A 230686-nucleotide genomic window follows, 5' to 3' on the forward strand; every position below is an offset into this window, starting at 1 on the left:
TTGCATGACGCATCCCTGACTCGAACTGCATCGGACACCGCAGCCAGTAATAACAAACAACGCGCGCCGGTTGAGCCGCCGCTAGAAAGCCAATCAAGTGGCTTTGGCCGTGTACTGACGGTTTATCCGCCGTGCTACGCGCTGTTGGAGTACCATAAGGGGCTGGCAATGCTGTCGCTTCCGGTTGCTGAACGCTATCTGAAAGTCGTGCAGTTGACGCCATCCGAAGAGGGGCTGCGGGCACAGCCGTTACTGATTCCACAGCGCCTGACGCTGAGTAAATCCGAACTGAACGTCTTGTCTGCCCATCATGCGTTGCTGATGCGTTTTGGTATTGATGTATTGGTTGAGTCACAACGCGCCACATTGCGTGCCGTACCTTTACCATTGCGCCAACAAAATTTACAAAACTTGATCTCTGAACTGATAGGCTATCTGGCCGACTATCAGACGGTTGAGACTCAACTGGTGGAGCCTGATGCGTTGGCGTCATGGATGGCAACGCGATTGCAGAGCGAACAGGAAAACTGGAGCCATTCTCAGGCCATACAATTACTGGCGGATGTCGAGCGACTTTGTCCGCAACTGGCGAAAACGCCGCCGTCTGAACTTTTATATATGATGGACATCCATGATGCCATCCAGGCTTTAAAGCATGAGTAATGTAGAAAACGCGTCGTTGCCGCCCGCTATTTTTATCATGGGGCCGACGGCTTCAGGAAAAACGGCATTGGCGATGGCGCTACGAGAATATTTGCCGGTAGAGTTGATTAGCGTAGATTCCGCCCTCATCTACAAAGATATGGATATTGGGACGGCGAAACCGAGTGCGGAAGAGCTGGCACTGGCACCGCATCGATTAATCGACATTCTCGATCCAACTGAGTCTTATTCTGCGGCCGATTTTCGCCGCGATGCACTGAGCGAGATGGCAGAGATTACCGCTGCCGGATGTATTCCTCTGCTAGTGGGGGGGACGATGCTGTATTTCAAGGCATTACTGGAGGGGCTTTCTCCTTTGCCGTCAGCCGATGCCGCAGTGCGTCAACGCATTGAAGATCAGGCAAAAGAAATCGGCTGGGAAGCGATGCATCGGCAGCTAAGTGAGATCGATCCGGTAGCGGCAATTCGGATTCATCCAAATGATCCGCAGAGACTCTCTCGAGCACTGGAAGTTTTTTTCGTTTCAGGTAACACTTTAACTGAACTGACAAAAACATCTGGCGATGCGCTGCCCTACCAGGTTCATCAGTTTGCTATCGCCCCGGCGACCCGTGAATTGTTGCATCAGCGGATTGAACAGCGTTTTCATCAGATGTTGGCGGCGGGTTTTGAGACAGAAGCCCGGACATTATTTGCCCGGCACGACCTTCATACGGATATGCCCTCTATTCGTTGCGTGGGTTATCGCCAGATGTGGTCATATTTATCCGGTGAAATTGATTATGATGAGATGGTTTATCGGGGAATTTGTGCGACGCGCCAGTTAGCGAAGCGGCAAATGACCTGGCTGCGCGGTTGGGATGATGTGTACTGGCTGGATAGCGAAAAACCAACTGAAGCACTGGACAAGGTAATACAGGTCGTTAGTGCATAGGTTTGTTAGTGCATAGGTTGGGTGATTGTGTACAATCGGTGAGTCTCAGCGTGCAAGTTTTTACACCGTTATTTTAGAGCCTCAGGGTTCTTTGTTACAAACAACATACAAATAAGGAAAATATAGAATGGCTAAGGGGCAATCTTTGCAAGATCCGTTCTTGAACGCTTTGCGTCGTGAACGTGTTCCGGTTTCGATTTATTTGGTGAACGGTATTAAGTTGCAGGGTCAGATCGAATCTTTCGATCAGTTCGTGATTTTGTTGAAAAACACGGTAAGCCAGATGGTTTATAAGCACGCCATCTCTACAGTTGTTCCTTCTCGCCCAGTCTCTCACCATAGCAACAATCCAGGCGGCAGCAACAATTATCACGGTAGTAACACGACTGCTCAGCAGCAGTCGCAGGATGCTGATGACGCCGAATAAGGCGTATTGTCAATTCACCACGGCGTGGGAGAGCTGGACGCATCGCTCGGCTCCTTCGCTGTGGTGTTTTTTGCTCGTTTAAGAGGTTACTCGCTTGTTTGACCGTTATGAATCAGGTGAACGGGCCATATTAGTTCATATTTTTTTCTCGCAAGATAAAGATACTGACGATCTGCTGGAGTTTGAATCTCTGGTTTCTTCTGCCGGTATTGAATCTTTGCAGGTTGTTACTGGTAGCCGTAAGGCCCCACACCCCAAGTATTTTGTCGGGGAAGGTAAAGCCGAAGAAATTGCTCAGGTAGTCAAAGAAACCGGCGCGTTTGTCGTGCTGTTTGATCATGCGCTGACGCCAGCTCAAGAACGTAATCTAGAGCGTTTGTGCGAGTGCCGGGTGATCGATCGTACCGGATTGATTTTAGATATTTTTGCCCAGCGTGCACGTACTCACGAGGGGAAATTACAGGTAGAACTGGCACAGCTGCGTCACCTTGCGACCCGACTGGTTCGTGGTTGGACGCACCTTGAGCGCCAGAAAGGCGGTATCGGTTTGCGTGGCCCGGGTGAAACCCAGCTTGAAACCGACCGTCGTTTATTGCGTAACCGTATCAGTCAGATACTGTCGCGTCTCGAACGAGTAGAAAAACAGCGTGAGCAGGGGCGTCGGTCACGGGTTCGCGCCGACGTTCCCACGGTTTCGCTGGTGGGCTATACCAACGCGGGTAAATCCACGCTGTTTAACAAGATTACATCGGCGGGCGTTTATGCCGCCGATCAGTTATTTGCCACACTGGATCCAACATTGCGCCGCATTGAAGTGGATGATGTCGGTGATACAGTGCTGGCGGATACCGTAGGTTTTATCCGGCAGTTACCCCATGATTTGGTGGCTGCGTTTAAGGCTACATTACAGGAAACACGTCAGGCCTCACTGCTGTTGCACGTTGTTGATGCCGCCGATCCTCGTCTTGACGAGAATATCGACGCGGTTAATGACGTACTGGCGGAAATTGAGGCCGATGAAATACCTGCGCTGTTGGTAATGAACAAGATTGATATGCTGGATGATTTCGTTCCGCGTATCGATCGCAACGAAGAGAATCTACCGGTACGGGTCTGGCTTTCAGCACAGACCGGCGACGGTATTCCGTTGCTATTTCAGGCATTGACTGAGCGGCTTTCCGGGGAAATTGCACAACATACCTTGCATCTTCCCCCGCAGGCAGGACGCTTGCGTAGTCGTTTTTACCAGCTTCAGGCAATAGAAAAAGAATGGATTGAAGAGGATGGGCAAATTGGTCTGGTTATTCGTATGCCGATTGCTGACTGGCGCCGCCTCTGCAAAAAAGAGCAGGAACTGATGGACTATATTGCCTGACTGGCAAAAACAGTCTGAACGGTGAAATAGTCTGACGGACTCTGGGATATTGAACCTGAAGAACACCTATCATAAAGAATGGAGCTAAAACATGGCGTGGAATCAGCCCGGTAATAACGGACAAGACCGCGACCCGTGGGGGAGCAGCAGCAATAATGGCGGCAACTCTGGCGGAAATAACAATAAAGGTGGCCGAGATCAGGGGCCGCCGGATCTGGACGACATCTTCCGTAAACTGAGCAAAAAACTCAGCGATCTGGGGGGCGGAAAAGGTTCTGGCTCAAGCAACAGCGGAAATTCTGGCGGCCCAGCACTGGGTGGCCGGATCGTCGGTATCGCTGCCGTCGCTGCGGTTGTCATCTGGGCTGCTACTGGTTTCTATACCATTAAAGAAGCGGAACGCGGTGTCGTCACGCGCTTTGGTAAGTTCAGCCATTTGGTTGGTCCAGGTCTTAACTGGAAACCGACCTTCATCGATTCAGTTCGTGCGGTGAACGTTGAATCGGTGCGTGAATTGGCGACGTCGGGTGTGATGTTGACGTCAGATGAAAACGTCGTGCGCGTTGAAATGAACGTACAGTATCGTGTCACACAGCCTGAGCAATATCTGTTCAGCGTAACCAATGCGGATGACAGCCTGCGTCAGGCAACTGACAGTGCGCTGCGTGGCGTTATTGGTAAGTACACGATGGACAAAATTTTGACGGAAGGCCGTACCATTGTGCGTACGGATACCCAGCGTGTACTGGAAGAGACTGTTCGTCCGTACAACATGGGTATCACGCTGCTTGACGTCAACTTCCAGACAGCGCGTCCGCCGGAAGAAGTTAAGGCCGCGTTTGATGATGCGATTGCTGCACGTGAAAACGAACAGCAATATATTCGTGAAGCAGAGGCGTACGCGAACGAAGTACAGCCGCGTGCCAACGGTCAGGCGCAACGTATTCTGGAAGAATCTCGCGCTTATAAAACCCGTACTGTTCTGGAAGCTCAGGGTGAAGTTGCCCGTTTTGCCAGAGTCTTACCGGAATATAAAGCTGCGCCGGAAATCACCCGTGAGCGTTTGTATATCGAAACGATGGAACGCGTGCTGAGCCACACCCGTAAAGTACTGGTCAATGACAAGGGGAGTAACCTGATGGTGCTGCCGTTGGATCAGATGCTGCGCGGACAAGGCGGTGAAAATACGCAAAGTAATAATAACGGCAGCAGCGCTAACCCACTGCGTTTGCCTGGCAACAGCAGCGGTGCGACGAATAGCAATCAAACACGCAGCAGTAACAATGGAAATATCATGGATCAGCGCAGAGCAAATGCGCAGCGTGATGACTTCACTCGAGTAGGGAGAGAATAATCGATGCGTAAGCCCTTACTATTTATCCTGATCCTGGTACTGATGGTGGTCTATGCGTCACTGTTTGTGGTGCAGGAAGGCCAGCGCGGCATTGTGATGCGTTTTGGCAAAGTATTGCGTGATGACGACAATAAGCCGCTGATCTATGCGCCGGGATTGCAGTTCAAGATTCCGTTTATCGATTCAGTGAAAATGCTGGATGCACGTATCCAGACCATGGAAAACCAGGCTGACCGCTTTATCACTAAAGAGCAGAAAGACCTGATTGTCGATTCTTACCTTAAGTGGCGTATCAGCGATTTCAGCCGTTACTATCTGGCTACGGGCGGTGGTGACATCTCTCAGGCTGAAGTGCTGCTGAAACGTAAGTTCAGTGACCGTCTGCGTTCCGAGATTGGTCGTCTGGATGTGAAAGGCATTGTTACCGACTCACGTGGTCAACTGATGTCTGACGTACGTGAAGCGCTGAATACCGGTACCGGTGAAACGACCGAAGCCGATAATGCGATTGCTTCTGCTGCTGCACGTGTTGAGAAAGAGACAACGAGCAACGAACCTCATATCAACCCTAACAGCATGGCTGCGCTGGGTATTGAGGTTATCGATGTGCGGATTAAGCAGATCAACCTGCCAACTGAAGTGTCTGACGCAATTTATCAACGTATGCGTGCAGAGCGTGAAGCGGTAGCGCGTCGCCACCGTTCACAAGGTCAGGAAGAGGCTGAAAAGCTGAAAGCAACGGCAGATTATGAAGTGACCCGTACGCTGGCTGAAGCCGAACGTCAAGGCCGTATCACCCGTGGTGAAGGGGATGCCGAAGCCGCGAAACTGTTTGCGAATGCATTCAGTGAAGATCCTGATTTCTACTCTTTCGTTCGTAGCCTGCGCGCGTATGAAAGTAGCTTCAGTAATAACCAGGATGTGATGGTTCTCAGCCCGGATAGCGACTTCTTCCGCTACATGAAGTCACCGGATAGCAGCATGGCACCACGCCGCTGATAGTCATTAACTGACGTTTTTCATCAAGCCCGGGTTATTGCACCGGGCTTTTTTTTGCTGTTTTCTGGCAAAGATACATCAAAGAGGTTGATCCTGTTCGTTCTTGGAGCGGGAAAAGAGGCTGTTATGAATTCAACGATTTGGTTGGCGCTCGGGCTGGTTTTGGTACTTGAAGGGCTGGGACCGTTACTGTTCCCTCGTCTCTGGCGGCGTATGATTTTGGGAATGGCACAGTTACCGGATACTATTTTGCGTCGTTTTGGCGGTGGAATAGTCGTTGCAGGGTGCGTGATCTACTACATGTTGCGTAGCCGCATGGGTGGCTAAAATTTAGCGCAAAAATGTGCGCAATCGTGTGCTAAAAGTACTGAAAGCATCCAAATGAGATGGTAGAATCCTTTTTTAAGCAACCTGGTGATTCTTGAAATGGGTAAGAACGTCGTCGTACTGGGCACCCAATGGGGTGACGAAGGTAAAGGCAAGGTCGTTGACCTGCTGACTGAACGGGCTAAATATGTTGTGCGCTATCAGGGTGGTCACAACGCTGGTCATACGCTGGTTATCAACGGTGAAAAAACCGTCCTTCATTTAATTCCTTCTGGCATTCTGCGTGAAAATGTTGTCAGCATCATCGGTAACGGTGTTGTGCTGGCGCCTGACGCGTTGATGAAAGAAATGACGGAGCTTGAAGCGCGCGGCGTCCCAGTACGCGAACGCCTGCTGCTTTCTGAAGCCTGTCCGTTAATCCTGCCTTATCACGTCGCATTGGATAACGCGCGTGAAAAAGCGCGTGGCGCGAAAGCAATTGGTACGACGGGTCGTGGTATCGGTCCTGCGTATGAAGATAAAGTTGCTCGCCGTGGTCTGCGGGTTGGCGATCTGTTTGATAAAGAAACCTTTGCTGTCAAACTGAAAGAAATCGTCGAATACCATAACTTCCAACTGGTTAACTACTACAAAGTTGATGCTGTCGACTACCAGAAAGTACTGGAAGATGTGCTGGCGATTGCCGACATTCTGACGGCTATGGTCGTTGATGTTTCCGATTTGCTGTACAAAGCGCACCTGCGTGGCGATTTCGTCATGTTTGAAGGCGCACAGGGTACGCTGCTGGATATCGACCACGGTACCTATCCGTACGTGACCTCCTCAAATACCACTGCTGGCGGTGTTGCCACTGGCTCTGGTCTCGGTCCACGCTATGTAGACTATGTGCTGGGTATCGTTAAAGCCTACTCTACCCGTGTGGGTGCAGGTCCGTTCCCTACTGAGCTGTTTGAAGACGTAGGTGAGTATCTGTCTCAGAAAGGTAACGAGTTTGGCGCGACCACGGGTCGCCGCCGCCGTACCGGCTGGCTGGATGCGGTCGCTGTGCGTCGCGCGGTACAGATCAACTCGCTGTCAGGTTTCTGCCTGACTAAGCTGGATGTTCTGGATGGTCTGAAAGAAATTAAGATCTGCGTAGGCTACCGTTTGCCGAATGGCACCGAAGTGGATACCACCCCGCTGGCTGCCGAGGGCTGGGAAGGTCTTGAGCCGATTTACGAAACGATGCCTGGCTGGTCTGAAAGCACGTTTGGCGTGAAAGAACACAGCAAGCTGCCTCAGGCTGCGCTGAATTACATCAAACGTATCGAAGAAGTCACTGGTGTGCCGATTGACATTATTTCCACCGGCCCAGATCGCAGCGAAACAATGGTATTACGCGATCCGTTTGACGCTTGATGACGCCACTTTTAACGGGTGATGCGAATATGAAAAAGGACGGGATTCCCGTCCTTTTTGCTATCTAACGTTTAGCCGTCGCAGTTCCCTACACGTTATTCTCTTGAGCGTCTTTCGCCTTCTGCGCTTTTTTCTTCAGACCATCCAACAGTTTATTGTGGATGTTACTGAACCCGCCATTGCTCATAACCAGAATATGGTCACCTGGCTGTGCGGTCTTGACGATGTTTTCTACCAGCGTGTCGATATCCGCGCTCCAGTGCGCGGGCTGTACACAGGCTTCCGCAACTTCTACGACCTGCCACGGAATATGGGCTGGCTGGAAGAGGAAAACTTCATCGGCACGGCCTAATGACGGTGCTAACTCGTTTTTGCACATACCCAATTTCATGGTGTTTGAACGGGGTTCCAGTACGGCCAAAATACGGGCTGTACCACCAACTTTGCTGCGCAGTGCCGACAGCGTCGCCAGAATGGCAGTAGGGTGATGCGCAAAATCATCATAAACCGTGACGCTATGCTCCGTACCGCGTAACTCAAGGCGACGACGTGCGTTGATAAATCCGCCCAGTGCGCGGCAGGCATCCGCAGGCAACACGCCGACGTGGTGAGCGGCAGCGATGGCCATCAGTCCGTTGTGCATGTTGTGTTCACCCACCAGCTTCCAGTGGACTTCACCGACGAGTTCATTATTCAGGTAAACCTGATATTGGCTGGCATCGATCGCCACTTTTTGTGCACGCCATGTGCCTTCTTCGCCGACCAGTTCCTGTTCGCTCCAGCACCCCATTCCCATTACCTGCTTGATATTAAAGTCGCTGGTGGGCAGGATGATCTTCCCGCTGCCGGGCACCAGTCGAACAAGATGGTGGAACTGTTTCTGAATAGCTTTCAGATCGTCAAAGATGTCGGCGTGATCGAACTCAAGGTTGTTGAGTACCAGTGTTCTTGGGCAGTAATGCACAAATTTGGAGCGTTTATCGAAGAACGCGCAATCGTATTCATCGGCTTCAAGCACCATGAATGGGCTGCCACCTAACCGTGCTGAAACGGTAAAGTTGCCGGGAACGCCACCGATCACAAAGCCAGGCTGGTAGCCACAATCTTCCAGAATCCAGGTGACCATCCCTGCGGTGGTGGTTTTGCCATGCGTTCCCGCAACGGCAATCACCCAGCGATCGCGTAGCACATAGTCATGCAGCCACTGTGGGCCGGAAACATAGGGCAGTCCCTGTTCCAATACGGCCTCGACGCACGGGTTTCCGCGCGTCATCGCATTACCGATGATGACCAAATCCGGTGCGGGGCTAAGCTGTGCCGGATCGTATCCCTGAATCAGCGTGATTCCCTGCTCTTCAAGTAAGGTACTCATGGGGGGATAAACATTCGCATCTGAGCCTGTGACGTCATGCCCGAGTGAACGGGCAAGCAGGGCAAGGCCACCCATAAAGGTGCCACAGATACCTAAAATATGAATACGCATACATTTTCCATCTTCACAGTGAGTCTGCGTCACATTCTAACGCTATGAATCCGCCATAAGAAATGGATTTGACTAGGTACTCACTTTCTCTTTGGGCTACACTGCATGCGCAAACGTTGGCGGTGCAGAAGTGAAACCGCTTTTCATCCGTAGATTCTGGAATAGTGTTATGAAAACGTTAGGCGAATTTATCGTCGAAAAACAGCACGATTTCTCTCACGCCACAGGTGAGCTTACCGCGCTGCTGTCTGCTATTAAACTGGGTGCCAAGATTATTCACCGTGATATCAATAAAGCGGGTCTGGTTGATATCTTGGGAACCAGCGGTATTTCTAATGTTCAGGGCGAAGTGCAGATGAAGCTCGATCTGTATGCCAATGAGAAACTGAAAGCTGCATTGAAAGCGCGTGGTGAAGTGGCAGGTATCGCCTCAGAAGAAGAAGACGAAATTGTTATCTTTGACGGTGATAAGGCGGAAAACGCTAAATATGTGGTTCTGATGGACCCGCTAGACGGTTCATCGAATATCGATGTGAACGTCTCTGTCGGTACGATTTTCTCCATTTATCGCCGTATTACGCCGCTGGGAACCTCCGTCACGGAAGCAGACTTCTTACAGCCGGGTAGCCAGCAGGTTGCTGCGGGTTACATCGTTTACGGCTCTTCAACCATGCTGGTGTACACCACGGGTCACGGTGTTCACGCCTTTACCTACGATCCGTCGCTTGGCGTATTCTGCCTCTCGCATGAAAAAGTTTGCTTCCCGGAAAAAGGGAATATGTATTCCATCAACGAAGGGAACTACATCAAGTTTCCTACCGGCGTGAAGAAATACATAAAATACTGTCAGGAGCAGGATGAAGAGACGCTGCGTCCTTATACGTCGCGTTACATCGGCTCACTGGTCGCAGATTTCCATCGTAACCTGCTGAAAGGCGGTATCTACCTGTATCCAAGCACGGCGAGCTATCCGAAAGGCAAACTGCGTTTGCTGTACGAATGCAACCCGATGGCGTTTCTGGCAGAGCAGGCGGGCGGTAAGGCTAGCGACGGCAAAAACCGTATTCTGGATATTACGCCAGAGAAACTGCACCAGCGCTCACCGTTCTTTGTGGGAACAGAATCCATGGTTGATGACGTCGAACGTTTCATCCGTGAATTTCCCGATGCCTAATTAACGCTGTCCCGTGTTGGTGGGGTATCTGCCAATGCGGGATGACGTCTTATGGCGTGCGACCCAGCACGCCATTTTTGCAGACCATCGCAAACCGCTTTTTTTAGCGTTGTGCCTCGAACCAGCTTTCCAGAATAATCACCGCAGAAGCCGCGTCTACGCTCCCTTTATCCAGCGCTTTAAAACCACCGCGTTCGAAGAGATCGGCACGCGCTTCCACTGTACTTAACCGTTCATCGTGAAGCTCAATAGCGACACCGAAGCGGCCATGCAGTCGGTTAGCAAACTTCCGCGCCCGTGCCGTCAATGGTTGCTCGGTGCCATCCATGTTAAGCGGTAGACCGACGACGACCAGATCTGGCTGCCATTCTGACAACAGCTTCTCCACTTTTTGCCAGTCGGGTATCCCTTCTTGCGCCTTGAACGATGTCAGAGCGCGTGCGGTACCGGTAATTTCCTGACCAATGGCAACGCCGATACTTTTTGTCCCAAAATCAAAGGCAAGAAGGGTTCTGTTACTCATCAGGCATGTCCTGCTTCGGTGGAGATATTATGAATATCGATGCCCAACTTTCTGGCAGCCGCTCGCCAGCGCTCGGCAATGGGCGTGTGGAACAGAATGTCTTTGTCGGCTGGCGTGGTCAGCCAGGCATTCTCTAACAGCTCCTCTTCCAGTTGGCCGTTTTCCCAGGCGGAATAACCTAAGGCGACCAGTGTATCTTTCGGCTGTTTGGGGGTGCCTAACGTTTCCAGAACATCTTTTGAGGTGGTGATCATGGTGTCCTCAGAAATACTGATGCTGGAACCAAACCCAGGACAGGGTGTATGCAGGATGAAGCCACGGTCGTCTGCCAATGGACCACCGATAAAAACGGGTTTATCTAATCGGATGGTTGGATCGCGCGGCGTTGGATCTATTTTTAGCTTTTCCAGCACATTTTCCACAGAAAACTGATCCATCGGTTTGTTGATGATCAGCCCCATGGCTCCGTCTTCATTATGTTCGCAGATATAGACCACCGAACGTTTAAATACAGAGTCCTGTAGTGCTGGCATAGCAATGAGGAAGTGATGCTGTAAATTCATTGTGTATTTTTATCGATATCCGTCAGCGTTGGAGAAACAGCCCGTGTTGCACGGGCCGGATGGCGTGTCAGGTTTTTTTGGGTATTAGCGAGTACGTGCAGCCAGACGTTTTTCAATGGCGTCCATTAGCATGCCAGTAATGGAAACATCCGGATAGGCCGCTTCGATTTCACGCGCGCAGGTCGGGCTGGTGACGTTAATTTCTGTCAGACGGTCACCGATGATGTCCAGACCGACGAAAATCAGCCCTTTGGCCTTTAACGTTGGGGCGACGTCGCGGGCAATTTTCCAGTCGCTTTCAGTCAGCGGACGCGCTTCACCGCGACCACCAGCGGCCAGATTACCGCGTGTTTCACCGCTTTTCGGGATACGAGCCAGGCAATAGGGTACGGGTTCTCCATCGACTACCAGCACGCGCTTGTCGCCATCTTTAATCGCAGGCAGGTAGTTTTGCGCCATGCAGTAGCGGCTAGCGTGTTCAGTCAGCGTTTCGATGATAACCGAGACGTTGGCGTCATCCTGCTTCAAGCGGAAAATAGATGCGCCGCCCATGCCGTCCAGCGGTTTGAGAATAACGTCGCCGTGTTTTTCATGGAACTGACGCAGTTTGTCCGCACGACGAGTAACAAGCGTATCGGGTGTCAGATGTGGGAACCAGGCAGTGAAGAGCTTCTCATTACAATCGCGCAGGCTTTGCGGTTTATTGACGATCAGCGTGCCTTTCTCTTCTGCGCGTTCCAGAATATAGGTGGCGTAGATGAACTCCGTATCGAACGGCGGATCTTTACGCATCAACACCACATCCAACTCTTCCAGCGCAATATCCTGCTCGCCGGAGAAATCGTACCAGCCGTCGTAATCGTATTGGACGCTCAGGCGGCGAGTAGTTGCACGCGCGACGCCAGCATGCATATAGAGATCGTTCATCTCCATATAGTGCAGTTCCCAACCACGGCGCTGTGCTTCCAGCAGCATGGCAAAGCTGGTGTCTTTCTTGATATTGATGGTGTCAATCGGGTCCATCACGATACCGAGTTTGATCATTCTTTTCTCCTTTACCCCAAATCGCCGAAACGTACCTGTAAGGCGGTCATGGCGGTGAGTGCAGTGGTTTCTGTGCGCAAGACGCGTGGCCCCAACAGGATATCAGTGAATCCGTGTTCTGAGGTCATGGTAATTTCACTGGCGGTAAGTCCGCCTTCCGGGCCGATTAGCAGCCTGACCCGATCTACCGGCAGCGGCAGCGTATTAATGCTTTGTGTGGCGCGTGGGTGCAGATTTAATTTCAGCGCGTTGTCTTGCTCCGCGCACCAGGCTTCCAACGTCATCGCTGGCCGAACCAGCGGCACACAGTTGCGGCCAGACTGTTCACAGGCGGCAACCGCGATTTTTTGCCACTGGCTAATTTTCTTCTCCATACGCTCTGCATCCAGTTTTACGCCACAGCGTTCAGACAGCAGCGGCGTAATAACATTGACGCCCAGCTCGATGGATTTCTGAATGGTAAACTCCATCTTTTCGCCGCGCGACATCACCTGTCCCAGATGCAAATGTAGGGGCGATTCTTTATCTTCCAACTTACCTGCTGTGAAACTAACGCGCACACTCTTTTTTCCCGCCGCGATGATTTCTGCATCAAAGACATGATTACTGCCATCAAATAGCTGTAATGACTGGCCCGTATTCATGCGTAATACACGACCAACATGGTTGGCGGCGTCGTCGCTTAGTTCGGCTTCCCCACCGTCAAGGGGGAGCGTCTCGGGATGAAAAATGCGTGGTACTCGCATACTGAATTAAGACCTTTGAATGAAATTAATCGGCACAGGAACGCCAGAAATAGGTAAAACCACCGTCATCTGACGGTGGTTACGCTGGAAACTGATTCGCTATAGTAGGTAGACGAACTAGCGCTGGCAAGCCTGTTGAACGTAGGGATTCGGGTTTCCCTGCTTTGCGGCGATGCGTTGATTGCGGGTACATTCCCACTGCGTGACGGGATACTGCTTATCCCAGGCTTCGAATAGCTGAGTCTGCTGGTTTGAAAGGCGTAACTGATAGCGATCGCGCATGTAGAAATAGGTACGGGCGATCTGGCCGCGGGCGCGCGCAGGTGGTTCTGCCAGATTATTTTTGAAATCAACCTTCATCTTGCATTGACCATACTGGGATGCACCACCGTTCCACTGGCCATACATAGCATTGCCGCGATCGCCGTTGACCTCACCGATAGCGGGTTGCAGGTTATGCAGGTCGGTTTCCATCTCACGGTAGACGGGGTCGCTGCTACAGTTCTTTCTGCCGCCATCCTGCCAGCACTGGCGTTGGTGGCCGAACTGCCAGGCGGGTACAACGTGTTCCCACTCGATACGGCTGGCACGCTGTTCATTTTTTCTGACCTGATAGCCGCAAGATTCAAGATCGGGCGTACCTTTCTTGCCCTGCCACGTAATCTTGCAGCCGCAGTAGAATGAACCCGGCGCATCGCGGTTAATTTCGACAGCGGCGGCTTTTGCCTGCGAAAAATTATTGATGTTTTGCCCCAGCGCGGCAGCCGAAAACAGACCCGCGCTAACGGCGGAGATAGCGAGAATTTTGCGTAGCATATTCCAAATAATCCACAGGCGATAAAGTTGGCAGACTACCGGATGTCTCATCGGCAGGCAAATGCAAAAATAGTTTTTAAAACTGGAAATTCCCTTTTAAATAGAACTTTTTACATCATGACGTAAGGTTTTTCCGCAACGACGGCAGCGATATTCTGTTTCACCGCGCAGTACCCGATTGTGCCGGCGGATCGTAAGCTCATGCCGTTGGCAATCGCACAGGTAGGTGAAGGTCTCTCCCTGTACGGATTGCACGGCAAACCGATGCGTTCGCTTCGCAGGGACGTGTAGGACGCTTTCCATCATCCAGCGCCACTCTTTACCATGAGGGGCGACACGGCCAAAACGCGCGTAGACCAGCAGATGGGCCAGTTCATGAGGAACGACTTCATCGATAAAGGTTTGCTGGTTTTCCTGCAACAAGACGGGATTCAGCCGAATTTCCCAGTGTTGTAGCCAGGCCGTGCCTGCCGTAGCGCCGCGCTGTTGGTAGCTTACCGTAGGTTCGGTGTAGTCCGTCTGTAAGGTGAGGTTGGCCTGCCGCAATTTATCACGCAGGCAACGCATTACAGCCTGATGGCTGGCAATGGGAATTCGGGGAGTGTTCATTTCTGTGAGCATAAATTGAGTGGCAGGGCGACGCAATAGGCGGAACGGAAGGAAATGTGGGAAGCCCAGAATGAAAAACGGCGAATTTTCATTCGCCGTTTTATACCCGTCATATTTCAAGCTGCATGTGTGTTGCCTTTTCTCGCTCACCCCAGTCACTTACTGGTGTAAGCTCCTGGGGATTCGCTGTGTCGCCGCCTTCATGCAACTCGAATTATTTAGGGTATAGTCTTTGTTGCATCGCCAGATTATAGGCCCGCAGCTTCGCGCAACCGCGCGGCTTTGTCCGTTTTTTCCCACGGGAAATGCTCGCGACCAAAGTGGCCATAGGCTGCCGTTTCCTGATAAATCGGATGCAGCAGATCCAGCATCTGGATTAAACCGTAAGGGCGCAGATCGAAGAATTCGCGTACCAGCAGTGTCAGTTGCTCGGTAGGCACTTTCTCTGTGCCAAAGGTTTCGATCATGATGGACGTTGGCTCTGCCACGCCGATAGCGTAAGACACCTGAATCTCGCAGCGATCGGCCAGACCAGCAGCAACGATATTCTTGGCAACATAGCGAGCGGCATAGGCAGCAGAACGGTCTACTTTAGACGGATCCTTACCGGAGAATGCACCGCCACCGTGGCGCGCCGCGCCGCCGTAGGTATCAACGATGATTTTACGACCGGTCAGACCGCAATCGCCCATGGGGCCGCCGATAACAAAGCGTCCGGTCGGGTTAATGAAGAATTTGGTGCTGGCAGACAGCCACTCCGCAGGCAGAACCGGTTTGATGATTTCTTCCATTACTGCTTCGTGCAGGTCTTTCTGGCTGATGTCTTCTGAATGCTGGGTAGACAGCACTACGGCATCAATACCGGCAATCTTGCCATCGTCGTACAGGAACGTAACCTGACTTTTTGCATCGGGACGCAGCCACGGTAGAGAACCGCTCTTGCGGACTTCTGATTGGCGTTGAACCAGACGGTGTGCATATGTTACAGGCGCTGGCATCAATACGTCGGTTTCGTTGGTCGCGTAGCCGAACATCAAACCCTGGTCGCCTGCGCCTTGTTCCAATGGATCGCGGCGGTCAACGCCCTGGTTGATGTCAGGAGATTGTTTACCAATTGCGCTCAGTACGGCGCAAGAGTTGGCATCAAAGCCCATTTCAGAATTGACATAACCGATATCACGCACGGTACGACGCGTAATTTCTTCAATATCGACCCAGGCGCTGGTAGTAATTTCACCACCGACTAACACCATTCCGGTCTTTACATAAGTCTCACAAGCGACACGCGCTTTTGGGTCTTGCTCCAGAATAGCGTCGAGAACCGCATCAGAAATCTGGTCAGCAATTTTATCAGGATGTCCTTCAGAGACTGACTCGGACGTAAAAAGGTGTTTAGCCATGAGTTTCTTTACCTTCAAATCAAAGCCGTTAAGCAGTGTATCAGTTAATCGATATAGACGGATTAACATCTGGATGGCTATTCTAGGTCACCTTTTGGTCTCAGTACCAGTAGTTTTTCGCATTAGCTCGCCATCGTCCTTTTATCATCGGCTGTTTTTTCTTTTACAAGAGATGACTAGCGATAATTTTCATTTTGCTTTTCCAGCAGCATGTCGGTATAAACGGCGATCTGTAGCGGTATGGTGTACGCCGCGATAGGGTGAATTTCTTATTGATAGCTGACCGCATAGCCTGCGGCGCACGTGGAGGTGGTAGGATTAATGATCCGTTGTTTACTGAGTATATTGCATTCGCAATATGTCCCTTTTGACGCTATCGCGTCAGCGACTCAACCCTTCTTTTCCGTTTCTCGACGTTGCCTGTCTTTAAATTCGACACAGGACTCCAGGGCTGGTTAACCTGCCTGTTATTCTTTCTGCCAGAAGCATTTAACGCCTTTCTGGTCACGTTCGCCCGGTGATTTTCACAACGAGTTTTATCGACCCGTAACACGGAGCCTGACAACGTGTTTTACACTAATAAGAGTAATAAAGTGACGGCATACTTCACTACGCCGATTTTTTCACTGTCGATGCCGCATGTTGCAGGTATGCTCATGTGGGCTGTTTATTCAGGTACTGATGTGATCAGCAGTCTAGAAAAAGAAGAGGTTCGTTATGTCTGACGACATGATTCATCACGGCTCGTCAGCGACGGGTAAACATGAAAATTTGCGCTCTATGCAGGAGGTTGCCATGAATGACCGTAATGCCAGCGAAATGCTTCGTACCTACAATATTGCCTGGTGGGGCAATAATTACTATGACGTCAATGAACTGGGTCACATCAGCGTGTGCCCGGACCCAGACGTCCCAGAAGCGCGCGTCGATCTGGCCAGACTGGTCAAAGATATGCAGAAAGATAACCATCAGCGCCTGCCTGCGCTGTTCTGCTTTCCGCAAATTCTTCAGCATCGCCTGCGTTCTATCAACGCTGCGTTCAAACAGGCTCGCGAATCGTTTGGCTATGAGGGCGACTACTTTCTGGTGTATCCGATCAAGGTTAACCAGCATCGTCGCGTCATTGAATCACTGGCGAATTCCGGTGAGCCATTAGGCCTGGAAGCCGGTTCAAAGGCTGAACTGATGGCAGTATTGGGTCACGCTGGCATGACCCGCACCGTGATTGTGTGTAACGGCTATAAAGATCGTGAATATATTCGTCTGGCACTTATCGGCGAAAAACTGGGCCACAAGGTTTATCTGGTCATCGAGAAGATGTCCGAAATTCGACTGGTGCTGGAAGAAGCCGAGCGTCTGAATGTGATACCGCGCCTTGGCGTCCGCGCGCGTCTGGCTTCTCAGGGATCAGGCAAGTGGCAATCCAGCGGCGGCGAAAAATCCAAGTTTGGTTTGGCGGCGATTCAGGTGCTGCAACTGGTTGAGATGCTGCGTGAAGCTGGGAGGCTGGATAGCTTACAACTGCTGCATTTCCATTTGGGCTCCCAACTGGCGAATATCCGTGATATCGCGACGGGCGTGCGTGAATCTGCGCGCTTTTATGTCGAGTTGCATAAACTGGGTGTGAATATCCAATGCTTTGACGTCGGTGGCGGTTTGGGTGTGGATTATGAAGGAACCCGTTCCCAGTCTGATTGTTCAGTGAACTATGGCCTGAACGAATACGCCAACAACGTGATTTGGGGCATCGGCGATGCCTGTAACGAGCACGGGTTACCACATCCGACGGTAATCACCGAATCCGGGCGTGCGGTAACTGCGCACCATACCGTGTTGGTTTCCAATATCATTGGGGTTGAACGTAACGAGTTCAGCGAACCTACCGAGCCGGAAGACGGCGCTCCGCGTGCGTTGGAAAGCCTGTGGTCAACCTGGAAGGAAATCAAGCAGCCAGGGAAACGCCGTTCACTGCGTGAGTGGTTGCATGACAGCCAAATGGACTTGCACGATGTGCATACCCAGTACACGCATGGAATGTTAGATCTGACCCAGCGTGCGAAAGCAGAGCAGCTGTATCTGAGCATCTGCCAGATGATTCAGGAACAGCTGGATCCGAGCAATCGCGCACATCGGCCGATTATTGATGAATTACAGGAGCGGATGGCTGACAAGCTGTATGTCAACTTCTCGCTGTTCCAATCCATGCCGGATGCATGGGGGATCGATCAGTTGTTCCCGGTAATGCCGTTGGAAGGGCTAAACAAGCCTCCTGAGCGCCGTGCTGTCGTGCTCGACATAACCTGTGATTCCGATGGTACGATCGATCACTATGTCGATGGTGACGGGATCGCGACGACGATGCCAATGCCGCCTTACGATCCAGAAAACCCGCCGCTGCTGGGCTTCTTTATGGTTGGTGCCTATCAGGAAATCCTGGGGAACATGCATAACCTGTTCGGCGATACGTCGACGGTTGACGTATTTGTCTTCCAGGATGGCACCGTTGAGATTGAAGAGTCTGACGAAGGCAATACGGTTGCCGACATGCTGGAATATGTACAGCTTGACCCTAAAGTGCTGATGACGCGCTTCCGAGATCAGGTTAAAGAAACCGATCTGGATGCTGAACTTCAAGCACAGTTTATGGAAGAGTTTGAAAGCGGGCTGTACGGCTACACTTATTTGGAAGATGAAGAATGAGTGTGACGGGGTGAGTGGAAAGGGATGCAAGTTAGCATCCCTTTTTTTCGTCTATCGATTAGATAAGCGAATTACTCACATTGATATCGGTTGCTGGTTTTGGAAGGGAATCAAATTCTTCAATGGCACTGTCTTTGAAGATAATTTTGGCAATAAGCAGTAAAGAGTTTTTATCCTGAACGCCATATTTATTCAGTAATCTTGATTTACTGTTCAATACTGATTTCTTATTTAACCCGATGAGATCGGCAATCACTTCCGCTGTATAGCCCGCGCACCAATACTGGAATACGGCATATTCAGATTTTGACAGCCTGACGGGACTGAATAAACGGCGATCGTGAAGATGGACGAAATCGAGTAATTTATAAAAAGAATCGATGGCTGCTGATTTTGAAATAAGAATCGTTTTTTCATCAATGCACACGGGAGGGTGATTGGGGGAATTATTGATGATAACGAACGACGACGCCATATTATAAAAGTGAGTTCTTATTGACTCATAGTATTCCTCAAAGCCTTCGCTGCTACCGTCAACGATGAAAATACATTTCTTCTTTCCTTGCTGTAACGTAAACCTGTTGACGGGCTTTATCGAGAGCATAGGAATACTGGATAGGATTTCCCGTAATCCTATCGTGGTAAAATTGCATTTACTGAAAATTCTCACATCCATGATTTTTAACACATATGAGTTTATTGTTTGAAAGTGGCCACAAACCAATAATCGCTACTGATGTTATCCAGTTATTAAGAAAGTGCGATCCTGAAATGCTTTTAGATCGCTAAAAGGTGGAGCCTCTAAAGAAACCTGCGGGAGCGACAACAGATTTTATCATGTATCTATATGATCAAACTGGAAAAAGTTTTATTGGTTTAACATAGTATGCTTTATTTACTGGTTTATTTCTATCTTTAAATACATGGGGTTATCTCATCCTTCCTGTTATTACGGTGGTTAATCGTTGTTGCCTGTTTTTCTGTATGGCACCGTATTCATTCTCTCTGCTGCTTTCCTGCATCTGGAAATCTGCTGAGTATCGTTTCTTAAAAGAGAACAGAAGGTCGTTGTGATTGAAAATAGCTATCTATTTATTATCTATTAATTCTTAAATCCTATCATAGTGACGATAGGATTGATTGAAGATCGCTGTTATGCAACAGCTTACAGCGAATAGGGTGGGGATGATAGTGGTCGGATGACTAGCGGGCAATTGAGATTTTTTCAATTGCCCTGCTATGTATGCTTTGTGGGTTAATCAGAGTATGGGATTACTTCTCGGCAGCGATACGATCACGAATGTGTTTGGCGCGTCCTTCAGAGGAAGGATGGGAATCAAACATGCTGCTGTCATGACCAGCATCCAGTTTGGCAAGTTTCTCAAAGCTGCTTGCCAGACCTTCCCGGTTGATACCGCGTTTCTTCAGCAAATCAAAGGAATAGTCATCAGCCTGACTTTCCTGGGATTGGGAGAATTGAGAATTAACCAGCTTTTCCCCGAGATCGGCTAACTGAGATTGTGACAAAGAGGCTGCCATGCCGCCAGCAGAACCGATTGCGGTACGTGCTGCCGTCGCAGCGTAAGCGACCTGCATCGCTTTTCGCGTATGTCCCAGCGCAACGTGCCCCATTTCGTGGCCGAGAACGCCTTCTACTTCATTGTCATTCATCATGTCCATCAGGCCGCTATATACCCGAATACAGCCATTCGCCATTGCCCAGGCGTTAACGTCCTTCTCCAGATAGACTTTGTAGTTTGCTGGCGTGCCATTGATATCGTGACCCAGCGCATCCGCAATTTTATTCAGGCGCTTCGTGTATTTGCTGTCGGCTGGGGCAATTTTTGCTTCTTTATCCATTTGCTCACAGGATTGGTCGCTGAGCGCTTTAACCTGAGCATCGCTGAGCGTTGCCGCCTGGAAAGCCTGTGCGCCGGATTGCATTAAGGTACTGGTGTTTAAGTTCTGGCAGCCAGTCAGCACGGTTGCTACGCACAGCGCCAGTACAGAAGAACGAATTGCCATAAAAATCATCTCCCTACGATTGTGTTTGTTTTTAATATGAAAGAAAGCGGCTATAAGCTACCCGAAAACTGCAGTGAGAAATAGATCGGAAAATCTGATTTTTATTCTTTTCGATAGGCAGCTGGCAGCGAATTTTGTTTGCACCGCCTTTCAAAAAGGCACGGTAAAGAAAGGCGAACCCACTAGGAAACATGGTGTTTGGCACTGCAATCAACTGCACAATTGGCAAAAGAACCGTCATTGATTCGTTAGCCGATAAATCCCTGTTTTTTGCTCACGGTTCCATGTGCATTCGCTACGTTTTTCATGTACATTTGTGATCATATTTATTTCGTCATTTCTGTTTAACTTGTTGATTTTATTGGTTATACAGGAAGGCGTTCGTTCAATCCGATCTGGAGTCAAGCATGTCCTCTCGTAAAGAACTTGCCAATGCTATCCGTGCGCTGAGCATGGATGGGGTGCAGAAAGCCAAATCCGGTCACCCAGGCGCACCGATGGGCATGGCCGATATCGCCGAAGTGCTGTGGCGCGATTACCTCAACCATAATCCGGCCAACCCCAACTGGGCCAACCGCGACCGCTTCGTGCTGTCCAACGGCCATGCCTCCATGCTGATTTACAGCCTGCTGCACCTCTCCGGCTACGACCTGCCGATTGAAGAACTGAAAAACTTCCGTCAGTTGCATTCAAAAACTCCGGGCCACCCTGAATACGGCTACACCGCTGGTGTCGAAACCACCACCGGCCCACTGGGGCAGGGGATTGCCAACGCGGTCGGGATGGCGATTGCCGAGCGTACGCTGGCGGCGCAGTTCAATCGCTCGGGCCACGAAATTGTTAACCATCACACCTACGCCTTCCTCGGTGACGGCTGCATGATGGAAGGGATTTCCCACGAAGTCTGTTCGCTGGCGGGCACCATGAAGCTCGGCAAACTGACCGCGTTTTATGATGACAATGGCATTTCCATCGACGGCCACGTTGAAGGCTGGTTTACCGACGATACCGCCGCCCGCTTTGAAGCCTACGGCTGGCACGTGGTGCGCGGCGTGGACGGTCACGATGCGGACGCCATCAAGCGCGCCATTGGCGAAGCTCAACTGGTGACTGACAAGCCGTCGCTGCTGATGTGCAAAACCGTGATTGGGTTTGGTTCACCGAACAAGGCCGGTACGCACGACTCGCACGGTGCGCCGCTGGGCGAGGCAGAAGTCGCGGCTTCCCGCCAGCAGTTGGGCTGGACGCACGCGCCGTTTGATATCCCGGCAGAGATTTATGCCGCCTGGGATGCGAAACCGGCCGGTCAGCGTAAGGAAGCGGCCTGGGACGAGGCGTTTGCCGCCTACGCCAGCGCGTACCCTGAACTGGCTGCCGAGTTCAAACGCCGCACCGGCGGCGAATTGCCGGCCAACTGGCAGGCGGACGCACAGAAATTTATCGACGATTTGCAGGCGAATCCGGCGAAAATCGCCAGCCGCAAAGCGTCACAGAACGCGCTGGAAGCCTACGGAAAACTGTTGCCGGAATTCCTGGGCGGCTCTGCCGACCTGGCACCGAGCAACCTGACTATCTGGTCGGGTTCTGTTTCACTGGATAAAGACCACGCGGGCAACTACCTCCACTACGGCGTACGCGAGTTCGGCATGACGGCGATTGCCAACGGGATAGCGCTGCACGGCGGCTTTGTGCCATACACTGCGACCTTCCTGATGTTTGTGGAATACGCGCGTAACGCCGTGCGTATGGCCGCGCTGATGAAAATCCGCAGCATCTACGTTTACACCCACGACTCCATCGGTCTGGGGGAAGACGGCCCGACGCACCAGCCGGTTGAACAACTGGCCAGCCTGCGCGTCACGCCGAACATGAGCAACTGGCGTCCGGCAGACCAGGTGGAAACGGCGGTGGCGTGGAAATACGCCATTGAGCGTCAAGATGGCCCAACGTCGCTGATCCTGTCTCGTCAGAATCTGGCACAGCAGCCACGTACTGCTGAGCAACTGGCGAACGTGGCGAAAGGTGGCTATGTGCTGAAAGACAGCGACGGTCAGCCGGAACTCATCCTGATTGCCACCGGCTCTGAAGTCGAACTGGCTGTCGGTGCGTATGACAAACTGACGGCCGCCGGCCGCAAGGTGCGCGTGGTGTCGATGCCCTCTACGGATGCGTTCGACAAGCAGGATGCGGCTTACCGTGAAGCGGTGCTGCCGAAAGCCGTATCGGCACGCGTAGCGATTGAAGCGGGTATCGCGGATTACTGGTTCAAGTACGTCGGCCTGAACGGCGCGATTGTCGGTATGACGAGCTTCGGTGAATCGGCTCCGGCTGAGCTGCTGTTCGAAGAGTTCGGCTTCACCGTCGATAACGTGGTGGAAAAAGCGCAGGCGCTGCTGAAGTAATCACGCCGCGTTAATCTCGATATGAGAAGTCGTCAGCTAGCGCTGGCGGCTTTTTTTTCATCTTTAGTTTCACCGACCTCTCAATGTGCTTTGTCTGCCCCTCGATCGCGGTTTTTTTATTTTTATGACGCAGGTCACTCTTCTGGCGTGTGCCAGACGAGAATATTTCTTTTATGCGTTAATTCGTTTATTCTAGCTGAAGCGTTTCAGTTGTTGTGTTTGCGGCGTTTCGCTAGGGGTTCTCTGGTGTCTAAGAAGGGTATATTCTATGCGTTGGGTAACCCAGCCATGACATAAGGAACCACAAGGAACGCCATGACGATCCGTATTGCGATAAACGGTTTTGGCCGCATAGGCCGCAGTGTTTTACGTGCGTTGTATGAATCGGGCCGCCGAGCCGAGATTACCGTGGTAGCTATTAACGAGCTGGCGAGCGCGGAAGGTATGGCGCATTTGCTCAAGTACGACTCCAGTCACGGCCGTTTTTCGTGGGATGTTCGTCAAGAGTGCGATCAACTTTATGTCGGTGATGATTGTATTCGTCTGTTACATCAGGCAGAGATTCAGCCATTGCCCTGGCGAGAACTCGGTGTAGATATTGTGCTGGATTGCAGCGGTGTCTACGGCAGCCGGGAAGATGGGGAAGCCCATCTGGCGGCAGGTGCGAAGAAAGTGCTATTTTCTCATCCGGGAACGACGGATTTAGATACCACGGTGGTGTTTGGCGTCAATCACGATCGGTTGGAAAGCGGGCATCGTATTGTTTCCAACGCGTCCTGCACAACCAACTGCATTATCCCAGTGATCAAACTGCTGGATGATGCCTTCGGTATCGAGAATGGTACGGTGACGACGATCCACTCATCGATGAACGATCAACCGGTGATCGATGCTTATCATCACGATCTGCGGCGTACACGCGCCGCCAGTCAGTCGATCATTCCGGTTGATACTAAACTGTCTGCGGGGATCACCCGTATTTTTCCGCAGTTTGTCGATCGTTTTGAGGCGATATCGGTGCGGGTGCCGACGATTAACGTTACGGCAATTGACCTGAGCGTCAGCGTCAGGAAAGCCGTAAATGTGAATGAAATTAACGCACTATTGCAAAAATCAGCGCATGAGTCGTTTCGTGGTATAGTGGATTATACTGAATTACCATTGGTGTCAGCTGATTTTAACCACGATCCGCACAGTGCCATTGTTGACGGCACGCAGACACGGGTCAGTGGTCAGCATCTGATTAAAACATTGGTCTGGTGCGATAACGAATGGGGTTTTGCCAACCGGATGTTGGATACAACACGGGCGATGGCAGCCTGCGGTTTCTAGTACGACGGTGGCGATCAGGCGTCGCTATCTCGCTCAAGCAACTTTAAAAGAGAATCAACAAGAGGATTCACCATGTCTGTAATTAAGATGACCGATCTGGATCTGGCTGGTAAACGTGTTCTTATTCGTGCGGATCTGAACGTACCAGTAAAAGAAGGGAAAGTGACGTCTGATGCGCGCATCCGTGCCTCTCTGCCGACCATCGAAATCGCTCTGAAACAAGGCGCTCGCGTTATGGTCACTTCCCACCTGGGACGCCCGACCGAAGGCGAGTACAACGAAGAGTTTTCTCTGCTGCCTGTTGTTGACTACCTGAAAGAGAAACTTTCTTCTCCTGTACGTCTGGCGAAAGACTATCTTGACGGTGTTGATGTCGCCGAAGGCGAGCTGGTTGTACTGGAAAACGTCCGCTTTAATAAAGGTGAGAAGAAAGACGACGAAGTTCTGTCCAAGAAATACGCGGCGCTGTGTGATGTATTCGTGATGGACGCCTTCGGTACGGCGCACCGTGCGCAGGCTTCCACTCACGGCGTAGGGAAATTTGCCACGATCGCCTGTGCGGGCCCGCTGCTGTCTGGTGAGTTGGAAGCACTGGGTAAAGCATTGAGCAAACCGGCACGTCCGATGGTTGCTATTGTTGGTGGTTCTAAAGTCTCCACTAAACTGACCGTACTGGATTCACTGTCTAAAATCGCCGATCAGCTGATCGTCGGTGGTGGTATTGCTAACACCTTCGTTGCTGCACAAGGCCACAACGTGGGTAAATCCCTGTACGAAGCTGACCTGATTCCTGAAGCGAAAAAGCTGCTGGAAACCTGTGATATTCCTGTACCGAGCGATGTGCGTGTGGCGTCAGAATTTTCTGAAACTGCGGCAGCAACGCTGAAGTCTGTTACCGCGATTAAAGATGAAGAGCAGATTCTGGATCTGGGCGATGTTTCTGCTGAGCGTCTGGCAGAAATTCTGAAGAATGCTAAAACCATCCTGTGGAATGGTCCGGTTGGCGTCTTCGAATTCCCGAATTTCCGTAAAGGTACGGAGACTATCGCTCGCGCTATCGCGGATAGCGACGCATTCTCTATCGCAGGTGGCGGCGATACGCTGGCTGCGATCGATCTGTTTGGCATTGCAGACAAGATCTCTTACATTTCTACCGGTGGTGGTGCATTCCTGGAGTTTGTTGAAGGGAAAAAACTGCCAGCAGTAGTTATGCTGGAAGAACGCGCCAAGCAGTAATTTAAGGTAAGGGCTGCTTTTCCCCTTTCCTGTGGTTGTCTCGACAGGTAGTTATCACAATATCGCGTCGAGACAACCTGTCGATTCATATCGATTTCTCTAACCCCTCCACGGCCAACGAAACGGGACACGTAACATGTCTAAAATTTTTGATTTCGTAAAACCCGGTGTCATCACTGGTGATGACGTTCAGAAAGTTTTCGCAGTAGCAAAAGAAAACAAATTCGCTTTGCCAGCAGTGAACTGTGTCGGTACCGACTCAATCAATGCTGTGCTGGAAGCCGCAGCCAAAGTTCGCGCGCCGGTAATTGTTCAGTTCTCTAACGGCGGCGCAGCATTCACCGCGGGTAAAGGTCTGAAAGCAGAAGGTCAGCAGGCGGCAATTTTGGGTGCGATTTCTGGCGCTCATCATGTTCACCAAATGGCTGAGCACTACGGTATTCCGGTAATTTTGCACACTGACCACTGTGCGAAAAAACTGCTGCCGTGGATAGATGGTTTGCTAGACGCGGGTGAAAAACACTTTGCCGCTACCGGTAAACCGCTGTTCTCTTCTCACATGATTGACCTGTCTGAAGAATCTCTGGAAGAGAACATCGAAATCTGTTCTAAATATTTGGCGCGCATGGCCAAAATCGACATGACCCTGGAAATCGAACTGGGTTGCACTGGTGGTGAAGAAGATGGTGTGGATAACAGCCACATGGATGCTTCTGCTCTGTACACCCAGCCAGAAGACGTTGACTACGCGTACACCAAACTGAACGCGATCAGCCCACGTTTCACCATCGCTGCCTCTTTCGGTAACGTGCATGGCGTATACAAGCCAGGTAACGTCAAGCTGACCCCGACTATCCTGCGCGACTCTCAGGAATATGTTTCCAAGAAACATAACCTGCCACACAACAGCCTGGACTTCGTGTTCCACGGCGGTTCTGGTTCCAGCGCTCAGGAAATCGAAGATTCCGTCAGCTACGGCGTAGTGAAAATGAACATCGATACCGACACCCAGTGGGCAACGTGGGAAGGTATCCTGAAATACTACAAAGAAAACGAAGCCTATCTGCAAGCTCAATTGGGCAACCCGAAAGGCGCAGATCAGCCGAACAAGAAATACTATGACCCGCGTGTATGGCTGCGCTCCGCTCAGACAAGCATGGTTGCTCGTTTAGAACAAGCCTTCAAAGAGCTTAATGCGGTTGATGTGCTCTAAGTAAGACGGGCAGATATAGCTTGATGCTAAGGCTCCTACGGGAGCCTTAATTTTTGGGGCCGATGTTGCGGTTTTAGATGCGGACGTTATGCTTTCCCAGTGATTGAGAAAACAGGAGCTTTTAAATGGAAGAACTTAATACGGGTTTGGATCAGGCAGGGAACTGGTTGGTGACACATCAGAACTTGTTTTTGCAGTATGCCGTGAATATTGTTGCAGCATTAGTGATCCTCATCGTTGGTCTGGTGATCGCGCGGGTTGTCTCCGGCACCATCAATAAACTGATGATTAAGCGTTCTATCGATTCAACCGTGGCAGATTTCCTGTCTGCGCTGGTTCGCTATGGCATTATCGCGTTCACGTTGATTGCGGTATTGAGTCGGGTTGGTGTACAGACGGCGTCGGTGATTGCCGTGCTGGGTGCGGCTGGTTTGGCTGTTGGTCTGGCATTGCAGGGGTCGTTAGCCAACTTTGCTGCGGGTGTTTTGCTGGTAATTTTCCGGCCTTTCCGTACCGGCGAATGGGTGGATTTGGGCGGCGTGTCCGGTTCGGTCACACAGGTACAGATCTTCTCAACGACGCTACGCACGTCTGATGGCAAAATTATCGTGGTTCCGAATGGTAAAATCATAGCTGGCAACATCATCAACAGCTCGCGTGAGCCGGATCGCCGTACAGAAATTATTGTCGGTGTGTCCTATGATGCTGATATTGACGTAGTGAAAAAGCTGCTTGGCGATATTGTCGCCGCTGACGATCGTATTCAGCATGATAAAGGCGTCACGATCCGCCTGAATGAAATGGCGGCGTCATCACTGAATTTTGTGGTATGGGTATGGACGACCAACGGCAATGCACAGGCGGTGTACTGGGATCTACTGGAAAGCTTTAAGCGCGTGCTGGATGAGCACCGTATCGGTATCCCTTATCCGCAGATGGATGTGCACCTACACAAGATTCAGGAACGCGCTGAATAATATGCTGTACCACAGGGGCCGGGCGGCCCCTGATTGATTCCTGCTTCTATTGTCCGTAATAGGCATCTTCCCCATGCTTACGCAGGTAGTGCTTATCCAGCAGAACTTGCTGCATAGCGGTAATACCTGGCGTCAACTGGCGTGAAAAAATGCCCATATAAGCTATCTCTTCTAGCACCACCGCATTATGTACCGCATTCTGTGCGTCTTTGCCCCAGGCGAATGGACCGTGTGCATTGACCAACACGGCAGGGATGTCTGTCGGGCTGATACTGCGCTGGCGGAAAGTTTCTATAATCACGTTGCCTGTTTCCTGCTCATAGTGCTGCGCAATTTCGTCCTGTGTCATCAATCGCGTACAGGGGATGGCTCCGTAGAAATAGTCAGCATGCGTGGTACCCCAGGCCGGGAGATCCAGACCCGCCTGTGCCCAGATGGTTGCGTGGCGCGAGTGCGTATGGACAATACCGCCTATTTCGGCAAAAGCACGGTATAACGCCAGATGTGTCGCCGTATCTGAGGAGGGTTTTTTGTTACCTTCGATAGTCTGTCCAGAGGCGAGGTCGACCACAACCATGTCATCTACGACCATATGTTCGTACTCCACGCCCGATGGTTTTATGACCACCAGACCGCGGTCGCGATCTACGACACTGACGTTACCCCAGGTAAAAGTCACCAGATTGTGACGCGGTAAATCCAGATTCGCTTCCAGAACCTGTTGCTTAAGTTGTTGTAACGTTAGCATGACATTCCCCCTTGTTGCATTTTCTGCTCGATCCAGCGGCGCGCCTGAACGATTTCAGCGACCGGTTCATCAGCCTTCTCCGTCCACATTTCAATCAGGAAAGCGCCACGATAGTTGAGTGCTTTCAACGTGCGAAAAACGGAAATAAAATCCACACAGCCCTCGCCGAATGGAACGTCGCGGAACTGTCCGGGCGAGGTTGCAGTAACAGCGAAGGTGTCTTTCAGATGGATAGCGGCAATGCGATCGATACCCAGCTGTAATTCTTGCGTGACATTGTTGCCCCAGGCGCTGAGGTTGCCGATGTCTGGGTAGACGGTAAACCACGGTGAAGCCAGGCAGGTATCCCAGGCTTTCCACTTACTGATAGAGTTCATAAAGGCGGTGTCCATGATCTCCACAGATAGCATCACCTGTGCGGCGGCGGCACGCTCAACCGCCCATTGCATCCCTTCGGTAAAACGCGCGAGCGTGCCTTCATCCTGCGGCTCGTAATAGACGTCATAACCAGCTAACTGAATGGTGCGAATGCCCACGTCGTTGGCCAGTTGAATGGCCTGATCCATGATCGTAAAGGCTCGTTGGCGCAGTGCTTCATCATGACTGCCGAACGGAAAACGCCGATGCCCGGATAAGCACATCGAAGGGATACGAATGCCGGTTTCCAGCATTGCATTGACCAGAGAAAGCCGCTGTTCCTTACTCCATAGCAGGCGGGCCAGACGTTCATCGCTTTCGTCTACCGACATTTCAACAAAGTCAAAACCACAGGCTTTTGCTAGCGCTAAGCGCTCTGGCCAGGTCAGGTGTTTCGGCAGGGCTTTTTCATAAATACCTAATGGGTGTTGACGCATATTAAGGCCTCCAGATGGCATCAATGGCGGCGCGAAATTGGCGAGCCGAGTTTACTGGGTCAGGTGCATCAGCCAGCGCCCGTCCGGCAATGAATGCCGTGACGGCGATATCGCTGAAAAGCGGCAGATCCGAAGGGGTAATCCCTCCGGTAATGGAGAGTTCGATGCCGAGGTCAGAAAGCGCTTTCATCGTGTCCAGATCCTGCTGGCCCCAGGTTTGACCGCTGGCTTGCGCATCTCGACCACGGTGGTAAATCGCTTGTTTGACACCCAGTGCGCGCCACGCTTTGGCATCTTCCAGTGTCCAGCGACCGAATAGCTCAATTTGGATCTCTCCCCGATGACGCTCTGCCACTTCCAGTGCGCTGGCCATGGTAGGCAAGGGTGCGGCGCAGATCACGGTCATCCAGTTTGCGCCGTGGGAAAAGGCTTGCTGCGCCAGCGTTGCGCCAGCGTCAGCGACTTTCAGATCGGCTACCAGCAGATGGTGAGGGCAGCACTCATGCAATTGGCTGACGGCCTGAATACCTGCGCTGATACACAAAATGGTGCCCGCCTCGATGATGTCAACATAGGGGTGGAGTAGTTCCACGGTGGTGAGTGCGGCATCCAGTCGGGTGTGGTCGAGCGCCAGTTGCAGGCGGGGTTGCATTGTCATGGTTTCTCCTTACCGGCGGGTTGCAGCGCTTTTAGCGCGTCGACGAGCGCCTGATAGTGTTGGTATTTTTTGTCGTAGGCCGTGCGAGCGCGTTCATCTGGGATAAGGCGCGTAATCTGTGGTGAGAGCGCCCGCTGAGCGGTGGTGACATCGCTAAAAGCACTACTGCCTACCATCGCTGCCATTGCTGCACCCAGACAGCCGGTTTCTTCTATCTGTGGGAGTTCGACAGGCAGGCCGCTGACGTCCGCAAACATCTGCATCCAGGGTACAGACTTGGCAGGGCCGCCAGTTATGCGCAACGCATCCACTTGAGGGAAACGCTGACGCATACAATTCAGGTGAGTCATGTGGCAAAACACCACGCCTTCGTAAATGGCCTGAACGAGATGTTCGCGTTGGTGGAACGCTTGCAGGCCGTAGAAGCTGGCACTCAGCCCTAACCCGGCGTTGGAACCATATAAAAAGGGAGCAAACAGCAGGTTACTGCCTGCTTTAGGAAGATGAGAAACCCAGTGATTGAGCTGAGCATAATCGACCCCTGAACCGTCACTCAGCCCCCATTGTTGGCAGAACCATTCCAGATTGGCAGCAGACGTAGGGCTGGCTTCGTGCACGATGTAGCGTCCTGCTTCCGCATGGCGGCCATAAACGAAGGGATGGTCGTAGCAATCAGCGAGAGTGTCGGTGATGCCGCTGGTGACCGACCATGTTCCCAGTACGGCATTGAGTCGAGTCTCGTCTTGAAGGCCTGCGCACAGGGCGGTGGAAACCACGTCGAATAGCCCACCGACGACGGGGGTTCCCGCCTGTAGCCCGGTTGCCCGTGCCGCTTCTGGAGTAATACGGCCTGCGATATCCGTAGAGCCGATGATTGGCGGTAATGCGCTGACGATTTCCGCAATCCCTAGCTGTTCTGCCAGTGCCGGATCGTAGAGACCTGTGCCCATGTTGTAGAGGTTGGATTCGGAGATATTAGTTTCTTCACAAGCCCGTTCTCCGGTCAGGCAGAAACGCAGGTAGTCGTGCGCCATGAACAGCGTGCCGATTTGCGCATAGCGTGTCGGCTGGTGGTCTTTAAGCCACCGCAGTAGCGAAACCGGATGGCCTGTCCACAGGGTCTGGCGGGTCTGAGGATAAAGCGCTTGCGGTATCCCCGCCTGCTGCCATGCCAGAACCTGTTCACGTGCGCGCTGATCGGATGACAGCATCGCATGACCTAGTGGTTTGTCATGCTTATCCAGCAAGAATAACCCTTTGCCTTGGGCAGAGATCCCCACGCCGGAAATAGCGCTGGCGGAGATCGCTGTTCTGTCCAGCAGTTCACGAATAACCTTGGCAGCGGTCTGCCACAGAGTGTGCATATCGCGCTCTGCCCAACCGGGTTGCGGTGTGGTAATCGGCAGATTGTGGCGTACGATGCCGTACTCTGTTCCGGTGACGTCATAGATCCCGGCTTTGATAAAGGTGCCGCCGCAATCGAGCCCCAGAAAATAATCCGTCATGCTGCCTCCGTGGACTCATCGCAGCGCGGTGGGAGCATCATGGCCAGTACGGCGGCAATCGCCAGTGAGATAGCCAGACTGTAGACGCCAACGTCCTTGTTAAAGGCTGAAATCAGGACACCGACCATATAAGGGCCGCAGAAGCCACCGAGGTTGCCGAGCGCATTAATAACACCGCGAGCGCCACCCGCGACTTCGGCATCAAACAACTTGGGAGGAATAGTCCAGAACACACCCGCGGCAGCCTGAATGAAGACGCCGCAGCCGACTAGCGCGGCATAGGACCACCAGATATGGCTTTTGAGCAAAACGGACAGTGCCATGCAAATGGCAAAACAGGCGAGTGGTAACGCGACGAAGACCTTACGTTTTCCTGAGTTATCGGACAGATAGGAGATGGTGAACATACCGACGATCGCCCCAATATAAGGCAAAATAGCCAACATGCCGACCTGTTCCATATTGCCATTGGTCAGCCCTTTCAGGATGGTGGGTAACCACAGTGTGTAGCCGTAAATGCCTGTCTGGTAAAAGAAATTCACCAAAATTAACTGCCACATCAACTTTTCGCGTAATACCCGATTTAGGGAAGCATTGCGGACAGTTTTGCCTTGCAGGGCCGCCTGTTCTTCCTGCAATGTATTGATCAGATACTCTTTTTCTGCCTGTGAAATCCATTTTGCTTCTTGCGGGCGGTTGCTGATGGTAAACCACCACAGCAGCATAACTACCAGTGAGACCCCTCCCTCAACCAGAAATAGCATGCGCCAATCCCAGGTTGTGATGACCCAGCCAGAAAGCGGGGCGGTCAAAATTCCGGCGATGGGCACAAACATGATGACAATCGCGTTGGCGCGGCCACGTTCCTTATCGGGGAACCAGTTGCTGATCATCGTTAGTACCACCGGGAGCATACCGCCTTCGGATACCCCCAGCGCAAAGCGCAAAAATAACAGCTGATACTGATTGGTCACCAGACCGGTCAATACCGAAATGACAGCCCAGGCCAGCAGTGACCAGCCGATAAACTTTTTACCGTTGCCGTGTACGGCGAGTTTGCCGCCTGGTACTTGTAAAAACAGATAGCCGATGAAGAAGATTCCGCCTGCGAGTCCGGCCATCGATGCCGTAATACCCAGTTCGTCATCCATGCCGCCTGGCATCGCGAAGGCAATATTGACGCGATCCATATAGGAAATAATGCAGGTAATCAAAATGGGCGGTACGATCCGCAACCAGCGTAATCGAGGAATGTTTGCCGTGGTGCGCAGGCTAGAAGAAACCGTGGCTGTATTCATATCTTTACCCTTCAACATGTTGCGTGCATGACGTGCTTCATTTGGGGCTTTTTCGCGCGTAGCGATCCCCGCACATGCCCGCAGGCATGTGTCGCGTTACACGGAAAAATCAGAAACGATTAGGGAACGTGAAAGTGTGCCATCGGTATCTTCACCACCACTTTGCGGATTGCGCAGGGCTGCTCGTGAATGCAGGCTGGACGATGCACATCCTGAGGAAAGAACACGGCAAAGTTGCCGGAATGCATGGTCAGCCATGACTCGTCATCAACATCCTGATAGAACAAGATATCGCGTTCTTCGTTCCATTCCTGATATACCGGATTACGGCCGTTATCGGTTACCACACCGATCAGTTCGGTTCCACTGACTAAAAATTGCACATCAATATTGTGGCGATGGACTTCGGGACGTAAGTCACTTTTAGTCTGCGTGTGCAGATCCAGTACCTGAACGGTATAACCTGTCTCTTCATCGAGGTAGCGGCCAGCCGGCAAGGCGTTGAAGTCGGTTTTTTGCAGGTAGGCCAGCGCACGGGCGACAGGCGCAGGATGCTGGCCAAAAAATGTATTGTCGATATGACCGAAGATCATGGGACGTCTCCTTGTTAAAGCGCCTGAATACGTGCCCATACCCGTTCATCAACCGGGATGCCGTCGCGCAAGTTTTCTTCACGAATTCGCGGAAACTTATGACCCGGCAAGCGGATAGCGACATCAGGTTGGGTGCGCTCGGCGCTGGTGATGTAATCCATTATGCGTTTCAGTTTTTCATCGCGGGTTTTACCGTCGATCAGCCTATCGATCTCAATGGCGATGAAGACCTGCGATACGCCATATTCGTCGCGATGATCCTCTGTGACTTCTGCGACAGATGCACCGCCTGACAGTAGGGTGGCGATCATGTCCAGCACAATAGACAGTGCCGAGCCTTTCCAGTAGCCCGCTGGGAGGATGCGCCTATTTTCCTCGATAATGACCGGATCGCGGGTCAAATTACCGTCGTTGTCGAACCCGCCATCAACGGGTAAGGTTTTGCCTGCCAGTCGGTTTATCTCCAGCGCGCCATAGGAAAACATCGACATCGACATATCCACCATGGTGATCGGCTTACTGGGAACGGCGACGATCAGTGGATTAGTACCGATGCGGCACGTTTTTGCTCCCCATGGCGGCATAACGGCGATGGAGTTAGTCCAGCAAATACCGATATAGCCTTTCTCGGCAGCTTGCCAGCCATAGCCGCCGCCACGCATCCAGTGGTTTGCATTGCGTAGCGCGACCATACCGATACCGTGTGTATCGGCCAACTGCATGGCGCGATCCATCATGCGGCGAGCCGTCAGATTACCAATACTCTGATGGGCATCCCACTGTTCGATAGCACCGAGTGAGAGCAGCTTGCTGGGTTCGGCACCGGCTACGATGTCACCAGCATCCAACTGCTGAATAAAGCGTGGGAAACGGTTTACACCGTGAGAATAAACACCGTCGGCGGAAGTATCGGCGAACAGCGTCGCGCAGGCATCGGCGGTCTCTTCCGCTACATTGCGCGCCAGTAAAACACGTTTGAACTGTTGCTTAAGGTCGTTGTAGCTCACTCTCATAACGCGTCTCCATGACGAAGATTGGGTTTCTTTTTGTTCGTCATATTTCACTATGCGAAATTGCATTTCAAATAAATGCTATACCTGTGCTTGCATGAAGTCAAAACGAGAGGTGATTAAATTTTCTTTTAAAAACATGTTGTTATTTTAATTTGGCGACTTTGTGATCGGTGACGCATTTTGGGCGGTGCTCGGAATACAGATGTGAGAAAGCAGGGTGAGAGACTCACCCTGTTAGTTACCCCACACGCGCAGTTTTACCAGTACGACTCTATCCCAATACGGTAAAGCGACGTCGTTGCCGTGATGTACAGCTCACTCCCTTCTGGCCCGCCGATAGTGCAGTTGGAAGCGCATTCCGGTACGTCTATTTTGCCGAGCTCATGGCCATCGGGGCTAAAAATCAGTACGCCGTCAGCGCAACTGCAAAACAGGTTGCCACTGCGATCAACACAGAAGCCGTCGGGAATACCCGGCTCTACACGGGCAAAAAACTGCCCCGCGCCCAGATGCTTTCCCTCAACTGGATAAATTCGCAGATCGCGCCGACCCAGCGTTGGGAAATCAATAATCGACATGTCTGCAATATATAAATGTGTTTCATCTGGCGAAAAGGCCAATCCGTTTGGGCGCTGGAGATCGCTGGCCGCGATGCTGAGTGAGCCATCGCGCGGATCGAAGCAGTAGACGTAGCAGCCAATGATCTGGCTTTCTGATTTGTAGCCTTCGTCATCGCTGGTAATGCCGTAGGGCGGATCGGTAAACCAGATCGTGCCATCGCTACGGATCGCCACATCGTTTGGCGAGTTGAAGCGTTTCCCATCAAAGCGGTCGACCAGGACATGAATATCGCCATTATTCTCACGACGGCTGATAGCTCGCCGGCCATGTTCGCAGCTCACGACGCGTCCTTGCGCATCAAGTGCATTGCCGTTTGCGTAGTGGGATGGAGATCGCCAGAGAGTGACGTCGCCATTACGCGACCAGATAAACATCCGGTTTCCTTTTACATCACTAAAGACCACGGCATCCTGCTGTGGCAACCATACTGGGCCTTCGGCCCAGATGGCGGGAGAACACAGACGCTCAAGTTGTTGTGTCATGCTGGGTTCTCCACTTATTTCACACCCCAGATTGCCCGATAATGGCCTTGATAATCATTTTGCGGGTCATACAAGTTGTTATTACCACCGTCGTTCGCGACGTTTTCGGCGGTTACCAAATGTGCCGGGGTGACATAGCCAGAAGGCGGCTGTTTGGCAAAAGCGCGGTTAAACTCATCTAGCAACTGCCAGCCGTGCAGCTTCAGAGGCTCTGGCACGGTGGCTGACTGGCTATCGCCGGAGCGAATACGTTGATAGGCAGAGATGGAACCATCGCCAGCCGAAATGTTGTACGGTGCATTTTTACCGCCTTTACCCGCCGTTTTTAACGACGGTGCCATGAAATCAAAATACAGGTCGTTAATTGCCAGCGAATACTGGAAGCTGTCGCCATATTTCTGTAACAGACTAAACGTCATGGCAGGCATGCGGTTTGCGGTATCAGCGAGCGGTGTGTCGATGAATTCCACTACCTTGCAACCGCTGCATTTACCTATTTCGTCTTTCATGACGTTGGCTTTATCAAGAGCGATTTGGTAAAGAGAATCGGTAAAGATTAAGACATTGGCTTTTCCACCAGATTTAACGATGGCGTATTGCGCGGCGATGCGGGCGACGTCATTCGAATCGGATGTCACGTTGTAGAAAATATCGTATTTTGGCAAGGGGCCCGGCTCGGGTACGGCATGCCATGCAGTCAGAATAATGCCTTGTTGAATGGCTTTCTTCAGCGGGATTTTGGCGACATTCGGGTTCCAGCCACCAATAACAATGCCATCTGGCTTCTGAGCGATCGCCTGATTGAGCGAGGCCAATTGATCTTTGACGGAACCGCCACCGTCCAACGTTTCCAGCTTCCAGCCTGCGGCTTTGGCTGCTTCGCTCAGCCCTTGCTGCACGCCTTGAACACCGCCATTTTTCATATCGGAAGCAATAAAAATAATCTTCTTATTCGGCTGTAACTGTGGCCCCTGAGTCGGGCCATCCCACTGTGTGCTGCTGGTGGTCGCTTTTGCAACGGCTGCCGTTGCCCGATCGAGATAGCTATCAGCCCACGTTGACTGGCTGCTTAATAACACGGTGGTCAGTCCTGATAACAGCAAAAAACGTTTCATAGGGTGTGCTCCTGTTAGGGATGTGTCACGTTATGGTTATTGTTTTCTGGAGGCGTGCTTTTCTGATGAGAAGGCTCCTGGTGATGGCGCTGTGGTGAGCCAGCCTGACGACGTTGTACGGCTTTTTGATTCAATAAGCGGCGGCGCTGGGCATAGCCTGCCAGCGTGATCGAGAGCAGCAGAGTGGCTCCGTTAAATAACGGCTCAACCCAGAATTCACCGCCAAACTGCTGGATACCGGCGATACCAATCGCAAGAATGGCGATGCCGATAACCGTTCCCCAGACGTTCACTCGACCGGGGCGAAGCGTGGTACTGCCAAGGAACGCACCAACCAGCGCAGGCAAGAGATAATCCATACCCACACTAGCCTGTCCGACCCCTTGTTCTGCGGCGATTAACACGCCGCTAAAGCCAGTCAATACGCTGGAAGTGATGAAGGCACCGATAGTAAAACGGTTAACGGAAATCCCATTGAGCCGTGCTGCGGCAGGATTGCCCCCTACGGCATACATGCAGCGGCCAAGAGGCGTATGTTCAGTGACGAGCCATAAGACAATGGCGACAAGCAGGACATAGAAGGCAACGATAGGGATTCCGCCGATCTCGGTATGGTGCAGAGCAATAAAAGCATCGGGTAGATCGCCAACAATCTGGCGGCCGCCCGAATGCCACAGTGCTACGGCGTACAGTACGGTGCCAGACCCCAGCGTGGCGACGAAGCTATCGATATCGGCTAATGCCACCAGAATGCCGTTGAGCAAACCGTATAGCGCTGAAATGACCAGTACCGTCAGCACGGCCATCTGCCATGAGAAGCCGTATTCCACCTGAAGCGTAATCGCCAGAATGTGCCAGAGCACGATGCCAAAACCGACGTTGAGATCGATCTTTCCGACGATCATTGGAATCGTCGCGGCCAGTGCCAGCAGGGCGATTTTGGCTTTGCTGGAGAGGATTGCCTGTAGCGTCAACATGGAAGCGAATGACGGCGTTGCGAGTGAAAATAGAATAACCAGCGCGATGCACAGTAACAGCAAGCCATAGCGGGTCAGAATTTGCATCAGCCAAGGGCCAGCACCATCCTGTGCCAGACTCACTCGCTGCTCTAGCGCCGTTGATTTTACCGATGTTTTATTAGACATTATTTTCTTCCTTCGAACAGGTGAGGCTGTGTGAGCGTCTAGAATTTTTTACTGTCGATTCAGTTCGCCTGTGCAATAACGTGCCATTCAGGCCGAAGCCGTGGTTTCTGCCATACTGGCAGATGCCAATTCCAATAAGTTGGCGAAAGAAACCTGTTGATTTTTGAGTTCGCCGACGACATTGCCCCGATTGAAAACCAGTGCACGATTGCAAATGTGGGCGATCTCCTCGAAATCATTGGAGATCACCAGCACCGCAATGCCCTCCGCCAGTGACTTATTCAATAGATGGTAAATTTCGGCGCGGGCACCGACATCAACGCCCGCAGTGGGATCTTCCAGGATCAGCAGCGGTGCTCCGAGGTGCATCCAGCGTGCCATCACCACTTTCTGTTGGTTGCCGCCGGACAGTGCACTGATGTCGATATTGACGTTTTTGGGGCGAACATCGAACAGTTGTACTTTCCACCAGCTTGCCCCTATCTCTTCGCGGCGGCTGTAGCGTGAAAAGAGCTTATGTCCACTGGCGCAGGGGTTGATAAACAGGTTCTCGCGTACGCTCATCGACATCACCAGGCTTTCATTGGTGCGATCGCCTGCGACCAGCGATACGCCGTGAGCCATCGCCTGTTGCGGTGAGCTAGCGTGGTAAGGTGTATCACGAAACTGAATTTCTCCGCTGTCGCATTGGCGTAGCCCGAACAGCAAACGGCCTATCTCTTCCTGGCCTGCGCCGCGCAGACCAGCCAGTGCGAGCATTTCCCCCGGTTGCAGGCTAAAGCTGACCGGGCCGATATCGCCTACAGTCACATTTTTTACTTGTAGAACAGGAGAGGAAGGAGCAGGTAAGGGTTCGCGCTGATCGCCGGGCATGGCTTCACCCACAATCAATTGCACCAGATCGCGCAGCGAATAATCCGCCGTTCTACCGCCTGCGACATAGCGGCCATCACGCATGACGCAGACACGATCGGCGATGTCGATCACTTCATCCAGTCGATGAGTGACGTAAATCATGCCCACTTTTTTCGCACGCAATCGGTTAATAACGGAAAAAAGATGGCGGACATCATTTGCCGGAAGCGAGGCGGTGGGTTCATCCAGCACCAGCAGTTCGGCATTCACGGCGACGGCTCGCGCGATGGCGAGTAGTGATTTTTCCGTACGCGAGAGTTCGAACACACGAGCATCGGGATCGAGTGCGATCCCGACATCTTGTAGCGCCTGGCTGGCACGCAGACGGATCGCACGCCAGTCAATTAATCCAAAACGGCGTGGAAACCCCATGACCAGTGCCATGTTTTCCGCCACCGTCATCCACTCGATCAGCCCCAGATCCTGATGAATAAACGCAATAGGCTGGAGGCCATCACTTTTTATCGCTGCGGCTGACGTTATGCTGGTTCCACGGAATTGAATATCACCGCCATCGCAGGGGTAGACGCCTGCGAGGACTTTAATGAGTGTCGATTTCCCCGCGCCATTTTCGCCCAGTAGCGCGAGCACCTCGCCCGGCATGACCTGAAGACTGACATCATTAACGGCAATATTGCCGCCAAAGCGTTTAGTGATATGGCTAAGCGCAAGTATGGGTTGATCCGCATTGGTTTGATTCATGTGATTCGCCCTTGTGTTCAGCACACGCTGCGATGCGGTGCAAAATCGTTAAGCAACCTGTTCCCGCTGATTCTGGGCGGTAAACACCCTGAAGATGGTGTGGCAGGAATGAAATCAGCAATGATTTGTCGTTTTAATGAACTTTATATTTCAATATGCGAAATTCAATTTCAAAAACAATATACCGAAGATTGCGCTAAAGCAAAGGCAAAGGGGTTTTAAATCTTATTTAAAAACAATGGCTTATTTTTGTTGTTTCGTATTTGTGATGTACTGCTCACTTCATGGGCAGGGGAGGGTTGCGTATTCAGGGAGCCATTCCGACAATGAAACGGCGTTCCACTTCAACTCATGCAGGCCTTGCGGTAACATTGCTATTCTTAAGCGAAATGGATGGCGGCGACACACTGCGTTGCAGCAGCTTCTGTGCAAGCACAGCCTAGCCCCTTGTTCTGGAGATCAGTTATGAGCCCGAAAGCTGTTAATGAGAAAGACGATCAAAAAGAAAAACCGCTGGGGAGTCAGAGTCTATTTCGTGGTTTACAATTGATTGAAATTCTGAGTAATTTTCCTAACGGTTGTCCACTCGCCCATTTGTCTGAACTAGCGGGTATGAACAAAAGTACCGTACACCGATTGCTACAGGGGCTGCACACCAGCGGCTATGTCACGCAGGCACCTTCACCGGGCAGCTATCGTCTGACGACCAAATTTATCTCCATTGGGCAGAAAGCATTATCTTCTCTGAATATTATTCACGTTGCTTCGCCTCATCTGGTGCAACTGAATCTGGAAGTGGGGGAAACGGTAAACTTTTCCAGCCGTGAAGACGATCATGTCATCCTGATCTACAAGTTGGAGCCGACGACGGGCATGATGCGCACCCGCGCTTACATCGGTCAGCACATGCCGCTTTACTGTTCCGCCATGGGAAAAATTTTTATGGCGTATGGTAAAAGCGACTACCCTGCGTACTATTGGCAAACTCACCAGAGTGATATTCAGCCCCTCACGCGGAATACCATCACAGAGCTGCCGAAGATGTATGAAGAGCTGGAAGATATTCGTCAGAAAGGATTGGCGATGGATCGTGAGGAAAATGAGCTTGGCGTATCCTGCATTGCCGCACCGGTATTTGATATTCAGCAGCGGGTTCCTTATGCGGTATCAGTATCGTTGCCTACCGCCAAGCTACAGCAAATCGGTATGAAATCGCTGGTTAAGCCAGTTATCGCTACCGCCCAGCGTATTTCTCTGGAACTGGGTTTTGTCACCCCCGATTAAGCATTAGGCTGACTAATGCCTGATTAGAAATATCCATTTCATCTAATGATTTTCCCTTCGTATGATGTGCGTGTGAAATCGGCATGCGCCGCTACTGGCGCTTTATTTACGAGGAAAATCATGTTTGCTGTTTTTCTGCAAGGCGTTCTGTTAGGCGCAGCGATGATTCTGCCATTGGGTCCACAGAATGCATTCGTCATGAATCAGGGAATTCGCCGACAGTATCACTTGATGGTGGCGCTGCTATGTGCTGTGAGTGACATGGTGTTGATTAGCGCGGGTATTTTTGGGGGTAGCGCGCTGCTCAGCCAGTCTTCGTTATTGTTAGGAGCGGTGACCTGGGGCGGCGTTGCGTTTTTGCTCTGGTTCGGCTGGGGAGCAATGAGAACGGCCTTCAGCAAGAATATTACGCTAGCCAGTGCTGACGTTATGAAGCAGAGCCGCTGGCGTATTATTGCCACTATGTTGGCAGTGACCTGGCTTAATCCGCACGTCTATCTGGATACCTTTGTGGTGTTGGGGAGCTTGGGGAGTCAGTTTACGGATAATGATCGAAGCTGGTTTGCGCTGGGGACGATAACGGCTTCCTTTACCTGGTTCTTTGCGTTGGCATTATTGGCAGCCTGGCTGGCACCGTGGCTGAATACGCCTCGGGTACAGCGAGCTATCAACTTTTTTGTCGGTGTAGTGATGTGGGGAATCGCTTTACAGTTGGCGCGTCATGGCTGGCAATAATGATTCCGATTTACGCTATGTTTCAGAAATTCACCTATATTGTGTGGAGTCGGTAATACGTTATGTTGTCTGGTAAAGATACCCTTCTTGTATCTTTCATTCTGGAACGTGCTGTGTCGAGGCAGGAAGAACCTGCCGGGCCACATGCGTGACGAAACATAAGTAAGGAGAGAGCGTGAAGCGAGGTATGATGAAGCTCAATGCACTGGCGCTGGCCACCGCACTAGGATTTGGCGGCGCATCGATGGCCGTACAGGCTGCGGAACTGCCGGATGGTCCGCATATCGTGACGTCGGGGACATCCAGCGTAGACGCGACACCCGATATTGCGCGTCTGGCAATTGAAGTGAGTGTGTCATCAAAGGATGCAGCGGACGCGAAAAAGCAGGTTGATGCTCGCGTTGCACAATATTTTGATTTTCTGAGTAAAAACGGCATTGAGAAAAAAGACATTAATGCAGCAAATTTACGCACGCAGCCAGAATATGACTATCTGAAAACCGGCGGTTCGGTGCTGAAAGGCTATCGTGCGGTGCGTCAGGTGGAAGTGACGCTGCGTCAATTAGATAAACTGAACGAACTGCTAGATGGTGCGTTGAAATCGGGGCTGAATGAAATTCGCACGGTGGAACTGGGCGTTGCTAACCCGGAAACGTATCGCGATGAAGCGCGTAAGCAAGCCATCGAGCAGGCGACGAATCAGGCTGCGTCGTTGGCACAGGGCTTCAACGCCAAGCTGGGGCCGATCTACAGCGTTCGCTACCATGTTGCCAACTATCAGCCGATGCCAATGGCACGGATGTTTAAAACGGCAGATGCGGCAGCACAAAGCGAAGCGGCGCAAACGTATGAACAACAAACCATTCACTTTGACGATCAGGTGGATGTTGTATTTGAGTTGCAGCGCACGCAATAAGTGATGTGCTAGCGAATTGATCGTACTAACAGGCCTGTTCAGACAGGCCTGTTGGATTTTATCACGACTCAGGAGCGCGACTTCAGTACGTTATGACTGTCTCAGAACCTGATGGCCGTGTGAGAGCAGGGCATCCGTTACTTTCCTCATCATCCGACTTTCCGGCGCGAAGCGATGCCAGTAGAGCATCCGGCGCTGAAATAGCCCCGGCGTCAGGTCGACTAATTCGTTGTTGGCAAGTTCTCTCTCGATTTGCAGATGGGGGATCATGCAGCAGGTTGTGCCCTGTCTTGCCAGTTGTACGAAGGCTTCCGATGAATTCACGATATGGCAGGGAACGCTGCCCGGCGACAAATCAAAGTTCTGTTGTAAAAAAGCCTGATGCATGTCATCCAGATGATCGAAGGCGACGGCGGGCGCGCGCAGCAGCGCCGAGCGAGTCACACCATTTGGGAAATAGCGAGCAGCAAAGGCTGGCGACGCGACAAACAGATAATCCAGTGCGCCCAGCTTATCCACCAGACAGCTCGGTAACGGCTGAGACTGAATACTCACTGCACCGACCACTTCACCCCGACGCAATCTTTCCTGGGTGCGCGTTTCATCCTCGACTTGCAAATTAAGGCGAATCGGTGAATCCACCAGCACTGGCTGTAACGCGGGCAGCAACCAGGTCGCCAGGCTGTCGGCGTTTACCGCCAGCGATAGTAGCAGTGGAATATCGCTGCTGGTTTCATTTCCCAGCCACTCTTCTTCCAGTAACTCTACCTGATGAAGCAGAGCCAGGAGCTTTTGCCCTTGTTCCGTTGGACGAGGTGGGATAGTTCTGACCAGCAGCGGCTGGCCGAACAGATTTTCCAACTGCTTAATACGCTGTGAAACGGCAGATTGGGTAATACACAATTTTTGGGCAGCGCGTTCAAAACCACGTTCGCGGATGACAGCATCCAGAGCCTGAAGCGTTCGATAGTCCGGGCGTTTCATGAAAGTCAAAATCCCCTGAATGAGTCTATTTTTTTTCACTATGCCACATTTTGCTGATTTGCCATGCAGAAATCTTATTTTTGGCTGTTGTGCGCAATCACGATTCAGCACGATATGAGGGAAATTGATGTGCATGAAATAATGCAGCGGCGGTGAAGTGAATTTGCACGCTTTCCCCAACGCGCATGTTCTATAATACGCACACGTTTTCGTATATCGATTCTACAGGCCAAAAGCAGATTATGACGCAAGATGAACTGAAAAAAGCAGTGGGATGGGCAGCGCTTGACTATGTTCGCCCTGACACCATTGTGGGAGTAGGAACCGGATCGACGGCAGCTCACTTTATTGATGCGCTGGGTTCGATAAAGCATCAGATCAAAGGCGCGGTTTCCAGCTCGGATGCCTCAACGGAAAAGTTGAAAAGTCTGGGTATTCCCGTTTTTGATGCCAATGATGTGGATTCGCTGGATGTTTATGTGGACGGCGCGGATGAGATCAACGGGCACATGCAGATGATTAAAGGCGGTGGAGCGGCGTTGACCCGTGAGAAAATCATTTCGGCACTGTCGCGTCAGTTCATCTGCATTGTTGATGCATCAAAACAGGTTGATGTACTGGGTAAATTCCCGTTGCCGGTTGAAGTCATTCCGATGGCGCGTTCTTACGTTGCCCGTGAACTCGTGAAACTGGGTGGGCAGCCGGAATATCGCCAGGGTGTGGTGACGGATAACGGCAACGTCATTTTGGACGTACACAACCTGAATATCATGGATGCTGTCGCGGTAGAAAACCACATTAATGGTATCCCTGGTGTGGTGACCGTTGGGTTGTTTGCCAACCGCGGTGCGGATGTGGCGTTAGTCGGCACGCCTGATGGTGTAAAAACCGTCGTTAAATGAGTGAGTGATTGTTCTGACGTGGTGGACGTCCACGTCAGATATTTTTTAGCTAAAAATATCTATTTAGTTAACAGCTCATTTTTGGTACTTAATATCACATTTTCTTATTTTGTTTATCGCCGATATGGCGATGCACATCTTTGGCAATATTTTTTGCCATAAATCAGGTGCGCTTCTCTATGGTGCGCTTCAGGCGAAGCAATCGTTTGTATTGCTGACGGCGTAATTTTTGTTATGTTGGCAGAGGCTATTTAGCACTCTGTCACATTTGAAGTCTGAAAATAAGGTCGGGAAATGGCAAAGGTATCACTGGAAAAAGACAAGATTAAGTTTCTGTTAGTGGAAGGCGTGCACCAGAGCGCGCTGGATAACCTGCGTGCAGCGGGTTACACCAATATCGAGTTCCACAAAGGGGCGTTGGATCCTGAAGCATTAAAAGCTTCTATCCGCGATGCGCATTTTGTGGGTATCCGCTCGCGTACCCATCTGACAGAAGAGATTTTTGCTGCTGCGGAAAAATTGATCGCAGTAGGGTGTTTCTGTATCGGGACTAACCAGGTTGAACTGTCGGCCGCGACCAAACGCGGTATCCCAGTGTTTAATGCGCCTTTTTCCAATACCCGATCCGTGGCGGAAATGGTGATCGGCGAAATGTTGCTGATGCTGCGTGGTATCCCCGCGGCAAACGCGAAAGCGCATCGTGGTATTTGGCACAAACTGGCTGTGGGATCGTTTGAAGCTCGCGGCAAAAAGCTCGGCATCATCGGCTACGGTCATATCGGTATGCAGTTGGGGATTCTGGCTGAAGGCCTCGGTATGCACGTTTACTTCTATGATATTGAAAGTAAATTGCCGCTGGGTAATGCTCAGCAGGTACGCCATCTGTCCGACCTGTTGAATATGAGCGACGTGGTGAGTCTGCACGTGCCGGAAAATGAAAGCACGCAGGATATGATGGGCCCGGAAGAGCTGGCGCTGATGAAGCCGGGTGCAATCCTGATTAATGCTGCCCGCGGTACGGTGGTTGATATTCCAGCACTGTGCGAAGTATTGAGAAGTAAACATCTATCCGGTGCGGCGATAGACGTATTCCCACAGGAACCGGCAACCAACAGCGATCCATTCTTGTCACCGCTGTGCGAGTTTGACAACGTGCTGCTGACGCCGCATATCGGTGGTTCCACGCAGGAAGCGCAAGAGAATATCGGTGATGAAGTGGCCGGCAAACTGGTGAAATACTCAGATAACGGCTCTACGCTGTCTGCGGTGAATTTCCCGGAAGTGTCGTTGCCTGTCCATGGCGCACGTGCGAGCCGCCTGCTGCACATCCATGAAAACCGTCCTGGTATTATTACCAAAATTAACCAGATCTTTGCTGAACAGGGAATTAACATTGCCGCGCAGTATCTGCAAACGACACCTGAAATTGGTTATGTGGTAATTGATGTCGAAACTGACGGTGCACAAACGGCACTGCAACTGATGAAGGCGATTCCCGGCACGATTCGTGCCCGTCTGCTGTTCTGATGTCTGATTGATCAGTGAATGCACTATCAGCCCATTGACAAGTCTATTTACTGAATGAAAACGGGAGTAACGGAATAGAAGAGTAAAGCGTTTGCGCCAGGGACAAAAACGTCAGGAGCGTTTTTGAACGTCGCCTGCGACGGCCCTGAAAGGCTGAATCTCAGGGATGAGATTCATATCCGCGCAAGCCGAGCTTACATGGACGTACTTGCAGCGTCTTTACGATCTATCCGTTACTCCGCTCTACGGGCTTTGTCAGCAACCTCATTTATTACAGCGCGATGACGATCTTACCGCGCATATGCCCTTCCAGCACTTTATCGTGAGCCTGCTTCAGCGTGTCTACCGTTAACCCTTGCAGCGCTTCGCTGGCGGTTCCCTGAAGTTTTCCTGCATCAACCAGCTGTGCGACTTCGTGCAAAATATTCCCCTGTTCCGCGATATCCGGCGTGGTGAACATGCTGCGGGTAAACATTAATTCCCAGTGCAGCGCCGCGCTTTTGAGTTTCAGCGCCGTTTGGTCGAGCGGATTTTTGTTTTCCACGATGGTGCAGATGTGTCCCATCGGTGCGATCAGTTTGCTGATGGCATCCCAGTGGCCGTCGGTGTCGTTCAGGCAGAAAATATAATCGATCTGTTTGATTCCTTCCTTTGCCAGTTCCTCGATCAGATTCCGGTAATCCACGACCTTATGGGCACCGCGCTGGCGGCACCACTCTGCCGAGTCAGGCTGTGACGCAGTGGCGATGATATTTACCGAACTGCGCAGCGCGGCCAGAGAAATCGCAAGGGAGCCTACGCCGCCTGCACCACCGATAATCAGCAGAGTTTTGTCGCTGTCGGCCTGCTGTATTTTCAAATGCTCGAATAAGCCTTCCCAGGCGGTCAGTGCCGTGAGCGGCAGTGCGGCCGCCGCTGCCCAGTCCAGAGACACCGGCTTGCGCGCTACGATACGTGAATCAATTAACTGATGGGTGGTGTTGCTGCCGGGGCGGGTGATATCGCCGGCGTACCAGACTTCATCGCCTACTTGAATGTTGTTAACCGCGCTGCCGATTTTCAGCACGACGCCGCTGGCATCCCAACCGAGAATTCGGGGCTGCTGTAATCCATTCTGACGTAACCCAGCATGAACTTTGGTATCCACGGGATTGACGGAAATGGCTTTTACGCCGACCAACAGATCGTATTCACCAGGCTCGGGAATATCCTGCGTGATGGCAATGAAATTTTCTGGCTGTTGTGGATCAACGGCTATCGCATGAGCGGTCATGGTCTGTTCCTCATTATTTTCAGAATGCGGTCTTGTGAATAAAACCTATTTTTGCATAAGCCAAAGTGTAGAGCACAGAGATAGGACTGATAAGATGGACAATAAATAATGCAGTGTTCGTCTGAGGTGAACAATCATGTTTAAGCAATTGCAGGATATGGCGCTGTTTGCGCTGGTGGCCGAGTGTGGCAGTTTTACACAGGCGGCGCGAAAAGCGGGGCTGGCAAAATCTAGCCTGAGTTTGCGCATCAGCCAGCTCGAACAACAGATCGGCCTGCGATTGCTTAACCGAACGACGCGCCAGCTAAATCTGACGTTTGCAGGCGAACGTTACCTGATTCACTGTCAGGAGATGCTGCAAGCCAGTGAACGCGCCGATCTTGCTATACAGCGCTTGCGTGATAACCCCAGCGGGCGACTACGTATTACCAGCCCTGCGGGGCTAGGTTCCACACTGCTGGCGCGACTCACTGCCGAATTTCAGCAGCGCTTTCCGGCGGTATCGCTGGATGTTCTGATTTCAGATGCGGTGATCGATCTCGTGCAGGAGGGCTTTGATGTCGCTTTTCGCACCGGTAAACCTCACGATTCGTCACTCATTGGGCGTTCACTCGGGCAGACTCCGCGCTATTTGCTGGCATCGCCTGACTATCTTGCGCGGCATCCCGCATTGCTTCATCCGCAGCAGCTCCAGCAACACCACTGCATTGCGCATCATGCCTGGACAGAGTGGCTCCTTCACCGTGGTTCAGAGCTCTATCGTTGGCTATTACCTGACGCACACATTACAGACAATCTGCTTTACGCCCGCGAGTGCGCTATTGCGGGGGCAGGGATTACGCTATTACCGGATTTTCTCTGCCGCGATGAGGCTGTTGCTGGCAAGTTGGTCAGGGTTCTGCCGGATTGGCAGGTGGAAGCCAATGAGCTTTATCTGGTGTACCCCAGCCGCAAGCTAAATTCGCCCGCGTTAGCGTGTTTCATCGACTTCGTTTTACAGCATCGCACGTTAGATGATTACTCAATACTTTTGAAAAAGTAACAGTGATATATTGCGCAGAGATTTTTTGTTTCATTTTTTATTTAAACGGTAAAATTTTTATTGAAACGTGATTTCTGTCAGCTTGTTTTAGGTACGTTTTAGATTGGGAATGCCGATAACAATATTGGTTCCTTTTGACTTTTTTATGAAAGGCATGCCCTGCGTGGCGTTTTGTCACGGTGATATTCGGGCTCTGTCACATTGATTAGTGATAGAGATAATGTATACCAGTGATGGTGAAAATGAGAATGCAATCGATGTCTGTTAAGAAAGATAAGTTGAGTTACATTAACAATATACGTCTCGTATCGTTATTTATTACTCTTTTTTCAATTATCCTGATTCTCTTTGCGCTTTCTATTGGCACAGCGAGCTATTTCTTAAAGCAGAGTAATGATTCACTGGATAAGGCAAATGAGCTGTCTGATATTCGCGCGGGTATCAGCAGTAGTCTCGATCAGTTGCGTGTTGCCAGGCTGCTGCTCATTCAGGCTGGTGCGGCAAACCGTATTAGCGATCACGAAGTATTTAAAGCTGCTTCAGACCAGGCTGCTGGCCGGATCAGAGCCTCACAGAAACGCCTTGATGAATATCTCGCGCGTCCCGACAGACTGGAGAATGAAAATGCCTTGGACGAGGATATCCTCAAGGCTTATACCAACTATCGCGATAGTGCGATTGTTTTGATGCAGAAAGCCACAAGTGATGGTGAATTTGAAGATCTGGTGTCGTTGGAAAGTACGCTGGCGCGCACGTTAGATGAAGAGTTTAGCGTTCCTGTACGTAAAAAAGTGACTGAACTGACAAAAGCCGCGCAGGATATCAATCAGCGGGCGGAACAGAACGCCCAACTGGGATACTGGATGATGTCGGGCTCGTTTGCGTTGTCCATCATTATGGCAATCATGGCGTATATCATGGTGCGCAATGTGATCCTTGCGCCAATCAATAGACTGGTTGAACGTATTCAGAAAATTGCAGCGGGTGACCTGACGCTACCACCCATGGCGATGGGGCGTAATGAGATTGGTATTTTGGGTTTGAATATTCAGAATATGCAGGCGGAGTTGACAGATACGGTGACGATCGTGCGCGAAGGCGCGGATTCGATCTATCAAGGATCGTCAGAAATTACGGCAGGCAACGTCGATCTCTCTTCACGTACCGAGCAACAGGCTGCTGCTCTGGAAGAAACCGCAGCGAGCATGGAACAACTGACCGCAACGGTGAAACAGAACTCTGATAATGCTCACCACGCCAGCCAACTGGCAAAAAATGCCTCTGAAAAAGCGGAGAAGGGCGGACAAATTGTGCAAGGCGTGGTGGACACGATGCAGGATATTTCCACTAGCTCAAAACGCATTTCTGAGATCACTTCCGTTATTAACAGCATCGCTTTCCAGACCAATATTCTGGCGCTGAACGCCGCAGTAGAAGCGGCACGAGCAGGCGAACAAGGGCGTGGTTTTGCCGTCGTTGCGGGTGAAGTTCGCAATCTGGCGCAGCGTAGTGCGCAGGCGGCGAAGGAAATCGAAACGCTGATTGGCGAATCTGGCAGGCTGGTGGATATCGGCTCAGGGCTGGTGGCGCAGGCAGGGACAACCATGGGCGAAATTGTCCGTGCGGTTGTCAGCGTGACGGACATCATGGGGGAAATAGCTTCCGCTTCTGATGAACAGAGTCGCGGTATTGGGCAGGTCAGTCAGGCCGTGTCTGAAATGGATAGCGCAACGCAGCAGAATGCGGCATTAGTACAGGAAGCGTCGGCAGCCGCCGTTTCACTTGAAGAGCAGGCCGCGCGTTTGACGCAGGCTGTCGCGGTATTCAAGCTGTCCGGTATCGTCCAGCAAGTGAGGTCATCATTGCCGAAATCTGCGCCGCAACCGCGTTTAGCGCCCGCAATAGCTATCGCCGGATCCAGCAACAAAGGCAACAATAATCAAAACTGGGAAACGTTCTGATCGCTTCCAGTCAATGACACACCATCAGAAAGAAAAATGGCCCGCAATGTATTGCGGGCCATGTGTTTACCACGTTCGATGACGGCTTATTTAGTAATCTTTTTGTATTTGATGCGGTGAGGCTCCAGCGCCTCTGCGCCCAACGTACGCTTCTTGTACTCTTCGTATTCAGTAAAGTTACCTTCGAAGAATTCCACTTTACCTTCATCCTGATAATCCAGAATGTGCGTGGCGATACGGTCGAGGAACCAACGGTCATGCGAGATCACCATGGCGCAGCCTGGGAATTCCAGCAGGGCGTTTTCCAGCGCACGCAGGGTTTCGATATCCAGGTCGTTGGTTGGTTCATCGAGCAGCAGCACGTTGCCGCCTACCTGCAATAGCTTAGCCAGATGCAGACGACCGCGCTCACCACCAGATAATTCACCAACACGTTTGCCCTGATCAACCCCTTTGAAGTTGAAACGGCCAACGTAGGCACGGCTAGGCATTTCGGTGTTGCCGACACGCATGATGTCTTGCCCGCCGGAGACTTCTTCCCAGACGGTTTTGCTGTTATCCATCGCGTCGCGGAACTGGTCGACTGATGCCAGTTTTACGGTCTCACCCAGCTCAATCGTGCCGCTATCTGGCTGTTCCTGACCAGACATCATGCGGAACAGCGTCGATTTACCGGCACCGTTCGGGCCGATAATCCCGACAATCGCGCCTTTTGGTACGGAGAAAGAAAGCCCGTCGATGAGCTGGCGTTCGCCGTAAGACTTGCTGAGGTTGGTGACTTCCACCACTTTATCGCCGAGTCGCGCACCCGGTGGAATAAACAGTTCGTTGGTTTCGTTACGTTTCTGATATTCCGTGTTGTTCAACTCTTCAAAGCGTGCCAGACGCGCCTTACCTTTGGACTGACGGCCTTTAGCGCCTTGACGCACCCACTCCAGCTCTTTCTCAATGGATTTACGTCGTGCCGCTTCCTGAGAGGCTTCCTGTGCCAGACGCTGATCTTTCTGCTCCAGCCAAGACGAGTAGTTGCCTTCCCACGGAATGCCTTCGCCACGGTCCAGTTCCAGAATCCAGCCCGCTACGTTATCGAGGAAGTAACGGTCGTGGGTAATCGCCACCACGGTGCCTTCGAAGTCGTGCAGGAAGCGTTCCAGCCAGGCTACTGACTCGGCATCCAAGTGGTTGGTTGGTTCGTCGAGCAGCAGCATGTCTGGTTTTTCCAGCAGCAGGCGGCACAGCGCAACGCGGCGACGTTCCCCCCCAGACAAGGTCGCGATTTTCGCATCCCACTCAGGTAGACGCAGCGCATCTGCGGCGCGCTCCAACTGGTTATTCAAGTTATGACCGTCGTGCGCCTGAATGACTTCTTCCAGTCGACCTTGCTCGGCGGCCAGTTTATCGAAATCTGCATCCGGGTCGGCATACAGCGCATAAACTTCATCAAGACGCTTCAGCGCGGTCACGACTTCAGATACCGCTTCTTCCACGGATTCACGCACGGTGTGCTCCGTGTTTAACTGCGGTTCCTGCGGCAAATAGCCGATTTTGATTCCAGGTTGTGGGCGAGCTTCACCCTCGATGTCCGTATCAATGCCAGCCATAATACGTAGCAGCGTTGATTTACCGGACCCGTTCAGACCCAGTACGCCGATCTTGGCTCCGGGGAAAAAACTGAGGGAGATGTTTTTCAGAATGTGACGCTTCGGCGGAACGACCTTACCGACGCGATGCATGGTATAAACATATTGAGCCACGTTGCGACTTCGCCTCTCTCTTATCTCTATGATTTGTCACCACAAGCGGGTGACCATGGGTAATTAATAGCGCTGCTGAAGCATATGCCTTTAGCAGCGGCTCGATTATTCTAAGCACATTATTCTAAGTATGAAGTGTAGCGGTTTTCAGCCCGCGATCCCAGCTATCCGGCGATTTGCTATGGCCGATCTGAGACGTATGCCCGCCTGATGAATTTCAGAATCGGTTTGCGGATCGGCATACCGTTGTCTGGCATGATGTGCCACACTAGATCTGCCCGATATATCCGTCATACTTCAAGCTGCTTGTGCGTTGGCAATACTCGGCTCATCTCTGAGCCTCGCCCTGAAGGGCCGCCGCAAGCGGCGTTCAAATTGGCTAAGCCAATTTGTCCTTACTCACCCCAGTCACTTACCTGAGTAAGCTCCTGGGGATTCATGCGGTTGCCGCCTTCATGCAACTCGAATTATTTTGGGTATAGGATAGGGGGATCGATACGATGAAGGATGCCGATAGCAAGTTCGATAACGGATGAGGTTAATGCAGGTGATGAAAGCAGGTCATTGGTGGTACGCCGTTGCGGCGGTTTGTCTGGCTGGGGCTTCCGGTCATGTGCTGGCGGACTCTTTAGACGAGCAGCGTCAGCGCTATCAGCAGGTTAAGCAAGCATGGGACAGCAACCAAATGGACACGGTAGCGCAGCTGATGCCGACGCTGCGCAATTATCCGCTTTATCCTTATCTTGAATACCGCTCGCTCACGCAGGATCTAAGTCAGGTCAGCGCGACGCAGGTGAAGCAATTTATGGCAACGCACCCGACGTTGCCGCCCGCCCGTAATCTCACTACCAGCTTTGTGAATGAACTGGCGCGCCGTCAGGACTGGATCGGGCTGCTGGCATTTAGCCCACAGCCGCCGAAGCCAGTGAGTGCTCGCTGTAACTTCTATTATGCCCAATGGGCAACTGGCCAGCGTCAGGGCGTGTGGGAAGCTACGCGTGATATCTGGCTGACCGGGCGTTCGCTTCCTACCGTGTGCGATAAACTTTTCTCCGTCTGGCAGCAGGCAGGTGAGCAGACGCCGCTGACAACGCTGGAGCGCGCGCGTCTGGCGATGGATGAAGGCAGCGGCAGTCTGGTGAGTTATCTCATCAAGCAGTTACCCGACGATTATAAAACGATGGGCGATGCGCTGCTGAAACTTCAGAACGATCCGAGTTCGCTGGAGAGCTTCGCCCGTACCGTCGGGCCAACGGATTTCACCCGTAAAGTCACGCTGTCGGCCTTTACGCGCACGGCGCGTCAGGATACGGATAACGCCCGTTCGATGCTGCCGGTCATTGCCCGTTTGCAGAAGATGAGCGCCGCAGAACGTCAGGATATGGAAGAAACCATCGCCTGGCGTTTGATGGGCAACGACGCTACGCCAGAGCAGGCACAGTGGCGGGATGATGTGGTGCGAAGGAGTACGTCGACTACGTTGCTGGAGCGTCGGGTGCGGATGGCGTTGGGTACAGGCGATCGGCAGGGGCTGACGAGTTGGATGGCGCGCTTGCCAACGGGTGCATTACAAAAAGATGAATGGCGCTACTGGCGTGCGGCGGCGCTGTTGGATCAGGGCAAACGTCAGGAAGGTGAGACGATATTACGTGGCCTGATGCAGGAGCGCGGGTTCTATCCTATGGCGGCGGCGCAGAAACTAAACGAGCGCTATCCCATTACTATCATGACGGCGGTGAAGCCAGATCCTTCTTTATCTCAGCAACCGGAAATCACCCGCGTGCGGGAATTGATGTTCTGGCAGATGGATAATTTGGCACGTAGCGAGTGGGTCGGGCTGGTGGCGAATCGTAGCAAACCGCAGCAGGAAGCGCTGGCTCGCTATGCGTTTGAACAGCGCTGGGCGGATTTGAGCGTGCAGGCGACGATTGTCGCGAAGCTGTGGGATCATTTGGAAGAACGTTTCCCGCTGGCCTGGAATGACGAATTCCGCCGTGAAACGCTGGGGAAAGGGATTAACCAGAGCTATGCGATGGCGATTGCCCGGCAGGAGAGCGCGTGGAACCCGAAAGCGCGCTCGCCCGTTGGTGCATCGGGCCTGATGCAACTGATGCCTGCGACAGCGCAGCATACCGCTAAAATGAGCAATATCACGTTCTACACCAACAGCAGCCAGTTGTTTGATCCTGAGACCAATATCCTGTTGGGAACCAGCTATTTGGAATACGTGTATCAGACATTTGGCCGTAACCGCATTCTGTCTTCCGCGGCTTACAACGCCGGGCCATCGCGCGTAAATACCTGGTTGAGGAACAGCGCGGGACGTATCGATCCCGTCGCGTTTATCGAAAGTATTCCGTTTTCGGAAACGCGGGGTTATGTGAAAAATGTGCTGGCCTATGACGTCTTCTACCGCTACTTCCTGCATCAGCCAGCTAATGTACTGACGGATGCAGAATGGCAGCGGCGTTATTGAGACGGGGCGTTGCGATCGCTCCCTGAAATTGTGTTATGCTGCCGTACTAGTTAAATAGTATGGCAGCCTGATATGACTCCGTTATCGCTTATCGACCCCGCACTTTCTGAACAAGACAATGAGCACTGGTTACGCTTCGTCGCGCTATTGCAGCAGTCTATTACGGAGGATCTTCAATTGCCGCTGCTTCAACTCTTGCTCACGCCGGATGAGCGTACAGCGTTGGGAACGCGGGTGCGAATTGTACAGGAGCTCATGCGGGGTGAAATGAGCCAGCGTGAGCTGAAAGGCGAGCTAGGTGCGGGAATTGCCACGATCACGCGTGGTTCAAATAGCCTGAAAGCCGCGCCCCCTGCGTTAAAAAGCTGGTTGGAAGCGCAGTTGCTGTCGGCAGATAAACCGTTAGGTAATGACGCGTAACGGCTACTGTTTTGCGGTCTGAACGGGAATCTGATAGATCGGGTTATGGAACGGTACCAGTGCCAGCAGCAGTGCCTGATGATATACGCTGGTACGTGACAGCTTGCCGTCGGTGAAGACGCCGATGGCACCGCCTTTATGTTTGATATTCTGAACGCCCGTCAAGCGCTCCATTTCATCACCTAATTCCCGCCCTTCACGAATACCATGTAATATACTTTCTGGAAGAACCAGGCTTGCTGAACGTGATTCGCCACGCAGATGAGTATTTTCGATCACCATCCAGGCGAACGTCATACTTTCTTCAATGCCAGCTTCTATACCGACCCAAAAATCGGCTTCCGGACGTACCTGACGTGCCATCATGACGCGATTTCTGGCGCCTGTACGGGTTTCGAGCGAGCCGAGAGGCTGACGCGGGACGCCGCTATCGACGTCAACGCCTTCGATGCGGCAATTTTCTTCACCAAAGACATCGGTGAATGCCAGGCTAATAGCCTTAATTTTTGCCGGGTTGGTAGTTGCAGCGACAACGTGATACATAACAGTTTCGTACCTTTAGTTAATTTGACGCAGTATAACGGAAAACAACCATGTTACAGGTATATCTTGTTCGCCACGGCGAAACAGAATGGAATGTGGCTCGACGTATTCAGGGTCAATCGGACAGTGCTCTGACGCCAAGAGGTGAGCAACAGGCACAACAGGTTGCTGAACGAATCGGGACGTTAGGGATTACGCATATTTTTACTAGCGATCTCGGAAGAACGCGCCAGACGACAGAAATCATCGCTAAATATTGTGGTAATTGCCAGATAATCCTGGAGCCCGGTTTACGCGAATTGAACATGGGCGTATTGGAATCGCGCGATCTGGATTCGCTGACCGCCGAGGAGGAAGGGTGGCGTAAACGGCTGGTGGATGGCACACCTAATGGCCGAATCCCGGAAGGTGAATCGATGGTGGATGTCGCATCACGTATGCACGGTGTCTTAGAACGTTGTCTGGCATTGCCTGCTGGGAGCCGCCCGTTGCTGGTTAGTCACGGCATGGCGCTGGGGTGTTTACTCAGTACGGTTCTGGGGCTACCTGCATCAGCTGAGCGACGTCTACGACTACGCAACTGCTCCTTGTCACGCATCGATTATCAGCAAAGTCCGTGGCTGGCATCTGGTTGGGTGGTGGAAACGGCCGGGGATATTTCTCATTTAGATATCCCGGCACTGGATGAGTTACAGCGCTGAGATCGGCTCTGCATGCTGGATGGGAATGAGGTACTCGCAGCGGATGATGTCGGGAATATCATCGCGCGATGTGCCGTCTGGGTGGAAGCGTTCGGCATCGAACCCTTTGCGGCGCGTGAGTTGGAAGGTCGGCAGACAGGTGTCATACAGCGTGATAATAAAATCCTGTAGCTCGTCTTTCGGCCCTTCAAATACGAACATCGCGTAGTCGCCGCCCGGTAGCGTAATGGGTTCGCCAGTGTGGACGTCATCGGGCAGATACTGCGGCTCCAGCGCGGTGGTGTAGAGCACCTCGTGTTCATCGTCTTTCTCTTTACTTGGGCGCGAATGATGCAACCCGTAAAGTACTGGCGGAACGGAGCAGGTCTCACCCAAAAATTGGCGCCAGTAGTGGACGCGAATTTCTGTACGGAAGTTACAGATCTGTTCAAGTCGACAGTTATAGGTTTGTGTCAGCCCAAGTAATTGCGTTTCTGGGAGTTCCACAAACTGCGGCTGGGGTAGGGTAAATTCACCGAGCCGAATTGGCGGACGAATGCCGAAAGTATTCCAATTATCGGAACGACGATAAGACGCTGGCGTTTGGGCAAACTGCTTTTTAAACGCACGGGTAAACGTTTGTTGTGAGTCAAAACGGTATTGCAGAGCAATATCAAGGATGGGGCGGCTGGTCAGACAAAGTGCAACCGCCGCTTTGGTCAATCTCCGCGCTCGGATATATGAACCAATAGCATTGCCCGTTACGTCTTTGAACATTCTTTGCAGATGCCACTTGGAATAACCTGCTTTCGCTGCCACATTATCGAGTGATAGCGGTTGGTCGAGATGGCTTTCCAGCCAGTTAAGCAAGTCACGTATGATACCGGCTTGATCCATAATCTTCCTCATCAAACACATTGAGCGCGAGCGTATTGAGATCCCGCATCATAGCAATATTTTCGCTTTGGTACTGCCGAAGATTTTTGAAAATATTCCGCAGGTAATTTGGATAAGATGGATTATCAACGTTGTTTATTTCGTACATCCTCTTTTTGGTTGTGGTTATTAACTGTTTGTCATGAGTCATCACAGAGCCTGAAATATGAATATAAAGCGAATCATGAGTGTGGGTCTGCTAGTGCTGTCCGCCGTTGGCACCGCCAGTGCGGAAGAGGTTGGATCTGTTGATACGGTCTTTAAACTGCTGGGGCCGGACCATAAGATCGTGGTGGAGGCGTTTGACGATCCCGATGTATCAAACGTGACCTGTTACATTAGCCGAGCCAAAACCGGTGGAATCAAAGGGGGATTAGGGTTGGCGGAAGACACATCGGATGCGGCAATCTCCTGCCAGCAGGTTGGGCCGATTACGCTGTCCGATAAGATAAAAAGCGTCGGTAATCGCGGGTCCGTGGTATTCCAGAAAAGAACGTCGCTAGTGTTCAAGAAATTGCAGGTTGTTCGGTTTTACGATCAAAAACGTAATTCTCTGATCTACCTTGCTTATTCCGATCGACTGGTCGATGGTTCGCCGAAGAACGCGTTGAGCGCGGTACCGGTTATGCCGTGGGGAAAGAGTGAATAACGAGCGGTAAGAAGGGAAAACAGCCGGAACAGTAGCCTGCTCCGGCTGAGTAGGATTAATTTTCCAGATCGCCACAGAAGCGGTAACCTTCGCCGTGGATCGTCGCGATGATTTCCGGTGTATCCGCTGTCGATTCAAAATGCTTGCGGATACGGCGGATGGTGACGTCAACGGTGCGGTCGTGCGGCTTAAGCTCACGACCGGTCATTTTCTTCAGCAGTTCTGCGCGAGACTGAATCTTGCCGGGGTTTTCGCAGAAGTGCAGCATCGCGCGGAATTCACTGCGCGGCAGCTTGTATTGCTCACCAGCCGGGCTGATCAGAGAACGGCTATTGATGTCAAGTTCCCAACCGTTAAAACGATAGCTTTCCACCAGACGACGCTCTTCCGTGCCACTGCCCAGATTCATGGTACGTGACAGCAGGTTACGTGCGCGGATTGTCAATTCACGTGGGTTGAACGGCTTGGTGATGTAGTCATCCGCACCGATTTCCAGACCGAGAATCTTATCGACTTCATTGTCGCGACCGGTGAGGAACATCAAGGCAACGGTGGCTTGCTCACGCAGTTCACGTGCCAGCAAGAGGCCATTTTTCCCTGGCAGATTGATGTCCATGATCACCAGATTAATGTCATTTTCGGACAAAATATGGTGCATTTCTGCGCCATCGGTGGCTTCGTGAACAACGTACCCTTCTGCCTCAAAAATGCTCTTGAGGGTGTTACGGGTTACCAACTCGTCTTCAACAATAAGAATGTGCGGCGTCTGCATGTTTGCTACCTAAAATTGCCAACTTAAATTATAGAAATCGGAAGTACAGAAGTCGCTGTCATACCCTGCTGGCCCTCTGGCTACAACGCCAGTTATTCCGGGTATTTCCCTGGAGCTTATCGAGGTAAATATACGCTCTCGCTCAACATCAGACTCAAGTACGTAAATGCGTTACTGGTGTTCATTCTCTACCCGCTTAGAGGTACTGCTAGTGGGTGAGCGTGGCGCTAATTTAACTGCGCTCAAAGTGGCGCACAGTTTAACCTTATTAACAGCAACATAACAGTAAGCACTGATTTTGGCTGCTGATAAATCTACGGTTCTGTTGACATATATCAAATTTCATTTTAGCACGTTAACTATTTTGTGATAAACACTTATAGGATTGCTAGTTTACGTCACAATTTAGCACTTTTTATGAACGATTTAGCATAGTAAATGCCAATGATCATAATTGATGCTACACAGTCGTTGATATTTTTTTAACTTATTGAAATAAAATAATTTACCTTTTTTGTTAGGGTTTCTTCCCCCTGCTTATTTTTTTGGACTCATCGATGTTCCTTACCGACGGCGGCGCAGATGACATAAATTCTGTTGGGTTATTGTTAATTTCCCGCTGTTGTTATCAATAAATTGTCGTTATCAATAAATCGTTATCGATTACAGGGCTGTGTTGTTTGGCTCTCAGATAATATTTTGCCAAGACACATGTAACCCATACTGGGGAGTCTATGCAGTTTCATATTATTTTGGTTGAGCCCGCTCGGGCAGAGAACGTAGGTGCGGCGGCTCGTGCGATGAAAACGATGGGGTTCAGTAGCTTACGTATTGTCGGTAGTTCGGTATACCAAGAGCCTGCTGCCCGTTGGGTGGCGCATGGTTCAGGGGATATTCTGGATAATGTGCAGGTATTTCCCACGCTGGCTGACGCACTGGTAGATGTTGATTTTACGGTGGCGACCACCGCGCGTAGTCGGGCTAAATATCGTTATTACTGCACGCCAGCGGAACTGACAGGGGTATTGCAGGAGAAGGTTCAATGGATGGCGTCTGCGGCGCTGGTGTTTGGTCGGGAAGATGTTGGCTTGACGAATGAGGAACTTGAACTGGCAGATGTGCTGACTGGTGTGCCGATGAAAGCGGATTATCCCTCGCTGAATCTTGGTCAGGCAGTGATGGTGTACTGTTACCAGTTGGCTGAACTCATGCAGGTCAAACCGGAAGCGGCTCAGCCCGCTGTGCTGGGGCAATTGTCGGCTTTGCACGATCGTCTGAATCGGCTGCTGGTCAATTTGGCGGTTGAGGATGATGAAAAACTGCGGGACTGGCTGCATCAGCGACTGGGGCGTTTAGAGCAGCGTGATACGGCGATGCTTCATCGCTTGCTACACGACATTGAAAAAAGATTGCCGAAATAAGATAGCAGAGATGGCTTTTTTGGCAGTCGAACATTTTGAAGCGTGTATTTTGACAATGGTTTGTCCGGCTTATTCCTGTTTAGGCAGTGAGTTTAGCGGCAGAGGTTTTCCGTTCGGCGAGAAGAAAAAAAAGAAATCCGTTGACTTCAAAGGGCGATTGCCTAACTAATAGGGCAGATAACTCTACTTCTAATGAGATTCGATTTTAGCATGCGCACTATCAGCCTAATCACCACGATTATTACCATCACCGATACAACCAGTAACGGTGCGGGCTGACGCATATAAAGATTCCAGAAAAAGCCCGCACCGAACAGTGCGGGCTTTTTTTTTATGGCAGGTTATCCCTCAACGTCGTCTGCGGGCGGCATACAAAAAACGCTTTTAGTGTTTTGGTTGGCAGAAATTCAGGAGAAAAGATAAAAATGCGAGTGTTGAAATTTGGCGGAACTTCAGTAGCGAATGCGGAGCGTTTTGCACGCGTTGCCGACATTATCGAAAATAACGCGCGCCAGGGACAGGTGGCCACCGTATTGTCCGCGCCGGCGAAAATTACCAACCATCTGGTTGCCATGATTGAGAAAACCGTTGCTGGACAAGATATTCTGCCTCATTTAAACGACGCCGAAACTATCTTCTCTTCGCTGCTGCAAGGTCTTGCCGCATCCCAGCCGGGCTTTGAACATGCCCGCCTGAAGGCATGCGTGGAACAGGAATTCGCACAGCTGAAACACGTTCTGCACGGCATCGCGCTGCTGGGTCAGTGTCCTGACAGCGTGAATGCCGCGATCATCTGTCGGGGGGAAAAACTGTCTATCGCCATCATGGAGGGGGTCTTTCAGGCACGTGGTTATGGCGTCTCCGTCATCAACCCGGTTGAGAAACTGCTGGCGCAGGGACACTATCTCGAATCTACTGTCGATATCACTGAGTCGACTCGCCGTATCGCTGAAAGCGCGATCCCGAAAGATCATGTGATCCTGATGGCGGGCTTTACTGCCGGTAACGACAAAGGCGAGCTGGTAGTGCTGGGCCGCAACGGTTCAGACTATTCCGCTGCTGTGCTGGCTGCGTGTTTGCGTGCCGATTGTTGTGAGATCTGGACCGATGTTGATGGCGTGTATACCTGCGATCCGCGTCAGGTGCCGGATGCCCGATTATTGAAGTCGATGTCCTATCAGGAGGCGATGGAGTTGTCCTATTTCGGCGCCAAAGTCCTCCACCCTCGCACCATTGCTCCTATCGCCCAGTTCCAGATTCCCTGCCTCATCAAAAACACCGAAAATCCTCAGGCTCCCGGTACGCTCATCGGCATGGACAGCACCGATACTCAGTATCCGGTAAAGGGCATTACTAACCTTAACAACATGGCGATGATCAACGTATCCGGCCCCGGCATGAAAGGCATGATCGGCATGGCGGCGCGCGTATTTGCTGCGATGTCGCGTGCGGGTATCTCTGTCGTGCTGATCACCCAGTCATCTTCTGAATACAGCATCAGCTTCTGCGTATCGCAAAACGAGCTGGCGCGCGCCAGAAAAACGCTGGAAGACGAATTCTATCTGGAACTGAAAGAAGGCGTCCTGGAGCCGCTGGATGTGATGGAACGTCTGGCGATCCTCTCTGTGGTGGGCGATGGTATGCGCACGCTGCGCGGTCTGTCTGCTCGCCTATTCTCTGCGCTGGCGACGGCAAACATTAATATCGTCGCTATCGCACAGGGATCGTCCGAGCGCTCTATCTCTGTCGTAGTCAACAATGATGTCGCCACGACTGGCGTGCGCGTTGCACACCAGATGTTGTTTAACACCGATCAGGTGATCGACGTATTTGTTATCGGCGTGGGTGGCGTAGGTGGTGCACTGCTGGAGCAGATTCATCGTCAGCAACCGTGGCTGAAAGACAAGCATATCGACCTGCGTGTGTGTGGGATAGCCAATTCTAAAGCCATGCTGACCAACATTAACGGCGTTTCGATGGACAACTGGCGTGAGGAGCTGGCAAAAGCTCGCGAGCCGTTCAATCTGGGGCGTCTGATTCGTCTGGTTAAAGAGTATCACCTGCTGAACCCGGTGATTGTCGACTGTACGTCGAACCAGTCTGTGGCCGATCAGTACGTAGATTTTCTGGCCGATGGTTTCCACGTGGTGACGCCAAACAAGAAAGCCAACACCGGGTCGATGAACTATTATCACCAACTGCGCAGCGCTGCGGCGAAATCCCGCCGCCGTTTCCTGTATGACACTAACGTCGGCGCAGGCCTGCCAGTTATTGAGAATCTGCAAAATCTGTTGAATGCAGGTGATGAACTGATTCGCTTTACCGGTATTCTCTCTGGCTCGCTGTCCTTTATTTTCGGTAAACTCGATGAAGGCATGTCGCTGTCGGAAGCGACGGCGCAGGCGAAAGAAAAAGGCTATACCGAACCCGATCCGCGTGACGATCTGTCCGGTATGGACGTGGCGCGTAAGCTGCTGATTCTGGCGCGTGAGGCGGGGTATCAACTGGAGCTGGGCGATATTGAGGTGGAGTCCGTTCTGCCTGCCAGCTTCGATGCGTCCGGCGATGTCGTCAGCTTTATGCAACGCTTGCCTGCGGCAGACGATGAGTTTGCCAGCCGTGTTGCACAAGCGCGTGATGAAGGTAAAGTACTGCGCTATGTCGGCGTCATTGAAGAAGGTCGCTGTAAGGTCAAGATCGGTGCTGTTGGCGGCAACGATCCACTGTTTAAAGTCAAAGATGGCGAGAATGCGCTGGCGTTCTACAGCCGTTATTATCAGCCACTGCCGCTTGTATTGCGCGGTTATGGCGCGGGTAACGATGTTACCGCTGCTGGTGTGTTCGCAGATCTGCTGCGCACCTTGTCATGGAAGTTGGGAGCATAATTATGATTAAGGTGTATGCACCTGCATCAATCGGTAACGTCAGCGTCGGGTTTGATGTGCTGGGTGCTGCCGTTTCGCCTGTAGACGGTTCACTGCTGGGAGATTGCGTCTCTGTTGAGGCCGCCGATCTGTTCAGTTTGCGTAATGAAGGGCGTTTTGTTAGCAAACTGCCGGACAACCCGAAAGAAAACATTGTGTATCAGTGTTGGGAACTGTTCTGTCAGGAAATTGGCAAAACTGTGCCTGTAGCGATGACGCTTGAAAAGAACATGCCAATCGGTTCTGGGTTAGGCTCCAGCGCCTGTTCTGTCGTTGCCGGTCTGATGGCGATGAACGAATTTTGTGGCAAACCGCTCGATGATTCTCGTCTGCTAACGCTGATGGGCGAGCTGGAAGGGCGCATTTCTGGTAGCGTTCACTACGATAACGTCGCCCCGTGTTTCCTCGGCGGTGTCCAACTGATGCTGGAAGAAAATGGCATTATCAGCCAGCCGGTGCCGTCGTTCGATGATTGGCTGTGGGTCATGGCGTATCCGGGAATTAAAGTCTCAACCGCAGAAGCGCGCGCGATTCTGCCTGCGCAATATCGTCGTCAGGATTGTATTAGCCACGGTCGCTATCTGGCTGGCTTCATTCACGCTTGCCATACCGGGCAGGCTGGGCTGGCGGCGAAACTGATGAAGGATGTTATCGCAGAACCTTATCGTACTAAGCTGCTGCCCGGCTTTGCTGCCGCTCGTCAGGTTGCTGAAGATATCGGAGCGCTGGCCTGCGGTATTTCTGGTTCTGGCCCAACGTTATTCTCCGTTTGCAACAACATGGCGAGCGCACAGCGTCTGGCCGACTGGCTACGGGATAACTATTTGCAGAATGATGAAGGTTTTGTTCATATTTGCCGTCTTGATACGACTGGCGCACGACAACTGGGATAACGCATGAAACTGTACAACCTTAAAGATCATAACGAGCAGGTTAATTTTGCTCAGGCTATCAAGCAAGGACTGGGGAGCCAGCAGGGGCTATTCTTCCCGTTGGAGCTGCCAGAATTTGAGCGCACCGAAATTGATGCGTTGCTGGAACTGGATTTCGTCACCCGCAGCAGCCGTATTCTGTCTGCCTATATCGGCGACGAGATTGCGGCTGAAACCGTGTTCGAGCGCGTAAAAGCGGCGTTTGCGTTCCCAGCTCCTATCGCGCCAGTTGAGGAAGATGTCGCTGCGCTGGAGCTGTTCCACGGCCCGACGCTGGCTTTTAAAGACTTCGGTGGCCGCTTTATGGCGCAAATGCTGACGGAAGTGTCTGGCGACGAGAAAATCACTATTCTGACTGCGACCTCTGGCGACACCGGGGCTGCCGTGGCACACGCTTTTTACGGTCTGAAAAACGTCCGCGTCGTGATCCTGTATCCGCAGGGGAAAATCAGCCCATTGCAGGAAAAACTGTTCTGTACGCTGGGTGGTAACATTCACACCATCGCTATCGACAGCGATTTCGATGCCTGTCAGGCATTGGTGAAAAAGGCATTTGATGATGAGGAACTGAAAAAGGCAATTGGCCTGAATTCAGCGAACTCTATCAATATCAGCCGCCTGTTGGCGCAAATTTGCTATTACTTTGAAGCTGTTGCACAACTGCCTCAGGAAGCCCGTAACCAACTGGTGGTTTCTGTACCAAGCGGTAACTTCGGCGATCTGACCGCAGGTCTGCTGGCGAAATCGTTGGGTCTGCCGATTAAGCGTTTCATTGCGGCGACTAACGCCAATGACACCGTACCGCGCTTCCTGAGCAATGGTAACTGGGAACCGCATAAGACAGTGGCAACGTTATCCAACGCGATGGATGTGAGCCAGCCAAATAACTGGCCGCGCGTGGAAGAGCTGTTCCGTCGTAAGAACTGGCAGTTGAAGACGCTGGGCTTTGGTGCGGTGAGTGATGACACCACGAAAGAAACCATGCATCAACTTGATGCGTTAGGCTATCTCTCCGAGCCGCACGCGGCGATTGCTTACCGTCTGCTGCGCGATCAACTGCAAGCTGGCGAGTTTGGCTTGTTCCTGGGGACGGCGCACCCGGCGAAATTCAAGGAAAGCGTAGAAGAAATTCTGGGCAAAGAACTGGATCTGCCTGAAGCGCTGGCTGAACGTGCCGATCTGGATTTGCTGTCGCACAACTTCCCGGATGATTTTGCGAAGCTGCGTGAATTCCTGATGGCTTTACCGAAGTAAGGTTACTGCAAGGACTGCCTCTTAGTGACATGCTTTATGCGGACCAAGAGGTGGTTTCGTGCGCGATCGTGCTGTTATTTTCATGCTACCTCGTAGCACGCGCCCGACACAGGGCGGCTCAAACGCCGCTCGCCCCGTGACCCCTGGCTTTTCGGCGCTAATTATGCCGCTAACGCGGTGCCTTCGTCGGTATCGTGCTTTACGGACCGCTTGCGACACGTTTACTCGCCCCATAAATGGGGCTCGCCCTTCGGGCCAGCACAAGTGCTGTTCAAAAACGTCTCTGACGTTTTTGTCCGACGTGGCGCAAGCTTTCGCCGCGTCCTGCGGCTCATCCTAAGCCCGCTATCTCCTCAGCATAATTTTTTACGCCGGATAACGGCAAAATCGCGATACTTTCCTGTACTTGTGTATAAAGGCTACCCTGATAGGGAAGCTGGGGGGCGGTTGTTATTCGTCAAAGTAAATTACTGTTCGTGGCGCTTGAATACCAGTTCATCATTTGAAGAGTCCGACGCCTCGAAAAAGTAACCTTCCAGATTAAACGCTTTCAACTGTTCCGGTTGAGTCAGGCGATTTTGAATAATGAAACGACTCATCAGGCCGCGTGCTTTCTTGGCGTAGAAACTGATCACCTTAAATTTACCGTTTTTCTCATCCAAAAAGACAGGCTTGATCAAACGGGCATTAAGCTTTTTCGGTTTGACGGCTTTGAAATATTCATCCGATGCCAGATTAATCAGTACGTCGTCACCTTGATCGCGCAATGCTTGATTCAGTTTTTCGGTGATGGTGTCGCCCCAGAAACTGTAGAGGTCTTTACCTGCTTTATTTTCCAGTTTGGTGCCCATTTCCAGCCGATACGGTTGCATCAAATCCAGCGGACGCAATACGCCGTACAGACCCGACAACATACGCAGATGCTGCTGGGCGAAATCGAAGTCATCCTCGCTGAAATCTTCTGCGGCTAATCCAGTATAAACATCACCCTTAAACGCCAGCAGCGCCTGACGCGCGTTCTCCGGTGTGAAATCGGGGTGCCAATCGCTAAAACGGCCTGCGTTCAGGTCAGCCAGTTTATCGCTGATGCTCATCAGTGAGGCGATTTGTGCTGGCGTCAGTTTTTTACATACGCCAATCAGCTTGCTTGAATAGTCCAGAAGCTCTGGCTGGGTATAGCGCGTTGTTGCCAAAGGACTGGTGTAGTCGAGCGTTTTTGCGGGTGAAATAGTAATAAGCATGCGCCATGTCCTGTCGGTCTGATTTTTGATGCGTCTACTATAGCAAGAACCCGATAAGAAAACGGCGATATACCCGTAATACTTCAAGCTGCATGTGCGTTGGCTGCGTTCACTCACCCGAATCACTTACTTGTGTAAGCTCATCGGGATGAAATGAGAGACATCCCGTCTCTCACCGAAGGCCAGCCGTTGGCTGGTCAAATTCGTTCCCGACGAATTTGTCGCTCTCTTACCGCGTTATTCGGCCTTATGGCCTCAGCCCTTCGGGGTCAGCGCAAGCGCTGTTCAAAAACGCCTTGCCGTTTTTGTCCTGCAACTCGAATTATTTGGGGTATAGCTATAACACGCCTCGTCTTATCTGCAACTAATCGCCGTTGCAGGGAAGAGGGGAAAAAGGCTGGCTTGCACGGGAAAGTGCGCGTGTTATTATCAGATTTCGGCGCAAAACAGACGGCCACCAGATTAGATAACAAGTCGATTCATATACGAGCTATTTTCATTCACGAGCACCACGTATAAACAACGAGACATGCCAACATGACGGATAAACTGACTTCCCTACGCCAACTGACCACGGTTGTAGCTGATACCGGCGATATTGCGGCAATGAAACTGTACCAACCGCAAGATGCGACCACCAACCCTTCACTGATTCTGAATGCGGCGCAAATTCCTGAATACCGCAAGCTGATCGACGAGGCAATTGCCTGGGCGCGTGAGCAGAGCAACGATCGCAAACAGCAGGTCGTGGATGCCACGGATAAACTGGCGGTCAATATCGGTCTCGAAATTTTAAAATTGATCCCTGGCCGTATCTCCACAGAAGTGGATGCGCGTTTGTCTTATGACACCGAAGCCAGCGTGGCGAAGGCAAAACACCTGATCAAGCTGTACAACGACGCGGGCATCAGCAACGAGCGTATCCTGATTAAACTGGCTTCCACCTGGCAGGGCATCCGCGCGGCAGAGCAGTTGGAAAAAGAAGGCATCAACTGTAACCTGACGCTGCTGTTCTCCTTTGCACAGGCGCGCGCTTGTGCTGAAGCGGGCGTGTTCCTGATTTCACCGTTCGTTGGCCGTATCCTTGACTGGTACAAAGCCAATGGCGATAAGAAAGAATTCGCACCGCATGAAGATCCAGGCGTGGTTTCCGTTAGCGAAATCTACGACTACTACAAAGAGCACGGCTATGAAACCGTCGTGATGGGCGCAAGCTTCCGTAACGTCGGTGAGATTCTGGAACTGGCCGGTTGCGATCGCCTGACGATTGCACCAGCCCTGCTGAAAGAACTGTCAGAAAGCGAAGGTGACGTGGTTCGTAAGCTGTCTTACGCTGGTGAGGTGAAAGTTCGTCCGGCGAAAATGACGGAAGCGGAGTTCTACTGGCAGCATAACCAGGATCCAATGGCGATTGATAAACTGGCGGACGGGATCCGTAAATTTGCTATCGACCAGGAAAAACTGGAAAAGATGATTGCCGATTTACTGTAAGCATTTTGCTGATGAAAATAGCCGGGATTCCCGGCTTTTTTTTTGTCTGTCTGTAAGTTGGTATCGCAGAGGAAAGGTCTATTTGGCCGTCGCGTTACGGGTTTTCTTCGCGATATAAAGATTATCATCGGCACGTTTCATCACTTCGATTAAATCTTCTCCAGCGGCATGGTATTCAACCAGCCCAATACTGACCGTTAGCCTAATTTTCCCCGCAGTGGTTTCACACGGTGTATTGCTAACGCGTTCTCTTGCTTTATCCACGATGATATACGCATCATCTACTCCGGTATTCGGTAACACGATCGCGAACTCATCGCCACCAATACGACCAAAAATATCTTCTCGGCGAAAGGATTTTTTGAAGGTGTCGGCAACAAACTTCAAAGCATCATCACCGACGCTATGACCAAAGCTATCATTCACCTGCTTAAAGTAGTCGATGTCGATCAGAATGACGCTAACGGGCCGCTTATTCAGATTCGCGATACTAAACGCTTTATTGGCTGCCAGAAAGAACGCATCTCGCCGTAAATAGCCAGTAAGATCGTCATATCTGGCAATGATAGGTAATTCTATTAGGTATTTTTTCGCCAGAAGCGACAGTAAGCTGCCTAAAATGGCAGAAAGCAGCACCACGCTCAGAATAATTGTCGCCGAGCCAGGAGATATCAGTGTATAAAAAAATGAAGGTGGTGGTGCTTCTGACGTGGTTCTAATCCGAATACCCAATAATTCGTCTGTGGGCGATAGCACCGGGAATATGATGGTAAGTGTGCCTTTACCTGCATATTCACCAATTGATGGCAGTCTATTCTGGCAGATACGGATAATCGCCATATCCTTAAATGTCAGGTCGGATGACGATAATCGATTAATACATTCGCTGCGAACGTCGCGCGTATTAAACACCCATGTTCTCATTCGTGCAGAGACATAGGAGCCAGTTTTTCGGATGCTATCACTCTCCGTCACCTCTCCACCCGCGTTATAGGATTCATAGGTCTTGATGGTGATGTCCAGATTCTGCCGTTCTACTTTCCATACGTTTTTGCTTGCTTCATGAGTAAGAAAGATAGTGATAAAAAAGGAAATAAATCCAAAGAGGAAGAAGGCCGAGGTAGGATGTGAAAAGAGCTTTAATATCTTATATTTAAAATCGTTCATGGCGACTTCCTTGATAGAGCTTTTTTTACTTATTGTGATACTAAAAGAAGTGCTTTAATTTTATCATATTATTCGGTTTTACGTGATGTTCTGTCGTGGCGGCTCTCACCCTTTTTCTCTTTAATATATATCTCAGATAATTCGAATTGCAGGAAGGCGGCTTGAAAGGGACAAATTTGTCGAGGACAGATTTGAAGGCTGACCGTAGCGGCCCTTTAGAACGAGGCCCATGACGGGCGCATATTTGAACACAGCTAACGTACATACAGATTGAAGTATTACGGGGATATCTACTTATTTCGTTCATTCTTAATGAGTAAGCGATTTTTTATCCGTCTACTATTTCTAAATTTTAATTTCGCAGCGGTATTACCCATTCAAGTGATTTTTTGAGACGCTATTTAATAATTATTATCAGATTTCGTATTGTACTCGGTGTGAAATAACGGATGTTGTGTGAATTGCCTCATGAGAGCTAATTGTTTGTTAAAAGTCTTCAATATCCTGATAAAATTGGTGTTTTGTTTAAGCTGAGGTGCTTATGAACGTATTGCGTATTGGTTTGGTGTCCGTATCCGATCGCGCTTCCGGTGGGGTTTATCAGGACAAAGGCATCCCAGAACTGGAATCCTGGCTCAGCAGCGCCCTGACCACGCCTTTTGAGGTGGAAACTCGACTGGTGCCGGATGAACAGCCGATGATTGAACAAACGCTGTGTGAGTTGGTGGATGAACGCGGCTGTCATTTGGTGTTGACGACGGGAGGCACGGGGCCTGCGCGTCGTGATGTGACGCCTGATGCTACGCTGGCCGTGGCCGATCGAGAAATGCCGGGCTTTGGTGAGCAAATGCGGCAAATTAGTCTGCGTTTCGTTCCTACCGCAATCCTCTCCCGTCAAGTTGGTGTACTGCGCAAGCAGGCGCTGATTCTCAATTTGCCGGGGCAGCCCAAGTCGATTAAGGAAACGCTGGAAGGTTTAAAAGATGTTGATGGCAAGGTGATAGTGGCCGGTATTTTTGCCAGCGTACCGTATTGTATCCAACTGCTGGAAGGCCCTTACGTTGAAACTAATGCGGACGTTGTAGCAGCTTTTCGCCCTAAAAATGCCGTGCGCGAAATAAAAAACTGAAGTTAGGCGATTTGAAACATAAGATTCAGCTTTGCTGGTGTATAAGAATTTTGCCGCTATAGTAATTTCTACTTTACACACTGCGGTGGCGTTCTTCTTTTCGCACTCTGGCAATGCACGGTAACTTATGACTCAGGATCAACACGCCCATCCTCGCCGATTGAATCGGCAGGACTATAAAACGCTGTCTCTGGCTGCGCTGGGTGGCGCGTTAGAGTTTTACGATTTTATTATTTTCGTCTTCTTTGCTGCCGTGATTGGCGATCTCTTCTTCCCGCCGGATATTCCTGAATGGCTGCGGCAGGTACAGACGTTCGGTATTTTTGCCGCAGGCTATCTGGCTCGCCCGCTTGGGGGCATCATCATGGCCCACTTTGGCGACAAGAGCGGACGTAAGAAAATGTTCAGCCTGAGCATATTGCTGATGGCGTTACCGACGCTGGCAATGGGCCTGTTGCCGACCTATGAAGCTATTGGTATTGCGGCTCCGCTTTTACTGCTGTTAATGCGCGTGCTGCAAGGTGCGGCAATCGGCGGGGAAGTCCCCGGAGCGTGGGTCTTTGTTGCCGAGCATGTGCCTCGCGCCCGTATTGGGTTTGCCTGCGGTACGCTGACTGCCGGCTTGACCATGGGGATTCTGCTGGGTTCGCTGATCGCGACGCTGCTGAATACGGTGCTCACGCCAGAGCAGATGTCGGGCGGCGGTTGGCGTCTGCCGTTCTTCATCGGCGGGGTATTTGGGCTTGTGGCGATGTATCTGCGCCGCTGGTTACAGGAAACGCCCATTTTTATGGAAATGCAGACGCAGAAAAAGCTGGCAGAAGAGTTGCCGCTGAAATCGGTCATCTTCAATCATAAACGTGCAGTTGTGGTTTCAATGCTGCTGACCTGGCTGCTATCTGCATGTATCGTCGTCGTTATTCTGATGGCCCCGACTTACCTGCAAAAAGTCCATAGTATCCCTGCTGCGCTGGCATTGCAGGCTAACTGTCTGGCAACGATTGCGCTGATGGCGGGCTGCGTCGGCTCAGGGCTGCTGGTTGATCGCTTTGGTGCCAGCAAATTGTTTATTGTGGGAAGTCTGTTGCTGGCTGCCTGTAGCTGGTTCTTTTACAGCTCGGCGGCAAGCAGTACGGCGTTGCTCTTTGTCAGCTATGCGATCGTCGGGCTCAGCGTTGGCGTGGTTGGCGGTGTGCCATATGTCATGGTGCGGGCATTTCCCGCAGCCGTGCGGTTCTCGGGAATTTCTTTTTCCTACAACGTTTCCTATGCCATTTTCGGTGGCCTGACGCCCGTTTTTGTCACGCTGATCATGAAGGTGACGCCGATGGCACCCGCATTCTATGTTCTGACGCTGGCCGCGGTAGGATTGTTGTTGGGCGTTTATTTACAACACGATCTGGATGCTGACTCGCGTGCTTCTATTGATAACAACACGCGCGATCGTTCACCCGTCGAAGTTTAAGTACGCTTTATCTTTATCAAAAAACGCGTCATCAAAAACAAACGAGCCCTGTCAGGTTGACAGGGCTCGTTAACATTTAACGCGGCGAGTGCTTACAGGTAGCGCTTATCGCATCAGAACTTATCTGTGTCAGAATTTAGTGGGACGCACCACGTGTACCAATTGGCAGTACGGTACGACCAAACTTCTCGTTCAGTACTTCAGCCATCGCCAGATAAATGGCGCTAGCGCCACAGATAATGCCTTCGTAACCTGCGAAGGTCAGCAGGGCGTGGTTGCCGGTAAAGTTACCTACGGCTAACAGAGCAAACAGCACGGTCAGGCTACCAAAGACAAATTGCAGCGCGCGGTTGGTACCGAATGTGCCAAAGAACATAAACAGCGTGAAGACGCCCCACAGGCCAAGGAATACGCCAAGGAACTGAGCGTCGCTGGCTTCCGCCAGACCCATTTTGGGCAGTACGAGAATGGCAACCAGCGTCAGCCAGAACGCGCCATAAGACGTAAACGCGGTCACGCCAAACGTATTCCCTTTTTTATACTCCAGCAGGCCAGCCAGGATCTGGGCAATACCGCCGTAGAAGATACCCATGCTGAGAATGATGGAAGAAAGTGGGAAAAAGCCTGCGTTGTGCAGGTTCAACAGAATTGTGGTCATCCCGAAGCCCATCAGTCCTAATGGACCAGGATTTGCCAACGTGTTCGTGCTCATAAATCCTCTGCAATAACAGATTATTAATAATCCCTTCGCGTCGGGCGCAGCATTAAGGTTAGCGAATGCGCCAATCACGTTGGGATAGGAGTCGTTTAGGGGTTATTACCCGCCATTGTGTAGGGAAATGTTCCCATTTCTGTGGTGGGCGCGGCATCATATCGGGCGTTTGGAATGGACACAACACGGAGAAGGCAGAATAGTTTGATCGTAAGAGGGGTAAAGGTCATTTTTTTTCATCTTCCCCCTTGATGATAGAAATGTTGGCCCCATCTTATTTTCAACCGAAACAGTTTGACCTGCCGCAAAGGCGTGTGTCGGGCCGTTACATCGGTGGTTAGCATGAAAATGAAACGTGTGCTGCTGATGAAAACGAGGGTGTGTCGTTGGAAAACGAGAAATATTGTTGAAAAACGACATTTCGCCCGCACAGTAGGTTTAACCACCATACCGAATATGACTTTTTAGTGGAGATGTTTAGATGGGTAAGATTATTGGTATCGACCTGGGTACAACCAACTCTTGTGTCGCGATTATGGACGGTACGCAGGTAAAAGTACTGGAAAATAGCGAAGGCGATCGCACCACGCCTTCAATTATTGCTTATACGCAAGATGGTGAGACTCTGGTTGGCCAACCGGCTAAACGTCAGGCAGTAACCAACCCGAAAAATACCCTGTTTGCGATCAAGCGTCTGATTGGCCGTCGTTTCAAAGACGAAGAAGTGCAGCGTGATGCCAACATCATGCCGTACAAAATCATCGCGGCAGATAATGGCGATGCATGGCTGGAAGTGAAAGATCAGAAAATGGCTCCGCCGCAGATTTCAGCTGAAGTGCTGAAAAAAATGAAGAAAACGGCGGAAGACTATCTGGGTGAAACCATCACTGAAGCGGTTATCACCGTACCGGCTTACTTCAACGATGCGCAGCGTCAGGCAACTAAAGATGCTGGCCGTATTGCGGGTCTGGAAGTCAAACGTATCATTAACGAACCAACAGCGGCAGCGCTGGCGTACGGTCTGGATAAAGAAGTCGGCAACCGCACTATCGCGGTTTACGACCTGGGCGGCGGTACGTTCGATATTTCCATTATCGAAATCGACGAAGTTGATGGCGAAAAAACCTTCGAAGTTCTGGCAACCAACGGTGATACTCACCTGGGTGGTGAAGACTTCGATAGCCGCATGATCAACTATCTGGTTGATGAATTTAAGAAAGAGCAAGGTTTCGACCTGCGCAACGATCCGCTGGCCATGCAGCGTCTGAAAGAAGCGGCAGAAAAAGCCAAGATCGAGCTGTCTTCTGCGCAGCAGACCGACGTTAACCTGCCATACATAACGGCGGACGCTACTGGTCCTAAGCACCTGAATATCAAAGTGACCCGTGCGAAACTGGAGTCATTGGTAGAAGAACTGGTGAACCGTTCTCTGGAGCCGTTAAAAGTGGCGTTGCAGGATGCTGGCCTGTCCGTTTCTGAAATTCAGGATGTGATTCTGGTTGGTGGTCAGACGCGTATGCCTCTGGTACAGAAGAAAGTTGCTGACTTCTTCGGTAAAGAGCCACGTAAAGACGTGAACCCAGACGAAGCCGTTGCCATTGGTGCTGCGGTTCAGGGTGGTGTTCTGTCTGGTGACGTGAAAGACGTTCTGCTGCTGGACGTAAGCCCGCTGTCTCTGGGAATCGAAACCATGGGGGGCGTGATGACGGCGCTGATCGCCAAGAACACCACGATCCCGACGAAACACAGTCAGGTGTTCTCAACGGCGGAAGACAACCAGTCTGCGGTAACGATTCATGTTCTACAGGGTGAGCGTAAGCGCGCGCATGACAACAAATCTTTGGGTCAGTTTAATCTGGATGGTATTCAGCCTGCGCCGCGCGGTATGCCGCAAATCGAAGTGACTTTTGACATCGACGCCGACGGTATTCTGCACGTTTCCGCGAAAGACAAGAACAGCGGCCGCGAGCAGAAAATCACCATCAAGGCGTCTTCTGGTCTGAACGAAGAAGAAATCCAGAAAATGGTACGCGATGCAGAAGCGAATGCTGAATCTGACCGTAAGTTTGAAGAGCTGGTTCAGGCACGTAACCAGGGCGATCACCTGCTGCACAGCACGCGTAAGCAGTTGGAAGAAGTGGGCGATAAACTGGCCGCTGATGACAAAACTGCCATTGAAGACGCACTGAAAGCGCTGGAAAGCGCGCTGAAAGGCGAAGACAAAGCAGACATCGAAGCGAAAATTCAGGCGCTGGTTCAGGTTTCTGGCAAGCTGCTGGAAGCCTCTCAGCCACAGACTGGCGCTGAAGGTACCGCTGATGATGCCTCTGCTCGTCGCGACGATGATGTCGTTGATGCTGAGTTTGAAGAAGTAAAAGATAAAAAGTAATCGCCCTTGAGCGGGCGCAGTAGCAGCCACAAGGCTATTGCTGGCAATCAGCACGGGCGTCGAGGAAACTCTGCGCCCGTGCACGCATGTTGAGGGGCAGGAAAAGAAATGGCGAAGCAAGATTATTACGAAAGCCTGGGCGTTGCTAAAAGCGCGGATGAGCGTGAAATAAAGAAAGCATACAAACGTCTGGCAATGAAGTATCACCCGGATCGCAATCAGGGTGATAGCGAGGCAGAAGCCAAGTTCAAAGAGATCAAAGAAGCCTACGAGATCCTTACTGACGCGCAAAAACGCGCAGCCTACGATCAGTACGGTCATGCGGCGTTTGAGCAAGGTGGTATGGGCGGAGGCGGTGGTGGTTTTGGCGGCGGCGGTGCCGATTTCGGTGATATTTTTGGCGACGTGTTCGGGGACATTTTTGGCGGTGGTCGCCGTCAGCGCGCAAGCCGTGGATCCGATTTACGCTACAACATGGAGTTGACGCTGGAAGAAGCGGTACGTGGCGTCACCAAAGAGATCCGTATTCCCGCTCTGGAAGAGTGTGATGTGTGCCACGGCAACGGCGCGAAGCCGGGCAGCTCGCCGATCACCTGTCCAACCTGTCATGGTAACGGCCAGGTGCAGATGCGTCAGGGCTTCTTTACCGTACAGCAGGCGTGTCCGCACTGTCATGGTCGCGGCAAGATCATTAAAGATCCGTGCGTCAAATGTCACGGTCACGGTCGTGTAGAGAAGAGCAAAACGCTGTCGGTGAAAATTCCGGCGGGTGTGGACACGGGTGACCGTATTCGCTTGTCCGGCGAAGGTGAAGCGGGCGAACATGGCGCACCATCAGGCGATTTGTACGTTCAGGTGCAGGTTAAGGCGCATCCGATCTTCCAGCGTGAAGAAAACAATCTGTACTGCGAAGTACCGATCAATTTTGCGATGGCAGCATTAGGCGGCGAGATTGAAGTTCCGACGCTGGATGGCCGCGTGAAGCTGAAAGTGCCTGCGGAAACGCAAACCGGGAAATTGTTCCGTATGCGTGGAAAAGGTGTGAAATCGGTTCGCGGCGGTGCGCAGGGCGATCTGCTGTGCCGTGTGGTTGTGGAAACGCCGGTTAATCTGAACGAGCGCCAGAGACAACTACTGCAAGAACTTGACGAGAGCTTCGGTGGTCCGTCTGGCGAAAGAAACAGCCCGCGCTCGAAAAACTTTTTCGATGGCGTGAAGAAGTTTTTCGACGACCTGACCCGTTAATCGCTTATCGTTAACGCGTGATAGAAAGACCGGTGGGATAAACCTGCCGGTTTTTTTTATGACGGACATCCCTGTCCGTTATCCTGGGGCCGTTGCTACGCAACGTTGAAAGACGCTTCTGAAGTTTTTTATGTTTTTTCCTCTAAACCGCGTCAATTCAATAAGTCGGTTTTCTCGACTATTTAGCCAGTTTTAATCTGCTTTTAACGAGCAATTGGATTGCGTAATCTTACCAGTAAGAAAGCGAACGTTTGGTATTGACGTTCGTACCTGATGGGAGATTAAGTCAATGATAACAATGATTCGGCGCTTCATTCAATTAGATGCGGCAACTGGCGTAATGCTAATGATGGCAACAGTTTTGGCGATCGCACTTGCTAATTGGTCTGCTACTGCTGTGGGCTATCAACAATTTCTGATGATGCCAGTGGAAATGCGGTTTGGCGCACTGGAAATCAACAAGAACCTGCTGCTGTGGATTAATGATGGCCTGATGGCGATTTTCTTCCTGCTAATTGGTCTGGAAGTGAAACGTGAGTTAGTCGAAGGCTCGTTAGCCAGCCGCCAGCAGGCGATGTTGCCACTGGCGGCTGCCGTGGGTGGAATGTTTTTTCCCGCTTTGCTATTTCTGCTTTTTAACGCAAATGATGAGGTGACGCGCGCTGGCTGGGCTATTCCCGCCGCGACCGATATTGCATTCGCCGTTGGTGTGTTGACGTTATTGGGCAAGCGTGTTCCCGCAGGATTAAAGGTTTTCCTACTCGCGTTGGCGATCATTGACGATCTGGGCGCGATCCTGATTATCGCCCTGTTTTATACGCAGCAGATCTTCTGGCCTGCATTGGGTGGCGCGGTGCTGGCGATTGCTGTGCTGGCCTATATGAACAGGCAGCGGGTTGTCAAAACGTCCGCCTATTTGCTGGTAGGGATCGTCTTGTGGGTCTGCATCCTGAAATGTGGCGTTCATGCGACGCTGGCCGGGGTGATTGTCGGATTTTTTATTCCTCTGCGCACGTCCGAGGGGCGAATTTCTCCGGCAACCACGTTGGAACATGGCTTACAAACGTGGGTCGCGTTTCTGATTGTTCCGCTGTTTGCCTTCGCCAACGCAGGCATTGTATTGCAGGGAATTATGCTGGAAAAACTGTTTTCCCCTTTGAGCCTTGGCATCGCTGCTGGGCTATTGATCGGTAAACCATTGGGAATTACTTTGTTCAGTTGGCTAACAATACGATTGGGCTATGCGCGCCTGCCTGTTGGTGTGCACTTTAACCAGATCGTAGCAGTCTCAGTGCTGTGTGGTATCGGTTTTACCATGTCGATATTCATTACGCTGCTGGCCTTCTCCGGCGGCGATGCGGAATTGATTACCTATGCCAAGCTGGGAATCTTGCTGGCATCAGGGCTGGCTGCGCTGCTTGGCTATCTGGCATTACGCGCGGTGTTGCCAACGCTGGACAAGGCAGTTCAGCCGTGTGAGGGTTGATACTGTGCCGGAGGCGCTAAGAGGGGGCGGGTGTGTCTCATTTAAATTTTAATCATCTCTATTATTTCTGGCAGGTTTATAAGTCGGGTTCCGTCGCGGGTGCGGCAGAAATGTTGTTTTTAACGCCGCAGACCATTACCGGGCAAATCAAATGTCTGGAAGAGCGTTTGCAGGGCAAACTTTTCAAGCGCAAAGGGCGAGGGTTGGAACCGACGGAGCTGGGGCAGCTCGTTTTTCGCTATGCGGATAGCATGTTCCAGCTCAGCCAGGAAATGTTGGATATTGTGAATTACCGCAAAGAATCGAATCTGCTATTCGATGTTGGCGTGGCTGATGCGTTGTCCAAACGGCTGGTGAGTCGAGTACTGGAAACGGTCGTGACGGAACAGGAACATATCCATTTGCGCTGTTTTGAGTCGACGCACGAAATGCTGCTGGAGCAGTTGAGCCAGCATAAGCTCGATATGATTCTGTCTGATTGCCCGGTTGATTCAACGCAGCAGGAAGGGCTGTTTTCACTCAAGCTGGGCGAGTGTGGTGTGAGTTTTTACTGTAAGCGTCCGCAGCCTGATCGGCCTTTTCCGGCCTGTCTTGAACAACGTAAGCTACTGATTCCTGGGCGGCGAACCATGCTGGGACGAAAGCTGTTGAATTGGTTTACTGCGCAGAATATTCAGACGAACATTTTGGGTGAGTTTGATGATGCGGCACTGATGACGGCGTTCGGTATTAATAACGATGCGATTTTCGTTGCGCCATCGCTGTATGCCAATGAAATCTATCAGCAGGGCGATATCGTTGAGATCGGTAGGATCGAGAACATTCAGGATGAGTATTATGCGATTTTTGCGGCCAGAATGATCCAACATCCGGCGGTGCAGCGCGTCTGTAACGCGGATTTTTCAGCGCTCTTCTGTGATAGTGCAGCAGGCCTGTCGCGGGATGGTAGCTAAGTAATTGCCGTGACATCACAGATGCAAAAAAACCGGCCTAGGCCGGTTTTTTTAGCAACTACACGCAGATGCGTGATTATTGCATGGCGTTGATGCGCGCAACCAGATTGGATTTATGACGTGCAGCTTTGTTCTTGTGAATCAGGCCTTTACCAGCCTGACGATCCACGATCGGTTGCATGTCATTAAACGCTTTCTGTGCCACTTCTTTATCGCCAGTAGCGATCGCCGCGTATACTTTCTTGATAAAAGTACGCATCATTGAGCGACGGCTTGCATTATGCTTACGGCGCTTCTCAGATTGTACGGCGCGTTTCTTAGCTGATTTGATATTAGCCAAGGTCCAACTCCCAAATATATTCAATCGAGGACAATTCAAAGGCCGTGGAATATGCTCGTTTAGCCTTCGTTTGTCAATGGATTTGTGCAAATAAGCGTCGTTTGTACGTCGACACTTGTTACGTTGTGATGGCGCAGGATTTTAGCAGCTTCACGCGGTGGAATACAGCTTTTCGCATCATAAATTCATCCTGAATTTGATAAAGCCCTGTCTGTCATCGGTAAAGTCGGATTGCATGTGCTGTCCGCCGTCTGGATATTCTGCGTATAGGCGTCATCCATCGATGATTCAGCTAAAAAACGTGCAAATTCTGGCACGATTTACAAGGTGGCTGCAAAAGGCGCGAATCGCGGGTTAACCTTACTCGCTGTACAAGGTATAATCCGCCGATTTCCATAATATTAACCCTTTGTTCTGGGCCAGCCATGCAGCTAATTCGCGGTATACACAATCTTCGGGCACACCATTACGGCTGTGTGCTCACTATTGGTAATTTTGACGGCGTGCACCTCGGACACCAAATGCTGCTTGAACGACTGAAGCAGGAAGGTCGCGCTCGTGGACTGCCGGTGATGGTCATGATTTTTGAACCACAGCCGCTGGAACTCTTCGCTGCGGAAAAAGCGCCCGCCCGTCTGACGCGTCTGCGTGACAAGGTGAAATATCTGGCGCAGGCCGGCGTGGACTATCTGCTGTGCGTCAGATTCGACGCACGTTTTGCCGCCAACGATGCTGAGACGTTCGTTTCTTCCCTGCTGGTGAAGAAATTGGGCGTGAAGTTTCTGGTTGTCGGGGATGACTTCCGCTTCGGGGCTGGTCGTCAGGGAGATTTCCTGTTATTACAGAAGGCTGGATGTGAGTCGGGATTTGATGTCATCAGCACCGATTCGTTCTGTAATGGCGGCAAACGGGTTAGCAGCACTGCCGTACGTGAAGCGCTCAGTCGTGATGAACTTGAGCTGGCAGAAAGTCTGTTGGGCCATCCTTACAGCATTTCCGGACGTGTGGAACATGGCAAAGAATTGGGGCGAACCATTGGGTTCCCTACCGCCAACCTGCCGTTGAAACGTCAGGTTTCCCCTGTCAGCGGCGTCTATGCTGTTAGTGTTTATGGACTGGGGCAAGAGCCACTGCCGGGCGTCGCCAATATTGGTACGCGTCCAACCGTAAACGGTGACAAACGCCAGCAGCTTGAAGTGCATTTGCTGGACGTGACGATAGATCTCTATGGTCGTCATATTGAAGTCGTACTGCGTAAAAAAATCCGTAATGAACAGCGTTTTGCTTCGCTCGATGCGTTAAAACAGCAAATCGCCGATGATGTGGTGACAGCCCGGACGTTCTTCGGGTTAAAGACACCGGTTTAATTTTTCTAGCCGAAACGAAATCGAGAATCTAATGAGTGACTATAAGACTACCCTGAACTTGCCGGAAACAGGGTTCCCGATGCGTGGCGATCTGGCCAAGCGCGAACCTGACATGCTGAAACGTTGGTATGAGCAGGATCTGTACGGGATTATTCGCAATGCGAAGAAGGGAAAGAAGACCTTCATTCTGCACGATGGCCCTCCATACGCGAACGGCAGTATTCACATTGGTCACTCAGTTAACAAGATTCTGAAAGATATTATCGTTAAATCAAAAGGCCTGTCTGGCTACGATTCCCCTTACGTGCCGGGCTGGGACTGCCATGGTTTGCCGATTGAGCTGAAAGTAGAACAGTTGATTGGTAAACCGGGCGAGAAAGTCAGTGCGGCAGAATTCCGCGCTGAGTGCCGTAAATATGCGGCAGAGCAGGTTGCTGGTCAGAAAGCCGACTTTATTCGTCTGGGCGTATTGGGCGATTGGGATCGTCCTTATCTGACAATGGATTTCAAAACTGAAGCGAACATTATTCGCGCGCTGGGACGCATCATTGAAAACGGCCACCTGCACAAAGGTGCTAAGCCGGTTCACTGGTGCGCCGACTGTGGTTCCGCACTGGCGGAAGCAGAAGTTGAGTATTACGACAAAACGTCCCCATCCATTGATGTGACGTTTAACGCCAGCGATGTAGGGGCAGTATTAGCCAAGTTTGGCGTGAGTAGCGTAGACGGCCCCGTTTCGCTGGTGATCTGGACAACGACGCCGTGGACGCTGCCAGCAAACCGTGCGATCTCGTTGAACGCAGAGTTCGATTACCAACTGGTGCAAATTGACGGCCAGGCGCTGATTCTGGCGGCCGATCTGGTTGAAAGCGTCATGAAACGTGTGGGTGTGACTCAGTGGATAGTTCTGGGCGACTGCAAAGGCGCCGATCTTGAACTGCTGCGTTTCAAACATCCGTTCCTGAGCTTTGATGTACCGGCAATTCTGGGCGATCACGTAACGCTGGATGCGGGTACTGGTGCGGTACATACCGCCGGTGGGCACGGTCCTGACGACTATGTGATCAGCCAAAAATACAATTTGGAAATTGCCAACCCGGTTGGGCCGAACGGCTGCTATCTGAGCGGTACTTATCCTGAGTTGGATGGTAAGTTCGTTTTCAAAGCCAACGATCTGATCGTTGAAATCCTGCGTGAAAAAAGCATGTTGCTGCACGTAGAGAAATTACAGCACAGCTACCCGTGCTGCTGGCGTCATAAATCGCCGATCATTTTCCGTGCGACGCCACAGTGGTTTGTCAGCATGGATCAGAAAGGCCTGCGTAAGCAGTCGCTGTCTGAAATCAAAGGCGTGCAGTGGATCCCGGATTGGGGTCAGGCGCGTATCGAAGCGATGGTCGCCAACCGTCCTGACTGGTGTATCTCCCGTCAGCGTACCTGGGGCGTGCCGATGTCGCTGTTCGTTCACAAAGAGACGGAAGAGTTGCACCCGCGTACTGCTGAGCTGATTGAAGCGGTAGCGGAACGTGTTGAAGCCGACGGCATTCAGGCATGGTGGGATCTCGATCCGGCCGATGTACTGGGCGCCGACGCTGAGAATTACGTCAAAGTGCCAGACACGCTGGATGTGTGGTTTGATTCAGGATCGACGCACGCGTCCGTGGTAGATGTCCGTCCTGAGTTTGGTGGCCACGCGGCAGATATGTATTTGGAAGGTTCTGACCAGCATCGTGGCTGGTTCATGTCTTCTCTGATGATCTCTACAGCGATCAAAGGCAAAGCGCCTTACCGTCAGGTACTGACCCACGGTTTCACCGTTGATGGTCAGGGACGTAAGATGTCCAAATCGATCGGTAATACCGTTAGCCCGCAGGACGTGATGAACAAGCTGGGCGCTGACATTCTGCGCTTGTGGATCGGTTCAACGGATTACTCCGGTGAAATCGCGGTATCCGATGAAATCCTGAAGCGCTCCGCCGATGCCTATCGTCGTATTCGTAACACCGCGCGTTTCCTGCTGGCGAACCTGAATGGGTTCGATCCACAGAAAGATAGCGTGAAGCCAGAAGACATGGTGGTGCTGGATCGCTGGGCGGTTGGCTGTGCGAAAGCCGCGCAGGACGAGATTCTCGAAGCGTATGAAAGCTACGATTTCCACCGTGTCGTACAGCGTCTGATGCAGTTCTGCTCGATCGAGATGGGATCTTTCTATCTGGATATCATCAAAGATCGTCAGTACACGGCAAAAAGCGACAGCGTCGCACGCCGTAGCTGCCAGACCGCGCTATACCATATCTCAGAAGCGCTGGTGCGCTGGATGGCACCGATTATGTCCTTCACGGCAGATGAACTCTGGAATTTCCTGCCGGGCGAGCGTGCGCAGTATGTGTTTACCGAAGAGTGGTATGACGGCCTGTTTGCACTGGATGCCTCTGAAACGATGAACGATGCGTTCTGGGCGGATGTCCTGAAAGTACGTAGCGAAGTGAACAAAGTGATCGAACAGGCGCGTAATGACAAGCGCATTGGTGGATCGCTCGAAGCTTCCGTCACGCTATACGCCGATGACAATCTGGCGGACAAGTTGAACCAGCTACGTCAGGAACTGCACTTTGCGCTGTTGACGTCAAAAGCGCGGGTGGAACGTTATGAAAATGCGCCGGATAGCGCGCAGGCAACGGAACTCATCGGACTGAAAATTGCCTTAAGTGAGGCAGAAGGGCACAAGTGTCCACGCTGCTGGCATTACGAGATGGATATCGGTAGCAATGTCGATCATCCTGAAGTGTGTGGTCGCTGTGCGACTAACGTGGGCGGCAACGGCGAAGAGCGTAAATTTGTCTGATGAATAAGATCTGTTCGAGTGGACTGCGCTGGCTATGGCTGGCGATACTGGTTTTAGTTGTCGATCTTGGCAGCAAACAGTGGATTCTTGCCCACTTTGCGCTGGGGGATACGGTACCAGTGATGCCTTCTCTGAATCTGCATTATGCCCGTAACTATGGCGCAGCATTCAGCTTCCTGGCGGATAAAGGCGGCTGGCAACGCTGGTTCTTTGCTGGCATCGCGATTGCTATTGTGGTTGCTCTGCTGGTGATGATGTACCGCGGCAGCGTCAAACAGAGGCTAAATAACATTGCGTATTCGCTGATTATCGGCGGCGCATTGGGCAATCTGTTTGACCGCACATGGCACGGATTTGTCGTCGACTTCATCGACTTCTATGTCGGTAACTGGCATTTCGCTACGTTTAACCTTGCCGATACCGCTATCTGTATTGGTGCGGCGCTCATCGTACTGGAAGGGTTTTTCAGTACGCATGAGGATACTGATACCGTTAAGCAAAAGGGTCACTGATGTCCGAGACTGTGCAGCACAACAGCGCGCTGCTGGTGCATTTTATTCTGACGCTGGAGGATGGCTCTGCGGCCGAATCCACGCGTGAGCGCGGCAAACCAGCTCTGTTTCGTCTTGGTGACGGCAGCCTGTCTGACGCGCTGGAACAAAACCTGTTGGGATTGAAGCGTGGAGATAAACGCAAGTTTACGCTGCCGCCGGAGTCGGCCTTTGGGCCGACCAATCCGAACCTGATCCAGTTCTTCTTGCGACGTGATTTTGCCCAGACAGGCGTGCCGGATGTGGGCACCATCATGTTGTTCAGCGGCGTTGCCGGAAATGATATGCCGGGGATTATCCGTGATGTGACTGAAGAGTCAGTTACGGTGGATTTCAATCATCCTTTATCCGGTCAGGCGATTACCTTCGATCTTGAAGTACTAGACATCGATCCCGTACCACAGGAGGTGACACATGCAGATCCTGCTGGCTAATCCACGCGGCTTCTGTGCCGGTGTCGATCGGGCTATCAGCATTGTGGAACGTGCGCTGGAGCTTTTTGGTACGCCGATCTACGTCCGTCATGAAGTGGTACATAATCGCTATGTAGTTAACGGATTACGTGAACGCGGTGCGATTTTTATTGAGCAGATTGAAGACGTGCCGGATGGTGCGATTCTGATTTTCTCTGCACATGGCGTTTCGCAAGCGGTACGTAATGAAGCAAAAAATCGTGACTTGACAGTATTCGATGCGACCTGTCCGCTGGTAACCAAAGTGCATATGGAAGTGGCCAGAGCCAGTAAGAAAGGCGTAGAAGCGATTCTGATTGGGCATGCTGGACACCCTGAAGTTGAAGGAACGATGGGGCAGTACAGCAATGCGGATGGCGGCATGTATCTGGTCGAGTCCCCCGATGACGTCTGGCAGTTGCAGGTAAAAGATGAAAACAACCTGTGCTTTATGACGCAAACCACGCTTTCTGTTGATGATACCTATGCGGTGATTGATGCGTTGCGCGAGCGTTTCCCGCAGATTGTCGGCCCGCGTAAAGATGATATCTGCTATGCAACGACCAACCGTCAGGAGGCTGTGCGCCATTTGTCGGATAAAGCGGATGTCGTTTTTGTCGTGGGTTCTAAAAACTCTTCAAACTCCAACCGTCTTGCCGAATTGGCACAGAGAGCGGGGAAGGCTGCTTATCTTATTGATTCCGCTGACGATATTCAGGAGCCATGGTTAACGGGTGCTTCGCATGTTGGCGTTACCGCAGGCGCATCGGCACCGGATATTTTGGTACAACAGGTGATTCAACGGCTGAAAGAATTAGGCGGTAAGGTTGCGGTTGAAATGCAAGGACGTGAAGAAAACATCGTCTTTGAAGTGCCGAAAGAGCTGCGTGTTGAAGTCAAACAGATCGATTAGCCTGTTTCTGCGATAGAGCTTAGGCTCTATCGCTTTTGCTCCTTTCCTTTTTCTCTTCGCTGTTATTCACTCATAAAAATCTTAATGCATAAAAATGAATTTTTATGCATTATACCATGAGGTTTGTTTTTGACATTTTCTGCTTGTTTTCAAACGCCTCACGTTTTTTTCATCGCTTTCAGACGCGCTTCTGCTGCCTGTGGCGAGACAGTTTTGCTGATTTTCTGCGGCTTCAAACAGTATTTTCTAATCTGGTGGTAAATCCGCTGGCGATAGTGCGCGGTGCCCGTTAACCTGATGTTATTTTTATGTCGTCAGGATTAAAAAGAGAGAGACCTTATGAAGGATTCATCCATCCGTATTGCGGTTGTAGGTGCGGGCGGCCGTATGGGACGCCAGCTGATTCAGGCTATTGATCAAATGGACGGCGTGGTATTGGGCGCAGCGCTGGAGCGTTCTGGTTCGTCCCTGCTAGGAAGTGATGCCGGTGAACTCGCCGGACTGGGTAAAAATGGTATTACCGTGAATGAAAGCCTGGATGCGGTACAGAATGATTTCGATATTTTGATCGACTTCACCCGCCCGGAGGGCACATTAGCGCATTTGGCATTTTGTCGTCAGCATCGTAAAGGCATGATTATTGGGACTACCGGCTTTGATGACGCAGGGAAAGCGGCGATTAAGCAGGCTGCACAAGATATCGGAATTGTGTTTGCGGCGAACTTCAGCGTTGGCGTCAATGTCATGCTGAAGCTGCTGGAAAAAGCGGCCAAGGTCATGGGCGACTATACTGATATCGAAATTATTGAAGCACACCACCGCCACAAAGTGGATGCGCCATCGGGTACCGCGTTGGCGATGGGTGAAGCGATCGCCGATGCATTGGGACGCGATCTGAAGTCCTGTGCCGTGTACGCGCGTGAAGGCTATACGGGCGAACGCGATCCGAAAAGCATTGGTTTTGCTACCGTGCGTGCGGGCGATATTGTCGGTGAACATACAGCGATGTTTGCTGATGTTGGCGAGCGCGTTGAGATTACCCACAAGGCATCCAGCCGCATGACATTTGCCAATGGTGCAGTAAGAGCCGCTATCTGGATTAGTAAGAAGGAAAATGGTCTTTTTGATATGAGAGACGTGCTTTCTTTGGATGATTTATAGTATTTTATTTTTTAATAAAAATCATATCTGGATGAAAAAGGTGGATATTTTACTATTCACCTTTGTTTTTATCTATTTGGTTTCTTTTTTTTATCATCATCTTCTTTTGTTTGTGTTTTATGTCATTTTTTAGTGATGCTTGACCTTCTTCACTCCCTAAATACCCTTTGCTGGTGATTCTTTACCCTTTTTTTAACAACATTGCCTCGCAACCGTTTACTTATTTGAGTTGATAGCGGTTTTTACGTCAGTGGGCGATTATTTATTTCGGAAAGCATAAAAATAAGAGAAAAAAAGCGGTTTGGGTAGACAATCGAGAAGACCATCATTAAAATGCGCCCAATTTGCCAAAAATTGGCCTTACAGGTAGTTTTTGCATTGATTTAGTGGCTCGAATCTGAATTAATATGCAAATAACGTGATTGTTTATTCCTTGGAGGGTGTTTTGATTAAGTCAGCGCTATTGGTTCTGGAAGACGGAACCCAATTCCACGGTCGGGCCATTGGGGCAGAAGGATCGGCAGTGGGGGAAGTGGTCTTCAATACGTCGATGACCGGTTATCAAGAAATCCTTACTGATCCTTCCTATTCCCGCCAGATTGTCACTCTCACTTATCCCCATATCGGTAATGTCGGCGCTAATGCCAACGATGAAGAATCCCCCTCTGTACAGGCTCAAGGTCTGGTTATTCGCGATTTACCTCTGATTGCCAGCAACTACCGTAGTGAAGAAAGCCTGTCTGAATACCTCAAACGCAACAACATCGTCGCCATTGCTGATATCGATACCCGTAAACTGACCCGTCTGCTGCGTGAGAAAGGCGCACAGAATGGCTGCATCATCGCGGGCGATGCGCCGGATGCTGCCGTCGCGCTGGAGAAAGCGAAAGCCTTCCCAGGGCTGAAGGGCATGGATCTGGCAAAAGAAGTGACGACGGCAGAAAGCTACAGCTGGTTACAGGGAAGCTGGACGCTGGAAGGCGAATTGCCTGCGGCGAAAAACGAAAGCGAACTGCCTTACCACGTTGTGGCTTATGACTACGGTGTAAAGCGCAACATTCTGCGTATGCTGGTGGATCGCGGCTGCCGCCTGACGGTGGTTCCGGCACAGACACCTGCTGAGGACGTACTGAAGCTTAATCCAGACGGTATTTTCCTCTCTAATGGCCCGGGCGATCCAGAGCCATGTGACTACGCGATTCGCGCGATCAAAACCTTCCTGGAAACGGATATTCCGGTATTCGGCATCTGTCTGGGTCACCAACTGCTGGCACTGGCGAGCGGTGCGAAGACCATCAAAATGAAGCTGGGTCACCACGGCGGTAACCATCCGGTCAAAGATCTGGATAACAACTGTGTGATGATTACCGCGCAGAACCACGGCTTTGCGGTTGATGAAGATAACCTGCCTGACACGCTGCGCGTCACGCATAAATCCCTGTTTGACCACACGGTTCAGGGGATTCACCGCACGGATAAGCCCGCGTTCAGCTTCCAGGGTCACCCAGAAGCCAGCCCAGGCCCACACGATGCCGCACCGCTGTTCGACCACTTTATTGACTTGATTCAGACTTACCGTTCTTCAGCTAAATAATCAGGAGCGAGAAAATGCCAAAACGTACAGATATTAAAAGCATCCTGATTCTGGGCGCAGGCCCGATTGTTATCGGCCAGGCGTGTGAGTTTGACTACTCTGGTGCACAGGCGTGTAAAGCGCTGCGTGAAGAGGGTTACCGCGTTATTCTGGTCAACTCCAACCCGGCAACCATCATGACCGACCCGGAAATGGCCGATGCGACCTACATCGAGCCGATTCACTGGGAAGTGGTGCGCAAAATCATTGAAAAAGAGCGTCCAGATGCGGTGCTGCCAACGATGGGCGGCCAGACTGCGCTGAACTGTGCGCTGGAGCTGGAACGTCAGGGCGTGCTGGCCGAATTCGGCGTCACCATGATTGGTGCAACGGCGGATGCGATTGATAAAGCAGAAGATCGCCGCCGCTTCGACGTGGCAATGAAGAAGATCGGTCTGGATACTGCGCGTTCCGGTATTGCACATAATATGGAAGAAGCGCTGGCGGTTGCGGCTGACGTCGGCTTCCCGTGCATTATCCGTCCTTCCTTTACGATGGGCGGCACTGGTGGCGGTATCGCTTATAACCGTGAAGAGTTCGAAGAGATCTGTGAACGCGGACTGGATCTTTCTCCAACCAAAGAGCTGTTGATCGATGAATCGCTGATCGGTTGGAAAGAGTATGAGATGGAAGTGGTGCGTGATAAGAACGACAACTGCATCATCGTCTGCTCAATCGAAAACTTCGACGCGATGGGCATCCACACCGGTGACTCCATCACCGTTGCCCCTGCACAAACGCTGACCGATAAAGAATATCAAATCATGCGTAACGCCTCGATGGCGGTACTGCGTGAAATCGGCGTAGAAACGGGCGGCTCTAACGTTCAGTTCTCGGTAAACCCGAAAACCGGCCGTCTGATTGTTATCGAAATGAACCCGCGTGTATCACGTTCTTCCGCGCTGGCGTCTAAAGCGACGGGCTTCCCGATTGCGAAAATCGCAGCCAAGTTGGCCGTCGGTTATACACTTGATGAACTGATGAATGACATCACTGGCGGTCGTACGCCTGCGTCCTTCGAACCCGCTATCGACTACGTTGTCACTAAGATTCCACGTTTCAACTTCGAAAAATTCGCCGGTGCCAATGACCGTCTGACCACGCAGATGAAATCTGTGGGGGAAGTGATGGCGATTGGTCGCACGCAGCAAGAATCTTTGCAAAAAGCACTGCGCGGTCTGGAAGTGGGCGCAACGGGCTTCGATCCGAAAGTTGATTTGGACGACCCTGAAGCGCTGACCAAAATTCGCCGTGAGCTGAAAGATGCCGGTGCCGAGCGTATCTGGTATATCGCGGATGCTTTCCGTGCGGGTATGTCTGTCGATGGCGTGTTTAACCTGACTAACGTTGACCGCTGGTTCCTGGTACAGATTGAAGAGCTAGTGCGTCTGGAAGAGCAGGTCGCAGAGAAAGGTGCAACCGCACTGGATGCCGAATTCCTACGTACGCTGAAGCGTAAAGGCTTTGCCGATGCGCGTCTGGCGAAACTGGCTGGCGTGGCTGAAAGTGAAATTCGCAAGCTGCGCGATAAATTCGATCTGCACCCGGTCTATAAGCGTGTCGATACCTGTGCGGCAGAATTCTCGACCGATACGGCGTATATGTACTCCACGTATGAAGAAGAGTGTGAAGCCAACCCGACTCAGGATCGTGACAAAATCATGGTACTGGGTGGCGGACCGAACCGTATTGGTCAGGGGATTGAATTTGACTACTGCTGCGTCCACGCTTCTCTGGCGCTGCGCGAAGATGGTTATGAAACCATCATGGTCAACTGTAACCCAGAAACCGTTTCAACAGATTACGATACGTCCGACCGTCTGTATTTCGAGCCGGTAACCTTTGAAGACGTGCTGGAAATTGTCCGTATCGAGAAGCCAAAAGGCGTTATCGTGCAGTACGGTGGCCAGACGCCGCTGAAACTGGCACGTGCGCTGGAAGCAGCAGGTGTGCCCGTTATCGGCACCAGCCCGGATGCGATTGACCGTGCAGAAGACCGCGAGCGTTTCCAACAGGCCGTTAATCGTCTGGGGCTGAAGCAACCGGCTAACGCCACGGTCGCGACCATTGAGCAGGCGGTAGAAAAAGCGCGTGGCATCGGCTATCCGCTGGTTGTCCGTCCTTCATATGTTCTGGGCGGTCGTGCGATGGAAATCGTGTATGACGAAATCGACCTTAAGCGTTATTTCCAAAACGCGGTTAGCGTGTCCAACGATGCGCCAGTTCTGCTGGACCGCTTCCTTGATGATGCTATCGAAGTTGACGTCGATGCAATTTGCGACGGTGAACGTGTACTGATTGGCGGCATTATGGAACACATCGAGCAGGCAGGGGTTCACTCCGGTGACTCGGCTTGTTCACTGCCCGCTTACACGCTGAGCAAAGAAATTCAGGACGTGATGCGTCAGCAGGTTGAGAAACTGGCGTTTGAACTGTGTGTTCGCGGTCTGATGAATGTGCAGTTCGCGGTGAAGGATAACGACGTTTATCTGATTGAAGTGAACCCGCGTGCCGCGCGAACTGTACCGTTTGTCTCGAAAGCGACCGGCGTCCCGTTGGCGAAAGTGGCTGCGCGAGTGATGGCAGGCAAAACGCTGGCTGAGCAGGGCATCACCAAAGAAGTCATCCCGCCATACTACTCGGTGAAAGAAGTGGTGCTGCCGTTCAATAAATTCCCAGGCGTTGACCCGATTCTGGGGCCAGAAATGCGTTCAACTGGTGAAGTGATGGGCGTTGGCCGCACGTTTGCTGAAGCGTTTGCCAAGGCGATGCTGGGCAGCAATTCGCACATGAAGAAAACCGGACGTGCACTGCTGTCGGTACGCGAAGGTGATAAGGCTCGCGTGGTGGATCTGGCGGCCAAGCTGCTGAAGCACGGTTTTGAGCTGGATGCGACACACGGTACGGCGATTGAACTGGGTGAGGCTGGCATCAATCCGCGTCTGGTGAATAAGGTGCATGAAGGTCGTCCACACATTCAGGACCGCATCAAGAACGGCGAGTACACCTACATCGTCAACACCACCGCAGGGCGTCAGGCGATTGAAGACTCCAAGCTGATTCGCCGTAGTGCGCTGCAATACAAGGTGCATTACGACACGACGCTGAACGGCGGTTTCGCCACGGCAATGTCGTTAACGGCCGATCCGACGGAGAAGGTCACCTCCGTGCAGGAAATGCATGCGATGATTAAAGGCTGATAGACCGACTTCGGTAGGCAATAAGCTGATGATGAAAGCCAGCGTTGGTAACAGCGCTGGCTTTTTTCATGGGGCGTGTTTTGAGTGTTAGCCCAACGCGACTTTGATACCTAACGCGATCAACACCGTTCCCAGCAGCTTATCGACCAATTTTTGCACCTTAGCCAATCCTCGGCGTACCGGTTCGCTTTGGAAAAGCACGACCAACAGCGGCCACCAGACGAGAGAGAGCAGCCAGATAATCATGGCGTACCACAGTTTTTCACCGATGCCTGAGTGAATATTCAGGACCTGTGTGAACATCGCCAGAAAGAAGAGTGTGGCTTTCGGGTTAAGCAGGTTGCAGAGATAGCCTTGCAGGAACGCTTTTTTCAGGCTGACGCTTTGCTGTGTCAGGTTCGATACGTCCATTTTGCTTCCGCCGCGCGCGAATAGCGCCTGAATACCGATCCAGATCAGGTAGGCGGCGCCCGCATATTTCAGTACATTAAACAGCCACGGCGTGGTGGTGATGACGACGGCTAGCCCGGCGACGCAGTACGCCATGTGGGTTGCTACACCGCAGATTACGCCAAAGGCTGTCATCATTGCAGCAGCACGTGGGTAACGTGCTGCATTCCTGATGACGAGGAAAAAGTCGGGGCCGGGAGAGAGCATCCCCAGCGTGGCGATGGTCGCGACAAACAGTGATGTTTCTAACATGGTCATTCCAGGCAGTGAAAAAAGAGAAGGGGCGAGGGAAATCATAGCGCCAGAATAATTAATTCGCATCACACTTATTGGTTATTCGGCGGTGATATGTTAACAATTGCCCTTTAATTTTTGTGGTTAATTTCCGGGGCGGGTTGAGATAACAACATGGTCAGTGAACGTGAGAACCGTGAACCATTAAGTGGCGAAAAACGGATGGCTGAAGCGCCACAGCAGCGGGAAATAACCCGATTGTGCATCCAGTGCGCGCTGTTGCTGTTACAGCATGGCGCAGAAAGTATGGTCGTAGAGCAGTTGTCTTCAAGGCTGGGCGTGGCATTGGGTGCCGATAGCGTTGAGAGTTCGATTTCGGCCAATTCGATTGTTCTGACCACCATCATGCAAGGGCATTGTCTGACGTCAACGCGGAAGAATGTGGATCGCGGCATTAATATGCACGTCGTCATTGAGGTTCAGCATGCGGTCATCATGGCCGAGCATAAACTGCTGGATGTGGCGGGGGTGGAGAAGCGTCTGGGAAATATTAAGCCACTGCGCTACCCGCGTTGGCTGATGGTTTCTGTTGTGGCGCTTTCCTGCGGCTGCTTTAGCCGTTTGAACGGCGGCGGGTGGGATGCCTTTATTGTCACCCTGATTGCCAGTGGTCTGGCGATGTATGTCCGTCAGGTCTTTACCGGACGACATCTGAATCCGTTGATCAATTTCTGTATTACAGCGTTTGTCGCCACGTCGGTGTCGGGTCTGTTGATGCGTTTACCTGCTTTTTCTCAGACGTCGACGGTGGCGATGGCGGCAAGTGTGCTGCTGCTGGTCCCTGGTTTTCCGCTGATTAACGCCGTAGCGGATATGTTTAAAGGGCACGTGAATACGGGTCTGGCACGCTGGACGGTAGCGAGTTTGCTGACGCTAGCAACCTGTATTGGTGTCGTGATGGCGATGTCGCTGTGGGGGTTACGCGGATGGGCTTAAGTTTACTGTGGGCACTTTTGCAAGATATGGTGCTGGCTGCGGTCCCCGCGTTGGGGTTTGCGATGGTTTTCAACGTGCCGCTGAAAGTGCTGCCTTACTGTGCGCTGTTGGGCGGCGTCGGGCACGGCGTTCGATTTCTGGCGATACATTTCGGTATGAATATCGAATGGGCATCGTTTCTGGCGGCGATTTTGATTGGGGTCATTGGCATTCGTTGGTCACGCTGGCTGCTGGCGCATCCGAAAGTCTTTACCGTGGCTGCCGTGATCCCTATGTTCCCCGGTATTTCTGCCTATACGGCGATGATTTCGGTGGTGGAAATTTCGCATCTTGGCTACAGCGAGGCGCTGATGAACATCATGATGACCAATTTTCTTAAGGCCAGCTTTATCGTCGGCGCGCTCTCTATCGGTTTGTCTCTACCGGGAATCTGGCTCTACCGTAAACGGCCCGGTGTGTAAAACTCTTATATTACATTTCCGCGGAGTCTGGATATCGACGAGCGAAGGGGCTTTCCGTATAGTGTCAGCAATTTTCTGGCCTACAGGGTTTTTTCACCATGGTTATTAGTTTGATTGCTGCACTGGCAGTGGATCGCGTGATTGGCATGGAAAACGCGATGCCGTGGCATTTGCCCGCCGATCTGGCATGGTTTAAGCGTAACACGCTTAATAAGCCGATTATTATGGGGCGTAATACCTTCCGTTCTATCGGTCAGCCGCTGCCCGGCAGACTGAACATTGTCGTCAGTAATCATCCGGGTGATGACGAGCGTGTGACCTGGGTCTCTTCGCTGGACGCTGCGCTGGCAGCGGCAGGTGAGGTTGAGGAAGTGATGGTGATTGGTGGTGGTAGCATTTATCAACAGATGCTGTCGCAGGCAAATCGCCTCTATCTGACGCACATTGATGCCGAAGTGGAAGGCGACACGCATTTCCCTGACTATGAGCCGGATGAATGGCAGTCTGTTTTCAGTGAATTCCATGATGCTGACGAGCGCAACTCACACAGTTACTGCTTTGAAATTCTGGAACGCCGCTAGGCGCTCTTTACTGCGATAACGTTCCGTCGATGACTAGCTAAACCCGCCTTGTTGCGGGTTTTTTAGTTTTCTTACTCGATGTTTTATTTCCCCGCCTGACAGCTTTCCCAAATGGCGTGTCGCAGCCAGCGATGCGCAGGATCGCTCTCGCGTCGCGTATGCCACACCTGCTGGAAGGCAAAATTGGGTATCGCGAACGGAGGCGGAAAAATGTGTAAATCTGGCGTAGTGATGTGGGCCATGCTGCGCCGCGCCGCGGTCAAAACCAGATCGGTACCGGCAATGAGATTGATGGCGGCATGCCAGTGGGGCAATGTGAGCACAACGTTACGCGATTGGCCGCTTGCTGCCAGCGTGCTGTCAATTTCATTAGCCGAATCAGGATGCATGGTGACCAGAACATGTGGGCGTTCCAGCCATGTCTCAAACGATAGCATACCGTTTTCCGGCAGCGTGGCGCGGTCGGCCAGACAGGAAAAATGCTCTTCGAAAAGAAGCTCGGCGTGCACCTCGTGTGGGCGAGCGGGGAAAACACCGAGGCCTAAGTCGATTTCTCCATCAATCAACTGTGCCAGCATCATTTCACGGCCTGCATGGCTGACGGCCAGAGAAATGCCGGGAGCTTGTACGCGTAGATGTCGCATGAGCGTTGGCAAAACGGCATTTGTGCCGTAATCAGAGAGCGCCAAACGGAAATGTCGCGTGCTATGGCACGGATCGAACTGCGGGGCTTGTATCAGGCCATTTAGTTGATCAAGCGCGAGTTCCAACGGGCCGAGTAGCGCCTGAGCTCGGGTCGTTAGCGTAAGACCGACTTCACGCCGGACTAACAGCGGATCGTTAAAAATCTGGCGAAGCTGTGATAGTGAATGGCTGACGGCAGGCTGACTGCGGTGCAGGCGCAGCGCTGCTCGCGTGACGTGTTTTTCCGTCAGCAAAGCATGAAGCGTTAGCAGCAGATTCATATCGATACGACGTAAATCATCCATTCTGCGAATACCTTCCGTATTAATTACGAATTTCCATCAGTTTAATGGATGTTCGAGTATTGGAACATCCTAATTACGTTGTGAACTTATATTGTGAATCAGGAGGTTCGATGTCGTTATTCTCTTCTTTTTCTCTCTCATTATTGCTGCCGCTGGGTATTGCGGTATTCGCTGGGAGCATTGTGCCTTTTCAGGCCGCCAGTAATGCGATGCTGGGGCGCTCGTTAGGCCACCCACTTTGGGCAACGCTGGTGTCCCTGCTGGTCAGCATCTGCGTGCTGTTGCCGATTCTATTTGCTGCTCGGGTGCCCATGCCAACACTGGGCAATGCCTTGCAGGGGCCGTGGTGGATCTGGCTGGGTGGCTTGGCAGGCGTGGCTTATATCACCGCCGCCTTATTGCTGACACCAAAGCTTGGAGCCTCAGGTTTTATTGTCTGCGTGATTGTTGGGCAGGTTGTGGCATCACTGATTATCGATCATTTTGGTTTGATGGGGTTGGCGGTGAAGCCTGCGACGCTGGGACGAATCGTGGGTGTGGCGTTAATTGTCATGGGTATGCTGGTGGTGCAATTCTCTGTGGTTTCTCCGCCGCTGACAAAACCCGCCGTTGAAACCCATAAGCAACCACAATGAACGGCGATCTCTCTATTTTTAGCAGGAATAGGTCACATTTCCGTCATCTATCATCGCTAGTATGAAAACGAGTAGCGGCTTGCGTCGTTCAATTGAGATGTCGTTAAGCCGCTGTGTTTGATAGATAGGAGACAGTAAGCATGACGAATAGAAATAGTAATCTGAATACTGACCGACTGAGCGATCCACGTCGCCGTGAATTGCCATTGAACGATGTAGAAGCCGTTGGTCTGGCTGGGTTTCTTGGTGGTGGCATCTGGTCGATTCCCACCGAGGCGTTAGCCGCTCCGTCACCCAAAAAAATTCAGTCTGGGACGACCTTTCCCTTTCTGTGAAACGTTCCTATTTCCAGGATAATCGTGCGACTGACGATAGGGTGAATGCATCCCTGCATCTACTCACTGGGTCAGAGCGTGATATCACCTGAGAGTTTGCTATTTGATGAGAGCGACGGTTGCGTGAAATAGCGCTTATCGTCCCAACGCAGCATAGTCAGTTCTCCTCCCCAACAGCACCCGGTATCCAGCGCGTAAATGTTTTCCGGTGTGCCTTTCCCTTCCAATGATGCCCAGTGGCCGAACACAATAGCGTATTCCCCAGCGATCTGGCTTGGTAAATCAAACCACGGTTTTAGCAGAGAAGGAGCTTGATTAGGCGGCTCTTTACACAGCATATCCAACTGTCCGCCGTAGAAACAGTAGCGCATACGGGTAAAGACATTGGTACTAAAACGCAGACGTGCCAGACCGCTGAGCTCTGGGCTCCAGTGGTTCGGCATATCGCCATACATGGCATCGAGGAAAAGTGGATAGCTGTCGCTGCTCAGGATCGATTCAACTTCGCGCGCACACATGAGTGCTGTCGGCAGATCCCACTGCGGTGTGATGCCTGCGTGCGCCATAACCAGCTTCTGATCGTCATCAACCTGCAAAATCGGCTGACGACGTAGCCAGTTGATTAGCTCGTCTGCGTCCGGTGCGGTAAGGAGGTCGTTGAGACGATCTTTCGGCTTATTGCGGCTGATACCCGCATAAACGGCCAGCAGGTGCAGATCGTGATTGCCAAGCACCATACGGACAGATGAACCAAGAGAACGAACGAAGCGCAGAACCTGAAGTGAATCCGGCCCGCGTGCGACTAAATCGCCAGTTAACCAGAGCGTATCTTGCTCAGGATTAAAGGAAACTTGTGCCAATAGCGCTTTGAGTTCAACTAAACAGCCGTGAACATCGCCAACTAAATAGGTAGACATAATTAATGTATCAGTGAGGGGATTGCCAGTCGGAAGACGGGGATTGGAACCTGAAACGCTTTACCCTGATGGTCAACCATATGGTAGTGGCCCTCCATCGTGCCGAGTGGCGTTTCTATGACTGCACCGCTGGTATATTGGAACTCGCCGCCAGGTTGGATAATCGGCTGTTCACCGACTACGCCTTCACCTTGCACTTCGGTCTGGCGGCCGTTACCGTTGGTGATCAGCCAATAACGCCCCAAAAGCTGGACTTCATGGCGCCCCAGATTGCGAACTGTAATCGTGTAAGCAAACACGAAACGCTCTTCATCAGGCTCCGATTGTGATTCCACATAGAAGCTCTGAACCTGTAAACAAACACGGGGCGCATTAATCATGATGAACTCCAGTTATTCCTGTTTTGCCGGATGCTCGCTTAACCAGTTCGCCAATCGGCAATATTGCTCAACGGTCACATTCTCTGCGCGGCTGGTGATATTGATACCCAACTCGGTGAGCGTTTCTGGTGTGAACAGGTTGCCGAGACTGTTACGCAATGTTTTACGGCGCTGGTTAAACGCTTCCGTAGTGATGCGGCTCAGCACGCGAATATCACTGACCGGGTGGGGAATTACGGCATGGGGCACAAGTCGCACTACGGCTGAATCGACTTTAGGCGCAGGCTTAAATGCTTCCGGTGGCACTTCAAGCACCGGAATTACCTGACAATAATACTGTGCCATAACGCTCAGGCGTCCGAAGGCTTTGCTGTTCGGCCCTGCCACCAAACGGTTAACCACTTCTTTCTGCAACATAAAGTGCATGTCGCGGATAGATTGAGTATAGGTGAACAGATGGAACATCAGCGGTGTGGAAATATTATACGGCAGGTTGCCAAAAACACGCAGTGGCTGCCCGGCTTGTTCAGCGAGCGCGGCGAAATCGATCGTCATGGCGTCTTGCTGAATAATCGTCAGCTTATCTTTTAGCGTCGGATGCTTTTCCAACCGTGCTGCCAGATCCCTGTCCAGCTCGATAACGGTAAAACGATCCATCCGTTCGCCAACGGGCGCGGTCAACGCGCCGAGGCCGGGACCGATCTCGACGATCGCTTGACCCGGCTGAGGATGGATGGCCGAAACGATGCTATCGATCACGAAATGATCGTTTAAAAAGTTTTGCCCAAAACGTTTACGGGCGAAGTGACCTTGGTGTACGCGATTATTCATTACTATTCTTTATCATTTTAATGGCAAGATTTAATGCCGTGATGAAGCTACCAAGCTCTGCGCTACCGGTTGCGGCCAGCTCTAGCGCTGTACCGTGATCGACCGACGTGCGGATAAACGGTAGCCCCAGTGTGATATTAACAGCGCGCCCGAAGCCCTGATATTTCAGAACCGGGAGCCCTTGATCGTGGTACATCGCCAAAACGGCATCAGCGTGTTGCAGATACTTTGGCTGGAAAAGCGTGTCGGCAGGCAACGGCCCAATCAGCGTGATGCCTTGTTGCCGCAGCTCGTCCAGTGCCGGATTAATCACATCCAGCTCTTCACGGCCCATATGGCCGCCTTCACCGGCATGAGGATTCAGTCCACAGACATAGATCTGTGGTTGAACGATGCCGAATTTTGTCTGCAAATCATGATGCAAGATCGTGATGACTTCATGCAGGCTCTGGCGGGTAATTGCCGCAGAAACGGCAGCAAGCGGTAAATGCGTGGTCGCTAAAGCGACGCGCAACTCTTCCGTCGCCAGCATCATGACGACACGGTCACAGCGGCTGCGATCGGCGAAAAATTCAGTGTGCCCGCTGAAGGAGACACCTGCATCATTGATAATGCCTTTATGTACCGGGCCGGTAACCAGCGCGGCGAATTCGCCGTTCAGGCAACCATCACAAGCACGGGCTAATGTTTCAACGACATAAGCGCTGTTAGCCACATTTAATTGGCCCGCAATAACGGTTGCCGGTGCGGCGATTGGCAGAATGGTGAGGCTACCTGCCTGTTGTGGCTGTGCGGGCTGGCCGGATTGATAGTCACGCAGCGTCAGCGGCATAGACAGCTGCAATGCGCGAGTTAATAACAGATCAGGATCCGCACAGATCACGAGTTCTACAGGCCAGGCCTGCTGCGCCAGAGCAACCACCAGATCGGGGCCAATCCCGGCGGGTTCACCGGGTGTGATCACAACGCGTAGCGTATTGCTCTCAGTCTGCATTAGTTAGTGGCACCATTAATCACTTTGACATAAGCCGCTGCACGCTGTTCCTGCATCCAGGTTTGCGCTTCTTCAGCGAATTTACGATTAAAGATCATACGGTACGCTTGCTCTTTTTGCGCCGCGTCGGTTTTATCAACCTGACGGGTGTCAAGCAACTGAATCAGGTGCCAGCCAAAAGAGGAGTGAATCGGCTGACTGATTTCACCTTTCTTCAGTTTCAGCAACGCATCGCGGAAAGCTGGATCGTACATGTCTGGGGAAGCCCAGCCAAGGTCGCCGCCCTGATTCGCAGAACCGGGATCCTGAGAAAGTAGTTTGGCTTGTGCAGCGAAATCGGTGCTGCCGTTTTTGATCTGCTGTGCAACGTCAGCCAGCTTGGCTTGCGCCTGGCTGTCCGTCATGACGACAGACGGTTTAATCAAAATATGGCGAGCATGCGTTTCAGTTACCGATACGCTTTTGTTACCACCGCGAATATCGTTCACTTTCAGAATGTGGAAGCCGACACCAGAGCGGATCGGGCCAACGACTTGGCCTTTCTGCGCTTGTGTTAAGCGTTCAGCAAACAGCGTTGGAATCTCCTGCAATTTGCCCCAGCCCATTTGGCCGCCTTTCAGCGCCTGAGAATCAGATGAATAGGTGATAGCCAGCTTACCGAAATCCGCTCCGTCACTGATTTGCTTCACCAGTGACGTTGCCAGATTTTCCGCCTCATCAACCTGCTGTTGAGTCGGGTTTTCCGGTAATGGGATCAGAATGTGGCTCAGATTCAGCTCATCATTCTCGCCGGTCTGGTTGGCAATCTGCTTAGCCAGCGTATCGACTTCCTGTGGCAGGACGGTAACTCGGCGGCGGACTTCGTTGTTACGCACTTCCGAAATCAGCATCTCTTTGCGAATCTGGCTGCGGTAAGAGTTGTAGTTCAGCCCTTCATAAGCCAGTTGGCTTTTTAGCTGATCAAGAGACATCCGGTTCTGAGCGGCAATATTAGTGATTGCCTGATCCAATTGCTCATCCGTCACCTGGATACCCATCTTCTGCGCCATTTGCAGGATGATGTTATCCATGATCAGGCGATCGGTAATCTGATGACGCAGCGTGGCATCATCCGGCAACTGCTGCCCAGCCTGCTGGGCATTCAATTTTACCGACTGCAAAAGACTGTTTACATCACTTTCTAACACGACGCTGTTGTCGACCACTGCTGCGACTTTATCAACCACCTGTGGTGCTGCGAACGCGGTAGAGGCACTCAGTGCCAATCCGAGAATAAGCGTTCTCCAGTTCTTCATACCTTTCCCATTATTTCATCCGCAAGGCGGGTTAAAGTTCCAACGTTTCAGTGAGACAGCCTGTTTGCTACATCTATACACGCCATACTTCAAGTTGCATGTACGTTGTTCAAAACGCTAACGTTTTGTCCTGAAACTCGAATTATTTAGTGTATAAGCACTCTGGATGACATCAGAATGCGCGCTGGTAAGGCAAAATACCCGAACGCAGCATTTTTTCGGAACCCAGACTGTAATTACTGCTTAAACCACGTAATTCGATATTAAATGACACTTTGTTGTCGTATTCACTGCTGCGGCTGGCGCTGTTCCAGTCGGTAATCTTACGCTCATAACCGACGCTCACGGCCCAGCAGCAGGTGTTGTACTGTAAGCCAATCAGCTGGTTTGCTGGCTGATTGGCCTTGGTGTCGTAATAATAAGCACCTACAACAGCCCAACGTTCGACGATCGGCCAGCTAGCGGTAACACCGACCTGCGATATACCTTGCTGAGAACCCTGATTGGTCACGTTCGGCAGCATGTCGCGAATATATTCAGGGCTGGCATAACGGTAGTTTAACTGCACCAAACGTTCCGCATCGCGACGATATTCTAACACGGCGTCACCCAGTGCGACTTCGTTCAGGCGATTGTCATATTGCAGACCACCGCGGACGCCCCAACTGTCGTCGATTTTCAGGAAGGAATCACCAGCCCACACCTGGCTGCCATTGTTATCACTTTTATCGAGCGACGTGTTGCGGTCACCGGTGCGTGGGCGATCGAAGTAATAGATTTGACCAATAGAAGCGTTAAAACGTTCAACCAGTGCATCATCATAAATACGCGTCGTAATACCAGTCGCAATCTGATTTGCTGACGCGATACGGTCCAGCCCGCTGTAGCTGCGATCGCGGAACAGGCCGGAATAGTCGGTCTGCATCAACGTCGAGTCATAGGTATGGATGCTGCTCTGATCGCGATAAGGCACGTACAGGTACTGTGCGCGAGGTTCCAGCGTCTGGGTATAGGCCTGCGACCAGTTCATTTCGCGTTCAAAGACCATTTTGCCATCGACTTTATATTGCGGCATGACGCGGTTAACTGAACTCTGGAGCGCATTTTTATTGACGTCGTTGACAGTAGGATCGGCACGGTAACGATCCAGATTATCTTGTTGGTAGTGTGTTGCTAATAGCCTGGCTTCGGTATTCAGGCTGGCCCAGCGGTTTGCCAGCGGGAGATTGAGCGTTGGTTCAACGTGCAGACGCGTCGCTTCCGGCCGATTGTCGTTGATGTTGGTAAATTTTACCGCCTGACCATAAAGGTGCATATCAACCGGGCCGATATCATTCTGGTAATAATTGATATCAAGCTGTGGCTCAGCGCGGTAGACATCACGGCTGGTCGCATTGGAAAAGACCTGGAACTGTCTGGTGGACAGCGTGGTGTTCCAGTTTTGGTTCGCATAGCCTGCACTGAGTTTTTGGGTGACGTAGCCGTCAGTGGTTGAACCGTAATACGAATCCAAATCGGTGAAGTAGCGGTCGTCGCTGACTTTTGTATAGTCTGCTTCAAAACGCCACACCTGATCCATCACGCCGCTGTGGCCCCAGTGGAATAACCAGCGGGTATCGTTATCGTCTTGTGGTGAAGTTTTGGCGTATTCACGGTCGTTAGGTAGCCAGTCGAACTGAATAACGCCGAGGCCTGGAGCGGTCAGGTAGCGGAACTCGTTCTGCCACTGCATGCCGCGTTTGGTTTGCAGATGCGGCGTGATGGTGGCATCAAAGTTAGGGGCGATATTCCAGTAATACGGCGTGAGCAGTTCAAAGCCATTGCTGCTACCATATTTCGCATTGGGAATCAGGAAGCCAGAGCGTCGTTTATCGCCGATAGGAAGCTGCAAATACGGGCTGTAGAACACAGGCACGCCACCAATCTTGAAGCGCGCGTTCCAGATTTCAGCAACCTGTTCTTCTCTATCTTGAATCACTTCCGAACCGACGACACTCCAGCTATTATCTCCCGGCAGACAGGAAGTAAAAGAACCGTTTTCCAGAATGGTGTAGCGATTACTGTCACGCATTTTCATTTTGTCGGCGGAACCACGCCCTTGACGGCCCACCATCTGATAGTCGCCTTCATAGACGTCGGTATCTTTGGTGTTCAGGTTGGCCCAGGCTTTAGGGCCTTTCAGGATCACCTGATTGTCGTCGTAGTGGACTTTTCCCGTTGCAGTAATAGTACGCGTCGGCGTGCTACCCTGCGTTACCGGATCCAACTGGTTCAGTTCCACCTGTTCGGCGGTCATGACGCTGTTACCCTGCTGGATGTTAACATTGCCAATGAATCTGGCGTTGTCGGGATAATTGGCTTCTGTTTTGTCGGCCTGGATATTGATCGGCAGCTGATTAGGATCGCCTGTTACCAGTGGTCTGTTGTACGTTGGTACACCCAGCATGCACTGTTCAGCGAGATCGGCCAGCGCGTGCTGGCTGTAAAGTGCCGACCAAACCAGAGTGGCCAGCAGAGTTGGGAAACTTTTTTTCATACGTGGTATCAGGTGTTCCGTCATCAGGGGCATCATGCCGGCAAACGGTCAGAGACTATATCACTCGTTAGCGTTGCGCCAGTGTTAAATCCCCACCGCCTATACGCACCGCCGTTAGGTGCAAAGATAAATGACAGGTATGATAAAGCAATTTTTGGCTGACGGCATGAGGATTTGAGGAGTATATGCGGTATTGGGGAAAGTTGCTGGGGTTGGCGCTGGGAATTGTCTCAAGCGCTGGCATCTGGGGAATGGTCATGGGTTTACTGATGGGGCATTGGATTGACAGAGCCCGGGCATCGCGTCGCCGTGATTATTTTTCTGCTCAGTCTACCCGTCAGTCATTGTTCTTTCTCACGACCTTTCAGGCTATGGGGCACCTGACCAAATCCAAAGGGCGGGTGACGGAAGCCGATATCAATATTGCGACTAAAATGATGGATCGCCTTGAGCTGTTTGGTGAGGCCAGAGCCGCTGCTCAACGGGCTTTTCGTGAAGGAAAGACCAGCCATTTCCCTCTGCGAATAAAATTACGCAAGCTGCGCGATGCCTGTCTGGGACGTTTTGATTTAATTAAGATGTTTCTGGAAATTCAGCTTCAGGTCGCGTTTGTCGATGGTGTTCTACATCCGAATGAACGACGCGTGTTGTACGTGATTGCCGATGAGTTGGGTGTGACGCGTGAGCAGTTTGAGTTCTTCCTGCGGAATATGGAAGGCACCACGGGGCAGCAATCTCGGCAGAGTCAGTCACGACAAAACGGTAAATCGCATCAGCGCCGTAATAACGGCCACTCCGGTGGTGGCTACTCCAATGGGCATTCTTATGGTGGCCAACGCCCACCCTCACCGCCGCGTGGACCAACGGTTGAAAGTGCCTGTCGTACGCTAGGTGTACGCAGCAGTGATGATGCCGTGACGATTAAGCGTGCCTACCGCAAACTTATGAGTGAACACCATCCCGACAAGCTGGTCGCCAAAAAGCTTTCGCCGAGAATGATGGAAATGGCCAAGCGCAAAGCGCAGGATATCCAGGCTGCCTATGAACTGTTGAAAAGCGCGAATCAGACAAAATAACCCACATCTTTCCTCTTCTTTATTGTTCCCTTATTTTACTGCCCCGCATTTATCGCATTACCAAGCCAGATTTGAAAATACCAACAGCGAGTTGGTCTCAGAAATCCGCTTCGCAACGAAAATGCATCGGGGTATTGAAAGCCGGGTGCGTGATAGCCAGTTCTTGTGCGTGAAGTAAAAGGCGGGGAGCCATCGCTTTAGCATCGGCATGTGCATAAAACCCATCGCCGAGGATAGGATGACCTAGCGCGAGCAGGTGAACACGCAGTTGATGCGAGCGACCGGTAATCGGCATTAGCTTGACGCGTGTTGTACCGTCAGCGTCACGCGAAAGTACCTGATACTCCGTCTGCGCTGCTTTTCCTGTTTCAAAGCAGACTTTCTGTTTCGGGCGGTTCGGCCAGTCGCAGATCAGTGGCAGATCGATGACGCCTTCATCCTGTGCCATATGCCCCCAGACGCGGGCAAGGTAGGATTTCTTGGGTTCTCGTTCGCGAAACTGGCGCTTTAATTCGCGTTCGGCTGCTTTCGTTAGTGCGACGGCAATCACGCCGCTGGTTGCCATATCCAGACGATGAACGGATTCTGCCTTGGGGTAGTCAGCCTGAATGCGGTTCATTATGCTGTCTTTGTGTTCTGGCGCCCGGCCGGGAACCGACAGCAGACCGCTGGGTTTATTCACCACCATGATGTGCTGATCCTGATACAGAATATGCAACCAGGGATCGGTAGGCGGATTATAGGGTTCCATTCACGCTCCAAAATACGTAAAAGACAGGGACGTCGCTGCTGTTTGATCGAAATACTCGGACTTATCACGAAGCGAGGTATTCCTGCGGAAACCTCATCTCCGTGCTTCTCTACTATGTGGCTATCCATGCACTGAAAAGTCTGGCTGCCCATATATGTATAAGAGGTTGCTGACAAAGTCCGCAGAGCGGAGGTAACGGATAGATCGTAAAGACGCTGCAAGTACGTCCATGTAAGCTCGGATTGCGCCATCCATGGCGCAAACGCTTTACTCTTCTATTCCGTTACTCCCGTTTTCATTCGGCGAATAGGTTTGTCAACGGTCTGATAAGGCATATATAGGCGGCACATTACTGATGTGTCACTACAACCAGACGAATCGCATCCAGACGCCAGTTGGCTTCGTGCAGGTTACTCAGCACCTGTTCACGCTGGTTTTCCAACGCGGTCAGCTCATCTTCACGAATGTTAGGGTTGACGGCTTTCAGCGCTTCCAGACGTTCCAGCTCGCGGCGCAGTTGCAGGTCGGCCTGCTGTTGTGCTTCGGTGATAAGCTGACGCGCCTGCGTTTCTACCAGCGCTTCTGCCTGTTGCAGCATGGCGTGAACATCGGGCTGTACCGCATTGACCAGCTTGCTGGATGTATGACGGTTTACTGCGTTGAGCTGGCGGTTGAAGCTCTCAAACTCAACCTGTGCCGCCAGATTCGTGCCCTTACGATCCATGAGCAGGCGAACCGGCGTAGGCGGCAGAAAGCGGGTCAGTTGCAGGTGTTTTGGTGCCTGTGCTTCCACAACATAAACCAGCTCCGCCAATAGTGTACCGACCGGCAGCGCTTTATTTTTCAGCAGGGAAACCGCACAGCTTCCGGTATCGCCGGACAGCACCAGATCGAGCCCGTTGCGGATGAGCGGATGTTCCCAACTGATAAACTGCGCGTCTTCGCGGGAGAGAGCCTGATCGCGATCGAAGGTGATCGTACAACCGTCCTGCGGCAGACCGGGGAAGTCCGGCACCAACATATGATCGGACGGCGTCAGAATGATCAGATTATCGCTGCGATCTTCCTGATTGATACCAACGATATCAAACAGGTTCAGAGCAAATGTCACCAGATTGACGTCATTATCCTGCTCGGCAATCGCCTGTGCTAACAGCTGAGCCTGTTCGCCACCGTTAGAATGCATTTCCAGCAGGCGATCGCGACCTTGTTCAAGCTGTTGCTTCAGGCGGTCGTGCTGTTGGCGGCAGGTATGGATAAATTCATCCAATCCTTGCTGCTCGCCGACTGTCGTCAGTCGCTCGATCAGCTGCGTGTGGTGCGCATCATAGATGGTGCGGCCTGTCGGGCAGGTGTGCTCAAACGCATCCAGCCCTTCATGATACCAGCGTACCAGCAATGCCTGTGCAGTGCTTTCCAGATACGGCACCAGAATCTGAATTTCTTTGGCCTGCCCGATACGGTCCAGACGACCAATACGCTGTTCCAGCAGATCGGGGTTGAACGGCAGATCGAACATCACTAACTGGCTGGCGAACTGGAAGTTACGGCCTTCGGAACCGATCTCTGAACAGATCAGCACCTGTGCGCCTTCTTCTTCAGACGCAAAGTAAGCGGCGGCGCGGTCACGTTCCAGAATAGATAACCCTTCATGGAAGACGGCGGCGCGGATCGCTTCACGCGTGCGCAACACTTGCTCCAACTGGAGCGCTGTCGCTGCCTGCGCGCAGATCACCAACACTTTTTCATCACGGTTGGCGGTCAGGTAGTTCAGCAACCATTCCACGCGTGGATCGAAGTTCCACCAGGTGGCATCGTCCCCTTCGAGCTGCTGATAAATTTGCTCTGGGTACAGCATATCGCGCGCGCGGGTTTCCAGTGGCTTGTTCGCATTCATAATGCCGGAAACTTTGATTGCCGTTTGGTACTGCGACGGCAGCGGCAGGCGGATTTGATGCAGGATACGCTGCGGGAAGCCTTTAACCCCCTGACGCGTGTTACGGAATAGCACACGGCTGGTGCCGTGGCGATCCATCAGCATGGTGATCAGTTCCTGACGCGCCTTCTGGTTGTCATCGCTGTCGCTGTTGATGGCTTTTAGCAACGGCTCGATGTCCTGTTCACCCAGCAGATCGCTCAGTGCATTCAGTTCAGCCGTTTGGGCTTTTTCACCCGCTAATAGTAGTGTGACGGCATCGGCGACCGGACGGTACTGCTGCTGTTCGGCAACAAATTCCTGATAGTCGTGGAAACGGTTGGGATCGAGCAGGCGTAAGCGCGCAAAGTGGCTTTGCTGGCCGAGCTGCTCCGGCGTTGCGGTTAATAGCAGAACGGCAGGGGTGGCGCGAGCCAGAGTTTCAATGGCCTGATATTCTGGGCTAGGGCTCTCTTCGCTCCAGACCAGATGGTGGGCTTCATCCACCACCAGCAGATCCCAGTCGGCGTTGACTAACTGCGCAAAACGCTGGGCGCTGCGTTGAACAAATCCCAGCGAGCAGATCACCAATTGTTCGGTTTCAAATGGGTTGCTGCTGTCTAATTTGGCTTCGGCATAGCGCTCGTCGTCAAACAGTGAGAACAGCAGGTTAAAGCGGCGCAGCATTTCCACCAGCCACTGATGTTGCAGAGTTTCCGGTACGACAATCAGCACGCGACTGGCACGCCCCGCCAGCAACTGCTGGTGGATGATCATACCGGCTTCAATGGTTTTCCCCAGACCAACCTCGTCCGCCAGCAATACGCGTGGCGCGTGGCGTTGGCCGACTTCGTGAGCGATGTGAAGCTGATGGGGGATAAGGCTGGCACGCATGCCGCGCAAACCGCCCCATTGTTGCAGCGCCTGCTCGTTCTGATGCTTACGGGCGCGATAGCGCAGCGCAAAGCGATCCATACGATCAATCTGCCCGGCGAACAGACGATCTTGCGGTTTGTTGAACGTCAGTTTGCTGTCCAGAAAGACTTCACGCAGTTCCGCTGGTGTTTCATCGTCCAAACGTTGGCCGCAATACACCAGCAACCCTTTTTCTTCTCGCACATCATCAACCTTGAGCTGCCAGCCTTCATGGCTGGTGACGGTGTCGCCGGGATTGAACATCACACGGGTGATGGGGGCGTCACTGCGGGAATAAAGTCGGTTTTCACCGCTGGCAGGAAAAAGCAGCGTTATCATACGCGTATCGACGGCAACAACCGTTCCCAGTCCAAGTTCGCTTTCCGTGTCGCTGATCCAGCGCTGACCAAGTGTAAAAGGCATAAATTCTTAGCTCGATGTCGTTTGTGTCGGGGGAATGTCTGAGTACATTATCGGGTGCCAATAATGCTGCTGATGCAAATTCAGAAAGGGCGTTATGGTAATGGATGACGGCGCGTTCGTCACCTCTCAAACTTGCTGTACCGTGAATTAACCGCTTTCATTTTAGATCATCTCATTCAGGTGTTTAAAATAATCCCATCTGACCTGTCACCCGTGTAGCAAAATCGTCATGCAGGAAAGGAAGAATGGCGTCTGCGACCGGCTGGAGCTGGCGTTCGACATAATGCTGGTAATCCAGCGGTGAATGGAGGGTTTCCAACGGTTCAGGGCCGTTGACGGTCATCACATAGCTGATCCAGCCCCCATTTTGGTATTGCAGCGGCCGCCCTTGCTGGCGGTTATAGTCATCGGCGATTTTAGCCGCTCTGGCGTGTGGCGGCACGTTGCGCTGGTAATCGTCAAGCTTGCGACGCAGCCGTTTACGGTAGATTAACAGATCGTCAAAATCACCGTTCAGAGTACGGTCGACATAATCCCGCAGCCAGTCTTGATAAGGCTGTTGTTGAAAAATCAGCAGATAGAGCTGCTGCTGAAACTGCTGCGCCAGCGGCGTCCAGTCGGTACGCACGGTTTCCAGCCCTTTGAACACCATCTTTTCGCCTTGTGGCGTATCGATCAGGCCAGCGTAGCGTTTTTTACTGCCTTGTTCCGCGCCGCGAATCGTTGGCATCAGGAAGCGACGAAAATGCGTTTCAAATTCCAGCTCCAACGCGCTGGTTAACTGCTGAGTATCTTGCAGATGCTGTGTCCACCACTGATTAACGTGTTGCACCAGTGATTTGCCAATCTTTGCGGCTTCTTCTTCGCTGTGTGCGTGCTTAAGCCAGACGAACGTGGAATCAGTATCGCCATAAATCACCTGATAGCCTTGCTCTTCGATCAGTTCGCGCGTTTTGCGCATGATCTCATGACCGCGCAGAGTGATCGAGGAGGCGAGACGCGGGTCGAAAAAGCGACAGCCTGTAGCACCCAGTACGCCGTAAAAGGCATTCATGATGATCTTCAGCGCCTGCGACAGCGGCTTATTGTTAGTGCGCTTTGCCGCTTCACGCCCTTGCCAGATTTGCTCGACAATCGCAGGCAAACAGTGCTGTTCGCGGGAGAACCATGCCCCGCGAAAACCGGAGACGGCATGCTGAGCGTCTGGATTCTGTGTTCCTACCGCCAGCCCGACTGGGTCGATCAGAAAGGTACGAATAATAGAGGGGTAGAGGCTCTTATAATCCAGTACTAAGACCGAATCATACAGGCCGGGACGCGAATCCATCACAAATCCGCCGGGACTGGCTTCAAGCGCGACCTCGCCCAGATTGGGAGCGACGTAGCCCATGCGGTGCATACGCGGTAAATAGAGGTGGGAAAATGCCGCAACGGAGCCGCCGCTGCGGTCTGCCGCCAGCCCAGTGACGCTAGCGCGCTCTAACAAGAAAGGCAACAGCTCGGTCTTGTCGAAAATACGCGTGACCAATTCGCAGTCTTGCAGGTTATAGCGGGCGAGTGCAGGTTTATCTTCGGCAAAACGGCGATCAATTTCATCCATCCGTTGATAGGGCGTGTCGATAGCTTTGCCTTCCCCCAGCAGCGACTGAGCAACAAACTCCAGGCTAAATGAGGCAAAATTCCATGTTGCAGATTTTAGCGCTTCAATGCCATCGATAATCAGACGACCAGTGGCGCTGGCAAAGAAATGCCCCTGTTTAAAGCCGTGTTCCCGCCATTCCAGCGCGTTCCCGTTACGCCCCAGCTTGAGCGGAATATTGTAGCGCTCGGCATGTTTCTGCAAAACGCGCAGGTCAAACTGCACCAGATTCCAGCCGATGATGGCATCGGGATCGTGCTGTTGCATCCAGGTGTTCAGCTTTTCCAGCAGTAGCGGGCGGCTGGCGACGTACTCAAGCGTAAAATTATCGTGCTCGGCAGACGCACCGTTAGGTGGGCCGAGCATGTATACCTGGCGCTGTCCGCAGCCTTCCAGCCCAATGCAGTAAAGCTCGCCGTGGCGGTTGGTTTCGATATCCAGTGAGACCAGTCTGAGCGTCGGGCGATAGTCGGGATTGGGTTTCATGCGAGCCTGCGTCAGCAGATTATCTGACGTGGGTGTCCCGCTCAGCCACACGGGCGCGGTGATGAAACGCTCCATCAGAAAACGCTCCGGCGGACGAATATCCGCTTCGTAGACCTGAACGCCACCTTCACGCAGTAACTTTTCTAGCCGCAGCAACTGACGGTATTGCGGGCAATAAAGCCCCAACAGCGGTTGATGGTGGAAATCCTGCATGGCGAGCGCCTTCAACTGCCAGCGCTTTTCCTGCTGTAAGAGTGTCCTTGCGCGGGTTTCCTGCTGTGCGGGAATAAAGGCAATGGCTTCTTGTACCGGCAGCCGGGCGAGCAGCGGGCCCTCATCGGTAGCCAGCCAGAATTCAACCTGCGTGCCTGCTGGCGTATCGTTCCAGTGGCGGGTCAGTAGAAACCCTTGACGAAGCTGAGTCACTAAGCGGCCTTTTATAGCGAACGGGATAAGGAAATATAGTGGAGTTAAGTATGGTTATTTATACAGGTGATGTCCAGTGACATCACCAATGATAAGAGAGGAGGAATTTGAATTAATGCTCGTCATTTAATGCTGAAACTACGCGGTTGCGGCCTTCTTGCTTGGCTTGATATAGCGCTTCATCCGCCAGCTTGAAGGTACGCTCGATCGACATGTCGCTGACAGATGGCTGCCACAGTGCCACCCCTAATGAGATCGTAATGTTGCCCACGACAGGAATGGTCGATTCCTGCGTGCGCTGCCGCAGCCGTTCGGCAATGCTGAGTGCCACGTCAAGACTGGTTTCCGGCAGCAGAATTAAAAACTCTTCGCCGCCGCTGCGGCACAGAATATCGGAATCGCGCGAACTGGTACGAATCAACTGTGATAAATAACGAATGACGTTGTCTCCGACGTCATGCCCGTGGGTGTCATTGATGCGTTTGAAGCGGTCTATATCCAGCGCGATGACGGAGAAGCTTTTCTGCCCCATCTGCCAGTAGCGGAGAACGCTATCCAGCCCACGACGATTGAGCAGTTCGGTCATCGGGTCAGAGTGTGCCTCAGAGCGTAGCTTACCGATCTTACGCTGGAGTAAATCAATACCCAGTAGCATCGCCTGTTTGAGCTGTGAGGCTTCAAAATACCAGGAGTGAATATTTCTGATATCGTTGGAGACGTCCGCCGCATCCATCTTATTTGCGCTACGGGCCAATAGCCAAAGCGGCTGAGCGATGAGTCGGGCAAGAAGCCAAACGCAAAATATGGTTAAAAGCGCTAGCGGGAGCGTGTGGCGCAGAACGTTCAACATCAGGCCATCCAGCGGTTTCAGCGTAATGTCTGTCGGGCGTAGAGCTACGATCTCCCATTGCGAGATGGATTCAACAGCATAGCCCGCTAACATTTTCTCACCCTGATAGTTCATCATAGGCTGGCTGCCATTGTCTTCGTGCTGTGTGTCGAGCTTTAGATTATTGGCTTCTGTTTTGCCAATACGTTCTATATCACGGTGATACAGCATTTTTTTGTTTTGGTCAGTGACGTAAATATAAGAGCCGTCGCGATAATAGTGTTTATCTAATAGCGTATTGAGAACGCTGGGCTGTTTAAGATAGATCGAACCACCGACAAACCCTTTGTAGCGACCATCCCGTGTGAAAATCGGTGAAGATATCAGCACGATGAAATTATTGGCGGCGGACACGTAGGGTTGACTGATAAGAGGGCGCCTTTCTTTCAGGGCATCGAGTACGCCGTCTGTTGTCAGGTTTTTTCCGATTAGCTGGAGGGTATCGGGTGACGTGGCTCTGACGATCCCTTTTTCATCGGCTATGACGACAGAATTGAAATAGCTGGTCTGTAGCCGCAGGCGATCGGCTTCTTTAAACAGACTGCCCTTATCATCCATTTGGGTGGCGACGATATTTGAGCTGTAGGCTAACTGCTGCTGGGATTCTTTAAAGAAAGAATGGGTCATGGCCGCGAGCTTGGTAGCGTAAACACGGTTGGCCTCAAGCGTGTTATCAATCAGAAGCTCTCGTTGGACGCGATAGCTGGCATAAAAGCTGTTTGCCAGCGTTACCAATGCGCTCGCTACTGCCAGAAGTAGGATAAGGCGCCGTAATCCGAAATGGTTGAGTAGTTTAAAAAACATAGTGGCAGTGCGATAAAGTGGCAAAAAATGACCGCCATCATAAGTGCTGATGCCCGCGGGTGCAAAAGAATTGACCAGCAATCAGGAGTTGACGGCTTCTGCTATGATCCAGACAATCCTTGTTTTGTATAACGTACGGATAGGTTTTATGGAAGCGTGGCTGGATCTTCTGGTTACTCAATCACTCGCGTATTCACTGATCGCCGTCATACTGGTTGCCTTTCTGGAATCTTTGGCTCTGGTGGGGCTGCTGTTGCCCGGCACGGTGATGATGGCAACGCTGGGGGCACTTATCGGCAGTGGACAAATGGGGCTATATCCAGCGTGGGCGGCTGGCATCATCGGTTGCCTGCTAGGGGACTGGATTTCCTATTTTATTGGCATGCGCTTTAAAGCTCCGCTGCATAACTGGTCTTTTCTGAAAAAGTACCAGGCGTTACTGAATAAAACCGAGTATGCCCTGTATCAGCACCCGATGCCGACGATACTGATCGGGCGTTTTGTCGGCCCGACGCGGCCATTAATCCCGATGGTCGCGGGAATGTTGGGCTTACCGCCGTATAAATTCGCTGTGCCGAATATCATCGGTTGCCTGCTGTGGCCACCGGCCTATTTCTTCCCCGGTATTCTGGCTGGCGTCGCGATTGATATTCCCGCAGGGACCAACAGCGCGGGCTTTAAGTGGCTGCTGCTGGCGACCGCCATTGTGGTGTGGGTCGCAGGCTGGTTAAACTGGCGCTGGTGGCGCAGCGATAAGCGTAAACAGCAAGATTGGTTTAGCAAAAAGCTACCGCTTAGACGTCTGCGTTGGGTGGCTCCAGCCGTGTCCGTGGCGGCGATTGTCTCGCTGATCGTGCTGATTCAGCACCCGTTAATGTCGGTTTACCGTCATCTATTGTGGCAAGTGTTAAACGGGTGAGATTGGGCAGGCCGGGAAAGACCCCGGCCACGCCAGCTAGCAGTAAAACTCGGCGACCTGCTCGAAAATACGCATTTCTTCACCGTGACGACGTACCTGAAGGACGTCTTCCAGCTTTTCCACCTGACTGATCATCTGCTGTAGCCGCTGGTCATCTTTGACCAGTAGCCAGATCCGGCTTTCCTCTCCGTTTGCCAGCGGCATACATAGAATGCCTTCCACGTTAAACGCCCGACGGGCAAACAGGCCGCAAACGTGTGACATCACACCGGGATGGTTGCGCACCGATAGCTCTAGCGTGACCTGATTTGACGTTGATTTCGTTGGCGAAGTTAGTTGAATTGACATAGTCATTAATCTCCGATCATATCGATGTTCGCGGCGCCCGGCGGCACGATGGGGAAAACTTTTTCATTGGCGTCAATACGTACGTGGATCAACGCCGGACCCGGCTGATTGAGCGCGTCTTGCAGGGCGGCTTGCGGGTCGGTAGCTGCATTCAGATCGCAGGTTGCAAAGCCGAAACCTGCGGCAATGGCGAGGAAATTGGTACTGTAACGGTAATCGGCAGCGAAGATGCGTTGCTGGAAAAACATATCCTGCTGTTGATGGACCAGGCCTAGCGACTGGTTATTCATCAGGACGATTTTTACATTGAGTCCTTCTTCCGCTGCGGTCGCTATTTCCTGAATATTCATCATCAGGCTGCCATCACCAGAGAAACACACGACGGTGCGCTCCGGTTCTGCCAGTGCTGCGCCAATTGCCGCAGGTAAGCCGAAGCCCATCGTGCCAAATCCGCCGGATGTCAGCCACTGGCGTGGACGACGTAGCGGGTAAGACTGCGCAACCCACATCTGGTGTTGGCCGACATCGGTCGTGATGATGGCATCATCTGTCAGCGCCTGTGCCGTAGCCTGAACCAGACCATAATGGCTCAACGGATTGTCAGCATTCGGCATGCTGAACGGAAATTCCTGTTGCAATCCGCTAACGGTTGCACGCCAAACATCACGTTGCTGCGGGGTGATATGCGGCAGCAGGTGATCCAACGCTTCGGCAACATCCGCATTGATCGCCACGTGCGGCTGGCGGATCTTGCCCAGCTCAGCCGGATCAATATCGATGTGAATGATACTGGCGTGCGGGCAGAAGTGTTCCGCTTTACCAATTGCGCGATCGTCAAAACGCGCACCCAGGACAATTAACAAATCTGCCTGTTCTAAGATCAGATTGGTTGATCGTGCGGCGTGCATCCCCAACATACCGAGCGATAGGGGATGATCGACGGGCATGGCACCCAGAGCCATCAGCGTCATGGTGGTTGGCAGGCTAGTGCGTTCCGCCAGTTGAACCGCCTGTTCGTGCGCGACACCGCTAATAATTCCGCCACCCAGATAGAGAATCGGACGCTGGGCTGCGTTAATCATGGCCGCAGCGCGTTCAATTTCCTGCCGAGGAATAGTCGGTGGCGTATCGAGAGGGAAAATATCTGGCAGTTCGCTCAACTCAATGGTCGCGTTTTGAATATCTTTTGGAATATCGATCCACACCGGACCGGGACGACCCGACTGTGCGATGCGGAAGGCCTCTGGGATCACGCGCGGCAGTTCGTTGATATCACGAACCAGATAGTTATGTTTGGTGACGGGAATGGAGATGCCGTAGGTGTCGACTTCCTGAAACGCATCGGTGCCGATCATGCTGGAAGGCACCTGACCGGTGATGCACACCAGCGGGATCGAATCCAGTTTGGCGTCGGCGATGGCAGTAATCAGGTTGGTTGCCCCTGGGCCGCTGGAAGCCATACAAACCGCAGCACGCCCGCTGGCTCGCGCCATGCCTTGTGCCATAAATCCTGCGCCTTGCTCGTGGCGAGCCAAAACATGGCGGATAGTCTTACTTTGGCTCAGAGCATCATATAACGGCAGTGCTGCACCGCCGGGGATACCTGCTACGGTGGTGATACCCTGCTGTTCGAGCAGCCGAACAATCAACTGAGCGCCTGTATAACGCATGTTTACATCCTTCATCAGGGCCGGTGCGTTGTCGGAGCAGGGAGGGTAGAAACAAGAAACCCCGCTCGGCTGGCGCCGGCGGGGTTTGAGAATCTTCGATTCGGAACCCGTTACGGCGCGCTGCCGACGACGACGACTGCCACGAGCACGACGACGACCACGTCAATATGCGCGGTGTTTAGTAGTGCTGAAGTGGAAGAAGAGTAGTGCGTCACGGGAATCCTAATTTAAGTTCGGGTTATTTACATTCGAGCGCTTTATGGTCGAGCGATACATTCGAATGAATAATCAATCACCAATCCATATAAGCACAGCAGTACAAAAAGACACAATACCCACAAGGGATAAAAACGGAATATGTATTATGGATCACGATTTTCTATGTGTTATGCCTAGGATAGACGCTGCATCGGCGCTGCCATCCTGTAACGCTTGAGTTGGCCCATCATAATAAATCTGCCCGTCCACGATCAGCACCGTGCGTTTTGCGATCCGCATGGCATCATCCAGATTATGGGACACCATCAGCAGCGTAAACTGGCGCTCCTCACACACGCTTTCAACCAGATCGAGCATCTCCTGACGTAATGCGGGATCGAGTGCCGAAAACGGTTCATCTAACAGCAGAATGGGCTGGTGACGCACCAGACAACGTGCCAATGCCGCACGCTGACGCTGCCCACCAGAAACCTGTGAGGGCAGACGATCCAGAAGATCGGTTAATCCGACCCTGTCAGCAATTTGCCGCAGCGTTTCGCGCTGTGCCGCACTGAGCCGCAGGCCGGGGTGCAACCCCAGCGCGATGTTCTGCCCAATCGTCAGATGAGGAAACAAGTTATTTTCCTGAAACAGGATTGAAACTGGCCGCTTGGCAGGGGGCGTCTCGCGGTGAGATTCGCCGTTAAGCCTCAATTCGCCGCTGTCTGCCATCAGGAAGCCAGCCACCAGATTCAACAGCGTGCTTTTCCCCGCGCCGCTGGGGCCCAGGATGGCGATACGCTCACCCGGTTTGACGTGAAAATCAAAACGCATGGGTAAGTGCTGATAGAAGTAGGTCAATTTCTCAAGCGCGATCATGACGGCCTGCCAGTTTCTCAATCAGGGTAAATAACATAAAGCACAGCAGCATCAACAACAGTGCCGTGACTGCGCCGTCGGCGCTGCGATAGGAACCAATTTGCTGGTACAGATAGAACGGTAGCGTGCGGAATTGCTCATTGCCGAATAGCGCGATAACGCCAAAATCACCGATCGACAACACGCAGGCAAAGGCTAACGCCTGCACGAGCGGCTGTTTCAGCGCGGCGAGTTCGATCAACTTCAATCGCTGCAAGCCGCGAATATCCAGTGAAGTACAGAGCCGGTTGTAGCGCTCGGCAACGTCCAGCATCGGGTTTTCCAACACCTTGATGGCATACGGAATCGCCATCAGCGCATTCGTGAACACCACCAGCGCGTAAGGAGATTGCGGCAACCCGATGCTGTTATTCAGCAGCAGGAAAAAGCCCGTGGCGAGCACAATACCGGGCATGGCGAGAATGAGCATGCCGCTCAGGTTCATCAACTGCCCGTAGAGTGGCTTCTGGCGTAACTTGAGCTCGCGGCTGCTCCAGAGCAGCATCATGGTCAGCACCAGACACAGTAACCCTGCGCCTAAGGCAATGCGTAGCGAGGTAAACAGCGTTTGCCAGAGCACGGGCTGTTGCAGCACGGAAACCAATGAGCGGTTCACGCCATCAACGACCACGGCCAGCAAGGGGGGAACGACCAGCAGCAACAGCGCACCGATCAGCAGGCCGTCGGTGAGGCGGCTTAAGGCGCTATCCTGCGGGTTACGCCAGGCAAGCTGCTGCGTATTGCCGACAGGTAAAATACTCCCCAACCGTTGGCTCAACAGCACTAAACCGAGACAGCAGAACATCTGGATTAATGCCAGCAGTGCCGCGCGTGCCGGATCGTAATCAAAGCTTAATGCCTGATAGATAGCCAGCTCAATCGTGGTCGCCTGCGGGCCACCGCCGAGCGACAGCACCGTGGCAAAGCTGGCAAAGCAGAGCATAAAAATCAGCGCACCGGTTGGTAAAATCTGTCTGCGCAGGGCAGGCCATTCCAACAGACGGAAATGCTGCCAGCTGTTCATGCCCAGATTGGCGGCTAACTGACGCTGCTCGGTGGCAATGCCTTCCAGTGACTGCAACAACAATCGGGTTGCCAGCGGCAGATTGAAGAACACATGCGCCAGCAGGATGCCTTGCAGCCCATAGGGCGAAAAGGTGTATTTCAGGTCAAACCAGCCCAGCACAGAGGCCAGCCAGCCTTGTCGGCCATACACGCTGAGCAGGCCAAAAACGGCGACCAGTACGGGCAGAACCAGCGTCATCGCGCACAGGCGCAGTAGCCAGCGGTAGCCGGGGAAACGCCGTCGATATAGCGCTCTGGCGAGAAAAATCGCCGGAACGGTAGAAAATAGCGCAGAGAGAAAGGCCTGCCAGAAGGTAAACCGAATGACATGCCAGAGATAGCTGTCATGCCATAGCGTGCGCCATTGGCTTTCTGGCGCCTGTATCCACAGTGCGCCAAAAGCCAGTACGGCAACAGAAATTAACAGCGTGGTGGCCAGTAGCCCTGGCCACAGACGTCCGCCGATCAGTGGCTGACGGCGCGTTGCCATGCCTGAATCCACTGTGTCCTTTGGTCGGCAACGTCCTGCGCGCTGAATTGCATGGCTTTCTCAGGAACCGCAAGCGTCGCGAAGCCTGCTGGCAGTTCGGTTTTAATGGCCGGATACATCCAGTTGGTGGTGGGAATAGCCTGCTGGAAGGTTGGGCTCAGGATGAACTGCATAAAGCGTTTTGCCAGCTCGGGATTTTTACTGGAAGCCAACTGCCCGGCGATTTCGATTTGCAGGTAATGCCCTTCGCTAAAGGTAGCCGCTGCGTAGTTATTTTTCTTCTCTTCGATGATGTGATAGGCCGGTGACGTGGTGTAGCTCAGTACCAGATCGGCTTCCCCTTTCAGGAACAGGCCGTAGGCTTCGCTCCAGCCTTTAGTGACGGTAACGGTTTTTTTCGCCAGCTTCTGCCAGGCTCGCGGCGCATCATCGCCGTACACTTTCTGCATCCATAGAAGTAAACCTAACCCCGGTGTGCTGGTGCGCGGGTCCTGATAAATCACTTTCCACGGCGCGTTGCTGTCCACCAGTTCATGCAGGCTTTTCGGTGGGCTCTTCAGCGAGTCTTTGTTATACACAAACGCGAAGTAGCCGTAGTCGTAAGGGATGAACGTTTTATTGCTCCAGCCGCCCGGCACTGTGACGGCGCTGGTGTCCTGATCGTGTGGCGTAAACAGGCCGGTTTGCTCAGCTGCCTGTAACAAGTTGTTGTCCAGCCCCAGAATGATATCCGCTTTGCTGTTTTTGCCTTCCATACGCAGACGGTTCAGCAGCGACGCGCCATCCTCCAGTGCGACGAAATTCAATTCGCACTCGCACTCTTTTTCAAACGCGGTCTTGATGACGGGACCAGGACCCCATTCTGAAGCGAATGAGTCATAGGTATAAATGGTAAGCGCGGGCTTGGCGAAGGCGGATGCTGAGAGTAGTAACAGACAAGGCAGGCTGGTTTTCAGCACGATGGCTGAACGTTGTAATAATTGATTTAACACTTTGCACTCCTGAGAATCATAGGGTGGCAAAGGACTTCGAGGCAGCAATAAGCCGCACCCTCAAATCCCTTCGCCGGTATTAACCGGATCAGGTTCGACGGGTATCTTCTCAGCGAAAAAATTTCCGCACCCCGTTGAGAACGGCTCATTGTAAAGGGTTAAGTCGGGTAGTGAAAGGTTCTCAGTGTTCCGGTGGCGCAAACCAGGCAGACTTAAAATCAAACCACCCCAACATATTCATCCTGACGCCGCGCATACTGCGCTGTCCTTGAAGTTGCAGCCAGTGATGTAATAGCGGATGCAGTTGCCCACTCTTGATAAGTTTTTCACACCATTCCGCCATCGGCAACGTATGGTTACGCCACTGCTGTGCGTCTGTGTTGAGGTCGTCATTCAGGCAATGTTGCACCAGTGGCAGCTCATAGAGCATGGCGAACAGCGAGAATTCGAGCGGCAGATAACAATTCAGGCTGCCAAACCAGATATCGCTCTCGGCATTGCCCTGATACCAATCTTCGTAACTGATGGTTTGGAGACGTAGGGTAACGCCCTGTTGTGCCAGCAGCGTGCGCATAATCTCGCTTAATATCCGATACTCCGGGTGTTCCTGATAGAACGTAAGTGTGACTTCTGTTAGCCCTTCTGGCATGGACTGTGGCGTATCGGGATGGTGGTGATGCCAGCGCGGCAGCAGGCTGTAGGCAGGCGACCAGTCACGTTGGTTGCTGATATTGGCGTGGCTGAGCAGCGAAATAGGGTTAAATACCTGCCTGAGCCATTGCAGCGTTTCTGGACGCTTGTTCAGCGGCGAGCGCTTGTCGAATAACAGGAAATAGCCGCCTTCTTCCATTCGGCTTTCCAACTGTTCATTATGGGAATCATCTGACTGGAATTGAACAGACACTGGCATTTCTTCTGGCTCGTCCGGCAGTACCCAGATGTTAACCTCATCAATCAGCGCCCGATAGCCAAAGTAGTCATCAAAGGCGTGAATTTTCAATTGATTACTGTTATTACGAGCTACAGCGTAAGGTCCGGTGCCAATCGGGTGTTGGGCGAAATTTGGCAACGTTTTCCACTCCTGTGGCAGGATCATGGCGTGTACGCTGGCCAGGAGCCACGGTAGCCATTTATCTGGACTGCTCAGCCTGATATCAATCACAAACGGCATCGGTGAGGTCACGGCTTCAATATGTGAGAAGAGGGGAAGCGGAGTGAGTCGTGATAAGGATGTGGTGATATCGTCCATCGTCAGTTCACGACCGTGATGAAAACGTATGGCCGGACGCAGATAAAAGCGCCAATGCAGGGGAGATAGGCTCTGCCAGTGATGGGATAAATCGGGTTTCAGTTCCCCATTTTCCTCATTTATATTGGTCAGCCCGCTGAAAATTTGCCGCGCAATGTGCATTTCCGAGCGCCGCAGTGCCGAACTGGGGAGTAAATTGCGCAATGGGCGATAATAGAGAATGCGCAGAATGTGCTTCCCTTGCCGGAAACTCCGTCCAAGGTGCGCCAATAGCATCTGGCGCACCGCTTCTTTGTCACCCACCAACTGCACCAACTGCTCAATACGATCCTGTTCTAGCAAATCTTCGGCGCGCTGTTGCTGTAGGGCTAATCCGGTATAGACAAAGGAGAGCTGCGAGCGTTTTCCTCTTCCCGCTTCGGCCTGCCAGACGAGCCAACCCTCTTGCTGCATCGCATTCAGCAATGAGCGGATATGGCGGCGCGAGCAGTTCAGTACCCCCGTCAGCTCTTGCAGCGTGGTGTCGGTGGTTTGTCCCTGAAAGTGTTGCCACAGGCGGATGAACTGTTGTTGCAATCGAGGAGAAGACATAAAAGAGGAACTCCCTGCACTAAAGTCATCAATTTATCTTTCCCTATATTACGTCGATACTTTCCAACAAGGAAAGAGAGGAGGTGGCTCATGGCAATTTCCCGTTTGTCCCAGTTCTATCGAACCTACTTATCGACCTGTAAAGCGACGTGGTTGCGATGGATGTCTACCCAACAGCGCGTTGCATTATTGCAGCAGGCGACGCAGTGGCACCTGAACGAAATGTCTGACGATGAATACCGTCATTGGCTATAGAAGGTGCGAGGAAACGTATTCTGAGTAATGGTGACGTTTCACCAACCAGCGAGTTTTCTCGCTGGTTTTTTTTATGGCGTTTACCTGCCACCCTATTACGGACCGTCGCGTCATTTTTTGGCTATTGCGGATAGCTTGCGTGGCGAGACTGCGTGCGGCTTCGCAAAAGCAGGTTGAAAGGAAGAGAAGAAGGGTAAGAATACATCCCACAGAGCCGTATTCAGATATTACTAAAGTAACGTTTAATACCCAATGTTGAATGTTAGGCTTAAATCTATTGTCATTAAAATTAAACAATTCTATGAATGTATTTCTATACTAATAATGATTGCTAACGTAAGATTTTTAGCTACGGAAATTAACATAAGGTTATGTAATATATAATTTTTTAATGGTCTTGATTGGGCGGCTTTCGTTATAGTGGCACTTTTTTGTGATGGCGATCTTGTCGATAAAATTATTTTTTAGAGGTTACTATTTTTCCTCTCACACTTAACGCGCATTGTTATAATCTTTAAATATTATGTAACATGTACGTTTTATTTTTCTTGTCTACCTGAATTTTACTTCACAGCAACTTTCTGAATAACATCAACGGATGTAAAAATGAGCGATTTACCGTATCAGTCAATAGCGCTTTACGAAAAACCAGAACCGTGGCACTCCTCTCCTGGAGTACATAATATTAAGTTAACACCTCTTTTTATTATTGTTTTTTCTGGTGTTTTACTGCTCTTTGCCGTGGCTGTGGCGACATCATCCTACTTTCTGAAGCAGGCAGAATTGTCATTAAATGAATCCACGCTGGAATTGAATGTTCGGATGGAGTTAGTTGATAGTGCTAACCATATGCGTGCAGCGCGTATGAATTTGCTGCATGCCGTGAATCATTTACATAATGGCCTTACGGATAATTACAACGCCAGTCTGAAAGCCGCAGAAGAACGACTGGTGATGTCGCAGAAAATGTTTAACGGTTATCAAAACAGAGCAGTGCGTTCTGGCGCCGAGCTCGCCCGCGATAATGAATTAAAAGCGCGTTATAGCGATTATGTTGAGCGGGGCATCAAGCCCATGTTTGACATAGCGAAAAAAGGCAATGTGGAAGAACTCAATGTGTTTGAGTCGACCACCATGTCTAAATTAGATGATGAGTACGATGTGCCGCTAAAAGCGTCTTACCTTTATCGGGTTGATATGGCCAAAAACATTAATTTGACGGCTGAGAGACATTCCACTTTGGGATACACGCTCATGACCGGGGCATTTATTCTGGCTATCGTGTTAACAGGCATGACGTTCCTATTAATTCGCCGAGTTATTATTAACCCCGTGCAGTATTGGGTGTCGCGCATACAGGCGATCGCTCAGGGAGACTTAACGCGCGCGCGTGCGGATGTAGGGAGAAATGAAATCGGCATTTTGGGTGACAATATCCAGCAAATGCAGGACTCTCTCTCTGAGACGGTTGGCTCGGTGCGCGATAGTGCGGAGTCTATTCACAGCAGTTCGACGAAAATCGCCGTCGGTAATACAGATTTGTCTGCACGAACAGAGCAGCAGGCTGCGGCACTGGCGGAAACGGCTGCCAGTATGGAGCAGCTCACGGCGGCGGTGAAACAAAATACCGATAATGCGCATCATGCTAGCAAGGCAGCGACAGATACTTCGTCTAAAGCGGTGAATGGCGGCAGAATTGTGGAACAGGTTGTGGGGTCGATGGCGGAGATTGCCAAGAGTTCAGACAAAATTTCTGAGATTATTGCACTGATTAACGGGATTGCATTTCAGACCAATATTCTGGCGCTGAATGCGGCGGTAGAAGCCGCCCGAGCGGGTGAGCAGGGCAAAGGATTTGCGGTGGTTGCAGGGGAAGTACGTAATCTGGCACAGCGATCTGCTAACGCAGCAACGGAGATTGCTGCGTTGATTAAAGAATCCGAAACCCGAGTGATCGAGGGAACGACGTTAGCCTCTGAGGCGGGTAAAGCGATGGCTGAGATTGTCGCCGAAATTAATAATGTTACTCGAATCATGAATGAGATTTCACTGGCTTCCGATGAGCAAAGTAGTGGTATTAATCAGGTGTCGTTAGCGATATCCGAAATGGATCGGGTCACGCAACAAAATGCGACGCTGGTGCTGGAGGCTTCCTCGTCTGCCGCATCGCTTGAGCAGCAGGCTGAGCGGTTGAATCTTGGGGTAGCCCGGTTTCACCTGATGTAATTCGCGTAGTAAAAAAGAGATGTATCATTGATCGCCAGCGGCTTGTGTCGCTGGTTTTTTTTTGCGTTTTTTCCAGCATGGGATGTTAATCCGCTTCTGATAGAATCAATGACACAGGTACATTGTTTCAGGAAGATGAAAGCCTATTGCTTCTCTGCCAGAGCAATTTTGTACAAACGATAAGAGGATTGATGTGTGCCTAAAAAGCTGGTCGCACAAGAGCAGACAAATTTCAGGCACCTTGAAGCACTTGGCGGTCTGGATATGTTGCAGGCGCAGTACTACCGGCAGTGTTTTCCTCGCCATGTGCATGAGACCTATTGCATTAGCGTGATTGAGCAGGGTGCTCAGCGCTTTTATCGTTCAGGTGCAGAGCACGTTGCGCCGAAAGGCGACATCATTCTGGTGAATGCGGACGATGTGCATACGGGAAGCTCTGAGGTAGAAACCGGCTGGGCCTATCGCGCTATTTATCCGCATCCCGATCTTTTTCGCTCGATTAATCAGGATCTTCATCGCTCTAAAGATTCCATTCCGTGGTTTCCCGATGCCGTTGTTCACGACCCTGGACTGGCGGATCAGTTGCTCATGACGTTTAACATGCTTGCTCAGCCGGGCAATATGCTATTAAAAGAAACGCTGCTGCTATCTTCATTAACCTGGTTAACGATGCGCTATAGCAAGACGCGCCTGACGCCACAGATGCTTCCTGTTGCGACCCAAAATATACTGAATGTTAAAGACTTTATGGACAGCTATCCTGAGAAAGAACTGGCTCTTGTTGAACTGGCGGAACTCGCTGAGCTTAGTGTGTGGCACTTCTTACGGCAGTTTAAAGCGGTTGTCGGTATTACGCCTCACGCTTATTTGATTCAAGCTCGTCTGCGAAAGGCTAAAGGCCTATTGCGCAAGGGCAATACTATTCTTGATGTGTCGGTGCAGTGTGGTTTTACCGATCAGAGCCACTTCCATCGCCATTTCAAAAATTCTTTAGGTTTAACGCCGGGGGCGTTTGCTAAAGCAACGCATAAATAGGCCGATCCTCTATTCTGAGGATAAGCAAAATTATCCAATACTCCTAAAAAGCCTTTTGTTAATTTTCCGCTATCGATTTATTTATGATAGTGCAATGTTATATGGAAAACACCGTAACGCGTTCATCGTCGGCAGCTAAAGACACGGTTAGCCCGTGGAAGCACTTTATGACCGGCGTGGTTGAGATGCTTCCTCTCTGTTTATCCGTTGTGCCGTGGGGGATTCTTGCTGGCTCGATGGCTATCCAATCGGGATTATCCGTCGGGCAAAGTATCGGGATGTCCGCTATTATTTTCGCGGGAGCGGCGCAATTAGTCTCGCTAGGATTACTCATGTCTGGGGCGAATGTCGCGACGCTATTAATCTCCGTTTTCTTTATCACCGCACAGCATCTGATATATGGCCTGACGCTACGCGAATACGTTTCAACGTTGAAATTAAGAAAACGACTGCCTATTGGTTTTTTATTATCGGATGAACTCTTTGCGCTTAGTGAAAAGAAAGGCAGAAAGAATAATGTCAGCGCGAGCTATTTAATCGGTGCGGGCATCACCTTTTATATTTTCTGGAATATCTTTAGTGTTCTTGGTGTGTTTATGGCGTCCGCGGTGCCTGATCTGGATAAGTATCATCTTGATTACTCTATCGTTGCTACGTTCATTACCATCGTTGTGCCGATGATAAAGAAGATCAGTACCTTCTCTGGCATCCTGTTTTCCCTACTATTATCGATGTTGTTAACCTATTTCAAGATAGAAGGTGCGATTGCTATTGCTGGTGTCGGCGGTATGTTTTTCTCGGTATTTATCGCATCCGTGCTTAAGGAAGAAAAATGAGTTGGTTATTGATATTCGTTCTGGCTGGGATTGTTTTTTTTAATCGCTATATTTTTCTCGAACCCGCCGTGCCGGTAAAAATTCCTGTTTTACTCCATCGTGCTTTAAAGTATTCCGCACCCTGTTTACTCACTGCGATTTGTGGGCCGATTATTTTAATGGAACACGGCGTGATTCGCGCCTTTCCTGATAACCCGTATTTTCTCGGCGCAATAGTGAGTGTCGTAATTTCATTCTTTATCAGAAATATAGTAGTCGCGGTGTTCTTGAGTATGCTGGCTTTTTATCTCATTGCTGCCTTGCTTTAGTGATTAATTAAAAAAAAGCCCGCAATAAAGCACGGGCTTCGGGCTATCTGTAATCTTGAATCAGTTCAAAAATGCAGGCTGATTCTTTTCATACTCGGTAATCGATGCTTCGTGTTGCAGCGTCAGGCCGATGCTGTCTAATCCGTTGATCATGCAGTGACGGCGGAAGCTGTCGATTTCAAACGGGTAGCGTTTGCTGCCCGCCTGAACGACCTGATTCTCCAGATCGACCGTGAAGGTAATCCCTTCCTGTCCGTCAACCAGCTTGAACAGCTCGTCCACTTCTTCGTCGCTCAACTTTACTGGTAACAGTTGGTTGTTAAACGAGTTGCCATAGAAAATATCGGCGAAGCTTGGGGCGATAACGACGTTGAAGCCGTAATCGGTCAGCGCCCACGGTGCGTGTTCACGGGAAGAGCCACAGCCGAAGTTTTCGCGCGCCAGCAGGATACTCGCCCCTTTGTAGTGCGGTTTGTTCAGCACAAATTCAGGGTTAGGCTGTTGACCGGCATCGTCCAGAAAACGCCAGTCGTGGAACAGATGTTGGCCGAAACCCGTACGCGTCACCTTTTGCAGAAACTGCTTGGGAATGATGGCGTCGGTATCGACGTTAGCGGCATCCAGAGGAACCACCAGACCTGTGTGTTGGGTAAATTTAGCCATGTCGGTTTCTCTCTTAATTCAACTCGCGGACGTCGGCAAAGCGACCCGTCACCGCAGCGGCAGCAGCCATTGCCGGACTGACCAGATGGGTGCGACCAGCGCGACCTTGACGGCCTTCAAAGTTACGGTTGCTGGTTGATGCACAGCGTTCGCCGGGATTCAGGCGGTCATTGTTCATCGCCAGACACATGGAACAGCCCGGTAAGCGCCACTCAAAACCGGCTTCGATGAACACTTTATCCAGCCCTTCCAGTTCTGCCATGGTCTTTACCGGACCGGAGCCGGGTACGACGATAGCCTGAACGCCTGCGGCAACTTTACGCCCTTTGGCGATTTCTGCCGCCGCACGCAAATCTTCAATGCGTGAGTTGGTGCAAGAACCAATAAAAACTTTATCGATCTTCACATCGGTCAGTTTAATGCCGGGTTGCAGATCCATATACGCCAGCGCTTTGGCAGCAGAGGCGCGTTCTACCGGATCGCTGAAAGAATCAGGGCTTGGAATTTCCTGATTGACGGCGATAACCTGGCCGGGATTGGTGCCCCAGGTGACCTGTGGGGCAATCTGCGCGGCGTCCAACGTGACGATAGTGTCGAACTGCGCGTCATCATCGGATTTCAGCGTGCTCCAGTACGCAACGGCGGCCTCCCAGTTGGCGTCTTTCGGGGCAAACTGACGACCTTTCAGATAGCTAAAAGTGGTTTCATCCGGTGCAACCAGACCGGCCTTCGCGCCCATCTCAATGGCCATGTTGCACAGCGTCATACGGCCTTCCATGCTCAGAGCACGAATGGCTTTACCACAGAATTCAACCACATGACCGGTGCCGCCTGCGCTACCGGTTTTACCGATGATCGCCAGAACGATGTCTTTCGCGGTGATGCCGTGAGCAGCATCACCGGTGACTTCAATCTTCATGGTTTTGGCACGGCCCTGTTTCAGGGTTTGCGTCGCCAATACATGTTCCACTTCCGATGTGCCGATGCCGAAGGCCAGTGAACCAAATGCGCCGTGCGTTGCCGTGTGTGAGTCACCGCAGACGATGGTCATACCCGGCAGCGTCATCCCTTGTTCTGGACCGATAACGTGAACGATGCCTTGATACGGATGGTTCAGGTCATACAGTTGAACGCCGAATTCCGCACAGTTCTTGATCAGCTCTTGCATCTGAATGCGGGCCATCTCACCACTGGCGTTGATGTCTTTGGTCTGCGTGGACACGTTGTGGTCCATCGTCGCGAAGGTTTTCCCCGGCTGACGAACCTTACGGCCCATCGCACGCAGGCCGTCGAACGCCTGTGGGGAAGTCACTTCGTGCACCAGATGTCTGTCGATATACAGCAGTGGCGTTTCATTCGGCGCTTCATGAACCACGTGCGCATCGAACAATTTTTGATATAACGTTTTACCCATGGTTATGCCCCTTGCGCCACAAAACGCGCAATAACGTCGCCCATTTCACTGGTACCGATCGCGTTGCTTGAGCTTGCCAAATCGGCAGTGCGATAGCCTTCAGCCAGCGCAGTATTGACGGCTTTTTCGATGGTTTCTGCGGCATCATCCGCACCCAGGCTGTAGCGCAGCAGCAGCGCCAGTGACAAAATCTGCGCAATCGGATTGGCAATGTCTTTACCTGCGATATCCGGAGCAGAACCGCCAGCAGGCTCGTACAAACCGAAGCCTTGCTCGTTCAGGCTTGCGGAAGGCAGCATGCCCATTGAGCCGGTAATCATGGCGCACTCGTCGGACAGAATGTCACCGAACAGGTTAGAACACAGCATTACGTCAAACTGAGACGGATCTTTAATCAACTGCATCGTTGCGTTATCGATATACAAATGGGATAGCTTCACATCTGGATAATTTTTCGCGACTTCCGTGACGATCTCGCGCCACAGAATAGAGCTTTGCAGCACGTTGGCTTTATCGATGGAAGTCACGATGCTGCGGCGTTTGCGTGCGGATTCAAACGCGATGTGCGCAATGCGCTCAATCTCGAAACGGTGATACACCTCGGTATCGAAAGCGCGTTCGTATTGACCGCTACCTTCACGACCTTTCGGCTGACCGAAGTAGATTCCACCCGTCAATTCGCGGACGCACAGGATATCAAAGCCTTTCGCGGCGATGTCGCTACGCAGCGGGCAAAACGCTTCCAACCCCTGATACAGGCGCGCAGGACGCAGGTTGCTGAACAGTTTGAAGTGCTTACGCAGAGGCAATAACGCCCCTCGCTCTGGCTGCTCTGCCGGTGGCAAATGTTCCCATTTCGGGCCGCCAACGGAACCGAACAGGATCGCATCGGCCTGCTCACAGCCGGCGACGGTCGTCGGTGGCAACGGTGTGCCCTGACGGTCAATGGCGATACCGCCAACGTCGTATTCGCTGGTGGTAATACGGATGCCAAAACGCTGACGCACTGCATCCAATACTTTGTGGGCCTGTGCCATTACTTCCGGGCCAATGCCGTCTCCGGGTAAAACGGCGATATGGTAGCTCTTTGTCATCACACTGTTTCCTGACTGTTTTGTTGTTTGCTATCGTTTTGTTGTTGGTTATTGTGCTGTTGCAGACGTTGAATTTCTTTTTCTACCTGCTGAGCACGTTTGATGTTGTTTAATACATTTACCATTGCCTGCGCGGAAGATTCAACGATATCCGTCGCCAGGCCGACGCCATGGAAACGACGTCCCTGATAATCCGCGACGATATCAACCTGACCCAGCGCATCACGACCCTGGCCTTTGGCCGTCAGTTGGTATTTAACCAGCGAAACCTGATAGCCCGTGATGCGGTTGATCGCCTGATAAACGGCATCCACCGGGCCATTACCTGTCGCCGCTTCTGACTGTGTTTCTTCGCCGCAAATCAGTTTGACGGAGGCCGTTGCCATCACGCTGGAACCAGACTGAACGCTGAAATAATCCAGATGGTAGAACTCAGGTTCTTCCTGCTGACGATTGATAAAGGCCAGCGCTTCCAGATCGTAATCAAACACCTGACCTTTTTTATCTGCCAGTTTCAGGAATGCAGAGTACAAATCGTCCAGATTGTAATCGCTCTCCTGATAGCCCATCTCTTCCATACGGTGTTTCACCGCCGCACGACCAGAACGAGAAGTCAGGTTCAACTGTACTTCTTTCAGGCCGATGGATTCTGGCGTCATGATTTCGTAGTTTTCACGATTCTTCAGCACGCCATCCTGATGAATACCAGAAGAGTGGGCGAAAGCGTTGGCACCCACAACCGCTTTGTTGGCAGGGATAGGCATGTTGCAAATCTGGCTGACCAGTTGGCTGGTGCGGTAGATTTCCTGATGGTTGATGTTGGTATGGACATTCAAGATGTCATGGCGGGTTTTTATCGCCATGATCACTTCTTCCAGTGAACAGTTGCCGGCACGTTCACCGATACCGTTCAACGTACCTTCTACCTGACGAGCCCCTGCGTGAACGGCTGCCATTGCGTTGCCGACGGCCAAGCCCAGATCGTCGTGAGTGTGAACAGAAATGATGGCTTTATCGATATTGGGAACATGTTGGTACAGTGAGGCGATGATGTTGCCGAACTCATGAGGCATGGTGTAGCCGACAGTGTCCGGGATATTAATCGTGCGAGCACCGGCATTGATTGCGGCCTCAACCACGCGACACAAGTCTGGAATGGGTGTCCGGCCCGCATCTTCGCAGGAGAATTCAACGTCGTCTGTATAGTTACGTGCGCGTTTGATCATATAGATAGCGCGTTCGATCACTTCGTCCAACGTGCTGCGCAGTTTGGTAGCGATGTGCATTGGTGAAGTGGCAATAAAGGTGTGGATGCGAAAGGCTTCTGCGACACGCAGCGCTTCTGCGGCGACATCGATATCCTTTTCGACGCAGCGGGTCAAACCGCACACTCGACTATTTTTGATGTTACGGGCAATGGTCTGAACGGATTCAAAGTCGCCGGGAGATGACACGGGGAAGCCAACCTCCATGACATCAACGCCCATACGCTCCAGCGCGAAGGCAATTTGCAGCTTTTCTTTTACGCTCAAACTTGCCTGTAAAGCCTGTTCACCATCACGTAATGTGGTATCAAAAATAATGACTTGCTCGCTCATCAGTTTAGTTCCTTGTCGTATCTATTTGCACTTAGCGCTCGGCGAGTAAAAAAAAACCCGCGCATCAGCGCGGGTTTTTGTATCGTGTGGCGAGAAACTTAGTTCTTAACTCTGCCCACAAACCTACCGCGCAAGAAGGATGCGTTTAGTAGTAGGCTTAGTAGGACAGTAAACTTGAACATAGTGTCGTGTCTCGTCATCTAAAATTCGGTGTTGCATTATTGGTACGCGATTATCAGGGTTATGTCAACTTTTGATTGGTGTGACGTGCGTCAAGTAAACCGGCGATAGCCAACGGCGAATGAACGAAAGATCGTTGCGGTTTTGAACAATGACGGTAGACTGCACGCCAAATAATGTACAGCTGTACGCTGAAATGCTGTCAAATCCATTCCCCCTTAGAAATTCTTTTACAGATGAATAATCATTTACAGCCATACCATGTGGTGCACCGGGTTCAAGATCAGATCAATCACTGCGCAGGTCGCATTACCTTGCGCGAGTGGACGCCTGCGGGCGAACAGCAGCTCACCTGGACACAGGCCGGGCAGCGCATCCAACGCATTGCCAGTGGATTATTGGCGTTGGGACTGGATGTTCAGGAACGGGTTGCGATTTTCTCTCACAACTCAATGAATTGGTCGCTCGCCGATCTGGCACTGCTGCACTTGCGGGTGATCAGCGTGCCAATTTATGCCACGAATACGACAGCGCAGGCGGCATTCATCATCAATGATGCCGATATCCGTACGATATTCGTCGGTGGTCAGGAACAGTTGGATGCACTGCTAGCGCTGCGCGATACCTGCCCACAGCTGCGAAATATCATCGTGATGGATAAAGACGTCAATCTGCGTGGTAGCGATATTGTGCAATCGCTGCATGAGTTTGAAGCGCAGGCCGTAGACGATTTTTGGCGTGATGAATGGCAGATGCGCATCGACAGTTGCGATCTCAACGATCTATTTACGCTGATTTATACCTCCGGCACCACCGGTGAGCCGAAAGGCGTCATGCTGGATTACACCAACATGGCGATGCAGCTTAAGCTACACGACGATCGTTTAAGTATGTCGGCAAATGATGTCTCACTTTGCTTCTTGCCGCTTTCCCATGTCTTCGAGCGCGCCTGGAGTTTCGTTGTTATGCACTGTGGTGCACAGAATGTGTACCTCAGCGATACGAATTTAGTGCGTGGCGCGATGCAGGCGGTGAAGCCTACTGTAATGTGCGCCGTACCGCGTTTTTATGAGAAAGTTTACAGCGCAATTCATGAAAAAGTGGCGCAGGCTCCTTGGTATCGCCAGCGGCTATTCAACTGGGCTATCGCGCAGGGGCAACGCACTTTTTTGGCTAGCCATACAACAAAGAAGAGCGGGCTTTTGCGCCGCGTCATGCATCACTATGCTGATCGACTGGTGCTAGGGAAACTGCGTCAGCTTCTCGGGGGCGAGATTCGTTTCATGCCTGCTGCGGGCGCACGACTGGATGACAACATCATTCTGTTTTTCCGGTCGATTGGGATTCACATTATCTATGGTTACGGCATGACCGAAACCTGTGCGACGGTTTCCTGCTGGGAAGAAGGTCGATTCCGTTTGGGCTCCATCGGTACGCCGCTACCAGGTATTGAAGTCCGAATCGGCGAGGAAAACGAGATTCAGGTGCGTGGCGCGACCATCATGCGGGGGTATTTCCATCGCCCGCAGGAAACCGCAGAAACCTTTACCGAAGATGGCTGGCTGAAAACCGGCGATGCGGGAGAGCTGGATGCCAACGGTAACCTGTTTATTACTGAACGGTTGAAGGATCTGATGAAAACCTCGGGCGGTAAATATATCGCACCGCAGCATCTGGAAGGCACGCTGGGGCAGGATCGTTTCATTGAACAGGTTGCGATTATCGCGGATACGCGCAAGTACGTATCTGCACTGATCGTTCCGTGTTTCGAAGCGCTGGAAGAATACGCTCACTCCATCAACTTGAAGTACCACGATCGTCTGGAGTTACTGCGCCACAGTCATATTATTGAATTGTTTGAGCAGCGCCTGCGGGAGATGCAGAAAGAGCTTTCTCGCGTTGAGCAGGTGAAGAAATTCACGTTGTTGCCTGTGCCGTTTTCAATGGCAGAAGGGGAGCTGACGCCAACGCTCAAGCTACGTAGAAAGATCATCAACCAGCGTTACCAGTTGGAAATTGATGCGATGTACGCCGAGTCTTGATGATGTCATAGGCCGAGAAGCTCGTTTCCTGAAAAGAAATGTGGTTTTTCGGCCTCAAGATTTCATTCTGTAATTTATGGCCTTTATGGACGATCTCTCAGGTCTGAAGGTTCCCAGTTAGTATTTTATCTCATTTCCTTTTTCCCTTACGTTCGATTCCCCGCAATGCCAATTAAACTCGGTGGTTTTTTGCCGTTTGTCTGCGTCATAATCTGGCGTTATGTTAATGGGTTATTAGCAATCCCTATAATATTTCGTAAAATTAACAGTATTAACACAACATGAGCGCGGGGATTTCCCCGGTCAATACAGAGGCGGATTCCGCTTTCTGAACAAAAGAGGCAGATCCATGGAGATGTTGTCAGGCGCCGAAATGGTGGTCCGATCGTTGATCGATCAGGGCGTAAAACATGTGTTCGGTTATCCGGGCGGTGCGGTGCTGGATATTTACGACGCCCTGCATACGGTTGGCGGTATCGATCATATTTTGGTGCGGCATGAGCAAGGTGCGGTACATATGGCTGATGGCTATGCACGTGCGACGGGTGATGTCGGCGTTGTGCTGGTCACGTCCGGTCCCGGTGCGACAAACGCCATTACCGGTATCGCTACTGCCTATATGGACTCCATTCCTATGGTGGTGTTGTCCGGTCAGGTTGCGACTTCGCTGATTGGCTACGATTCCTTTCAGGAATGCGACACGGTGGGCATTTCCCGCCCTATTGTGAAGCACAGTTTTTTGGTCAAGAAAGCTGAAGATGTCCCGACGATCCTGAAAAAAGCCTTTTATCTGGCATCAACCGGACGTCCAGGGCCTGTGGTTGTCGATCTACCAAAAGACATCATGAATCCGGCTAATAAACTGCCGTACGTTTATCCTGAAAGCGTCAGCATGCGTTCCTATAATCCGACGGTTCAAGGGCACAAAGGTCAGATTCGCCGTGCGCTGCAAACCCTGCTGGCGGCAAAAAAACCGATTATCTACAGCGGTGGTGGCGTGATTAACGCAGAGTGTCACGAAGAACTGCTGACACTGGCGGAAAAACTAAACCTGCCAGTGACCACCTCCCTGATGGGGCTCGGCGGATTCCCTGGCACGCACCGTCAGTGCCTCGGTATGCTGGGGATGCACGGAACGTATGAAGCCAACATGGCTATGCATAACGCCGATGTGATTTTCGCCGTAGGGGTACGCTTCGACGACCGCACGACGAACAATCTGGCGAAGTACTGCCCGAATGCGACGGTGTTGCATATTGATATCGATCCCGCGTCGATTTCCAAAACGGTAAACGCCGATATCCCTATCGTTGGCGATGCCAAACAGGTGTTAAGCCTGATGCTGGAGTTGCTGTCACAGGATGGCGCACAGCAGCAATTTGATGCGCTACGCGACTGGTGGCAGGGTATCGAGCAGTGGCGTGGGCGTCACTGCCTGAAATACAACACCGAAAGCGACAAGATTAAACCGCAGGCAGTGATTGAAACGCTGCATCGGCTGACCGAAGGTAAAGCCTATGTGGCATCGGATGTCGGTCAGCACCAGATGTTCGCTGCACTGTATTATCCTTTCGATTTACCGCGCCGTTGGGTCAACTCTGGTGGACTCGGCACGATGGGCTTTGGCTTGCCTGCGGCATTGGGCATCAAGCTTGCGCTGCCGGAAGAAACGGTCATTTGCGTAACGGGTGATGGCAGCATTCAGATGAATATTCAGGAGCTTTCTACGGCACTGCAATATGATCTGCCGGTTGTGGTGATCAACCTGAACAACCGTTTCCTCGGTATGGTGAAGCAGTGGCAGGACATGATCTACTCTGGCCGCCATTCCAGTTCTTATATGGAATCGTTACCGGATTTCGTCAAGCTGGCTGAAGCGTACGGTCACGTCGGGATTTCTATCGATACGCCGGACGAACTGGAAAGTAAGCTGTCGCAAGCACTGGCGCAGAAAGATCGTCTGGTATTTGTTGATATCAACATCGATAGCAGCGAGCATGTTTACCCTATGCAGATTCGCGGCGGGGCGATGGATGAAATGTGGTTGAGCAAAACGGAGAGGACCTGATCATGCGTCGGATTTTATCAGTATTACTTGAGAATGAATCAGGTGCCTTGTCCCGTGTTGTCGGCCTGTTTTCACAGCGTGGCTACAACATTGAAAGCTTGACCGTAGCACCAACCGAAGACCCTACGCTATCCCGTATGACTATTCAGACGGTAGGCGATGAGAAAGTACTGGAGCAGATCGAAAAGCAACTGCACAAGCTGGTGGATGTCCTGCGCGTCAGTGAACTCGGTCAGGGTGCGCACGTTGAGCGTGAGATCATGTTGGTGAAGCTACAGGCCACAGGTTATGGCCGTGAAGAAGTGAAACGCTGCGCCGATATTTTCCGCGGCCAGATTGTGGATGTCACCGCCTCGCTTTATACCGTACAGCTTGCTGGCACCAGCGATAAACTGGATGCGTTTCTCAGTGCTGTGCGTGAAGTGTCCGAAATTGTTGAAGTGGCGCGTTCTGGTATCGTCGGTGTATCGCGCGGCGATAAAATCATGCGTTAATCGACTTTTCGCTGCTTTTTCTTTTAAGAGGCTCGATATAATCGTATCGGGCCTTTTTATTGTCCTTATTTTATATAGACGCAATATATTCAGCGTAAAAGACGTCCATTATTGATATGGCAGCTTGAAATATGTGGGTAACGTGATAAAAGCAGTTGCCGTGCAAAAGTTTCTGCTGTTAGATCTACGCCATATCCATGATGATTTTATGGTCATCATATTATTTTATTGAGCCGGCCTGCTTATTTTCCGGCCTACTAAAGGGGTTACCGTGAAACTGGATGAAATCGCGCGTCTTGCGGGTGTTTCACGCACGACAGCCAGCTATGTGATTAACGGGAAAGCCAAACAATATCGTGTGAGCGATAAGACCGTTGAGAAAGTCATGGCTGTCGTCAGGGAGCACAATTATCATCCCAACGCCGTCGCGGCTGGATTACGTGCCGGGCGCACACGTTCAATTGGTCTGGTTATTCCCGATCTGGAAAATACCAGTTATACGCGCATTGCTAATTATCTGGAACGTCAGGCCAGACAGCGCGGGTATCAGTTATTAATTGCGTGCTCTGAAGATCAGCCGGACAACGAGATGCGCTGTATTGAGCATCTGTTACAGCGTCAGGTTGATGCGATTATCGTTTCTACGGCGCTGCCACCTGAGCACCCGTTTTATCAGCGTTGGATAAACGGCGGCTTGCCGATTATTGCGTTAGACAGGGCGTTAGATCGTGAGCACTTTACCAGCGTGGTCGGTGCCGACCTTGAAGATGCCGAAATGCTGGCGCAGGAATTAAGGAAAGTGCCTGCGAAATCGGTACTCTATCTTGGCGCATTACCTGAGCTTTCAGTCAGCTTCCTTCGTGAGCAAGGGTTCCGTCAGGCGTGGGCAGGCGATCCGCGTGAAGTGAATTATCTTTATTCCAATAGTTATGAGCGTGTGGCTTCTGCTGCCGCGTTTATGGATTATCTGCAAAATAATCCTATGCCAGAGGCATTATTCACCACCTCATTCCCGTTATTACAGGGGGTGATGGACGTTAACCTGAAGATTAACGGGCGTCTGCCGAATAATCTGGCTATTGCGACCTTTGGGGATAACGAACTGTTGGATTATCTGGAATGCCCGGTATTGTCTGTCGCTCAGCGCCATCGTGAGGTCGCGGAGCGCGTACTGGAATTGGTGTTAGCCAGTTTGGATGAGCCGAAAAGGCCGAAGCCTGGTTTGAATCGTATCCGACGTAACTTGTATCGTCGAGGCTCACTGAGCCGCATGTAATCTCTATCTGCATTTTTGCGCCATAGATTGCTATGGCGTCTCTTCTTCATCCGATCTCAATTCATTGTTATGGCAAGGCTACTCGGAATAGCCGACGGCAATATTCCAAAAAATAGCCATACGTTACGCCCATCACCATTGATATCACTAGGTTGCTGGTAACTGCGGTCAGAATTTGTGCGGGACTTGCCCCTATAACCCAGAGAATCATGGCATAAACCGGGGATTGAAAACTGACATACGCAAATAGATCGGCAACGCTGCGCACGAGAAAATGGTCACCACCGTGGCGCTTGGCCATATTCAACACGCGATCGCGATAAAGCCCGTATGGCCAGGCAATCGCAATATTGACGGGGATAGATAGCAGACGCGAAGACAGCGACTGCTCAAAGCTCATACCGGAAAGCATGATTTCAATCGCCATGCCGATGATGAAACAGTAGACAACGAGAGCAAAGGTATCAGCAGTGGCACTTCGCAATCGTGACGTCGGGGAAAACATACCTGGGTGCTCCATTCTTAGGGAGGATAAACTGGTTAATTTGAATTGTGTGGTTTTTTGTTATGCCTTATTTTGTTTGCGTAGTTTACATCACTGAATGATTGGCTTGGTACTAGGTAAAAATATTTATTTGTGAGTGCTTTTTATACTTTTCCGCTACTTTATTCCTATCCGATGAATTTCTCGTTTTTTTATCGCGGCAAAGAATTTAAAATTTTTTAAAACAAGAGGTTGAGTTTTTTAGGGCGAACGGATTTTCCTCGAAGATTTAATTATGTTGAAGCATGAAAGGAAGCGGGGGAATGACCGATAAAACAGGGTTGCTTGTGACGTCCCCTTTAATACTTCTCTGGGAATATGGGATGCACAGTTTATTCGGTATGTGTCCTGAACCTGTAGGAAACCCGATTCGTCTGTGAGAGTGCTTAACGTAAAGTAAACTGGCTGATTAAGACAAAATTGACGATGTTGATGTTAAAAATGTGACATTGAGCAAATGTTAACAGCTACGGTATCATTCTGCGGGCTGGCAGGCCTTGGCATTCAAGGTGTTTGGCCTGATGAGACTATTCTGAAAACCTTTATCTTTGGTATCAGCTTGTGACAATAAAAATAATTAATATGCCGGGGTTAGTCGCTATATGTTTGCAATGCTCCTATTTCGATTTGAATTTCTCTTAAATTATCATGATGTTAATCTTTGTTAATTCTGACACCTTATTCCTTTTACCTCTATACCAGCCCCAATTCATTCGCGAATAATCCCAAAGCGCGTCCGCTCTGGCTTGACAAGGTTTTCATACCCTCCGTACACTCTCAAAGGTGGGATTTTGTGGGGTAAAGTGGTGAAAAAGGTTATGGAGGGGTAACTCAGGTATGTTTCGTGGAGCTACGCTGGTTAACCTCGACAGTAAAGGGCGCCTTGCTGTGCCTACCCGATATCGGGAAATGCTGAACGGGGAATCGCAAGGTCAAATGGTTTGCACCATTGATCTGCATCAGCCATGCCTGCTGCTTTATCCCTTGCCTGAATGGGAAATTATTGAACAAAAGCTGTCTCGTTTGTCGAGTATGAACCCTGCTGAACGTCGCGTTCAGCGTTTGTTGTTAGGGCATGCCAGCGAATGCCAAATGGATAGCGCAGGACGTTTGTTGATTGCGAATACGCTAAGGCAGCATACGGATCTTAAAAAAGAAGTGATGCTAGTTGGGCAGTTCAACAAGTTTGAGCTGTGGGATGAACAGACTTGGTATCAACAGGTCAGGGATGATATTGACGCTGAACAATCGACTCAGGAACCTTTGTCTGAGCGGTTGCAGGACCTATCGCTATAGTCATGCTGGAAAATTATAAACATACCACCGTCCTGTTGGATGAGGCAGTGAATGGCCTGAACATTCGCAGCGGCGGCATATACATCGACGGCACCTTTGGCCGCGGTGGTCATTCTCGTCTGATTCTTTCCCAACTGGGGTCGGAAGGGCGTCTGTTAGCTATCGATCGCGATCCTCAGGCAATTGAAGCCGCCAAGGCGATTGACGATCCTCGTTTCTCTATTATTCACGGGCCGTTTTCCGCCATGGCGGAGTATGTTGCGGAGCTTGGGCTTACTGGACAGATCGATGGCGTTCTGCTCGATCTTGGCGTTTCTTCCCCGCAGCTTGACGATCCTGAGCGTGGGTTCTCATTCATGCGCGATGGCCCGTTGGATATGCGTATGGATCCAACGCGTGGCTTATCCGCTGCCGAATGGCTGATGAAAGCAGAAACTGACGATATTGTCTGGGTCTTGAAAACGTTCGGTGAAGAGCGTTTTGCCAAACGTATTGCCCGCGCCATTGTGGAACGTAATCGTACAGAACCGATGACGCGAACAAAGGAACTGGCGGAACTGATCGCTGCTGCCAGCCCGATCAGAGAAAAGCACAAGCACCCAGCAACGCGCAGTTTTCAGGCGATCCGCATTTATATCAATAGCGAATTAGAAGAGATCGAGCGGGCGTTAGAAGGTGCTCTGAGCGTACTGGCCCCGCAGGGGCGTTTATCGGTGATCAGCTTCCACTCGTTAGAAGATCGGATTGTGAAACGGTTTATTCGCCATCAAAGCCGTGGGCCACAGGTGCCAGCGGGTTTGCCGTTAACGGAAGCGCAACTGCGCAGCCAGGGCGGACAGACGTTAAAGGCCGTTGGAAAGAAACTGATGCCTTCGGAAGCAGAAGTGGCAGAAAATCCACGCGCGCGCAGCTCCGTGCTGCGGTTTGCTGAGAGACTGCCCGCATGATCGGTAACGAGCGTCATACTCTGGTTGGCGTCATCGGTGAGGATTTGTTGCGTAATGCAAAGCTCCCGGTGTTGCTGATGGTTGCTGTGCTGGTTTCTGCGGTCTTTGTGGTCACGACGGCGCACCGTACGCGCTTGCTGACAGCAGAACGCGAGCAGCTTCTACTGGAGCGTGATGCGTTGGATATTGAATGGCGAAATCTGATCCTGGAGGAAAACTCACTAGGGGATCATAGCCGCGTGGAGCGGATCGCGACGGAAAAACTGCAAATGGGGCACGTTGATCCGTCACAGGAAAACATTGTGGTTAAGCAATGAACTAAATAGGCAACCAGCTAAGCATGAAAGCAGCCCGTACAGGAAAGTTAAAACGCCAGGAAGATCAAGCCAGCTTTGTTAGCTGGCGTTTTGCGTTGCTTTGCGGCTGCATCCTGCTCGCGATGGTCGGCTTGATGGCTCGTGCGGCTTATCTCCAGGTCATCAACCCAGACAAATTAGTGCGCGAAGGGGATATGCGTTCCCTACGTGTACAAGAAGTGCCAACGGCGCGCGGCATGATAAGCGATCGCGCTGGTCGACCTTTGGCCGTCAGCGTACCGGTGAATGCTGTTTGGGCCGACCCAAAAGAAGTCAACGATCGTGGCGGCATTACGTTGGATACGCGCTGGAAAGCACTTTCTGATGCGCTCGATATCCCGTTAGATCAATTGTCAACCAAGATCAATGCTAACCCTAAAGGGCGCTTTGTTTATCTGGCGCGTCAGGTGAATCCGGCTATTGGCGAATACATCCATAAGCTGAAATTGCCGGGCATTAATCTGCGGCAGGAATCTCGCCGGTATTATCCTTCCGGACAAGTGACCTCTCACCTTATCGGTTTCACCAATATCGATGGGCAAGGTATTGAAGGCGTAGAGAAAAGTTTTGACCGCTGGCTGACCGGGCAACCCGGCGAACGCACTGTACGTAAAGACCGGTTTGGCCGCGTGATTGAAGATATCTCCTCCGTTGACAGCCAGGCCGCACATAATCTGGCGCTCAGTATTGATGAACGGTTGCAGGCGCTGGTTTATCGTGAACTCAATAACGCCGTTGCTTTTAACAAAGCTGAGTCAGGAACGGCCGTACTGGTCGATGTGAATACTGGCGAAGTGTTGGCAATGGCGAATAGCCCGTCATATAACCCGAACAATCTGTCGGGTACGCCACAAGACATTATGCGTAACCGCGCGATTACCGACATTTTCGAGCCCGGCTCTACCGTTAAACCTATGGTGGTGATGGCGGCGCTACAGCGCGGTGTCGTGAAAGAAAACAGTGTACTCAGCACCCTGCCGTATTACGTCAATGGTCATGAGATCAAAGATGTGGCGCGTTATAGCGAATTGACGCTGACGGGCGTGCTTCAGAAATCGAGTAACGTTGGTGTGTCTAAGCTGGCGTTAGCGATGCCTTCCTCTGCGCTTGTAGATGCTTACGCGCGCTTTGGATTAGGAAAAGCGACCAATTTGGGGTTGGTCGGAGAAAGTAGTGGCTTATACCCTCAAAAACAACGGTGGTCTGACATAGAGAGGGCCACCTTCTCTTTCGGCTATGGGCTGATGGTAACACCGTTACAGTTAGCGCGAGTCTACGCCACGATCGGCAGTTTCGGTATTTACCGTCCGCTGTCGATTACCAAGGTTGATCCACCCGTTCCAGGCGAGCGTGTTTTCTCTGAAGCGCTGGTGCGTTCCGTGGTGCACATGATGGAAAGCGTTGCGCTGCCCGGCGGCGGCGGTACGAAGGCGGCCATTAAAGGTTACCGCATTGCGATTAAAACCGGTACGGCCAAGAAGGTTGGCCCGGATGGCAAATACATCAACAAATATATTGCCTACACGGCAGGCGTGGCACCAGCCAGTAACCCCCGTTTTGCTTTGGTTGTTGTGATTAACGATCCGCAGGCAGGGAAGTATTATGGCGGTGCGGTTTCTGCGCCAATCTTTGGCGCCATTATGGGCGGCGTTCTACGCACGATGAATATCGAACCGGATGCGTTGCCGACAGGTGACAAAAACGAATTTGTAATTAATAGAGAAGAGGGATCAGGTGGCAGATCGTAATTTGCGCGATTTACTTGCGCCGTGGGTGCAAGACACCCCGGCGTGCGCGCTGCGGGAAATGACATTAGACAGCCGCGTCGCGGCTGCCGGGGATCTGTTTGTCGCGATTGTTGGGCACAAAGCAGATGGACGGCGCTATATTCCGCAGGCAATTGCGCAAGGCGTTGCAGCGATTGTTGCCGAAGCAGAAGGTGAAGCAGCTGATGGCACCGTTCGCGAAATGCATGGTGTACCAGTGATATATCTCAGCAACCTGAACCAGCGGCTTTCCGCACTTGCAGGGCGTTTTTACCAGCAGCCTGCGGAAAAATTACAGCTGATTGGTGTAACGGGAACTAACGGAAAAACGACAACGACTCAGCTTCTGGCGCAGTGGAGCCAGGAATTAGGCGAAACGAGTGCAGTGATGGGCACTGTCGGTAATGGCCTATTGGGTCAGGCGATTCCGACAGAAAATACGACGGGCTCCGCTGTCGATGTTCAGCAGGTACTGAGCCAACTGGCGGAACAAGGCGCGACGTTCGCCGCAATGGAAGTGTCCTCCCACGGTCTGGTGCAGCATCGTGTGGCTGCGTTGCCGTTCGCGGCGGCGGTGTTCACTAACCTGAGCCGCGATCATCTCGATTACCATGGCGATATGGAAAGTTACGAAGCGGCCAAATGGGCGCTGTTCTCCGAGCATCGCGTGGGGCAGATGGTTATCAATGCCGATGACGAGGTCGGGCTGCGCTGGTTGGCGAAGCTGCCGGATGCGGTTGCCGTCACGATGGAAAACAATCTTGTCCCCGGTTGCCGTGGGCGCTGGCTGAAAGCGACACAGATTGATTATCACGACAACGGTGCCACGGTTGCATTTGATTCAAGTTGGGGACAGGGCGAAATTGAAAGCCGCCTTATGGGGGCGTTTAACGTCAGCAATATGCTGCTGGCACTGGCAACGCTGCTGTCTCTTGGCTATCCGCTTGATAAATTGGTCATCGCCGGATCTCAACTGCAACCTGTATGCGGCCGTATGGAAGTTTTCCATGCTGAAGGAAAACCAACGGTCGTTGTTGATTACGCCCATACGCCAGACGCGCTGGAAAAAGCGCTTGAAGCCGCGCGTTTGCACTGCCAGGGGAAACTCTGGTGCGTGTTTGGCTGTGGTGGCGATCGTGATAAAGGTAAGCGCCCACTTATGGGCGGTATCGCAGAACAACTGGCTAACCGCGTTGTGGTTACCGATGATAACCCGCGCAGTGAAGAGCCTCAGGCAATTGTTGCCGATATTCTCTCCGGGCTGCTGGATGCTGGGCGCGTTCAGGTGATTCACGGACGTGCTGAGGCAGTTACCAGCGCGATTATGCAGGCGCAGGAAAATGACGTGGTGCTGGTTGCGGGTAAAGGGCACGAAGACTACCAACTGGTGGGCAATCAGCGTCTCGATTATTCCGATCGCATCACCGTTGCCCGCTTGCTGGGGGTGATCGCATGATTCGCGTTTCTTTGCAGCAGCTTGCCACGGTGCTGAATGCGCAGCTGATTGGCGAAGATATTGATATTGAAGATGTTTCAACCGATACGCGTAAGCTGGCATCCGGCTGCCTGTTTGTTGCGCTGAAAGGCGAGAAATTCGATGCACATGATTACGCTGCTGATGCGGTAAAAGGCGGCGCGGCGGCTCTGTTGGTCAGTAAGCACTTACCTATCAATGTGCCGCAGTTGCTGGTGAGCGATACGCGTCTGGCGCTGGGGCAATTGGCTGCTTGGGTACGCCAGCAGTCAACAGCGCGCGTTGTCGCACTGACCGGCTCTTCCGGAAAAACCTCGGTTAAAGAGATGACAGCGGCGATTCTGCGCCAGTGTGGTTCTGTGCTGTATACCGCCGGTAACTTTAATAATGATATCGGTGTGCCGTTAACGCTGCTGCGTTTGACGGCGGAGCACCAGTTTGCAGTGATTGAATTAGGGGCGAATCATATTGGTGAGATTGCCTATACCACCGATCTGGTCCGTCCGGAAAGCGCGCTGGTCAACAATCTGGCCGCCGCGCATCTGGAAGGTTTCGGTTCACTGGCTGGTGTGGCGCAGGCGAAAGGTGAGATTTTTTCTGGTTTGCCGGCAGACGGCGTCGCAATCGTGAATGCTGACAGTAACGATTTCCCGCACTGGCAGGTCACATTGAATCATAAAACCGTCTGGCGTTTCTCGCCGCAGGCTGCTTGCGATATCGATTTTTTTGCCAGCGACGTAGACGTTTTGGCGCAAGGCACGCGTTTCATTCTGCATACACCGTTTGGTGAAACGCCGGTTCTGCTGCCTTTACCGGGTCGACATAACATTTCTAACGCACTGGCGGCGGCAGCGCTGGCAATGTCCGTCGGAGCGACGCTGGAAGCCGTTAAAGCCGGATTATCTCAGCTCCAGGCGGTGCCGGGGCGGCTGTTCCCGATAGCTTTGTCTGAAGGCAAGCTGCTGCTGGATGACAGCTACAACGCGAATGTCGGTTCAATGACGGCGGCGGCACAGGTGCTGGCAGAGATGCCAGGCTACCGTGTGATGGTTGTCGGTGATATGGGCGAGCTGGGGGATGAAGCCCCTGAGTGCCATCGTCAGGTGGGTGAAGCCGCACGTGTCGCGGGCATCGATCGCGTATTGAGTGTGGGAACGTTGAGTGAATTGATCGGCACTGCCAGTGGCAATGGTGAGCATTTTCAGGATAAAGCCGCACTGGTTTCACGTTTGAAGGTGCTGATGTCAGAACATAACGTCATTAGCGTATTAGTCAAAGGCTCACGCAGTGCTGCGATGGAGCAGGTTGTACAGGCATTACAGGAGAATGCGCAATGTTAGTATGGCTGGCCGAACATTTGGCCAAACTTTATACCGGCTTTAACGTCTTTTCTTATTTGACGTTCCGCGCCATTGTCAGCCTGCTGACCGCATTGGTTATTTCCTTATGGATGGGGCCGCACATGATTGCCTGGCTGCAACGTTTGCAGATTGGGCAGGTTGTGCGTAACGAAGGGCCGGAATCACATTTCAGCAAGCGCGGAACCCCGACGATGGGGGGCGTGATGATCCTGGTGGCGATTATCGTTTCCGTTTTGATGTGGGCGAATTTGTCGAACCCGTATGTCTGGTGCGTACTGCTTGTACTCGCTGGCTATGGTGCAGTCGGTTTTGTTGATGATTATCGCAAAGTGGTTCGTAAAGATACCAAAGGGTTGATTGCCCGCTGGAAATATTTCTGGCAGTCGGTGATTGCGTTAGTGGTGGCTTTCACCATGTATTCCATCGGTAAAGATACGCCAGCTACGCAGCTTGTTGTACCGTTTTTCAAAGATGTGATGCCGCAATTGGGTCTGCTCTATGTTGCGCTGGCCTACTTTGTGATTGTCGGCACGAGTAATGCCGTAAACCTGACTGATGGTCTGGACGGGTTGGCAATCATGCCGACCGTGTTTGTTGCCGCTGGTTTTGCGCTGGTGGCGTGGGCAACAGGGAACATGAATTTTGCCGGTTATCTGCATATTCCGTATATCCGTCATGCCAGTGAACTGGTGATCGTCTGCACCGCGATTGTGGGCGCAGGGCTTGGTTTCCTGTGGTTTAACACCTATCCGGCGCAGGTCTTCATGGGTGACGTAGGTTCACTGGCGCTGGGCGGCGCGCTGGGGACTATCGCGGTGCTGCTGCGTCAGGAGTTTTTGTTAGTGATTATGGGTGGCGTGTTCGTGGTTGAAACGCTGTCGGTGATTCTGCAAGTTGGGTCCTTTAAGTTGCGTGGGCAGCGGATTTTCCGCATGGCACCGATTCACCATCATTATGAACTTAAGGGCTGGCCGGAACCGCGCGTGATTGTGCGCTTCTGGATTATTTCATTGATGCTGGTGCTGATTGGCCTGGCAACGCTGAAGGTACGATAAGACATGGTGGACTATCAGGGTAAAAAAATCGTCATTATCGGGTTGGGGCTGACCGGGCTCTCCTGTGTCGATTTCTTTCTCACGCGTGGTGTGGTGCCGCACGTGGTGGATACCCGTATCAGTCCGCCTGGTCTGGATAAGCTGCCGGAACAGGTAGAACGCCATCTTGGTAGCCTGAATGAAGACTGGCTGATGAATGCAGATTTGATCGTCGCCAGCCCCGGTGTCGCGCTGGCGACGCCGATTCTGTGTGATGCAGCCGACGCTGACATTGAGATTGTTGGTGATATCGAACTGTTCTGCCGTGAAGCTCAAGCACCGATTGTGGCGATTACCGGATCTAACGGTAAAAGCACGGTGACGATGCTGGTCGGTGAAATGGCGCGTGCCGCAGGCTGGCAGGTTGGCGTTGGTGGCAATATTGGCCTACCCGCGCTGCAACTGCTAGAGCATCCCGCTCAGCTTTATGTACTGGAGTTGTCGAGTTTCCAACTGGAAACGACGAGTAGCCTGCACGCTGCTGCGGCAACCATTCTGAACGTGACGGAAGATCACACCAACCGTTACCCGTTTGGTCTACAACAATATCGGGCAGCAAAATTGCGTATTTATGAAAACGCAGATTTGTGTGTTGTGAATGCTGACGATGCATTAACCATGCCGGTGCGCGGTGCGGATGCACGCTGCCGCAGTTTTGGTGTCGATGTGGGCGATTATCACCTTAACCGCCAGCAGGGAGAAACCTGGCTGCGCGTGGACGGTGAACGTGTTCTCAACACCCGTGAAATCAAGCTTGTCGGGCAGCACAATTATACGAACGCATTGGCAGCGCTGGCGCTGGCGGATGCAGTGAAGGTTCCGCGCGCGTCTGCACTGACGGCGTTGACGTCATTTACCGGGCTGCCGCACCGTTTTCAAATGGCCTTTGAGCGCAACGGTGTGCGGTGGATCAATGATTCTAAAGCCACCAATGTGGGCAGCACCGAGGCCGCATTGAGCGGTTTGGCGGTAGACGGCACGCTACACCTGTTGTTAGGCGGTGACGGTAAATCTGCCGACTTCTCGCCACTGGTACCGTATTTACAGGGTGAGCATATTCATTTGTATTGCTTTGGTCGCGACGGACAGCAGTTGGCTGCACTGCGCCCGGAAATTTCCGAACAGACAGAAACGATGGAACAAGCAATGCACATCATTGCTGAGCGCGTTAAGCCGGGCGATATGGTGTTGCTGTCGCCAGCCTGCGCAAGCCTGGATCAGTTCCGCAGTTTTGAACAGCGCGGCGATGAGTTTGCTCGTCTGGCAGAGGAGTTAGGCTGATGCGCTTCTTCGGGCTGGCGTTTATTGAACGCATCAAAAACTGGGTTATGGGAACGCGTGAAAGCGATACGCTCAGCATCGTTCTGTACGATAGAACGCTGGTGTGGTTGACGCTTGGGCTGGCCGTGATTGGTTTTGTGATGGTGACGTCGGCTTCCATGCCAGTTGGGCAGCGCCTTGCCAGCGACCCGTTTTTATTTGCGAAGCGTGATGCGATCTATCTGGGGTTGGCATTTGGTTTGTCGTTAATCACCCTGCGCGTCCCGATGGAGATATGGCAACGTTACAGCCCGGTACTGCTCTTGCTCGCCATGGTTATGCTGCTGGTCGTACTCGTAGTGGGAAGTTCGGTCAATGGCGCATCGCGCTGGATTTCACTGGGACCATTGCGTATTCAGCCTGCTGAATTATCCAAACTGGCGCTGTTTTGCTACCTGTCTAGTTACATGGTGCGCAAGGTTGAAGAAGTCCGAAATAACTTCTGGGGCTTTTGCAAACCGATGGGCGTGATGGTGGTGTTGGCGGTGCTGTTACTGGCCCAGCCTGACCTCGGTACGGTGGTTGTGCTGTTTATTACGACGTTGGCGATGTTGTTTCTGGCCGGAGCCAAGATGTGGCAGTTTCTGGCAATCATTGGTTCCGGCGGGTTTGCTGTTGGCCTGTTGATTGTGGCTGAACCTTACCGTATGCGACGTGTGACGTCTTTCTGGAACCCGTGGGAAGATCCGTTCGGCGACGGCTACCAGTTAACACAATCTCTGATGGCGTTTGGGCGCGGTGAATTCTGGGGACAGGGGCTGGGAAATTCAGTGCAGAAACTGGAATATTTGCCGGAAGCGCATACCGATTTCATTTTCTCTATTTTAGGTGAGGAACTCGGCTATATCGGTGTGGTTTTAGCGTTGTTAATGATATTCTTCGTCGCTTTTCGCGCGATGTCTATTGGAAAGCGGGCGCTGGAGATCGATCAGCGCTTTTCGGGCTTTCTGGCCTGTTCGATCGGCGTTTGGTTCAGCTTTCAAACGCTGGTGAACGTTGGCGCGGCGGCGGGAATGCTGCCGACGAAAGGGTTAACGCTACCGCTGATCAGCTACGGTGGTTCCAGTTTGCTGATTATGTCGACGGCGATTGTGTTGCTGTTACGCATTGATTTTGAAACGCGTCTGACGAAAGCGCAGGCGTTTACGAGAGGTGCCCGATGAGTGGCGAAGGCAAGCGTTTGATGGTGATGGCGGGTGGCACGGGCGGCCATGTCTTCCCCGGGTTGGCGGTTGCTCATCACCTGATGGCGCAGGGCTGGCAGGTTCGCTGGTTAGGTACGGCGGATCGTATGGAAGCCGATTTGGTGCCTAAGCACGGTATCGAAATTGACTTTATCCGCATTTCTGGCTTGCGTGGTAAAGGCATTCGGGCGCAGTTAAGCGCACCGATCCGTATTTTTCAGGCAGTGCGCCAGGCGCGGGCGATTATGCGCCGTTACCAGCCTGATGTGGTGCTGGGGATGGGCGGTTACGTTTCCGGCCCCGGCGGTCTGGCTGCCTGGCTGTGTGGCATTCCAGTCGTACTGCATGAGCAGAACGGTATTGCAGGATTGACCAATCGCTGGTTATCCCATATCGCCAAAAAAGTATTGCAGGCATTTCCGGGCGCGTTTCCCAAAGCGGATGTCGTAGGTAACCCGGTAAGAACTGATGTTCTGGCGTTGCCTGCGCCGGAAATACGATTAGCCGATCGCTCAGGCCCTGTGAGGGTGCTGGTTGTTGGCGGCAGTCAGGGGGCTAGGGTGCTGAACCAAACGCTGCCCGACGTGGCAGCAAAGTTGGGCGACCGTGTGACGATTTGGCATCAGGTCGGTAAAGGTGCGCTATCAACCGTTCAGCAGGCTTATCAGGATGCAGGGCCGACGCAGCACAAGATTACTGAGTTTATTGATGACATGGCAGCAGCCTACGCGTGGGCGGATGTTGTGGTGTGCCGTTCCGGCGCATTGACCGTCAGTGAAATTGCAGCAGCAGGTCTACCCGCGCTGTTTGTCCCGTTTCAGCATAAAGATCGGCAGCAGTACTGGAATGCGCTGCCGTTGGAAAAGGCCGGTGCAGCAAAAATTATTGAGCAACCACAGTTCAGTGTGGCGGCCGTCAGCGAGGTGTTGTCCGGTTGGGATCGCACAACCTTGCTGACCATGGCGCAAAAAGCCCGCGCAGTGGCGATTCCAGATGCAACCGAACGGGTTGCAGCGGAAGTCAGTGCAGCGGCAGGCAGTCGGGCCACTCATGTGGCTCATGGTTAATTAATACAACGTTGTCGGCAGAAGGCTGTGCGACGACGCTATAAGGTAGCGATAGAATAAAGTGAATACTCAACAACTGGCGAAACTACGTTCAATCGTGCCCGAGATGCATCGCGTTCGGCACATCCACTTTGTCGGCATCGGCGGTGCTGGCATGGGTGGTATCGCCGAAGTGTTGGCCAACGAAGGTTATGAGATTAGCGGTTCCGATTTGGCACCGAATGCGGTGACGCAACAGTTGACCGGACTTGGTGCGCAGATTTATTTCCACCACCGTGCAGAGAATGTTCTGAACGCCAGTGTGGTTGTGGTGTCGAGTGCGATTACTGCGGATAACCCTGAGATTGTCGCCGCGCATGACGCACGTATTCCAGTGATCCGTCGTGCCGAAATGTTGGCGGAACTGATGCGTTTTCGTCACGGTATTGCGATCGCGGGTACGCACGGTAAGACGACTACTACAGCGATGGTCACCAGTATTTACGCGGAAGCGGGATTGGACCCTACGTTTGTGAATGGTGGGTTGGTTAAAGCGGCGGGAACGCATGCGCGTTTGGGCTCAAGCCGTTACCTGATTGCAGAAGCCGATGAAAGCGATGCGTCTTTCCTGCATTTGCAGCCGATGGTGGCGATTGTGACCAATATTGAAGCCGATCATATGGACACTTATCAGGGTGATTTTGAGAATCTGAAGCAGACATTCATCAATTTCCTGCACAATTTGCCGTTCTACGGCCAGGCAGTGATGTGTATTGATGACGCGGTAATCCGCGAGCTTCTGCCACGCGTTGGTCGTCATATCACCACATATGGCTTTAGTGACGATGCGGATGTCCGCGTTGCCGGATATCACCAGACTGGCGCGCAAGGACATTTTACTCTGGAGAGGAAAGACAAACCGCTGCTAAACGTCACGCTGAATGCGCCGGGTCGTCACAATGCGCTTAACGCGGCGGCGGCGGTTGCTGTAGCGACTGATGAAGGCATTGATGACGAAGCGATTTTACGTGCGCTTGAGCGTTTTCAGGGCACGGGACGTCGCTTTGATTTCCTCGGCGAGTACCCGCTTGAACTGGTGAATGGGCAAAGCGGTACGGCGATGTTGGTGGATGATTACGGCCACCACCCAACGGAAGTCGATGCCACGATTAAAGCTGCCCGTGCCGGTTGGCCGGATAAACGGCTGGTTATGATTTTTCAGCCGCATCGCTATACGCGAACCCGCGATTTGTATGACGATTTCGCACACGTGTTATCGCAAGTTGACGTGCTACTGATGCTGGATGTGTATTCCGCAGGAGAATCGCCGATTCCGGGCGCGGACAGCCGTTCTCTGTGCCGCACGATTCGCGGGAGAGGTAAGATTGATCCGATTCTGGTGACAGATGTGGATACTTTACCGGAACTGTTGTCACAGGCGCTGCAAGGTGAAGACCTTATTTTGGTTCAGGGAGCCGGCAACATCGGTAAACTGGCACGTAAACTGGCTGACTCCAGATTACAGCCGCAGATAAGTGAATGAGGAACATCATGACTGAGAAAGTTGCTGTATTGCTTGGTGGAACCTCTGCCGAACGTGAAGTGTCGTTACTTTCCGGTCAGGCGGTTTTGGCTGGCCTGAAAGAGGCGGGCGTCAATGCGCATGCGGTCGATACCCGTGACTTCCCTGTGACGAAGTTGAAGGAAGAGGACTTTACCCGCGTTTTTATCGCCTTGCACGGTCGTGGTGGTGAAGATGGTACATTGCAGGGCGTCCTGGAGTTTCTGGAACTGCCCTATACCGGCAGCGGCGTTATGGCATCCGCACTGACGATGGATAAACGCCGGACTAAACAGGTATGGCAAGCGGTGGGGTTGCCAGTGTCGCCATATGTGGCGCTGGATCGTCGCCAATATTCAGAGACGGCAGCAAATGTATTGCTGGCGCAGTTCACCCACCTCGGGCTGCCGTTGATCGTCAAGCCAAGCCGTGAAGGTTCCAGTGTTGGCATGAGCAAAGTCAATTCGCTTAGCGAACTGCCAGTAGCACTGGAAGAAGCATTCCGCCACGATGACGATGTTCTGGTCGAGAAATGGCTGAGTGGCCCAGAGTATACGGTTGCTATTCTGGGTGATGAGGTATTGCCTTCTATTCGTATTCAGCCTGCGGGTACGTTTTACGATTATGAAGCGAAGTATTTATCGGATGATACACAGTATTTCTGTCCAAGTGGTTTGTCGGATGAGCAAGAGCAAGCATTAGCTGTGTTGGCAATGGAGGCTTATCGTGCGGTGGATTGCAGCGGATGGGGACGCGTCGATTTTATGCTGGATAGCGACGGCGTTTTTTATCTGCTTGAGGTAAATACCTCTCCGGGGATGACGAGCCACAGTCTGGTTCCTATGGCGGCGCGTCAACGCGGGCTGACATTCTCGCAACTGGTTGTGAAAATTTTGGAGCTCGCTGGCTAATATGTCGCAGGCAGCGCTGAATACACGCGGACGAGAGCCTGAAACGAAAGGAACACGTCGCAGTAATGGAGGCCAATTGGCAGGAATAATTTTCCTGCTGATGGTGATAGGGACGATTGTCTGGGGAAGCTGGATGGTGGTCGAGTGGATGAAAGATGCCAGCCGATTACCACTCTCCCGTATGGCAGTAACAGGGGAAAGGCAGTACACCACCAACGACGATATCCGTCAGGCAATTTTGTCGTTGGGGGCGCCGGGAACGTTCATGACACAGGATGTGAACGTGATCCAACAACAGATCGAGCGTCTGTCGTGGATAAAACAGGCCAGCGTACGTAAGCAGTGGCCGGACGAATTAAAGATTCATCTGGTTGAATATGTTCCGGTTGCGCGTTGGAATGATCAACTGATGGTTGATGCGGAAGGAAATTCGTTCAGTGTACCTGCCGAACGCATTGGTAATCGTAAGATGCCGCTGTTATATGGCCCTGAAGGTACTGAGTCAGAAGTGTTGGAAGGCTATAGGGCAATGAATCAGACACTGGCTGCCGGCAAGTTTACGTTAAAAATGGTGGCGATGAGTGCGCGGCACTCGTGGCAACTAGGATTAGATGATGATACCCGCCTTGAATTGGGGCGGGACGATAGAGCCAAACGTCTGCAACGCTTTATCGAGCTGTATCCGCTGTTGCAGCGGCAAGCTCAGAGCGAAAACAAGCGTATCAGCCATGTGGACTTGCGTTATGACAGCGGGGCCGCGATAGGCTGGGCTCCAGCCTTGCTTGATCAACAAAATGTTGATCGGCAACGAGTTGGTCAGCAATAAGACATTGATCAGCAACAGAACAGTAACCAGAAACAGACACAGGCTAAACAACAATGATCAAGTCGACGGACAGAAAACTGGTAGTTGGGCTGGAAATCGGTACAGCAAAAGTGGCTGCGCTGGTAGGGGAAGTTCTACCCGATGGCATGGTCAATATTATTGGCGTAGGCAGTTGCCCGTCACGCGGTATGGATAAAGGCGGCGTAAACGATCTGGAATCGGTCGTTAAATGTGTTCAGCGCGCTATTGATCAGGCTGAGTTGATGGCAGACTGCCAGATCTCTTCCGTATATCTGGCGCTGTCGGGAAAACATATCAGTTGCCAGAATGAAATAGGGATGGTGCCTATTTCAGAAGAAGAAGTAACGCAGGACGATGTGGAAAGCGTGGTGCACACCGCCAAGTCCGTGCGCGTGCGCGATGAACACCGTGTGCTCCATGTGATCCCACAGGAATACGCGATCGATTATCAGGAAGGGATTAAAAATCCGGTTGGCTTATCCGGCGTGCGTATGCAGGCGAAAGTCCACCTGATAACCTGCCATAACGATATGGCGAAGAATATTGTTAAAGCTGTTGAACGCTGTGGCTTAAAGGTCGACCAACTGATTTTTGCTGGGTTGGCCTCCAGCTATGCAGTGCTGACAGAAGACGAACGTGAACTGGGCGTATGCGTAGTCGATATCGGTGGTGGCACCATGGATATCGCGGTCTATACCGGTGGCGCATTGCGGCACACTAAAGTGATTCCGTATGCAGGCAATGTGGTTACCAGCGATATTGCCTATGCGTTTGGTACGCCGCCGACGGATGCCGAAGCGATCAAGGTGCGCCATGGTTGTGCATTAGGTGCGATCGTTGGCAAAGATGAGAATGTGGAGGTCCCGAGCGTTGGAGGACGTCCACCCCGCAGTCTGCAAAGACAGACATTGGCGGAAGTTATTGAACCACGTTACACCGAACTGTTGAATTTGGTGAACGATGAACTTTTACAGTTGCAGGAGCAGTTACGTCAACAAGGCGTGAAACATCATCTGGCGGCAGGGATTGTGCTGACAGGCGGTGCCGCGCAAATAGACGGTCTGGCGGCCTGTGCGCAGCGTGTGTTCCATACACAGGTGCGTATTGGACAACCAATGAATATAACAGGGCTGACGGATTATGCCCAAGAGCCTTATTACTCAACGGCAGTTGGGTTGCTCCATTACGGAAAAGAATCTCACCTTGGTGGTGAGCATGAAGTCGAAAAACGTGCCTCAGTGAGCAACTGGTTCAAGAGAATCAACAGCTGGTTGAGGAAAGAATTTTAATTTTATCAAAGAGATCACCTGGCACAATTTTCTGATCTCGCAGTTACAGGCACAAACGGAGAGAAATTATGTTTGAACCAATGGAATTAACCAACGACGCGGTGATTAAAGTCATCGGCGTCGGTGGCGGCGGCGGTAATGCTGTCGAACACATGGTGCGTGAGCGCATCGAAGGCGTCGAGTTCTTTGCGGTCAACACGGATGCGCAGGCATTGCGTAAAACGGCTGTTGGCCAGACGATTCAGATCGGTAGCGGCATTACCAAAGGTCTGGGCGCAGGTGCTAACCCGGAAGTCGGTCGTAATTCGGCTGAAGAAGATCGTGAAGCGCTGCGTGCAGCACTGGAAGGTGCGGACATGGTGTTTATCGCCGCTGGTATGGGCGGTGGCACAGGGACTGGGGCTGCACCGGTTGTGGCCGAAGTAGCAAAAGACCTGGGTATTCTGACTGTCGCTGTGGTGACCAAGCCTTTCAACTTTGAAGGCAAAAAGCGTATGGCGTTTGCTGAGCAGGGTATCGCCGAGCTGTCTAAGCACGTCGACTCGCTGATCACTATTCCAAACGACAAACTGCTGAAAGTGCTGGGACGCGGTATCTCCCTGCTGGATGCGTTTGGTGCGGCAAATGATGTACTGAAAGGCGCAGTGCAAGGTATTGCCGAGCTTATCACTCGTCCAGGCCTGATGAACGTCGACTTTGCAGACGTGCGTACCGTGATGTCCGAAATGGGTTATGCCATGATGGGTTCCGGCGTTGCGCGTGGTGAAGACCGTGCGGAAGAAGCGGCGGAAATGGCGATCTCCAGCCCACTGTTGGAAGATATCGATCTGTCCGGCGCTCGTGGCGTGTTGGTCAACATCACGGCGGGCTTTGACCTGCGTCTGGATGAGTTCGAGACGGTAGGTAACACTATCCGCGCATTTGCCTCCGACAATGCGACAGTCGTCATCGGTACATCGCTTGACCCAGAAATGAATGATGAACTGCGTGTAACGGTTGTTGCTACGGGGATCGGCATGGACAAGCGTCCTGAGATTACTCTGGTCACGAACAAGCAGGCCAGTCAGCCTGTGATGGATCATCGTTACCAGCAACACGGTATGACGCCGTTGGCGCAGGAAAAACCGGCTGCTAAAGTGGTTAACGACCAGAATCCGCAGACGAATAAAGAGCCAGACTATCTGGATATCCCGGCATTTCTGCGTAAGCAGGCAGACTAATTTGCTGCCAGATAACGTTGGAATATCCGCTCTTTGTGCTAAACTGTGCCACCGAGTCTGGTGTATACTAGATCGGTAGGTTCAGTAACATGCGAGATAAAATGATGATCAAACAACGTACACTAAAACGTATTGTTCAGGCGACTGGTGTCGGGTTACATACCGGCAAGAAGGTCACGTTGACCATGCGTCCTGCACCGGCAAATACCGGGGTCATCTATCGCCGCACAGACTTGAATCCCCCGGTTGATTTTCCGGCTGATGCAAAATCCGTGCGTGATACCATGCTCTGTACTTGCCTGGTTAATGAGCATGACGTGCGTATTTCTACGGTGGAGCATCTTAACGCTGCGCTTGCAGGGTTGGGCATTGACAATATTGTCATTGATGTTGACGCACCAGAAATTCCTATTATGGATGGCAGCGCCAGCCCATTCGTCTACCTGCTGTTAGATGCGGGTATCGAAGAGCTGAACTGCGCCAAGAAATTCGTACGTATCAAACAGCCAGTTCGCGTTGAAGATGGCGACAAGTGGGCCGAAATGAAACCGTTTAACGGCTTCAGCCTGGATTTCACTATCGACTTCAACCACCCGGCGATTGATGCGGGCAACCAGCGCTACCGTTTGGATTTCTCTGCTGATGCGTTTGTTCGCCAGATTAGCCGTGCACGTACGTTCGGCTTCATGCGCGATATCGAATACTTGCAGTCTCGTGGGTTGTGCCTGGGCGGCAGTATGGATTGTGCCATCGTCGTTGACGATTACCGCGTACTAAATGAAGACGGTCTGCGTTTTGAAGATGAGTTTGTCCGTCATAAAATGCTGGATGCCATCGGTGACCTGTTTATGTGTGGTCACAACATCATCGGTGCGTTTTCTGCATTTAAATCCGGCCATGCTCTGAACAACAAACTGTTGCAGGCTGTGCTGGCAAATCAGGAAGCGTGGGAATACGTAACCTTTGAAGACGAAGCTGAAATGCCGCTGGCGTTTAAAGCACCGTCTATCGTGCTGGCGTAACGTTTGAAGTCGTAGTTCACTTCTTATTACGACTGGTTTTACTGGTACTCTCTCCGGCCAGTGATGCCAGTCGTTCTAATATCTTTCTGAGTTTTTCCGGGCTATTGCCTGCTATCGTCCTCAACGTCTCCGCACTTTGTTCACTCAACTGACGCAACGGTTTGTCATCGGTATTTTCCGTCGGCGTAATGTCATTATTTTTCACGATTTCATGCCCTTTTGCGGCAAGCGTTGGATTAATCCTGATGTCGATTGAAGCCAATGATGGTAGTATTTGTGCGCGTAACGCAGAGAGCAACGCAGGTTGTTCGTAACGTAACCGCATCAGCCAACTGGCGTTGGCGGTTTCCAGTATCAGTAAACCTTGCCGGTAATTAGCGACGCGGCACCATGGGTGCAACGGTGCAGGCAGTAATCCGCGCACGGCACGGTTGAGTTTTAATAAGGCGATAGCGCGCTGTTGCACATCTTGTAGCGGGCCTTTACCCGACATGGATGCGCTATCAAACAGAAATTCCAGTGATTGTGGGCGGCTATCACGCATAGACCTGGCTCCGGTGGATGTTACTCGTGATTGGTATTCTAAATCGTTGGCGACAATTTGGCAGACGTTATTTCTGGCCGCATCTCTTATTAGGGATGGTCGCGGCGAGTCTTGGTCTGCCGACAAGCCTGAACGACTCACAGGATATCGCCTCACTCCCTAATTCAAGCTCCAGCGTTAGTCGCCAGAATAACGTATCGCTGAGTCTTACCGACCTGGTAGCGCTGAAGGAAGCGCATCGGCGTTCGTCTTACAGCGTTGATTACTGGCATCAACATGCGATTCGTACGGTTATTCGCCATCTTTCTTTTGCATTGACGACGCCACAGACGGTCAATACCCAGCAGGTCGACGAACTACAACCCCATTCTCTGGTTTTACTGGATACGCTAAATGCGTTGCTAACGCAGGATTCCCAGTATCCCCTTGTGATCTTCCCCCATGCTGAACGAGTCATTTTTTATCCTCAGGCATATCATCAAATCGGCATCTGGCTTGCCCAAATCCGCGGCATCCGTGCAGGGCCCTCTCTTTTCAGCTGAACGTGTAGTAGATAATTAGCTGAAGAAATTTCTCTCGTTTTTTGCTGAGTTTCTCAGTCTTTCGATGTTGTGTTGCCACTGGATACGTGGCATTTGTGAGATTAAAACTATTATGGTCATGAATATCCTAACCAAAATTTTTGGTAGCCGTAACGATCGTACGCTGCGTCGTATGCGTAAAAATGTTGATGTCATTGGTCGTTTAGAACCAGAAATGGAAAAACTTTCAGATGAGGAACTGCAAGCGAAAACGCTAGAGTTCCGCGTTCGTCTGGAAAAGGGTGAAACGCTAGAGAACCTGCTGCCGGAAGCCTTCGCGGTAGTCCGTGAATCCAGTAAGCGTGTCTTTGGCATGCGTCACTTCGATGTGCAGCTTCTTGGCGGTATGGTACTGAATGAGCGCTGCATCGCGGAGATGCGCACCGGTGAAGGTAAAACGCTGACGGCAACGCTGCCTGCGTACCTGAATGCGCTGACTGGTCGTGGCGTACACGTGGTGACTGTGAACGATTATCTGGCACAGCGTGATGCCGAAAACAACCGTCCGTTGTTTGAATTCCTTGGCCTGAGCGTCGGTATCAACCTGCCGGGAATGCCTGCTCCGGCAAAGCGTGAAGCCTATGCGGCAGACATCACCTACGGTACCAATAACGAATACGGTTTTGACTACCTGCGTGACAACATGGCGTTCAGCCCGGAAGAGCGCGTGCAGCGTAAATTATACTATGCGCTGGTGGATGAGGTTGACTCCATCCTGATCGATGAAGCACGTACGCCGCTGATCATTTCCGGTCCGGCTGAAGACAGCTCTGAGCTTTATATCAGCGTCAATAAAATCATCCCTCACCTGATCCGTCAGGAGAAAGAGGATTCGGATACCTTCCACGGCGAAGGCCACTTTTCTGTTGATGAGAAAGCTCGTCAGGTGAATCTCACCGAACGTGGTCTGGTTCTGGTAGAAGAATTGCTGGTGAAAGAAGGCATTATGGAAGAGGGGGAGTCGCTGTACTCTCCGACCAACATTATGCTGATGCATCATGTGACCGCTGCGCTGCGTGCGCACGTGCTGTTTACCCGCGATGTGGACTACATTGTGAAAGACGGTGAAGTTATCATCGTTGACGAACACACGGGGCGTACCATGCAGGGGCGTCGTTGGTCTGATGGCTTGCATCAGGCCGTGGAAGCGAAAGAAAAAGTAGCCATTCAGAATGAAAACCAGACGCTGGCTTCTATTACCTTCCAGAACTATTTCCGTCTGTATGAAAAATTGGCAGGTATGACCGGTACAGCAGATACCGAAGCGTTCGAGTTCAGCTCCATTTATAAGCTGGATACGATTGTGGTGCCGACCAACCGTCCGATGATCCGTAAAGACTTGCCTGATCTGGTCTACATGACCGAGCAGGAAAAAATCGATGCCATCATTGAAGATATCAAAGACCGCTCCGTAAAAGGTCAGCCTATTCTGGTTGGTACGATCTCGATTGAGAAATCCGAGGTGGTTTCTCAGGCGCTGGAGAAAGCGGGCATCAAACATAATGTATTGAATGCAAAATTCCACGCCATGGAGGCTGATATTGTTGCTCAGGCGGGTCAGGCTGGTGCGGTGACCATCGCGACCAACATGGCGGGTCGTGGTACGGATATCGTATTGGGCGGTAGCTGGCAGGCAGAAATAGCACATCTGGAAAACCCAGATGACGCGCAAATTGCAGAAATCAAAGCGGCCTGGAAAGTGCGTCATGATGCCGTGTTGGCTGCGGGTGGTTTGCATATTATCGGTACTGAGCGCCATGAGTCTCGCCGTATCGATAACCAGCTGCGTGGCCGTTCTGGTCGTCAGGGGGATGCGGGTTCATCACGCTTCTATCTGTCGATGGAAGATGCGCTGATGCGTATTTTTGCCTCCGATCGCGTTTCTAATATGATGCGTAAACTGGGTATGAAACCGGGCGAAGCGATTGAGCATCCGTGGGTCACTAAGGCGATTGCTAACGCACAGCGTAAAGTGGAAAGCCGCAACTTTGATATTCGTAAACAGCTGCTGGAATACGATGATGTGGCGAACGACCAACGTCGTGCGATCTACACACAGCGTAACGAACTGCTGGATGTGTCCGATATCAGTGAAACCATCACCAGTATTCGTGAGGATGTGTTTAAAGCGACTATCGACAGCTACATTCCACCGGAATCTCTGGAAGAAATGTGGGATACGGAAGGTCTGGAACAGCGCCTGAAGAACGACTTCGATCTGGATATGCCGATCAAGGCGTGGCTGGATAAAGAGCCTGAGCTGCACGAAGAAACGCTGCGTGAGCGTATTTTCCAGCAGGCGCTTGAGGTTTATCATCGCAAAGAAGAAGTGGTTGGCGTTGAAGTCATGCGCAACTTCGAGAAAGGCGTGATGTTGCAGACGCTGGATTCCTTGTGGAAAGAGCATCTGGCGGCAATGGATTACCTGCGTCAGGGTATCCATCTGCGTGGCTATGCACAGAAAGATCCGAAACAAGAATATAAGCGTGAGTCGTTCTCTATGTTTGCCGCAATGTTGGAATCACTGAAATATGAAGTGATCAGCACGCTGAGCAAAGTCCAGGTGAGAATGCCGGAAGAAATCGAAGCACTGGAGCTGCAACGCCGTGAAGAAGCAGAGCGTTTGGCGCAGCAACAGCAGTTTAGCCATCAGGAAGAAGAAAGCCTGAATACGGGGTCACCGGCGCAGGCAGACCGTAAAATTGGACGTAACGATCCTTGCCCATGTGGTTCAGGCAAGAAATATAAGCAGTGCCACGGTCGCTTACAGAAATAATTGACTGCTAAATCCAGTGATTAATATGTGATAAGTAAAAGGCGGTCATTGACCGCCTTTTACTTGATAAGAATCTGATAGGAATTGTCATGACGCAAAAACAGTTATCCGTCGCGGTGGGCATCATCCGCAATACGGAACAGCACTATTTCATTGCTCGTCGCCCTGATGGTGTTCATATGGCAGGGATGTGGGAGTTTCCCGGTGGTAAAGTTGAGGAGGGAGAAACACCCGAGCAGGCTCTGATTCGTGAGCTGCACGAAGAAACGGGTATTGAGGCTAGCGCACCGCAGCCGCTAAACGATAAAACGTTTTCTACGTCGGAGAGAATCATCACGCTTCATTTCTTTCTGGTTGAAACGTGGAAAGGGGAACCCTATGGCCGAGAAGGTCAGGAATCTCGCTGGGTAAACGTGGAGGCGTTGCGTGAGGAAGAGTTTCCGCCAGCGAATGCGGAGATGATCCGCTGGCTGAAATCGCTTTAATCGAACCCTGCCCGTATGAAATCGTTATCGCGAAACGTGGCTATTAGCGCGTTTCGCTCCAGTCTTCACTGTCTGAAACCATATCATCACTCGGAATGCGCTTTTCTTCATCAGCCCATTCGCCCAAATCGATAAGCTGACAACGTTTGCTGCAAAAGGGGCGATAGATACTGTTTTCATCCCAGATGACCGCCTGCTTGCAGGTCGGACATTTCACCGTCGTAATTTCTGTTGTCATAAAATTTTTCACTCTGTTTTTACTTAATACCTATTTGATGCTTAACACATTTTCGTTTGTCGGGATTGGGCTAGCAGCAGGCCAATTCAAACGTCAAATGAGGCGGAATATGGCCGTTTTCACTGTCTAATGGCAGAAAACGGATGGCATAGCGTGTCTTATGGCCGGATATCTGTGGATAGAGCTGATGTATCTGTTCAAGACGCAAACGCAGTAGATCAGCATCGGAGGCGTTGTCCTGAAAGAAACCATTCAGGCTGGTCTGTGGACGGAATATGCCAGAGTGGCGGATTAGCTCCAGAATCATATCAAGCGCTTGTTTAAGCGGTGACAGTGAGCCAAGCCAGCCGGAAACTAATTTCTCGCGCAGTTCCTTAGGCTGATGCAGCCAGCTATGCAGCGTTGGCAAGTCGAAACTACAACACCCGCCGGGAATACCGAGCCGCTGGCGTACCATACCAATCAGGCGATCTTCTCGTAAGAACTGCCCCATTCGCGGTGCTGCCATAAGCGCACTGGATAGATCTTTCAATTGACGCCGCAGTGAGTGGATGCGCTCCATATCAACGCCCGGTACATCACTCCATTGCAGCAATTTTTGCTGTTGGCGCTCCAGTTCTTTCAGCAACTCGGTTCGCACATCTCCGCGTTCCAGCACATCAAGCAACTCGGCGATAGCGCGAAAAAATGTCAGGGCGCTCCCCATGTCGGTCAGCGAGTGATGTTGATGCAACTGCTGTAGTAATGATTCGATACGCAACCAGGTACGTGTTTTTTCGTTCAGCGGGTATTCGAATAAAATCGTTGAGGGGGCGTCACTCATTCTTAGTCATCCTGTCGGCTGCGGAGGCGGCAAGCTCCAGGTACTGGCGGTGTAATTCCGCAACCTGTGGAGCCAGTTCGTTTGGGCAGCGACTGTTATCAATAATATCATCGGCATAAGCCAGGCGCTGTTCTCGGGTTGCCTGTGCTGCCAGTATGTTTTCTGCTTGCAGCAGACTGATACCATCGCGGGCCAGTGTGCGTTCAAGCTGGGTTTCTCTATCTACATCAACGACCAGAATACGTTGTGCTCGCTGCTGTAAACCGTTCTCCACCAGTAAAGGGACGACCCACAGAATGTACAGTGTGGATATGGCCTGAAACTGGGTTTGTGTTTCCTGATGGATTAACGGATGGAGTAAATTATTCAGCCACTGTTTCTCCTCTGGTGAGGAGAATATTCGTTGGCGTAGTGCGGTGCGGTTCAATGAACCATCGTTATTGAGCACGGCATCGCCAAACCGGAGCCTGATGGCATCCAGTGCGGGTTTCCCTGGCTCGACTACCTGACGCGCGATGATATCCGCATCAACGATAGTGGTTCCTAATTTGGCAAACTCATCAGCTACGGTGCTTTTCCCGCTGCCGATACCGCCCGTTAAGGCTACGATGTATGTCATTGCACCTGTGTTGAAAAATTAACATTGCTACTATTTTCAAGGGAAAGGAACATATTATCATCCCCTGAAGCCAATCAGGCATAAGCCGTAGTTTGCTCCACGCTATCACTTTGTTCGGTGATAGGTAAATTTTTCTGATTTTATCCCAAATAAAGTGAAAATCGCAGTCTTGCCGTAGGATTATTCCTGCGTATGATAACGTCACTGGTAAAGGGCATTATTTTTCAAAACACGATTATGCTCAGTAACGATACTGAACATGTCACCGTCACTCACCAGGAACTCGAACCTCATGCGTATTGAAGAAGATTTAAAGTTAGGCTTTAAAGACGTTCTCATCCGGCCAAAGCGTTCGACGCTGAAAAGCCGCTCTGACGTTGAACTGGAACGTCAATTCACGTTCCTCCATGCCGGGGGCAACTGGTCTGGTGTCCCGATTATTGCCGCGAATATGGATACCGTGGGTACGTTTAGCATGGCGGAAGTCCTGGCCTCTTTTGATGTTCTGACGGCTGTCCATAAACACTATTCTGTTGAGCAATGGTCCCAGTTTGTGCAACACGCACCAGAATCGGTATTACGCCATGTCATGGTATCGAGTGGGACATCTGATGCTGACTTCATCAAGTTAAAGCAAATTCTGGCGCTGTCGTCTGAACTGAAATTTATCTGTATCGATGTAGCAAATGGTTATTCTGAGCACTTTGTCACGTTCCTACAAAAAGTGCGTGAGGCCTGCCCGGACAAAGTTATCTGTGCTGGAAACGTGGTGACGGGTGAAATGGTGGAAGAACTCATTCTCTCCGGCGCGGATATCGTGAAAGTCGGTATTGGCCCCGGTTCTGTCTGCACTACGCGTGTCAAAACGGGTGTAGGCTACCCTCAACTTTCCGCCGTGATTGAATGTGCCGATGCGGCACATGGTCTTGGTGGACAAATTGTAAGCGACGGCGGTTGCGCGATGCCGGGCGATGTCGCGAAAGCATTCGGTGGCGGAGCCGATTTTGTTATGCTAGGCGGTATGCTGGCAGGACATGATGAATGTGAAGGAACCATCGTTGAAGAAAACGGTGAGAAAATGATGTTGTTCTACGGGATGAGTTCCGCATCTGCGATGGAACGTCACGTTGGCGGCGTGGCGGAGTACCGTGCAGCAGAAGGAAAAACCGTGAAACTGCCACTGCGCGGTCCGGTAGATAATACTGTACGCGATATTCTTGGCGGCCTGCGTTCGGCCTGTACCTATGTCGGCGCATCCCGCTTGAAGGAGTTGACGAAGCGTACAACGTTTATTCGTGTGGCCGAACAGGAAAACCGTATTTTCAACGGATAGTTGTGTCTTCAGGTCCCATCTTTCTGCTGTTAACGGTGGTGGCGCGATCTGATTTGTAGACGTTGTCGCGTCGTGTTGTATTAGCCGGTTCAGGCACTGGCTAATACATTCCCCAGTTGGAAGATAGGCAAATACATGCCAATCACTAGCGCCCCAACCATTCCCCCGACGACCATCATCAGCAACGGTTCCAGCGTTTGTGTCAGCATGTCAGCCTGCTGCTGTACCCGTCCCTCGTGCCATTCTGCCAGTTGTGTAAAGATCGCATCCAATGCACCGGTTTCTTCGCCAACGCGAATCAACTGCGGACAAGGTGCAGGGAACAGTATGGTGTGATGCTGTGTGGCATGGTATAGCGACGTCCCCTGATGTAGCTGCGCCTGTATCTGTTGAATTGCGGCCTGATAAAGTGGGTGACGGATCGTCGCGGCGGCATCCAGCCCTTCTGGGAGCGTTAAACCGGCATGCTGCGTCATGGCGAGAATATGGAATATCTGGTTCAGCGATTTACCGCGTAACAGGCTGGATACGATAGGAAGCTTCAGCAGCCATTCTTGTTCTCGGGTTTTCCACAATGGCCGTTTCTGCCTCAAGCGGGCGTACCCCACCATCAGGCAACTAAGCATCAGCAACCCAATCAGTCCGTAGCCAGATATGATTTCTGCCAGATAAAGCAACTGACGGGTAAACCACGGCAACGGCGTATTGAACGAGGAATAGAGCGACGCAAACTCGGGCAGAACCAGCGTTAACATCATCATACTGACCAGCATGGCGATGGCTAAAACAAAGCAGGGGTAACGTAACGCTTTGATGACTTTCTGTTGCAGTCGGGATTGTTTTTCTTGCTGCTGGGCGAGCTGTAGGCAGCATGCGTCTAGCTTGCCGGTCAATTCGCCGACGGCAATGAGGGAACGATACAGAACGGGAAAGATGTGAGGATATTCCTGTAGTGCTTCAGACAGTGAGTTTCCCTGAGCAACGTGGGTACGAACATCCCGTAATACGCAGCGCCAGCCGGGGCGATCGTGCTGTTCCGACACCAGTTTTAATGCTTCCAGCAGTGGCAACCCAGCTTGTAGCAGGGCAGCAAGCTGTTTGATTAACTCGCCCAACTGTTCGCGTTTCCAGTAGCGAAGCGACAGATAATGACCAGCTTTTACAAGAAGCGGTTGATAGCCCTGTGCAATCAGGTTGGTATAGACCTGCTGGCGATGTGTGCTAATGAGTTCTCCATCGATAAATTCGCCCTCGGACGTGATGGCCTGCCAGTGATATAGGCGCTGTAGCCTCATTGCGGCTCCTGATTCATTGACCGCTCATCGCCTACCACACGGTAGACTTCAGCGAGTGAGGTCAGGCCGTCGTTGACCAACTCAAGCCCTGCGGCCAGCAAGGTTGGAAAACCTGAATGGCGAGACAGCGCAGATAATTCCCCTGTGCTGGCGTTGCTCGCTAGCGCTGACTGAAAATCTGGCGTGATGGGGAGTAATTCATAGAGCGCGACGCGGCCATAGTAGCCAGAAAAACAGTGGCTACAGCCGCGGGCTTGCCAATGGTGCAATGGCCCTTGCCATACGTCGTTTGGTAGTGAAAGTAGCGGTTCTCCTGGGGTTTTGCAGTGCGGGCATAACCGACGAACAAGGCGTTGTGCGATGATGAGTTTTAGCGCCGCAGCTAACAGGTAACCGGGGATGCCCAGATGACTGAGGCGAGTCAGGGTTTCTACGGCAGAATTGGTATGTAGCGTGGACATGACAAGATGGCCGGTTTGTGCGGCTTTTACCGCAATTTCTGCGGTTTCAGCGTCACGGATTTCACCGATCATAATGATGTCTGGATCCTGTCGCAGCAGCGCCCGTAAAACTCGACCAAATCCCAGTTCGGCTTTAGTATTGATTGCCGTTTGGTTGATTCCCTGTAAGGGGATTTCGACTGGATCTTCTACGCTACAGATATTGCGGCTGATATCGTTCAGCCAGCGTATCGCGCTATAAAGCGTTACTGTTTTTCCACTGCCCGTTGGGCCGGTGACTAACAGCATCCCCTGTGCGGCGCTCAGCACGCTAATAACCTGCTGTAATGCCTTTGCGGTGAGCCCAAGCTTATCCAGCGCCAGCTCTTGCTGGTGTGTTTGCAGAATACGCAGTACGACTTTTTCTCCCTGTTGCACGGGAAGGGTAGCGATACGTAAGGAGTAGGTTTGTTGATCCAGCATCAGGCTGAATTGACCGTCTTGCGGCAACCGCCGTTCGGCAATATTCAACTTACCCATGATTTTCAGTCGCGCGGTAATTCGATTTGTCAGTTCGGGAGGAGGAGCGGATATTGCCTGCAACACACCGTCAATCCGTAGCCGCACACGATAGCTGTCCAGTAATGGTTCAAAGTGGATATCCGAGGCGCGGCGCTGAGCGGCGAGGCGCAGCGTTTGATGGATAAACTGCGCGACTGGGGAGGCATCATCCTGATCCTGTTGCCCGGTGCTGGAACGATCGGCGCTGGTTTGGTAAGTCTCTGTGGGCTCGGCAACGGCATTCACCGGGTTAAGCTGTTGTTCCATTCTGGCCTGTGGCCATTGTTCCACCATAATTCTGCGATTGCTGGCGAAACGCAGTGCGGCAATCATCTCCGCAGAAGGAGACGTGGTGACGGCAACTGACAGCGTTTGTTCATCGAGGTTAAGTAGTAATGCCTGATAACGTCGGCACAGTGTCTGTAACTCGCTGAGTATATGCTCGGAGGAGAAGGACGAATCAGTCATGATTAACCCGCCGTATTATCGAAACGGAAAACGTCCTGACAGGCGGATTGCAGGCTCTCTGTGTTGTCATCCGTGGCACAGTTTTTCGTCCAGCGTGAAGCACCCGTTTCGGTGTCCCACGTTGGCGTCAGAATAACGCGTAGCCCTTGCAGAGTGGACTGCCCAGTCAGCGTAATTACCCCTTGGGTGACGCTCACGGCATTGACATAGCGTGAAGATTTACTGACCGGAATTCCCTGATTTCCTGCGTTGCAGGCGGTAAAAGCGGCATTTTCCAGACCGCAGAGATCGACTGGCGTTTTATAAGACACCATTGTTTGTAGCATGTCCGTCAGCGCCGCTTTTTGCAGATAGCCTTGATAGGCCGGCACGCCAATGGCGCTGAGGATGGCGATGATCGCAATGACGATCATCAGCTCAATCAGTGTGAATCCCTGTTGTTTTGTCATGTTGATTTCCCTGTTGTTGGGTATAAATTTTTGTGATGCACAAAGATAGCGATGCACCAATTCATACGAATGGCTGGCAGCATAGAAAAGGGAGTGAAGGCTGACGAGCGGGGAAAATAAAAACAGGAAAGCGCTACGACATATTTTGAGGAATTTGCAGAGGATTAAAAAATTTTTGCGGACAGGTACGCATTATCAGGACAGTAAGTCCGTGCAGAGCTGGGAAGTCGTATTGTTATGATGTTATGGAGAGGATGAGATGGAGAAACGCAAACGAGGTGCGGAATGGCACCTCGTCGGTAGAAATAGGGAAGCGATTAGATAAAGCGCATGGATAAGTCCAGTGCCTGTACGTGCTTGGTTAACGCCCCCACTGAAATATAGTCCACGCCGGTTTCCGCATAGCCACGCAGCGTATCCAGGGTGACATTGCCGGATATCTCCAGCAGCGCACGGCCTTGCGTTAAGCCAACGGCTTCCCGGATGCTATCCAGGCTGAAATTATCCAGCATGATGATATCTGCGCCAGCGTCCAACGCCTGTTGCAATTCATCCAGCGATTCGACTTCTACTTCTACCGGAACATCGCTGCGTAAGGACTGTGCTTTCTCTACCGCATTTTTGATTGAACCCGCGGCGATGATATGGTTTTCCTTGATCAGAAAAGCATCGGATAAACCGAGTCGATGGTTGTCTCCGCCGCCGCAGGATACGGCGTATTTCAGCGCGGTTCGCAGCCCTGGCAGCGTTTTGCGCGTATCCAACAACCGAGTGCGCGTTCCCTGCAATACGGCAACATAGCGGCTGGTTTCGGTTGCGACGCCGGACAGCGTTTGCAGGAAATTCAGCGCAGTGCGTTCACCTGTCAGGAGCTGTTTGGCGGGTCCTGTGATATCACAGAGCGTTTGGTTGGGAGTGATGGTTTCGCCATCGGCGACGTGCCAGACGATCGTTGTCGTGTTGCCCAATTGAGAAAAGACTTCCTCAAGCCAACGCGTACCGCAGAATATACCCGCTTCACGCGTGATAATGCGTGCGCTGACGGTCTCGTTGTCGGGTAACAGAAGCGCGGTAATGTCTTGATTAGCATCGACGATGCCACCTAAATCTTCACGCAAGGCCAATTGCACGCTGGCAGGGATATCTTGTGCAATACGAGCAAGCAAGGTTTTCTGGCGTTGTTCCTGACTGTAGCGACGCGTTGACATGACAAAACTCCGAAGGGGGATTCGGAGGTCTATGCTACCTTGTTTATATCCGGACATCCAGAATGGATAATTATTACAATTCAGAATGTTACTGTTATTAATCTTCCGGCGAATATGTGCGCTCGCCGGAAAGGAAATATGATTTTAGAAGCTGTAACCGACGACCAGGTAGTAGCCCCAACCGGTAGATTTCACTTCAAACGGGCCTTTGCCGAAATTGAGTTCTGCGCCATCAGCCCATTGGCCGCCGTTGTGGAAATAACGTGCAACGAAAGAGTAGTGCCAGTGGTCGTAGCCCAGCGCCAAAATATGGCTGGAGGCAATGGAGTTGTTCGTGCGGCTTGAATTCGACTTATCACGCAGTTCTGAACCGAAATCGAAATTGGTGAAGCTGATATAAGAGACGTTGCCGCCCATCAGAGAGCCCAGCGGGTAAGAGTATTTTACTTTTACGCGGTAGCCGTCCCACTCATTTTCGTTCGCTGCGCCGTAGTTCTGCCATTGGTATTTGGCATAGCCGTTCAATGAGAGAGACAGATCGGTTCCGGTATCAATATCGGTGCCTAAGCCCATGTACCAGGTGCTCTGGCGTGAACCTCTATTGCGACCCTGATCGTAGATAACGTTATTGGCGATGTACCACTCTTTAAACGGACCGAAGCTGAGGTCAGCCCCCGTCAGTTTATCAATAGAAAAGCGCGGTTCGATCTCGACAAACAGCGGAGAGCCTTTGTCCCAAATGCCGCGACTATCGGGATCACCACCGAAAAATTTAGGTACATCGGCGTAGCCGTAGAAATCGAACCAGTCTTTACGCGCAAATGCTTCGTATTCCAGATAGGTCGTGCTGTTCAACTGCGGTCCGAAGCGCGTATGGGCGCTGCCGACGATGTTAATGCTCTGATGCCACCAGTCTGACAGATATTCGGCTTTATTGTCGTCAGCAAGGGCTGGCGTTGAGCATGACAGAGCGAGTAAGGCACCTGCGGCGAAATTTTTTTTCATGTTAAGTACCATCGTGTTAGACGTTATTTATGTCGTGCGTAAGACCGCAAAATAAGTTTTGGTAATATCTGAAAAAATCAGAAGATAATTTTGTCATGCATTCTAAGTAAAAATAGACGCAATGCACGAAAACGGTTGCCTTTTATTACGCTATTACATTTGTAATGTGATTTTAATCACATAATGGTGTTGGGGATTTTACTTTCATAAAAGGGCATTGGTATTGAGTACAGGCAGAAAGGCGACGGGAATATCACAAAATGAACGGTAAAACCTATTGATACCCGGTTGGATAGATAGGATGGCGTGAAACATGGTATCTTGAATACAAGGACTTTTGGTTCCAATTGTTTTACGCCTGAAATTGACTTTTCGCCTGATTCAGCCGGCTAACGATGCGAGGTTATCGCCGATGCTTTTGGAAAATGGCTGGTTATCCGGCATTACACACACGCCTTCGCCGCATTATGATGGTCGCCCGAATAATGAGGTGCCTTCCTTACTGGTGATTCACAATATCAGTCTGCCGCCCGGTGAGTTTGGCGGTCCGTATATTGATCAACTGTTTACCGCTACTTTGGATCCTACGGCACATCCCTATTTCGCCGATATTTCCCATTTACGCGTAGCAGCCCACTGCCTGATCCGCCGTGACGGACAAATCACACAGTACGTGTCTTTCGATCAGCGAGCTTGGCATGCCGGTGTTTCTGTGTTTGAAGGCCGTGAACGCTGCAATGATTTCTCTATTGGTATCGAGCTGGAAGGGACCGATACGCTGCCCTTTACTATGGCGCAATATCACGCTTTGGCTGCGATTACGCACCTATTAATGCAGGGTTATCCCATCACACAGTCGCGAATTACCGGGCATAGCGATATCGCTCCAGGTCGTAAAACCGACCCCGGCCCGGCGTTTGACTGGGACGGCTATCATCATCTGCTACAACAATATTGGACAGAGAACAAAGGGAGTCTAGACCAATGACGCTGTTTACACTGTTGCTTACGCTGGGATGGGAACGGTTGTTCAAACAGGGGGAGCACTGGCAGATCGATCACCGGCTTGAGGTGGTGTTCCGACATGTTCCACCTCCGTCTTTATTTCAAACGCTATTCCTGACGTTGTGCAGCATGGGTGTGGTGGCTGGCCTGCTGTGGCTAACGAGCGGCATTCTGTTCGGCCTGATTTCTCTTTTGCTGTGGATTGTCATCAGCCTGATGTGCATTGGCGCGGGTGAAATCCGTCAGCACTATCGGCGCTATTTACAGGCGGCGCAGCGCGGCGAGGCGGATGCTAGCCGTGAAATGGCGGCTGAACTGGCGCTGATTCACGGTCTGCCAGTGGGCACGAGCGAAAGTGAGCAATTGAAAGAACTGCAAAACGCATTGCTGTGGATAAACTTCCGGTTCTATTTAGCTCCGCTATTCTGGTTCGTCGTAGCTGGGCCTTATGGGCCGATTACGCTGATGGGATACGCATTTTTACGCGCCAGACAGACCTGGCTAGCACGGCACAACACGCCGCTGGAACGCGCGCAGTCCGGCGTTGATAGCTTGCTGCATTGGCTTGACTGGATTCCTGCTCGTTTGGCTGGTGCTGCTTATGCGCTGCTGGGACACGGCGAAAAAGCGCTGCCAGCCTGGTTCGCATCGCTGGGGGATTCCCGTAGCTCGCAATACTGGGTGTTAACTCAGCTGGCTCAATTTTCTCTGGCGCGTGAATCCCACATCGAGCCAGTAGAAACGCCCAAAGCCGCGGTAACGCTGGCGAAAAAGGTGACGCTGGTGCTTATGGTGGTGGTCGCGCTCCTAACGATATATGGTGCGCTGGTCTGATTCTCCAACAAACGTCCCAACGCACCTATTTCTCATTAACAGACAGTGCGTTGTTCTTCATGAATACGACCCCTGTGCTTAATGTGTAGGCATGATTATTCCTCTCGATAGGGATAAAAGAGCGTATGAAATCGGTTGCAAAAATGGACAAATGGGTCAGGTTGGGGAAAGTGTGATGTGTACTGCAAATATGAAAATGGCCGACAGAGTCGGCCATGGAAAAGCAAGGGGGGAACGCTGAGGCTTAATTCACCTGATTTTTCTTTTTGATAAAGTAGCCCAAGCCCAGAATAATCAGCCAGACAGGGATCAGCATGACGGAAATCTGAATGCCCGGCGTCAGGAACATGATGACCAGTATACCCGCCAGGAACAGCAGGCAAATGTAGTTACCCAGCGGATAAAGCAGCGCTTTAAACTTGGTCACCGTACCTTCTTTATCCTTCTGAGCACGGAATTTCAGGTGCGCCAGGCTGATCATTGCCCAGTTAATCACGAGAGCAGACACAACCAGCGCCATTAATAGCTCGAACGCTTTGCCGGGAATCAGGTAGTTGATCAGCACACACAGCGCCGTCGCCAGTGCGGAGATGCCGATAGCGACAACGGGTACGCCACGGCTATCGACGGTTTCCAGTACTTTCGGCCCATTCCCCTGTTTCGCCAGACCGAACAGCATGCGGCTGTTGCAATAAACACAGCTGTTGTAAACCGACAGCGCTGCTGTCAGTACCACGATGTTTAGTATTGTTGCCACGACATTGCTGTTCAGTTCATGGAAGATCATGACGAACGGACTACCGCCTTCCACCACTTTTCCCCATGGGTAAAGTGACAGTAGGATAGCGAGTGAACCGATGTAGAAGATCAGAATGCGGTAGATAACCTGATTGGTGGCGCGTGGAATGCTTTTCTCTGGGTCATCCGCTTCTGCTGCGGTAATTCCGACCAGTTCGAGGCCACCAAATGAGAACATGATAACAGCCATCGCCATAACCAGACCGAGTCCGCCGTTCGGGAAGAATCCGCCCTGTGCCCACAGGTTGGTTACGGTTGCTTCCGGCCCGCCCGTACCGCTGAGCAGCAGCCATCCCCCAAAGGCGATCATGCCAATAATCGCTGCGACTTTGATGATGGCAAACCAGAACTCCATTTCACCGTAGACTTTGACGTTCGCCAGATTAATGGCGTTAATCAGCAGGAAGAAGACGGCGGCAGATACCCAGGTCGGAATGTCTGGCCACCAGTACTGGACGTAAATCCCTACGGCGCTGAGTTCGGCCATGGCGACCAGAACATACAACACCCAGTAGTTCCATCCAGATGCGAACCCGGCGAAGTCACCCCAGTATTTATACGCAAAGTGGCTGAACGATCCGGCTACCGGTTCTTCCACCACCATCTCACCCAACTGGCGCATAATGAGGAACGCGATCAAACCGCCAATTGCATAGCCCAACAGGACCGATGGCCCAGCCATTTTGATTGTCTGTGCAATACCAAGAAAGAGGCCTGTTCCGACCGCGCCGCCCAAGGCAATCAACTGAATATGACGGTTTTTCAAACCACGCTTTAGCGTGCCGTCCGTTTGTTGATTATCCATCAAATTTAACCCTCTGCCAGTGCAAGTAAAAAATACGCTGTGAACGAACACACGTATTAGTGACTGTACGTTTGTGTAATTTTATTTTTACGGTTCAGTGTTTCTTTAAATAATGAAATACCTACCGTTTGCCAGAGAATAGTGGTAAGCGCGCAAGATTGCACTGATTTCTTATAGTCTGATAATTAAAAACTATCGCCACCTCAAAATTTTTATCTCTCTGTGATGGAACCCTGATGATGAGAAACCAGTGGGGATTTAGGAGGGAATACTTCTTTTGGTTTACTCCCTTTTATTATCTCTTTATCTCCGCGGTAAAAATGGCGCTTACCCGATAGAAGACTTCTGATGGGTGTGCCATCTTTATGAGAATAAAAAATCTAATTTTATGAATAAAAATTCACTTTTTTCGCATTTAAACGGTTCAGCACTGCCTGTTTTACGTTTCAAAAAAGTTAAAATATAGACAGAGGGATTAATGGTCATACCACAGGCGGGCTATCACTTTGCCGCATGTTTTTCGTGCATTTGTTAAAATCTGGTGGGATTGGTGATTTAGCTCAAGGTCCTTATGGACAGAAGGTGAATACTTTGTTACTTTAGCGTCACGTTTTTGAAATTGGTATTACCAATTGACTCCGCGCCATTCGCAGAGAAGAATTCACTATGACATACAGCAAGATCCGTCAGCCCAAACTGTCAGATGTGATTGAGCAGCAGCTGGAGTTTCTGATCCTTGAGGGAACCTTGCGCCCCGGCGAGAAGCTCCCACCAGAGCGCGAACTGGCAAAACAGTTTGATGTTTCCCGCCCTTCTCTGAGAGAAGCCATTCAACGTCTGGAAGCCAAAGGTTTACTTTTGCGCCGTCAGGGTGGTGGTACCTTCGTTCAAGCCAATCTATGGCAAAGCGTCAGCGATCCGCTGGCAGAATTACTGAGCACACATCCCGAATCACAGTTCGATCTTCTGGAAACGCGTCATGCGCTGGAAGGCATTGCTGCCTACTATGCTGCGCTGCGTGGCACAGAGTCGGATTTGCAACGTATCCGGGATTGTCATGCCGTGATTGAGAAGGCGAGGGAAGCGGGCGATCTGGACGCCGAGTCAGAAGCTGTTATGCAGTATCAGGTTGCTGTAACAGAAGCCACACATAATGTGGTTTTACTGCATTTGGTGCGCTGTATGGGGCCGATGCTGGAACAGAACGTGAGGCAGAATTTTGAATTGCTTTATTTGAGCCGTGAAGTGCTGGCTCAGGTTAGCATTCATCGCGCCAGCATTTTTGAGGCGATTGTTGCCCGTGAGCCAGAAAAGGCGCGCGAAGCATCACACCGCCATCTGGCGTTTATTGAGGAAGTATTGCTGGATCTTAACCGGGAACATAGTCGGCGTGAGAGATCGCTGCGTCGGCTCCAGCAACGCAGGGATTGAGCATCCGTACTTTGGAGCTCTGAATGCGGCAATGACGACGATGAGCCTGTCTTCATGCGTTTTGCTTATGGCCAAATATAAGCCAGAATGCAGGAAGACAGGCTCCAATAAACCAACTTATTAGAGAAGATAAGGAATAACCATGTCAGATCGTTTAAATAATGACGTGGATCCGATCGAAACCCGCGACTGGCTGCAGGCGATCGAATCGGTCATCCGTGAAGAGGGTGTTGAGCGCGCTCAGTTCCTGATAGATCAGGTTCTGGGTGAAGCGCGTAAAGGCGGTGTTAGCGTTGCTGCTGGTTCCGCTGCTCGTCAATACATCAACACCATCGCAGTGGAAGACGAACCGGAGTACCCTGGTAATCTGGATCTGGAACGTCGTATTCGCTCAGCAATCCGCTGGAACGCGATCGTGACGGTACTGCGCGCTTCGAAAAAAGATCTGGATCTGGGTGGCCACATGGCTTCTTTCCAGTCTTCCGCCACTTTCTATGAAGTGTGCTTTAACCACTTCTTCCGTGCTCGCACTGCGCAGGACGGCGGCGACCTGGTCTATTTCCAGGGCCACATTTCTCCGGGCGTTTACGCTCGTGCCTTCCTTGAAGGCCGCCTGACAGAAGATCAGATGAACAACTTCCGTCAGGAAGTTCACGGTAACGGCCTGTCTTCTTATCCGCACCCGAAACTGATGCCAGATTTCTGGCAGTTCCCGACCGTATCTATGGGTCTGGGCCCGATTGGTGCTATTTACCAGGCTAAATTCCTGAAGTATCTTGAAAACCGTGGTCTGAAAGATACCTCTAAGCAAACCGTTTATGCCTTCCTGGGTGACGGTGAAATGGACGAACCAGAATCCAAGGGTGCGATCACCATCGCGACTCGTGAAAAACTGGACAACCTGGTGTTCGTTATCAACTGTAACCTGCAACGTCTGGATGGTCCGGTTACGGGTAATGGCAAGATCATCAACGAACTGGAAGGCATCTTCAGCGGCGCTGGCTGGGATGTGATTAAAGTGATGTGGGGTGATCGTTGGGACGAGCTGCTGCGTAAAGATACCAGCGGTAAGCTGATCCAACTGATGGAAGAAACCGTCGACGGTGACTACCAGACCTTCAAATCCAAAAACGGTGCCTATGTGCGTGAGCACTTCTTCGGTAAATATCCGGAGACGGCTGAACTGGTTAAAGACTGGACCGACGATCAAATTTGGTCACTGAACCGTGGTGGTCACGATCCGAAGAAAGTCTACGCTGCACTGAAAAAAGCGCAGGACACCAAAGGCAAACCAACCGTTATTCTGGCGCATACCATTAAAGGTTATGGTATGGGCGACGCGGCGGAAGGTAAGAACATCGCTCACCAGGTTAAGAAAGTTAACATGGATGGCGTGCGCTATTTCCGTGACCGCTTCAACGTGCCAGTTAGCGATGAAAACATCGAACAACTGCCGTACATCACCTTCGATAAAGATTCCGAAGAGTACAAGTATCTGCACGAACGCCGTCAGGCGCTGGGTGGTTACCTGCCGTCTCGTCAGCCAAACTTTGATGAGAAGCTGGAATTGCCAACGCTGGAAGATTTCAGCAGCCTGCTGGAAGAGCAGAACAAAGAAATCTCTACCACTATCGCGTTTGTACGTGCTCTGAACGTGATGCTGAAGAACCAATCTATCAAAGATCGTCTGGTTCCGATCATTGCCGATGAAGCGCGTACCTTTGGTATGGAAGGTCTGTTCCGCCAGATCGGTATTTACAGCCCGAAAGGCCAGCAGTACATCCCGCAGGACCGTGAGCAGGTTGCTTACTACAAAGAAGACCAGAAAGGTCAGATTCTGCAGGAAGGTATCAACGAACTGGGCGCAGGCTCTTCCTGGCTGGCGGCGGCAACGTCTTACAGCACCAACAACCTGCCAATGATTCCGTTCTACATCTACTACTCCATGTTCGGTTTCCAACGTATCGGCGACCTGTGCTGGGCTGCGGGTGACCAACAGGCGCGTGGCTTCCTGATCGGGGGGACTTCCGGTCGTACGACGCTGAACGGTGAAGGTCTGCAACATGAAGATGGCCACAGCCACATTCAGTCTCTGACTATCCCGAACTGTATCTCCTACGATCCGGCGTTCGCCTATGAAGTGGCGGTGATCATGCATGATGGTCTGCACCGCATGTACGGTGAAGCGCAGGAAAACATTTACTACTACATCACCACGCTGAACGAAAACTACCACATGCCTGCGATGCCGCAGGGTGCGGAAGAAGGTATCCGTAAGGGTATCTACAAGCTGGAAACGGTTGACGGTAGCAAAGGTAAAGTTCAACTGCTTGGCTCTGGTTCTATCCTGCGTCACGTACGTGAAGCGGCGCAGATTCTGGCGAAAGACTACGGCGTTGGTTCTGACGTATTCAGCGTAACCTCCTTCACTGAACTGGCGCGTGAAGGTCAGGATTGTGAGCGTTGGAACATGCTGCATCCGACTGAAACACCGCGCGTACCTTACGTGGCTCAGGTAATGAGTGATGCGCCAGCGGTTGCGTCTACTGACTACATGAAGCTGTTTGCTGAGCAAATCCGTAACTTCGTCCCTGCTAGCGATTACCGCGTACTGGGTACTGACGGTTTCGGTCGTTCTGACAGCCGTGAGAACCTGCGTCACCACTTCGAAGTGGATGCGTCTTACGTCGTGGTTGCGGCTCTGGGTGAACTGGCTAAACGCGGTGAAATCGATAAGAAAGTGGTTGCAGATGCCATCACTAAATTCAGCATCGATGCAGATAAAGTTAACCCGCGTCTGGCATAAGAGGTAAAGATTACATGGCTATCGAAATCAACGTACCGGATATCGGTGCAGATGAAGTTGAAGTCACCGAAGTGCTGGTGAAGGTTGGCGACAAAGTTGAAGCTGAACAGTCGCTGATCACGGTTGAAGGTGATAAGGCTTCTATGGAAGTCCCTTCTCCGCAGGCTGGTGTCGTGAAAGAGATTAAAGTCTCTGTCGGTGACAAAGTTGAAACTGGCAAACTGATCATGATTTTCGATTCCGCCGACGGTGCAGCTGACGCTGCACCTGCTAAGGCAGAAGAGAAGAAAGAAGCGGCTCCGGCTGCTGCACCTGCGGCCTCTGAGACAAAAGAAGTCAACGTACCGGATATCGGCGGTGACGAAGTTGAAGTAACTGAAGTGATGGTTAAAGTCGGCGACACCGTTGCTGCTGAACAATCTCTGATCACCGTAGAAGGCGACAAAGCTTCTATGGAAGTTCCGGCACCTTTCGCCGGTACGGTTAAAGAGATCAAAATCAGCAATGGCGATAAAGTCTCTACCGGTTCTCTGATCATGGTCTTCGAAGTTGCGGGCAGTGCGCCTGCGGCCTCAGTAGAGAAAACTGAAGCGGCACCTGCTGCTGCACCAGCGGCCTCTGCGGCGAAAGAAGTTAACGTACCGGATATCGGCGGCGACGAAGTTGAAGTGACGGAAGTGATGGTTAAAGTCGGCGATAAAATCGCGGCTGAGCAATCGCTGATCACCGTTGAAGGCGACAAGGCTTCGATGGAAGTCCCTGCGCCGTTCGCGGGTACGGTTAAAGAAATCAAAATCAGCACCGGCGATAAAGTGAAAACCGGCTCACTGATTATGGTCTTCGAAGTAGAAGGCGCTGCGCCTGCTGCCGCTCCGGCTGCCAAGCAAGAAGCGGCTGCACCGGCTCCGGCGGCAAAATCTGCTGCTGCACCGGCAGCTAAAGCGGAAGGCAAGAGCGAGTTCGCTGAGAACGACGCTTACGTCCACGCGACGCCGGTTATCCGTCGTCTGGCACGTGAATTCGGCGTGAATCTGGCGAAAGTGAAGGGTTCTGGTCGTAAAGGCCGTATCCTGCGCGAAGACGTTCAGGCTTATGTGAAAGATGCCGTGAAACGCGCTGAGTCTGCGCCAACTGCTGCCGCTGGCGGCGGTCTGCCAGGCATGCTGCCATGGCCGAAAGTCGATTTCAGCAAGTTTGGTGAAGTTGAAGAAGTGGAACTGGGCCGTATCCAGAAAATCTCTGGTGCTAACCTGAGCCGTAACTGGGTGATGATCCCGCACGTTACGCACTTCGATAAAACTGATATCACCGATCTGGAAGCGTTCCGCAAACAGCAGAACGTGGAAGCTGAAAAGCGCAAGCTGGACGTGAAGATCACCCCAGTCGTCTTCATCATGAAAGCCGTTGCTGCTGCTCTTGAGCAAATGCCACGCTTCAACAGTTCACTGTCTGAAGATGCTCAACGTCTGACGCTGAAGAAATACATCAACATCGGTGTAGCAGTTGATACCCCGAATGGTCTGGTGGTTCCAGTGTTCAAAGACGTGAACAAGAAAGGTATCGTCGAACTGTCTCGTGAATTGATGGCTATCTCCAAGAAAGCCCGTGACGGTAAGCTGACCGCAGGCGAAATGCAGGGCGGTTGCTTCACTATCTCCAGCCTGGGCGGTATCGGGACTACGCACTTTGCGCCGATCGTCAATGCGCCGGAAGTTGCTATTCTTGGTGTGTCTAAATCTGCGATGGAACCGGTCTGGAATGGTAAAGAGTTCACTCCGCGTCTGATGATGCCGATGTCTCTGTCCTTCGACCACCGTGTCATTGACGGTGCTGATGGTGCTCGCTTCATTACCATCATTAACAATACGTTGTCTGACATCCGCCGTCTGGTGATGTAATCGAAAAGCCGGCCTGACGGCCGGCTTTTTTCTGATAAGCTGTTATTTGTTACAGCGGTCAGTGATCAAGGACAAATCGTTAATCGCTTGTTGTTTCAAAATTGTTAACGATTTTGTAAACTACTGCGGCAAAGACACGTCCCGGTGGAAGAGGGCGTTATTAAAAATACACCCTATGGATTTCGGGTGGCAGGAAGGCGGCAAGGGGCTGAATCTCCGGGAGCTTACTCAAGTAAGTGACTGGAGTGAAGACACGATGCTAACGCACCTGCCACTTGAAAGACGACGGGTGTGACGTCACAGACCCGCCGGAAATCAATTAAGAGGTCATGATGAGTACTGAAATTAAAGCTCAGGTAGTGGTACTTGGTGCCGGCCCCGCAGGTTACTCTGCTGCATTCCGCGCGGCGGATTTGGGTCTGGAAACCGTACTGGTAGAGCGCTACTCCACGCTGGGTGGGGTGTGTCTGAATGTAGGTTGTATTCCTTCCAAAGCCCTGCTGCACGTTGCCAAAGTTATTGAAGAAGCCAAAGCACTGGCGGAACACGGTATCGTGTTCGGTGAACCTAAAACCGACATTGATAAAATCCGTCTGTGGAAAGAAAAAGTCATCAACCAACTGACCGGTGGTCTGGCGGGTATGGCAAAAGGCCGTAAAGTTAAAGTGGTTAACGGTCTGGGCAAATTTACGGGTGCCAACACGCTGGAAGTTGACGGTGAAAACGGCAAAACGACGATCAACTTCGATAACGCGATTATCGCTGCGGGTTCACGTCCGATCCAACTGCCTTTCATTCCTCATGATGACCCACGCGTATGGGATTCTACCGATGCGCTGGAGCTGAAAAACGTCCCAGAGCGTCTGTTGGTAATGGGCGGCGGTATCATCGGTCTGGAAATGGGTACGGTTTACCATGCTCTGGGTTCACAGATCGACGTCGTTGAAATGTTCGAACAAGTGATTCCGGCCGCTGACAAAGATGTCGTTAAGGTTTTCACCAAGCGTATCAGCAAGCAGTTCAATCTGATGCTGGAAACCAAAGTGACGGCAGTAGAAGCCAAAGAAGACGGCATCTATGTGACGATGGAAGGTAAAAAAGCGCCAGCCGAGCCACAGCGTTACGATGCAGTTCTGGTTGCTATCGGTCGTGTACCGAACGGCAAAAGCCTGGATGCAGGTAAAGCGGGTGTGGAAGTTGACGATCGCGGCTTCATCCATGTTGATAAGCAAATGCGCACCAACGTGCCGCACATCTACGCTATCGGCGACATCGTCGGTCAGCCGATGCTGGCGCACAAAGGCGTACATGAAGGTCATGTTGCTGCCGAAGTGATCTCCGGTAAGAAACACTACTTCGATCCGAAAGTGATTCCTTCTATCGCCTATACCGAACCGGAAGTCGCGTGGGTGGGTCTGACTGAGAAAGAAGCCAAAGAGAAAGGCATCAGTTACGAAACCGCGATCTTCCCATGGGCGGCGTCTGGCCGTGCTATCGCGTCCGACTGCGCTGAAGGTATGACCAAACTGATTTTCGACAAAGAAACTCACCGTGTTATCGGTGGTGCGATTGTCGGTACTAACGGTGGTGAACTGTTAGGCGAAATCGGTCTGGCGATCGAAATGGGTTGTGATGCAGAAGATATCGCTCTGACCATCCATGCACACCCGACGCTGCATGAGTCTGTTGGTCTGGCGGCTGAAATCTTTGAAGGCAGCATCACTGACCTGCCGAATGCGAAAGCGAAGAAGAAGTAAGTTGTCGCGCGTTCGATGAATCAGAATCCGGTGCCTTAGGCACCGGATTTTTTTTGCCCGTTAGATGAGGGAAACACCCTCGCACAGAGGAAATCCACCAGTGCCCGCACTTTTGGCGATGGGTGCTTGCTCGCAGGCCACAGCATATGGAAGATGCCGCTGCGTTCCACGTAGTCGCTCAGGATCGGCTGTAGCAACCCCTCTGCCAATTGTTCGCGGATAGAAAAATATGGCAGGTAAGCGATCCCCAGCCCTTGTAGTGCAAAACAGACGCGCGTTTCGATATTGTTGCAGATCATCGACGTAGGCAACTGCAACTCCGGTTCGTTGGGGGCAAGCCTTAGTGCCCATGGCTCCAGCTTGCCGCTGTTGGGAAAGCGATAGTGCAGACAGGCGTGTTGCATCAGGTCGGCAGGTGTCTTCGGCGTTCCGCGACGAGCAAGGTAGTCTGGCGCGGCTACCAGCAGAAAACCGAAGGTGCCCAGCTTACGTGCGGTGAGGCGAGAGTCAACGGGCTCGCCTGTCCGTACTACGACATCGAACCCTTCTTCAATGACATCCACCATGCGGTCGGTGAAGTCCAGATCCAGTTCGATTTCGGGATATTCGCGCATGAAGTCGCCGAGCACGGGGAGCACGAGTGAGCTAACCAACGGCAGGCTTACCCGCAGGCGCCCGCGCGGTGCGGCATTGGTCTGTGACAGTTCCAGCTCGGCTGCCTCGATTTCAGCCAGGATACGTCGGCTACGCGCGAGAAATAGTGAGCCTTCAGCCGTCAGTGTGATGCTGCGGGTACTGCGATGAAACAGCCTCACGCCTAGCTTTTCTTCCAGCCGTGCGACGCTTTTACCTACTGCCGACGCCGATACGCCCAGTAATCGACCCGCCGCAACGAAACTGCGCGTTTCGGCCACCTGCACAAACACCACAAAACCATTCAGGCTGTCCATACTGCTTCCCCATTGCGGATGTTTTGTTCCGTATATCGAGGAACTGTAGCCTACTTTTTCTTTAATTGTCGATTTTCTATCGTAACGGGAACGCTCATTGATGAAAGGAACATGTAGTGATAACTCCCGCATTTCCCCTATGTACCGATGCTCCGTCAGCGCATCTCTCTGCCCAAATTCAGGCTGTTGTTCAACCAGCGTTAGATGATAGGCGTTTTTTTGGTGCCGTCGTGCTGGTCGCGCGTAACGGTGAATTGATTCATCAACAGGCCGCTGGATGGGCTGACCGGGAAAATGCCTGCCCGATGGCGCTGGACGCCATCTTCCGGCTGGCTTCTGTCAGCAAGCCCATCGTGTCCGTAGCGGCGTTGGTGCTTGTGGCGCAAGGTCGGCTCGATCTGGATGAGGATATTACTCGCTGGATGCCAATGTTCCAGCCTCGACTGCTCGGTGGCAGTCCAGCGCGCATTACCGTGCGACAACTACTCAGTCACACCGCGGGTTTAGGCTGCCTGCGTGATGCCGTGTATAGCTCGTTGGAGGTAATACGATGACAGCTTCAATGACGGATACACATCATGACAGACTGCCCATTGCTTCACTGCTTGCGCTAGCCATGGCGGCCTTCATCACTATCCTGACCGAAGCGCTGCCTGCGGGTCTGCTGCCGCAAATGTCGCAGGGGCTAGCGGTGTCCGAAGCCTGGGTCGGACAAACCGTCACTATCTATGCTATGGGTTCTCTGGTAGCTGCGATCCCGTTGACCGCCGCGACGCAGGGTGTACGTCGCCGCCCGTTGCTGTTGGCAGCCATCGCAGGTTTCGTCGTTGCCAATACGATTACGGCGTTTTCCGGTAGCTATGTGCTGACGATGGCGGCGCGTTTTCTGGCAGGTATTGCAGCGGGTCTGCTATGGGCACTACTGGCTGGCTATGCAGCCAGTATGGTGCCTGAACATCAGAAGGGACGCGCTATTGCGATAGCGATGGTCGGCACGCCATTGGCATTGTCACTCGGCGTGCCCGCTGGCACCTTTCTTGGCAACCTGATCGGTTGGCGAATGTGTTTCGGTATGATGAGTGGTTTAGCCGTCATACTCATGTTGTGGGTACGCGTACAGGTACCGGATTTTGCCGGACAGCCAGTAGGCAAGCGGCTGTCTCTGAGGCAGGTGTTCACCGTAGCAGGCGTGCGACCCGTACTATGCGTGGTGTTGGCCTTTGTACTGGCGCATAACATTCTCTACACCTACATTGCGCCGTTTCTTGCTGCGGCGGGCATGGTCGAACAGACTGGTCTGGTGCTGCTGGTATTCGGCATCACATCACTGCTGGGGATCTGGATCGTTGGCGTGCTGATTGATCGCCATTTGCGAGCCCTGACGCTTGCCTGCTCGGCATTGTTCTGCCTTTCTGTACTGGCGCTTGGCGTGGCAGGTGATGTACTCCTTGTGGTTTATGCGGCGGTGGCAGTCTGGGGACTCGCCTTTGGCGGTGCCGCGACATTGTTCCAAACGGCAATTGTCAGAACGGCTGAGGAGGGCGCCGATGTGGCACAGTCTATGTTGGTCACAGTTTGGAACATGGCTATCGCAGGGGGCGGTATCATCGGTGGTGTTCTGCTGGAGCGTTTTGGCGTTGTTGCATTCTCTCCGGTACTGTTGGCTCTGTTATTGATTGCGCTCGCTGTGGTGTGGTCTGCCAGACAACACGGTTTCCCTGCGGCACGGCGGTAAGATGGCGCAGCGCCAAATTTTTTGCCTGAGGCTTCGCAGAATGCGCGTTCCGTCCGTTTATTTTTAGCCACGTCAATTACAATCAAACCTCAAAAAGAAACGATGTTTTATTTTTGAGGTTATGATGAATCTTAATACCTTACGCTCCTCTGTCTGGCTTCTGGTGGCGTTACTGGCCAGCCCTTCACTGATGGCGAACGATATGAACCCTCACTCTCAAATAGCGGCGGATCAGGCGGTGACGGATGAAGGGCTGCCTTCGTTCTATCCGCAGCTTAAACAGCAGATGACCTACTCCGATTCCTGGCTATCTGGAAATTTTACGGATTTTAGTCAGTGGCAATCCCAGTCGAGAGAAACGCTGCGCTCGCTGCTTCTGACGCCGGATTCCACCAAAGACTTTGCACCACAGGCGATCGAAAAGCAGGATCGCGGCAACTACACGGCAGAGAAAGTTGCTTTCAACCTGACCGATGAAAGCCGTGTAGACGCACTGCTCCTGACGCCTAAAAGTGCCGGGCCGCATCCGGCGATAATCCTGCTGCATGACCACGGCGCGAAGTTTGATATCGGTAAAGAGAAGATGATCAAACCATGGGGCAATGACGAACAGCTTGCTTCTGCACAGGCGTGGGCCGATAAGTTTTTCACCGGTCGTTTTGTCGGGGATGAACTGGCGAAGCGAGGCTATGTGGTGTTGGCGGTGGATGCGCTAGGCTGGGGATCGCGTGGGCCGATCAAATATGAGCAGCAGCAGGCGCTGGCGAGCAATTTCTTTAACCTTGGGCGCTCGCTCGCCGGTCTGATGGCCTACGAAGATATGCGGGCGACGGATTTTCTGGCATCGCTTGAGCAGGTTGATAAACAACGTATCGGCGTCGTTGGTTTTTCAATGGGGGCGTATCGTGCCTGGCAGCTAGCCGCGCTGTCCGACAAAGTGGCGGCAACGGCGGCAGTATCCTGGATTGGTACATACGACGGCCTGATGACGCCGGGTAATAACGTACTCAGAGGGCAGTCGGCATTCTATATGCTGCATCCGGGACTATCGACGCGATTTGATTTCCCGGATGTGGCGAGCGTCGCCGCGCCAAAGCCGATGCTGCTATTTAACGGCGGCAAAGACAAGCTATTCCCGACGCAATCCGTTGAAGAGGCCTATGCCAAGATGCATAAGGTGTGGCAATCCCAGCAGGCGGACAGCAAGCTGCAAACCAAGATCTGGCCTGATTTGGGACACGTTTTCTATCAGGAACAGCAGGAAGACGTCTTTCGCTTTCTGGACCAATGGTTAAAGCCAGCATCCCGTTAAAACTCGTGTTTTGTTAAAACCCATGTTTTATTAAAACAACAGCCCAAGCAAATAGCGTAGATCGCCTTCCTGCCGTAACGTGCAACGATCGGCGATCTGGTTACTGTCGAGATGCGGCAGAGAACCGAGGGTTTGCTGCAATTTAGCGCGCAGATCGGTTGGTCGCGCAGAGGTTTCCTGACGCGTGGTGCGCTGGATTAGCGTGCTGCCGTTACGCAAATGCAGGGTAACCTCATGAAAACGCGCCTCTGGGTCAAGCTCATCAGGTGGCGCGGTTTCATCGGCGCGGCGTATGACGCGATTCGCCAGCGCGGCCATTGTGGTTTCAACTGGCGCTTCCGAAAAATGCGCCAGCTTCAGTTCCCCTTCAATCAGTGCCGCTGCAATGACATATTCCAGACTGAATCGTGCTTCTACGCCGTTGGTCGCGTTACGGATGAAAGGAGCAACGTCGCCGCCTGGCGGGAAAGTCACCGTGATACGTTCGATGGCATCGGCCAGATCGGCATTTACACCATTCTGCTGGTGCCACTGTTCCCGCAACGCAAACGCGGCTTCGGCGGCGCTGTGGGTTCCGCCACAGGTTGGGTAGCGCTTAAACTCCAGACCGGGAGACAGAATGCGCCACGGCGATCCCCAGTTTTCAACCAGCAGCGCTGGCTGCTGTTTTTGATCGCCATGCGCGGCAAGAAACGCCTCGATCACCAACTGCTTGTTGCCCTCGAAGCCTGCTAACCCCAGCTTGGCGGCGGTTAGCCCTGCTCTGGCAGCAAGTCCAGCGTGTAGCGGTTTGACCGCCGAACCAAACTGCGCTCTCAGCCCTGCGGCCTGTGTGGCGGCTAAGCCAAGAATCGTTTGTGTCTGTTCTACCGACGCGCCAGCCAGACGTGCAGCGGCGGCAGCGGCGGCGATAGCGCCGAGCGTGGCGGTGTTGTGGTAACCGAGGCTGTAGTGACGTGGGCCGCATGCCAACCCGATTCTGCCAGCGGCTTCTACGCCTACCACATAGGCCGTCAAAAACGCCTCTTCCGTAACGGATGAATGCTCTGCGGCAAGGGCAAACAGCGCAGGCAGAATAACGGTGCTGGGGTGGCCGCGAAATGCAGGGTGATAATCGTCAAAATCGAGTACGTGACCGGAATAACCCAAAATCAGACTACGCGTCAGGCTGTCCGTGCCGCTGAACACCTGCTTTAATGGCGCGAGCCCGCTATCAACAATTGCGCCCTGTGTGATTGGAAGCGCGGTGGAGATAAAGTCGGTCACCCCTTCACGAGCGGCATCAATCGCGTCTTGGCTTGGTTTGCTATGGATGATGTGGTGAGCAAGCGTTGCGGTGATATCAGTCTGATTGGTCATGAGTTGTCAGGCATCTTGGCGGAAAAATACTAATTTACTGTGCATCGTTGAATAGCGATTAATAACCAAACGGAATAATAAATTCCACTTGGTTATTAATAAGCGGGATCAGAAGCGGTCTTTTAGCTGCCCGGGTGTAATGCCGAATGCTCGGCGTAGCGCGGTGGCAAAGTTGGCGGGGCTGTTATAACCCGCGATGCTGGCTGCCTGAGCGATACCGATGCCGTCCTTCTGCAAGGCCAGCATCGCGCGCTGCAAACGGCAGTTACGCAAGTATTCGAACACGCTCATATTGAATGTCTGGCGAAAATGGCGCTGTAACGTGCTTTCACTCATATTGACGCTTTTGGCGATTTCACTCATTGAAAGATGATCGGCGCTGCCGCTCTCCAGCCTATCTCTGACCTGCTGAATACGATGGTAGCTGCGCAGGGTAACACCACTGCTTTTTTCCTGCGCCACGCTGGCAGTCAGTGACGTAAACGCTTCGATAATTAGGCTCATGCACTGCATTTCCAGATAAAGACGCTGGAGCGGCGTTTGGCAAGGTTCAGCATCCAGCGTTTGCAAGGCAATCGCCAATGCCTGTCGGGACGGCGTCCACAAATGTGTTGCAAGATGGGTTTGCGTGAAATCGTGGATGGCCTGCCAGTCGCCAACGGTATCCATCATATTGCCGTATAACCATTCTCTATCGAACGTCAGCGTAATGGTGCGTTCATATTCATCGCGCTTGCCGATGCGGGTAAACATTGTCGGCTCCGTCAGCGCAATCAGCGAGGCGGGCTGGCTCTCTCCCAAATGCAGTTCCTGATGGCCAAATGAGATATGCGCATTGCCGCTCACCACAATGGCCAGTTTGATCGCGCCATCCAGCAGGTTTTGGGTTTTCATGTTGTGACGATTAATCACATCTGCGGTATGCAGGATCAGATGCGGATTAAGCTGCATAACCGTGAACGATCCGAATAGCACCGGTGTGTTATCGATCAGCCGGGGGCCGATAAAACGGTAATTATTCGCGACCAGACTCGATTGCTGAACGATGTGATCTTTGTAGATCGGCTTTGATGACTGAGTGAAGCTGCGCACGTGATTACCTACCTGATTAAACCCTTCGACCTGCGCCTTCCATTTTGATGCTTTGGCAAAACATTTTGCTGCTAGAGCAAACCCCGTCCTGAATGACAAATGTAACAATGACCGCGCCAAAATGGTAATGCAAATACTTCTCAATAGCATTTTTCGTTGGGGAGGTCACATTGCACGATAAATGCATTTTCCATTTCCGGCAATGCGGAGAAAAGGGCTGATTGACTACACACAGTATTTCATAACAACGATACGTGGTGCCCCGTTTGCATGACGCTTCTCTCTCGATAACCGCCACGTCTGCGCGTTTTATCTCCGCCGTTATTCAGCGCCTTTGCTGATGGTCGTTAGGTGTCGCTGCACCAATCACGATGCTGAACTTTTTCAGGCTACTTACTCATTTCTTACAGGCAGGATAATTTTGATGAAACTACCACAATCGCGCCGTTATCTGGCGACGCTCATTGGCGTTAGCTGCGGGATGACGTCGTTTCTGAGCGCGGCGCAGACCTCGAGCATTCCTTCAACAGAACCTGCCCCGCAGGTGCAGAATCAGTCCGAAAGCAGTCCATCGGGCGATACGATGGTGGTGACGGCTGCGGAGCAAACGCGTCAGGCTCCGGGCGTGTCGGTGATTACGGCTGAGGATATCAGCAAGCGTCCGCCCGCTAACGATCTGTCAGAACTGATTCGTACCATGCCGGGCGTTAATCTGTCCGGTAACTCAACCAGCGGCCAGCGCGGTAACAATCGCCAGATCGATATCCGTGGCATGGGACCGGAAAACACGCTGATTCTGGTGGATGGCAAGCCGGTATCAAGCCGTACGGCAGTGCGTTACGGCTGGCGTGGCGAGCGTGATACTCGTGGGGACACCAACTGGGTACCTGCGGACATGGTTGAGCGCATTGAAGTACTGCGTGGCCCGGCGGCGGCACGCTATGGCAACGGTGCGGCGGGTGGGGTGGTCAACATCATCACCAAAAAGCCGACGCAAGAATGGCACGGTACTTGGAATACTTACCTGAACGCGCCGGAACATCGCTCAGAAGGCGCGACCAAGCGTACCGATTTCAGCCTGATGGGCGGCCTGACCGACAGCCTGAGCTTCCGCCTATTCGGTAATCTGAATAAAACCCAGGCTGATGCGCGCGATATTAATGAAGGGCATCAGTCCGCACGCGCGGGTAATCAGTCAGCTTCACTGCCTTCTGGGCGTGAAGGGGTACGCAACAAAGATATCAACGGCCTGCTGCGTTGGGATATGACTAAGCAGCAGTCTCTGGAGTTTGAAGCAGGTAGCAGTCGTCAGGGCAATATCTATGCGGGCGATACACAAAATACCAATACTGATGTGAATACAGGCTATGTTCGCGGTAATTATGGCAAGGAAACCAATCGCATGTATCGCCAGAACTTTTCGGTAACGCATCGCGGTTACTGGGACAGCGGCGTCAGTTCTACGTCGTATCTGCAATACGAACGTACGCACAATACCCGTATTCTGGAAGGGTTGGCAGGCGGAACCGAAGGGCTGTTTTCTGCGGCAGATACCTTCAGAACCATCAAACTGGATAATTTCACCGCCCACAACGAAGTGAATCTTCCGCTGAATGTCTGGGTCGATCAGGTGCTCACGTTCGGGGTTGAGTGGAACGAGCAGAAAATGAAAGATCCGGTTTCTAACTCGCAGACGACAACCGAAGCAGGCAGCGTGGGGTCGCTGAGCAGCAGCGGTCGCAGTGATAAATCCGCCGCCCGTCTGGCTTCCGCCTTTGTCGAAGATAACGTTCAACTGACGCAAAGCACTATGCTGACGCCAGCGCTGCGTGTCGATCATCACAGCACGGCAGGCACCAACTGGAGCCCTTCGCTCAATCTGTCACAGGAACTGGGTGACGACTACACGCTGAAGTTAGGTATCGCCCGTGCTTACAAAGCGCCAAACCTCTACCAGACCAACGAGAATTACCTGCTCTATAGCCGTGGTCAAGGCTGTGCGGGAGGGACTTCCTGCTACCTGATCGGTAATGAAAATCTGAAGGCGGAAACCAGCCTGAATAAAGAGATTGGTTTGGAGTTTCACCGCGATGGGTTGATCGCTGGCATCACCTACTTCCATAACGATTACCGTAACAAAATTGAAGCAGGCAACAATGTTATCGGTAAAGCGGTGGGCGGAAGCAATGCCCAATATGCCAACGCCAATATCTTCCAGTGGGGCAATGTGCCGAAGGCGGTTATTCAGGGGCTGGAAGGTAACCTGACCATTCCTGTCACAGAGACCATCAACTGGCGTAACAACCTGACCTGGATGTTGGAATCGAAAAATAAAACCACGGGCGATTATCTGTCTATTACGCCGGAGTTTACCCTGAACTCATCCGTGGACTGGCAGGCGACGGAGAATCTCTCCTTCCTGGCCGATGTGACCTGGTATGGTCGCCAGAAGCCGAAGAAATATAACTACAAAGGCGAGCACGTAACGGGCAGCGCAACCAATGAGTTAAGCCCTTATGCGTTGTTCGGGTTAAGCAGTACCTATACGTTTAACAAGAATCTGAGCGTGACGGGCGGTGTAGAGAACCTGTTTGATAAACGCCTGTTCCGTGCGGGTAATGCGCAGGATGTGGTGAACAATAACGTTGTCACCATCGCGGGTGCGGGTGCGGCGACCTATAACGAACCGGGCCGGACTTTCTTTGTCAGCGTGAAGACGTCGTTCTAAATCTTATATCCGTCATACTGAGTCATCAACGCCACGGGAAATCCCGTGGCGTTTTTTATGACGAGTCATCCCTGGCCACCACTCTGCGGGGCGTTGCTGCGCAACGTGAAAAATTTCTCCCGGAAATTTTTTATTATCGCTATCAGGGGCAGAAAAGGGCTTTTAAGGTGGCGACGATTTTCTCTACATCATGATTTTCGATGCGGTAGTAAAGCGTTTGTGATTCGCGCCGATAGCTAATCAACCCTTCTTCACGCATTTTCGCCAGATGTTGCGAGAGGGCAGACTGGCTCAGCGGGATATGCTCAAGCAGCGCACCCACCGACATTTCGCTGTGCTCGATAAGCAGGCAAAGCACCAGCAGCCTGTTTTCGTTGCCAATCGCTCGCAGCAGTGCCGCTGCTTTTGCCGCACCGTCTTGCATAAATTCCCGATCCGAGGTGCTCAACGCCATGTTCATACCATCCTACGTGACTGGCTAATTTAGTTATGTCTAATGTATTCAGTTTACCATATCATTGCCACATTCCTCCCCAACTTGACTGGTGACGTCAGAGAAAAAATGCAAGCTAGGGGTTTTGTTTGATGACGTTATTGGCGCCGCTGGATGAGAATCGCGGCTCTGTTCCACCCCATGAGAGGCGGTTACTGATGCCATTGAAAGAGACAACGGCAGGCCCTTTAAAATCAAAATCGAGATGATGTTCTGTGCCAGTTACGTTCACCTTTACTGGCTTATCATCGGCAATAATATGAGTGCGGATTGTGTTTTTATAGGCGGCGACGGTCAGGTCACCGGTTGACTGGCCTGTAACGGCAATTTCGGAACCGGTCACGGTAAGTGATGTGGCAGTATCGAATGTGACATTGTGCTCGGAACCCATGATGGAAATCGCTGCACATTTCCCTGTGAGTACGATGTTATTACCGTTACCTGAAATACGGACATCATTGCCATTACAAGGAATATCGCGTGTTAAACCGATCCCCTCCAACTCGATAGGAGCGGCATAGGCAGATGCGGTGAGCGCGAAGGTAGTGACGCAAAGCATTTGCAGATAACGTTTTATCTTCATGAAGTCTTTTCCTGTTCTCAAAGAGGCTATCCGGCATCGTTGCCGTGAAGCTCCTATCATCTGTTAACATTTATTCATACTCTATTGCGAACATTCTTATTATTACTGCGTCTTTAGACGATGCTTAATCACGTTATGTTGTTAAAAAACCACATATTACATGGCTAAATCAGCATAGTTAGTGTGCGCCGTCAGGGACATGCTATTCTGCTGATGTCGGTATTTTTCAGTGATAGTGACGTTGGGCACATAGCACAGTTAATTAAAAAATTAATGTTGCTATTATGTGAACGAATTAACAATAGATTCAAATCCTGATATGCTGATGAGGCTGGACCGGACACTCTGCTACCTTACATCCACACGCTGACACCCAGGCATGGACACCATAAGTGGGAACAAGAGCGCCGGGCATAATGAAGACAATGAGAGCGAGGAGAACGTCGTGCTAGAAGAATACCGTAAGCACGTAGCTGAGCGGGCTGCGCAGGGGATTGTTCCTAAACCGTTAGATGCCACGCAGATGGCCGCGCTGGTTGAGTCACTCAAGAATCCCCAGGCAGGCGAAGAAGAGGCATTGCTTGATCTGCTGATTAATCGCGTCCCTCCCGGTGTTGATGAAGCCGCCTATGTGAAGGCCGGTTTTTTGGCTGCCGTCGCTAAAGGCGAAGCCACTTCCCCCTTGGTTAGCCAGGAAAAAGCAATTGAGCTGTTGGGCACCATGCAAGGTGGTTATAACATTCATCCGCTAATTGATGCGTTAGACAATGAGACGCTGGCACCTATCGCCGCCGAAGCGTTGTCCCACACGCTGCTGATGTTTGATAACTTCTATGATGTGGAAGAAAAGGCGAAAGCAGGCAATGCGCACGCCAAGAAAGTGATTCAATCCTGGGCTGATGCTGAGTGGTTCCTGTCCCGTCCTAAACTGGCGGAAAAAATTACCGTTACCGTCTTTAAAGTCACCGGTGAAACTAATACGGATGACCTGTCTCCGGCACCTGATGCCTGGTCACGCCCTGATATCCCGCTGCACGCGCTGGCGATGCTGAAAAACGCCCGTGAAGGTATCGATCCCGATCAGCCTGGTGCCGTTGGTCCGATCAAACAGATCGAAGAACTGAACAAGAAAGGTTTCCCGCTGGCTTACGTCGGTGACGTTGTCGGTACGGGATCGTCGCGTAAATCGGCGACCAACTCGGTGCTGTGGTTCATGGGTGAAGACATTCCTCATGTTCCGAACAAACGCGGCGGCGGTGTGGTGCTGGGCGGCAAAATCGCCCCAATCTTCTTCAACACCATGGAAGATGCCGGTGCGCTGCCGATCGAAGTCGATGTGAACGATCTGAATATGGGCGATGTGATCGACATCTACCCGTATGAAGGTGAAGTACGCCGTCATGACACCAATGACGTGCTGGCGACGTTTGCGCTGAAGACTGACGTATTGCTGGACGAAGTGCGCGCCGGTGGCCGTATTCCGTTGATCATCGGACGTGGGTTGACGTCTAAAGCGCGTGAGTCACTGAACTTGCCGCACAGCGATGTCTTCCGTATTTCCAAAGCCGTTGAAGCCAGCAAAAAAGGCTTCTCACTGGCGCAGAAAATGGTCGGCCGCGCTTGTGGCGTCGCGGGTATTCGCCCTGATGAATACTGCGAACCGAAAATGACATCCGTGGGTTCACAGGACACCACCGGGCCGATGACCCGCGATGAGCTGAAAGATCTGGCTTGTCTCGGCTTCTCCGCTGACCTGGTGATGCAGTCGTTCTGTCACACCGCGGCCTATCCGAAGCCGGTTGACGTTACCACGCACCATACGCTACCAGACTTCATCATGAACCGTGGCGGTGTATCGCTGCGTCCGGGCGATGGTGTTATCCACTCATGGCTAAACCGTATGCTGCTGCCGGATACCGTTGGTACGGGCGGTGACTCCCACACCCGTTTCCCAATCGGTATCTCTTTCCCTGCGGGCTCCGGTCTTGTGGCGTTTGCTGCTGCCACGGGCGTGATGCCGCTGGATATGCCGGAATCGGTTCTGGTGCGTTTCAAAGGCAAAATGCAGCCGGGTATTACCCTGCGCGATCTGGTCCACGCCATTCCGCTGTATGCTATTAAACAAGGTCTGCTGACCGTTGAGAAGAAAGGCAAGAAGAACATCTTCTCTGGTCGTATTCTGGAGATCGAAGGTCTGCCGGATCTGAAAGTCGAACAAGCGTTTGAACTGACTGATGCCTCGGCGGAACGTTCTGCGGCGGGTTGCACCATCAAGCTGGATAAAGCGCCGATCATCGAGTATCTGAACTCCAACATCGTGCTGCTGAAGTGGATGATCTCCGAAGGTTACGGCGATCGTCGTACGCTGGAGCGTCGTGTTCAGGGGATGGAAAAATGGCTGGCCGATCCGCAACTGCTGGAAGCCGATGCCGATGCCGAGTATGCGGCAGTGATCGACATCGATCTGGCCGACATCAAAGAGCCGATCCTATGTGCTCCGAACGATCCAGACGATGCGCGCTGGCTGTCTGACGTGCAGGGCGAGAAGATTGATGAAGTCTTCATCGGTTCCTGTATGACTAACATTGGGCACTTCCGTGCGGCGGGTAAACTGCTGGATAGCCACAAAGGCCAACTGCCGACTCGTCTGTGGGTTGCGCCACCGACCAAAATGGACGCTGCACAGCTGACGGAAGAAGGCTACTACAGCGTATTTGGTAAGAGCGGGGCGCGTATCGAGATCCCAGGCTGCTCGCTGTGCATGGGTAACCAGGCGCGTGTGGCTGATGGTGCGACCGTCGTTTCTACGTCGACCCGTAACTTCCCGAACCGTTTGGGAACCGGTGCCAACGTGTATCTGGCGTCTGCTGAACTGGCTGCGGTTGCCTCGCTGCTGGGTCGCTTGCCGACATCGGAAGAGTACCAGACCTACATGTCGCAGGTGGATAAGACCGCGCAGGATACCTATCGCTATCTGAATTTTGACCAGTTAGGTCAATATACCGAGAAAGCCGATGGTGTGATCTTCCAGACGACTGTTTAACTCGCTATAGTTCGCATCCCTACACCGAAGGAGGCCTTGTGCCTCCTTTTTTTCTGCCTGCTCCATTCCACCTTGTGCATCTGCAACATCAAAGGTGAAGGTGCATCACGACGATAGGGTGTGTAGACGACTAAACTGAACAGAAGAAACATCACAGTGAGGATGGCATCATGGACTATGAATTTTTGCGGGATGTGACGGGTCAGGTCATCGTTCGTATGTCGATGGGACATGAAGCGATTGGGCACTGGTTCAATGAAGAAGTGAAAGGCCAGCTAACGATATTGACTGACGTTGAGGATGCGGCGCGTTCCGTCGCAGGCAGCGAGCGGCAGTGGCGACGCGTGGGTCACGAATATACGTTGCTGCTGGATGAAGAAGAAGTGATGGTGCAGGCGAATCAGCTGTCTTTCACCACGGATGAGCTGGAGGAGGGCATGAGTTATTACGACGAAGAGAGCCTTTCTTTATGCGGTCTGGATGATTTTCTGACGCTGGTGGAAAAGTATCGCGAGTTCATCCTGCATTGATCGTTTTAGTTATTCGAGTGTTTTGATAACACGATCGTTTTGAAAACACCACCCGCCAGACGGATGGTGTTTTCCATCAGTCAGCCAAGATCGGCATGACCAAAACGCGTCTGCCAGTCGTGATCGAAGCGGTTAAGTGCATCGTCAACCGCAGGATCTTGCAGGAACAGTTCGGCAACCGCCGGGTCAACGGTAATAGCCCGACAGCCAGCTAGCAGGCAGTCCAATACCTGACGCGGCGTGCGAAAGCTGGCTGCCAGTACCTGAGTCTGCGGGCTGTGCAGGTTGATCAGGGTTTGCAGCTCTTTCACTAGCGCAATTCCGTCGCCACCCTGTGCATCAATGCGGTTGACGTAAGGTGCGATATAGCGAGCGCCCGCCAGCGCGGCATAAAACCCTTGTCCTGCACCGTACACCGCAGTGCCGAGTGTGGGAATATCCAATTCCGTCAAATGCTTAATGGCACGTAATCCTGCGTGTGTTACCGGCACTTTGACGACCAGAGAAGGAATCACCTCTCTGAGTTTCAACGCCTCTTCCACCATCACGTCAGGATCGCGTGACATCACCTGAGCAAATAGCTGTCCTTCTGTGCCGATAACGGCCTGCATGTCCCGTAGCACGCTATAAATATCGGATTTTCCGCGTGCGACAATGCTCGGATTGGTGGTGACGCCTTTAATCGGTAATACGCCAGCGAGTCGTTCGACTGCGGCTACATCAGCCGTATCTAAATAGAATTCCATTGTTTCCTCCGTACAGAAATCGGTGTTTCGGATGACATCAATACTGTGGCGCTTAGCGCACAATAATACCCAGCAAAATACCCACCGCACCGAAATCGGAATCACTGAACGTGGTGTTTGCCAGCCCGATACTGCCCAAAACCGGCAATAGGAAAACAGGCAGGAAGGTAATCAGCAATCCGTTGGCAAAGGAGCCTAAAATTGCGCCGCGGCGTCCGCCAGTGGCGTTGCCGAAAACGCCAGCCGCTGCGCCGACGAAGAAGTGTGGCACCACGCCGGGAATGATCACCGTCATACCCAGCAGGTAGAGCAGCACCATTCCGATGACCCCGGCTACAAAGCTGCTCAGGAAGCCGACCAGAACGGCATTCGGCGCATAGGGGAAGACAACGGGGCAATCCAATGCAGGCTTCGCATTGGGGACCAGTTTGTCCGAAATGCCTTTAAACGCGGGCACGATTTCCGCAATCACCATGCGCACGCCTTGCAGCACGATATACACGCCAGCCGCAAAGGTAATGGATTGAATCAGCGAAAACATGAACCAGTTTTTCCCACCTGCGTTCATCGTTTTCACCGCTTCAGGGCCAGCAAACAGGCAGGTAAAAATGAAGATGAAAAACATGGTAAAGGCGATGGCAACCGGCGTATCACGCAGGAATAACAGGCTTTTCGGTACTTCCATGTCCTCTGTTGATTTCTCTTTATTACCAAACTTGCTACCAATAAACGCTGACAGCAGCTGTGATATTGCAGAGAAGTGACCAAAGGCAACGTCATCCGATCCCGTTACTTTCTTCATATACGGGTGAATAATGGCAGGGAACAGCACCATCGATACCCCAACCACCAGCGACCCAACGGTAATCAGCAGCACACCTTTCATACCCGCTGTCGCCAGAATCACGGCAACCATCATTGACATAAACAGCGTGTGGTGCCCCGTCAGGAAAATATATTTCCACGGCGTAAAGCGTGCGATCGCGATATTAATGACCATCGCGAAGAACATGATCATTGCCATCTCGGTGCCGAAGTTCTTCTGGGCGACGGCAACAATCGCCTCATTGTTAGGCACCACACCGGCGATACCGAACGCATGGTGGAAAATCGCGGCGAAGTCTCCTAGCGATGAGACAATCAGGCTCGCGCCTGCGCCAAGGATCAGGAAACCCATTACGGTTTTCACGGTTCCTTTGATGCATTCCGTAGCGGGCTTTTTCTGGGCAATCAGACCGATAAGTGCAATTAAACCAACCAGTATTGACGGTTCAGATAGCACATCACTCATTAAAAAACGGAAGAATTCCATTTTTGATCCCTCTGCTTATAAGGCGCCAAGTTCTGTCAGGGCGACCGACAGGCGTTCTTTCATCGCCACTTTGTCGATCATATTATTCAGGGACACGATTTTTCCCCCTACTGCCTGCGCGATGAGCTGTTCGGCAATGTCTTTGGTTCCGACAAAAATGTCGCTGTCCGTTCCTTTCGCCGAACCTAAGTCCACGTGATCCACCTCTGCAACTACGCCGAGTTCTTTAACGATGTTTTTAATGCTCATTTCCATCATCAGGCTGGTACCCAGGCCGTTACCGCATACGACTGTAATTTTCATAATCTGTGTCCTCTGGTGGCGTTTAATAACGAGAAATAACGGAAAGCACCTGTTCTATCTCTGTCGCGTTAATTAACGCGGCGACGTCATCAGGTGTGTCGAACAACTGAGCAAGCTGTGAAATAATATCGATATGGCTATTGCTGTCCGTGGCGGCCAGAACAATCAGTAAATGCACGGGGTCGTTACCGTCAGAATGGAAAACTACGCCGTCACGAATCAGCGTCAGGCTGACGCTGAGTTTATTCACGCCGTCTTCCGGCCGAGCATGCGGCATGGCGATCCCAGGGCCGACAACATAGTAAGGGCCGATGGCCTCATGAGAGCGGTAGATGGCCTCAATATAGGTAGACTCAATCGAACCGTTGTCCACTAAAGGCTGACAAGACAAGGCGATAGCGTGACGCCAGTTGTCGCAGGCCGGCAAGAGTTGAACAACGTCTGGTGTTAGTAAAGTGTTAAGCATTAGAGTCACCTCTGTATCATTCTGAACGCAGGATAGTGTGCTAGCTCCGAAAATAATGTGATTAACATCTAAAAAGGTAGCGCTAACTGATATACGTATCATTAACTGTGATCGGCTTAGCACAAGCGGGGCTAAGGCGTATTCCCCGCGTGCAGACAGAGGCACACTGTGGATCATACGGCATGAATGATGCCGTCGCCGGAACGTGATTGTGTCTGTTGAAGACAATGAATTAACAGATTTTTATCGCGGCTGTGCGCTGAGAAAATGACGAATGGAGAGGAAGTGAGCATGCGTAAGCGTCGCAGTACCGGTAAGGTTACGCTACAGGATGTCGCCGACTACGCGGGCGTAGGGACGATGACGGTGTCGCGTGTGATGCGCAAGCCCGATCTGGTCTCTGAGAAGTTACGCAGTAAAGTGGAGCTGGCCGCCAGAACATTAGGCTATCAGCCCAATCAAGAGGCCAGCCTGCTCACCGAGAGCGCTAACCGCGTGACGCTACAGGACATTGCGAACCATGCGGGTGTCGGAGTGATGACGGTGTCCCGTGCATTAAGGGAGCCGGGGCTGGTTTCTGATGCCACGCAGAAGAAAATCGACGATGCGATAAAAGCACTGGGTTATGTACCGAACCGTGCGGCCAGTGTGTTGGCATCCGCCCATCAGCCCACGATTGCGGTGCTTTATCCTTTTCAGCAAGATCGTGCCAGCGTCCGTTTTGTTCAGGCATTACAGCAGGCGGTTGGCAAACATAACGTGTCGTTAATCATGGGTTGCCATGAATATCGTCAGCACACTGAAGCGGGAATGGTTGAAAAGCTCTTGCAGCAGCGGCCAGCGGCACTGGTGTTATTCAGTGCGCAGCTTTCACAACGTACCCAGGATCTCATTCAGGCTAGTAACGTCGTTACGGTTAACGTTTCCGGCGCTGCTGCACTGAGTGCGAATATCAATATTGATATCGCCCTTGCTGACGCAGCGGAGCAGTTAACCCTTTCGCTGCTGGATAAGGGGTATCGTCACGTTGCTTATATCGGTGCACACACGGATAACCGACTGCAAAAACAGCAGTTGAACGGCTGGAATAAAGCCATGCTGGCGCAGTATCACAATGCGGATTTGAAGATTACGATCCCGGAAGCCCCCAGCTTGCAGTTTGGCCGCTATGCCATGACGGAACTGCTACAAAATCAGCCGGAACTGGACGCCATTATCTGTAGCCATGAGGAAATTGCGTTGGGCGCGCTCTTTGAATGCCAACGCCGCCTGATGAAAGTTCCTTACGATCTGGCGATCGCCTGTCTGGATGGTTCTGAGCAATGTGAACACTCGTTCCCTGCATTGACCGCGATGCAGTTGGATTACGAAAAACTGGGCGCAGAGGTCGGGCGTCTGGCGTTAGCCATGATGGATAACGACGAGCACCCACCTGTAGTGGAAAAGGTGAAGTTCATCTTTGAGCCTCGTGCCAGTAGTTAATAAGGCATTACAACCACCGCAGAGCCATGCCTGCATATTGAACACGCAGGCATGGCTAAACGCGATGTGGCTAGCTGCCACCATCAACGTGCTTATCATCGAAGAAATAGTCTTTCACGGATTCCGGTTTGTGTTTAATCGCCCCTACGCGATAAAGGAACTGACCAAGCTGCAAGGTATTGTGCGGCGTTATACTGAATGACACCTCCGGGCTTTTTAGAATACCCAGCAACTGTTCGCGATCGATGCGTGATTTTGTCACACGAATAAAAGCATCGGCCGCCGCCTCAGGATGCGCGCCGGCGAAATCTGCCGCTTCCGCGATGGCATTAACAAAGGCTCGGTAGGTTCGCGGATTGTCCTTGCGGAATTTTTCGGTGGCATAGAGTACTACTGGTGAGTTTGGCCCACCGGTGACTTGATAGGAGTTCAGGATAATATGCGCCTTGGGGTTGCCTGCCAGCGCTTGCTCCTGAAAAGGGGAATTGGAAAAATGAGTCGTGATTTCCGTGCCGCCGCTGATAATCGCGGCGGTGGCCTCTGGATGTGGAATGGCGACCTGAAGTTTATCCAGACGATTATAGGCTTTGTCACCCCACAACTCGGCGGAGGCCTGTTGCAGGAAACGTGACTGTACGGAAACGCCCACCGCAGGAATGGCGATGCGATCCTTGTCCGTCAGGTCTGCAATGCTTTTGACGTTGAGATTATTACTGATCAGGTAATACGGGAAGTTACCGGTTGCCAGCACCGCTCGCACATTCTGGCGGCCTTTAGTTCGATCCCACAGTGTGAACAGCGGCCCGGTACCTGCCCCTGCGACATCTACCGACCCAGAGAGCAGTGCATCGTTCACTGCGGCACCGCCGGAAAGTTGCAGGTACTCGACTTTGATATCCAGCCCTTCCTCCTTACCGTGTTTTTCAATCAGCTTTTGATCTTGTGCGACATTCAGCAGCAGATAAACGATCCCAAATTGCTGCGCGATACGTAGCTGTCCTTCCGCTTGCGCCATAGCCGGCAGGCCGATTCCCGATAGCAAAACTGCGCTGGCTACCGTCAGGCTGAGCCATTTACGGCGTAACGTGTTCCCAGAGTGAAAAGGGCGAGTTGTCTTGCTTTTATTATGCATAATGACCAGTCCATCAATGTGTTAGGGCTGTGTGCAGCCTGATGAAAGATAAGGATGAAAATATCGCCTTTCTGAGAGTAGGGAAGCGCGCGGCGCTTGATAAAGAGTTTTTTGACATAAGCTAGACGGGGAATATAGGGCGCGGAAATTTTATTTTCTTTAATTAACTTGGTTTCTCGTGGGTATTATCCGTTGGTGAAATGATCATGGCGCTAATGAGCGAGACTGCTTGTTTATCCAATTGTTTTTTATAATAAATAAAATGAATCTGGGGCGTTGGCTTTCAGGCAAGTTAATACGGCACTTTTTACTGATGTTGTCGAGGTTTGACAAAAATATGCCATTTTTCACACTTGCTTAGCGATAATTTATCTAGCCTTGGGATAAGCGGCAGGCATAGGTGCTTGCCGCTTATTCTATGTACCAAGTAAGGCTACAGCGATGCGCCGCCGCACATCACCAACTGCTGGCCGGTAATGGCTGCCGCAGACGGGGAGAGCAGGTAACCTACCAGATCGGCTACTTCCTGCGGCTGGATGAAGCGCCCAATCGGCGGCAGCTTAGCAGGCGAACTCTGGCGGCCCGGCATTGTCAGCATTGGGGTTTCTGTTGCACCTGGGGCGACAATGTTTACCGTAATACCGCGCGGAGCCAGTTCCGCCGCCCAGCTTCTTGCCATGCCGATCATCGCGGATTTTGTCGTGACGTACTGGCTGCGTCCTGCCGATCCGCTGGACGTGCGGCTACCCAATAGTACGATTCTGCCACCTTGCGGCAGCTTATCGACCAGACGGTCGGCAAGTACCTGTGCCGCATTAATATGCAATCGCCACAGCGTTTCACCGTCCTCCAGTGAAAGCTGGCCGAGCGGAGCAGCTTTCATGATGCCCGCGGCATGGATGGCGGCATCAACTTGCACGATCTCGTCCAGAATGGCCGTCAGCGCGGGCGTATCCATGATATCCACCGCGCGGTGGGTAAAGTGTGGATGTGAATAGTCACCAGGCTTGCGTGACAGGCCGGTTACCCGCCAGCCTTCCGCCAGCAATTTTTGTGTGATGGCGGCACCGATCCCCGAGCTGCTACCGGTAATCAGGGCGTGTTTAGGAGCTGTAGCTGACATGTGTCTCCTTAATCAAACTGAACGGCTTTGATGCAACCATTTTAATACAACAACGTGACAGGGATTTTAAACACGGCTTTTTTGACCGGTGCAGGGCTGTCGTTGATGGCACACAGTGCCTGATGGGCTTCTCCCGGATAAAAGGTGACGAAGTCGCCTGCCCGTAGGTGGATCTGATGCGGCACCTGTGGGTTATCCAGAATATAGAGATCCGGCTTACGTTCAGTCGCGGGCTGACCATGCACATCATTCAGGCCGTAACCGATAATCTCTTCGCCTTCCAGAATCAGTTGAATATCGAGATAGTTGCTGTGGAATTCAGTATGTCGTGTAGCGCGCGGCGCGGTATTCACGGTGCCAATGTTATAAAACCATTCGGCACCTTCCGGCTGATAGCGGCCTTCGGGCTGCGCATTCAGTTCAGCCAACGACATGCCCGGTGCGGACAGAATGGCCCACAGCGCATCGGGCAGCGTAGCGAGTTTGAGGGCGTTTAGGTTTCCTGCAATCATTGTATTTCCCTTGAAAACTGATGATCATTTTTATTTTTTATCAGGTTCAATGTCTCCACGGAAATAGAAAAAAACATGGCAAAATAGATATATCCTTTAGGGACATGAATTTGAAGACTATCAAGAATTAACGTTATTCCGACTAAAATTAAAAAAGCTAATGCCAGCATTTTTACCGATGGATGATTCTCAACAAAATTTCCAATAGGTTTTGCAGCCAGCATCATAACGAGTACGGCAATAATTACGGCCAGCATCATAATGGTCAGATGTTCTGACAGACCGACGGCAGTGATAACGGAATCAAGGCTGAAAATAATATCGAGTAACATAATTTGAATAATTGCACCAAAAAAAGAAGTAACATGATTCTGAATGTGGTGGTTTTCTGAAGTTAGTGATTCTCTTATTTCTTTCATCGACTTAATGACCAGAAAGAGTCCGCCAGAAAAGAGAATCAGATCTCTGATAGAAACACTGTGATTGAAAACGATAAATAAGGGGGTGTTCAAGTGCATTAACCAGGCTATAGAAGCCAATAATGAGAGGCGCATCAGCATGGCTCCCATTAATCCGGTTATTCTGGCGGCATTCTGTTTTTCTTTTGGTAGTTTAGCTACTATCAGAGATAAAAATATGATGTTGTCAATGCCCAGAACAATTTCGAGTATTGTTAATGTACTTAATGTTAGCCAGGCATTAGGATCTGTCATCCACGTGAACATCTGCTTCCTCTTTTTGCTTTTTTTTCAGGGTGAAATATTTTCTGGTATTGTCAATACAGGATGATCTATTTATGTCATTTAAGCGCGGTTAGTTAACACTTAATATATGAGAGGTGAATTTCTCCACGAGTTCAACAATTGGCTATAGACTACCAATTAAGAAAATAACATTCGGAACAAACCTCTCATAGGGTTATTGCTCTATCCATCAGGGATACAATCCTGATGATCGCTTATGATAAATAATCCACCCCGTATCGTTTTGCTTACAAGGCGGATTATTTTTTACCACCATCAAGTGAATGGGAACATAACCACCGCACCAATACACAAGGCTAAAATACGAATTAAGTACATCGGTACAGTGAATTTCCAGAACTCTGGCAGTTTATATTTACCCATACCTAATATCATGGCTGGCATACCGTCAACTGGCATGTAACCGCCGTTCCACCCGGAGATGACCACCGCGATAGCGGCAGCAACAGGATTAAGCCCCAGACTCAAGAAAGTCATGATGGCGATAGGGGCGAAAATATAAACGGATCCCATATTTGAACCCGTGAAGGTCGCACAGGTACTGGTTAAAAGCGCGAAGATGAGAATAAGAATGAATGGATGAAGATTCGCTCCCAATGCGCCAGCCACAACATCGCCGATCATCACAGTGAAGCCTGAATTAGCCAACGCATCCGCTACACCAATGACACCAGCCATCATCAGAATGACTGGCGCTCCCATATTATCGCGGACTTCTTTGAAATCAATGACATTGATGATCATAAGAACTGCACCGGCAATGCCAGGAATGACATAAGCTGGCTGGCCAATCGTACTCATAAGCATCATTCCGACAACGCTGATAGCAAATAATGCGATCGTGCAGTTTTCTTTCCATTTAGGCAGACTCGTCGTTGCGCTTTTTTCTATTAATTCATCATCACCGGAATTTTCATTAATTTCATGATCGGGCAAGATACGGTAAGCAACTAAACTCCAGATTAAGAAACCCAGTGCTAAAATCAAATTCACGATGGCGAATTTGGGCATCGATAGTGAAATATGTTGCCCGGCGGTTTCCAGAACGCTGACGGTCACTCCGTAGAAAAGCGCGACATTAAAAGGAACCAGCGGATGGTTAGTGGCAAAGCCCAGAGGCATCATCAGCTTGGATGTCGGCATTCTTTTATTATAAGGAATCGTCGATACCAAAGATAAAATAAGAACATAATAACCGGTGGAACCCGATCCCGTTAGGCTGGCACCAAGCATGACTACGATGAGTAACAGGACATAGCTTTTATAGCCACCCTTGTTTACTAACGTAACCATAGCCGACTGAACTCTGCCGATTAAACTTGTCTTCATTAGTCCGGCCATCACGACCATAAAGCCGGCAACCATGATCACGCTTGGATTGATAAATCCCGCGAATGCCTCCTGAACTGTAGACAAACCAGTGACCACCAATAACAGACAAGCCATAATGGGGGGAGAACCGAATGCGAATTTATCGGACATAATCATTACGATCATTATAATCAGAATAGCAAGAGCATGGATCATTTCCATTGTCATTGTTGTTTGCCCTCTTTTTCTTTCATAACACAATTAACAGGCTTCTATTGATTTTTTCTTGTCTTTTATCGTTATAAGCCTGTTGCCTATTTTGTATCGATATACCCTAAATAATTCGAGTTGCAGGACAAAACGTTAACGTTTTGAACAACGCAAAGCGTTGGCCCTTTAGGGCGAGGCACATGTATGGGCCTCGTAACGCCGCTTGCGGCAGCTCTTCAGCGCGAAGCTCAGAGATGATCCCAGTATTGCCAACATACATGCAGCTTGAAATATGACGGATGCCGTTATTTATTTACCCCTTCGCCTGATGTTGGATTGTACAGACCTTCGGTTTCACGTTTTTCACCAAATAAATCGGCTACGGTGAAGCGGAGGTATTTAACACAAAGTCTATTTTTGTAGGCATATACCAAGTGCAAGACCCCTTTGCTGTCTTGATAAATTGTCGGATATTCGTGTTGTGAATTATTTGTCTTGTTCTCTATGCCAATATAGCCTTCTGCCGGTTCAAGAATTCTACCGATTGGCCATGTTTTACCCTTATCTTCTGTTACGGAAACCGCAACAGGGTTGCGCAGACCTGGCCAGGCTATTTTTCCAAACTCTGCATTATTGGCTGAATTAGCATTGTAAGCTAAAGCGATTTCCCCAGAATGCAATTTGATAGCACTAATACTCGCGTTGTTATTTGGCAACACGTTCGCTTCTGGAATACTCCAGGTATCGCCAAAATCATGAGATTCACTCGTATACACATGGTCGGCAAAACGGCTGCGCATGAACGCAATCAAATGACCAGCTTGTACTTCAATCACATTTGCATGCACGCGGCCATAACTTTCCGGCATACGTACTGCTTTCCAGGTTTTCCCTTGATCGTCAGATAGCTGGAATTCGGTTGGATCATTTTTCAAACCATCTGGCGAGTCTTCACATAGCCAGGTACTGAAAATCCAGCGCCCATTACTTAAAATCTGAATCGCTTGCCTTGAAAACGTCCCTTCACGGGCAAACAATACTTCCGGATTTTCCCAGGATTGACCCTCATCATTGGATTTTTGCACCATAATGATCGAAGTAAACTGCATATTATCCTTGCCTTCCTGTCGGCTTAACTGAGAGGTATAAATCAGCCAAATCTGACCATCAGGCGCTCTGAAAAATGCAGGATTTTGTTCACTACGATCAATGCCTTTGGATACGATCTCTGGTTCCGTCCAGCGTTGTGTTTCTGGCACTAATTTGGATACTGCAATGGAAATATCGCCACTGCCTTCAAAACTGCCAGCGAACCAGGCGCATAACAGACCGCCATCTTGTGTTTCAATTAATGCGGGCGCGTGAGCAGTGTTATTTCCGCCTGTTGGAATTAGCGCGAAATCTACATTTAAAAATGCATCCCGATACACGATGCCGTTTGGTTCTGCTTGTCTTACTTTTGGTAAAGTCGTCGTCATTTTTATTCCTCTATGTCATTTTTAAAGATAAATTTTTCTTTATATTCTTATCATGTGACTTTTTTGGTGAATTTACCTTGTTAGAGGCTTTTTAAGCCGTGGTTGTTTTCCATAATGTTGCATCACAGGAATACGCACGCTCTCCTGAAAAATCTTTCACCGTCATTCCATCATGTGGATTGTTAATGACAGTACGCTGTAGGGTGAAACGTTTTTAATTAACAGTGGAATTCTATTATCTATTCCACTTGCTACCGGACGATTATCAGCAGAAACATGAATTAGCATAAGCAATGACGTTGGATAATATTTTTAATGGCAGCAGTCATGTCATCATCAAATTCAACGGGATAGCGGCTGACGCCGACATCTTCACCCATGATTGCCAGCGCTTTCTTCACCACAGCCGGTGAAAACGCGATGGCGTACAGTGTCTTACGCAATTCGGCAACCTGTTCTTGCGCCTGACGGGAGCCTTCGATGTCACCGGCGTGGAAACGGTGCCAAATCTGGCTAATCGGTTCCGGTGCCACGTTAGCCAGCCCGGAAATACAGGCGGAGCAGCCATCAACAAAGCCCTGGTGAATGAGCGAGTCTGGGCCATTCAGTACGTTAAAGCCCTGCACACCTTTCACCGCTTGCACATAACCGCTCAGGCTTTCATAGCTGCCTGCGCTGTCTTTGATACCGATGATGTTCGGGTGATCCGCCAGCGTGCGAACCGTTTCCGGTGCCAGCGTATTCCCCGTGCGTGCAGGAATGTTGTAGAGAAACACCGGCACAGTCAGCGCATCGGCGACGGCGGTGTAGTGGGCGATCAACTCTTCCTGTTTTAATGGAATGAAATACGGGGTGATGACAGAAACGGCATCGACACCCAGAGCGGCGATGCGCTTGCCGAGCTTGATGGTTTCCCGCGTGGAGATTTCACCGATGTGGCCGACAACCGGCACTTTTCCGGCTACTTCATCAACGCAGGTTTCCGTGACGGCGACTTTCTCATCGGTGTGCAGAACGAAAAACTCACCGTTGGTGCCGTTACAGAAGATACCGTTGCCGTAGCGCATCTGGCGTTGAACCTGAAGACGCATGGCAGCGGGGTTAAATTCGCCCTGGTTATCAAACGGCGTGACGATGGCGGTCAGGACGCCGGTAATGTTCTTACTCATTGTTCTTCCTCGTGACACGTAATCAAAAAGTTGAAAACTTAAAATCGTTCTATTCAAAACCGCGCGGTTTACAGCCTAACGCTGTTCACTTAAGCCCGTTATTAGGGGAAACACAGGGGGAGGTTTTCGCAGGAACGCCTCACCCCTGTGGTCGCACCGTGTATCTCCATGCTTAAACGATCGGCATGAGTTATTTAGCGCTGCGCGGTTAAAACAGGGTCAGGTACACCTCACGGACATCGTCAGCACTGACCTGTGTTGGTACGTTTTTCATCAGGCGCTGAACCTGTAATGCGGCATCGACCAGATAAGGCAGGTGATCTTTTTCCACGCCAAGCTGTTGTAAGGTGTTGGGCAGATTGAGCCGTTTAACCAACTCGCTGAAATAGGTCACCAGCGCCTGCGCTTTTTCCGCCGTACCCAGCGTCAGATCGGCATCCGGCAGCAGGTCATACGCTTGAGCGAATTTGTCCTGTGCGGCGTCCTGCACGAAGCGCATGCAAGGGGCGAGCAGGATGGCGTTCGCCACGCCGTGTGGGATGTGGTATTTGCCGCCCAGCGGGTAAGACATGGCGTGAACCAGATGCGTACCGGAGTGGGCAATCGCGGCACCGCCGTAATAGGACGCCCACAGCATATTCAGCTTAGCTTCCAGATTTGCCGGTTCGCGCACGGAGGTTTCGAGGTTGGCAAACAGCTTTTTCAGGCCAATCAGCGCGTAGTTGTCGCTGACCGGGTTGGCAATCGTTGAGGTGAAGCACTCAATCAGGTGGCAGAGTGCATCGATACCCGTTGAGGCCGCAATATGTGGCGGCATGCTGATGGTCAGTTCCGGTACCAGCGCAACATAGTCCGGCAGCATCACTGGCGTAATAATGCCGACTTTGGTCTCTTTTTCTGGGATTGCCAGAATCGCATTCGGCGTGGCTTCTGAGCCGGTTCCCGCCGTGGTCGGGATAAGCAGGGATGTTGTGCGGCGAGTCGGTTTTTCTCCTGCCAGCAGGCTATCCAGCGTGACAGTTTCATCGCCCGCGCACAGCACAGAAAGCAGTTTGGCAACGTCCAGTACGCTGCCGCCGCCCACGCCGATGACCAGATCGGTCTGGGTTTGTGTGAGATGGCTCAGTATGTGGGCAACATCGTGCTGGCTTGGCTCGGCAGGAACATTATCAACTAACAGAACCTGCGGAACGGCATGCTTAACTTGTGCGATCAGCGCCTGAACGTCAGGCAGCCCGACGATGTTTTTGTCGGTGACAAATAAAACGTGCTGTTTCCCTGTCAACAGGTGACTCATGTCCTGAAGTACCCGGTAACCGCTGAGGATAGTGCTATTGATATTCATGCTTATTACCTTGCCTTTTCTCTTCTTCGCCAGAGCGTTATCGCGATGATAATGGTTGCGGCGGTGATTACTTTCAGTCAAATGGAGCGGTGTTAGCCACTGCTAAATGCCATTTGCCACATTGTGGTGATAATTTATAGGTGAAATTCCTTTTAAATAATTTGATGTTGCTCACATATAATCAAATGTGATTTAATATAATCATTATCAGGTAATCATGAACCGGGGATGAGGTATGCCAAACGTACAGCAATCAGCAGAACAGGTATTAGTTGTCGCTGATGACTTTACGGGTGCCAATGATGCGGGTGTCGGTCTGGCGCAGCATGGCGCGCGGGTTAGCGTCGTATTTGACGTTAATACACTGCATGCGGATTTACTGGGCGATGCGGTGGTCATCAACACCGATAGCCGTGCGGCGCGTGATGACGTGGCGTCCCAACGTACCGCAGAGGCGGTAGCCGCCTGGCAGGCAGCGGGCGGACAAGGCTGGATTATTAAAAAAATTGACTCGACGCTGCGTGGGAACCTGGGGGCGGAAGTCGCCGCCGCGCTGTCTGCGGCTGATGTGCCTGTTGCGCTGATTGCCGCTGCGTCACCGACGCTGGGGCGTGTTACCCGACAAGGTGAAGTCTGGGTTAATGGTCGTCTGCTTACCGACACAGAATTCGCCAGCGATCCAAAAACGCCGGTGATCTCGGCGTCTATCGCCGCCCGTCTGGCGGAGCAAACCGCGTTATCGGTAGCGGAGATACATCTTGATGAGGTGCGTCAGGCCAATTTAGCCCACCGTTTGCAGCAGTTAGCGGACGAGGGTACACGCCTGATTATTCTTGATACCGATGTACAGGGCGATCTGACACATATCGTTAACGCCGCCAGAACATTGCCGTTTCGTCCCTTGCTGGTCGGCTCGGCAGGACTGAGCGAAGCGCTGGCGACCGCGCAGGATTTTACGCGCAACACCGAAAAGCCACTGCTGGCTGTCGTCGGGTCGATGAGCGATATTGCTCAAAAACAGATTGCAGCCGCCAGACTGCGTAGTGATGTCTCGCTGGTTGAGATTGACATCAACGCGCTCTTTTCACCCGATTCATCCACCGTCATGGCGTCTCAGTGTCGGGAAGCGGTGAAGGCGCTGACGAACGGCCACCATTGCATCATTCGTACCTGTCACAACGAGAATCAGCGCTTCGAGATCGACGCGCGGTGTCGGCTGCTCGGGATTAGCCGACAGCAGCTTGGCGAAACGATCAGCCACTATCTGGGGGAACTTACGCGCAGCATTGTTCAGGCACTAGACAGCCTGACTGCGGACAGCGCTAATCGGCGTCTGTTGGGAGGGTTGTATTTATCCGGTGGTGATATTGCGATTGCCGTGGCAACCGCACTGGGCGCTACCGGCTTTCAGATTAAGGGGCAAATCGCATCCTGCGTGCCCTGGGGATACCTGCTGAACAGCGTTGTCGGCACGACCCCTGTGATGACTAAAGCAGGGGGTTTTGGCAACGAAACGACTTTGCTCGACGTTTTACGTTTTATTGAGGAGAAGGTCAGTGAGTAAAATTATTGCGGTAACGATGGGTGATCCGGCAGGGATTGGACCGGAAATTATTATCAAATCTCTGGCCGAAGGCGAGCTGTCCGGCGCATCCGCTGTGGTGGTGGGCTGCGTACAGACGATGCGACGCATTCTGGCGCTGAACGTGGTGCCAACTGTCGAGCTGAAAATCATTGATAAACCGGCTGATGCGGTATTTGCGCCGGGCGTCATCAACATCATTGATGAGCCGTTGGAAGATCCGCAGGCGCTGAAGCCGGGTATCGTTCAGGCACAGGCGGGTGATTTGGCTTACCGCTGCATCAAGAAAGCGACCGAACTGGCGATGGCGGGTGAAGTCCACGCGATTGCGACCGCACCGCTGAATAAAGAAGCGCTGCACTCGGCGGGCCATCTTTATCCGGGCCACACCGAACTGCTGGCGAAACTGACCAACAGCCGCGACTATGCGATGGTGCTGTATACCGATAAGTTGAAGGTTATCCATGTTTCAACGCACATCGCGCTGCGTAAATTCCTGGATACGCTGAACCGCGATCGCGTGGAAACGGTGATCGAGATGGCGGATGTTTTCCTCAAACGCGTCGGTTTTACCCACCCGCGTATCGCCGTTGCCGGGGTTAACCCGCATGCGGGCGAGAATGGCCTGTTTGGTGACGAAGAGATCAAGATCGTGTCGCCGTCGGTTGAAGCCATGAAGGCCAAAGGCATCGATGTTTATGGCCCGTGTCCGCCGGATACCGTCTATTTGCAGGCGTATGAAGGTCAGTACGACATGGTGGTGGCGATGTATCACGATCAGGGCCACATCCCACTCAAGCTGCTGGGTTTCTATGATGGCGTGAACATCACGGCTGGGCTGCCGTTTATCCGCACCTCTGCTGACCACGGTACGGCGTTTGACATTGCCTGGACAGGTAAAGCGAAGTGCGAAAGCATGGCGATCTCCATTCAGCTCGCGATGCAACTGGCCTGATTGACGGTGATGACCGCCGCTGTCAGCGCGGTTTTGTTAGCGAATAAAACGCGATACAGTGCGCATTGCAGGATATCTTCCTTCCCGCGATTGGAAAGGTTTCTGGTATCCTGCAACCAAGAATATATCGCTAACAACAGCAAGATGGATATCGCCGTGGATCCTACATTAACCGATGCTTTCCGCATGAGCGGGGATAAAGTAAGAGGGCAGAGCCGTCTTGATCAGATCATGGATTATCTGAAAAGCCATAATCTGGTGACGGTCGATGAGCTGGTGTCTGTGATTGACGCTTCCCCGGCGACGATCCGGCGTGATTTGATCAAACTGGACGAGCAGGGTGTGATCAGCCGCAGTCACGGTGGCGTGACGCTCAATCGTTTTATTCCTTCCCAGCCGACCACGAATGAGAAATTACAGCGTAGCCTTCAGGAAAAGCAGGCGATAGCGCGCTATGCTGCGACGCTGGTTAAGCCGGGTAGTGCTGTAGTGCTGGATGCGGGAACGACCATGCTGGAATTGGCGCGGAACCTGACGCACCTGCCGCTGCGTGTGATTACTGCCGATTTGCAGATTGCGCTGTTTTTGTCTGAGTTCAAGCAGATCGAAGTGACGATCATTGGGGGGCGTATTGATGACAGCAGCCAATCCTGTATTGGTGAACATGGCCGCCGCCTGTTACGCAGTATTTACCCGGATATTGCATTTATCAGCTGCAACTCGTGGAGTCTGGACAAAGGTGTCACCACGCCGACGGAAGAGAAAGCGGGGATAAAGCAAGATCTCGGCGTGAATGCCAGCCGTCGGATATTGCTGGCTGACAGCAGTAAATATGGCGCGTATTCCCTGTTCTGCGTCACGCCGTTGTCGGATCTGACGGATATCGTTACCGACAGCGCGTTAGCGCCCGAGGTGCAGGAGCAACTGAAAGGCAAAACGTTCAATCTGACGCTCGTGTAAGCGAGGGTGCCATCCGTGGCATTTTCTTTCCTACATCCCTGAGCGCTGGCTAATGGTCATGCTCTTACTTCATGCTTGCGGCGAGAGTATCGACGTTGTGCTTAAATGCAGCCGTATAAGTTGTTGCCGGGCCGGATGCGTCGGTTAGGGCTTCTGGATACAGTTCACCACCGGGCAGTGCGCCGCTGGCATTGGCGATTTGCTTCACCAGGCGGCCATCGGTCTGGTTTTCAATGAAGTAGCTTTTCACTTTCTCTTGCTTGATTTGCTTAATCAGCGAGGCCACTTTTTTGCTGCTGGTTTCGGATTCGGTAGAGTAGCCCACTGGCGACAGGAACTTCACACCATAGGCCTGGCTGAAGTAGCCGAACGCGTCATGGCTGGTCAGCACTTTACGTTTTTCCGGTGAAATGTCGGCAAAGGTTTTCTTCGCGTAGCGATCCAGCTCCTGCAACTGCTTGATGTAGGCTTCACCCTGCTGACGATAGTAATCGGCATTCGCGGGATCCGCTTTTGCCAGCGCATTGACGATGTTGTGCGCGTAGACTACACCGTTACTCATACTGTTCCAGGCATGCGGGTCGGTTTCGGTTTTACCGTCTTCCACCATTGAGTGTGTTTCAATGCCGTTGGATGCGGTGATGATGTCACCACGGTAGCCGGAAGCGGTGACCAGACGATCGAGCCAGCCTTCCAGACCCAGCCCGTTAACGAAAACCAGATCGGCATGAGCCAGCGTTTTGCTGTCTTTTGGCGACGGTTCAAACTCATGTGGATCGCCATTCGGCTTAACCAGATCGGTCACGGTGACGCGATCGCCGCCGATGTGGCTGACCATATCGCCAAGTACGGAAAAGCTGGCAACAACATCAAGATTCTTTGCCATCGCCAGTGGGCTAAGCAGCAGGCTGGATAGTGTTATGGCTAACAGTGAACGTTTCATTCTTCCCTCACAAAAGTTGCAAATAACGAGATTAATCGGTCAACGGCGCAGGCGTAACAGCCCACCGTGGTGACCAACACAGACCGAGAAACAGAAAAACAGCGTCATCGTCAGGATGATGGCGGGGCCAGCAGGCAGCTCGGCATAGTAAGACCACAGCAGCCCGATCAGGCTGGCGACCATGCCTTGCAGCACGGCAATACCGAGCATGAGCGGCAGGCGTTGCGTCCAGAATCGTGCGCTGGCGGCAGGCAGCATCATCATGCCGACCGTCATCAGCGTACCTAGCAGCTGGAATCCTGCGACCAGATTCAGCACCACCAACGATAGAAACAGGCCGTGGATCAGCGCCCGATAGCGCCCTGAACTGATGCGCAGGAAGGTGACGTCAAACGATTCAATCACCAGCGCCCGATAGAGAGCGGCCAGCACCAGCAAGGATGACGATCCGATCAGCGCAATGTCGATCAGCGCGGTGCGATCCACCGCCAGAATCGATCCGAACAGCACATGCAGCAGGTCGATGCTGGAGCCGCGCAGCGAAACCAGCGTGACGCCAAGCGCTAGCGAACCGAGGTAAAACCCGGCAAAGCTGGCGTCCTCTTTTAATTCCGTGTGGCGCGTGACGAAGCCGGAGAGCATGGCGACAGACAGCCCGGCAATAAAGCCGCCGATTCCCATCGCCAGCAGTGACATCCCCGAGATGAGATAGCCGATTGCCACGCCGGGTAATACCGCATGCGACAGTGCATCGCCAATCAGGCTCATACGTCGTAGCAGCAGGAAACAGCCCAGCGGCGCTGCGCTCAGCGTGATGACCAGACAGCCAACCAGCGCACGGCGCATAAAACCGAATTCGGCAAAAGGAGAAGTAATGAGGTGAAATAGCATCATGACGTGACGATCCTGAGCGTTGGCGTATCGCTGTCGGCCTTGCGCAGGCTATGTAAGATGGGCTGAGCATCTCCCCAGCGATGACCGTACGACGTGAGTTGCAAGACGGCCGGAAAGTGCTGACCAACCAACTCCATATCATGCAACACGGCCAGAATGGTTCTGCCTTCGGCGTGAAGCTGCTCGATAATTTGCAAGAGTGTCTGCGTGGTTTGGCTATCAATGCCGGTAAAAGGCTCATCCAGCAGAATGATCGGAGACTGTGTCAGCAATAGCCGCGCGAAGAGCACGCGCTGTAGCTGTCCACCGGACAGGACGCCAATATGGTGGTCGGCGAAATCTCTCATAGAGACGGCGTCGAGTGCGTCAATGGCTTTGCGATGCCAGTTGGCGTTAATACTCCGTAACAACCCGCGATGGGGCAATGACCCCATGAGCACCAGATCGCGTACGTTAATCGGAAACTGCCGATCGAATTCGGAGAGCTGCGGCAAATAGCCGATAGCATTCTCTTTGCCGCCGTTACCGAGGCTGAATGTGCCGTAAAGCGGAGGCAGCAAACCCGCCAGCGTTTTCAACAACGTGGATTTCCCCGTGCCGTTTGCGCCAATAATCGCCGTCAGCGATCCCTGATGAAAACAGCCGCTGAGCGTCGCGAGTGGCGCTTGACCACGGTAGCCAAATGCCAATTCCTGTAGGGCAATCATGGCAACATCACTGCCCACCCAACCATCAGCCACAACAGTGCTAGCAGCAGGGAAACGAGTAACACACGCTTCAGCGCGGAAAGAGAGTAAAAACTTGTCATTGTCATCGGCAAAAGATTGATTGTTATATTATAACATATCATTTTTTACCGATGACGATAGGGGCAATAGGTAAAAAAGTATGTAAGCCTCAGAGAAGGTACTGAGGTCAAAGGTGACTGTGCATATGGCATACTGGACAGGACGTAAAGGTATTAGGTATACAAACACGTAGTGCAATGTAGAAGACAACGATTGTTAGTAATGAGGCGTAGTTCAGGGTTATGTCATATGTTCTTACATGTTGTGGTTTATCAATGAATGTCTTGTGAAGCGGGGAAGCTTATGAAATCAGCCCCCATTGCCGCGGCACCGCGCGTGTTGGTTGTGGACGATCATCGTAAAATCCGTGAACCGCTTGCCGTTTATCTTCGTCGTCAGGGATTTGATGTTCGCACTGCCGAGAGCGCAGCAGGGATGTGGTTACTCCTAAAAAATCAATCTTTTGATGTCGTTATTCTGGATGTCATGCTGCCCGACGGTGACGGGATGGCGCTGTGCCAGCAGTTGTCTCGTCGCGCCAGAACATCGGTGATTCTACTGACGGCGCGTGGTGATGCGGAAGATCGCATCCGTGGTTTGGATTTGGGAGCGGATGACTATGTCGTCAAGCCGTTTGAGCCACGTGAACTGGTGGCCCGTATTCGCAGTGTACTGCGCCGCGGCGCAGTACACCGCACTGAGTCGCTATCTAATGCAACGGACGGCGCAGTCACTTACCATTTTTCCGGGCTGTGTTTTTCACCTTCGAGCGGCATTGTGACCGATGAGCGCGAGGCGATATCGCTAAGTACGATGGAAGGCAGATTGCTGAGTGCGTTTCTACAAAATCCACATACGGTCATGAGCCGTGACAGTCTAATCGATCTTTGCGTGCAGTCTGGTGATGTGTTCGATCGTGCTATCGATCGGCAGGTTAGCCGTCTTCGATATAAGCTGGCGCGGTTGGGTGGTAAAGAACTGTTGGTCACCGTTTGGGGAAGTGGTTACCGGCTGGCGGCCGATGTGAATCTGAGGGAAGCGTGAACAGATTACGCCAGTTTCTGCCTAAAAATATGGCGAATCAGCTAACGTTGCTGCTGGTCTCGGCGCTGATCGTATCGAACACGATCGCTATCACGTCGATTCAGTTCGCGGGGGCATTAATCCACCCGGTATCGCGCACGCTGGCACTGGAGCGATTAAGTATCGCTTATCAGGCGGCAGATACGCTGATGTCACCCAATGCGTCAGCGTTGCTTACATCGATGAATAGCGGTGACACCCATTTTTGGATCGCCGATCGCGCCGAAGTCGATCCGTTTATGATGCAGACGGAAGAGAGAAGGTTATCGCACGAGTTGGTTGAACGCTTAGGTTTAGCGGCGAATCGCACCGTGTTCATGCAGTTGGAGCGTAGCGACGGTGGACTGGCGCGCGGGCATTTGTTTAGCGCTATTCGCTGGGATCCGCTACGGCTACGCACCAGCGTGCTGTTATCTGACGGGCGCTATCTCAATGGCATACAACACCCTATTCGTGCCTATGAATGGAGCCGCCTGCTTTCTTACTCGTTGTTGGTCGCGAGTATACCCATACTCCTGATCGTTCTCTTTTTTATTCGTCGCGTCGTGCATCCGGTGAAAACACTCGTCGCCGCCACGGATCGTGTCAGTCGAGGTGAGTGGATCGCGCCATTGCCATTGGCCGGGCCACAGGAAGCACGAGAGCTTACGCAGGCATTTAACGTCATGCAGGAGCGCATTGCGCGCCATATTGAGGGGCGAACCCGTATGCTTGCGGCAGTCAGTCACGACCTTAACACGCCGATTACCGAGCTGCGCTTGCAAGTTGAGCTCTTGGAAGAGGGCGACGCACGCAAAGATATGCTGGAAAGCCTGTCAGAGCTCAGCGAGATGGTGAGTGAAACACTTAACTTTGTGCGTGGCGATTCCGTGTTTGAGCAAAGCTCAAACCTGTGCGTGAATACGTTGCTGGAAGATCTGGTGCGGCGTTATCGTCTGATGGAGAAAACCGTTGAATTAAGGGGGTCTGAACCTGCTTTCGTGCGTGCTCGGCCACTGGCGCTCAAACGTGCGCTGGGGAACTTAATCGATAATGCCGTGATTTACGGCGGTGATGCCACCATCAGTGTACGTGTTGATACGGGTTACGTTCGGATCGCTATTTGTGATAGCGGGCCAGGTATCGCTCCAGAGAATCTTGATCAGGTCTTTGAGCCGTTTGTTCAACTGGGAGCGCACCGTGAAAAGTCTACTGGCGGAGTTGGTGCGGGCGTTGGACTGGGATTGTCCATTGCCCGCGCCTGTATTCACGCGCATGGGGGTGAATTAGCATTGGAGAACCGCTCACCCACTGGGCTGTGTGCAACTGTGTATCTGCCTACAGATTAGAACGTAATAGTGGTGCCAAACCAGAACGTGCGTCCATAGTTGACCGTACCGTAGGTTTCATCATCCAGACGTTTATCGTTCACATTATAAATCGCCCCATTAAGCGCGACTGTAGGGGTAAGCTGATGGGAAACCCCGATGTCCGCTGTGGTGTAACCCGGAGCCGGTTCGGCGCTGATCGTATTGCCAAATTCCTTGCCGTAGTAATTCGCGGCTGCCCAGAGTTGTGTCTGCTCGCTGACATTCCACTCGGTGCGCAGATTGGCTTTGTGCTTTGGCGTCAGTGCCAGCGGTGCTCCGGCGTTCGCTCCACTCTTCTGTTCCGAATCGGTATAGGTGAAATTGCCTTTCAGCGACAGCGCTGGAATGATTTGCCATGAGCCATTCAGCTCCACGCCGCGAATGACCGCTTTATCGATGTTGATACGCTCCATAATGATAAAATTATTCCAGCGCTGGTCTGTGGTCCGCGTCGACAGTTTATCTTTGAAGTCGTTATAGAAGATCGTGGCACCACCTGACAGCGTGTCACGATCCGACCACATCGCCGACAGCTCATAGTTGGTGCTGGTCTCTGGTTTGAGATCGGAGTTGCCAAACATGACGAAGGTGTTGCGTCGGAGAACCGCATAATCGTCAATCACAGCGCGTAGTTCTGGTGCTTTAAAGCCACGTGCAACGCCGCCTTTAAGCGTCCATTCGTCGTTTACGTGCCAAACGCCGTAGACGCGGGGATTGATATGATTGCCATATTGTTCGTGATGGTCTAGTCGTAGCCCCGTGGTAAGGGAAAATTGCTCCGTAAGTCGCCATTCATCTTCGGCGAACAACGCTTTTTGAATAACCTGGAATTTATAGTTTTTCTGATCGTTTACAGCCTGGTTCCAGTCTTTCAGCGTGCTTTGGTTCCACTGTGCTCCCGCTGTGGTGACGTGGTAATCGGTAGGCATGACCAGTTTAGCGTCAAAAACGGTATTTTTAATTTCTGGTTTACGGCCTAAAACATCGGCTTGTCTGGCTGTCGCAACGCCTTGACGGCTGGTTTTTTCCTGTGACAGTGAAAGCGTGGATGTTGCCCAGTTCCAGCGCCCCTCGTGTGATATCGACCAGTGATCGCGGTTATTTTTTTGTTCGCGCGTTGCCCAGTTCGGGCTGGTACCTTCACCATTTTTCAGGCGCGTCGCTCCTCCTTCCAACAGAATGTCGTGATTGGCGGTAGGCGTAAAGGCCAAACGGGCAGTGAGGTCACGGTGATCGGCTTTGGTAAAACCGTTAGTCGTTTGGACGTTATCATCGGCCTGACGGTTCAGGTAGCGTCCCCAGACCTGTAGTCCTAACTTATCTTCCAGTAACGGTCCGTTCAGAAAGAATTGCGTATTGCTGGCATTACCTTGATCGCTGTGCTGGCGTGCAGAATAGTCATAGGACACCGACCCGCCCCATTCGCGGGATACTTTGCGTGTGATGACATTAATCACGCCGCCAATCGCGTCCGAGCCGTATAGCGATGACATCGGGCCACGAATGACTTCAATACGTTCGATGGCAGCAGCAGGTGGCATGAAGCTCTGCTCATAACCCGCGTTACCGTTGACGCGAGAATCACGTCCGCTCTGGCGTTTACCGTCAACCATCAGCAGGGTGTAATCACCGGGCATCCCGCGAATAGAAATGTCGCTTTCGTTGGTGCCGCCGTTTACCACCACCCCCTCGACGTCACGCACGGCATCGCCTAAATTTTGTACAGAACGCTTACGCAGATCGTCACCTTGAATAACGGTTATTGAAGCGGGGGCGTCTTCTTGCTGTTGAGCAAAGCCAGAGGCGGTTACGACCAACGTATCAGCATCGGCAGCGTATGCGCTATAGGCGAAAGGGAGAGCTAGCGTCAATTTGACGAATACCGCCAACGGAGAAGAGGGAAAACGGACGTGCATGATTTGGTATCTCTATATAAATTTTAGTAAATACAAATCATACGCATCCGTATTACGATAAATTGGACAAGATGTGACAACCCGCAGAGATTGATAGCCCCACTACAGTGAGAACTCCGCAGTTCATTCATCATCGAGCCCGTCTTACGTTAGGAATGCAAAACGTTAGGCATAGGTAGTTAAATTCCCCTGCATATCAACCACAAAGTGGGTAGCGGGCTCATCGTTGATATAGCCCGCGAGGATTTTCAGCATCAGGCCGAAGCGGTATTGCAGGCTGTCCGGTGGAAGCGTGGCTGTCGGCGTATAGGCCGCCAGCAGTGCGCGATACTGTTTCACCCGCTCCTGCGGAATATCCCGCCAGGCGAGATCGCTGCCGTTGCGCAGGCAATACCAATCGGTTACCAGCGTGAGCAGAGAAATATCCTGTAACCCATCGGTGCCTGCTACTGCGCTTGGTTTACGCTGGTCGGCATCGGGCAGTGCTTTGGCGCTGAGCGACTCTTTTTGCTGTGCGATCCACAGTAGATCGGCGCAGTTCAGTGTGTTGATAAGGGGTGATAAATCTTCCGGCCAGTCTTTTACCAGAAAACGCTGGCGCACCAGTAGCGCCAGATGGTGATGCAGGAAGTCGTAATAATCGCGGCTTTTCAGAATATCGCCCAGCGGTTCGCCAGTGCGATCCAACTCTTTCTGATAAAACGGGAACAGATGGTTGAACTGCGGCACGTTGCGCAGGACCAGCGTATCAATGTCGACTCGATCATTGTACAGCGTTGCCAGCTTCATGGCGGGCGGGTAAGCGGCCAGCGACGGCACTGCGACATTCACCAGCGTTCCCTGTGAACCGCGATACACACCCGTGTCGTTGACGTGCAGGTGGCCGCTGAAGTGCAGACGGATGCCGGCCGCCAGCGCCTGCTCGGCAACCTCTGGCCGCGGCGTGCGTTTAATGAAGCTGTTGCTGCCAAACAGCTGCTTTTCGTCCTCCACCGTGCCGTCGAGGAAATCGACCAGCGGATAGTGTGAGAATACCAGCAGCTTCTTATTCTGTGCTTTCGCCCGCTGTACTACTGATTTCACCCACGGCAGCATGAAGGGCTTTTCCGTCAGCAGGGCGTTCCAGCCAGTGTTACTGCTGGTGGAATAGCCTTTAATCTCTTCCCGTTTTTCCGGGCCGTCTTTGACCTGATACACGTTAGCATCGATGGAAAGCAGCCACAGTCCCGATTCCGGTTCCACCAAATAGGAGGCATCCACGATATTCCACTGCTTGCTGCCATCCGGTGAACGAGCGAGATACTGGCGTTTACTGAGTTCATCGCTGTCGCCAAACGGCGTTTCCCAGTGCAGGAAGTCATCGCGTTTAAAGAAACCAAACGGCTTCATCAGCGGCAGGCCGCGCTCATAGCCGAGCGCCTGCATCTTGGTCGTGACGATCAGTGACTGTGCATCACCGAGTTTGACGTCGGATTTGCTGCTGAGCATGGTGTTGCTGCCGTCAGCATTGAGCATTCTCTCTGAAGAATCATCACCCTGCGGGCGGTTAACGTCGTGGTTGCCCGGCGTGGCGAAAAAGCGCATACCGTGGCGCTGTTCATACTGCGACAGGATGGCGGCAATGCCTTCAACGGTAGGTTGTTGGCCATCATCAGAATAATCTCCGGACAGCACGACGTATTTCACCTGCTGTTTTGCCAGTTCGTCCAGCGCGGCCAACAGCGCAAAGTAGGGTTCGTTGAAGATGCGGGTCGAATTCACCGAATCTTTCAGGGTGCGAATCGTCAGCGTCTTTCCAGTCTGTGCATCGGGCAGGCCGGCAAAATCGTAATTACCGTAGATATTGTGGACGTGAACATCCGAAATAATGGCAATGCGTAACGGACTGGCGGATGTTGCTGATTCGGCGTTAGCGTGAAAAAAACCGCCAGCCAGCGTAATGGCGCTGCCTGCACCGAGCTTGACGAAGGTTCTGCGAGTGAATGATGTCATTGATGTCTCCGGCATTATTTATTTTTTATAACGGATGGCTGTATAACGCATAATGATGACAGGCAATCAATCGTGCGCCGTCGAGCGCATCGCCCATCGGGGCGGCGAGTTGGGATTGCCACTCGTCCGGCAGCCATGGCCGAATATGCAGGCCGATGCTGCCCATGAGCGATAAGCGAGGTGTCTCGTGGCGTGCCACTGCTGCCAACAGTAGACAAATTTCACTGGCCGTCTGCGCCAGCAGCGCGTGAGAAACGGCATCATCCTGCTGAGCGCAGTCAAATACGTGGCGGGCGAACTGCGCATAGTCGCCTGGTTTCGCCTGCTGGCTAAACGTCTGTAGTGCATCAAGCGTGTTCGCGGCCTGGGCGTGTGCTGCGCTGGCGGAAAAGAAATCGTTAATGTTCTGGCTGAGCGCAGACGGCACGCGCCAGCCTTGCAGTACATCGTAGGTGTGTTGCAGCACTGCCAGCCCAAGGCGTGCGCCGCTGCCCTGATCGGAAATCGGAAACTCATGGCCGCCGTAGGCGGTAATTGTCTGGTTCTGCCACGCCAGCCCGCAGGAGCCGGTTCCGGCAATGACCACGCCCGCATCTTTCCCTTGATTGACGGCCAGACAGGCACCGAGCGCATCGGTATTGAGTACCTGAGTCGCATAAGGGTGAGGTAATGCCAGAAAAGCATCGTAGGCGGTACGGTGTTCCGCGCTGGCGAGGGCCAACCCGACTTTCAGCCGAGATGCATTATCCGCTGAAAGCCCGCTGTGTTTCAGCGCCTGAGCGATAGCCTCATCCACCGACTGGCGCACGCTTTCCACGCCGAGCAGCAGATTGGCGCGACCGCCGTGCCCTTGCCCGAGCGGCGTACCGTCGGCTTGATAAATACGCGCTCGACAGCCTGTGCCGCCGCCATCCACACCTGCATAGAGCCATGTCGTCATGATGCGCGCGCTCCTGAATCCAGATAGGGAAGACAGGCTGCCGCCAAATCGCCGCTGAGACTAACGGTGTCAGTCTGTGAATCTGGCAGACTGTTCAGCAGCAGGGTTAACTCGCTGGCGCAGCGGGTCAGCAACTGCACCGACAGCGCATCCTGCGGGTGTGCCAGCACAACGTGCCCGAGCGTGGTGTAGTCAGCGGCCTGTGCCTGCTTTGACCAGTCGATAACCCGATCGACATGCTTATCGAAGTGCAGGAACAGCGCTTCACTGAGCGGTGTAAGTGGCGTGATGCCCTCAACTGCCTGAAGCATCTCCTGTACCGCCCACAGCCCCAGCCGCGACAGGCTGGCCGGGTTGCCGATGGGAAAACTGTCGCCGCCGCGGCAGGTCAGCAGGCCGTCATGCCAGTGCAGCAGACGGGTGAAACCGCCGGTGACCAGCAGATAGCGGTGTTGTCCCGGCCAGCGCTGTTCGCATATTGTGCTTTCGCGCGTGCGATCAAAGGGACGATCGCCATCGATGTCGATCTCCCTCATCTGCCATTTCACGGTGCGTTTTTCCGCTGTTGTTGATTGGTCGCGATCGTTTCGTTGAGGCGCTTCACATCGTTCGACGTCAGGCGCAGATATTCATCAAACGACACTTGATCGTTCAGGTATTGGGTAAAGCGCGTCAGGATGATGGGGTATAGCTCGTTCGCGCCCAGACTTTCCATACGTTCCCAGTCGAAAACGTAAGACGGGATCTTTTTAATCTCTTCACGCGCGGTGTTCAGGCCGTCGATCACGTGTTTATCTTTAGTCTGGTAGTGCAGATCGGTGATATCCGCACCGACGATGATATTGAAGCGCTCGGCGATCTCACGTTGCAGCGGTTCGCTGCCCAGCCACTCCATGAATTCGGCGACTTCCTGCGGATGTTTGGTGGTGGTGAATGGCATGATGAAGGTCGCACCACCCATCGAGATACACTTCTCTTTGCAAGGCGCTGGCAGCACTTTCCAGTCAAAACCGTCGCCAATTTGCTTACTGAACTGGTTCAACAGCCAGTTGCCGGAGAAGTAGGTCACGATGTTGCCGTTCACGAAATCGTCCGCCATGCTCTTGTACTGGCCGCCACCCGCCGCGCCCCACATTTCGCGCGGGAACACGCCTTCATCTGACCAGCGTTTCAGATCTTTAATCCACTGCTGGGCTGCCGTATCCGGGAAATTGATCAGCCCGTCTTTATCGTAGCGTGCGCCGTAAGAGTAGGCTGGGCCGGAGAAGCGGAAACCGCTACGGTCGATGGTGAAGGGGATATGGACGCCCGTTTTTTCGGCGACCAGCTTCGAGGATTTCATCAAATCATCAATGGTGTAACCCGGTTGCGGCAGGGGAACGCCCGCCTGTTCAAACAGGGTCACGTTAATAAATGGTAGGTCAGCAGTCCAGGAGGCGACAAAGCCCGGTAGCGCATCCGCTTTATGCACGCCTTTCACCCGCATGATCTTTTCGATACCGGCGCTGTAGCGTTTCTCAAAGGCGGCAGGGTCTTTCAGGTAGGGGCGCAAATCCAGCGTATAGCCGAGCAGCCCCATCTGCGTCGTTTTAGCAATATCCGGGCCTAAACCCGCAGCCAACTGCATCGGTAGCTGAGTTTGCAGCGCGTTATAGCCGGTGCTGACGAAATTCACATTGATGTGTTCATTACTTTGAGAGAAGGATTTAACTTTCTGCTCCATGAAATGCACTAATTCGGGATCGTCGTCACTATATAAAAATGTTATTTGCGTTTTGGCAGCTAACGCGCTGTTGCTGAATAACCCCAGAGCAAGGGCGGAAAATAATAACGCGGTATTGGGACGCATCATAAACATCTCCACATCATAGATTTGATTAATGGCTGAAATACCCTGGCGTTGGCAGCGGGGTTATTTTTATTTCCTGTGATTTATTCTCTGTCCTAATTAATGCAAATTTGCATTCGTCTGTCATTTTCATCATGCAATCATGGACAGAAGCCCGACTGATTTATGTGAAGCAGGTTAAAGATATTTTAAATGTTGGTTTAAATAAAGTGTTTTTGTGATATTAATCACATATATAAATATGAGAATCTTATTTATTAATGCGAAATGTCAATAAAAGAATGCAAAAGGCAATTTAATGCAAATTTGCATTGTGGTTGCGGGGTTATGGGGCACGAAAGCGCCTGTCGCCCTAAATATTGGCAGTGCGTGCACAACGAGAGTGCAAATAAGTTCAGCCATACCTTTTCGTTATTTTATTTATCAAAACCGTAAACAGGATTTCGCATGAATATCGGTTGGAAATTAAAGAAGAATGGCGTCATTAATCGGTTTCTGATTACCGAACGGACGGAAAAACGTTATTTCGCCGAGCCGGATACGCTGCCGGATAAGGTGAATTACCGCTTTATCAACGGTTTTGTCGATGTCGGCGTTTTACCCTGCCGCGTGCGTTTTTTGCAGGAAGAGGCAAAGCGCGAAGTGACGTTACCCGACGATCTTAATTTCCCGCTGATGTGGAGTGGCGGCGATGAAAGTCGTAGCGTCAATTTCAGTGATTTCTGGCCGTGTCCGGTTCACGTTCAGCGCTTTTCCCGCTGCGTGATTCACAGCGATAGGGCGCAGACTGCACCCTTTACGCTCAGCACCTGCGGCGGCGTGACATTATGGCTCAACGGTGAGCAGATTACCCGTTTTACGCCCTTTACCCGCAACACCGAACAAACCTGTGCTATCACGCTGCCGCTGCAAGCAGGCGCGAACACGCTGGTGGTGCATAGCGAAGAGCTGTGCGAGCGCGATACGGATTACCTGTTCAGCCTGTGCTATCAGGGTGAAGACACGCTCTTCTGGCAGCTTGACGACGACGCGGCGCTCAGCGAACAACTGGCCGCACTGGATAGCTGGGTTAATGGACTGACGTTGGAAAACAACCTGATCCAACCGCCCGTATTGGTGCTGAACAGCACGCAGCCGCTGCCGGAGTCCGTGACAATGGCGCACCGTCTGATTGGCAACGTCAACGAATCCGTCCCAGCGTGGCAGCAGCAACAAAGGCTGCCTGCTGGCAATCTGGGCTGGCAGGTGGATTTACCCTCCGCTCTGGTCGGCTACTACGATCTGGTCTGCGCCGCGACCAGCAATGGCATTACGCTGACGCGAACGCTCAGCTTTGGGCGTTTACCATCGCAAACGCTGCCCGTATTGTCGACGCTGGCAGCGCGGCGTGAAACGGTGTTGCGTCATACGGCACAGCACGGTTTTGAGCGCCTTGGTCGGTTGTTGGCGATTGTCGCGACAGGCGAGGGCAACGATGCCGCCGCGCCGATTCTCAACAACGCGCTGCAAAAAATCAGCCGCCGTGAAGACTGTGCGGATTTCCAACTGGTGCCGTTGATTTGGCTGTGGCAGCGCTATCAGGGGCAACAGTTGCCGCCGCAGGACTGGCGGCGCGTGCGCAGCGCCATTCTCGGTTTCCGTTACTGGATTGATGAACCGGGCAACGACACCATGTGGTTCTGGAGCGAAAACCACTGCCTGTGTTTCCACGTCGCGCAATACCTAGCTGGACAAAACTTTCCTGATGACACTTTCCCGTGCAGCGGGCGTCGCGGTCTGGAGCAGAAAGCGATTGCTCACGAACGCCTGACACGCTGGTTTGATTCCATTCTTGAACACGGTCTGGTGGAGTGGAATTCGGCGGCCTATTACCCCATCGATCTGATTGGGCTGGTGGCGCTGTATGAACTGGCGCAGGATGCCGATCTACGAGAGAAAGCTCGCGTAGTGATTGACCGCATCATGCTGATGACGGCGTGGGTGCATCAGAATGGTGTCGCGGTTGGCACCATGGGACGCGCCTACGATAAAGAGCTACGTTCTGGCATGTTGACCGAGCTGTCCGGCCTGTGTGCGCTGATGTGGGGCGAAGGCTGGCTGATTCCACACTGTGCCGCGCTGCCGCTGCTGTGCCTGAGTGACTATCAGCCGCCGGAAGCGACAGATCGGATTGCGCACTGGTCACTATCGCACGGCGCAGAAGCCCGCTGGGTGCAGGGGCTGAACCGCAGTGCCCGTATCATTGCCTGGAAGCAGCGCGATGTCGCCTTTTCTTCCGTTTTCGATCACCATCCCGGCGAGCCCGGACATCAACAACATCTGCTGGATGTGCGACTGGGCACGCACTATGCCGCTCGCCTGTGGGTGAACCATCCCGGCGAGGATCGTCCTGACGGCGTGCACCGTCCTTCTTACTGGGCGGGCAACGGACGTTTGCCCCACCTGATGCAGCACCGTAATCGCGCGCTAATAGTGTTCGATCTGCAACAGGATATCCGCCCATGGACACACCTCTATTTGCCACAAACCGCGCTGGATGAGGTCATCGTTGAAGATGTCTGGTGCTTCGTGCGCGGTGGCAACGGCTATGCCGCGTTTCATAATCCCGCCGGATTACAGCCGTTTGCGACCGCAGGCCAGCAGGCCGAAGGCGAGCTACGGGCATATGGCGAACAGAACGTCTGGTTCATTGCTGTAGACAGCGGCGACGGCGCGGAAGGATTCGCCGCATTCGCTGCCCGCTTCCGAGGGCGCTCCTTGGTTCAGGATAGCAACGGCGTGCGTATCGACGATCCCGACTACGGCGAACTGGCCTTTAGCCACAAAGCAGGATTCAGCGTGGCGCAGCGGCCTTTCATTTTTCCCGACGATGTCCCGGTCGTCCCGCAGTTCAACACAGGAAACCCATGACATGCAGACAGGTTCACTTAACCGACAACAAACCGAAGCGCTGCTGGCGCAGGTGGCGCGGGCGTTTTGTCGCCTGAAAGCGATTGATAGCGTAACGCAGGACGACTCACCGGATGCTGAGCTGACAATTCAATTTGAGGAGTGGGATTGGGAGGTCGGCGTCGGGCTGTACGGTTTCTGGAAGCTGGCGCATCTGACGCAGGACGACACCATGCTGACGACGCTGGCGAACTGGTATCAACAAAAGCTGGATGCTGGGTTGCCGCCGCGTCAGATCAACTCGACGGCACCGATGCTGGTGCTGGCGTTGCTGTGTCAGGACAAGCCGGATGCGCCCGCGCAGTGGCGTGAAACCGTGAGCGACTGGGCGGACTGGCTGCTGCACTCGCTGCCAAAAACCGAGGATGGCGGCTTCCAGCACACGGTGAAAGAGCGACCGAATACCGGGCAACTGTGGGACGACACGCTGTTTATGGCCGGTCTGTTTCTGGTGGTGGCAGGGAAATTACTCTCCCGTCGCGATCTGATCGAAGAGGCGGAATATCAGCTCCTCACGCACGCGCGCTATCTGGCCGATGTGCGCAGCGGGCTGTGGTATCACGGCTGGACATTTGTTGGTCGCCATCACTATGCCGATGCATTCTGGGGACGTGGCAACGCCTGGATTACGCTGGTGCTGCCGGAAATGCGTGTACTGGCGGAGGATCAACTGTCCGCGCCGGTATTACGCACGCTGGAAGCGATTCTTGAACAGCAAACGACAACGCTGGCACGCGTCCAGCACGAGTCCGGCCTGTGGCACACGCTGCTGGATGACCCGGATTCGCCGTTGGAGACCTCCGCTAGCGCCGGGTTTATCGCTGGGATTTTAACGGCACGTCGGCTAGGGATGCTGCACGATTTCCCGCAGGACGTGTTGGAAAAAGGCTATGCCGCCGTGGTGGCGCAGATTGACGCACAGGGTGTGGTGCAAGGTGTCTCGGACGGCACGGCGATGGGACATGATTTGCAGTTCTATCGCGATATTCCCAATGTTGCCGTGCCTTACGGGCAGGCGCTGGTCATGCTGATGTTATTGGCACAGTTAGATTCTGTTTGCGAGGGCTGACAATGGCGAGTCTGGAACTGAAAAACGTCCACAAAAATTACGGCGCGGTGAGCATCATCAAAGGCGTGGACTTAACGATTCATGACGGCGAGTTCATGGTCTTTGTCGGCCCGTCGGGCTGTGGAAAATCCACGCTGTTGCGCATGATTGCCGGTCTGGAAGAGATCAGCAGCGGTGAGCTGTGGATCGATAACCGCAAGGTGAACGATCTCACGCCAGCAGAGCGCAAGATTGCGATGGTATTCCAGTCTTACGCGCTTTATCCGCACCTCTCGGTGCGCAAGAACCTCGCATTCGGGCTGGAGAATTTACACTTCCCCAAAGACGAAATCATCCGTCGTATTGATGAAGCCGCCCGTATGCTGGGGCTGGAACCCTATCTGGATCGCAGGCCGCGTGCGCTGTCGGGGGGACAGCAGCAGCGCGTCGCCATTGGTCGCGCTATCGTGCGTGAACCCGATCTGTTCCTGTTTGACGAACCGCTCTCCAATCTCGATGCCAAGCTGCGCGTGCAGACGCGCGGTGAGCTATCCCGCCTGCATCAGAAGCTGTGTACCACCATGATTTACGTGACTCACGATCAGGTGGAGGCGATGACGATGGCGCAGCGCATTGTGGTACTGAATGCCGGTCGCATCGAGCAGGTTGGTACGCCGTTGGCGCTGTTCAATCGGCCGAAAAACAAGTTCGTTGCGGGCTTCATCGGTTCACCGCGCATGAATATGTTCCCGGCGCAGATTGTCGCCACCTGTGCAGACGGCGTCGAGGTGCAGTGCCCGTCCGGCAATCGTCTGGTGCTGCCGTTTATCGGCACCGTCGGGCAGAACGTCACGCTCGGCATTCGTCCTTCTCACTGTGAACTGGTGGAAGACGGTGAGGGGATGGCGCTGTGCGTCGATCGCTGCGAAATGATGGGGCATGAAACCTTTATCTACGGGCGGATGGGCGGCATTGACGACGAAATGATCGTCCATCTGGCGCAGCACCGCGAGTTCGCCGCGGGCGAGTCGGTGTTTGTGCGCTTCCCGCCGACGTATTGCCATCTGTTCGATGGTGAAACGGATGACACATTGCCGCGCTGTACCGATCATTAATTATCGCGACGGGAGAGGACGACATGAAAAAGATTGCCTTACTGCCCGCAGGATCGCTGATCGATAAGCTGGTAACGCCAGTGGAAAAAGCGGTGAATCTGCTACAAAAGTTTGGCGGCCGCAAAGTGATGCCGTGGTTTTTTATCGCGCCCAACATGCTGCTGTTCGCCGTTTTTGTCTTTATTCCGATTCTGCTGTCGGTGTGCTACGCCTTTACCGGCGGCACCAATATCCTGCTGTGGGAGCGCCCGTATGTGGGCGTAGCTAACTTCTCCACGCTGCTGAGCTGTGGTAACTACGCCGACCCGTCGAGCTGTGAACAGGATCTGTTCTGGACCGGCGTCTACAACACGGTGTCATTCACCTTTTTCAACGTGCTCTGCACGCTGCTGGTGGCGTTGGTGACGGCATTGATCCTCAACCGCAAGATTGTCGCCCGGGGCTTTTTCCGCGCGATGTTCTTCTATCCGGTACTGTTGTCGCCGGTGGTGGTTGGCCTGATCTGGCAGTGGTTCCTTAACCGTAACGGCCTGCTGAATCTGGTGCTGTCGTCACTGGGCGGGCAGCCGATTACCTTTCTGCTCGACCCAACGCTGTCGCGTTTTTGGGTAGTGTTTGTCTCCGTCTGGTTTCACGTCGGATTTTATACCCTGATACTGCTGGCCGGATTGCAGGCGATCCCGCGTGATATTTACGAGGCGGCTGCGGTGGATGGCACCTCGCGCTGGCGCGGTTTTTATCGGCTGACGCTACCGCTGCTGGCACCGAACATTCTGGTGGTGGTGATTCTGCTGACCATCAACAGCGTACAGATCTTCGATGAAGCCTGGGTGTTAACTAACGGCGGCGGCCCGGGCACGGCCAACAGCTTTATTGTGCAGTACATCTACCAGACCGCCTTCTCGTCGAATGCATCACTCTACGGACTGGCGTCGGCAGCCTCGGTGTTGATGGGCGTGGTGTTGATGATCCTGACGGCATTGCAGTTCCTGCTGACGCGTCGGCTGGAAGGGAAAAAATAACGGGAGCCATGATGAAGATAATCGCCTTTCTTACCCGCACCCGTCATCCGGGGCGCATCCATATTACGGATATCATGAGCTGGGTCTGGCTGGTGGTAGGCACGCTGCTGGTGATGATTCCGGTCATGTGGGCTGCCATGTCATCGTTCAAAACACCCGCGGAGATTAACCGCTTTCCGCCGAGTTTTCTGCCGCAGGCGGCGGATACCATCACGCTGCCGGAGTACCCGAAGCCGCTGGAACTGTGGCAGGTTAAGCAGGAAGACGGCGAAGCGAAAACGATGGCGCTGGTCAGACGTATTGGGCTGATCGCACAACTGGTGAATCCGGATGCGCCGAGTGAGGTGGTGCGTGTGTCGACCAAAGATCTGGTGCCGATGAAAGCGCTACATCTGGAGACGGAGAACTACACGACGCCGATCACGAAGTTCCACTTTGCTACCTACCTGAAGAACACCGTATTCGTGACGGTGATGGCGACGCTGTTGACCCTGTTACTGAGTTCGATGGCAGCCTTTGCGCTGTCGAAATATGAGTTTCGCGGGCGTGGCACGGTGTTGACACTGTTTCTCTCCACCATGATGATTCCGCTATCGGTGGTGATGGTGCCGACATTTCTGGTGGTGATTGGTCTGAACATGGGCGATAACCTGTGGGGCGTGATTATCCCTACAATTGCGACGCCGACGGGCGTGTTCCTGCTGCGGCAGTACATGCTGACGATCCCCGATGAGCTGATCGAGGCGGCGCGGATCGATGCCGCCAGCGAGTTCCGTATTTACTGGAAGATCATCCTGCCGCTTACCGCTCCCGCGCTGGCGGTGCTGGCGATATTCTCGGTGATCTGGCGTTGGAACGACTTCCTCTGGCCGCTGATCGTCCTCTCCAGTCAGGATAATTTTACGCTGCAAATCGGTCTGAATGCGTTTCAGGGGCAGTTCTCTGTGCAGTGGCACTATATACTGGCGATGACGATGCTCTCGCTTCTGCCGGTGACGGCGGTGTTCGTCTTCCTGCAAAAATACATCACGACGGGGATTGCCAACACGGGGATGAAATAATGGCGACACTCAAGGATATTGCCGACCGCGCGGGGGTTTCCATTAGCACGGTTTCCCGCGCGCTGAACGGTACGGCACCGATCAGCGCCAAAGTCAGGCAGCACATCATGGCGATTGCCACCGAACAGGGCTATCCGCTGCATAAAGTGGGCAAAGCGACCGTTGCACCGACGGAACCGCTGCGCCACATTTTGCTGGCGACGCCGCGCAACCTGATGCTGGAAAGTGAGTACAATCTGGTGTCGCTGACGCTGATTAACGCCCTGAAAACGCTATGTTTGCAACGCAATATCCAACTGCGTCCGTTTCTGGGGGAGCACGACACCATTAACGAACAGCAGCTGTTGCGTGAACTCCAGGGCGGAAAAGAGAGCGGTATTCTGATTGTGAATGACGATCACCCGACGTTGCTGAACGCCGTGGCGGAAAGTGGCATTCCGGCGGTGCTGATCAACGGTGAAGATCCCTCGATGCGCCTGAGCAGCGTGACGCCCGCCAACCACTACGCGGCGGCGGCGGGAGTGCGTTACCTGATCGAACAAGGGCATACGCGGATCCTGCATTTGACCTGGACGTCACGCATGACGATCAAACAGCGCGAACGTGGCTATCGTGACGCGCTTGTACAGGCGGGCATTGCGGTGGATGACGATCTGATTCTGTCGCTGCCGGATTTTCACCCGCGTACGGCGCGTGATGCACTGCTGCGCTGGCTGACAGCCAATCCTGACAGGCTGGGCGTCACCGCGATTTTCTGTGCGGCGGATAATCAGGCTATCGGCGTCATCGACGCGCTGTATCAGCACGGGCTACGGGTGCCTGAAGACATATCGGTGATGGGCATGGACGACATTCTGCCATTCGACATGCTGCCAGTTTCACTCACCACGGTACATCTGCCGTTTGAAACTATCGCCCGTGCTGCGTTACAGCTGCTGGCACAGCAAATGACGCCCTCACAGGCGCTCGGTATTGCCCAGCGCACTGAACTGGCGGGGCAGGTGGTCGTCAGAGAATCGGTGAGACGGGTGGAGTAGGGAATATCAAGGTAGCAGGTTCATTCATGTTGTGCTCAAATCCCTTACTGTGCTGCTTTTGTATCTAAGGAGGGAGTGATGGAGATTGAACAGAAAAACATTGGCAAGAACCAAACGGTTATCAACAATGAATCCGGCGTCATCAACGTTAATAATCATGGGCAATACACCAATCTTGCGGGTGAAAACACGGTACGCATCTATAAGGAAATATCTCGTTCAGAACAGGGTAAGTTCATCGTTAGCTTTGTGGGCGTTTGCCTACTGCCAGGATTGAGCCTGATTGCGGACTTGATGCAGATTCACCCGGCTATCAACCTGCCATTTTGGGTTTATGTCGCTGTGTTCGGTGTGATACTGGCCGTGGTGTTAGCGGGATATTATGACAATCTGCGAATTCTGGTATCCGGTGCGCCGAATGAAAATGAATGCAAACAGCTTTATGCCGACAGGTTATTTAGCAGAACCGAGGACGGCTATGTAGTCTTTACTCACACGACGGGTTGCATATACCCAGATTGCTGCGGAAAAATTGTGATTTCAGCACCTCCAGAGCGATACAACGGGGAATACTCTTTTTTCGGTAAATGCAGTCTTGCTGGCGGACAACACTCTTATGGTATCGACTATAACTTCAAAGCGTACCCGATAAAGGTGGATTGGCGGCCGATACCCAAACCTAACAAATAGCGTTTTGGCCGGTAAGGCGTTGCTGATATTACGATCTGCCGCCATACACGGCGTGTGCGCCGCACGCCGTACTGCAATGCCGAATGTTTGATCGTTAAAGCGGCATTCTATATTCGATAACACCCGGTTTTTCTGCGACCCAATCATAAAGGCGCTGGGCTGTTTTATTAGTTTCCTGAGTATGCCAATACAGACGATCGCAATGCTTTTCTTGCGCCTTTTCTCTCACGTATTCAATGAGTTTTTTGCCAACGTTTTTGCCGCGCGTGGTGGGATCAACAAAAAGATCCTCAAGGTAGCAATAACGGTTTACGCCCCAGGTGGAATCGTGAAAAACAAAGTGCGCGAAACCAATAATGTGCGACCCTTCGCGCGCCACGGCGCAGTGCACGGGAACCTCGGCTTTAAAAAAACGATCCCAGGTTACTTCCGTGACCTCATCGGAAAGCTGCACCTTATAGAATTTCTGGTAACTCTCCCAATAGGGCAGCCACTGCTCATAATCTTCTGGCTCAAGGGGATTAACAATAATTTCTCGATCTCTATTCATCACTTTT

General features: G+C 52.0%; 198 protein-coding genes, 1 pseudogene, 1 riboswitch and 1 other annotated feature (1 of these 201 running past the window's edge). Of the genes and pseudogenes, 109 read left to right on the forward strand and 90 right to left on the reverse strand.

The features are described 5' to 3' along the window. The 8 genes from mutL to KP22_RS10370 form a co-directional block, all read left to right on the forward strand. A protein-coding gene (mutL, locus tag KP22_RS10335) for a DNA mismatch repair endonuclease MutL (protein ID WP_039324133.1) crosses the window boundary here: on the forward strand, window positions 1-663 show its final stretch. It extends 1344 nt beyond the left edge of the window; the window shows 663 of its 2007 coding nt (coding positions 1345-2007); its start codon lies beyond the left edge, outside the window; it ends in the stop codon at window positions 661-663. Continuing rightward, window positions 656-1597, forward strand: a complete 942-nt coding sequence (gene miaA / locus KP22_RS10340; RefSeq protein ID WP_039305444.1) for a tRNA (adenosine(37)-N6)-dimethylallyltransferase MiaA — start codon at window positions 656-658, stop codon at window positions 1595-1597. Before mutL ends, miaA begins: the two co-directional genes overlap by 8 nt. Before the next feature lie 127 nt (window positions 1598-1724). Beyond that, window positions 1725-2024, forward strand: coding sequence for an RNA chaperone Hfq (hfq, locus tag KP22_RS10345; RefSeq protein ID WP_005973057.1), 300 nt, complete (start codon window positions 1725-1727; stop codon window positions 2022-2024). Between the two features lie 94 nt (window positions 2025-2118). Continuing rightward, window positions 2119-3399, forward strand: coding sequence for a ribosome rescue GTPase HflX (gene hflX, locus KP22_RS10350; protein ID WP_039305447.1), 1281 nt, complete (start codon window positions 2119-2121; stop codon window positions 3397-3399). A gap of 91 nt (window positions 3400-3490) precedes the next feature. After that, complete coding sequence (gene hflK, locus KP22_RS10355) at window positions 3491-4753, forward strand: FtsH protease activity modulator HflK (RefSeq protein ID WP_039305450.1); 1263 nt, start codon at window positions 3491-3493, stop codon at window positions 4751-4753. A 3-nt stretch (window positions 4754-4756) separates the two neighbouring features. Further along, window positions 4757-5752 carry a protease modulator HflC gene (hflC, locus tag KP22_RS10360; protein ID WP_039305453.1) on the forward strand — a complete coding sequence of 332 codons (996 nt, stop codon included), beginning with the start codon at window positions 4757-4759 and terminating at the stop codon, window positions 5750-5752. 126 nt (window positions 5753-5878) lie between these two features. Further along, window positions 5879-6079, forward strand: coding sequence for a DUF2065 domain-containing protein (locus KP22_RS10365; protein WP_014701555.1), 201 nt, complete (start codon window positions 5879-5881; stop codon window positions 6077-6079). Window positions 6080-6178: 99 nt separating this feature from the next. Then, window positions 6179-7477 carry an adenylosuccinate synthase gene (locus tag KP22_RS10370; protein WP_039305456.1) on the forward strand — a complete coding sequence of 433 codons (1299 nt, stop codon included), beginning with the start codon at window positions 6179-6181 and terminating at the stop codon, window positions 7475-7477. A gap of 88 nt (window positions 7478-7565) precedes the next feature. On the opposite strand, the gene mpl is transcribed toward KP22_RS10370, so the two are convergent. Then, on the reverse strand, window positions 7566-8960 hold the full coding sequence (gene mpl, locus KP22_RS10375; RefSeq protein ID WP_039305459.1) for a UDP-N-acetylmuramate:L-alanyl-gamma-D-glutamyl-meso-diaminopimelate ligase: 1395 nt from the start codon (window positions 8958-8960) through the stop codon (window positions 7566-7568). 169 nt (window positions 8961-9129) lie between these two features. On the opposite strand from mpl, the gene fbp reads away from it, so the two are divergent. Continuing rightward, window positions 9130-10134: a class 1 fructose-bisphosphatase gene (gene fbp, locus KP22_RS10380; protein ID WP_039305462.1), complete on the forward strand. Its 1005-nt coding sequence runs from the start codon at window positions 9130-9132 to the stop codon at window positions 10132-10134. A 103-nt stretch (window positions 10135-10237) separates the two neighbouring features. On the opposite strand, the gene ruvX is transcribed toward fbp, so the two are convergent. The 7 genes from ruvX to metK form a co-directional block, all read right to left on the reverse strand. Further along, window positions 10238-10657, reverse strand: a complete 420-nt coding sequence (gene ruvX, locus KP22_RS10385; RefSeq protein WP_039305464.1) for a Holliday junction resolvase RuvX — start codon at window positions 10655-10657, stop codon at window positions 10238-10240. Then, window positions 10657-11220, reverse strand: coding sequence for a YqgE/AlgH family protein (locus tag KP22_RS10390; protein WP_039305467.1), 564 nt, complete (start codon window positions 11218-11220; stop codon window positions 10657-10659). The genes ruvX and KP22_RS10390 overlap by 1 nt, the downstream gene beginning before the upstream one ends. An 84-nt stretch (window positions 11221-11304) precedes the next feature. Next, a complete protein-coding gene (gene gshB / locus KP22_RS10395) occupies window positions 11305-12264 on the reverse strand; it encodes a glutathione synthase (protein ID WP_039305470.1) in 960 nt (319 codons plus the stop codon). An 11-nt stretch (window positions 12265-12275) separates the two neighbouring features. Beyond that, the gene (gene rsmE, locus KP22_RS10400; protein WP_039305473.1) at window positions 12276-13010 is read right to left on the reverse strand and encodes a 16S rRNA (uracil(1498)-N(3))-methyltransferase; all 735 of its coding nucleotides are present in this window, start codon (window positions 13008-13010) and stop codon (window positions 12276-12278) included. Window positions 13011-13127: 117 nt separating this feature from the next. Next, a complete protein-coding gene (gene endA, locus KP22_RS10405; RefSeq protein WP_039324136.1) occupies window positions 13128-13826 on the reverse strand; it encodes a deoxyribonuclease I in 699 nt (232 codons plus the stop codon). Between the two features lie 96 nt (window positions 13827-13922). Continuing rightward, entirely contained in the window at window positions 13923-14435 is a 513-nt protein-coding gene (locus KP22_RS10410; protein WP_039305994.1) for a SprT family zinc-dependent metalloprotease, read from the reverse strand. 248 nt (window positions 14436-14683) lie between these two features. Further along, window positions 14684-15835: a methionine adenosyltransferase gene (gene metK / locus KP22_RS10415; protein ID WP_039305478.1), complete on the reverse strand. Its 1152-nt coding sequence runs from the start codon at window positions 15833-15835 to the stop codon at window positions 14684-14686. A gap of 566 nt (window positions 15836-16401) precedes the next feature. On the opposite strand from metK, the gene KP22_RS22545 reads away from it, so the two are divergent. Continuing rightward, the gene (locus tag KP22_RS22545) at window positions 16402-16560 is read left to right on the forward strand and encodes a hypothetical protein (protein ID WP_014916735.1); all 159 of its coding nucleotides are present in this window, start codon (window positions 16402-16404) and stop codon (window positions 16558-16560) included. Further along, window positions 16553-18535 carry a biosynthetic arginine decarboxylase gene (gene speA, locus KP22_RS10420; protein WP_039305480.1) on the forward strand — a complete coding sequence of 661 codons (1983 nt, stop codon included), beginning with the start codon at window positions 16553-16555 and terminating at the stop codon, window positions 18533-18535. The genes KP22_RS22545 and speA overlap by 8 nt, the downstream gene beginning before the upstream one ends. A gap of 58 nt (window positions 18536-18593) precedes the next feature. Here the strand turns inward: speA and KP22_RS10425 are convergent, their stop codons facing one another. Both KP22_RS10425 and loiP read right to left on the reverse strand, forming a co-directional pair. After that, complete coding sequence (locus tag KP22_RS10425) at window positions 18594-19139, reverse strand: helix-turn-helix transcriptional regulator (protein WP_039305482.1); 546 nt, start codon at window positions 19137-19139, stop codon at window positions 18594-18596. A 668-nt stretch (window positions 19140-19807) separates the two neighbouring features. Further along, complete coding sequence (loiP, locus tag KP22_RS10430; protein ID WP_039305484.1) at window positions 19808-20560, reverse strand: metalloprotease LoiP; 753 nt, start codon at window positions 20558-20560, stop codon at window positions 19808-19810. Between the two features lie 407 nt (window positions 20561-20967). On the opposite strand from loiP, the gene tkt reads away from it, so the two are divergent. The 5 genes from tkt (at window position 20968) to mscS (ending at window position 27720) form a co-directional block, all read left to right on the forward strand. Beyond that, on the forward strand, window positions 20968-22962 hold the full coding sequence (gene tkt, locus KP22_RS10440) for a transketolase (protein ID WP_039324139.1): 1995 nt from the start codon (window positions 20968-20970) through the stop codon (window positions 22960-22962). 315 nt (window positions 22963-23277) lie between these two features. Then, window positions 23278-24294 carry an erythrose-4-phosphate dehydrogenase gene (epd, locus tag KP22_RS10445; protein ID WP_039324143.1) on the forward strand — a complete coding sequence of 339 codons (1017 nt, stop codon included), beginning with the start codon at window positions 23278-23280 and terminating at the stop codon, window positions 24292-24294. Window positions 24295-24366: 72 nt separating this feature from the next. Beyond that, window positions 24367-25530, forward strand: a complete 1164-nt coding sequence (pgk, locus tag KP22_RS10450; protein ID WP_039305500.1) for a phosphoglycerate kinase — start codon at window positions 24367-24369, stop codon at window positions 25528-25530. A gap of 136 nt (window positions 25531-25666) precedes the next feature. Next, a complete protein-coding gene (fbaA, locus tag KP22_RS10455; protein ID WP_039305504.1) occupies window positions 25667-26743 on the forward strand; it encodes a class II fructose-bisphosphate aldolase in 1077 nt (358 codons plus the stop codon). A 125-nt stretch (window positions 26744-26868) separates the two neighbouring features. After that, entirely contained in the window at window positions 26869-27720 is an 852-nt protein-coding gene (gene mscS / locus KP22_RS10460) for a small-conductance mechanosensitive channel MscS (RefSeq protein WP_039305507.1), read from the forward strand. Window positions 27721-27766: 46 nt separating this feature from the next. On the opposite strand, the gene araD is transcribed toward mscS, so the two are convergent. The 11 genes from araD to KP22_RS10515 all read right to left on the reverse strand — a co-directional run bounded on the left by araD (window position 27767) and on the right by KP22_RS10515 (window position 39369). After that, a complete protein-coding gene (gene araD / locus KP22_RS10465) occupies window positions 27767-28468 on the reverse strand; it encodes an L-ribulose-5-phosphate 4-epimerase (protein ID WP_039305510.1) in 702 nt (233 codons plus the stop codon). Beyond that, a complete protein-coding gene (locus KP22_RS10470) occupies window positions 28462-29322 on the reverse strand; it encodes an L-ribulose-5-phosphate 3-epimerase (RefSeq protein WP_039305513.1) in 861 nt (286 codons plus the stop codon). Before KP22_RS10470 ends, araD begins: the two co-directional genes overlap by 7 nt. A 1-nt stretch (window position 29323) precedes the next feature. Then, complete coding sequence (gene ulaD, locus KP22_RS10475) at window positions 29324-29980, reverse strand: 3-keto-L-gulonate-6-phosphate decarboxylase UlaD (protein WP_039305516.1); 657 nt, start codon at window positions 29978-29980, stop codon at window positions 29324-29326. Beyond that, window positions 29977-31485 (reverse strand): FGGY-family carbohydrate kinase, encoded by a 1509-nt coding sequence (locus KP22_RS10480; RefSeq protein WP_039324146.1) that lies wholly within the window; start codon window positions 31483-31485, stop codon window positions 29977-29979. Before KP22_RS10480 ends, ulaD begins: the two co-directional genes overlap by 4 nt. Beyond that, a complete protein-coding gene (locus KP22_RS10485; RefSeq protein ID WP_039305997.1) occupies window positions 31482-32783 on the reverse strand; it encodes an MFS transporter in 1302 nt (433 codons plus the stop codon). Before KP22_RS10485 ends, KP22_RS10480 begins: the two co-directional genes overlap by 4 nt. Before the next feature lie 119 nt (window positions 32784-32902). Beyond that, complete coding sequence (locus tag KP22_RS10490) at window positions 32903-33376, reverse strand: NanQ anomerase/TabA/YiaL family protein (RefSeq protein WP_039305522.1); 474 nt, start codon at window positions 33374-33376, stop codon at window positions 32903-32905. A 14-nt stretch (window positions 33377-33390) separates the two neighbouring features. Continuing rightward, window positions 33391-34389, reverse strand: a complete 999-nt coding sequence (yiaK, locus tag KP22_RS10495; RefSeq protein ID WP_039305525.1) for a 3-dehydro-L-gulonate 2-dehydrogenase — start codon at window positions 34387-34389, stop codon at window positions 33391-33393. 257 nt (window positions 34390-34646) lie between these two features. Continuing rightward, window positions 34647-35492: an SMP-30/gluconolactonase/LRE family protein gene (locus KP22_RS10500; RefSeq protein ID WP_039324149.1), complete on the reverse strand. Its 846-nt coding sequence runs from the start codon at window positions 35490-35492 to the stop codon at window positions 34647-34649. Window positions 35493-35506: 14 nt separating this feature from the next. After that, on the reverse strand, window positions 35507-36607 hold the full coding sequence (locus KP22_RS10505) for an ABC transporter substrate-binding protein (RefSeq protein ID WP_039305532.1): 1101 nt from the start codon (window positions 36605-36607) through the stop codon (window positions 35507-35509). 14 nt (window positions 36608-36621) lie between these two features. Beyond that, window positions 36622-37752 (reverse strand): ABC transporter permease, encoded by a 1131-nt coding sequence (locus KP22_RS10510; RefSeq protein WP_039324152.1) that lies wholly within the window; start codon window positions 37750-37752, stop codon window positions 36622-36624. An 87-nt stretch (window positions 37753-37839) separates the two neighbouring features. Then, a complete protein-coding gene (locus KP22_RS10515) occupies window positions 37840-39369 on the reverse strand; it encodes a sugar ABC transporter ATP-binding protein (RefSeq protein WP_039324154.1) in 1530 nt (509 codons plus the stop codon). Between KP22_RS10515 and KP22_RS10520 the strand changes: the two genes are divergently transcribed. The 4 genes from KP22_RS10520 (at window position 39325) to KP22_RS10535 (ending at window position 42304) form a co-directional block, all read left to right on the forward strand. Next, window positions 39325-39591: a hypothetical protein gene (locus KP22_RS10520; protein WP_156107274.1), complete on the forward strand. Its 267-nt coding sequence runs from the start codon at window positions 39325-39327 to the stop codon at window positions 39589-39591. The genes KP22_RS10515 and KP22_RS10520 overlap by 45 nt on opposite strands. A gap of 243 nt (window positions 39592-39834) precedes the next feature. Beyond that, window positions 39835-40653 (forward strand): IclR family transcriptional regulator, encoded by an 819-nt coding sequence (locus KP22_RS10525; RefSeq protein ID WP_015841816.1) that lies wholly within the window; start codon window positions 39835-39837, stop codon window positions 40651-40653. A gap of 120 nt (window positions 40654-40773) precedes the next feature. Continuing rightward, entirely contained in the window at window positions 40774-41388 is a 615-nt protein-coding gene (argO, locus tag KP22_RS10530) for an arginine exporter ArgO (protein ID WP_039305545.1), read from the forward strand. A gap of 190 nt (window positions 41389-41578) precedes the next feature. After that, a complete protein-coding gene (locus KP22_RS10535; protein WP_039324460.1) occupies window positions 41579-42304 on the forward strand; it encodes an oxidative stress defense protein in 726 nt (241 codons plus the stop codon). Window positions 42305-42394: 90 nt separating this feature from the next. Here KP22_RS10535 and KP22_RS10540 read toward each other — a convergent pair whose 3' ends face one another. Further along, on the reverse strand, window positions 42395-43288 hold the full coding sequence (locus KP22_RS10540) for a LysR family transcriptional regulator ArgP (protein ID WP_039305548.1): 894 nt from the start codon (window positions 43286-43288) through the stop codon (window positions 42395-42397). Window positions 43289-43530: 242 nt separating this feature from the next. Here KP22_RS10540 and rpiA point away from each other — a divergent pair, with 242 nt between their 5' ends. Together rpiA and serA are read left to right on the forward strand one after the other, a co-directional pair. Then, on the forward strand, window positions 43531-44190 hold the full coding sequence (gene rpiA, locus KP22_RS10545; protein WP_039306005.1) for a ribose-5-phosphate isomerase RpiA: 660 nt from the start codon (window positions 43531-43533) through the stop codon (window positions 44188-44190). A 294-nt stretch (window positions 44191-44484) separates the two neighbouring features. After that, the gene (gene serA / locus KP22_RS10550) at window positions 44485-45717 is read left to right on the forward strand and encodes a phosphoglycerate dehydrogenase (RefSeq protein WP_039305551.1); all 1233 of its coding nucleotides are present in this window, start codon (window positions 44485-44487) and stop codon (window positions 45715-45717) included. A 271-nt stretch (window positions 45718-45988) separates the two neighbouring features. Here the strand turns inward: serA and KP22_RS10555 are convergent, their stop codons facing one another. After that, entirely contained in the window at window positions 45989-46990 is a 1002-nt protein-coding gene (locus KP22_RS10555; RefSeq protein ID WP_039324159.1) for a zinc-binding alcohol dehydrogenase family protein, read from the reverse strand. 136 nt (window positions 46991-47126) lie between these two features. On the opposite strand from KP22_RS10555, the gene KP22_RS10560 reads away from it, so the two are divergent. Both KP22_RS10560 and KP22_RS10565 read left to right on the forward strand, forming a co-directional pair. Continuing rightward, entirely contained in the window at window positions 47127-48032 is a 906-nt protein-coding gene (locus tag KP22_RS10560) for a LysR family transcriptional regulator (RefSeq protein WP_039305557.1), read from the forward strand. A gap of 257 nt (window positions 48033-48289) precedes the next feature. After that, complete coding sequence (locus tag KP22_RS10565; protein WP_039324162.1) at window positions 48290-49993, forward strand: methyl-accepting chemotaxis protein; 1704 nt, start codon at window positions 48290-48292, stop codon at window positions 49991-49993. Between the two features lie 86 nt (window positions 49994-50079). Here the strand turns inward: KP22_RS10565 and ettA are convergent, their stop codons facing one another. Continuing rightward, window positions 50080-51747, reverse strand: a complete 1668-nt coding sequence (gene ettA / locus KP22_RS10570) for an energy-dependent translational throttle protein EttA (RefSeq protein WP_072012570.1) — start codon at window positions 51745-51747, stop codon at window positions 50080-50082. Window positions 51748-52288: 541 nt separating this feature from the next. Between ettA and sltY the strand changes: the two genes are divergently transcribed. Both sltY and trpR read left to right on the forward strand, forming a co-directional pair. After that, window positions 52289-54223, forward strand: a complete 1935-nt coding sequence (sltY, locus tag KP22_RS10575; RefSeq protein WP_039305566.1) for a murein transglycosylase — start codon at window positions 52289-52291, stop codon at window positions 54221-54223. Window positions 54224-54295: 72 nt separating this feature from the next. Next, entirely contained in the window at window positions 54296-54643 is a 348-nt protein-coding gene (gene trpR / locus KP22_RS10580) for a trp operon repressor (protein WP_039305568.1), read from the forward strand. Window positions 54644-54646: 3 nt separating this feature from the next. Here the strand turns inward: trpR and yjjX are convergent, their stop codons facing one another. Further along, window positions 54647-55186, reverse strand: coding sequence for an inosine/xanthosine triphosphatase (yjjX, locus tag KP22_RS10585; protein WP_039305571.1), 540 nt, complete (start codon window positions 55184-55186; stop codon window positions 54647-54649). 50 nt (window positions 55187-55236) lie between these two features. On the opposite strand from yjjX, the gene gpmB reads away from it, so the two are divergent. Beyond that, window positions 55237-55887, forward strand: coding sequence for a 2,3-diphosphoglycerate-dependent phosphoglycerate mutase GpmB (gene gpmB / locus KP22_RS10590; protein ID WP_039324166.1), 651 nt, complete (start codon window positions 55237-55239; stop codon window positions 55885-55887). Here the strand turns inward: gpmB and robA are convergent. Next, window positions 55876-56763 (reverse strand): MDR efflux pump AcrAB transcriptional activator RobA, encoded by an 888-nt coding sequence (gene robA / locus KP22_RS10595; RefSeq protein WP_039305577.1) that lies wholly within the window; start codon window positions 56761-56763, stop codon window positions 55876-55878. The two genes, gpmB and robA, sit on opposite strands and share 12 nt — an antisense overlap. A gap of 205 nt (window positions 56764-56968) precedes the next feature. Between robA and creA the strand changes: the two genes are divergently transcribed. Further along, complete coding sequence (creA, locus tag KP22_RS10605; RefSeq protein WP_039305583.1) at window positions 56969-57451, forward strand: protein CreA; 483 nt, start codon at window positions 56969-56971, stop codon at window positions 57449-57451. Between the two features lie 55 nt (window positions 57452-57506). Here the strand turns inward: creA and arcA are convergent, their stop codons facing one another. Next, complete coding sequence (arcA, locus tag KP22_RS10610) at window positions 57507-58223, reverse strand: two-component system response regulator ArcA (protein ID WP_010300511.1); 717 nt, start codon at window positions 58221-58223, stop codon at window positions 57507-57509. A gap of 734 nt (window positions 58224-58957) precedes the next feature. Between arcA and KP22_RS10615 the strand changes: the two genes are divergently transcribed. From KP22_RS10615 to thrC, 5 genes are all read left to right on the forward strand, one after another. Continuing rightward, entirely contained in the window at window positions 58958-59644 is a 687-nt protein-coding gene (locus tag KP22_RS10615) for a tRNA/rRNA methyltransferase (protein WP_039305585.1), read from the forward strand. 210 nt (window positions 59645-59854) lie between these two features. Then, on the forward strand, window positions 59855-59923 hold the full coding sequence (gene thrL, locus KP22_RS23035) for a thr operon leader peptide (protein ID WP_014916714.1): 69 nt from the start codon (window positions 59855-59857) through the stop codon (window positions 59921-59923). Beyond that, window positions 59862-59977, forward strand: a sequence feature (Thr leader region). (Overlaps the previous gene by 62 nt.) Window positions 59978-60069: 92 nt before the next feature. Next, on the forward strand, window positions 60070-62529 hold the full coding sequence (thrA, locus tag KP22_RS10620) for a bifunctional aspartate kinase/homoserine dehydrogenase I (protein WP_039305588.1): 2460 nt from the start codon (window positions 60070-60072) through the stop codon (window positions 62527-62529). Between the two features lie 2 nt (window positions 62530-62531). Then, a complete protein-coding gene (thrB, locus tag KP22_RS10625; RefSeq protein WP_039324168.1) occupies window positions 62532-63461 on the forward strand; it encodes a homoserine kinase in 930 nt (309 codons plus the stop codon). Window positions 63462-63464: 3 nt separating this feature from the next. After that, on the forward strand, window positions 63465-64754 hold the full coding sequence (gene thrC, locus KP22_RS10630) for a threonine synthase (protein ID WP_039324170.1): 1290 nt from the start codon (window positions 63465-63467) through the stop codon (window positions 64752-64754). 467 nt (window positions 64755-65221) lie between these two features. Here thrC and yaaA read toward each other — a convergent pair whose 3' ends face one another. After that, the gene (yaaA, locus tag KP22_RS10635) at window positions 65222-65995 is read right to left on the reverse strand and encodes a peroxide stress protein YaaA (protein ID WP_039324172.1); all 774 of its coding nucleotides are present in this window, start codon (window positions 65993-65995) and stop codon (window positions 65222-65224) included. Between the two features lie 537 nt (window positions 65996-66532). Here yaaA and tal point away from each other — a divergent pair. Beyond that, window positions 66533-67486 carry a transaldolase gene (tal, locus tag KP22_RS10640; protein ID WP_039324175.1) on the forward strand — a complete coding sequence of 318 codons (954 nt, stop codon included), beginning with the start codon at window positions 66533-66535 and terminating at the stop codon, window positions 67484-67486. A 78-nt stretch (window positions 67487-67564) separates the two neighbouring features. Here tal and KP22_RS10645 read toward each other — a convergent pair whose 3' ends face one another. Next, the gene (locus KP22_RS10645) at window positions 67565-68653 is read right to left on the reverse strand and encodes a GGDEF domain-containing protein (RefSeq protein WP_039305600.1); all 1089 of its coding nucleotides are present in this window, start codon (window positions 68651-68653) and stop codon (window positions 67565-67567) included. A gap of 541 nt (window positions 68654-69194) precedes the next feature. Here KP22_RS10645 and mog point away from each other — a divergent pair. Both mog and KP22_RS10655 read left to right on the forward strand, forming a co-directional pair. Next, complete coding sequence (gene mog, locus KP22_RS10650; protein WP_039305604.1) at window positions 69195-69782, forward strand: molybdopterin adenylyltransferase; 588 nt, start codon at window positions 69195-69197, stop codon at window positions 69780-69782. 127 nt (window positions 69783-69909) lie between these two features. Next, window positions 69910-71247, forward strand: a complete 1338-nt coding sequence (locus KP22_RS10655; protein ID WP_039305606.1) for an MFS transporter — start codon at window positions 69910-69912, stop codon at window positions 71245-71247. Between the two features lie 136 nt (window positions 71248-71383). Here the strand turns inward: KP22_RS10655 and satP are convergent, their stop codons facing one another. Beyond that, the gene (satP, locus tag KP22_RS10660; RefSeq protein WP_015731277.1) at window positions 71384-71959 is read right to left on the reverse strand and encodes an acetate uptake transporter; all 576 of its coding nucleotides are present in this window, start codon (window positions 71957-71959) and stop codon (window positions 71384-71386) included. A 481-nt stretch (window positions 71960-72440) separates the two neighbouring features. On the opposite strand from satP, the gene dnaK reads away from it, so the two are divergent. From dnaK to nhaR, 4 genes are all read left to right on the forward strand, one after another. After that, entirely contained in the window at window positions 72441-74348 is a 1908-nt protein-coding gene (dnaK, locus tag KP22_RS10665) for a molecular chaperone DnaK (RefSeq protein ID WP_039324178.1), read from the forward strand. A 108-nt stretch (window positions 74349-74456) separates the two neighbouring features. Continuing rightward, window positions 74457-75593 carry a molecular chaperone DnaJ gene (gene dnaJ, locus KP22_RS10670; RefSeq protein WP_039305610.1) on the forward strand — a complete coding sequence of 379 codons (1137 nt, stop codon included), beginning with the start codon at window positions 74457-74459 and terminating at the stop codon, window positions 75591-75593. 289 nt (window positions 75594-75882) lie between these two features. Continuing rightward, the gene (gene nhaA, locus KP22_RS10675; RefSeq protein WP_039324182.1) at window positions 75883-77079 is read left to right on the forward strand and encodes a Na+/H+ antiporter NhaA; all 1197 of its coding nucleotides are present in this window, start codon (window positions 75883-75885) and stop codon (window positions 77077-77079) included. A 32-nt stretch (window positions 77080-77111) separates the two neighbouring features. Further along, on the forward strand, window positions 77112-78032 hold the full coding sequence (gene nhaR, locus KP22_RS10680; protein WP_039324184.1) for a transcriptional activator NhaR: 921 nt from the start codon (window positions 77112-77114) through the stop codon (window positions 78030-78032). A 76-nt stretch (window positions 78033-78108) separates the two neighbouring features. On the opposite strand, the gene rpsT is transcribed toward nhaR, so the two are convergent. Further along, complete coding sequence (gene rpsT, locus KP22_RS10685; RefSeq protein WP_005973217.1) at window positions 78109-78372, reverse strand: 30S ribosomal protein S20; 264 nt, start codon at window positions 78370-78372, stop codon at window positions 78109-78111. Between the two features lie 425 nt (window positions 78373-78797). Here rpsT and ribF point away from each other — a divergent pair, with 425 nt between their 5' ends. The 8 genes from ribF to carB all read left to right on the forward strand — a co-directional run bounded on the left by ribF (window position 78798) and on the right by carB (window position 90494). Beyond that, window positions 78798-79739 carry a bifunctional riboflavin kinase/FAD synthetase gene (gene ribF / locus KP22_RS10690; RefSeq protein WP_039305620.1) on the forward strand — a complete coding sequence of 314 codons (942 nt, stop codon included), beginning with the start codon at window positions 78798-78800 and terminating at the stop codon, window positions 79737-79739. A gap of 31 nt (window positions 79740-79770) precedes the next feature. Then, entirely contained in the window at window positions 79771-82584 is a 2814-nt protein-coding gene (gene ileS / locus KP22_RS10695; protein ID WP_039324187.1) for an isoleucine--tRNA ligase, read from the forward strand. After that, window positions 82581-83096, forward strand: a complete 516-nt coding sequence (gene lspA, locus KP22_RS10700) for a signal peptidase II (RefSeq protein WP_156107275.1) — start codon at window positions 82581-82583, stop codon at window positions 83094-83096. Before ileS ends, lspA begins: the two co-directional genes overlap by 4 nt. Then, entirely contained in the window at window positions 83096-83569 is a 474-nt protein-coding gene (fkpB, locus tag KP22_RS10705) for an FKBP-type peptidyl-prolyl cis-trans isomerase (protein ID WP_039324191.1), read from the forward strand. Before lspA ends, fkpB begins: the two co-directional genes overlap by 1 nt. Then, window positions 83550-84500, forward strand: a complete 951-nt coding sequence (gene ispH / locus KP22_RS10710; RefSeq protein ID WP_039324195.1) for a 4-hydroxy-3-methylbut-2-enyl diphosphate reductase — start codon at window positions 83550-83552, stop codon at window positions 84498-84500. The genes fkpB and ispH overlap by 20 nt, the downstream gene beginning before the upstream one ends. Window positions 84501-84839: 339 nt before the next feature. Beyond that, complete coding sequence (dapB, locus tag KP22_RS10720) at window positions 84840-85661, forward strand: 4-hydroxy-tetrahydrodipicolinate reductase (protein ID WP_039305629.1); 822 nt, start codon at window positions 84840-84842, stop codon at window positions 85659-85661. Between the two features lie 445 nt (window positions 85662-86106). Continuing rightward, window positions 86107-87255, forward strand: a complete 1149-nt coding sequence (gene carA / locus KP22_RS10725) for a glutamine-hydrolyzing carbamoyl-phosphate synthase small subunit (protein WP_039324200.1) — start codon at window positions 86107-86109, stop codon at window positions 87253-87255. Window positions 87256-87269: 14 nt separating this feature from the next. Then, entirely contained in the window at window positions 87270-90494 is a 3225-nt protein-coding gene (gene carB / locus KP22_RS10730) for a carbamoyl-phosphate synthase large subunit (protein ID WP_039324202.1), read from the forward strand. An 87-nt stretch (window positions 90495-90581) separates the two neighbouring features. Here the strand turns inward: carB and KP22_RS10735 are convergent, their stop codons facing one another. After that, window positions 90582-91196, reverse strand: coding sequence for a LysE family transporter (locus tag KP22_RS10735; RefSeq protein WP_010681757.1), 615 nt, complete (start codon window positions 91194-91196; stop codon window positions 90582-90584). Between the two features lie 204 nt (window positions 91197-91400). Between KP22_RS10735 and KP22_RS10740 the strand changes: the two genes are divergently transcribed. The 3 genes from KP22_RS10740 to folA all read left to right on the forward strand — a co-directional run bounded on the left by KP22_RS10740 (window position 91401) and on the right by folA (window position 93216). Beyond that, a complete protein-coding gene (locus KP22_RS10740) occupies window positions 91401-92174 on the forward strand; it encodes a threonine/serine exporter family protein (protein ID WP_052012516.1) in 774 nt (257 codons plus the stop codon). After that, entirely contained in the window at window positions 92165-92635 is a 471-nt protein-coding gene (locus KP22_RS10745; RefSeq protein WP_039305644.1) for a threonine/serine exporter, read from the forward strand. The genes KP22_RS10740 and KP22_RS10745 overlap by 10 nt, the downstream gene beginning before the upstream one ends. Before the next feature lie 98 nt (window positions 92636-92733). Further along, window positions 92734-93216 carry a type 3 dihydrofolate reductase gene (gene folA, locus KP22_RS10750; protein ID WP_039324204.1) on the forward strand — a complete coding sequence of 161 codons (483 nt, stop codon included), beginning with the start codon at window positions 92734-92736 and terminating at the stop codon, window positions 93214-93216. A gap of 83 nt (window positions 93217-93299) precedes the next feature. Here the strand turns inward: folA and KP22_RS10755 are convergent, their stop codons facing one another. Next, window positions 93300-94205: a LysR family transcriptional regulator gene (locus KP22_RS10755; RefSeq protein WP_039324207.1), complete on the reverse strand. Its 906-nt coding sequence runs from the start codon at window positions 94203-94205 to the stop codon at window positions 93300-93302. A gap of 110 nt (window positions 94206-94315) precedes the next feature. Here KP22_RS10755 and KP22_RS10760 point away from each other — a divergent pair, with 110 nt between their 5' ends. Then, window positions 94316-94840, forward strand: a complete 525-nt coding sequence (locus tag KP22_RS10760; RefSeq protein WP_039324210.1) for a DMT family transporter — start codon at window positions 94316-94318, stop codon at window positions 94838-94840. Between the two features lie 140 nt (window positions 94841-94980). Further along, a complete protein-coding gene (locus KP22_RS10765) occupies window positions 94981-95175 on the forward strand; it encodes a hypothetical protein (protein ID WP_039324213.1) in 195 nt (64 codons plus the stop codon). 71 nt (window positions 95176-95246) lie between these two features. On the opposite strand, the gene apaH is transcribed toward KP22_RS10765, so the two are convergent. The 6 genes from apaH to lptD form a co-directional block, all read right to left on the reverse strand. Further along, complete coding sequence (apaH, locus tag KP22_RS10770) at window positions 95247-96092, reverse strand: bis(5'-nucleosyl)-tetraphosphatase (symmetrical) ApaH (protein ID WP_039324216.1); 846 nt, start codon at window positions 96090-96092, stop codon at window positions 95247-95249. A gap of 2 nt (window positions 96093-96094) precedes the next feature. Next, the gene (gene apaG / locus KP22_RS10775; protein WP_039305665.1) at window positions 96095-96472 is read right to left on the reverse strand and encodes a Co2+/Mg2+ efflux protein ApaG; all 378 of its coding nucleotides are present in this window, start codon (window positions 96470-96472) and stop codon (window positions 96095-96097) included. A 12-nt stretch (window positions 96473-96484) separates the two neighbouring features. Beyond that, window positions 96485-97303, reverse strand: a complete 819-nt coding sequence (gene rsmA / locus KP22_RS10780) for a 16S rRNA (adenine(1518)-N(6)/adenine(1519)-N(6))-dimethyltransferase RsmA (protein ID WP_039324218.1) — start codon at window positions 97301-97303, stop codon at window positions 96485-96487. Continuing rightward, window positions 97296-98297 carry a 4-hydroxythreonine-4-phosphate dehydrogenase PdxA gene (gene pdxA / locus KP22_RS10785; RefSeq protein WP_039324220.1) on the reverse strand — a complete coding sequence of 334 codons (1002 nt, stop codon included), beginning with the start codon at window positions 98295-98297 and terminating at the stop codon, window positions 97296-97298. Before pdxA ends, rsmA begins: the two co-directional genes overlap by 8 nt. Beyond that, window positions 98297-99592 carry a peptidylprolyl isomerase SurA gene (surA, locus tag KP22_RS10790; protein WP_039305673.1) on the reverse strand — a complete coding sequence of 432 codons (1296 nt, stop codon included), beginning with the start codon at window positions 99590-99592 and terminating at the stop codon, window positions 98297-98299. The genes pdxA and surA overlap by 1 nt, the downstream gene beginning before the upstream one ends. 172 nt (window positions 99593-99764) lie before the next feature. After that, a complete protein-coding gene (lptD, locus tag KP22_RS10795; protein WP_039306008.1) occupies window positions 99765-102128 on the reverse strand; it encodes an LPS assembly protein LptD in 2364 nt (787 codons plus the stop codon). Between the two features lie 185 nt (window positions 102129-102313). On the opposite strand from lptD, the gene djlA reads away from it, so the two are divergent. Continuing rightward, a complete protein-coding gene (djlA, locus tag KP22_RS10800; protein ID WP_039324224.1) occupies window positions 102314-103204 on the forward strand; it encodes a co-chaperone DjlA in 891 nt (296 codons plus the stop codon). A 97-nt stretch (window positions 103205-103301) separates the two neighbouring features. Here the strand turns inward: djlA and rluA are convergent, their stop codons facing one another. From rluA to KP22_RS10820, 4 genes are all read right to left on the reverse strand, one after another. Beyond that, window positions 103302-103955 carry a bifunctional tRNA pseudouridine(32) synthase/23S rRNA pseudouridine(746) synthase RluA gene (rluA, locus tag KP22_RS10805; protein WP_039305679.1) on the reverse strand — a complete coding sequence of 218 codons (654 nt, stop codon included), beginning with the start codon at window positions 103953-103955 and terminating at the stop codon, window positions 103302-103304. Window positions 103956-104304: 349 nt separating this feature from the next. After that, window positions 104305-107208, reverse strand: a complete 2904-nt coding sequence (gene rapA, locus KP22_RS10810) for an RNA polymerase-associated protein RapA (RefSeq protein ID WP_039305682.1) — start codon at window positions 107206-107208, stop codon at window positions 104305-104307. A 184-nt stretch (window positions 107209-107392) separates the two neighbouring features. Continuing rightward, the gene (locus tag KP22_RS10815; protein ID WP_039305685.1) at window positions 107393-109759 is read right to left on the reverse strand and encodes a DNA polymerase II; all 2367 of its coding nucleotides are present in this window, start codon (window positions 109757-109759) and stop codon (window positions 107393-107395) included. A 112-nt stretch (window positions 109760-109871) separates the two neighbouring features. Then, window positions 109872-111452 carry a sensor domain-containing diguanylate cyclase gene (locus KP22_RS10820; RefSeq protein WP_039306011.1) on the reverse strand — a complete coding sequence of 527 codons (1581 nt, stop codon included), beginning with the start codon at window positions 111450-111452 and terminating at the stop codon, window positions 109872-109874. 148 nt (window positions 111453-111600) lie between these two features. Here KP22_RS10820 and KP22_RS10825 point away from each other — a divergent pair, with 148 nt between their 5' ends. Beyond that, on the forward strand, window positions 111601-112371 hold the full coding sequence (locus KP22_RS10825; protein WP_039305688.1) for a DedA family protein: 771 nt from the start codon (window positions 111601-111603) through the stop codon (window positions 112369-112371). Window positions 112372-112407: 36 nt separating this feature from the next. On the opposite strand, the gene ilvN (KP22_RS10830) is transcribed toward KP22_RS10825, so the two are convergent. From ilvN (KP22_RS10830) to sgrR, 6 genes are all read right to left on the reverse strand, one after another. Beyond that, complete coding sequence (gene ilvN, locus KP22_RS10830) at window positions 112408-112719, reverse strand: acetolactate synthase small subunit (RefSeq protein WP_039306014.1); 312 nt, start codon at window positions 112717-112719, stop codon at window positions 112408-112410. Window positions 112720-112724: 5 nt separating this feature from the next. Then, on the reverse strand, window positions 112725-114389 hold the full coding sequence (gene ilvB, locus KP22_RS10835; protein ID WP_039305691.1) for an acetolactate synthase large subunit: 1665 nt from the start codon (window positions 114387-114389) through the stop codon (window positions 112725-112727). A gap of 369 nt (window positions 114390-114758) precedes the next feature. After that, window positions 114759-115466: a thiamine ABC transporter ATP-binding protein ThiQ gene (gene thiQ / locus KP22_RS10840; protein WP_039305694.1), complete on the reverse strand. Its 708-nt coding sequence runs from the start codon at window positions 115464-115466 to the stop codon at window positions 114759-114761. Then, window positions 115453-117060, reverse strand: coding sequence for a thiamine/thiamine pyrophosphate ABC transporter permease ThiP (gene thiP / locus KP22_RS10845; protein WP_039305696.1), 1608 nt, complete (start codon window positions 117058-117060; stop codon window positions 115453-115455). The genes thiQ and thiP overlap by 14 nt, the downstream gene beginning before the upstream one ends. Next, window positions 117036-118019, reverse strand: coding sequence for a thiamine ABC transporter substrate binding subunit (gene thiB, locus KP22_RS10850; RefSeq protein ID WP_156103753.1), 984 nt, complete (start codon window positions 118017-118019; stop codon window positions 117036-117038). Before thiB ends, thiP begins: the two co-directional genes overlap by 25 nt. Before the next feature lie 80 nt (window positions 118020-118099). Further along, window positions 118100-118196: riboswitch (TPP riboswitch) on the reverse strand. 37 nt (window positions 118197-118233) lie between these two features. After that, window positions 118234-119892: an HTH-type transcriptional regulator SgrR gene (sgrR, locus tag KP22_RS10855; RefSeq protein ID WP_039305700.1), complete on the reverse strand. Its 1659-nt coding sequence runs from the start codon at window positions 119890-119892 to the stop codon at window positions 118234-118236. Window positions 119893-119982: 90 nt separating this feature from the next. On the opposite strand from sgrR, the gene sgrT reads away from it, so the two are divergent. From sgrT to KP22_RS10880, 5 genes are all read left to right on the forward strand, one after another. Further along, on the forward strand, window positions 119983-120147 hold the full coding sequence (gene sgrT / locus KP22_RS10860) for a glucose uptake inhibitor SgrT (protein WP_039305702.1): 165 nt from the start codon (window positions 119983-119985) through the stop codon (window positions 120145-120147). 606 nt (window positions 120148-120753) lie between these two features. Continuing rightward, window positions 120754-122373: a methyl-accepting chemotaxis protein gene (locus KP22_RS10865; RefSeq protein WP_039305705.1), complete on the forward strand. Its 1620-nt coding sequence runs from the start codon at window positions 120754-120756 to the stop codon at window positions 122371-122373. A gap of 195 nt (window positions 122374-122568) precedes the next feature. Continuing rightward, window positions 122569-123408: an AraC family transcriptional regulator gene (locus tag KP22_RS10870; RefSeq protein ID WP_039305708.1), complete on the forward strand. Its 840-nt coding sequence runs from the start codon at window positions 122569-122571 to the stop codon at window positions 123406-123408. Window positions 123409-123509: 101 nt separating this feature from the next. Then, window positions 123510-124244, forward strand: coding sequence for an AzlC family ABC transporter permease (locus KP22_RS10875; protein ID WP_039305711.1), 735 nt, complete (start codon window positions 123510-123512; stop codon window positions 124242-124244). Beyond that, a complete protein-coding gene (locus tag KP22_RS10880; protein ID WP_039305714.1) occupies window positions 124241-124552 on the forward strand; it encodes an AzlD domain-containing protein in 312 nt (103 codons plus the stop codon). The genes KP22_RS10875 and KP22_RS10880 overlap by 4 nt, the downstream gene beginning before the upstream one ends. 60 nt (window positions 124553-124612) lie before the next feature. On the opposite strand, the gene leuD is transcribed toward KP22_RS10880, so the two are convergent. The 4 genes from leuD to leuA are packed head-to-tail and all read right to left on the reverse strand — an operon-like array spanning window position 124613 to window position 129321. Then, window positions 124613-125215, reverse strand: a complete 603-nt coding sequence (gene leuD / locus KP22_RS10885; RefSeq protein WP_039305716.1) for a 3-isopropylmalate dehydratase small subunit — start codon at window positions 125213-125215, stop codon at window positions 124613-124615. A gap of 13 nt (window positions 125216-125228) precedes the next feature. After that, complete coding sequence (gene leuC, locus KP22_RS10890) at window positions 125229-126629, reverse strand: 3-isopropylmalate dehydratase large subunit (protein WP_039305719.1); 1401 nt, start codon at window positions 126627-126629, stop codon at window positions 125229-125231. 2 nt (window positions 126630-126631) lie between these two features. After that, window positions 126632-127723, reverse strand: coding sequence for a 3-isopropylmalate dehydrogenase (gene leuB / locus KP22_RS10895; RefSeq protein ID WP_039305721.1), 1092 nt, complete (start codon window positions 127721-127723; stop codon window positions 126632-126634). After that, the gene (gene leuA, locus KP22_RS10900) at window positions 127723-129321 is read right to left on the reverse strand and encodes a 2-isopropylmalate synthase (protein WP_039305724.1); all 1599 of its coding nucleotides are present in this window, start codon (window positions 129319-129321) and stop codon (window positions 127723-127725) included. Before leuA ends, leuB begins: the two co-directional genes overlap by 1 nt. 416 nt (window positions 129322-129737) lie before the next feature. Here leuA and KP22_RS10905 point away from each other — a divergent pair, with 416 nt between their 5' ends. The 4 genes from KP22_RS10905 to cra all read left to right on the forward strand — a co-directional run bounded on the left by KP22_RS10905 (window position 129738) and on the right by cra (window position 135381). Continuing rightward, entirely contained in the window at window positions 129738-131543 is a 1806-nt protein-coding gene (locus KP22_RS10905) for an AMP-dependent synthetase/ligase (RefSeq protein WP_039306016.1), read from the forward strand. A 349-nt stretch (window positions 131544-131892) separates the two neighbouring features. Beyond that, window positions 131893-133611 (forward strand): acetolactate synthase 3 large subunit, encoded by a 1719-nt coding sequence (gene ilvI, locus KP22_RS10910; protein WP_039305727.1) that lies wholly within the window; start codon window positions 131893-131895, stop codon window positions 133609-133611. A 2-nt stretch (window positions 133612-133613) separates the two neighbouring features. After that, window positions 133614-134105 (forward strand): acetolactate synthase small subunit, encoded by a 492-nt coding sequence (gene ilvN, locus KP22_RS10915; protein ID WP_010681718.1) that lies wholly within the window; start codon window positions 133614-133616, stop codon window positions 134103-134105. A gap of 271 nt (window positions 134106-134376) precedes the next feature. Further along, window positions 134377-135381 carry a catabolite repressor/activator gene (gene cra / locus KP22_RS10920; protein WP_039305730.1) on the forward strand — a complete coding sequence of 335 codons (1005 nt, stop codon included), beginning with the start codon at window positions 134377-134379 and terminating at the stop codon, window positions 135379-135381. Between the two features lie 67 nt (window positions 135382-135448). On the opposite strand, the gene KP22_RS10925 is transcribed toward cra, so the two are convergent. Next, on the reverse strand, window positions 135449-135886 hold the full coding sequence (locus tag KP22_RS10925) for an L-alanine exporter AlaE (protein WP_039324227.1): 438 nt from the start codon (window positions 135884-135886) through the stop codon (window positions 135449-135451). 876 nt (window positions 135887-136762) lie between these two features. Between KP22_RS10925 and mraZ the strand changes: the two genes are divergently transcribed. From mraZ to lpxC, 16 genes are all read left to right on the forward strand, one after another. Continuing rightward, the gene (mraZ, locus tag KP22_RS10930; protein ID WP_039305736.1) at window positions 136763-137221 is read left to right on the forward strand and encodes a division/cell wall cluster transcriptional repressor MraZ; all 459 of its coding nucleotides are present in this window, start codon (window positions 136763-136765) and stop codon (window positions 137219-137221) included. Between the two features lie 2 nt (window positions 137222-137223). After that, on the forward strand, window positions 137224-138168 hold the full coding sequence (gene rsmH, locus KP22_RS10935) for a 16S rRNA (cytosine(1402)-N(4))-methyltransferase RsmH (RefSeq protein WP_039324229.1): 945 nt from the start codon (window positions 137224-137226) through the stop codon (window positions 138166-138168). Continuing rightward, window positions 138165-138485 carry a cell division protein FtsL gene (ftsL, locus tag KP22_RS10940; protein ID WP_039305741.1) on the forward strand — a complete coding sequence of 107 codons (321 nt, stop codon included), beginning with the start codon at window positions 138165-138167 and terminating at the stop codon, window positions 138483-138485. Before rsmH ends, ftsL begins: the two co-directional genes overlap by 4 nt. Before the next feature lie 23 nt (window positions 138486-138508). Continuing rightward, a complete protein-coding gene (locus KP22_RS10945) occupies window positions 138509-140272 on the forward strand; it encodes a peptidoglycan glycosyltransferase FtsI (RefSeq protein WP_039305745.1) in 1764 nt (587 codons plus the stop codon). Further along, window positions 140259-141746 carry a UDP-N-acetylmuramoyl-L-alanyl-D-glutamate--2,6-diaminopimelate ligase gene (gene murE, locus KP22_RS10950; RefSeq protein WP_039305748.1) on the forward strand — a complete coding sequence of 496 codons (1488 nt, stop codon included), beginning with the start codon at window positions 140259-140261 and terminating at the stop codon, window positions 141744-141746. Before KP22_RS10945 ends, murE begins: the two co-directional genes overlap by 14 nt. Further along, window positions 141743-143104, forward strand: coding sequence for a UDP-N-acetylmuramoyl-tripeptide--D-alanyl-D-alanine ligase (gene murF / locus KP22_RS10955; protein WP_039324231.1), 1362 nt, complete (start codon window positions 141743-141745; stop codon window positions 143102-143104). Before murE ends, murF begins: the two co-directional genes overlap by 4 nt. After that, on the forward strand, window positions 143098-144180 hold the full coding sequence (gene mraY, locus KP22_RS10960) for a phospho-N-acetylmuramoyl-pentapeptide-transferase (protein ID WP_010298023.1): 1083 nt from the start codon (window positions 143098-143100) through the stop codon (window positions 144178-144180). The genes murF and mraY overlap by 7 nt, the downstream gene beginning before the upstream one ends. A gap of 3 nt (window positions 144181-144183) precedes the next feature. Beyond that, the gene (gene murD, locus KP22_RS10965) at window positions 144184-145500 is read left to right on the forward strand and encodes a UDP-N-acetylmuramoyl-L-alanine--D-glutamate ligase (protein WP_039324234.1); all 1317 of its coding nucleotides are present in this window, start codon (window positions 144184-144186) and stop codon (window positions 145498-145500) included. After that, window positions 145500-146702 (forward strand): cell division protein FtsW, encoded by a 1203-nt coding sequence (gene ftsW / locus KP22_RS10970; protein ID WP_039305756.1) that lies wholly within the window; start codon window positions 145500-145502, stop codon window positions 146700-146702. The genes murD and ftsW overlap by 1 nt, the downstream gene beginning before the upstream one ends. Next, window positions 146699-147790, forward strand: a complete 1092-nt coding sequence (gene murG / locus KP22_RS10975; RefSeq protein ID WP_039324237.1) for an undecaprenyldiphospho-muramoylpentapeptide beta-N-acetylglucosaminyltransferase — start codon at window positions 146699-146701, stop codon at window positions 147788-147790. Before ftsW ends, murG begins: the two co-directional genes overlap by 4 nt. 61 nt (window positions 147791-147851) lie before the next feature. Continuing rightward, window positions 147852-149312 (forward strand): UDP-N-acetylmuramate--L-alanine ligase, encoded by a 1461-nt coding sequence (gene murC / locus KP22_RS10980; RefSeq protein WP_039305762.1) that lies wholly within the window; start codon window positions 147852-147854, stop codon window positions 149310-149312. Between the two features lie 8 nt (window positions 149313-149320). Next, window positions 149321-150241 (forward strand): D-alanine--D-alanine ligase, encoded by a 921-nt coding sequence (locus tag KP22_RS10985; RefSeq protein ID WP_039305764.1) that lies wholly within the window; start codon window positions 149321-149323, stop codon window positions 150239-150241. Between the two features lies 1 nt (window position 150242). Continuing rightward, window positions 150243-151067, forward strand: a complete 825-nt coding sequence (gene ftsQ / locus KP22_RS10990) for a cell division protein FtsQ (RefSeq protein WP_039305767.1) — start codon at window positions 150243-150245, stop codon at window positions 151065-151067. A 53-nt stretch (window positions 151068-151120) separates the two neighbouring features. Continuing rightward, window positions 151121-152377, forward strand: a complete 1257-nt coding sequence (gene ftsA, locus KP22_RS10995; RefSeq protein WP_010298002.1) for a cell division protein FtsA — start codon at window positions 151121-151123, stop codon at window positions 152375-152377. Between the two features lie 68 nt (window positions 152378-152445). Beyond that, on the forward strand, window positions 152446-153597 hold the full coding sequence (ftsZ, locus tag KP22_RS11000) for a cell division protein FtsZ (protein WP_011095311.1): 1152 nt from the start codon (window positions 152446-152448) through the stop codon (window positions 153595-153597). A gap of 104 nt (window positions 153598-153701) precedes the next feature. Then, on the forward strand, window positions 153702-154619 hold the full coding sequence (gene lpxC / locus KP22_RS11005; protein WP_039278868.1) for a UDP-3-O-acyl-N-acetylglucosamine deacetylase: 918 nt from the start codon (window positions 153702-153704) through the stop codon (window positions 154617-154619). Window positions 154620-154635: 16 nt separating this feature from the next. Here the strand turns inward: lpxC and KP22_RS11010 are convergent, their stop codons facing one another. Further along, window positions 154636-155163, reverse strand: coding sequence for a DUF721 domain-containing protein (locus tag KP22_RS11010; protein ID WP_039324239.1), 528 nt, complete (start codon window positions 155161-155163; stop codon window positions 154636-154638). 26 nt (window positions 155164-155189) lie between these two features. On the opposite strand from KP22_RS11010, the gene secM reads away from it, so the two are divergent. The 3 genes from secM (at window position 155190) to mutT (ending at window position 159005) form a co-directional block, all read left to right on the forward strand. Continuing rightward, window positions 155190-155705 (forward strand): secA translation cis-regulator SecM, encoded by a 516-nt coding sequence (gene secM / locus KP22_RS11015; RefSeq protein ID WP_197061574.1) that lies wholly within the window; start codon window positions 155190-155192, stop codon window positions 155703-155705. 112 nt (window positions 155706-155817) lie between these two features. Next, entirely contained in the window at window positions 155818-158520 is a 2703-nt protein-coding gene (gene secA, locus KP22_RS11020; RefSeq protein ID WP_039305776.1) for a preprotein translocase subunit SecA, read from the forward strand. An 89-nt stretch (window positions 158521-158609) separates the two neighbouring features. Continuing rightward, a complete protein-coding gene (gene mutT / locus KP22_RS11025) occupies window positions 158610-159005 on the forward strand; it encodes an 8-oxo-dGTP diphosphatase MutT (protein WP_039324241.1) in 396 nt (131 codons plus the stop codon). Between the two features lie 43 nt (window positions 159006-159048). On the opposite strand, the gene yacG is transcribed toward mutT, so the two are convergent. The 3 genes from yacG to coaE form a co-directional block, all read right to left on the reverse strand. Beyond that, window positions 159049-159243, reverse strand: coding sequence for a DNA gyrase inhibitor YacG (yacG, locus tag KP22_RS11030; RefSeq protein WP_039305782.1), 195 nt, complete (start codon window positions 159241-159243; stop codon window positions 159049-159051). 70 nt (window positions 159244-159313) lie between these two features. Beyond that, the gene (gene zapD, locus KP22_RS11035) at window positions 159314-160066 is read right to left on the reverse strand and encodes a cell division protein ZapD (RefSeq protein ID WP_039305785.1); all 753 of its coding nucleotides are present in this window, start codon (window positions 160064-160066) and stop codon (window positions 159314-159316) included. Continuing rightward, window positions 160059-160685 carry a dephospho-CoA kinase gene (gene coaE, locus KP22_RS11040; RefSeq protein ID WP_039324244.1) on the reverse strand — a complete coding sequence of 209 codons (627 nt, stop codon included), beginning with the start codon at window positions 160683-160685 and terminating at the stop codon, window positions 160059-160061. Before coaE ends, zapD begins: the two co-directional genes overlap by 8 nt. 292 nt (window positions 160686-160977) lie before the next feature. On the opposite strand from coaE, the gene KP22_RS11045 reads away from it, so the two are divergent. Further along, window positions 160978-162018 carry a GMP reductase gene (locus KP22_RS11045; protein WP_039305789.1) on the forward strand — a complete coding sequence of 347 codons (1041 nt, stop codon included), beginning with the start codon at window positions 160978-160980 and terminating at the stop codon, window positions 162016-162018. Window positions 162019-162107: 89 nt separating this feature from the next. Here KP22_RS11045 and hofC read toward each other — a convergent pair whose 3' ends face one another. From hofC to KP22_RS11070, 5 genes are all read right to left on the reverse strand, one after another. Next, window positions 162108-163313 (reverse strand): protein transport protein HofC, encoded by a 1206-nt coding sequence (gene hofC / locus KP22_RS11050; RefSeq protein WP_039324246.1) that lies wholly within the window; start codon window positions 163311-163313, stop codon window positions 162108-162110. After that, window positions 163310-164782 carry a type II secretion system protein GspE gene (gspE, locus tag KP22_RS11055; RefSeq protein WP_039324249.1) on the reverse strand — a complete coding sequence of 491 codons (1473 nt, stop codon included), beginning with the start codon at window positions 164780-164782 and terminating at the stop codon, window positions 163310-163312. The genes hofC and gspE overlap by 4 nt, the downstream gene beginning before the upstream one ends. A gap of 2 nt (window positions 164783-164784) precedes the next feature. Beyond that, window positions 164785-165231: a prepilin peptidase-dependent pilin gene (gene ppdD, locus KP22_RS11060; protein WP_039324251.1), complete on the reverse strand. Its 447-nt coding sequence runs from the start codon at window positions 165229-165231 to the stop codon at window positions 164785-164787. A 317-nt stretch (window positions 165232-165548) separates the two neighbouring features. After that, a complete protein-coding gene (gene nadC / locus KP22_RS11065; RefSeq protein ID WP_039324254.1) occupies window positions 165549-166439 on the reverse strand; it encodes a carboxylating nicotinate-nucleotide diphosphorylase in 891 nt (296 codons plus the stop codon). 144 nt (window positions 166440-166583) lie between these two features. Then, a complete protein-coding gene (locus tag KP22_RS11070) occupies window positions 166584-167444 on the reverse strand; it encodes a nucleoside-specific channel-forming protein Tsx (protein ID WP_039324256.1) in 861 nt (286 codons plus the stop codon). Between the two features lie 412 nt (window positions 167445-167856). On the opposite strand from KP22_RS11070, the gene ampD reads away from it, so the two are divergent. Together ampD and ampE are read left to right on the forward strand one after the other, a co-directional pair. Next, complete coding sequence (gene ampD / locus KP22_RS11075) at window positions 167857-168432, forward strand: 1,6-anhydro-N-acetylmuramyl-L-alanine amidase AmpD (RefSeq protein WP_039324258.1); 576 nt, start codon at window positions 167857-167859, stop codon at window positions 168430-168432. Then, entirely contained in the window at window positions 168429-169283 is an 855-nt protein-coding gene (gene ampE / locus KP22_RS11080) for a beta-lactamase regulator AmpE (RefSeq protein ID WP_039324261.1), read from the forward strand. The genes ampD and ampE overlap by 4 nt, the downstream gene beginning before the upstream one ends. 244 nt (window positions 169284-169527) lie before the next feature. Here the strand turns inward: ampE and KP22_RS11085 are convergent, their stop codons facing one another. Next, complete coding sequence (locus KP22_RS11085; RefSeq protein WP_039305807.1) at window positions 169528-170886, reverse strand: amino acid permease; 1359 nt, start codon at window positions 170884-170886, stop codon at window positions 169528-169530. A gap of 666 nt (window positions 170887-171552) precedes the next feature. Here KP22_RS11085 and pdhR point away from each other — a divergent pair. The 4 genes from pdhR (at window position 171553) to lpdA (ending at window position 178778) form a co-directional block, all read left to right on the forward strand. Beyond that, window positions 171553-172317 (forward strand): pyruvate dehydrogenase complex transcriptional repressor PdhR, encoded by a 765-nt coding sequence (gene pdhR, locus KP22_RS11090; protein WP_039305810.1) that lies wholly within the window; start codon window positions 171553-171555, stop codon window positions 172315-172317. Window positions 172318-172459: 142 nt separating this feature from the next. Beyond that, window positions 172460-175123, forward strand: coding sequence for a pyruvate dehydrogenase (acetyl-transferring), homodimeric type (aceE, locus tag KP22_RS11095; protein ID WP_039305813.1), 2664 nt, complete (start codon window positions 172460-172462; stop codon window positions 175121-175123). Between the two features lie 14 nt (window positions 175124-175137). Next, window positions 175138-177021 (forward strand): pyruvate dehydrogenase complex dihydrolipoyllysine-residue acetyltransferase, encoded by a 1884-nt coding sequence (gene aceF / locus KP22_RS11100; protein ID WP_039305817.1) that lies wholly within the window; start codon window positions 175138-175140, stop codon window positions 177019-177021. Window positions 177022-177353: 332 nt separating this feature from the next. Further along, on the forward strand, window positions 177354-178778 hold the full coding sequence (lpdA, locus tag KP22_RS11105; RefSeq protein WP_039324264.1) for a dihydrolipoyl dehydrogenase: 1425 nt from the start codon (window positions 177354-177356) through the stop codon (window positions 178776-178778). Window positions 178779-178813: 35 nt separating this feature from the next. Here lpdA and KP22_RS11110 read toward each other — a convergent pair whose 3' ends face one another. After that, the gene (locus KP22_RS11110; protein WP_039324266.1) at window positions 178814-179728 is read right to left on the reverse strand and encodes a LysR family transcriptional regulator; all 915 of its coding nucleotides are present in this window, start codon (window positions 179726-179728) and stop codon (window positions 178814-178816) included. Window positions 179729-179844: 116 nt separating this feature from the next. Here KP22_RS11110 and KP22_RS11115 point away from each other — a divergent pair. The 3 genes and pseudogenes from KP22_RS11115 to KP22_RS11125 form a co-directional block, all read left to right on the forward strand. Then, window positions 179845-180237, forward strand: a pseudogene (locus KP22_RS11115) (serine hydrolase domain-containing protein); the annotation flags it as partial. A gap of 41 nt (window positions 180238-180278) precedes the next feature. Continuing rightward, window positions 180279-181463 (forward strand): MFS transporter, encoded by a 1185-nt coding sequence (locus KP22_RS11120; protein ID WP_197061575.1) that lies wholly within the window; start codon window positions 180279-180281, stop codon window positions 181461-181463. 124 nt (window positions 181464-181587) lie between these two features. Beyond that, window positions 181588-182775 (forward strand): dienelactone hydrolase family protein, encoded by a 1188-nt coding sequence (locus KP22_RS11125; protein WP_039306028.1) that lies wholly within the window; start codon window positions 181588-181590, stop codon window positions 182773-182775. 30 nt (window positions 182776-182805) lie between these two features. Here the strand turns inward: KP22_RS11125 and KP22_RS11130 are convergent, their stop codons facing one another. Together KP22_RS11130 and KP22_RS11135 are read right to left on the reverse strand one after the other, a co-directional pair. Continuing rightward, window positions 182806-184134, reverse strand: coding sequence for an MmgE/PrpD family protein (locus KP22_RS11130; protein ID WP_039324268.1), 1329 nt, complete (start codon window positions 184132-184134; stop codon window positions 182806-182808). Window positions 184135-184242: 108 nt separating this feature from the next. Next, window positions 184243-185226 carry a helix-turn-helix transcriptional regulator gene (locus KP22_RS11135; protein WP_039305829.1) on the reverse strand — a complete coding sequence of 328 codons (984 nt, stop codon included), beginning with the start codon at window positions 185224-185226 and terminating at the stop codon, window positions 184243-184245. A 424-nt stretch (window positions 185227-185650) separates the two neighbouring features. Here KP22_RS11135 and KP22_RS11140 point away from each other — a divergent pair, with 424 nt between their 5' ends. Next, a complete protein-coding gene (locus KP22_RS11140; RefSeq protein ID WP_039305832.1) occupies window positions 185651-187954 on the forward strand; it encodes a TonB-dependent siderophore receptor in 2304 nt (767 codons plus the stop codon). A gap of 142 nt (window positions 187955-188096) precedes the next feature. Here KP22_RS11140 and KP22_RS11145 read toward each other — a convergent pair whose 3' ends face one another. After that, entirely contained in the window at window positions 188097-188408 is a 312-nt protein-coding gene (locus tag KP22_RS11145; protein WP_209428702.1) for an ArsR/SmtB family transcription factor, read from the reverse strand. 115 nt (window positions 188409-188523) lie between these two features. Beyond that, the gene (locus KP22_RS11150; protein ID WP_039324273.1) at window positions 188524-189030 is read right to left on the reverse strand and encodes a DUF3060 domain-containing protein; all 507 of its coding nucleotides are present in this window, start codon (window positions 189028-189030) and stop codon (window positions 188524-188526) included. A gap of 445 nt (window positions 189031-189475) precedes the next feature. Here KP22_RS11150 and acnB point away from each other — a divergent pair, with 445 nt between their 5' ends. Both acnB and yacL read left to right on the forward strand, forming a co-directional pair. Then, a complete protein-coding gene (gene acnB / locus KP22_RS11155; protein ID WP_156107276.1) occupies window positions 189476-192073 on the forward strand; it encodes a bifunctional aconitate hydratase 2/2-methylisocitrate dehydratase in 2598 nt (865 codons plus the stop codon). A gap of 170 nt (window positions 192074-192243) precedes the next feature. After that, window positions 192244-192603, forward strand: coding sequence for a protein YacL (gene yacL, locus KP22_RS11160; RefSeq protein ID WP_039305843.1), 360 nt, complete (start codon window positions 192244-192246; stop codon window positions 192601-192603). A gap of 80 nt (window positions 192604-192683) precedes the next feature. Here the strand turns inward: yacL and fsa are convergent, their stop codons facing one another. Genes fsa through KP22_RS11180 form a run of 4 tightly spaced genes read right to left on the reverse strand, consistent with a single transcriptional unit; the run spans window position 192684 to window position 195430 of the window. Then, window positions 192684-193349, reverse strand: a complete 666-nt coding sequence (fsa, locus tag KP22_RS11165; protein WP_039324278.1) for a fructose-6-phosphate aldolase — start codon at window positions 193347-193349, stop codon at window positions 192684-192686. A gap of 52 nt (window positions 193350-193401) precedes the next feature. After that, window positions 193402-194661, reverse strand: a complete 1260-nt coding sequence (locus KP22_RS11170; RefSeq protein WP_039305849.1) for a PTS ascorbate transporter subunit IIC — start codon at window positions 194659-194661, stop codon at window positions 193402-193404. A 15-nt stretch (window positions 194662-194676) separates the two neighbouring features. Next, the gene (locus KP22_RS11175) at window positions 194677-194964 is read right to left on the reverse strand and encodes a PTS sugar transporter subunit IIB (protein WP_039305852.1); all 288 of its coding nucleotides are present in this window, start codon (window positions 194962-194964) and stop codon (window positions 194677-194679) included. A 22-nt stretch (window positions 194965-194986) separates the two neighbouring features. After that, entirely contained in the window at window positions 194987-195430 is a 444-nt protein-coding gene (locus KP22_RS11180) for a PTS sugar transporter subunit IIA (protein WP_039324281.1), read from the reverse strand. Between the two features lie 291 nt (window positions 195431-195721). On the opposite strand from KP22_RS11180, the gene KP22_RS11185 reads away from it, so the two are divergent. Next, a complete protein-coding gene (locus tag KP22_RS11185) occupies window positions 195722-196912 on the forward strand; it encodes a LacI family DNA-binding transcriptional regulator (protein WP_039305857.1) in 1191 nt (396 codons plus the stop codon). A gap of 70 nt (window positions 196913-196982) precedes the next feature. Here the strand turns inward: KP22_RS11185 and KP22_RS11190 are convergent, their stop codons facing one another. The 8 genes from KP22_RS11190 to KP22_RS11225 form a co-directional block, all read right to left on the reverse strand. Next, complete coding sequence (locus tag KP22_RS11190) at window positions 196983-198044, reverse strand: ABC transporter substrate-binding protein (RefSeq protein WP_039324284.1); 1062 nt, start codon at window positions 198042-198044, stop codon at window positions 196983-196985. A 433-nt stretch (window positions 198045-198477) separates the two neighbouring features. After that, a complete protein-coding gene (locus KP22_RS11195) occupies window positions 198478-199167 on the reverse strand; it encodes an SDR family NAD(P)-dependent oxidoreductase (RefSeq protein ID WP_039305863.1) in 690 nt (229 codons plus the stop codon). Between the two features lie 41 nt (window positions 199168-199208). After that, the gene (locus tag KP22_RS11200) at window positions 199209-199679 is read right to left on the reverse strand and encodes a NanQ anomerase/TabA/YiaL family protein (RefSeq protein ID WP_039324286.1); all 471 of its coding nucleotides are present in this window, start codon (window positions 199677-199679) and stop codon (window positions 199209-199211) included. Beyond that, entirely contained in the window at window positions 199676-200404 is a 729-nt protein-coding gene (locus KP22_RS11205; protein ID WP_039305869.1) for a TerC family protein, read from the reverse strand. The genes KP22_RS11200 and KP22_RS11205 overlap by 4 nt, the downstream gene beginning before the upstream one ends. A 294-nt stretch (window positions 200405-200698) precedes the next feature. Then, window positions 200699-201982, reverse strand: coding sequence for an SLC13 family permease (locus KP22_RS11210; RefSeq protein ID WP_039305872.1), 1284 nt, complete (start codon window positions 201980-201982; stop codon window positions 200699-200701). A 287-nt stretch (window positions 201983-202269) separates the two neighbouring features. Then, window positions 202270-203442, reverse strand: coding sequence for a sialidase family protein (locus tag KP22_RS11215; RefSeq protein ID WP_039324289.1), 1173 nt, complete (start codon window positions 203440-203442; stop codon window positions 202270-202272). A 281-nt stretch (window positions 203443-203723) separates the two neighbouring features. Next, entirely contained in the window at window positions 203724-204611 is an 888-nt protein-coding gene (locus tag KP22_RS11220; RefSeq protein WP_039305879.1) for a dihydrodipicolinate synthase family protein, read from the reverse strand. Window positions 204612-204819: 208 nt separating this feature from the next. Further along, window positions 204820-205956, reverse strand: coding sequence for an iron-containing alcohol dehydrogenase (locus KP22_RS11225; protein WP_039324292.1), 1137 nt, complete (start codon window positions 205954-205956; stop codon window positions 204820-204822). Window positions 205957-206191: 235 nt separating this feature from the next. On the opposite strand from KP22_RS11225, the gene dtnK reads away from it, so the two are divergent. The 3 genes from dtnK (at window position 206192) to KP22_RS11240 (ending at window position 209453) form a co-directional block, all read left to right on the forward strand. Then, window positions 206192-207520: a D-threonate kinase gene (gene dtnK, locus KP22_RS11230; protein ID WP_039324294.1), complete on the forward strand. Its 1329-nt coding sequence runs from the start codon at window positions 206192-206194 to the stop codon at window positions 207518-207520. Then, window positions 207513-208493, forward strand: a complete 981-nt coding sequence (locus KP22_RS11235; RefSeq protein ID WP_039305887.1) for a D-threonate 4-phosphate dehydrogenase — start codon at window positions 207513-207515, stop codon at window positions 208491-208493. Before dtnK ends, KP22_RS11235 begins: the two co-directional genes overlap by 8 nt. A 144-nt stretch (window positions 208494-208637) precedes the next feature. Then, window positions 208638-209453 (forward strand): DeoR/GlpR family DNA-binding transcription regulator, encoded by an 816-nt coding sequence (locus tag KP22_RS11240; RefSeq protein ID WP_039305890.1) that lies wholly within the window; start codon window positions 208638-208640, stop codon window positions 209451-209453. Window positions 209454-209517: 64 nt separating this feature from the next. On the opposite strand, the gene KP22_RS11245 is transcribed toward KP22_RS11240, so the two are convergent. Genes KP22_RS11245 through KP22_RS11255 form a run of 3 tightly spaced genes read right to left on the reverse strand, consistent with a single transcriptional unit; the run spans window position 209518 to window position 211997 of the window. Beyond that, entirely contained in the window at window positions 209518-210396 is an 879-nt protein-coding gene (locus tag KP22_RS11245) for a metal ABC transporter substrate-binding protein (RefSeq protein ID WP_039324296.1), read from the reverse strand. Window positions 210397-210435: 39 nt separating this feature from the next. Beyond that, window positions 210436-211290, reverse strand: a complete 855-nt coding sequence (locus KP22_RS11250) for a metal ABC transporter permease (RefSeq protein ID WP_039305895.1) — start codon at window positions 211288-211290, stop codon at window positions 210436-210438. Continuing rightward, window positions 211287-211997, reverse strand: a complete 711-nt coding sequence (locus KP22_RS11255) for a metal ABC transporter ATP-binding protein (RefSeq protein ID WP_039324300.1) — start codon at window positions 211995-211997, stop codon at window positions 211287-211289. The genes KP22_RS11250 and KP22_RS11255 overlap by 4 nt, the downstream gene beginning before the upstream one ends. A gap of 384 nt (window positions 211998-212381) precedes the next feature. On the opposite strand from KP22_RS11255, the gene KP22_RS11260 reads away from it, so the two are divergent. After that, on the forward strand, window positions 212382-213122 hold the full coding sequence (locus tag KP22_RS11260; protein WP_039305901.1) for a response regulator transcription factor: 741 nt from the start codon (window positions 212382-212384) through the stop codon (window positions 213120-213122). After that, window positions 213119-214489, forward strand: coding sequence for an ATP-binding protein (locus KP22_RS11265; RefSeq protein WP_244880027.1), 1371 nt, complete (start codon window positions 213119-213121; stop codon window positions 214487-214489). Before KP22_RS11260 ends, KP22_RS11265 begins: the two co-directional genes overlap by 4 nt. On the opposite strand, the gene KP22_RS11270 is transcribed toward KP22_RS11265, so the two are convergent. From KP22_RS11270 to KP22_RS11290, 5 genes are all read right to left on the reverse strand, one after another. Further along, complete coding sequence (locus KP22_RS11270) at window positions 214486-216426, reverse strand: TonB-dependent receptor domain-containing protein (RefSeq protein ID WP_039305904.1); 1941 nt, start codon at window positions 216424-216426, stop codon at window positions 214486-214488. The two genes, KP22_RS11265 and KP22_RS11270, sit on opposite strands and share 4 nt — an antisense overlap. 165 nt (window positions 216427-216591) lie before the next feature. Next, window positions 216592-218418, reverse strand: coding sequence for a metallophosphoesterase family protein (locus tag KP22_RS11275; RefSeq protein WP_039324302.1), 1827 nt, complete (start codon window positions 218416-218418; stop codon window positions 216592-216594). A gap of 25 nt (window positions 218419-218443) precedes the next feature. Then, window positions 218444-219358, reverse strand: a complete 915-nt coding sequence (locus KP22_RS11280) for a glucosamine kinase nucleotide-binding domain-containing protein (protein WP_039324306.1) — start codon at window positions 219356-219358, stop codon at window positions 218444-218446. Then, window positions 219355-219906 carry a glucosamine kinase gene (locus KP22_RS11285; protein ID WP_039305914.1) on the reverse strand — a complete coding sequence of 184 codons (552 nt, stop codon included), beginning with the start codon at window positions 219904-219906 and terminating at the stop codon, window positions 219355-219357. Before KP22_RS11285 ends, KP22_RS11280 begins: the two co-directional genes overlap by 4 nt. Further along, entirely contained in the window at window positions 219903-221210 is a 1308-nt protein-coding gene (locus tag KP22_RS11290; RefSeq protein WP_039324308.1) for an ABC transporter substrate-binding protein, read from the reverse strand. Before KP22_RS11290 ends, KP22_RS11285 begins: the two co-directional genes overlap by 4 nt. 444 nt (window positions 221211-221654) lie before the next feature. On the opposite strand from KP22_RS11290, the gene KP22_RS11295 reads away from it, so the two are divergent. From KP22_RS11295 to KP22_RS11325, 7 genes are all read left to right on the forward strand, one after another. Next, on the forward strand, window positions 221655-224117 hold the full coding sequence (locus tag KP22_RS11295) for a hypothetical protein (RefSeq protein ID WP_039324310.1): 2463 nt from the start codon (window positions 221655-221657) through the stop codon (window positions 224115-224117). Window position 224118: 1 nt separating this feature from the next. Then, a complete protein-coding gene (gene bglB, locus KP22_RS11300; RefSeq protein WP_039324313.1) occupies window positions 224119-225225 on the forward strand; it encodes a beta-galactosidase BglB in 1107 nt (368 codons plus the stop codon). 2 nt (window positions 225226-225227) lie between these two features. Further along, window positions 225228-226319 (forward strand): ABC transporter ATP-binding protein, encoded by a 1092-nt coding sequence (locus KP22_RS11305; protein WP_039324316.1) that lies wholly within the window; start codon window positions 225228-225230, stop codon window positions 226317-226319. Window positions 226320-226342: 23 nt separating this feature from the next. After that, the gene (locus tag KP22_RS11310; protein WP_039293560.1) at window positions 226343-227341 is read left to right on the forward strand and encodes a carbohydrate ABC transporter permease; all 999 of its coding nucleotides are present in this window, start codon (window positions 226343-226345) and stop codon (window positions 227339-227341) included. Between the two features lie 8 nt (window positions 227342-227349). Next, entirely contained in the window at window positions 227350-228402 is a 1053-nt protein-coding gene (locus KP22_RS11315; RefSeq protein ID WP_039305932.1) for a carbohydrate ABC transporter permease, read from the forward strand. After that, a complete protein-coding gene (locus tag KP22_RS11320) occupies window positions 228402-229439 on the forward strand; it encodes a LacI family DNA-binding transcriptional regulator (RefSeq protein ID WP_039324318.1) in 1038 nt (345 codons plus the stop codon). The genes KP22_RS11315 and KP22_RS11320 overlap by 1 nt, the downstream gene beginning before the upstream one ends. 78 nt (window positions 229440-229517) lie before the next feature. Beyond that, a complete protein-coding gene (locus KP22_RS11325; RefSeq protein ID WP_039324321.1) occupies window positions 229518-230129 on the forward strand; it encodes a hypothetical protein in 612 nt (203 codons plus the stop codon). Window positions 230130-230223: 94 nt separating this feature from the next. On the opposite strand, the gene KP22_RS11330 is transcribed toward KP22_RS11325, so the two are convergent. After that, complete coding sequence (locus KP22_RS11330) at window positions 230224-230682, reverse strand: GNAT family N-acetyltransferase (protein ID WP_081923406.1); 459 nt, start codon at window positions 230680-230682, stop codon at window positions 230224-230226. Between the last annotated feature and the right edge of the window lie 4 nt (window positions 230683-230686).

The organism is Pectobacterium betavasculorum, from assembly GCF_000749845.1.
Classification (GTDB): domain Bacteria; phylum Pseudomonadota; class Gammaproteobacteria; order Enterobacterales; family Enterobacteriaceae; genus Pectobacterium; species Pectobacterium betavasculorum.

Coding starts and splice junctions, on each gene's coding strand:
- miaA (WP_039305444.1), top strand. CDS start 656: ATGAGTAATGTAGAAAACGCGTCGTTGCCGCCCGCTATTTTTATCATG.
- hfq (WP_005973057.1), top strand. CDS start 1,725: ATGGCTAAGGGGCAATCTTTGCAAGATCCGTTCTTGAACGCTTTGCGT.
- hflK (WP_039305450.1), top strand. CDS start 3,491: ATGGCGTGGAATCAGCCCGGTAATAACGGACAAGACCGCGACCCGTGG.
- hflC (WP_039305453.1), top strand. CDS start 4,757: ATGCGTAAGCCCTTACTATTTATCCTGATCCTGGTACTGATGGTGGTC.
- KP22_RS10365 (WP_014701555.1), top strand. CDS start 5,879: ATGAATTCAACGATTTGGTTGGCGCTCGGGCTGGTTTTGGTACTTGAA.
- KP22_RS10370 (WP_039305456.1), top strand. CDS start 6,179: ATGGGTAAGAACGTCGTCGTACTGGGCACCCAATGGGGTGACGAAGGT.
- mpl (WP_039305459.1), bottom strand. CDS start 8,960: ATGCGTATTCATATTTTAGGTATCTGTGGCACCTTTATGGGTGGCCTT.
- fbp (WP_039305462.1), top strand. CDS start 9,130: ATGAAAACGTTAGGCGAATTTATCGTCGAAAAACAGCACGATTTCTCT.
- ruvX (WP_039305464.1), bottom strand. CDS start 10,657: ATGAGTAACAGAACCCTTCTTGCCTTTGATTTTGGGACAAAAAGTATC.
- KP22_RS10390 (WP_039305467.1), bottom strand. CDS start 11,220: ATGAATTTACAGCATCACTTCCTCATTGCTATGCCAGCACTACAGGAC.
- gshB (WP_039305470.1), bottom strand. CDS start 12,264: ATGATCAAACTCGGTATCGTGATGGACCCGATTGACACCATCAATATC.
- rsmE (WP_039305473.1), bottom strand. CDS start 13,010: ATGCGAGTACCACGCATTTTTCATCCCGAGACGCTCCCCCTTGACGGT.
- endA (WP_039324136.1), bottom strand. CDS start 13,826: ATGCTACGCAAAATTCTCGCTATCTCCGCCGTTAGCGCGGGTCTGTTT.
- KP22_RS10410 (WP_039305994.1), bottom strand. CDS start 14,435: ATGAACACTCCCCGAATTCCCATTGCCAGCCATCAGGCTGTAATGCGT.
- metK (WP_039305478.1), bottom strand. CDS start 15,835: ATGGCTAAACACCTTTTTACGTCCGAGTCAGTCTCTGAAGGACATCCT.
- speA (WP_039305480.1), top strand. CDS start 16,553: ATGTCTGACGACATGATTCATCACGGCTCGTCAGCGACGGGTAAACAT.
- KP22_RS10425 (WP_039305482.1), bottom strand. CDS start 19,139: ATGCTCTCGATAAAGCCCGTCAACAGGTTTACGTTACAGCAAGGAAAG.
- loiP (WP_039305484.1), bottom strand. CDS start 20,560: ATGGCAATTCGTTCTTCTGTACTGGCGCTGTGCGTAGCAACCGTGCTG.
- tkt (WP_039324139.1), top strand. CDS start 20,968: ATGTCCTCTCGTAAAGAACTTGCCAATGCTATCCGTGCGCTGAGCATG.
- epd (WP_039324143.1), top strand. CDS start 23,278: ATGACGATCCGTATTGCGATAAACGGTTTTGGCCGCATAGGCCGCAGT.
- pgk (WP_039305500.1), top strand. CDS start 24,367: ATGTCTGTAATTAAGATGACCGATCTGGATCTGGCTGGTAAACGTGTT.
- fbaA (WP_039305504.1), top strand. CDS start 25,667: ATGTCTAAAATTTTTGATTTCGTAAAACCCGGTGTCATCACTGGTGAT.
- mscS (WP_039305507.1), top strand. CDS start 26,869: ATGGAAGAACTTAATACGGGTTTGGATCAGGCAGGGAACTGGTTGGTG.
- araD (WP_039305510.1), bottom strand. CDS start 28,468: ATGCTAACGTTACAACAACTTAAGCAACAGGTTCTGGAAGCGAATCTG.
- KP22_RS10470 (WP_039305513.1), bottom strand. CDS start 29,322: ATGCGTCAACACCCATTAGGTATTTATGAAAAAGCCCTGCCGAAACAC.
- ulaD (WP_039305516.1), bottom strand. CDS start 29,980: ATGACAATGCAACCCCGCCTGCAACTGGCGCTCGACCACACCCGACTG.
- KP22_RS10480 (WP_039324146.1), bottom strand. CDS start 31,485: ATGACGGATTATTTTCTGGGGCTCGATTGCGGCGGCACCTTTATCAAA.
- KP22_RS10485 (WP_039305997.1), bottom strand. CDS start 32,783: ATGAATACAGCCACGGTTTCTTCTAGCCTGCGCACCACGGCAAACATT.
- KP22_RS10490 (WP_039305522.1), bottom strand. CDS start 33,376: ATGATCTTCGGTCATATCGACAATACATTTTTTGGCCAGCATCCTGCG.
- yiaK (WP_039305525.1), bottom strand. CDS start 34,389: ATGAGAGTGAGCTACAACGACCTTAAGCAACAGTTCAAACGTGTTTTA.
- KP22_RS10500 (WP_039324149.1), bottom strand. CDS start 35,492: ATGACACAACAACTTGAGCGTCTGTGTTCTCCCGCCATCTGGGCCGAA.
- KP22_RS10505 (WP_039305532.1), bottom strand. CDS start 36,607: ATGAAACGTTTTTTGCTGTTATCAGGACTGACCACCGTGTTATTAAGC.
- KP22_RS10510 (WP_039324152.1), bottom strand. CDS start 37,752: ATGTCTAATAAAACATCGGTAAAATCAACGGCGCTAGAGCAGCGAGTG.
- KP22_RS10520 (WP_156107274.1), top strand. CDS start 39,325: ATGGCTAAGCGCAAGTATGGGTTGATCCGCATTGGTTTGATTCATGTG.
- KP22_RS10515 (WP_039324154.1), bottom strand. CDS start 39,369: ATGAATCAAACCAATGCGGATCAACCCATACTTGCGCTTAGCCATATC.
- KP22_RS10525 (WP_015841816.1), top strand. CDS start 39,835: ATGAGCCCGAAAGCTGTTAATGAGAAAGACGATCAAAAAGAAAAACCG.
- argO (WP_039305545.1), top strand. CDS start 40,774: ATGTTTGCTGTTTTTCTGCAAGGCGTTCTGTTAGGCGCAGCGATGATT.
- KP22_RS10535 (WP_039324460.1), top strand. CDS start 41,579: ATGAAGCTCAATGCACTGGCGCTGGCCACCGCACTAGGATTTGGCGGC.
- KP22_RS10540 (WP_039305548.1), bottom strand. CDS start 43,288: ATGAAACGCCCGGACTATCGAACGCTTCAGGCTCTGGATGCTGTCATC.
- rpiA (WP_039306005.1), top strand. CDS start 43,531: ATGACGCAAGATGAACTGAAAAAAGCAGTGGGATGGGCAGCGCTTGAC.
- serA (WP_039305551.1), top strand. CDS start 44,485: ATGGCAAAGGTATCACTGGAAAAAGACAAGATTAAGTTTCTGTTAGTG.
- KP22_RS10555 (WP_039324159.1), bottom strand. CDS start 46,990: ATGACCGCTCATGCGATAGCCGTTGATCCACAACAGCCAGAAAATTTC.
- KP22_RS10560 (WP_039305557.1), top strand. CDS start 47,127: ATGTTTAAGCAATTGCAGGATATGGCGCTGTTTGCGCTGGTGGCCGAG.
- KP22_RS10565 (WP_039324162.1), top strand. CDS start 48,290: ATGTCTGTTAAGAAAGATAAGTTGAGTTACATTAACAATATACGTCTC.
- sltY (WP_039305566.1), top strand. CDS start 52,289: ATGCAGGTGATGAAAGCAGGTCATTGGTGGTACGCCGTTGCGGCGGTT.
- trpR (WP_039305568.1), top strand. CDS start 54,296: ATGACTCCGTTATCGCTTATCGACCCCGCACTTTCTGAACAAGACAAT.
- yjjX (WP_039305571.1), bottom strand. CDS start 55,186: ATGTATCACGTTGTCGCTGCAACTACCAACCCGGCAAAAATTAAGGCT.
- gpmB (WP_039324166.1), top strand. CDS start 55,237: ATGTTACAGGTATATCTTGTTCGCCACGGCGAAACAGAATGGAATGTG.
- robA (WP_039305577.1), bottom strand. CDS start 56,763: ATGGATCAAGCCGGTATCATACGTGACTTGCTTAACTGGCTGGAAAGC.
- creA (WP_039305583.1), top strand. CDS start 56,969: ATGAATATAAAGCGAATCATGAGTGTGGGTCTGCTAGTGCTGTCCGCC.
- arcA (WP_010300511.1), bottom strand. CDS start 58,223: ATGCAGACGCCGCACATTCTTATTGTTGAAGACGAGTTGGTAACCCGT.
- KP22_RS10615 (WP_039305585.1), top strand. CDS start 58,958: ATGCAGTTTCATATTATTTTGGTTGAGCCCGCTCGGGCAGAGAACGTA.
- thrA (WP_039305588.1), top strand. CDS start 60,070: ATGCGAGTGTTGAAATTTGGCGGAACTTCAGTAGCGAATGCGGAGCGT.
- thrB (WP_039324168.1), top strand. CDS start 62,532: ATGATTAAGGTGTATGCACCTGCATCAATCGGTAACGTCAGCGTCGGG.
- thrC (WP_039324170.1), top strand. CDS start 63,465: ATGAAACTGTACAACCTTAAAGATCATAACGAGCAGGTTAATTTTGCT.
- yaaA (WP_039324172.1), bottom strand. CDS start 65,995: ATGCTTATTACTATTTCACCCGCAAAAACGCTCGACTACACCAGTCCT.
- tal (WP_039324175.1), top strand. CDS start 66,533: ATGACGGATAAACTGACTTCCCTACGCCAACTGACCACGGTTGTAGCT.
- KP22_RS10645 (WP_039305600.1), bottom strand. CDS start 68,653: ATGAACGATTTTAAATATAAGATATTAAAGCTCTTTTCACATCCTACC.
- mog (WP_039305604.1), top strand. CDS start 69,195: ATGAACGTATTGCGTATTGGTTTGGTGTCCGTATCCGATCGCGCTTCC.
- KP22_RS10655 (WP_039305606.1), top strand. CDS start 69,910: ATGACTCAGGATCAACACGCCCATCCTCGCCGATTGAATCGGCAGGAC.
- satP (WP_015731277.1), bottom strand. CDS start 71,959: ATGAGCACGAACACGTTGGCAAATCCTGGTCCATTAGGACTGATGGGC.
- dnaK (WP_039324178.1), top strand. CDS start 72,441: ATGGGTAAGATTATTGGTATCGACCTGGGTACAACCAACTCTTGTGTC.
- dnaJ (WP_039305610.1), top strand. CDS start 74,457: ATGGCGAAGCAAGATTATTACGAAAGCCTGGGCGTTGCTAAAAGCGCG.
- nhaA (WP_039324182.1), top strand. CDS start 75,883: ATGATAACAATGATTCGGCGCTTCATTCAATTAGATGCGGCAACTGGC.
- ribF (WP_039305620.1), top strand. CDS start 78,798: ATGCAGCTAATTCGCGGTATACACAATCTTCGGGCACACCATTACGGC.
- ileS (WP_039324187.1), top strand. CDS start 79,771: ATGAGTGACTATAAGACTACCCTGAACTTGCCGGAAACAGGGTTCCCG.
- fkpB (WP_039324191.1), top strand. CDS start 83,096: ATGTCCGAGACTGTGCAGCACAACAGCGCGCTGCTGGTGCATTTTATT.
- ispH (WP_039324195.1), top strand. CDS start 83,550: ATGCAGATCCTGCTGGCTAATCCACGCGGCTTCTGTGCCGGTGTCGAT.
- dapB (WP_039305629.1), top strand. CDS start 84,840: ATGAAGGATTCATCCATCCGTATTGCGGTTGTAGGTGCGGGCGGCCGT.
- carB (WP_039324202.1), top strand. CDS start 87,270: ATGCCAAAACGTACAGATATTAAAAGCATCCTGATTCTGGGCGCAGGC.
- KP22_RS10735 (WP_010681757.1), bottom strand. CDS start 91,196: ATGTTAGAAACATCACTGTTTGTCGCGACCATCGCCACGCTGGGGATG.
- KP22_RS10740 (WP_052012516.1), top strand. CDS start 91,401: ATGGCTGAAGCGCCACAGCAGCGGGAAATAACCCGATTGTGCATCCAG.
- KP22_RS10745 (WP_039305644.1), top strand. CDS start 92,165: ATGGGCTTAAGTTTACTGTGGGCACTTTTGCAAGATATGGTGCTGGCT.
- folA (WP_039324204.1), top strand. CDS start 92,734: ATGGTTATTAGTTTGATTGCTGCACTGGCAGTGGATCGCGTGATTGGC.
- KP22_RS10755 (WP_039324207.1), bottom strand. CDS start 94,205: ATGGATGATTTACGTCGTATCGATATGAATCTGCTGCTAACGCTTCAT.
- KP22_RS10760 (WP_039324210.1), top strand. CDS start 94,316: ATGTCGTTATTCTCTTCTTTTTCTCTCTCATTATTGCTGCCGCTGGGT.
- KP22_RS10765 (WP_039324213.1), top strand. CDS start 94,981: ATGACGAATAGAAATAGTAATCTGAATACTGACCGACTGAGCGATCCA.
- apaH (WP_039324216.1), bottom strand. CDS start 96,092: ATGTCTACCTATTTAGTTGGCGATGTTCACGGCTGTTTAGTTGAACTC.
- apaG (WP_039305665.1), bottom strand. CDS start 96,472: ATGATTAATGCGCCCCGTGTTTGTTTACAGGTTCAGAGCTTCTATGTG.
- rsmA (WP_039324218.1), bottom strand. CDS start 97,303: ATGAATAATCGCGTACACCAAGGTCACTTCGCCCGTAAACGTTTTGGG.
- pdxA (WP_039324220.1), bottom strand. CDS start 98,297: ATGCAGACTGAGAGCAATACGCTACGCGTTGTGATCACACCCGGTGAA.
- surA (WP_039305673.1), bottom strand. CDS start 99,592: ATGAAGAACTGGAGAACGCTTATTCTCGGATTGGCACTGAGTGCCTCT.
- lptD (WP_039306008.1), bottom strand. CDS start 102,128: ATGAAAAAAAGTTTCCCAACTCTGCTGGCCACTCTGGTTTGGTCGGCA.
- djlA (WP_039324224.1), top strand. CDS start 102,314: ATGCGGTATTGGGGAAAGTTGCTGGGGTTGGCGCTGGGAATTGTCTCA.
- rluA (WP_039305679.1), bottom strand. CDS start 103,955: ATGGAACCCTATAATCCGCCTACCGATCCCTGGTTGCATATTCTGTAT.
- rapA (WP_039305682.1), bottom strand. CDS start 107,208: ATGCCTTTTACACTTGGTCAGCGCTGGATCAGCGACACGGAAAGCGAA.
- KP22_RS10820 (WP_039306011.1), bottom strand. CDS start 111,452: ATGTTTTTTAAACTACTCAACCATTTCGGATTACGGCGCCTTATCCTA.
- KP22_RS10825 (WP_039305688.1), top strand. CDS start 111,601: ATGGAAGCGTGGCTGGATCTTCTGGTTACTCAATCACTCGCGTATTCA.
- ilvN (WP_039306014.1), bottom strand. CDS start 112,719: ATGTCAATTCAACTAACTTCGCCAACGAAATCAACGTCAAATCAGGTC.
- ilvB (WP_039305691.1), bottom strand. CDS start 114,389: ATGCGTTATACAGGCGCTCAGTTGATTGTTCGGCTGCTCGAACAGCAG.
- thiQ (WP_039305694.1), bottom strand. CDS start 115,466: ATGATCGCGCTTGAGAAATTGACCTACTTCTATCAGCACTTACCCATG.
- thiP (WP_039305696.1), bottom strand. CDS start 117,060: ATGGCAACGCGCCGTCAGCCACTGATCGGCGGACGTCTGTGGCCAGGG.
- sgrR (WP_039305700.1), bottom strand. CDS start 119,892: ATGTCTTCTCCTCGATTGCAACAACAGTTCATCCGCCTGTGGCAACAC.
- sgrT (WP_039305702.1), top strand. CDS start 119,983: ATGGCAATTTCCCGTTTGTCCCAGTTCTATCGAACCTACTTATCGACC.
- KP22_RS10865 (WP_039305705.1), top strand. CDS start 120,754: ATGAGCGATTTACCGTATCAGTCAATAGCGCTTTACGAAAAACCAGAA.
- KP22_RS10875 (WP_039305711.1), top strand. CDS start 123,510: ATGGAAAACACCGTAACGCGTTCATCGTCGGCAGCTAAAGACACGGTT.
- KP22_RS10880 (WP_039305714.1), top strand. CDS start 124,241: ATGAGTTGGTTATTGATATTCGTTCTGGCTGGGATTGTTTTTTTTAAT.
- leuD (WP_039305716.1), bottom strand. CDS start 125,215: ATGGCTAAATTTACCCAACACACAGGTCTGGTGGTTCCTCTGGATGCC.
- leuC (WP_039305719.1), bottom strand. CDS start 126,629: ATGGGTAAAACGTTATATCAAAAATTGTTCGATGCGCACGTGGTTCAT.
- leuB (WP_039305721.1), bottom strand. CDS start 127,723: ATGACAAAGAGCTACCATATCGCCGTTTTACCCGGAGACGGCATTGGC.
- leuA (WP_039305724.1), bottom strand. CDS start 129,321: ATGAGCGAGCAAGTCATTATTTTTGATACCACATTACGTGATGGTGAA.
- KP22_RS10905 (WP_039306016.1), top strand. CDS start 129,738: ATGAATAATCATTTACAGCCATACCATGTGGTGCACCGGGTTCAAGAT.
- ilvI (WP_039305727.1), top strand. CDS start 131,893: ATGGAGATGTTGTCAGGCGCCGAAATGGTGGTCCGATCGTTGATCGAT.
- ilvN (WP_010681718.1), top strand. CDS start 133,614: ATGCGTCGGATTTTATCAGTATTACTTGAGAATGAATCAGGTGCCTTG.
- KP22_RS10925 (WP_039324227.1), bottom strand. CDS start 135,886: ATGTTTTCCCCGACGTCACGATTGCGAAGTGCCACTGCTGATACCTTT.
- mraZ (WP_039305736.1), top strand. CDS start 136,763: ATGTTTCGTGGAGCTACGCTGGTTAACCTCGACAGTAAAGGGCGCCTT.
- rsmH (WP_039324229.1), top strand. CDS start 137,224: ATGCTGGAAAATTATAAACATACCACCGTCCTGTTGGATGAGGCAGTG.
- ftsL (WP_039305741.1), top strand. CDS start 138,165: ATGATCGGTAACGAGCGTCATACTCTGGTTGGCGTCATCGGTGAGGAT.
- KP22_RS10945 (WP_039305745.1), top strand. CDS start 138,509: ATGAAAGCAGCCCGTACAGGAAAGTTAAAACGCCAGGAAGATCAAGCC.
- murF (WP_039324231.1), top strand. CDS start 141,743: ATGATTCGCGTTTCTTTGCAGCAGCTTGCCACGGTGCTGAATGCGCAG.
- mraY (WP_010298023.1), top strand. CDS start 143,098: ATGTTAGTATGGCTGGCCGAACATTTGGCCAAACTTTATACCGGCTTT.
- murD (WP_039324234.1), top strand. CDS start 144,184: ATGGTGGACTATCAGGGTAAAAAAATCGTCATTATCGGGTTGGGGCTG.
- ftsW (WP_039305756.1), top strand. CDS start 145,500: ATGCGCTTCTTCGGGCTGGCGTTTATTGAACGCATCAAAAACTGGGTT.
- murG (WP_039324237.1), top strand. CDS start 146,699: ATGAGTGGCGAAGGCAAGCGTTTGATGGTGATGGCGGGTGGCACGGGC.
- KP22_RS10985 (WP_039305764.1), top strand. CDS start 149,321: ATGACTGAGAAAGTTGCTGTATTGCTTGGTGGAACCTCTGCCGAACGT.
- ftsQ (WP_039305767.1), top strand. CDS start 150,243: ATGTCGCAGGCAGCGCTGAATACACGCGGACGAGAGCCTGAAACGAAA.
- ftsA (WP_010298002.1), top strand. CDS start 151,121: ATGATCAAGTCGACGGACAGAAAACTGGTAGTTGGGCTGGAAATCGGT.
- ftsZ (WP_011095311.1), top strand. CDS start 152,446: ATGTTTGAACCAATGGAATTAACCAACGACGCGGTGATTAAAGTCATC.
- lpxC (WP_039278868.1), top strand. CDS start 153,702: ATGATCAAACAACGTACACTAAAACGTATTGTTCAGGCGACTGGTGTC.
- KP22_RS11010 (WP_039324239.1), bottom strand. CDS start 155,163: ATGCGTGATAGCCGCCCACAATCACTGGAATTTCTGTTTGATAGCGCA.
- secA (WP_039305776.1), top strand. CDS start 155,818: ATGGTCATGAATATCCTAACCAAAATTTTTGGTAGCCGTAACGATCGT.
- mutT (WP_039324241.1), top strand. CDS start 158,610: ATGACGCAAAAACAGTTATCCGTCGCGGTGGGCATCATCCGCAATACG.
- yacG (WP_039305782.1), bottom strand. CDS start 159,243: ATGACAACAGAAATTACGACGGTGAAATGTCCGACCTGCAAGCAGGCG.
- zapD (WP_039305785.1), bottom strand. CDS start 160,066: ATGAGTGACGCCCCCTCAACGATTTTATTCGAATACCCGCTGAACGAA.
- coaE (WP_039324244.1), bottom strand. CDS start 160,685: ATGACATACATCGTAGCCTTAACGGGCGGTATCGGCAGCGGGAAAAGC.
- KP22_RS11045 (WP_039305789.1), top strand. CDS start 160,978: ATGCGTATTGAAGAAGATTTAAAGTTAGGCTTTAAAGACGTTCTCATC.
- hofC (WP_039324246.1), bottom strand. CDS start 163,313: ATGAGGCTACAGCGCCTATATCACTGGCAGGCCATCACGTCCGAGGGC.
- gspE (WP_039324249.1), bottom strand. CDS start 164,782: ATGACTGATTCGTCCTTCTCCTCCGAGCATATACTCAGCGAGTTACAG.
- ppdD (WP_039324251.1), bottom strand. CDS start 165,231: ATGACAAAACAACAGGGATTCACACTGATTGAGCTGATGATCGTCATT.
- nadC (WP_039324254.1), bottom strand. CDS start 166,439: ATGTCAACGCGTCGCTACAGTCAGGAACAACGCCAGAAAACCTTGCTT.
- KP22_RS11070 (WP_039324256.1), bottom strand. CDS start 167,444: ATGAAAAAAAATTTCGCCGCAGGTGCCTTACTCGCTCTGTCATGCTCA.
- ampD (WP_039324258.1), top strand. CDS start 167,857: ATGCTTTTGGAAAATGGCTGGTTATCCGGCATTACACACACGCCTTCG.
- ampE (WP_039324261.1), top strand. CDS start 168,429: ATGACGCTGTTTACACTGTTGCTTACGCTGGGATGGGAACGGTTGTTC.
- KP22_RS11085 (WP_039305807.1), bottom strand. CDS start 170,886: ATGGATAATCAACAAACGGACGGCACGCTAAAGCGTGGTTTGAAAAAC.
- pdhR (WP_039305810.1), top strand. CDS start 171,553: ATGACATACAGCAAGATCCGTCAGCCCAAACTGTCAGATGTGATTGAG.
- aceE (WP_039305813.1), top strand. CDS start 172,460: ATGTCAGATCGTTTAAATAATGACGTGGATCCGATCGAAACCCGCGAC.
- aceF (WP_039305817.1), top strand. CDS start 175,138: ATGGCTATCGAAATCAACGTACCGGATATCGGTGCAGATGAAGTTGAA.
- lpdA (WP_039324264.1), top strand. CDS start 177,354: ATGAGTACTGAAATTAAAGCTCAGGTAGTGGTACTTGGTGCCGGCCCC.
- KP22_RS11110 (WP_039324266.1), bottom strand. CDS start 179,728: ATGGACAGCCTGAATGGTTTTGTGGTGTTTGTGCAGGTGGCCGAAACG.
- KP22_RS11120 (WP_197061575.1), top strand. CDS start 180,279: ATGACAGCTTCAATGACGGATACACATCATGACAGACTGCCCATTGCT.
- KP22_RS11125 (WP_039306028.1), top strand. CDS start 181,588: ATGAATCTTAATACCTTACGCTCCTCTGTCTGGCTTCTGGTGGCGTTA.
- KP22_RS11130 (WP_039324268.1), bottom strand. CDS start 184,134: ATGACCAATCAGACTGATATCACCGCAACGCTTGCTCACCACATCATC.
- KP22_RS11140 (WP_039305832.1), top strand. CDS start 185,651: ATGAAACTACCACAATCGCGCCGTTATCTGGCGACGCTCATTGGCGTT.
- KP22_RS11145 (WP_209428702.1), bottom strand. CDS start 188,408: ATGGCGTTGAGCACCTCGGATCGGGAATTTATGCAAGACGGTGCGGCA.
- KP22_RS11150 (WP_039324273.1), bottom strand. CDS start 189,030: ATGAAGATAAAACGTTATCTGCAAATGCTTTGCGTCACTACCTTCGCG.
- yacL (WP_039305843.1), top strand. CDS start 192,244: ATGGACTATGAATTTTTGCGGGATGTGACGGGTCAGGTCATCGTTCGT.
- fsa (WP_039324278.1), bottom strand. CDS start 193,349: ATGGAATTCTATTTAGATACGGCTGATGTAGCCGCAGTCGAACGACTC.
- KP22_RS11170 (WP_039305849.1), bottom strand. CDS start 194,661: ATGGAATTCTTCCGTTTTTTAATGAGTGATGTGCTATCTGAACCGTCA.
- KP22_RS11175 (WP_039305852.1), bottom strand. CDS start 194,964: ATGAAAATTACAGTCGTATGCGGTAACGGCCTGGGTACCAGCCTGATG.
- KP22_RS11180 (WP_039324281.1), bottom strand. CDS start 195,430: ATGCTTAACACTTTACTAACACCAGACGTTGTTCAACTCTTGCCGGCC.
- KP22_RS11185 (WP_039305857.1), top strand. CDS start 195,722: ATGCGTAAGCGTCGCAGTACCGGTAAGGTTACGCTACAGGATGTCGCC.
- KP22_RS11190 (WP_039324284.1), bottom strand. CDS start 198,044: ATGCATAATAAAAGCAAGACAACTCGCCCTTTTCACTCTGGGAACACG.
- KP22_RS11195 (WP_039305863.1), bottom strand. CDS start 199,167: ATGTCAGCTACAGCTCCTAAACACGCCCTGATTACCGGTAGCAGCTCG.
- KP22_RS11200 (WP_039324286.1), bottom strand. CDS start 199,679: ATGATTGCAGGAAACCTAAACGCCCTCAAACTCGCTACGCTGCCCGAT.
- KP22_RS11205 (WP_039305869.1), bottom strand. CDS start 200,404: ATGTTCACGTGGATGACAGATCCTAATGCCTGGCTAACATTAAGTACA.
- KP22_RS11210 (WP_039305872.1), bottom strand. CDS start 201,982: ATGACAATGGAAATGATCCATGCTCTTGCTATTCTGATTATAATGATC.
- KP22_RS11215 (WP_039324289.1), bottom strand. CDS start 203,442: ATGACGACGACTTTACCAAAAGTAAGACAAGCAGAACCAAACGGCATC.
- KP22_RS11220 (WP_039305879.1), bottom strand. CDS start 204,611: ATGAGTAAGAACATTACCGGCGTCCTGACCGCCATCGTCACGCCGTTT.
- KP22_RS11225 (WP_039324292.1), bottom strand. CDS start 205,956: ATGAATATCAATAGCACTATCCTCAGCGGTTACCGGGTACTTCAGGAC.
- dtnK (WP_039324294.1), top strand. CDS start 206,192: ATGCCAAACGTACAGCAATCAGCAGAACAGGTATTAGTTGTCGCTGAT.
- KP22_RS11240 (WP_039305890.1), top strand. CDS start 208,638: ATGGATATCGCCGTGGATCCTACATTAACCGATGCTTTCCGCATGAGC.
- KP22_RS11245 (WP_039324296.1), bottom strand. CDS start 210,396: ATGAAACGTTCACTGTTAGCCATAACACTATCCAGCCTGCTGCTTAGC.
- KP22_RS11250 (WP_039305895.1), bottom strand. CDS start 211,290: ATGATGCTATTTCACCTCATTACTTCTCCTTTTGCCGAATTCGGTTTT.
- KP22_RS11255 (WP_039324300.1), bottom strand. CDS start 211,997: ATGATTGCCCTACAGGAATTGGCATTTGGCTACCGTGGTCAAGCGCCA.
- KP22_RS11260 (WP_039305901.1), top strand. CDS start 212,382: ATGAAATCAGCCCCCATTGCCGCGGCACCGCGCGTGTTGGTTGTGGAC.
- KP22_RS11270 (WP_039305904.1), bottom strand. CDS start 216,426: ATGCACGTCCGTTTTCCCTCTTCTCCGTTGGCGGTATTCGTCAAATTG.
- KP22_RS11275 (WP_039324302.1), bottom strand. CDS start 218,418: ATGACATCATTCACTCGCAGAACCTTCGTCAAGCTCGGTGCAGGCAGC.
- KP22_RS11280 (WP_039324306.1), bottom strand. CDS start 219,358: ATGACGACATGGCTCTATGCAGGTGTGGATGGCGGCGGCACAGGCTGT.
- KP22_RS11290 (WP_039324308.1), bottom strand. CDS start 221,210: ATGATGCGTCCCAATACCGCGTTATTATTTTCCGCCCTTGCTCTGGGG.
- KP22_RS11295 (WP_039324310.1), top strand. CDS start 221,655: ATGAATATCGGTTGGAAATTAAAGAAGAATGGCGTCATTAATCGGTTT.
- bglB (WP_039324313.1), top strand. CDS start 224,119: ATGCAGACAGGTTCACTTAACCGACAACAAACCGAAGCGCTGCTGGCG.
- KP22_RS11305 (WP_039324316.1), top strand. CDS start 225,228: ATGGCGAGTCTGGAACTGAAAAACGTCCACAAAAATTACGGCGCGGTG.
- KP22_RS11310 (WP_039293560.1), top strand. CDS start 226,343: ATGAAAAAGATTGCCTTACTGCCCGCAGGATCGCTGATCGATAAGCTG.
- KP22_RS11315 (WP_039305932.1), top strand. CDS start 227,350: ATGATGAAGATAATCGCCTTTCTTACCCGCACCCGTCATCCGGGGCGC.
- KP22_RS11320 (WP_039324318.1), top strand. CDS start 228,402: ATGGCGACACTCAAGGATATTGCCGACCGCGCGGGGGTTTCCATTAGC.
- KP22_RS11325 (WP_039324321.1), top strand. CDS start 229,518: ATGGAGATTGAACAGAAAAACATTGGCAAGAACCAAACGGTTATCAAC.